This is a genomic window from Mycobacterium sp. 23 (assembly GCF_048287075.1).
In the GTDB taxonomy this organism is placed as follows: Bacteria; Actinomycetota; Actinomycetes; order Mycobacteriales; family Mycobacteriaceae; genus Mycobacterium; species Mycobacterium gordonae_B.
Genome location: NZ_JBLVUX010000005.1, coordinates 679,682 through 910,367, shown reverse-complemented (window position 1 = coordinate 910,367; position 230,686 = coordinate 679,682). Strand labels below are relative to the sequence as shown.

Genomic DNA, 230,686 nt, shown 5'->3' with positions numbered 1-230,686 from the left:
GGGGTGGTGCGGCGTTGGCGATCGAGGCGGTCGGCGTAGCCGGGCCGGTCGTGGTGCTGCGGGAGGGTGGAGATGAGTCCGGTGTGCCCGAGACCGCCACCCCGACGGCGGTGATGACGGCAATGGCGCCCAGGGCCGCGACGATGACCGCGACGCGGCGGCCGGACTTTCGCTGGACGGGCGGGGGCCGCTGCACGGTCGGCGCCGCGGTCGGTGCCGGCGGGCTCCAGGGTTGCGTCGGCGGGGCGGCCTGGGGCGTCCACGACGGGTTGGGCACCGGTGTGCCCAGGGCGCGCTGGGCGGCGGCACCGAGTTCGCCGGCGCTCCGGTAGCGACGCTCGGGTTCCTTGGCCATGCCGCGCGCGATCACCTCGTCGAAACCGACCGGAATCCCAGGCCGTTGCTGACTGGGACGCGGCGGCGGCGAGGTCAGGTGGGCGGCGACCAATGCCGGTATCTCGGTGCGGTTTTCGAAGGGCGAGGCTCCGGTCAGGCATTCGTGGAGCACACAGGCCAGTGCGTAGATGTCGGCGCCGGGTGTGACCTCTCCGGAGGCAAGACGCTCCGGAGCCAGATAGGCGAACGAACCGATGGTGGTGCCTTCGCTGGTGAGTTTGGTATCGGTGGCGGCGTTGGCCAACCCGAAGTCGACCAGGCAGGCGAAATCGTCTTTGCCGAGCAGGATATTGGCCGGTTTGACGTCCCGATGGATCACCGTTTCGGCGTGGGCGGCATCCAGCGCGGCCGCGATCTGACGCACGATGTTCACCGAACGCGCCGGACCGAGCGCGCCGTCCCGCTCCAGCGTGCTCTGCAGGTCGGTGCCATCGATGAGCCGCATGTCGATATAGAGCTGCCCGTCGATCTCGCCGCAGCCGTGAATGGGTACCACATGAGGGTCGTGCAGCCGCCCGGCAGTACGGGCCTCCCGGAACAGCCGTTCCCGGAATGCAGGATTGTGAGAGTAGCTGCTGGACAACAGCTTCAGAGCCACCACTCGGTGCATCACGGTGTCTTCGGCCTCGTAGACTTCGCCGAACCCGCCGGTGCCGAGCAGTCGCCGCAACAGGTAAGGCCCGAAGCGGGTGCCGACGCGCGAGCGCGATGAGTGTCGGATCGTGGGATCGTCGGTCATCGGGGCGGTCCCAGTTCCAGCACCTTGCCGGTCGCGCAGTCGTCTGTGCGATGGCAGTCGACGACAAACAGATCGCCGTCCTTATCCACCGCGATCCCGAGCGGGTAGTTGAGTCCCGGGAAGGCGAGGCGGGTGGCGCTGGTGGCGCCGGCGGCCAATCTGAAAATCCCGTGCCCCTCCAGATCGGAGACGTACACGTTCCCACCCGGGTCCACCGCCACACCGTAGGGCGCTTGGAGGCCGGCGAATGGCAACTCGGTGGGAGTTGCAGCGCCAACGGGCAGCTTGAGCACGCGGCGGTCGTCGCTGTCGGCGATGTAGAGGTTGCCGTCCTTGTCCACTGCGACGCCCCCCGGCCCGCTCATCGGAACGGTGGGCATCAGTTGGATCGCGCTGGTTGCCCCCGGGGCCAGCTTCAGCACCTGTTTGAGCGCGTTGTCGGTCAGGTAGACGCTGCCGTCTTTGCCGACCGCCAGACCCGCCGGCCTGCCGACGTGGCCGAACGGCAGCAGGATCGGGCCGCGGGCGCCCGGGGCGAGTTTCCATACGCCGGGCGCGTGAATGTCGGCGAGGTAGACGTTGCCGTCGTTGTCCGCCGCCACGTCCAGGCCGTAGACCTCCCCGAATGCCAATTCGGTGGGAGCGGACTGCGCGGCAGGCAGTTTCAGCACGCGGCCTTCCGGGGAGTGGTTGGTCAACTCGGCGACGTAGACGTTGCCGGCTTCATCGACTGCCACTCCGCGCGGTTTCACCAGGTTGGGGAACTTCAGCACGGTCGGCACCGTCGAGGACGGCCTCGGTGTGCTGGCGGCCGCGGGGCGCGCGCCGTCGTGTCGGTGCACGATCGCGACAATCCCGACGGTGATCGCGACGGCCACCAGGGCGATGGCGGCCACCACGTACACAACGCGATGGCGGCGCTTGCGGTCGGGCGGCTGGGCCCACGGCGGTCGGGGCGCGGACGGCGGGGGGAGAGGTGGCGGCACATGCGGGATCGGCGGCGCCGGTGCCTCGATGCCCCATTCGCGGGTTGCAGCGGCGGGGTTCAGCGCGTTCTCGGCGGCCTGGGCCAGTTCGCCGGCACTGCGGTAGCGCGCGTCGGGATTCTTCGCCATGCCTCGTGCAATGACGTCGTCCAGCGCGGCCGGGATCCCGGGGCGCTGCTGGCTGGGTCGCGGGATGGGCGCGGTCAGGTGCGCGGTCATAAGGGCGGAAAGGTCACGGTGCTCCTCGTACGGCGCCTTGCCGGTGAGCAGCTCGTAGAGAACGCAGGCGAGCGCGTACACATCGCAGCGGTGGTCCACGGGCGCTTCCGAAAGTCGTTCCGGAGCAACGTAATCGAAGGTGCCGACGGCCTTCCCGGTCTTGGTGAGGCGGGCGTCACCGGCCGCGCTGGCCAGACCGAAGTCGACCAGGCTGGCGAAGTCGTCACCGGACAGCAGGATGTTTGCCGGTTTGACGTCGCGGTGCAGCACGGTCTCGGCGTGCGCGGCATCCAGGGCGGCGGCGACCTGGCGGATCAGCTTCACCGCGCGGGTCGGGTCGAGCGGCCCGTCCCGCTTGAGCAGGGTCTCCAAATCCACGCCCCGGACCAGCCGCATGTCGATGTAGACCTGGCCTTCGATCTCCCCACAGCTGTGAATCGGCAGCACGTGAGGCTCGCGAAGACGTCCGGCGGTACGGGCCTCCCGGAAAAGACGCTCGCGGAAGACCGGATCCTGCGAGTAGGTGTTGCTCAGCAACTTGAGCGCGACGACACGGTTCATGGCGGTGTCCTCGGCTTCGTAGACCTCGCCGAACCCACCGCTACCCAACAGTCGGATCAACCGATACGGCCCGAACTGCGAACCCGCCCGATCCTCGACCACTCGCCCCTCCTCTGTTGCTGAGCGTAACGGGAGCGCGAACCATGCCGCGGCGGCCGGGAGCATTGTTCGGGCCCGCGGCGGCCGGCTGCGCCGGCCTTGCGACCCTCGCGGGGTGCATGGCTCGGGCCCGCGGCGGCCGGCTGCGCCGGCCTTGCGACCCTCGCGGGGTGCATGGCTCGGGCCCGCGGCGGCCGGCTGCGCCGGCCTTGCGACCCTCGCGGGGTGCATGGCTCGGGCCCGCGGCGGCCGGCTGCGCCGGCCTTGCGACCCTCGCTAGGCTCACCCGATGGCTTCCGTTGAGTTGACCTCAAACGTCCCGATGGCCCCGCAGGACATGTGGGAGCGGGTGTCGGATCTCTCTGAGTTGGGCGAATGGCTCGTCATGCACGAGGGATGGCGCAGCGACATTCCCGACGAGATCACCGTGGGAACCGAGATCATCGGCGTGGCGCGATCGAAGGGGTTGCGCAACCGGGTGACGTGGACCGTGACCAGATGGGACCCGCCCCACGAGGTCGCCATGTCAGGGTCGGGCAAAGGCGGAGCAAAGTACGGCGTGACTGTCACCGTCGCGCCCCACGAGGACGGTTCGACCATGGGTCTGCGCCTTGAGCTGGGCGGGCGTGCCTTGTTCGGCCCGGTCGGCTCGGCCGCGGCCCGGGCGGTCAAAGGCGACGTAGAAAAGTCGCTGCAATTGTTCGTCGAGCGCTACGCCTGAACGCCTTCGAGACACACTTCGCGACACGCCCGAAAGACGTCGGTGCCCAGTCATAGACTGGCTGCCCTATGAACCAATCGTCGTTCGTGCACCTGCACAACCACACCGAGTACTCGATGCTCGACGGTGCCGCGAAGATCTCGCCGATGCTGGCCGAGGCGCAACGGTTGGAGATGCCCGCAATCGGCATGACCGACCACGGAAACATGTTCGGCGCCAGCGAGTTCTACAACTCAGCCACCAAGGTCGGCATCAAGCCGATCATCGGCGTCGAGGCGTATATCGCTCCCGGCTCGCGATTCGATACCCGTCGCATTACCTGGGGTGATCCCAGCCAGAAGTCCGACGACGTGTCGGGCAGCGGCTCCTACACACACATGACGATGATGGCCGAGAACGCGACCGGCCTGCGCAACCTGTTCAAGCTGTCCTCGCTGGCTTCTTTCGAAGGCCAGCTCGGCAAGTGGTCGCGCATGGACGCCGAGCTCATCGCCGAACACGCCGAGGGCATCATCGCCACCACCGGGTGCCCGTCGGGGGAGGTGCAGACGCGGCTGCGACTGGGTCACGAGCGCGAGGCGCTGGAGGCGGCCGCTAAGTGGCGGGACATCTTCGGCGCCGAGAACTTCTTCCTCGAGCTGATGGACCACGGCATCTCGATCGAAACCCGGGTGCGCGAGGGCCTGCTCGAAATCGGCCGCAAACTCAGCATCCCGCCGCTGGCCACCAACGACTGTCACTACGTGACCCGCGACGCATCCCATAACCACGAGGCGCTGCTGTGCGTGCAGACCGGCAAGACGCTCTCGGACCCCAACCGGTTCAAGTTCGACGGCGACGGCTACTACCTGAAGTCGGCCGCCGAGATGCGTCAGCTCTGGGACAGCCAGGTTCCCGGAGCGTGCGACTCCACCCTGCTGATCGGCGAGCGGGTCCAGTCCTACGCCGACGTGTGGACCCCGCGCGACCGGATGCCCATCTTCCCGGTGCCCGACGGGCACGACCAGGGGTCGTGGCTGCACCACGAGGTGATGGCGGGTTTGGCGCGGCGCTTTCCCGACGGCGTCGGCCAGGACTACATCGACCGTGCCGAGTACGAGATCAAGGTCATCTGCGACAAAGGTTTTCCGGCGTACTTCCTGATCGTGGCCGACCTCATCAATCACGCGCGCTCGATCGACATCCGGGTGGGGCCGGGGCGTGGTTCGGCAGCGGGCTCGCTGGTGGCCTACGCGATGGGAATCACCAACATCGACCCCATCCCACACGGTCTGCTGTTCGAGCGCTTCCTCAACCCGGAGCGCCCGTCGGCCCCGGATATCGACATCGACTTCGATGACCGTCGTCGCGGCGAGATGGTGCGCTACGCCGCCGACAAGTGGGGGCAGGACAGGGTTGCTCAGGTCATCACCTTCGGCACCATCAAAACCAAAGCGGCGCTGAAGGACTCGGCGCGCATCCACTACGGCCAGCCTGGCTTCGCGATCGCCGACCGGATCACCAAGGCGTTGCCGCCGCCCATCATGGCCAAGGACATTCCGTTGTCCGGCATCACCGACCCGGCCCACGAGCGGTACAAGGAGGCCGCGGAGGTGCGCGGCCTGATCGAGACCGATCCCGACGTGCGCACCATCTACCAGACGGCGCGGGGCCTGGAAGGCCTGATCCGCAACGCCGGTGTGCATGCGTGCGCCGTCATCATGAGTAGCGAGCCGCTGACCGAGGCCATCCCGTTGTGGAGGCGGCCGCAGGACGGCGCCATCATCACCGGCTGGGACTATCCGTCCTGTGAGGCCATCGGCCTGCTGAAGATGGACTTCCTGGGTCTGCGCAACCTGACGATCATCGGCGACGCGCTGGAGAACATCAAGGCCAACCGGGGAATCGACCTCGACCTGGAATCGGTTCCGCTGGACGACAAGCCGACGTATGAGCTGCTCGGCCGGGGTGACACACTAGGGGTTTTCCAGCTCGACGGCGGGCCGATGCGTGATCTGCTGCGCCGCATGCAGCCCACCGAATTCAATGACATCGTCGCCGTGCTGGCGTTGTACCGCCCCGGGCCGATGGGCATGAACGCCCACAACGACTACGCCGATCGCAAGAACGGCCGCCAGGCGATCAAGCCGATCCATCCCGAGCTCGAAGAACCGCTGCGCGAAATCCTCTCCGAGACTTACGGTCTGATCGTCTACCAAGAGCAGATCATGTTCATCGCCCAGAAGGTCGCCTCGTACACGATGGGCAAGGCCGACGCGCTACGCAAGGCCATGGGCAAGAAGAAGCTGGAGGTGCTCGAAGCCGAGTACAAGGGCTTCTACGAAGGGATGACCACCAACGGTTTCTCCGAAAAAGCGGTGAAAGCGTTGTGGGACACCATTCTTCCGTTCGCCGGCTACGCGTTCAACAAGTCGCACGCTGCCGGGTACGGCCTGGTCTCGTACTGGACGGCATATCTGAAGGCCAACTATCCGGCTGAGTACATGGCGGGCCTGCTGACTTCGGTCGGTGACGACAAGGACAAGGCCGCGGTCTACCTGGCCGACTGCCGCAAGCTGGGTATCACCGTGCTGCCGCCCGACGTCAACGAGTCGCTGGTGAACTTCGCCTCCGTCGGCAAGGACATCCGCTTCGGTCTGGGCGCGGTGCGTAACGTCGGCGCCAACGTCGTCGGCTCGCTGATCAAGACCCGCAACGAGAAGGGCAAGTTCACCGACTTCTCGGACTATCTGAACAAGATCGACATCTCGGCCTGCAACAAGAAGGTCACCGAGTCGTTGATCAAGGCCGGCGCTTTCGACTCGCTGAAACACGCTCGCAAGGGCCTGTTCCTGGTGCACACTGACGCCGTCGATTCGGTGCTGGGCACCAAGAAGGCCGAGGCGATGGGCCAGTTCGACCTGTTCGGCGGCGATGACGGGTGCACCGAAGCGGTCTTCACCATCAAGGTGCCCGACGACGAGTGGGAAGACAAACACAAACTCGCCCTGGAACGCGAGATGCTGGGTCTCTACGTCTCCGGGCATCCACTCAACGGCGTGGCGCACCTGCTGGCCACACAGGTCGACACCGCGATCCCGGCGATCCTCGACGGCGATGTCGCCAACGAGACCCAGGTGCGGGTGGGTGGCATCCTCGCCTCGGTGAACCGGCGGGTCAACAAGAACGGAATGCCCTGGGCTTCAGCCCAATTGGAAGACCTGACCGGTGGCATCGAGGTGATGTTCTTCCCCCACACGTATTCGAACTACGGGGCCGAGATCGCTGACGACGTGGTCGTGCTGGTCAACGCCAAGGTTGCCATCCGCGATGACCGCATCAGCCTGATCGCCAACGAGCTTGTGGTTCCGGACTTCTCCAACGCCCAGCCGAATCGGCCGTTGGCGGTCAGTCTGCCCACCCGCCAGTGCACCATTGACAAGGTGACCGCCCTCAAGCAGGTGCTGGCTCGCCATCCGGGCACTTCGCAGGTGCATCTGCGACTCATCAGCGGCGACCGGATCACCACGCTGGAACTGGATCAGTCGCTGCGGGTGACGCCGTCGCCGGCGTTGATGGGTGATCTCAAGGAGTTGCTCGGCCCGGGGTGTCTGGGCAGCTGAACCGGCACCAGGCGCCGCGAGTGTGCGGCTTGCTTCACGTTCGGCGTCGAGTGTGCGGCCAGCCTCACACTCGACGCTGGGCTTACAGATCAACCCGGACGATGGCGCTATCAGGCCACACGCCTCGGTCGCGGGCGCGCCGCAGCTTCTCCCGCAGCCCGAGGTCGCGGTGCACATTCGTCACGCCTGGAATCTTCAGTAGCGGCACAATATTCCACTGCCATCCGTAACGCCGGTGCAGCAGTTTGTTGGCGCGCTGTGCGTCGGCGCCGGCCAGGACCGTCGCCCGGCCCGGCACCCAGTCCGTGGCACCCCGACCGCGATAGTCGCAGACGGCAAGTTCGACGTCGGGGCGGGCGCTTAGGCGCTTGGTTTTGGGGCCGACCTTAGTTCGGAACACCACCGCGTCGCCGTCGAAGGCGAACCAGATCGGGGTGTCGGCAGGTGTGGCGTCGCGGCGGAACGACCGCAGTAGTGCGTATCGCGACTTGCTCAAATTTGTGTGCATGGCTCACAGTCAACGACTTAGAGTTAACTCGAAGTCAAGCACCGGGAGGTGTCGATGCGCCTGACCATCGGAGAGGTGTCCCGCCAAGCCGGGGTCGCGGCGACCACGCTGCGCTACTACGAGCAGATCGGGTTGATCGCGGCGCCCGCCCGACAGGGTGGCCAGCGGCGCTACGACGAGTCCGTGCTGGCCCGGCTCGAGGTGATCCGGCTCTGCAAGTCCGCCGGGTTCGCGCTGGAGGAGATTCAGCTGTTGTTCGCCGATGATGTGCCGGGGCGTCCGGCGAGCCAGGCGCTGGCGAAGGCCAAGCTCGCTGAGATCGACGCCCAGATGGCGTCTTTGGCGCGGGCGCGTCAGGTCATCGAATGGGGAATGCGCTGCACCTGTCCGTCAATTGACGCGTGCACGTGCGGCATTCACCAGGCGTTGCCCGCCGCCAAACCCTAGAACCGGTAGCGCAGGATCCGGGCCTTGCGGGCACCGGCCTTGAATTTCCCGGATGCCTTGGTAGCAACCCGGATCCACTTCGGAAAGAGCTCCACCTCGGGAGCGTGCGCCAAGCTGGCCGCCTCGACGAGCGTCAACCGGGGGTTCCACGTCTCGGGTACCCGCGCATCCTTGAAGCCGGCATATCCCCATTGATTCCCGACGCTGCTGAACATTTTCTGCGGTGCCAGCTTTACGGCGAGTCGACTGAACCAGCCAATCCGGCCGTAGTCGTTGAACGCGATTTCACCCGACTCGAAGTACTCGGAAATTCGTCGGAAGACGCCGACAATCACCGACTCGGTCAAGAAAGCGAACAGCCCGTCGGCGATCAATATCGTCGGCCGGTCGGCGGGGATGGCCGCAGGCCAGTCGTGGTCGGCCACCGACGCCGCGACCGAATGCGCGTGTTTGCTGGGTGGCAGCACCCGGTCGCGCAGCGCGATCACGCCCGGCAGGTCGAGGCTGTACCAGTCGACGGTGGCGGGCGGGTTAACCCGCAGCGGACCCGAGTCCACTCCGGCGCCGAGGTCGACGACCACGGCGTCGGGATGCTCGGCGGTGAATGCCCGCACCCGGTCGTCGAGCATCTTGGCGCGCAGCGCCGATTGGCACACCACGCTGGCGGTCACTCCGAGTCCGGCGAAGTCGTAGTCGATCATGCCGACCACCCGGTCGGCCAGCGCATCGCCGAGAATTGGCCGCGCCCAACGACTGTCCAACGCCCGCGCATATTCGGTGAGGAGCGCCGTCTGCTCCAGCGGCGAGAGACTGCTGACGTCAATACCCGCGTTCCGCCCCATAAGCGCCAACGTACGCCTGGTCCTGTGTTCTGTGGGCCGTGAGTTCGGACGTAGGCTCAGCGATGAGAAGCGATCTGGTGCCTTCCTACATGCCAACGGGAGCGGGAAATGAGCCCAACCGAACGTCCGCGAACCATGTGTGAGGACGGCTGGCTGCACACCGGCGACATCTTCGACGTCGACGACGAGGGTTACCTGCGGGTGGTCGACCGCAAGAAGAAGTTGATCATCAACGCGGCCGGAAAGAACATGTCCCCGGCCAATATTGAGAACACCATCGTCGCCGCCTGCCGGATGGTCGGGGTGATGATCACCATCGGCGACGGCCGGCTGTACAACACCGCGCTGATCGTCTTCGACGCCGACTCGGTCGGCCCGTACGCGGCCCAGCGAGGGCTCGATCCCTCCCCGGAAGCCCTGGCGTCGCATCCTGACGTGATCGCGGAGATCGCGGCGGGCGTGGCCGAGGGGAACCGCAAGTTGTCGCGGGTGGAGCAGATCAAGCGGTTTCGCATCCTGCCGGCTTTGTGGGAGCCCGGCGGTGACGAGATCACCCTGACCATGAAGCTCAAACGCAAGCCGATCCACGCCAAGTATGCTGCCGAGATTGAGGAGTTGTACGTGAGTGAACCCGGACCGCACATCCACGAACCACGCGCCTACGAGCCGAGCGCCGCACCGGCGCCGCAGCCGGCATAGGGAGGGGCGATGACGGCACGGGAGGTCGGTCGCAGCGGAGTCCGAAAGCTTTTGCAGCGCACCGGATTAGTTGACGAGTCGACGACGGCGTTAGGCACCGATCCGCAAGCGGTGACCCAGCTGCTGGATGCGGACTGGTTCGGTGAGCGGCTCGAGGCGCTGGCCGAGGAACTCGGGCGCGATCCCGAGAGCGTGCGGGTGGAGGCCGCGGGTTATCTGCGCGAGATTGCGGCGTCGCTGGACGAGCGCGCGGTTCAGGCCTGGCGGGGATTCAGCCGGTGGCTGATGCGGGCGTATGACGTGCTGGTCGACGAGGACCAGATCGCGCAGTTGCGGTCGCTGGACCGCAAGGCGACGCTGGCGTTCGCGTTCTCGCACCGGTCCTATCTGGACGGGATGCTGTTACCCGAGGAGATCGCCGCCAACCGCCTGTCGTCGGCATTCACCTTCGGCGGGGCCAATTTGAACTTCTTCCCGATGGGCGGCTTCGCCAAGCGCACCGGGACGATCTTCATCCGGCGGCAGACCAAGGACATTCCCGTCTACCGGTTCGTGTTGCGCGCCTACACCGCTCAACTGGTGCAGAACCATACCAACCTCACCTGGTCGATCGAGGGCGGGCGCACCCGCACCGGCAAGCTGCGGCCGCCGGTGTTCGGCATCCTGCGCTACCTCACCGATGCCGTCGACGAAATCGACGGGCCCGAAGTGTATTTGGTGCCGACATCGATCGTCTACGACCAGCTGCACGAGGTGGAGGCGATGACCACCGAGGCCTACGGGGCCACCAAACGACCGGAGGACCTGCGGTTCCTGGTCCGGCTGTCCCGGCAGCAGGGGGAGCGGCTGGGCCGGGCTTACCTCGATTTCGGTGAGCCACTTCCGCTGCGCAAACGCCTGGAGGAATTGCGGGCCGACCCGTCGGGAACTGAGACGGTGGTCGAACGCATCGCTTTGGACGTCGAGCACCGCATCAACCGCGCCACCCCGGTGACGCCGACCGCGGTGGTGAGCCTGGCGTTGCTGGGAGCCGACCGCTCGTTGTCCATCAGCGAGGTGCTGTCGACGGTCAGCCCGCTGGCCAGATACATCAACGCCCGTAATTGGGCGGTGGCCGGGGCGGCGGATCTGACGAACCGCTCGACGATCCGCTGGACCCTGCACCAGATGGTGAACTCCGGGGTGGTGAGCGTCTACGACGCCGGCACCGAAGCGGTCTGGGGCATTGGCGCCGAGCAGCATCTGGTCGCGGCGTTCTACCGCAACACCGCCATCCACATCCTGGTCGATCGGGCCATTGCGGAGCTGGCGTTGCTGGCGGCGTCGGAGAGCGCCGAGAGCTCCGGGGACGGCTTCGTGTCCCCGGCGGCCGTCCGGGACGAGGCGCTCGGTCTGCGCGAATTGCTGAAATTCGAGTTCCTGTTCTCGGCGCGCGCCCAGTTCGAGCGGGAGCTCGCCGACGAGGTCAAGCTGATCGGGCCGGTGGAGGACACGTCCAAGGAGGTCATCGCGGCCGACGTCCGGAAACTGCTGGAGTCGGCGGACCTGCTGCTGGCGCATCTGGTGCTGCGGCCGTTCCTGGACGCCTACCACATCGTGGCCGACCGGCTGGCGGCCCTCGAGGACGAGGCGCTGGACGAGGACGCGTTTCTCACCGAGTGTCTTGAGGTGGGCAAGCAGTGGGAACTGCAGCGCCGGATCGCCAACGCCGAGTCACGGTCGATGGAGCTGTTCAAGACCGCGCTGCGGCTCGCCCGGCACCGCGAGCTCGTCGACGGTGCCGACCAGGCCGACATCGCCAAGCGGCGCCGGGAGTTCGCCGACGAGATCGCGACGGCGTCCCGGCGGGTCAATGTGATCGCGGAGCTGGCGCGGCGCCAGGAATAGCAGCTGAGACGCTGCTCCCGGCGGCATGGCACCATTAACCGGTGTCCGCCGAACTGAGCCAGAACCCTCGCGAGTTGCCGCTGTGCGCGGCTGACATCGACGGTGCGGCCAAGCGAATTGCTCCGGTGGTCACCCCGACGCCCCTGCAGTACAGCGACCGGCTGTCGGAGATCACCGGCGCGAACGTCTACCTCAAGCGCGAGGACCTGCAGGTGGTGCGGTCCTACAAGCTGCGCGGCGCCTACAACCTGCTGGTCCAGCTCTCCGACGAGGAGCTGGCCGCCGGAGTGGTGTGTTCCTCGGCGGGCAACCATGCCCAGGGCTTCGCCTACGCGTGCCGTTCGCTGGGCGTGCACGGCCGCGTCTATGTACCGGCCAAGACCCCCAAGCAAAAGCGAGACCGCATCCGCTATCACGGCCGTGAGTTCATCGAACTGATCGTGGGCGGTTCGACGTACGACCTGGCCGCCGCCGCTGCCCGCGATGACGTCGAGCGCACCGGCGCCACCCTGGTGCCGCCCTACGACGACCTGCGCACCATGGCCGGTCAGGGCACCATCGCCGTCGAAATCCTGGACGCCCTGGGCGACGAACCGGACCTGGTGGTGGTGCCCGTCGGCGGCGGCGGCTGCATCGCCGGCATCACCAGCTACCTGGCCGAACGAACGTCGAACACGGCCGTGCTGGGTATCGAGCCGGCCGGGGCCGCCGCGATGATGGCCGCGCTGGCGGCCGGTGAGCCGGTGACCCTGGAGCACGTGGACCAGTTCGTCGACGGTGCCGCCGTGGCGCGGGCGGGGACGCTGCCCTATGCCGCGCTGGCCGCCGCCGGCGACATGGTGTCGATCACCACGGTCGACGAGGGCGCGGTGTGCACCGCGATGCTCGACCTCTACCAGAACGAGGGCATCATCGCCGAACCCGCCGGCGCGTTGTCCGTGGCGGGTTTACTGGAAGCCGATGTCGAACCCGGCTCCACCGTGGTGTGCCTGATTTCCGGCGGCAACAACGACGTGTCCCGCTACGGCGAGGTGCTGGAGCGCTCGCTGGTGCACCTAGGCCTTAAGCACTATTTCCTGGTCGACTTCCCGCAGGAGCCGGGTGCGCTGCGGCGGTTCCTCGACGAGGTCCTCGGTCCCAACGACGACATCACTCTGTTCGAGTACGTCAAGCGCAACAACCGGGAGACCGGTGAGGCGCTGGTCGGGATTCAACTGGGATCGGCCGCGGACCTGGACGGGCTGCTGGCCCGGATGCGGGCGACCGAGATGCACGTCGAGACGCTGCTGCCCGGGTCGCCTGCCTACCGCTACCTGCTGCTCTGACGGCCGAGCAGACGCAAAAGCCCCTCATCACGGCACGAAATGGGGATTTCGCGTCTGCTCGACCTACTGCAGGTACGACGGCAGCGGGGTAGCGGGATCCAGACCGGAATCCGCGACCGCCGCGCCGGCGGTCAACCGCAGCGGCACCACGCCGGCCCAGTACGGCAGCGACAGGTCTTCGGCGTCGTCGGCCACCCCGCCTTCGCGGACCTTGGCTGAGACTTCGCTCAGGTCCAGCGCCAGCACTGCGGTGGCGGCGAGTTCGCGTGCGTTCGGCGCTCGACAGTCATCGGCCCGCCCGGCCCGGATGTGGTCCACCACCGCATGCAGCGCCCGCTGCTTCTCGGCGGCGTCCTCCACGATGCGAGCGGTGCCGACGGCGACGACGGAGCGGTAGTTCATCGAGTGGTGCATCGCCGATCGGGCCAGCACCAGCCCGTCGACGAGGGTGACGGTGACGCAGACCGGCATACCGGATAACCGGGCCGCCAACATCGGTCCGCTGCCCGACGACCCGTGGATGTAGAGCGTCTCGTCGATGCGGGTGTGGATGGTCGGCAGCACCACCGGCCGGCCGTCACGGACGAAGCCGAGATGGCAGATCAACGACTCGTCCAGGATCCGGTGGACGGTCTCGCGGTCGTAGTGCGCGCGTTCCCGGTAGCGGGTCGGCGTGGTGCGGTCGGTGGGCTGGTACGCCGTGTCCATCAGCTTGCCTTTACTATTGTTCTAGTACATAATAGAAACCGTGCCAGTACAATACAACATATCCGGCACCGGTGCCGAGTCGATAGCCGCCAGCGTCGAGGAGGGCATCTCCCAAGGGGCCCTGGCGCCGGGTGATCCGCTGCCGTCGATCCGGGAGGTTGCGGCCCAACTCGGGGTCAACGCCAACACGGTGGCCGCCGCGTACCGTTTGTTGCGCGATCGCGGAGCGGTCGAGACGGCGGGCCGACGCGGTACCAGGGTGCGCAACCGGCCGGCGACCACCCCGCGGTCGTTGCTCGGGGTCGCAGTTCCCGAGGGCGCCCGCGACTTGTCGACGGGTAATCCGGATCCCGCGCTGTTGCCCATCGCCACCGCGCAGTTGGCTCCGGCCCGGCAGGACCGGCCGCTGCTCTACGGCCAGTCCGCGATGTCGGCCGAGTTGGTCGAGCGCGCCCGCGCGGATCTGGGTGCCGACGGGGTGCCTGCCGAGCATCTCGCGGTGACCAGCGGTGCGCTCGACGGAATCGAGCGAGTGCTCAGTGCCCACCTGCGGCCGGGCGACCGCGTCGCGGTCGAGGATCCGGGTTGGGCTAACCTGCTCGATCTGGTTGCGGCGCTGGGTCTTTCGCCGGAACCGGTGAAGGTTGACGACGACGGGCCGGTGGTGCTCAGCATGGCGCGGGCGCTGCGGCGGGGAGTGAAGGCCGTCATCGTCACCACGCGCGCGCAGAACCCGACCGGGGCGGCGTTGTCCAAGGACCGCGCCAAGGCGCTGCGCAGCCTGCTGGCCGGCAAGACGAGCGACGTGCTGGTCATTGAAGACGACCACTGCGCGAGGATCTCCGGTGTGCCGCTGCACACCTTGGCCGGGGCGACGCGACGCTGGGCTTTCGTCCGGTCGGTGTCCAAGGCCTACGGTCCGGATCTGCGGCTGGCCGTGCTGGCCGGAGATCGCCGGACCGTCGAGCGGGTGCATGGACGATTGCGGCTGGGGCCGGGGTGGGTCAGCCGGATGCTGCAGGATCTCGCCGTGCGGATGTGGTCCGACGATGCGGCGACCGAACTGGTCCACCAGGCCAGGGGGCGCTACGCGAAGAACCGCAAGGCGTTGCGTGACGCGCTTGCTGAGCGGGACGTGGTCGCGCACGGCCGTTCCGGGCTGAACGTCTGGGTTCCGGTACCGGACGAGACGGTCGCCATCACCCGACTGCTCAACGCAGGTTGGGCGGCTGCGCCGGGCACGCGGTTCCGGATGGACACACCGCCGGGCATGCGGATCACGATTGCCGACCTGCAGGACGACGAGATCGAACCACTGGCCGACGCCGTCGCAGAGGCCATCCATGGCACCGGGCCCGCCAGCGTGTGAGTTAGCTGGTGGTGAGCAGCCAGATGAAGACGAACGTGTAGATGGCGAAGTGGATGACCGACAGCGCCAAGCCGGCGATCGCCGTCACCCGACCGGGGACGTTGGCCTTGTCGGTCTGATGCAGCGCGTGAATTCCGAACGGGATCGTGACGAGCCAGCACGGGATGAAGACAACGACGTACTGCAGGACGCCCAGTACCGCGCTCATCACCGCAAGGCCGCTGATCTTGGGGCCGGCGGCACGCTTGACTGCGGGGGCAGGGGCTATCAACTGCGGGGCGATCGTCGTCATGTGCACAGCGTCGGGCATAGCGCTTGAAGGATTCTTGGAGCCTTCGGGTGGCGAGCGGGTGGCGAGCAGACGCAAAATCACCGTGGAGCGGCCGCTCCCGGGTGATTTTGCGTCTGCTCGCGCGGGGAAGGTGACGCCCGCCGACTATCGTCTGGATCCGTGATCGTGCTGCTGCCGCCGTCGGAGACGAAGCGCGCGGGAGGCGACGGCCCACCCCTGCAACTTGGCGACCTGAACTTCCCGGAACTGAATCCTTTGCGGTCGGAGCTGGTGGGGGAGCTAGTCGATCTTGCGGCGGACCCGGCGGCGAGCATGTCGGCACTGGGCGTGTCGGCCAAGCAGGTCGCCGAGATCGAGCGCAACGCGGCACTGCAAGTGGCACCCACACTGCCGGCCATCCGCCGCTACACCGGGGTCCTCTATGACGCGCTGGATATCGACTCGCTGCGCGGGGCGGAGGCCAGGCGCGCCTCGGCGCGGTTGTTCGTCGCGTCGGCCCTGTTCGGGCTGCTTCGCGCCGACGATCAGGTCCCCGCGTATCGCCTCTCCGCGACCTCGAAACTCCCTGCTAGACCCACGCTGGCCGCGCGCTGGCGCCCCGTACTGGAGCCGTTGCTCGCAGAACTGGCCGTAAATCACCTGATCGTCGATCTCCGCTCGGGTTCGTACGTCGGGCTGGGCGGAGTCCCCGGCGCCGTCGGCGTCAATGTGCTCGCCGAGTACCCCGATGGCCGGCGGTCGGTGGTCACCCATTTCAACAAGGCACACAAGGGACGGCTGGCCCGGGCTCTCGCTGTCACTCGAGCCGAGCCCGGCGACGCCGCCGCAGTCGCTGCCGTCGCACGCAGGGCCGGTCTGCGGATTGAGCGCGCCGGAAATGATCTGACGGTCGTCGTTTCCGCGGCAGCTGACCCGCCGAGCAGACGCAAACTCACCCAAAACGGGCCGGATTAGTGCGAGTTCGCGTCTGCTCGCGCAACACGGAGGATCGCAAACGAGTGGCCGGGGAGCTGGGTCGCTTTACCCACCTCCGGCGCGTCCCAGGCCAGTACCAGCTCACCGGTGATCGGCACGGATACCGCTTCGGCACCGAGATTGCACGCGATCGCCAGACTCCCGCGCCGCAGCACGATCCAGTGTTGATCCTCGTCGTAGTCGACGACGAGGTGGTCCAGCCACGGGTCGGCGAAGTCGGGTTCGTTGTGCCGCAACTCGATCAGTTCCCGGTACACCGCCAGCAGCCGGGCGTGCTCGCCGCCCAAGATCTCATCCCATTTCAGCTTGGAACGCTCAAACGTCTGCGGGTCCTGGGGGTCGGGGATCTCGTCGGCGTCCCAGCCGTGCTCGGCGAATTCGGCTTTACGTCCATCCCTGGTCGCCTGGGCCAGCTCCGGTTCTGGGTGCGAGCTGAAGAACTGGAACGGCGTGGAGGCGCCCCATTCCTCGCCCATGAAAAGCATTGCCGTATAAGGAGATCCGATCACAAGTGCGGCTTTCACCGCCAACTGCCCCGGGGTCAGATTCTGCGACGGACGGTCCCCGAGCGCGCGATTGCCGACCTGGTCGTGCGTGCAGGTGTAGGCCAGCAACCTGGTCGCCGGGATCCCGGATTCCTCGGTCGTGTCCAGCGGGCGCCCGTGCCGGCGCCGCCGGAACGACGAGTAGGTGCCGGCGTGGAAGAACCCGTGCCGCAACGTCTGAGCCAGCGTGCTCACGGAGCCGAAATCGCCGTAATAGCCCTGCCGCTCGCCTGACACCGCGGTGTGAATCGCGTGATGGATATCGTCGGCCCACTGCGCGGTGAGGCCGTAACCGCCGCGGTCCCGCGGGGTGATCAGGCGGGGATCGTTGAGGTCACTTTCCGCGATCAAGGCCAGCGGACGGCCCAACTGCCTTGACAACCAGTCTGTTTCGGTGGCGAGCTCCTCGAGTAGGTGTACCGCGGTCAGGTCCACCAGCGCGTGCACCGCGTCCAGGCGCAGGCCGTCGGCGTGGAAGTCGCGCATCCACCGCAACGCACATCCGATGATGTAGCGGCGCACCTCGTCGGAGTCTGCGTCGGCGATGTTGATGCCCTCGCCCCACGGGTTGCTGGCCGAGGACAGGTACGGCGCGAATTTCGGCAGATAATTGCCCGACGGGCCCAGGTGGTTGAACACCGCGTCGATCAGCACCCCCAGGCCGCGGGCGTGGCAGGCGTCGACCAGCCTGACCAGCCCGTCGGGACCACCGTAGGGCTCGTGCACGCTGTACCACAGGACGCCGTCGTAGCCCCAGCCGTAGGTGCCGGCAAAGGAGTTCACCGGCATCAACTCGACGAAGTCGACGCCGAGATCCACCAGGTAGTCCAGCTTTTCGACGGCGGAGTCGAAAGTGCCCCCGGCTGTGAAGGTGCCGACGTGCAGTTCGTAGATCACCGCGCCCTCGACGGACCGACCGGCCCAGTCGCCATCGGTCCAGGCCGCTGCCGACGGGTCCCAGAGCTGGGAGCGTTCGTGCACGCCATCGGGCTGTCGGGGGGACCGCGGGTCGGGCAGCACGGTGGAGTCGTCGTCGAGCAGGAATCCGTAGCGGGCATCCGCCGGCGCGTCGACGTCGGCGTGCCACCAGCCGTCGTCGGAGCGGATCATGTCGTGCACCGCGCCGTCGACATCAAGCCGCACCAGCCTGGGTTTCGGTGCCCACACTTTGAATTCAGTCATCAAGACGCTCCAGCAGCACCACGGGCAACTCTCCGAACAGTTGGGCGGCCGACGTCGGCCCGCTGGCCATGGCGCCGGTCAACCGGTCGGTCCACGAACCGTCCGGCAATGGCAGCACGGTGTCACCCCACCCGGTGTCGGCAAGCGCTACCGTCCAGCGGGTCACCGCCACCAGGATGCCGGGACCACGGCGGAACGCGACGATGTGGTCGGCGGCCTGACCGGCGGCGAGCACCGGCACGTAGTCGCCGTGCAGGAAGCAGTCCGGCCGCGAGCGCCGCAGTCGAAGCGCCGTGGTGACGACCCGAATCTTGGGGTGCTGCAGGTCTTTCAGCGCGCTGCGCCGGCTCGCATAGTCGACCTCGCGGCGGTTGTCCGGGTCGACCAGGCTGTCGTCCCACAACTCGGTGCCCTGGTACACGTCGGGGATGCCCGGCACGGTCAGAGCCAGCAGCTTCTGGCCCAGCGCGTCGCTGGCGGCGTGCGGGTTGAGCTGGCCGACGAGTTTGGTGAGTTCGCCGGCCACCGGCCCATCCAGCACTGTGTCCAGCCAGCTGTGCACGGCGCCTTCGAACTCCTGGTCCGGGTCGTTCCACGACGTGTGCCAGGCGGCCTCCCGGATCGCCTTCTCGGCGTAGGAATGCAGCCGGTCGCGCAACTCCCCGGTGACCTCGCCGCTCACCGGCCAGACGCCGAAGATGTTCTGCCACAGGAACTGTCCGGTCGCGGGATCGGGGGAGGGGGCATGGGTCTCCCACCTGCCGACGAATTCCGCCCAGAGCGACGGCACCTGCGACAGCACTCCGATCCGGGCGCGCACATCCTCGCCGCGCTTGGTGTCGTGTGTGGTCAGCGTCGTCATAGCGGCCGGCCAGAGCCGTGCCCGGGTGGCCGAACTCTGGTGGAATTCGGCCGCCCCGACGCCGAACCGGTGCGGCTCACCACCGACCTCGTTGAGCGACACCAGGCGGGCGTCGCGGTAGAACAGGCAGTCTTCGACCGCCTTGGCCGTCACCGCGCCGCACAGTTGTTGCAGGCGGGTTGCGGGCTCGCCGCCGTGGGACAGCGCCGCGGCCACCACGGCCAGCGCGGTTGCCAATTCCGGTTGCGCCGCCTGGGTTTTCGCCAGTGCGGTGGACAGGATCGCCGACAGTGATTGGTAGTCGCTGCGGTAGACGTCGATGTGGGTCAGCAGTGCGGCCACCGCGTCGGGCAACAGCGGATCATCGGCACCCGCGGTCGCTACGATGCTGCGCCGCAACCGGGCCAACTCGCTGCCCAGAGTGTCTGTCGCGGCGCGAATCTTTAGCTGCGCCAACATATCCGGCATCGCGCCGTAGTCCACACCCGCGGACTCCACGAGTTCGGTGAGCGCGGCTTCACCCCTCGGGTCGACGAAGAGTCCGCCCACCTCCCGCAGCACGTCGTAGCCGGTGGTGCCGGCCACCGGCAGGGTGGGCTCCAGCGCCTCGTCAACAGCCAGGATCTTTTCGATCACAATCCACGCGTCGGGTCCGGCCAACTCGCGCAGCCAGATCAAATAGCTTGCCGGGTCGGCCAATCCGTCGGGATGGTCGATTCGAACCCCGTCGACGATGCTCTCGCTGAACCAGCGGGCGACTTCGGCGTGGCTGGCGTCGAAAACGCTACGGTCCTCCTGGCGCAACCCGGCCAGCGAGGTGATCGAGAAGAACCGGCGGTATCCGACGACGCCGTTGCGCCAGCCCACCAGCCGGTAGTGCTGACGTTCGTGCACCTCGGGGCCGGTGCCGTCGCCGGTGCCCGGTGCGACCGGAAGTGCCAGATCCCCCAGTCGCAGCAGGTCGCCGTCCACCGCCAGATCGGCCGCGTCGTCATCGGAACCTAGCAACGGCAACACGATTCGGCCCGCGTCGTCCAACGTCCAGTCGATGTCGAAGTATCCGGCGTATTTCGAATCCCGCCCGTGTCGCAGTACGTCCCACCACCAGGCGTTCTGCTGGGGCTGGTCGATTCCGACGTGATTGGGCACCACGTCGATCACCACGCCCATCCCGCGTGCCCGGGCCGCCGCCGACAACCGGGCCAGCCCCTCGGGCCCGCCGAGGTCGGAGGACACCGTCGTCGGGTCGGTGACGTCGTAACCGTGCGACGATCCGCCGACGGCGGTCAGGACGGGGGACAGGTAGACATGGGAGACCCCGAGTTCATCGAGGTAGTCCAGCAGGTTTTCAGCGTCACCGAGGGTGAAGGCGAAGCCACTGGACGCGCCGCGTAGCTGCAACCGGTAGGTTGCCGAGACCGAAAAAGTCATACGTCACAGCGTCTTACGCAGTATGAGCACGGAGCGGCCGGGCAGTGCCACCTCGTCACCCTGATCGACCACCCGTTCGGCGACGCCGGTCGGGCTGGTGGTGTCCAGCTCCACTGTCCACTGCTGTGCATAGTCGCCGTGCGGCATGACAAATGTGACTTCCTGGTCGTGGGCGTTGAAACACAGCAGGAACGAGTCATCGACGATGCGTTCGCCACGGCGATTCGGTTCGGGCAGGGCCTGGCCATTGAGGAACACCGCGATGCTCTTGCCGAAGTCGTTGTCCCAGTCCTGCTCGGTCATCTCCTGGCCGGAAGGTGTCAGCCAGGCGATGTCGTGAATGTCGGCTTCACCACTGCGGATCGGCCGGCCCCGAAGGAAGCGGCGCCGGCGAAACACCGGATGTTTCCTGCGCAACCGCGTCACCTTGCGTGCAAAGGCCAGTTGGTCGGCGTTCTTCTCGACCAATGACCAATCCATCCAAGACAATTCGGAATCCTGGCAGTAGACGTTGTTGTTGCCCTGCTGAGTGCGCCCGATCTCGTCGCCGTGGGAGATCATCGGGGTGCCCTGGCTGACCATCAACGTCGCCCAGAAGTTGCGCATCTGCTGGCAGCGCAGCGCGATGATGTCCGGGTCGTCGGTGGGGCCTTCCACGCCGCAGTTCCAGGACCGGTTGTGGCTTTCGCCGTCGCGGTTGTCCTCGCCGTTGGCCGCATTGTGTTTTTCGTTGTAGGACACCAGATCATGCATGGTGAAGCCGTCGTGCGCGGTGACGAAATTGATGCTGGCGCCGGGCCGACGGCCGGTCGCTTCGTAAAGGTCCGACGACCCGGTCAGCCGGGAAGCGAACTCGCCAAGGGTTGCGGGCTCGCCCCGCCAGTAGTCGCGCACAGTGTCGCGGTATTTCCCGTTCCACTCGGTCCACAAACCTGGGAAATTCCCGACCTGGTAACCCCCTTCGCCCACATCCCACGGTTCGGCGATCAACTTGACCTGGCTGACCACCGGATCCTGTTGGACCAGGTCGAAAAACGCTGACAGCCGGTCGACGTCATAAAACTCGCGGGCCAGGGTGGCTGCCAGGTCGAACCGGAAGCCGTCGACGTGCATCTCGAGCACCCAGTAGCGCAGCGAATCCATGATGAGCTGCAGGGTGTGCGGGTGCCGCACATTGAGACTGTTGCCGGTGCCGGTGAAATCCTTGTAGTGGCGAAGGTCACCGTCGACCAGACGGTAGTAGGCGGCGTTGTCGATGCCGCGGAAGTTGATCGTCGGGCCGAGGTGGTTCCCCTCGGCGGTGTGGTTGTAGACCACGTCCAGGATGACCTCGATGCCGGCCTCGTGGAAGGTGCGCACCATCGACTTGAACTCGGCGACCGCGCCACCCGGCTTGCGGGTCGCCGCATATTGGTAGTGGGGAGCCAGGAAGCCGAATGTGTTGTAGCCCCAGTAGTTTCGCAGTCCCATGTCGACCAGCCGGTGGTCGTGCAGGAACTGGTGGACCGGCATCAGTTCGATAGCGGTGACGTTCAGTGACTTGAGGTGATCGATGATCACCGGGTGCGACAGCCCGGCATAGGTGCCGCGGAGTTCGTGCGGGATGCCCGGATGGGTCTGGGTCATGCCCTTGACGTGCGCCTCGTAGATGATCGTTTCGTGATAGGGCGTGCAGGGTGCCCGGTCGGATGCCCAGTCGAAGAACGGGTTGATCACTACGCTGGTCATGGTGTGGCCCAGCGAGTCGACCATCGGGGGAGTACCGGTTTCAGACGGGTCCTCGGCCGCCACTTCCAGGTCGTAGGAGAACAGCGCCTGTGTGAAATCGAAGTCACCGACAAAGGATTTGCCGTACGGGTCGAGCAACAATTTGCTCGGATCGCACCGGTGACCGGCGGCCGGATCGAACGGCCCGTGCACCCGAAACCCGTAGCGCTGTCCCGGAGTAACGGTGGGCAGGTAGCAGTGCCACAGGTAACCGTCGACTTCGTCGAGATTGATCCGGGTTTCGCTGCCGTCGCGCGCGATCAGGCACAACTCGACCTTGTCGGCGACTTCGGAGAACAGCGAGAAGTTGGTACCGGCACCGTCGTAAGTCGCGCCCAGCGGGAATGGCGCCCCGGGCCACACCGTCGCCAATTCGGGTGAGCCGTCCGCGCCGTCATAGGCACCCTGGTTCCCGCGCTCCGTCGACGACATCACTAGACCTTATCCGTGTGGGCTGCCCTTGGTCGCCTGTCACCACCAACCGGTGATCGCCGCGATCTGCCGCCCCAGTTCCGGCGCGAGCGTCCGCATGTAGGTCGGCGTCAGGTGATGAGGATCCCGGTAGATCAGCACATTTCCCTCGACCGCGCGACAGGTGTCGGGCCGGCAGATCGCATCCGATAAGTCGATCGGTTTCAGTAGCGGGAACTGCGCCACGAAGTCGAGCGTGCCGTTGTGATCGGACAACAGATCGGATCGCTTGACCCCGCAGGATTCCGAGTTGCCGGCCTTGGCCAGGCAGTCCGCCGGGTTGAAGGGTTGCCCGTCCTTTACCAGCCACGGCGTGTCGCGTACCCCGAGGATCGGAATGTTGTTGTCGGACAACGTTTGCCAGATCCCGATATAGGTGGCGGGCATGACGTCGCCGGACCTGATGTTCCAGGGCCTGGTCGAGGTGGTGAACACGTAGTCCGGACGATCGGTGACCAGCTTGGCCATCGTCGTCTCGACCCACTCCCGGCACTGCGGATAGGGCGCGTTGTTGCCCATGATCAGGGGGACCTGTTCGGTGGACAACGCGCAGCCCATCTTGAGGTAGGTCACCACCTTGAAGTGGTGTAACCGTCCGAGCAGGTCCAGCGCGGGTAGCCAGTGCTCGGCATGTGATCCGCCCGCCAGTGCGATGGTCCGGGGCGCATCGGTGTCGCCATAGGTGCAGTTGACCACCGTCGGGTTGACGAAGTCGCTGATGCACCCGTCTTTGGTGGAGGCGGGAAGATCCTCCTTGACTTCCAGCACCGTGGGCCGCATCCGCAGTTTGGGCACCCGCACGTGGTTGACCAGGGCTCGCGCGCCCGGGTAGTCGGCCGCGCTCAGTCCACTGAGTTCCTTGCCGCCGGCGCGCTCGGCGACCAGGTGTTCGCGCCAGGTGAACGACGTCGCGGTCAAGGTGACCCCGAGCAGAGCCACCACCGATCCCAAAGCGATGGTCGGCCGGCGCAACCTCGACTGCCACGGGACCGGCGCAACCGGTGCCGTGGAGGCGCGGTAACGCAACGGGTCTTCAACGTGGCGGGTGGTCAGATAGGCCAGTGCCCCCGATACCAGCAGCACCCCCATCCCCTCGAAGAAGTTGGCCTGCCGGTGACCGGTGTAGGAGAGCCAGAAGATCAGCAGCGGCCAATGCCACAGATACAGGGAGTAGGCCATCGCGCCGAGGGTCACCAGCGGTCCCACCGCCAGCATCCGGTTGGGCAGGGGCATCCGGCCTCGGGTGGCAGGATCGGCGGCCAGGTTGGCCCCGGCCATGATCATCAGCATCGCCGCGCCTACCGGCACCAGCGCCCAGGGGCCGGGGAACTCCTGTACGCCGTCGATCAGGGCGCCGCACGACAGGATCGCGGCCAGCGCCACCGTAGCGACCACCGTCCGCAGCCACGTCGGCCAGCGGATGTACGGGACCACCGCACCCACCAGCGCCCCCAGCAGCAGCTCCCAGGCCCGCGCGAAGCTGTTGTAGTAGGCGGTCGCCTGATAGGCCTGGTGGGCGATGATCGCGTACACGAACGACGCCACGGTCAGCACGCTCAGCAGCACCACGAAGACGGTCCGCAGGTGCCTGCCGAGGGGCTTGCGCAACAGGTAGGCGACCGCGGCGATCACCAGCAGGAACGCCACGTAGAACTGGCCCTGCACCGACATCGACCAGATGTGCTGCAACGGACTGACAGCTTCGCCGGCGCGCAGGTAGTCCGCGGCTGAGTTGGCAAGCTCCCAGTTCTGGTAGTAGCCCAGGCTGGCCAGGCTCTGGTCGGCGAACGCCTCCCAGCGGGTCTGCGGCTGGATCAGGACGGTGAGCAGTGCGCAGGCAGCCAGCACCACAACCAGCGCCGGCAGCAACCGGCGGATCAGCCGGACCACCTCGGTTGCGGGGGACAACTTCGCGCCCAGCCCCGCGCGCAGCACCTTGCCGCCGAAGAAGAACCCGGACAAGGCCAGGAAGACGTCGACCCCGCCGGACACCCGGCCGAACCAGATGTGGAAGACGGCGACCAGGGCGATCGCGATGCCGCGCAGACCGTCGAGATCGTGCCGGTAGAAGCCCGACGAGCGCGTGCCCATGCCGCCGGACTGCGCGGAGGCAGCCGGGGTCCGGGGCATGGTCGGTGTCGGCATGGTCATCGCTAACTTACCGAAAACCGCCGCTGCTCCTTTGCGGAGCAAGCGGCGGTCGGGGAGATCCCGGGAAAGCCCCGGGTGTTTACCGCGGAGTGGTGACGGCGGGCGCCGGTTGCGCCGGCATCAGCTGTAGCGGCGGCTGCGGCGTCGGGACCAGCGGGGCCGCCGGTTGGGGGATCACCTGCTGCAGTGGTGGCACCTGCGCCTGTTGCTGCAATGGTGCCTGCTGGACGGGTGCCTGTTGGCCGGGGATCGTCTGGGCCGGGGCCTGTTGGCCGGGGACGGTTTGGGCCGGGGCTTGCTGGCCAGGCACCGCTTGGGCCGGGGCCTGTTGGCCGGGGACGGTTTGGGCCGGGGCTTGCTGGCCGGGCACCGCTTGGGCCGGGGCCTGTTGGCCCGGAACGGTCTGGGCCGGGGCCTGTTGGCCGGGGACGGTCTGGGCCGGAGCCTGCTGGCCCGGCACCGTCTGAGCCGGAGCTTGCGGCGCCGGCTGCACCGGTCCCGTCTGCAACGAATTGGTGCCCAGGATCCGGACCAGGTACGGCGACATACCGGTGGCGCGCACGGGCGAAACCTGGACCACATCGCCGACCTCGAGCATCTGGCCGTTTCCGAGGTACATCGCCACGCTCTGGGTGCCTTCGGGCCCATAGAAGATCAAGTCGGCCTTGCGGGCCTGCTGGGGCAACACCCGCTCGCCGACCCGGTACATCTGACCCGAGGAGCGCGGCAGCTTGAGCCCGGCGCCGGCGTACGCGTACTGCATCAGTCCCGAGGCGTCGAAGCCGACGGTGTTGATGCCCGAACCGGTGCCGCGGGTGGGGCCGGTGACCCCGCCGCCGGCCCAGGAGAACGGCACGCCGCGCTGCGAGAGTCCCCGCGCGATGACCGTGTCGGCCATTTGTTGGTAGTCGTTGGTTCGGGTGTACGGATCTGCGGAGGCGATCCCCGCGACAGTCGCCATCGGCGCCACGAACATCACCAGCCCGATCGCGAAGGCGTAGACGCGTTTCATTTCGTTCCCTCGTTTCCTGGGGCCGGATGGCCCCTCTGTGCCTCAGCGCGGTGACCGCGCGCATCCGCGCCGTTCAGGTGCGAAGGGCCGCCTCTTCGGGGCCGAGCGCCGCTGGACTTGATGGGTGAGCCCTCCGGGTTAGCCCCGGGTGAAATCACACCAGTCACTACAGACACTTTGACAACAGAGATAAGTGACCGCCAGAGTGGCGAAACATTATTTGTAGGAACGTGACCGGACGGTGATTGAGAGGGTCAATCTTGTGACGGCAGTTGTGATTTCGATCTCAAAGACCTTGCTGCCGCGTGATGTTGCACCAGCCGGGTCAGCGCCCGAAAGTGTTGCTGAAATCGGTCAGAGCATGGCCCGCCACCGAAGCCAGGCTCAGCACGCCGACCGCGACGATCGGCCAGAAGGACATGTACCAGCCCTTCACCAGCGAGACGAAGGGGCCGAGCAGGGCGGCGGTCCCGGCCGCACCGATGCCGCCCCACACCAGTGGGTAGATGTAGTAGTTCAACCCGAATGGCACCATCGGGCAGTCATCGCCCTGGCAGACGTTGTCGGTAAAGGCAAACAGGCGGGTCGGCCAACTGGTCGTGGTGACCACGACAATCAGCAACCCCAACAGCACGAACATGGTGATGACGTCCCAGGGAACCAGGCGCAGCCTGATCACCCGCGGTGCGGCCGGGTCTTGCTCGACGTCCTTCCCCAGGTCCTTGTCCGAGTCTTGGGACTGATCCGGTGCCGTCATGCCCTGCATGCTTCCCGATGAACAGGTTTTCTGCGACCGCAACCGACTAAGGTCGGCTTTCGTGGCAGCGGCCGGACGAGCTAAAGCCGGGTTGACGCCCGCGCAGATCAGCGCGATCGACGCCGCTCATCTGTGGCACCCGTACAGCACGATTGGCAGCGAGGCGATACCGCCGGTGGTGGCGGTCGCGGCGCGTGGGGCCTGGCTGACACTGATCCGCGACGACCACCCGGTCGAGGTGCTGGATGCGATGAGCTCCTGGTGGACCGCCATTCACGGTCACGGACACCCGGTGCTGGATGCGGCGATGACCACTCAGCTGGGCACCATGAACCACGTCATGTTCGGTGGCCTGACGCACGAGCCGGCGGCCCGGTTGGCCCAATTGCTTGTGCAGATCACCCCGCCCGGGCTGGACACCGTGTTCTTCAGCGACTCGGGCTCGGTGTCGGTGGAGGTCGCCGTCAAGATGGCGCTGCAGTACTGGCGCAGCCTGGACCAACCGGGCAAGCATCGCCTGATGACGTGGCGCGGGGGGTACCACGGCGACACCTTCACGCCGATGAGCGTCTGCGACCCCGAGGGCGGCATGCACTCGCTGTGGGCCGACGTGCTGGTGCCGCAGGTCTTCGCCCCGCAGGTGCCGCGCGACTACGACCCCGCGTACAGCGCGGCATTCGAGGCCCAACTGGCCGAACACGCCGCGGAGTTGGCGGCCGTCATCCTCGAGCCCGTCGTGCAGGGGGCGGGCGGGATGCGCTTTCACCACCCGCGTTACCTCTCCGATCTGCGCGATATCTGCCGCCGGCACCGGGTGCTGCTGATCTTCGACGAGATCGCCACCGGATTCGGTCGCACCGGTGAGCTGTTCGCCGCCGACCATGCCGGCGTCAGCCCGGACATCATGTGCGTCGGCAAGGCCCTCACCGGCGGGTACCTAAGCCTGGCCGCCACCCTGTGCAGCACGGACATCGCCCACACCATCAGCAGAGGTGCGGCCGGTGCACTGATGCACGGGCCGACGTTCATGGCCAACCCGCTGGCGTGTGCGGTGTCGGTGGCCAGCGTCGAGGTGTTGCTGGGCCAGGACTGGCGGTCCCGCGTGGCCGAGATCGCCGCCGGGCTGACCGAGGGACTGGAACCGGCCCGCGCATTGCCGGGCGTGACCGACGTGCGGGTGTGTGGGGGGATCGGCGTCATCGAGTGCGACCGGCCGGTCGATCTGACGGTGGCCACGCCCGCGGCACTCGACGGTGGGGTGTGGCTGCGCCCGTTCCGCAACCTGGTCTATGCGATGCCGCCTTATATCTGCACCCCCGGAGAGATCGCACAGATCACCTCGGCGATGGTGCATGTTGCGCGGCTCGTAGTCTGATCAGCGATGAAGTCAACCGAGACGTCCCCGCTGGCCTGGCTGGAAGCGGTGGAGGCGCAGCGCCGGGAGGCCGGGCTGCGCCGTTCCCTGCGGCCACGGCCCCCGGTGAGCACCGAACTCGACCTGGCATCCAACGACTACCTCGGCCTGTCCCAGCACCCCGACGTCATCGACGGCGGAGTCCAGGCGCTGCGGGTCTGGGGTGCCGGTGCCACCGGTTCGCGGCTGGTCACCGGCGACACCGAACTGCACGCCCAGTTCGAGACCGAGCTCGCCGACTATGTCGGCGCCGCCGCGGGACTGGTGTTCTCCTCGGGCTACACCGCCAACCTGGGTGCCGTCGTGAGCCTGTCCGGCCCGGGCTCGCTGCTGGTGTCCGACGCCTACTCGCACGCCTCGCTAGTCGACGCCTGCCGGTTGTCGCGCGCGCGGGTGGTGGTGACGCCCAATCGCGATGTGGCCGCTGTCGATGCGGCCCTGGCGTCGCGTGCCGAGGAGCGCGCCGTCGTCGTCACCGACTCGGTGTTCAGTGCCGACGGGGCTTTGGCGCCGCTGCGCGAACTGCACGAGGTGTGCCGCCGGCACCGTGCGCTGCTGATCGTGGACGAGGCGCACGGCCTCGGTGTGCGCGGCGGCGGTCGCGGCCTGTTGCACGAGGTAGGGCTGGCGGGTTCGTCTGACGTGGTGGTCACGACGACGCTGTCCAAGGCACTGGGCAGTCAGGGCGGCGTGGTCCTCGGCCCGGCCGAGGTGCGGGCGCACCTGATCGACGCGGCGCGGCCGTTCATCTTCGACACCGGTCTGGCCCCCGCCGCGGTGGGCGCGGCGCTGGCCGCACTGCGGGTGCTCAAGGCGGAGTCATGGCGACCGTCCGCGGTACTCGGCCACGCCGCCGACCTGGCCCGAGCAAGTGGTGTCGCCGAGGTGCCGGAGTCGGCGGTGGTGTCGGTCATTCTGGGTGACCCGGAGGTCGCGCTGGCCGCGGCAACCGCCTGCCTGGATGCGGGTGTCAAGGTAGGTTGCTTCCGGCCGCCGACCGTCCCGACGGGGACATCCCGGCTGCGGCTGACCGCGCGCGCCTCGCTGAGCGCCGACGAACTCGACCTGGCGCGGCGCGTGCTCGCCGAGGTGCTTTCGAGCGTCCGCCGTTGACGGTCCTGGTCGTCACCGGCACCGACACCGGCGTTGGAAAGACGATCGCGACCGCTGCGCTGGCGTCCTGCGCCCGCCAACTCGGTGTCGACGTGGCGGTGTGCAAACCCGCCCAGACCGGCACCGCTGACGGCGACGACGACCTGGCCGAGGTAGGCCGCCTCTCCGGCGTCACCGAACTGGCCGGCCTGGCGCGCTATCCGTTGCCCATGTCGCCGGTGGCCGCAGCCGAGCAGGCCGGCATGTCGCTGCCCGGCCGCGAGGAGGTGCTGGCGCTGATCCGCCGGCTGGACCGGCCGGGGCGGTTGACGCTGGTGGAGGGCGCCGGCGGGCTGCTGGTGGAACTCGCTGCGGCGGGCGTCACCCTGCGAGATCTGGCCAGGGACCTCGAGGCGGCCGTGTTGGTGGTGGCCCGGGCCGGCCTGGGCACCCTGAATCACACCGCGCTGACCCTGGAAGCGCTTGCCGCACAGAATGTTTCATGCACCGGTTTGGTGATCGGCAGCTGGCCGGATCAGCCGGGCCTGGTCGAGTGTTCCAACCGGTCGGCGCTGGAACGGTTGGCCCCTTTGCGGGCGGCGCTGCCGGCCGGCGCAGGCGCCGCCGGTGACTTCGCGGCAATCAGTGCGGCGGCGTTCGACGGTGACTGGGTGAGGTCCCTGGTGTCCTGATGGCGCATTCCATCGAACTGCTCTTCGACCCCGACACCGAGGCCGTGCTGCGGGGCATGTGGGACGACTTGGGCGCGCTGAAAAAGGCGGGACTTCCTATCCGGATCCCGCCCGGCCGTCCGCATGTGACGGTGGCGGTGGCCCAGCGCATCGACGCCGCGGTCGACGAACTGCTGACTCCGGTGGCGCGAGAGTTGCCGTTGCGCTGCGTGGTCGGCGCAACCCTGTTGTTCGGCCGGGGCAACGTTGTGCTCACCCGGTTGGTCGTGCCCTCGCGCGAACTGCTGGACCTGCATGCCGAGGTGCATCGGCTGTGTGGTCCGCACCTGGTGCCGGAGCCGATGGCCAACAGCCTGCCCGGCCAGTGGACGGCACATGTCACGCTGGCGCGCCGGATGGAGGCCGCGCATCTGGCTGCGGCGCTGGCCATTGCGGGCCGGCCGGCGCAGTTCGACGGCCGCCTCGCAGGGTTGCGCCGCTGGGACGGCGATCAGCGCGTCGAGTATCCGCTCGGCTGACGTCAGCCGGGTTGGCCGGGTATGCCGACCGCACCCGGTAAGCCGTCGGCGCCCTTTTGGCCGGCCTGTCCATCCGCGCCGCCGGTGCCCTTCGCGCCCGCTGCACCCCCGTCGCCGCCAAGTCCTACGCCACCGCCGTGGCCGGCAGCTCCGCCGGCGCCGAATCCGCCCGAGTGGCCGAACAGTCCACCGGTGCCGCCCGCGCCGCCGTTGCCGCCGTTGCCGCCGTCGCCGCCGTTGCCGCCGTCGCCGCCGTTGCCGCCGTCACCGCCGTTGCCGCCGACACCGACACCGGCTCCGGGAAAGATGCCACTGTCAGCGCCGCCCTGCCCACCGGTGCCGCCGTGGCCGCCCGAAGCGCCAGCGCCCCCGTCGCCGGCTAGTCCGCCGGCGCCGCCACCACCACCGTCGCCGAACAACAGCCCGCCATGACCACCAGCACCGCCGAACCCGCCGGAACCACCGGTGCCACCCGCCGCGCCGACGCCGCCGGTACCGCCCCTGCCACCCGCGCCACCGAAGATGAGATTCGGATCCCCGAATGGATCGAACAGCGCACCCGGGCCGCCCGTGCCTCCGTTGCCGCCCGCGGCGCCGGTGCCCCCGGTGCCCCCGGTGCCTCCGGTGCCGGAGGAACTCAATGGGTTAGCGGAGTAACCCCCACCGCCATTTCCGCCGTCTCCGCCGGTCGCGCCCGCGCCGCCGGACCCGCCCGCACCACCGTTACCCGCGATCGCCGTGCCGCTACCGGCCAAGTCAACTGCATAGCCCCCTGCGCCGCCGTGGCCGCCGGGTGCGCCGCGTCCGCCGAGTCCGCCGGCACCGCCATTGCCGGCGAAGGCGTTGACGATGCCCGCTTCACCGCTATAGCCTCCTCGGCCGCCGTCGCCTCCGGTCACACCGGTCGCGTTACCCGCAGCGCCATCCTGCCCGTTGCTCGCCGGGCCAGAAGAGCTGTTAGTGCCGTTGGCGCCATTCGCCGCTTGGCCGACGGTTGTAGCGGGCAGGGGGTTGCCGCTTGTGCCGGTCGCGCCTTGGCCGCCGGCGCCGCCGGCCCCGCCGTTGCCGAACAACACGCCGGCATTGCCGCCGGCACCGCCGTTGCCGCCGCACCCGCCGGCGACGGTGGCGGCCCCGCCAGCGCCGCCGGCCCCGCCGTTGCCGTAGAACAACCCGCCGTTGCCGCCGGTGCCGCCCGGCGCACTGCTTCCGCCAGCGCCCCCGGCACCGCCACTGCCTAGGAGTCCGGCGGCCCCGCCATTGCCGCCGCGCTGGCCAGCCCCGCCGGACGCCCCATTACCGCCGTTGCCGAACAGCAGCCCGCCTGCCTCACCGGCCTGGCCCGGCGTTGCGCCGTTGTTGCCGTCACCGACCAGTGGGCGCCCCAGCAGGGCCCGGGCCGGCGCGTTGACCACATCCAGGGCGGCCTGCAGGGGTGAGGCATTAGCGGCCTCGGCCGCGGCGTACAGGTTGCCGCCGGCCGTCAGGGCACGTGCGAACTGCGCGTGAAATGCTGCGGCTTGGGCGCTGACTCTTTGGTATTCCTGGGCGTGCGCGCCGAACGCTGCGGTAATCGCCGTCGATACTTCGTCGGCGGCCGCGGTCACGATCGTTGTCGTCGACGATGTCGCTGCCGCGTTAGCGGCGCTGAGCGTCGACTCGATGCTCGTCAGATCTGTCGCCACCGCGGCCATCACGTCGGGCGCTGCGCTTAACAACGACATCCCTAATCTCCAAGCGGTCATACGAAGCCATAACGTCGCGGTAGCTTCGAGGCGGACTCAGACACCGAACTGTAGCCCCGCTCCCGCGGTCATATGGCGTTTCGGTTCATCCCCCGAACAGCAGGTACAACCCCATGAAGGTGTAGCCGACCATCACCAGCATCATGGTGAGCTGCCCGGTCAGCTGATGCGCCGATGGCAGCAACCGCAGCGCCTTGTCGTGCGCGGCGATGACCGCCACGATGTGCCCGGTGACCACGCAGGTCACCTTGATGGTGGATAGGACGGCGGGGTGCATCGACAGGATGTAGGCGACCTGCCAGTCCCTACTGAGCGGGTCGGCCAGCGCGATCACCGCCTGCTGGCCGCGCTCCACCAGATAGGTCAGGTAGTGCGCGAAGATGTAGCCGACCACGATCGGGATCAGCGAATGTGCCATCTGGCCGGGCAGGGCACGCCGCTCTTCGGCGTCGACGCCGCCCGTCGCCCGCGCTGCCAGTGAAAACGTCAGTGCCACAACCGAAATGAACACAATCAACCCGACCGTACGCAGCGCCGACGACGTCAGCGTCTCCGGCACTCCGTGCGCTCCGCGCGCGACCCCGTCGGCGAAATTGCGCCACGTCGGAGACGCCGAGAAACTGTCGAATGCCGTGGAGCCGAGCAGCACCGCCAGCACCATCACCACACCGGGCCGCACCGGCAGTGACGGCAGGTGGTCGAACGGGTTGCCGACGACGATCTTGCCGGTCTCGCGGTTGCGCCAGAACGGGCACAACCGGGACACGGCCATGCTGTAGACGCCGAACGGGTCCACCCGAGCCAACCAGCGCTGCCCGCACAACCACGCGCCGGCGAACAGCACGACGCCGTAGACCAGTAGCCAGATCTTCACCGCGAACACCGAGGCCGAGTCGGGACTGGCCAGCTCCATCCAGACGAACGCGAACAGACCCAGAGCGGCCGGACGGTAACCCCAGCTCTCCGGATAGGAGACACGTGCCCGTCCCAGCCGCTCCGGCAGGCACCGGCGCAACACGACGTAGACCGTCCGTACCGGGGACACGACCCGCCACACCGGCCCGAAAACCAGCGACAGCGCCACCAGCCCAACCCACAACAGGACGTAGAACGCGCCGAGCAGACCGTTGGCCTGTGTCTGCGGGCCGAACAACCCGGCCAGCAGCACCCACGCCGCGAACAGCAACGCCAGGCCCGCCACCAACGAGCGGGTGAGGCGGGCGTCAACCACCGTCGTCACCACGTCCGGCAGGGCGTGTCCCGGCTTGGCCGGATCGAACCGGGGCCGCTTCCACGCCAGAGCGACCAGCGCGAACGTGAACGTCAGTGCCCACGCCGCACCGATCAGCGCGAAGGTGTAGGGGACCGGGAGGTCGTTCGACCCGCCGAGGCCGTGCGCCAGCACCGCGCCGGCACTGGTCACGGCCGGACTTGGATGGTGGCGATCGTGCGCTTGAGGTGATGCAGCTCGACGTCGACGTTGCCGGGCACGTCGACGCTGAACTGGAAGGTCTGGTTGGGCGCCGCGGCGATCTCGAACTTGTGATCAGGCACCGAATGCACGTGCAGTTCGTCGGTGACGTCGCTGGTGACCCGCAACGTGATCTGCTCCTTCACCCTGGCCTGCAGGGTGGCGTTGGTCGGTGTCACCTGGCCGTTGGCGATCGAGACCTCGATCGTCAGGCCGGCCGGCTGCGCGCTGGTGGACGTGCCCCCCGGCGCGGGGCTGCTGGACGTGTTGCCCGGCTTGCTGCCCCCGCAACCGACCAGTGCGCAGGCCAACATGGCCGCCCACACAGCGGCGAGAATGCGTGCCGTCATCGACTCAGGCCGCCCTGGGGAGGGGATGTTCTTCCTCCTCCACTCGTCGGGGTTTTGTCGTCTCGCCATTGATCCGGCCCGCACCCCAGGTCAGGGCGGCGATCACCATCAGCGTGAAGATCAGCACCAGGATCGAGCCCGTGGTGAACAGCCACTCCGGCGCACTCGGGTCGCGCTCGCGCTGCAGGATGGTGTTCTCCAGGACGAACGGGCGGGTGATCACGGGCTGGGCCGGGATCTCGGGAGCCGGAATCGCCTCATCGGCCGGTGCGTAGATCGGCACCGCGGTCATCGTGTAGCCGTCCTGCACGCGCAGCAGGGTCTTCCACGATCCCCACACGGGAATGGGCTGGGTGCTGCGATATTGCCCAGGCCCGACCCGCTGCAGACGATCGACGACCAGACCGCGCTGGTTCTCCATCTTGCCCTGCCACGAGGTGATCGACACCCAGTCGGGCTCGTCCTTGATCAGGTCGGGCGGGTTGATCTGAACGTCGGCCGACACCATCTGCTTGCCGGGCTCGCTGGGCAGTTCGGTGAGCTTGATGGTCGCGGTGTTCTTGCTCGGGACATTGATGTGCAGGCCGTTGGCCACGGCGCCACCGATCACCACGACGGTCGCCGCGACGATCGAGATGCCGATCGCACGCGCCGGAAGCCGCTGTCCGGTCAGCACCATGCCCGTCAGTGCGCCGCAGATGCCCATCAACACCGCGACGGGCACCGACATGGCCAGGGCCTCGCCCCACATGCTGGTCGGCCACGGGTAGTGGTAGACCGCGCCTACCCACAGCGAACTCAGCCAGAGACCGACGGTACCCACCAGCAGACCGGACACAGCTCCGAAGGCGATCGGGCGCTTGAACAGGGGACTGAGGGCGAGCAACTCGACGATCAGCGCCGGTCCGAGGTAAAGCGGGAACCAGTTGATCGGGGCGCCCAGGACCGGGCCGACGATGAACGCGACCGCGCCGCGCAGCGCGATGGCGAACAGGGCCGCGATGATCGCCGCGCCCTTCCCCAGCGTCATGCGCGCGACGACCAGAGCCAGTGCGGCGACGCCGGCGATCATCATCGGGTGAAATGCCAGGCGGAACTGCTGGACGCCGAAGTCATATTCGATCTGGTAGACGGACAGGCCGATCAGCAGGCCGCCGCAGGAGAGGTAGCGCAGCAACCGCACGAACGGCTTCTCCGGCGGCGCGTCCGGCAGCGCGCGGCCGCCTTCGTACTCCAGCATGAGCACCGAGAACAGCGAGAGTCCGGCGCCGCCGATCATCATCAGGTGCGTCGGTCCCCACAGCGTCACGTCCTGGCCGAAGATGCGGTGCCAGATGTCGTCGAGCGGGAAGCCGAACAGGGCGTACATGCCGCAGCCGGCCATCAAGATCCCGCCGACCGGCGCGTGCCAGTTGTCGGTGATGCGCACCGGCGCCGGGCCGGGCTGGTCGAACGGCAGCACGATCGCGATCATGCCGGCCAGGAAGATCCCGAACAGCCCGAAGATGATGAAGTAGTGCGCCGGATTGGCCAGCGGACCAGGGTCGCGGCCTTCACCGATATGCCAGCTGACGTCCCAGATGAAACCGAACAGCGCGCAGATGATCGAGGAGGTGTACACCAACACCGGTAGCGCCACCCAGGACGGGCGCCTGAACTTGACGCCGAGCCAGTCGGCGAATCGCTCCAGCCACATAATCCGGCGGGTGCGATGCGCATAGCCGATGCCCAGCATCACGAGTGTGATGACCAGCGCGGCGACGGAAAGTCCGATTACCTGGTTCAGGGCGGCCCCGCGAGCCGCCGGCGCCTCAGCAACAACTGTCAATTCCACCGCGATCGCCTCCCGTTGCGCACCGCCGATGCCGACTAGGACGAACCTGTAATGCCCAATTGCCGGGCTGGTCAATCCTGCTTTTTGCCAGAGCTGCGACGGTTTCGCATTGCGACGTACAAGACCACCCCGGCGACGATGAGCGCGGGCAGAAACGCCGGTATGGCCAGCCAGATCCCGTGGTCGGCCAGATAGGTGACGGGGGGATCGCTCATGGTGGTGTCTATACCCCCTATTTCCGGAGTGAGCTACGTCGCGCCGGTGCGCCCACGCGGCATTCGCCGACGCGGCGCCCGCTACCCTAACCTGAACACCATTTCATTCCGGCTGCCACAAAGACGCGGCCGTGAGACGCAGATGTGGTCCGGCCATGCTCGGACGCGATCGACAAACAGGGGAGTACCCGGTGACTCAAGCGCCAACTCGACCGACCAGCGACGCCGGCCAGGATGGCACTCATTCCGAAATTCTGGCGGTTGCCCGCGAGCAGGTGCTTGAGCGCGGTGAGGGATTGACGAAGGACCAGGTGCTGCAGGTCCTGCATTTGCCCGACGACCGGCTGGAAGAACTGCTCGCGCTGGCCCACGAAGTGCGGATGCGCTGGTGCGGGCCGGAGGTCGAGGTCGAGGGCATCATCAGCCTCAAGACCGGCGGCTGCCCGGAGGACTGTCACTTCTGTTCGCAGTCGGGTCTGTTCCAGTCGCCGGTGCGCAGCGCCTGGCTGGACGTCCCCAGCCTGGTCGAGGCCGCGAAGCAGACGGCCAAGTCCGGTGCGACCGAGTTCTGCATCGTGGCGGCGGTGCGCGGCCCGGACGAGCGGTTGCTGGCCCAGGTCGCCGCCGGCATCGAGGCGATCCGCAACGAGGTGGAGATCCAGATCGCCTGCTCGCTGGGGATGCTGAGCGCCGAGCAGGTGGAGCGACTGTCCGCGATGGGCGTGCACCGCTACAACCACAACCTGGAGACGGCTCGCTCCTTCTTCACCAATGTCGTCACCACGCACACCTGGGAAGAGCGCTGGCAAACCCTGTCGATGGTGCGCGAAGCGGGCATGGAGGTGTGCTGCGGCGGCATCCTGGGCATGGGCGAGACACTGGAGCAGCGCGCGGAGTTCGCCGCCGAACTGGCCGAACTCGACCCCCACGAGGTGCCGCTGAACTTCCTCAACCCGCGCCCCGGCACCCCGTTCGGGGACTTGGAGGTGTTGCCGGCCAGCGAAGCCCTCAAAGCCGTCGGCGCCTTCCGGCTGGCGTTGCCGCGGACCATGCTGCGGTTCGCCGGTGGCCGCGAGATCACCCTGGGCGACCTGGGTGCCAAGCAGGGAATCCTGGGCGGGATCAACGCCGTGATCGTCGGCAACTACCTGACCACCCTCGGCCGTCCCGCCGAAGCCGACCTGGAACTGCTCGACGACCTGCAGATGCCGCTCAAGGCGCTCAACGCGAGCTTGTAGAAAGAGAAGCGTGGCGGGAAATCTGGGCGCTCCGGTCGGAGCCGGTGTCTATAACGTCTACACCGGGGAGCCGGCGGGCACGGCCACGCCCACGGCGGCCCAGCTGGGTCTGGAACCGCCCCGGTTCTGCGCCGAGTGCGGACGGCGGATGATCGTGCAGGTTCGCCCCGACGGCTGGTGGGCACGGTGCTCACGGCATGGACAGGTGGACTCGGCCGATCTGGAGGGGCAGAAATGACCGGGGAAGCCGTGACCGACGTGGCCCGGCCGGTGGAGCCCCCGGCGGGCCCGCGCACGCCCCGCAAACGCGCGCTGCTCACCGTGGTGCTGGTGCTGACCGCCGCGGGTGTGCTGATCGGTGCCCTCTGGGCGTGGATAGCCCCGCCGATCCACGCCGTGGTGGCGGTGAGCCGCAAGGGTGAGCGCGTGCACGATTACCTGGGCAGCGAATCGCAGAACTTCTTCGTGGCGCCGTTCATGTTGCTCGGTCTGCTGGGCGTACTGGCGGTGGTGGCCGCCGTGGCAGTGTGGCAGTGGCGTGAGCATCGCGGGCCACAGGTGGTCGCCGCGCTCACCTTGGGGCTGATCGGCGCCGCCGCGGCCGCCGCGGGTGTCGGAGCGCTGCTGGTCCTACTGCGTTACGGCGCACTGAATTTCGACACCGTCGCGCTCGCGTCGGGTGATCACAACGTGACCTACGTCAGCCAGGCGCCTCCGGTGTTCTTCGGTCATCTGCCGCTGCAGGTCGCCGCCACGTTGCTATCGCCGACGGCCTCCGCGGCGCTGATCTACGCGCTCGCGGCCACCGGAACCGTGCGCGACGATTTGGGCGGCTATCCGCCGATCGACCCGCGCCCGGCCGTGTTGCCACCCGTCCCCGCGGGTCCGGTCACCCCTTAAAGGGGACGCCGGTGGATCTTCCTGCCGGTGATGACCTTCGCGGCGATGACGGCCAGGCGTGCCATGCCGGCATACGTCATCGGGTTGAACATGGTGGGCCAAGTGGTCCGGATCAGGTGGTCCGTGATTGGGCGTCCGGCGAACCGGTCGATCAGCCAACGCAGCGCCATCGGGGAGGACAGCGGGTGCAACAGCATGTGCTCGTTGAATGCGTCCCGGTGGTATGTGACGTCGGCGCCGCCCGCTGAGTAGGCGTCGGCAAGCGCGTCGATGTCGTCGACGCCGATGAGGTAGTCGTGGACGGCCTGCACGATCAGCACCGGCGGCGTCGGCACGGCGACGCCCAGGGTGGTGCTGTCGAAAACATGGGCGACGGCCGGGGTCGCCAGAATGTCCTCCAGCGGCTCGTCGAGGTAGTCCGCCATGTTCTTGTTGGCCATCGAGATGACGGCTTCCGCGGTCGTCATCCGCTCCATGCTCTCGAGCATGGCCAGACCGTCTTCGTTGGCGTGTTCTTTGATGACCGCATCGAGGTCGGGATAGGCGTGGGTGAGTGCGGCCACGACCATCGCGGGCAGGCCCGCGAGCAGGCTGCCGTTGAGTCGTTTGAAGGTGTTCCCGAGGTTGCCGACGGGCGAGCCCAGTACCGCCCCGACGATGTCCAGCTCCGGGGCGTATTCGCCGCACATTTCCGCGGCCCACGCGCTGGCCAGCCCGCCGCCGGAGTAGCCCCACAGCCCGATCTTGGCGGACGCGGGCACACCGAGTCGTTCCGAACTCAGCACCGCCCGCAGGCCGTCAAGGACCCGGTAGCCGGGTTCATAGGGGGTGCCCCACAACCCGTGCAGGCCTTCGTGGTCAGGAACCGACACCGCCCAGCCCTCGGCGACGGCGGCGCTGACCAACAGCAACTCCAGCTGGGCCAGCGAGCCGATGGCCTTGGCGCGGCGGCGCATCGCGTAGGACGGAAAGCACCGGGACGAGATGGCGTCGATGGCGCACTGGTAGGACAGCAGCGGCATGGTCTTGCCGGGGGCGACCTCTTTCGGCAGCAGCACCGTCGTCACGGTCGCCTCGGGGTTGCCGTTCATGTCCGTCGTCCGGTACAGCAACTGGGTCCCGGTGATGGACTGCGGGATGAGGCCCATGAAGGCCAGTTCGACGTCGCGGGAGCGCAGCACAGTGCCGGGCGCGGCGTGCTGGAAGCCGGCGGGCGGCTGGTAGAACGGGTCGTCCGCGGGGAGCAGCGGGCGGACCTTGCGCTGCAACTCCTCGTGCGGGGGTCGGCCGATCCACTCCGCCCCGGTTTCGCCTCCCAGCTTCGCGAGCTCCACCATTAAGGCTCCCTTCGTGGCCCTCGTCGCCCGGTGTGTCCCGATTCGGGGCGGCGGTCAGGCTAGTCACAATGCGGCGCCGGCTGCTTTTGGCGGCCAGCGCCTCTTACTAGAATCTTATTTCGCCTTATCCATCTCTTATACAAGTTACTGTACAAACCGCCGACACGCCTAAAACCGCTGCGCGTGCCGCTTGTCACAATCTCTTGTCCCAGTCCATTCTCGGGCCTAGCCGGGGGGTCGCAGTGCGGCAAATTCGTCGGTGACCCGCAACTGGGAGTCGGTGAACCGGTACAGCGCGGCCGGGCGACCGCCGCTGCGGCCGGACTGGGCGATGGTCCCGGTCGCCGTGATGACCTTGCGGCGGGCCAGCACGCGCTGCAGATTGGTCGCGTCGACCTGGTACCCCAGCGCCGCGCCGTAGATGTCACGCAGCGTGGAGAGCGCAAATTCCTTTGGTGCCAACGCGAATCCGATGTTCGTGTAGGACATCTTGGCGACCAGTCGGGTGCGCGCGTGGGCCACCATGGGCCCGTGGTCGAAGGCCATCGGGGGCAGTGCGCTCACCGGATGCCAGCGGGTATCCGGGGGCAGCTCCGGGGTGGCGGGGGAGGGCACCAGCCCCAGGAACGTGGAGGCGATCATCCGCACGCCCGGCACCCGCTGCGGGTCGGAGAACACCGCCAGTTGTTCCAGATGCGACAGTTCGCGCAGATCCACCTTCTCGGCGAGTTGGCGGCGGACTGAGGTGGTCATGTCCTCTTCGGTGCGCAGCCGTCCGCCGGGCAGCGACCACGCGCCGCGCTGCGGATCCTGTGCACGCTGCCATAACAACACGTTCAGCTGCGGTTTTCCGCTGCGCGGGCCGTCGGTAACCATTCGAACCTGGAACACGACGGCGAGCACTTCGTGGGCGGTGCTACCATGAGGCATGTTTTCGATTGTAAGTCGAAAACCTCCTGAGTGCGAAAGGAGCCGACCATGACGGTCTTGAATCGCATGGATGAGCTGTCGGCCCGCATCATCAGCACGCCTACCGGCTTCACCGGAGTCGACGGCGACGCGCAGTGGGCAGCCGAGATACGTCGGCTGGCGCGCCTGCGCGGTGCCACCGTGCTGGCCCACAATTATCAGCTGCCGGCCATCCAGGACGTCGCCGACCACGTGGGGGACTCGCTGGCGCTGTCGCGGATCGCAGCCGAGGCGCCCGAGGACACCATCGTGTTCTGCGGCGTGCACTTCATGGCCGAGACCGCCAAGATCCTGAGTCCGGACAAGACGGTGCTGATCCCGGATCAGCGCGCCGGCTGCTCGCTGGCCGACTCGATCACGCCCGACGACCTGCGCGCGTGGAAGGCCGAGCACCCCGACGCCGTCGTCGTTTCTTACGTCAACACCACGGCGGAGGTCAAGGCGCTCACCGACATCTGCTGCACGTCGTCGAACGCCGTCGACGTCGTCGACTCCATCGACCCCGACCGCGAGGTGCTGTTCTGCCCGGACCAGTTCCTCGGCGCACACGTGCGCCGGGTGACCGGTCGCAAGAACCTGCACATCTGGGCCGGCGAATGTCATGTGCACGCGGGCATCAACGGTGACGAACTCGCCGAGCGGGCCCGCGCCAACCCCGACGCCGAGCTGTACGTGCACCCCGAATGCGGTTGCGCCACTTCGGCTTTGTACCTGGCCGGCGAGGGCGCCTTCCCAGCCGAGCGGGTCAAGATCCTGTCCACCGGCGGCATGCTCGACGCCGCGCACGAGACCCGCGCCCGCAAGGTACTGGTCGCCACCGAGGTCGGCATGCTGCACCAGTTACGCAGGGCGGCGCCGCAAGTCGACTTCCAGGCGGTCAACGACCGCGCATCGTGCAAGTACATGAAAATGATCACCCCGGCGGCTCTGCTGCGCTGCCTGGTGGAAGGTGCCGACGAAGTGCACGTCGATCCCGACGTCGCGGCCGCGGGCCGGCGCAGCGTGCAGCGCATGATCGCGATCGGCCAGCCCGGCGGTGGCGAATGACCACCCGTCCGGTGTGGCGTGACAGCGCCGATGTCGTCGTGATCGGCATGGGCGTGGCCGGCTTGGCCGCCGCGCTGGCTGCCCACCGCGCCGGCGCCGGGGTTGTGGTCCTGAACAAGGCGGCCCGGACGCGCGGGGTCACGGCAACCCACTACGCCCAGGGTGGCATCGCGGTCGTGCTGCCCGACAGCGACGATTCCATCGACGCCCACGTCAGCGACACGCTGACGGCCGGTGCGGGACTGTGCGACCCGGACGCGGTGTACTCGATCGTCGCCGACGGCTACCGTGCCGTCACCCAATTGGTCGGCGACGGAGCACGTTTCGATGAAGCCGTGCCCGGCGCCTGGGACGTCACCCGCGAAGGGGGCCACTCCCGGCGGCGGGTGGTGCACGCGGGCGGCGACGCGACCGGGGCCGAGGTGCAGCGCACCCTCGATGGCGCCGCACGCACCCTGGACATCCGCAGCAGCCACATCGCGCTGCAGGTCCTGCACGACGAGGACGGCGTCAGCGGCGTGCTGGTGGCCCGCCCGGACGGCGTCGGCATCATCAGCGCGCCGTCGGTCATCCTGGCAACGGGCGGCCTCGGACACCTCTACAGCGCGACCACAAATCCGAACGGTTCCACCGGCGACGGGGTTGCGTTGGCGTTGTGGGCCGGCCTGGCGGTCAGCGATCTGGAGTTCATCCAGTTCCACCCGACGATGCTCTTCGTCCCGGGCGCGCAGGGCCGGCGCCCGTTGATCACCGAGGCCATTCGCGGTGAGGGCGCGATACTGCTTGACAGTCAAGGCAATTCGATCACTGCCGGGGTGCACCCGATGGGCGATCTGGCCCCGCGGGACGTGGTCGCGGCCGCCATCGACGCCCGGCTGAAGGCGACCGGCGACCCGTGTGCCTACCTCGACGCGCGGGGGATCGCGGGATTCGCCGCGCGCTTCCCGACCGTCACCGCCGCATGCCGGGCGGCCGGCATCGACCCCGTCCGCCAGCCCATTCCGATCGTCCCGGGCGCGCACTACAGCTGCGGCGGCGTGGTCACCGACGTGTACGGCCAGACGGAGTTGCCGGGTTTGTACGCGGCGGGCGAGGTGGCCCGCACCGGAATGCACGGAGCCAACCGGCTGGCCTCCAACAGCCTGCTGGAGGGCTTGGTGGTCGGGGGTCGCGCCGGACAGGGAGCGGCCGCGCGTGCGACGGCCGCGGGCTGCCGGCGCGCGAAGATGCCGGAGCCGATCACCCGCACCGCGCCCCGTCGCGGCGACCTGCAACACGCGATGAGCCGGGATGCGTCAGTGGTGCGTGACGCCGACGGGCTGCAGCGGTTGGCCGACATGCTCAGCGCGGCTCCCGGTCGCACCGTCGCATGTCGCCAGGATGCCGAGGACGTGGCGCTGACCCTGGCCGCCCGTACGGTGACGGCCGCCGCCCTGGCCCGTACCGAGAGCCGGGGCTGCCACCACCGCGCCGAGTACCCGTCGGCCGATGCCGGCCAGGGGCGTAGCGCGCTGGTGCGACTGGCGCCCGACGGCAGCTCGGTGCGGGTCGAGACTCTGGCGGCGGTGGGTTGATGAAGCTGGATGCCGCCGAGCGGGCTGATGCGATAGCGACCATTCGGCGCGGCCTGGACGAGGACCTGCGCTACGGGCCGGATGCCACCACACTGGCGACGGTGTCGGCGGACGCGATGGCCACGGCGTCGATGGTGCCGCGCGAGTTGGGCGTGATTGCCGGGGTGGACGTCGCGCTGCTGGCGCTCGACGAGGTGATCGGCAGCGACGGCTACCAGGTGTTGCACCGCGTCGAAGACGGCACGCGGGTGGGTCCGGGTGAGCCGCTGTTGACGGTGCGGGCCCAGACGCGCGGCCTGTTGACGGCCGAGCGGACCATGCTCAACCTGGTGTGTCACTTGTCCGGTATCGCGACGGCGACCGCTGCGTGGGTGGAGGCTGTCGAGGGCACCAGGACCAAGGTCCGCGACACGCGCAAGACCTTGCCGGGTCTGCGCTTGCTGCAGAAGTACGCGGTCCGCGTCGGCGGTGGCGTCAACCACCGGCTGGGGCTGGGCGACGCGGCGCTGATCAAGGACAACCACGTCGCGGCCGCGGGGTCGGTGGTCGGGGCACTGCGTGCGGTGCGCGCAGCCGCGCCGGAGCTGTCCTGCGAAGTCGAGGTGGATTCCCTCGAGCAGCTGGACGAGGTGCTGCCGGAGAAGCCGGAATTGATCCTGCTGGACAACTTCCCGGTATGGCAGACCCAGATCGCCGTGCAGCGCCGCGACGCGAGCGCGCCGCAGGTGCTGCTGGAGTCCTCCGGCGGGCTCAGTCTGGAAACCGCCAGGACCTATGCGGGTACCGGAGTCGACTACCTTGCCGTGGGCGCGCTGACCCACTCGGTGCGGGTGCTCGACGTCGGCCTGGACATGTAATCAGAGCTCGGGAGGTGGGGCGGGTCGCCGGTTGACCCGCACCGCGATGCGCGGCAGTAGCCGGCCCGGTGCCCGTTGGATGTCGTAATCCCAATCGAGCCCCGTCCAGAGCTGCCAGCCGCGCCAGCGGGCCAACAGGACGAAGCCGGCCCCGACCAACGTGGCCAGCACCATCCCCGCCGACGCCCGCCCCACATAGTCGAAGGCCACCGCCACGACACTGGCGGCCACCGCGCAGGTGGCGTAGAGGGTATTGCCGCCGAAGATCTGCGGCGTCCGTCGCACGGCGAGGTCGCGCAGTGCGCCGCCGCCCACCGCGGTGATCGTGCCCAACAGGATTGCGGGCAGCCAGCCCAGGCCGACGTGCAGGGTCTTCTGGGCACCGGCCGCGGCCCAACAACCCAGGGCCAGCGCATCGACCACCGGGAAGATCAGCGCCCACGCGCGGTCGTGCACCGGCGTCAGGAAGGCGACCACCGCTCCCGCGATCACGGCCAGCGCGTACAGATAGTCGGTCAGCGCTACCGGCGGGCCGTGCTGGAGCAGGGTGTCGCGGATCAGGCCGCCGCCCAGGCCCGACAACGTCGCCAGCGCGGCGAAGCCGATCGGATCCAGGTGCAGTTCGCGCGCCACGAGCCCACCGAGGATGGCGTTGCCGAAGACTCCGGTCAGGTCGATAACCCGCAGGAATTCGCCAACGGTGTCTGTCACGCCAATACGTTAAACCGTCAGTAGCAGGCGTGCGGCGGCCTTGGCCGCGTTGAGTGCGGCTGTGTCTCCGCTGGTCCGCGACAGGATCAGCGCGCCCTCGATCAGCGAGATCACGGCAAGCCCCGCCTGCTCGGCGCGTGCCGCGGGCCGGCCGTCGCGGCGCAGCCGGTCGGTGATCGCCGCGCACCACCCCGCGAAGGCGCGCGCGGCTGCCTCGCGCACTGCCGGACTGCCGTGGACGGCCTCGGTGGCTAGCGGTTCCACCGGGCAGCCGTCGCGTGGGTCGCCGGCCAGGCCGGCCGCCAGCACGTCGATCCAGCGATCCACGACGTCGCTCACCGGTTTGTCGGTGGCCAGCAGCTGACGCAGCAGTTGTTCGATGGCCGACCCGGTGGTGTCGATAGCCGCCGCGGCCAGCTGCTGTTTGCCCTGCGGGAAATGGTGATAGAGCGAACCGGGCTTGACGCCCGCCTCCTCGAGGATCTGGTTCAGGCCGGTCGCCGCATATCCCTGGCGGCGGAACAAGGTGGCGGCGGTGTCGATGAGCGCGGCGCGGCTGCGGTCGGGTCTCGGCATGCCCTTGACTTTACTTGAGTGATCACTCAAGAATGTTGCGATGAGGCAACTAATGCACGCGGACGCCGGCCGCTACGAGTGGCGGGATGCCGCGGACCTGGAAATTTCGGCACCCGGACAGGCTCTGGTCCGGCCGCTGGCGGTCGCGTGCTGCGACCTGGATGTCGCCGTCTGCGCCGGCCGGCTGCCGTTGCCGCCGGGATATGCGGTGGGGCACGAAGGGCTGGCGGAGGTTGTCGCGGTCGGTGACGACGTCACCGGTGTGGCGGTGGGGGACCGGGTGGTGGTGCCCTTCCAGATCAACTGCGGGACCTGCCGCGAATGTCGCCGCGGTGTGACCGGATCCTGTGGCTCGCTGCCGTTGCTGGCGATGTACGGGATGGGCCCGATCGCCGGTCTCGACGGCGGCGGATTCATGTCGGACCTGGTGTTGGTGCCCTACGCCGACGCCATGCTGATCCCCGTTCCGGACGGAGTCGATCCCGTGGCGGTCGCGTCGCTGTCGGACAACATTCCCGACGGCTGGCGCACGGTGGCGCCGTTCGCGGACGAGTTGGGTGCCGTTGATGCCGTGGATCGCCGGGTGCTGGTGGTGGGTCGGGCATCGATCGGGCTGTATGCGGCCGCGTTCGGGGCAGCCGTAGGAGCCCACGTCGACTACGTCGACACCGATCCGCACCGGTTGGCTGCGGCCGAGAAATTGGGTGCGTTTGTGCACGACCGGGTGAAGCCCGCCAGGGAGTGGGAGCCCTACCCCGTCACGGTAAACACGACGGCCGACCCCGCACTGCTGGCGGCCACGCTGCGCGCGACCTGGCCAGACGGCGTGTGCACCGATACCGGGATCTACTACCAGCCGACCGTGGAGTTGGCGCTGCTGCCGCTCTACACCCGCGGCGTGCGGTTCGTCACCGGTCGGGTCAACGCCCGTGCCGCCATTCCGCAGGTCCTGGCGATGCTGGCCGACGGCTGCGACCTGTCACCGGCGGTCGACCGCGTGGTGCCGTGGGAGGAGGCGCCTACGGGGTGGCCCGAAATGACGGGCAAGACGGTGTTTGTCCGGAGCTGATCGCGTGTGCGGCTACCGCGGCGAACCGGCCCGGTTTGCCTCGGTGGCCGCACACCGAAAGCGGTGAGCGCACACTCGGCGACCGCCTGTCAGGCTATATCGCCGACGAAGACCGCCATCCGCCGCAATTGGGCCTTTGCCATCTTGGGCAGCCCTTCAGCCTCCGGTCCGTCGGTACCCGCCGGCAGGATCCGCGCGTTCGTGATGTGCACGGTCTGGCGGGCGTAGTGCACGTCGGCGTCGCCGGCGGCCAGCACGTTCTTCACCCAGTCGGTCTTGCCGTGGCCCAGCGCGATCGCCAGGACGTTGCCCTTGCGGTAGGTGGTCACGATGGTCTTGTAAACCTTGCCCGACTTGCGGCCGCGGTGCTCGATGGTCGCGGTGCCGGGCAGGAACCGGGCGATCGGTTTCAGGAGCGGGTTGAGGTACTTGACCTGTATGTTCTCGAACCACACCGGGAAGATCATCGGGACGCCGGGGGCGTTGTTGGGGTGTTGATCCCTAGCAGACATGGCTGGCTCCTTTTTACCCGCGCACTGTACCGGTCGAATATCGACTTGAGCTGCTCTGGGACAATGGTCCACGTGACCACATCGCCCTCACCACTGTCCCGTATCGACTTGCGGGGCGTGGAGTTGACGGCTGCGCGCCTGCGGGCGGAACTGCCGCGCGGCGGCGTCGACGTGGAGGCCGTGCTGCCCAAGGTGCGGCCGATCGTCGCGGCTGTCGCTGAGCGTGGGGCGGTCGCCGCGCTGAACTACGGCGAGGAGTTCGACGGTGTCCGGCCCGCGGCGGTGCGGGTACCCGACAGCGCACTCGAGGCTGCCGTGGCCGGACTCGACGACGACGTACGTGATGCGCTGCAGGTGATGATCGACCGGACCCGCGCCGTGCACGCCGATCAGCGCCGTGCCGACACCACCACCACGCTGGGCCCCGGCGCCACCGTCACCGAACGCTGGGTCCCTGTCGAACGGGTCGGTCTGTACGTGCCCGGCGGCAACGCGGTCTACCCGTCCAGCGTGGTGATGAATGTGGTGCCGGCCCAGGCGGCCGGCGTCGACTCGCTGGTGGTCGCCAGTCCGCCGCAGGCCGCCTTCGGGGGACTGCCGCACCCGACCATCCTGGCCGCGGCCAAGCTGCTCGGTGTCGAGGAAGTCTGGGCGGTAGGCGGTGCTCAGGCCGTCGCGTTGCTGGCCTACGGCGGCACCGACACCGGCGGAGGAGAGCTCGTCCCCGTCGACATGATCACCGGACCCGGCAACATCTACGTCACCGCGGCCAAACGGCTGTGCCGCTCCCAGGTGGGCATCGACGCCGAAGCCGGCCCCACCGAGATCGCCATCCTCGCCGACCACACCGCCGACCCCGCACACGTGGCGGCCGACCTGATCAGCCAGGCCGAACACGACGAGATGGCGGCCAGCGTCCTGGTGACCCCCAGCCCTGAGCTGGCCGACGCCACCGACACCGAACTTGCCGCCCAGCTGCAGACCACGGTCCACCGCGAGCGGGTGACCACCGCGCTGTCGGGCCCTCAGTCCAAGATCATCCTGACCGACGACCTCGATGCCGCCATCAAGGTGGTCAACGCCTACGCCGCCGAACACCTGGAGATCCAGACCGCCGACGCCGCGGAGGTGGCGACCCGGATCCGTTCGGCCGGAGCCATTTTCGTCGGACCGTACGCACCGGTGAGTCTGGGCGACTACTGCGCCGGCTCCAACCACGTGCTGCCCACCGCCGGCAGCGCACGCCACTCCAGCGGCCTGTCGGTGCAGACCTTCCTGCGCGGCATCCACGTCGTCGACTACACCGAGGCCGCCCTCAAAGACGTGTCGGGCCACGTTGTCACTTTGGCCAAGGCCGAGGACCTGCCGTCGCACGGTGAGGCGGTCCGCCGGAGGTTCGAGCGGTGACCCGACCGACCCTTGACGACCTGCCGCTGCGCGACGACCTGCGTGGCAAGTCTCCCTACGGCGCTCCACAATTGGATGTGCCGGTGCGGCTGAACACCAACGAGAACCCGCACCCGCCCACTCAGGCGCTGATCGACGACGTGGTGCGCTCGGTGCGCGAAGCGGCCGCCGACCTGCACCGGTACCCCGACCGCGACGCGGTTGCCCTGCGCACCGATCTGGCCGCCTATGTCAGCGTCCAGACCGGCACGCCGGTTGGCGTCGAAAGTGTCTGGGCCGCAAATGGTTCGAACGAGATCCTGCAGCAGTTACTGCAGGCTTTCGGCGGGCCGGGCCGCCGCGCCATCGGCTTCGTCCCGTCGTATTCGATGCACCCCATCATCTCCGACGGCACCCGCACCGAATGGCTCGAAGCGGCCCGCGCGGAGGACTTCAGCCTCGACATCGACGAAGCCGTCGCCGCCGTGGTGGACCGCAGGCCCGACGTGGTGTTCATCGCCAGCCCGAATAACCCTTCGGGTCAGAGCATTTCGCTGGACGACCTGCGCAGGCTGCTGGACGTGACCCCGGGCATCCTGATCGTCGACGAGGCTTACGGCGAGTTCTCGTCGCAGCCCAGCGCCGTCACGCTGCTCGACGAATACCCGGCGAAACTCGTCGTCACCCGCACCATGAGCAAGGCCTTCGCCTTCGCCGGCGGCCGATTGGGTTACCTGGTCGCGACTCCCGCCCTGGTCGACGCCATGCTGCTGGTTCGGCTGCCCTACCACCTGTCGTCGGTGACTCAAGCGGCGGCCCGGGCCGCTCTGCGGCACGCCGACGACACTCTGGGCAGCGTGGCAATCCTGATCGCCGAACGAGAACGGGTGTCAACCGCATTGACCAACATGGGTTTTCGGGTCATTCCCAGTGACGCCAACTTCGTCCTGTTCGGAGAATTCGCCGACGCGGCGGCCGCCTGGCAGCATTACCTGGAAGCGGGCGTCCTGATCCGCGACGTCGGTATTCCCGGCCATCTGCGCGCCACCATCGGAATGGCCGACGAGAACGACGCGTTCTTGAAAGTGAGCGCCGAGATCGCCACCACCGATCTAGCCGGCCCCAGCCCGGTGGGCGCGGGTCGCGACCGTTACTTAGGAGCACAGTGACAACCGAAGCCCGGCGTGCGCGCATCGAACGCCGCACCCGAGAATCCGACATCGTGATCGAACTCGACCTCGACGGCACCGGGGAGGTGGACGTCGACACCGGCGTGCCCTTTTACGACCACATGCTCACCGCGCTTGGTTCGCACGCCAGCTTCGACCTGATGGTGCGCACCAAGGGCGACGTGGAGATCGAGGCGCATCACACGATCGAGGACACCGCGATCGCCCTGGGCACCGCGCTGGGGCAGGCCCTTGGCGACAAGAAGGGCATCCGGCGGTTCGGCGACGCGTTCATCCCGATGGACGAGACGCTGGCGCATGCCGCCGTCGACGTGTCCGGGCGCCCCTACTGCGTGCACACCGGCGAACCGGATCACCTGCAGCACACCACGATCGCGGGCAATTCGGTGCCGTACCACACCGTCATCAACCGCCATGTCTTCGAGTCGCTGGCCGCCAACGCCCGCATCGCGCTGCACGTGCGGGTGCTGTACGGACGCGACCCGCACCACATCACCGAGGCGCAGTACAAAGCCGTGGCCCGCGCGCTGCGCCAGGCCGTCGAGCCCGACCCGCGCGTGTCCGGGGTGCCGTCCACCAAAGGTGTTCTGTGACTTCGCTTATCCGGCCGAAGTCCGTGGTGGTATTGGACTACGGCTCGGGGAATCTGCGCTCTGCGCAACGTGCGCTGGAGCGGGTGGGTGCTGACGTCGACGTCACCGCGGACGCCGAAAAGGCACTGGCCGCAGACGGACTGGTGGTGCCCGGCGTCGGCGCCTTCGAGGCGTGCATGACCGGCCTGCGCAAGATCGGCGGCGAGCGGATCATCGCGGAACGGGTCGCCGCCGGGCACCCAGTGCTGGGCGTCTGCGTGGGCATGCAGATCCTGTTCGCCCGCGGCGTCGAATTCGGGGTGGAGACAACGGGGTGCGGTCAATGGCCCGGCGCGGTGACCCGGCTGGATGCGCCGGTGATCCCGCACATGGGGTGGAACGTGGTCAATGCCGCGCCGGACAGTGTGCTCTTCCGGGGCATGAGCGCCGACACCCGGTTCTATTTCGTACACTCCTACGCCGCGCAGCGGTGGGAAGGTTCACCCGAAGCGATGTTGACGTGGGCGACACATCAGGTGCCGTTTCTGGCGGCGGTGGAGGACGGTCCGCTGTCCGCCACCCAGTTCCACCCGGAGAAGAGCGGCGACGCCGGGGCCGCGATCCTGCACAACTGGGTCGAGGGGCTGTAGCGATGTCGCTGATTCTGTTGCCGGCCGTCGACGTCGTCGAGGGCCGCGCCGTGCGCCTGGTCCAGGGCAAGGCTGGCAGTGAAACCGAGTACGGCTCAGCGCTGGACGCCGCGCTGGGTTGGCAGCGTGACGGCACCGACTGGATCCACCTGGTCGACCTCGACGCCGCCTTCGGTCGCGGTTCCAACCGCGAACTGCTGGCCGAAGTGGTGGGCAAACTCGATGTGCAGGTGGAACTGTCCGGCGGCATCCGCGACGACGACTCCCTGGCCGCCGCGCTGGCCACCGGGTGCGCCCGGGTCAACGTGGGCACCGCCGCGCTGGAGAACCCGCAGTGGTGTGCCCGGGCGATCGCCGAGCACGGCGACAAGGTGGCGGTGGGCTTGGACGTCCAAATCGTCGATGGCGCACACCGATTGCGCGGCCGCGGGTGGGAGACCGACGGCGGCGACCTGTGGGAGGTGCTGGACCGGTTGAACGCCGAAGGGTGTTCGCGCTATGTCGTCACCGACGTCACCAAGGACGGCACCCTGGGCGGGCCCAACCTTGACCTGCTGGCCAGGGTCGCCGAGCGCACCGACGCGCCGGTGATCGCCTCCGGCGGCGTGTCCAGCCTGGACGATCTCCGTGCCATCGCCACGCTGACCGACCGCGGGATCGAGGGAGCGATTGTGGGCAAGGCGCTCTATGCTGGCCGGTTCACGTTGCCGCAGGCGCTGGACGCGGTGCGGGAGTAGGCGCCATGGATTTGGATGCTTTGGTTCAACAGGCATCGGGGATCCTCGACGATGCGATCGAACCGTTCCTGGCCGGCCACCGCGCCGACTCGGCGGTCCGCAAGAAGGGCAACGACTTCGCCACCGAAGTCGACCTGGCCATCGAACGTCAGGTCGTCGATGCCCTGGTCGCCGAAACGGGAATCGAGGTCCACGGCGAAGAATTCGGCGGCGCCGACGTCGGCTCGCCGTGGGTGTGGGTGCTGGACCCGGTCGACGGCACGTTCAACTACGCCGCCGGGTCGCCGATGGCGGGCATCCTGCTGGGACTGCTGCGCGACGGCGAACCGGTCGCCGGGCTGACCTGGCTGCCCTTCACCGGTCAGCGTTACACCGCGGTGGCGGGTGGTCCGTTGATGAAAAACGGTGAGCCGCAGCCGAAGTTGGCAACCGCCGAGCTGGCCGACGCACTGGTCGGCGCCGGCTCGTTCAGCGCCGACTCCCGGGGCCGTTTCCCGGGCCGCTACCGGGTCGCGGTGCTGGAAAACCTCAGCCGGCTGTCGTCGCGATTGCGCATGCACGGCTCCACCGGCCTCGACCTTGCCTATGTTGCCGACGGAATCCTGGGCGGTGCAATCAGTTTCGGTAGCCATGTGTGGGACCACGCCGCCGGAGTGGTGTTGGTGCGTGCCGCCGGTGGCATCGTCACCGACCTGGCCGGCGAGCAGTGGACCCCGGCCTCCCGGTCCGCGCTGGCCGCCGCGCCCGGCGTCCACGGCGAGATTCTCGAGATCCTCCGCAGCACCGGGCAACCGGAGGATTACTGAAATGCAGCAGCATCACTCCGGTGACGGACTCGCGGTACGGGTAATTCCGTGCCTGGACGTCGACGACGGCCGCGTCGTCAAGGGCGTCAACTTCGAAAACCTCAGGGATGCGGGTGATCCCGTCGAACTGGCGGCGGCGTACGACGCCGAGGGCGCTGACGAGCTCACGTTTCTCGACGTGACGGCGTCCTCCTCCGGGCGGTCCACCATGCTCGATGTGGTGCGTCGCACCGCCGAGCAGGTGTTCATCCCGCTCACCGTGGGTGGCGGGGTGCGCACCGTCGCGGACGTCGACACGTTGTTGCGCGCCGGGGCGGACAAGGTGTCGGTCAACACCGCAGCCATCGCCCGCCCCGACCTCCTGGCAGAAATGGCAAGGCAATTCGGGTCGCAGTGCATCGTGTTGTCGGTCGACGCGCGGACCGTGCCCGAGGGCTCGGCGCCGACCCCGTCGGGCTGGGAAGTCACCACCCATGGTGGCCGGCAGGGCACCGGCATCGACGCCGTCGAGTGGGCCGCCCGCGGTGCGGAGTTGGGCGTGGGCGAGATTTTGTTGAACTCGATGGATGCCGACGGCACCAAGGCGGGGTTCGACCTGGCCATGCTGCGCGCCGTGCGTGCGGCGGTGACGGTGCCGGTGATCGCCAGTGGCGGTGCCGGAGCGGTGGAGCACTTCGCACCCGCGGTAGACGCCGGAGCCGATGCGGTGTTGGCGGCCAGCGTGTTTCACTTCCGGGAGCTGACGATCGGGCAGGTCAAGGCCGCCATGGCCGCCCAGGACATCACCGTGCGGATTGCCACGGCATGACCCTCGAACCCGCCATCGCCGCCCGGTTGAAGCGCAACGCCGACGGGTTGTTCACCGCGGTGGTGCAGGAGCGCGGCAGCGGTGATGTGCTGATGGTCGCGTGGATGGACGACGACGCGCTGGCGCGCACCCTGGAAACCCGCGAGGCCACCTACTTTTCCCGTTCCCGGAACGAGCAATGGGTCAAAGGAGCGACCTCCGGGCACACGCAGTACGTGCACTCGGTGCGGCTGGACTGTGACGGCGACACCGTGCTGCTGACCGTCGATCAGGTCGGGGGAGCCTGCCACACGGGCGACCACAGCTGCTTCGATGCCGCGGTGCTACTGGAGCCCGAGGACTAGCGGACCGGGACGTCGAGCCCGATCGCCGCCGCCAGAGCGGCCTTGGTCCATTCGCGACGCTCCACGTCCGGTTTGATGCGATCCCGCCGGATCAGCTCGATGTCGATGGGCCTACCCACGGTGACTGCCGCCGGTACGTGGAAGACGAAGGACGGTCGGTCGATAGTGATCCCCAGCAGGACGTCGGCGTCGGTGAAACCATTGCTGCGGATCACGTTTTCGGTCCATTTGGCAGGTTTGAGGCCGCCGAAATCGTTGACGTAGACCACCCACAGCCGAGTCCCTTGACCGGCGTAGAGCTTGTTGACGGCCCGCTCGATCAGGATGCGTTCGCCGGGCCCCAGCACGTGGGCCTGATCGGTGATCTGGTTGGTCAGTTTCAGCGGTGGAAGGCCCGCGCTGCTGTTCGTCGGCGCCACGTCGGCCGGCGAGGACGAGGGACCCGCAGACTGCTGCCCACCCGACTGGCCGCGCAACACCACCACCGCGAGGACCGCGGCCACCGCTATCAGCACGACGGCCGCCCCCGAGGCGATCAGCGCGCCGCGACGGCGGCCGCCGGGGGCGGGTGCGGCGGTGGCGATCACCTCGGTCGGCCGTTCCACGGCGACCGTCGCGCCCGAGGCGTCGGCCCTGCCCACCGGAGCGGCTAATGCGGCGGCAAAATCCGAGCACGACGCGAATCGCGCCGACCGGTCCTTCGCGAGTGCCCGGGCGATGACGCCATCGAGGTAGGCGAGTTCCGGGCGCCGCTCACTCAGCAGCGGCGGTGGTGCCGACAGATGCTGGCTGATCACCACCGCGGGGTTGGAATTCTGGAACGGGGCACCGCCGGTCAGCAGCTGGTACGCGGTGCAACCCAAGGCGTACTGATCGGCTCGACCGTCGAGATCGGACGCCTGCAGCTGCTCCGGCGGGCAGTAGGCGGTGGTGCCCATCGTCATGTTGGTCGCAGTCAGGCCGCTGACGTCGCCGAGCTCACGGGCGATGCCGAAATCGGCGAGCAGGATCCGCCGCCGCGGCGCAGCCTCGCCCAGCAGGATGTTGGCCGGTTTGACGTCGCGATGCAGCAAGCCGCGGGAGTGCGCGTAGTCGAGCGCCTCCGCCACGGCCGTGACGATCTCCACGACCTCCGGCAGCGGCATTCCGGACGGGTAGCGGTCGCGCAGCAGCTGGGCGGCGTCAGTTCCTTCGACGTAGTCCATCGACAGCCACAGCTGGCCCTCGTACTCGCCACGGTCGTGGATGCCGACGATGTGCTCGTTGTACAGGCTGCCGGCCAGTTCGGCCTCGCGGTTGAACCGCGCACGAAACTCCTGGTTCGTGGTGAACTCCGCGGGCAGGACCTTCAACGCGTCCCGGCGGGGCAGCCGTGGATGCTGGGCCAGGTACACCTCGCCCATCCCACCGGCACCGAGCCGTCGCACGATCGTGTAGCCGGCGAAGAGCTCGCCCTCCTGTAGGCCCCTCGAGGGGTTGCGGTCTGCGCTGGTCGGCATGGGAGCATGCTACTGAGGCGCAGTTAGCCGGAATTAACGCACTGGTACAATTGAAGCGCTGTCAGTTTCGCTGACCGGTGCCGACCGGTTCGGTTGCGATCCGCTGCAGCGGTGGCCGCAGTTGATTTCTTGGCATGGCTGATCAGTTGTGCGCGAACATGTTTCGGCGATACAGGGTCGGGTATGTCGGGATCGACGTTGCGGCCCAAACTGATTCAGGGCGTGCATCCAGTCAGCTGAGCGCAGCGACGCGGGCCGCAATCTGTATGTGCCGCAATCGGTTTGGCGGCGGCGATGAGGAAAGGAGCGATCGATGGTCAAACGTGTGTCGTGGAACGTGCTGGCGCCGCTGATCGCTCTGGTTGCTCTGGTGTTCAGCTGGGGGCAGGAGATCGGCCCGGTGGTGGGGGCGCTCGCGGCGGTGCTGCTCGGCGGTGCCGTGCTGGCCGCGGTCCATCACGCCGAGGTGGTGGCGCACCGGGTCGGCGAGCCGTTCGGGTCGCTGGTGCTGGCCGTCGCGGTGACCGTCATCGAGGTTGCGCTGATCGTCACGTTGATGACGTCCGGCGGCGACAAAGCGGCCACCCTTGCGCGCGACACGGTGTTCGCGGCGGTGATGATTACCACCAACGGCATCGTCGGCTTGTCGCTGCTGCTGGGCTCCCGACGCTACGGGGTGACGCAATTCAACGCGCACGGCAGCGGCTCGGCGCTGGCCACGGTCGCCACGCTGGCGACGTTGGGCCTGGTATTGCCGACGTTCACCACCAGCCATCCCGGTCCCCAGTTTTCCCCTGGTCAACTTGCCTTCGCCGCGGTCGTCTCGCTGGGTCTGTACCTGATGTTCGTCTTCACCCAGACCGTCCGGCACCGCGACTTCTTCCTGCCAGTGGTGCAGAAGGGTGCGGTCGACGACGACAACCACGCCGACCCGCCGAGCACCCAGTCGGCGCTGCTGAGCCTGGGAGTGCTGCTCGTCGCCCTGGTGGCGGTGGTGGGACTGGCCAAGGTGGAATCGCCGTTCATCGAGCGTATGGTGGCGGCCGCCGGTTTCCCGCACTCCTTCGTCGGCGTGGTAATCGCGCTGGTGGTGTTGCTGCCGGAGACCCTCGCGGCAGGTCGAGCGGCCCGCCAGGGACGGATGCAGATCAGCCTCAACCTGGCGTACGGCTCCGCGATGGCCAGCATCGGGCTCACCATCCCGGCCATTGCGCTGGCGTCGATATGGGTCCGTGGACCGCTGTTGCTGGGGCTCGGACCCATCCAGTTGGTGTTGCTGGCGCTGACCATGGTGGTCAGCGTGCTCACCGTGGTGCCGGGCCGGGCGACCCGGCTGGAGGGCGAGGTGCATCTCGTCGTGCTGGCCGCGTGGTTGTTCCTGGCGATCAGCCCGTAGCGCGTCTCGCTTTGATCCGCGAGCGTGAAGCCAGCTTCACGCTCGACGCCGAGCGTGCAACCAGCTTCACGCTCGGCACCAGGACGCGGACTTCAGCGCCCGCGCAGCGTCTCCAGCGCCTTGTCCGCATGGGTGTCCATGCTGATCTCGCTGGAAATCACGTTGAGCACGGTGCGGTCGGTGTCGATGACGAACGTGGTGCGCTTGACCGGCATCAACTTGCCGAGCAAACCCCGCTTGACGCCGAACTGGGTTGCCACCTTGCCGTCGCTGTCCGACAGCAGCGGGTAGTCGAAGTTCTGGGTGTCGGCGAACTTCGCCTGCTTCTGAACGGGGTCGGTGCTGATGCCGACCCGGCTGGCGCCGAGCACGGCGAATTCGGAGGCCAGGTCGCGGAAGTGGCAGGCCTCCTTGGTGCAGCCCGGCGTCATGGCGGCCGGATAGAAAAACAGCACGACGGGCCCGTCGCTCAGCAGTTCACTCAGTTTGCGCGGGGTGCCCGTCTGATCGGGAAGCTCGAAGTCGGCCACGGTGTCACCAATTTTCATGGCCGCCACGCTACGCGGGCCGTGCCCCGGCAATCTGATTGGATGGTCCGGTGAACGCCATCCTCGCAGCCACGACAACGCGGGAGGATTTCCGCGTGCTGGCCGCCGAGCACCGGGTCGTCCCGGTGACCCGCAAAGTACTGGCCGACAGCGAAACTCCGCTTTCGGCGTATCGCAAGCTCGCCGCCGGCCGCCCCGGGACTTTCCTGCTCGAGTCGGCCGAAAACGGCCGGTCCTGGTCGCGCTGGTCGTTCATCGGGGCCGGGGCGCCGACCGCGTTGAGCGTGCGGGACGGCCACGCCGTGTGGCTGGGCACGGTGCCCAAGGACGCACCCGCCGGGGGCGACCCGCTCGACGCGTTGCGCGCCACGCTGGAGGTTCTCGCGACGGCCGGCCTGCCTGGTTTGCCTCCGCTGTCCGGTGGCATGGTCGGCTACTTCGCCTACGACATGGTGCGGCGACTGGAGCGCCTGCCCGAGCTCGCCGTCGACGACCTCCAGCTGCCGGACATGCTGTTGCTGCTGGCCACCGATGTGGCCGCGGTGGACCACCACGAGGGCACCATCACCCTGATCTCCAACGCGGTCAACTGGAACGGCACCGACGAGCGGGTTGACTGGGCTTACGACGACGCGGTCGCACGCCTCGACGTGATGACGGCCGCGCTGGGGCAGCCGCTGCCCTCGACCGTCTCCACCTTCAGCAAACCCGAACCGGTGCACCGCTCCCAACGCACGGTCGAAGAGTACGGCGCCATCGTCGACTACCTGGTCGAGCAGATCGCCGCCGGCGAGGCCTTCCAGGTCGTCCCGTCCCAGCGTTTCGAGATGGACACCGACGTCGATCCGATCGACGTCTACCGGATGCTGCGGGTGAGTAACCCCAGCCCGTACATGTACCTGCTGCAGATCCCCGATAGTGAAGGCGCAGTGGACTTTTCGATCGTCGGGTCCAGCCCTGAGGCGCTGGTGACCGTGCACGACGGACGGGCCACGACGCATCCGATCGCCGGAACGCGGTGGCGGGGGGAGACCGAGGAAGAAGACGTTCTGCTGGAAAAGGAATTGCTGTCCGACCAGAAGGAGCTCGCCGAGCACCTGATGCTGGTGGACCTGGGCCGCAACGATCTGGGCCGGGTGTGCACCCCGGGGACCGTCCGCGTCGAGGACTACAGCCACATCGAGCGCTACAGCCATGTGATGCACCTGGTTTCCACGGTGACGGGCCTGCTGGCGGAGGGCAAGACGGCCCTGGACGCGGTGACGGCGTGTTTTCCGGCCGGCACCCTGTCCGGTGCTCCGAAGGTCCGGGCGATGGAACTGATCGAGGAGGTCGAGAAAACCCGCCGGGGCCTCTACGGAGGTGTGGTGGGCTACCTCGACTTCGCCGGCAACGCCGACTTTGCGATCGCCATTCGCACCGCGCTGATGCGCGACGGGACGGCCTATGTTCAGGCGGGCGGTGGCGTGGTGGCCGACTCCAACGGGCCCTACGAGTACAACGAGTCGCGGAATAAGGCGCGGGCGGTACTCAACGCGATCGCCGCGGCCGAGACGCTGACGGTGCCGGGCACGAGCGGTGGCTGACAACCCGCGCCGCGGGCGGCTCCTCGTCAGAGGCGCCCAGTTGTTGCTGGTCATCGCGGCCGGTGCGCTGTGGGGTGCCTCGCGGTTCACCTGGGTTGTCATCCGATCGTTCGACGGGTTGGGGCAGCCCAAGGAGCTTGCGCTGTCGGGTGCCACCTGGTCGAGCGCGCTGCTGCCGCTGGCGATCGTGAACCTGGCCGCTGCGGTCGCCGCGCTGGCGGTGCGCGGTTGGCAGTTGCGGGCGCTGGCGGCGCTGCTGGCGGCTGCGAGTTTCGCGATCGGCTACCTCGGCGTCAGCCTCTGGGCCGTGCCTGATGTGGCGGCGCGCGGAGCCGATCTCGCGCACGTTCCGGTGGCGACGCTGGTGGGCAGCGCCCGCCAGTACAGCGGGGCGGTGGTGACGGTGGCGGCGGCGGTGTGCACCCTGGTGGCCGCGACCTTGTTGATGCGCTCGGCTTCGGTCGCCGGCTCTTCCAGGTCGGACAGCACGAAGTACCTGGCTCCGGGCGCGCGCCGCTCGGCGGCGCGGGAAATCGACGGGACACCAACCGAGGATCGGGCGCAGGCCGGGGACGGGCAGTCGCAGCTTTCGGAACGCATGATCTGGGATGCTCTGGACGAGGGCCGAGACCCTACCGATCGACCCACTGACCCGGACATCGAGGGGCGGTGACGGGTCCCCTCGTGAGGGTCGCTACCCTTCTTGCACGCCGTCGAAATCGGTTGGCGAGCGTGGGGTGATCCAGAGTCACAGTGGGTTACAGGAGGAAGGAACCGCAGGTATGAGTCCGGCCAACGTGCTTGACTCCATTCTTGAGGGAGTCCGGGCCGATGTTGCCGCGCGCGAAGCCCGCGTGAGTCTTTCTGAAATAAAGGCCGCCGCCGCAGCCGCCCCGCCGCCCCGCGACGTAATGGCCGCGCTGCGCGAGCCCGGCATCGGGGTGATCGCCGAGGTCAAGCGCGCCAGTCCGTCCAAGGGTCCGCTGGCTACCATCGCCGACCCGGCGAAGCTGGCCCGCGCCTACGAGGACGGCGGCGCCCGGATCATCAGCGTGCTGACCGAGGAACGACGTTTCAACGGTTCGCTCGACGACCTCGACGCGGTACGCGCGGCGGTGTCGATCCCGGTGTTGCGCAAGGACTTTGTGGTGCAGCCCTACCAGATCCACGAGGCCCGCGCGCACGGAGCCGACATGTTGCTGCTCATCGTCGCCGCACTCGACCAGTCCGCGCTGGTGTCGATGCTCGACCGCACCGAGTCGCTGGGCATGACAGCGCTGGTCGAGGTGCACACCGAAGAAGAGGCCGACCGTGCCTTGAAGGCCGGAGCCAACGTAATCGGGGTCAACGCCCGCGATCTCACCACGCTGGAAGTCGACCGGGACTGCTTCGCGCGGATCGCCCCCGGATTGCCCAGCAAGGTGATCAGAATCGCCGAGTCCGGCGTGCGCCACACTGGTGACCTGCTGGCGTATGCCGGCGCGGGCGCCGACGCCGTGCTGGTCGGTGAGGGCCTGGTGAAAAGCGGTGACCCCCGTGCGGCGGTCGCCGACCTGGTCACCGCCGGAACTCACCCATCCTGTCCGAAACCGGCTCGCTAGCCGTTGATGTCCTGCGCACGCCCTGAGTCTTTGTGATGGCTGACCTGTCGAACCCGGATATTCCGCGTACCAGCGCCGCCATCGTCGAACGCACCCACTACGACCCGGACGCGGGCGGTCATTTCGGCGTTTACGGCGGACGCTATGTCCCCGAAGCGCTGATGGCCGTCATCGAGGAAGTCACCGTCGCCTACGAGAAGGAACGCGTCGACCAGGATTTCCTGGACACCCTGGACAAGTTGCAGACGCACTATGCCGGCCGGCCGTCCCCGTTGTACGAGACGACCCGGTTGGGCGAGCACGCCGGCTCGGCCCGGATCTTCCTCAAGCGAGAAGACCTGAACCACACCGGGTCTCACAAGATCAACAACGTGCTCGGCCAGGCGCTGCTGGCCCGCCGGATGGGCAAAACACGGGTCATCGCCGAGACGGGGGCCGGCCAGCACGGGGTGGCCACCGCCACCGCCTGCGCGCTGATGGGCCTGGAGTGCATCATCTACATGGGCGCGGTCGACACCGCCCGTCAAGCGCTCAACGTGGCCCGGATGCGGTTGCTGGGCGCGCAGGTCGTTTCGGTGGAGACCGGGTCCCGGACCCTCAAAGACGCCATCAACGAGGCGTTTCGGGACTGGGTCACCAACGCCGACAACACCTACTACTGCTTCGGCACCGCCGCCGGACCGCATCCGTTCCCGACCATGGTGCGCGACTTCCAGCGCATCATCGGCATGGAGGCGCGCGTGCAGATCCAGCAGCAGGCGGGCAGGTTGCCCGACGCGGTGGTCGCGTGCGTCGGTGGTGGGTCCAACGCGATCGGTATCTTCCACGCTTTCCTCGACGATCCCGGTGTGAGGCTGGTGGGCTATGAAGCCGCCGGCGACGGCGTCGAGACCGGCCGGCACGCGGCGACTTTCACCGGTGGTTCGCCCGGTGCCTTCCAGGGCTCGTTCTCGTACCTGCTGCAGGACGCGGACGGACAGACCATCGAATCGCATTCCATATCAGCAGGTTTGGATTATCCCGGGGTAGGCCCGGAACACGCATGGCTCAAAGACGCGGGGCGCGTTCAGTACGAACCGATCACCGACACCGAGGCCATGGATGCGTTCGGCCTGCTATCGCGCACGGAGGGCATCATCCCGGCTATCGAATCCGCGCACGCGGTGGCCGGAGCACTGAAGCTGGGTGCCGAATTGGGAAGGGACGCGGTCATTGTGGTGAACCTGTCGGGCCGCGGAGATAAGGACGTGGAGACCGCCGCGAAGTGGTTCGGCCTGATGGACAAGTCGTGACCGTGCAACAGAGTGCGGCCGGCAGATTGGGCCCGTTGTTCGATTCGTGCCGGGCTGACGGCCGGGCGGCCTTGATCGGTTATCTGCCCACCGGTTACCCGGACGTGCCGGGATCGCTGCAGGCCATGACCGCACTGGTCGAATCCGGTTGCGACATCGTCGAAGTCGGCGTGCCGTACTCCGACCCGGGGATGGACGGCCCGACGATTCAGCGGGCCACCGAGCAGGCGCTCAGCGGGGGAGTCCGGGTGCGCGACACCCTGACCGCGGTCGAGGCGATCAGTGCCGCGGGTGGCCGGGCGGTAGTGATGACTTACTGGAATCCGGTGTTGCACTACGGAGTTGACGCGTTTGCCCGCGACCTGGCGGCAGCCGGCGGTCAAGGGTTGATCACTCCCGACCTCATTCCCGATGAGGCAGCGCAGTGGATTGCGGCGTCGAAGGAGCACGGTTTGGATCGCATCTTTCTGGTGGCGCCGTCATCGACGCCCGAACGGCTGGTGGCCACCGTCGAGGCGTCACGCGGATTCGTCTACGCGGCGTCGACGATGGGTGTGACGGGCGCGCGCGACGCGGTCTCGACGGCCGCTCCTGAACTGGTGAGAAGGGTGAAGGCGGTGGCTGACATACCAGTTGGCGTCGGACTGGGTGTGCGGTCGGGCGCGCAGGCCGCGCAGATCGGTAGCTACGCCGACGGGGTGATCGTCGGTTCGGCACTGGTGTCGGCGTTGGGCGAGGGTCTGTCCGCCCTGCGGGCGCTGACCGAGGAACTGGCCGCCGGCGTGCGCCAGAGGAAGTCGGCATGACGTTGGCCATGTCCCAGACGTACCTCGCCTACATTCCCAGCCCGCCGCGCGGAGTGTGGCATCTGGGGCCGTTGCCGATTCGGGCTTACGCGTTCTTCATCATCACCGGCATCCTGCTGGCCTTACTGATCGCGGACCGGCGCTGGGTGGCCCGTGGCGGTCAGCGCGGGGTGGTCTACGACATCGCGTTGTGGATGGTGCCGTTCGGTTTGATCGGCGGCCGGCTCTACCACCTGGCCACGGACTGGCAGACATATTGGGGTCCCGGTGGCGCCGGTACGGCTGCGGCACTGCGGATCTGGGACGGCGGCCTGGGCATCTGGGGCGCAGTGGCACTCGGCGCGGTCGGTGCCTGGATCGGCTGCCGGCGGCGCGACATCCCGTTGCCCGCGTTCCTCGACGCTGTGGCTCCCGGAGTGGTGTTGGCGCAGGCCATCGGACGGCTCGGAAACTATTTCAATCAGGAGCTCTACGGCCGCGAAACCACGGTGCCGTGGGGCCTGGAGATCTTCTATCGGCGCGACCCTGCCGGCTACGTCGACGTCCACTCGCTGGACGGCGTCTCGACGGGGCAGGTGGCGCTCGTCGTGCAGCCCACGTTCTTGTACGAATTGGTCTGGAACCTGCTGGTATTCGGCCTGTTGCTGTTGCTCGACCGGCGTTTGACCCTCGGCCACGCGCGGCTGTTCGCGTCCTACGTCGCGCTGTACTGCGTCGGGCGATTCGCCGTTGAGTTGCTGCGTGATGACACCGCGACACACATCGCGGGCATCCGGATCAACACCTTCACATCGACGTTCGTCTTCATCGCCGCGGTCGTCTACATCATCCTGGCGCCGAAGGGCCGGGAAGACCCGGCGTTGTTGCGCGGACGGATGCCCGACGAAGCGGACGAAGCTTTGGAGCCCGAGCCGGCAGAGTCGGAAGCGGAACTGGCGAGCGTCGCGGCCACCTCGGCTGCGGGGACGGCTGCCTTGGGCGGTGGCGAAGCCGCGGGTGGCGAGGAACCCACGGCTGGTGTAGATGAACCGGCGGCAGCCGATGCTAGCGAGCCGGAGCCGGCCGGGACGGCGGCTGCTGAGTCTGACGAGGAGTCGGAGCCGGAAGTCACCGAAGCGCAGGCCGCGGTCGCCGAAGAGACGGTCGAAGGCGACGCCGGCGAGTCCGATCAGGCTGAGATCCTCGAAGAGGCTGAAGCTGAGGAAGCCGGCGAGCCCGCGGCGGCTGCTGGCGAGGCCGGCGACGCTGAGGCAGCCGAAGAGGACGTCGCAGACGCCGAGGAAGCTGAAGAGGCGGAGGCGGCCGCTGGCGAGCCCGAGGCGGAGGAATCGGCTCCAGCAGAGGCAGCAGACTCAGAAGCGGCAGAATCAGAACCCGTAGACGAGGCGTCTCCGGAGGCCGCGGTGTCCGGTGGTCACCCATTGCTTGGTGGCGGCCCCACAGTGCCTGAGGAGACCGACGAAGCCGAGGAAGCGGTGGTCGAGGCGGAGCCGGAAGTGGCTGAAGCCGAGGTCGACGAAGCCGAGCCTGCCGCTGAGGAAGCCGAGCAAGCCGCTGAGGAAGCCGAGCAAGCCGACGAAGCCGAGCCTGCCGCTGAGGAAGCCGAGCAAGCCGACGAAGCCGAGGAAGCGGTGGTCGAGGCGGAGCCGGAAGTGGCTAAGGCCGACGTCGACGAAGCCGAGCCTGCCGTTGAGGCAGCCGAGCAAGCCGACGAAGCCGAGCCTGCCGTCGACGAAGCCGACCTCGTCGCTAATGAAGCCGACGAGCCGGAAGCCCAAAAGCCTGAAGAAGTCGACGAACCTACCGCCGAGGAAGAGGACGCCGAACCCGAGTCGGGGGAGACCGAGATCGCGGAGGCCGGCGCCGACGAATCGGCTGCGGTTGAGTCTGAGTCCACGGGTGACGACGAGCCCGCGCCCCCGGCGCCGGACACCCCCACGGAAGAAAGCGCCGGCACAGCGCGTCAGCGCTGGCGACTCCGCCTCCGGAGGCAGCGTTAGCGAAGCGCCCTCGCGAGGTCCGTTGCACCGCAACGGTTCTGATATCACCGGTGATATCAACTTTCAGGGGATCATATCGGTTCTGTCGCGGTGCCAGAGTGGCTGATGTTGCTGATGTGGCGGTGGGCGGACATCCGCCGTATCTGGCATGCTGAAACCGTGACTGAGCAGCCGTGGCCGGGTGCCGGCGAGCCGGGCTCCCCGCCGCAGGATTCCGGGTACCCGCCGCCGCCATTTCCGCCGCCCTACCAGCCGTACCCGCAGTACGCGGCCGGCTACGACCCGTCGGCGCCGTACGGCCGACACCCCGTGACCGGGCAACCGTATTCGGACAAGTCGAAGACCGTCGCGGGCCTGTTGCAACTGCTCGGCCTGTTCGGTTTCGTCGGCGTCGGGCGCATTTATGCGGGGCACGTTGGACTGGGTGTAGCGCAGTTGCTGGTCGGCTGGGTGACGTGCGGGCTGGGCGCCTGGGTGTGGGGCATCATCGACGCGGTGCTGATCCTCACCGACAAAGTCACCGATCCGCAGGGTCGTCCGTTGCGTGATTGAACCTGAACCGCGGGCCCCGGCTGCGCCGAAGAAGATCATCGCCGCAGGATCGGCTGTCCTGTTGGCCGGCTCGCTGGCGTACATCGGTTTCGCCGATCCGCACAAGCCGGATTCGGTTTATCCGCAGTGTCCGTTCAAATTTCTCACCGGCTGGAACTGTCCGGCCTGCGGTGGGCTTCGAATGACCCACGATCTGCTGCACGGTCATCTCTCAGCCGCCATATACGACAATGCCTTCGCGCTCGTCGTGATCCCGCTGGTGGCGGGTTGGATCCTGGTGCGGCGGCTCAGGGGCCGATCGTGGTTGCCGGTAGCCACGACGATCACGCTGGTGATCGCGGCGACGGCATGGACGGTGGTGCGCAATCTGCCCGGCTTCCCATTGGTGCCGACGGTCCTGAGCGGCTGATCGACGCGCGCCGCACCCTCCGCGCCGAACGTGAAGCAGGCCGCACGCTCGGCGTCGACCGTGAGGCTGGCCGCACGCTCGCGGCGCAACTCCGCGACGCGCGCCGCGCCTTCCAGTCACGCTGATGCCAGCCGGCGCGACTATGCTTTGTCGTCGTGACTAGACGCGGAAAGATCGTCTGCACCCTCGGGCCGGCCACCCCCACCGACGATTTGGTCCGTGACCTGGTTGAAGCCGGAATGGACGTCGCCCGAATGAACTTCAGTCACGGCGACTATGCGGATCACGAAGCCGCCTACCAGCGCGTCCGCAATGCCTCCAACGCCACCGGCCGCGCCGTGGGCATCATGTGCGACCTCCAGGGCCCCAAACTTCGACTCGGACGTTTCGCCGACGGGCCCACCTACTGGGCCGACGGCGAGACCGTCCGCATCACCGTCGCGGACTGCAAAGGCAGCCACGACCGCGTTTCCACCACCTACAAGCGGTTGGCAGAGGATGCGAGGCCCGGTGACCGGGTGCTCGTCGACGACGGCAAGGTCGGGCTCGTCGTCGACCGTGTCGAAGGCGACGACGTGGTGTGCAAGGTCGTCGAGGGCGGTCCGGTCAGCAACAACAAGGGGATCTCGCTGCCCGGGATGAACGTCTCTGCCCCGGCGCTGTCCGAGAAGGACATCGAGGACCTGACGTTCGCACTCGAGCTGGGTGTCGACATGGTGGCCCTGTCGTTCGTGCGTTCGCCGTCCGACGTCGAACTGGTCCACGAAGTGATGGACCGGGTCGGGCGGCGGGTACCGGTGATCGCCAAGCTGGAGAAGCCCGAAGCCATCGACAATCTCGAGGCCATCGTGCTGGCGTTCGACGCGGTGATGGTGGCCCGCGGTGACCTCGGCGTCGAGCTGCCGCTGGAAGAAGTGCCGCTGGTGCAGAAGCGGGCTATCCAGATGGCCCGGGAGAACGCCAAGCCGGTCATCGTCGCAACCCAGATGCTCGATTCGATGATCGAGAACTCGCGGCCCACCCGGGCCGAGGCCTCCGACGTCGCCAACGCCGTGCTGGACGGCGCGGACGCGCTGATGCTCTCCGGTGAAACCTCCGTCGGCAAGTACCCGCTGCAGGCGGTCAAGACGATGTCGCGCATCGTGTGCGCGGTCGAGGAGAATTCGACCGCCGCGCCGCCACTGACGCATGTGCCGCGCACCAAACGGGGCGTGATCTCCTATGCCGCACGCGACATCGGCGAGCGGCTGGACGCCAAGGCCCTGGTGGCCTTCACCCAGTCCGGCGACACCGTCCGGCGACTGGCCCGCCTGCACACCCCACTGCCACTGCTGGCATTCACCGATCTACCGGAGGTGCGCAGCCAGCTGGCCATGACGTGGGGCACCGAGACATTCATCGTTCCGCACATGAAGACCACAGACGGCATGATCCGCGAGGTGGACAAGTCCCTGCTCGAACTCGGGCGCTACAAGCGCGGCGATCTGGTGGTGATCGTCGCGGGCGCGCCTCCGGGCACGGTCGGCTCGACCAACCTGATCCACGTGCACCGTATCGGCGAGGACGACGTCTAGCAGCGTGTCCGACTTCGACGAATTGCTGGCGATACTCGACCTCAACCGTGTCGCCGACGACCGATTCGTCGGATCTCACCCCAGCAAGAACCCGATGCGCACGTTCGGTGGCCAGCTGGTGGCGCAGTCGTTCGTGGCCGGCACCCGCACGCTGCTCCGCGCAAATCTGCCGCCGAGCGCGCTGTCGGTGCACTTCATCAACGGCGGGGACACCCACCAAGACATCGAATTCCATGTCGTGCCATTGCGTGACGAGCGGCGCTTCGCCAACCGCCGCGTCGATGCGGTACAGGACGGAAGGCTGCTGTGCACGGCGATGATCTCGTACATGGCCGGCGGGCGGGGTCTCGAGCACGGCGTCGAGCCGCCCGAGGTCGCCGAACCGGAATCGGTGCCGGCGCTGAGCGAACTTCTGCGCGGATATGAGAAGACGCTCCCGCACTTCGTCAACGCGCTGCAGCCGGTCGACTGGCGCTACACCAACGATCCGTCCTGGGTGATGCGGGACAAGGGCGAAAGCCTTGCCTACAACCGGGTTTGGCTGACGGCATCGGGTGCGATGCCCGACGATCCGGTGCTGCACACCGCGACGATGTTGTACTCCTCGGACACCACGGTGCTGGACTCGGTGATCACCACCCACGGACTGTCCTGGGGATACGACCGCATCTTCGCGGCGTCGGCCAATCACTCGGTGTGGTTTCACCGCCAGGTCGACTTCGACGACTGGGTGCTGTATTCGACGTCATCGCCGGTCGCCGCCGACTCACGCGGTCTGGGCCGCGGGCACTTCTTCGATCGCTCCGGGCAGGTCATCGCCACGGTCGTGCAGGAGGGCGTGCTGAAGTACTTCCCCGCACCGAGCAGATAACCGTGCCCCCGGCTCCGGCGCCGCGCACCCGCGACTACGACGCCTTCTTGTCGTATACGCGTCACGACCGCCAGGCCGCCGCCGGCATCCAGCAAGGGCTGCACCGCATCGGGCGCCGGCTCGGCCAGCTTCGGGCGCTGCGGGTGTTCCGGGACGACACAGACCTGACCGTCAGCCCCGATCTGTGGGGCAAGATCACCGACGCGCTGGACCGGTCCCGCTTCCTGGTGGCGGTGCTCTCTTCCAAAGCGGCCGAATCCTATTGGGTAAACCGGGAAGTCAGCTACTGGCTCGAGCGCGGCGGACGCGACCGGCTGCTGCTCGTGCTCGCCGGTGGCCAATTGCAGTGGGATGCCAAGCATCAGCGGTTCGATCCCGAAGTGTCGAACGCCGCGCTGCCGGTGCTGACCGAACCCGGTGTGCTCCCGGCCGAGCCGTTCTTCATCGACGTCAGCGACAACGCTCCCTGGAATCCGCACGCGGCGCTGCTGCGGGAGAAGATCACCGCTCTGGCCGCACCGATCCACGGCGTTCCCAAAGACCAGCTGGCCAGTGACGATCTGCGCGAGCGGCAGCGGTTCCGCCGGCTGCGGGCAGCCGCGATCGCGGGGATGGCGGTGCTGACGGTGCTGGCCGTGGTCGCGGCGGTGTTCGCCGTCGTCCAACAACGCGAAGCGGTGCACCAGCGTCAACAGGCCTTGCGTCAGCGCGACCAGGCGGTGTCGCTGAAGCTGACCTCGCAGGCGCAGACGATGCTGGCCGGCATCGCGCCCGGCGGTGACGTGCGGGCGATCCAGCAGATACTCGCCGCCCCGGTGATCGCGCCCGCCACCGAACTCGGCGCTCTGCTGGACACGCTGGTCGTGCGGCGCAGCACCCTGAAGATCTTTCCGCTGGCCCCGTCCTCCGGCGTGATGGCGCTGAGCCCGGATGGCCGGCGCATCGTCTCGGCCAGCGAGAACATGCTGCGGTTGTGGGACGCCGGAAGCGGGGCGCCCCTCGGAGCACCCCTGGTCGGTCACACCGAAGCCGTGTCGAGTGTCGCCTTCACCCCCGACGGAAGCCGGATCGTCTCGGGCGCTCGCGACGACATGGTGCGGATCTGGGACGCCGCCACCGGCGCGCCGGTCGGGGCCCCGCTGGCCGGGCACACCGACGCGGTGTCCGGAGTCGCCGTCAGCCCGGATGGTCGCCTTATCGTGTCGGGCAGCTGGGACAAGACCGTGCGACTGTGGGACGCGGCCACCGGCGCCCCGATCGGCTCGCCACTGCGCGGGCACACCGACCAGGTCACCTCGGTCGCCTTCAGCCTGGACGGGCGCCGAGTCGCTTCGGGCAGCACGGATAACACGGCACGGCTGTGGAACGTCGCAACCGGCACCGCTGCCACACCGCCATTGACCGGCCACACCGACGACGTCGTCGACGTCGCGTTCGGCTCCGACGGGCGCCGCCTTGCCTCGGCAAGCTGGGACGGCACCGTGCGGCTGTGGGACGTCGGCACCGGAGCCACGGTGGGCGCGCCGCTGGTCGGACACACAGACCAGGTGCTCAGCGTGATGTTCAGCCCGGACGGGCAACGTATCGCCTCCGGTAGCGCCGACGACACGGTGCGATTGTGGGACGCCGGGACCGGCGCCGCGATCGGCGCGCCGCTCAGCGGGCATCGCAACCCGGTGTTCGACGTCGAATTCAGCCCGGACGGGCGGCGAATCGTCTCGGGCAGCAACGATGACACCGTCCGGTGGTGGGACGCGAACATCGACGCGCCGCTCGGCTTGGCTCTGACCGGTCACACCAGCGGCGTCGAGAGTGTGGCGTTCAGTCTGGACGGGCGGCGAATCGCCTCGGGGAGCACCGACGGCACCCTGCGATTGTGGGATGCCGGCAGCGGCGTCCCGATCGGTGCACCCCTGACCGGGCACACCAACAAGGTCACCAGTGTGGTGTTCAGTCCCGACGGAACGCGCATCGCCTCCGGCGGCGACGACAACACGGTGCGACTGTGGGACGCCGCCACCGGGACGCCGGTCGGTGCGCCCCTGACTGGGCACACCAGCGCCGTGACCAGCGTGGCGTTCAGCCCGGACGGGCGGCACATCGCTTCGGGGAGCACCGACAAGACGCTGCGGTTGTGGGATACCGTCACCGGCGCCGCGGTCGGCAACCCCCTGACCGGGCACACCGGCTTCGTCGAGGCGGTCGCCTTCAGCCCGGACGGGCGGCGCATCGTCTCCGCGGGCTGGGACAAGACACTGCGCCTGTGGGACGCGCAGACCGGTGCACCCGTCGGGGGGCCGTGGACCGGCCACAGCGCACCCGTGCGCGGTGTGGCGTTCAGCCCCGACGGGACCCGCGTGGTGAGCGCCAGTTGGGACAAGACACTGCGACTGTGGAACGCGCTCACCGGCACGCCGATCGGTGCGCCCCTGACCGGCCATACCGAGGTGGTGCGGGCGGTGGCCTACAGCCGGGACGGCCGGCACATCGTTTCCGCCAGCGCCGATCACACCGTCCGCTTATGGGATGCGGGCACCGGATCGGCGGTCGGCTCCCCGCTGACCGGTCATACCGGAGTGGTCACCAGTGTCGCGTTCAGTCCCGACGGCCGCCGCATCGCCTCGGGCGGTCAGGACCAGACGCTACGGGTCTGGCCGGGACCGACTGCGTGGCCAGAGTTGTTGTGCGACAAGATCACTACAAATATGAGCAACCGTCAGTGGCGGGACTGGGTGTCCCCGGACATCGGCTACCGCACGGTGTGCCCGGGTCTTCCGATTGCACCCGATTAGCTTCTGGCGGCGCCGGTTTCCTCCAGCAAAGTCACCGCGGAGGCGCGGGAGATCTTCCAGCCGCCCTGGTTGACGAACGTGAGGTTCTGAGTCACCGGAGTCAATTTGGGGCCCCAGATCATGACATCGGCCGACACCGTGTTCGCGCCGGTGGACAGGATGTTGGTCACCGTGGCCTTCAGTGGCAACTCACCATGTGCGACAGCCTGTTTGAGACGGCTATCGGCCAGGTGAGCTTCCATGGGGCTGATGCCGCCCTCAACGAGATGGCTCTTGTCCGAGAACGGCACGTTGGGATCCTGCAGGGCATTCAGTAGGTCGAATAGTTGGCTGGCAGTTGGTAAGTCGGCTGCCGGGTCGAGTGGCAGCGGCGTCCCGAACGCGATGGGCGCAATCCGGGGGGTGATCGCGCCGGCAGGCCACCCGCAGGTCAAACCAGCGGCTGCTGAAACCACCATGACGGCTGCGGCGAAACGTTTTGCTGGCACGCTCCGATACTAATCCCGACCTGATCAGGCGTAACGTTTTTGCTAGACGCAGCTCGAGTGTGGGGAGGTGCGAATGAAACAACCGTCAACCGGTCTGATGCCGCGCATTTACCGGCACGAACGTGTTGTGGTTCAGGCTGATTCCCTCGCGCCGGCGACAGCTGTGACCGTGCAATCGATGTGCGGGGGGAGATGATGGGTGGCCACCACGACCGTCCTGGTGGCGGGCATCAGTTCGCTGTCGCCTGACAACAACTCCGACAGGATGCGGTCGGAGTCGGCCGCATCGAGGTGTTCGGTGGGCTCGTCGAGCAGCACGATCGACGCAGGGGAGACCACCGCCCGGGCCAGCAACAACCGTCGACGCTGGCCGGCCGAAACCGCCTGAGCCCCCGCGGTCAGCACGGTGGACAGGCCGTCGGGCAGTTCGGACAGCCAGTCACCCAGACCCACCAGTGTCAGGGCCGCGGTGAGGTCGTCGTCGTCGCAGTCACCGCGGGCCACCAGCAGGTTGTCCCGCACCGTGGTGGCGAAGATATGGGCGTCTTCGGCGAAGAAGCTCACAGCGCGGCGCAATTCGTCTTCCCGGATCCGTTGCAGGTCGACTCCGTCCAGGGTCACCTGTCCCTGGACGGGCGGCAGCAACCCGGCCAGCGTCATCAGCAGCGTCGTCTTACCCGAGCCGCTGGGGCCGGTCACGGCCACCCTCGCGCCGGGCGGCAGGTCGACCGTGGCGTCATGGGTGCGGGTTCCCCCGTGGCCGGCTGTGACGCGCGCGAGCAGCCGTCCCAACGGCCTTGGCAGCGGGACCATCTCCGTGCCGGTCTCGGCCACGGGCGGAGCCAACTCCAGCAGACGGCGTGCCGCAATACGCGACCTGGTCAACTGCACCGCGGCGGCGGGGAGCGCGCCGATGGCCTCAAATGCCGACAGCGGCAACAGCATCAGCACGGCCAGTGTCGTCGGGGTAGCGGTGGGCGCCATCCCCAGCGCGGCCACCACGGCACCGATCACGCTGACGCCGACAGCCGCGGTCGGTACGGCCTCGGCGACGGCGGCCGGCCTGGCGGCGGCGTCCAACGCGGTGCCCCAATAACGTTGCTGTCGTTGCGATTCGGCGATGAGATTCGGCAAAACGCCGGCGATGCGGAGTTCGGGCGCATGTTCGAGCGCCAGCATGGCAGCGGTGTCCCGCTCCGAATGATGCTGACGGGCAATCGCTTCCTGCGTGCCGGCAGCGCGGCCCGCCAGCCAGGGCGCCACCACACCGGCCGCGAGCAGACATACCGCCAGCACCGCCGCCGCGGGCAGCGAGATGATTCCGACGACCACGACGGCCGCCACCGACAGCACGGCGGCGACACCGATCGGTACCAGTGCCCGCACCAGGACGTCGGCCAGCGCATCGACGTCGGCGCCGACTCGGGCAACCAATTCCCCACTGTGCAGCCGGACTGCACTCGCAACGGGTCCGGTGGCCAGCCGGTGATAGATCTGCGCACGTGCCGTGCCGGCAGCCCCCAACGCCGTATCGTGGGTGACCAGTCGCTCGCAGTAGCGCAGGACGCCACGGGAAATCGCGAAGGTGCGCACGGCGACGACCGCGACGGACAGGTCGAGCACGGGCGGCATCTGCGAGGCGCGGGTAATCAGCCACGCCGACACTCCGGCCAGCGCGAGCGCGCTGCCCAGCGCCAGCACTCCCAGCGCGATGGCGCCCAGCAGGCGGGGGAGTCGGGGCCGCAACAGGTCTGCGGCGTTCAGGAGTTGATCAGACCGGCGCACAGAGCGCCTCATTCCCGGCGACCACGTGCACAACCCGGTCGCCGATGGCAACCACGGGCTCGCGGTGTCCGACGACCACCACCGTCGCGCCGGCGCGGGCGCGCGCGGCGATGGCCGCCAGCACCCGTTGCTCGGTGTCGGTGTCCAGGTGCGCGGTGGGCTCGTCGAGCAACAGCACCGGCGCCGGCGAGCCGAGAGCTCGTGCCAGACCCAGCCGTTGGCGCTGCCCGAGCGACAGCCCCACACCTCCGCGCCCCAGTCCGGTGTCCAGCCCGGCCGGTAACTCGGCCAGCACCGTATCGAATCCAGCAGCCCGGCAAGCACTCTCGGGGTCATCGAGCGCGCCGAACAACTCCAGGTTGTCCCGGACGGTGCCGGGTATCAGCGCCGGTCGCTGGGCCAGCCATGAGACATGGCGCCACCATTGGGCCGGCTCCAGCTCGCCGATGTCGACTCCGGCCACGGTGACACGGCCCGAGGATGGCGTGGTGAGACCGGCGATCACCTGCAGCGCCGTGCTTTTGCCTGCGCCGTTGCGCCCGGTCAGTACGGTCACCGTGCCGGGCTCGATGACCGCGTCGAGGTGCTGCGGCGAGTAACCGTCCCGCCCGGCCACGCTGAGGTTCTCGATGCGGATCTGCGCCCCGCGTGCGCTGACCGTCCGGACTTTGGGAGCCGCCGGCACTCGCTCGCCGATGAGGGAAAAGGCCTTGTCGGCTGCGGCCCTGCCATCCTGTGCCGCGTGGTATTCCACCCCGATGCGTCGCAGCGGCCAGTACACGTCTGGCGCCAGAAGCAGCACGGTGAGCCCGACGGTGAGGCTCATCTCGCCGAACACCAGTCGCAGGCCGATGCCGACCGCAACCAGCGCAACGCCCAGGGTGGCCAGCAATTCGAGCACCAGGGCCGACAGAAACGCGATCCGCAAGGTTGCCATCGTCGAACGGCGATGGGCGGCACTGAGTTCGGCGATACGCTGCTCGGGCCCAGACGCGCGGCCCAGGGCACGCAACGTCGGAATGCCGGCGACCAGGTCCAGCAGGCGGGATTGCAGGGTGGTCATGGCAGCCAGCGAGGCCGCTGATCGCTGCGCCGTCGCCAGGCCGATAAGCACCATGAAGACCGGTATCAGCGGCAGCGTGATCAGCACGATCAGCGTCGATTTCAGGTCGTAGCAAGCGATCACGGCTACGGTGGCGGGCGTCAGAATGGCGGCCAGCAGCAGTGTTGGCAGGTACCCGGTGAAGTAAGGACGCAGGCCGTCCAGTCCGCGGGTGACCACGACCGCGGCGGCGTCGCGCTGGTTTGCCAGTTCGCTGGGCTGACGGGCGGTCACCGCGGTCAGCACCTGGCCGCTGAGGTCGGCGATCACCGCGCTGGCGCCCCGCTGACCCAGCCGGGCCTGCAGCCAGTGGGCGACGGTTCGAAAAGCCCACAACGCCAACAGGATCGACAACGGACCCAGCCAGCTGCGCAGGTTACGTGTGGAAGGATCCGTGGCCACCCGCGCGACGGTGCTTCCCAGGACGATCGCCGAAGCGATTGCGCAGCCGCTGATCACGACCCCGCAGGCCACCTCGGCGGCCAGAAACCGACGCAGCGCGCGCGATGCCCGCCACAGTCGTGGGTCCAGCGGTGCCCGAGAGCCCTTCTCGCTCAGGACGGTCGCCTGGTCAGACCGATCGAGGGCGGTATCCCTTCAGCCGAGATGCGTTGCCGGAAGACCCAATACGTCCAGCCCTGGTACACCACGGTCAGGGGCGTCATGATCGCGGCGACCCACGTCATGATCTTGAGCGTGTAAGGCGTCGACGAGGCGTTGTAGATCGTGACGTTCCACTGGCTGTTCAGCGTTGACTGCACCAGGTTCGGGAAGAGCGCGCCGAACAACAGCACCACCACGCTCGCCACCACCAGCAGGGCACACACGAAGGCCCATCCGTCGGATGCCTGCCGCCACGCCAGCAGCACCGCCACCAGCTGGGCGACCACTGCCACGCCCAGTACCGCCCAGGTCCAATCCTTGCCGTAGGCCAGTTGCGTCCAAACCCCGAACCCCGCAACGAGTGCGGTGGCCGGCAGGGAGAACCAGCGGGCGAACCGGTGGGCGTCGTCGCGGATGCCGCCGGCGGTTTTGAGTGCGACGAACAGCGCGCCGTAGAACAGGAACAGCGCTGCGGTGGCCACGCCACCGAGCAGGGTGTAGGGGTTAAGCACATCGCCGATCGACAGGTTGACCTGACCGTCGGCGTCCACCGGCAGGCCTCGCACCAGAATCGCAAACGCCGTGCCCCACAGGATCGCGGGCAGCCACGACCCGACAGCGATGCCGAAGTCGGCCCAGCCCCGCCACTTGGTGTCGTCGACCTTGCCGCGCCACTCGATCGACACGATGCGCAGGATCATGCCGAACAGGATTGCCAACAGCGGCAGGTACAGCGTCGAGAACACGGTGGCATACCAGCCCGGGAAGGCCGCGAACATCGCCGCGCCGGCGGTGATCAGCCAGACTTCGTTGCCGTCCCACACGGGGCCGATGGTGTTCAGTGCGGCGCGCCGGTGCGCTTCCCGGTCGCCCTTGCTCACCCGCGCAAACGGCTCCATCAGCATGCCCACCCCGAAGTCGAACCCTTCGAGGACGAAGAAGCCGAGGAACAGCGCCGCGATCAGGCCGAACCACAACTGTTGAAGGTTCACGTGTCAGCTCCTTTCGGGCTCTGTCAGTAGGCGAAGGACAGGGTTTTGACCTGCTCTTGATCGGAGTCCTGGTCCTCGGGCGGCGGCGCGGCCGGTTCGGCGTCGTGCTCCTGCGGCCCTTCGGCGATGTAGCGCTTGAGCAGCCAGAACCAGATGACCGCCAGCACCGCATAGACCAGGGTGAAGGTGGCCAGCGAGGTGACGACCATGGCGAACGTGTTGTGTGAGACGCCGGCAGCGACCGTCAGGTGAACGTTCTGGTCTCCGGTGGGGTTGGGCGCCACAATCCATGGCTGCCGGCCCATTTCGGTGAACACCCAGCCGGCGATATTGGCCAGGAACGGAGTCGGGATGGTGAGCAGCGCGAACCGGGCGAACCACCGCTGGTCGGGAATCCGCCCACCGCGGGTGAGCCATAGCGCCAGCAAGGCGAATAACACCGGGATGGCCAGGAACCCGATCATCGCGCGGAAGGACCAGTAGGTGACAAACAGGTTGGGGCGGTAGTCATTCGGCCCGAAACGCTGCTCATAATTCTTCTGGATGTCGCGCACGCCCTGCAGCGTCACGCCTTCCGTCTTGCCTTCGGCGAGGAAGGGCAACACGTAGGGCACCTCGATCACTCGGGTCAGAGCGTCGCAGTTGTTCTGCCGGCCGACGGTCAGGATGGAGAAATCCGGATCGGTCTGGGTGTCGCACAACGATTCCGCCGACGCCATCTTCATCGGCTGCTGTTGGAACATCAGCTTGCCCTGGTGGTCGCCGGTGAAGAACAGGCCGACGGTGGCCAGCAGCACCACCCAGCAGCCCAGCGCTGTGGCGGGTCGATACATTGCCCGGGTCCCCGGGTCGACGGTGGTGATCTGCGACCGGACCAGCCACCACGCGCTGACGGCGGCAACGAACGTGCCCGCCGTCAGCAACGCGCCCGTGACGGTGTGGCTGAACGCCGTCAGACCGGTGTTGTTGGTCAGCAGCGCCACGATGCTGTTCAGTTCGGCCCGTTTGGTTTCCGGGTTGTAGTGCACCCCCACCGGGTGCTGCATGAACGAATTGGCCGAGATGATGAAGAACGCGGACACGTTCACCGAGATCGCGACGATCCAGATGCAGGCCAGGTGCACCAGGCGCGGCAACCTGCTCCAGCCGAAGATCCACAGACCCAGGAAGGTGGATTCGAAGAAGAACGCGAGTAGGCCTTCCATGGCCAGCGGCGCGCCGAAGACGTCACCCACGAACTTCGAGTACTCGCTCCAGTTCATGCCGAACTGGAATTCCTGCACGATCCCGGTCGCCACCCCGATCGCGAAGTTGATCAGGAACAACTTGCCGAAGAACTTCGTCAACCGGTACCACGCGACGTTCCCGGTGGCCACCCACGCCGTCTGCATGATCGCCAGCAGCGGGGCCAGGCCGATGGTCAACGGCACGAAAAGGAAGTGGTAGACGGTCGTGATACCGAACTGCCACCGCGATATGTCGACGACGTTCATCTGTTTACTCCCGAGGGTGCATCTACGACAGAGTGTAGTAGTTGTGGCTGGCCATCGCTAATTTCAGTGAATCGGCGGATTAATTACCTGAGGTTCTGGGATGCCTTGCGGATACCGAAGGCCGACACGATCTCGAACACGCCGATGACGATGCACCAGACGCCGACCACCAGAGCCAGGGTGATGATCGACTCGAATGGGGAGGCCATCACCACGATTCCGGCAAGCAGGCTGATCACGCCGATGAAAATCTGCCAGCCGCGGCCGGGCAGAGCCGGATCGCTGATGGCCGAGACCGTCGTCGCGACACCTCGGAAGATGAAGCCGACCCCGATCCAAATAGCAAGCAGCAGAACGGCATTGCCGAAATGCCGGAACGCCAGCACGGCGAGGATCAGGGACGCCGCGCCGCTGATGAACAGCAGAATGCGGCTGCCCGCGGAGACATGCAACGCGAATGCGAAGGCCACCTGCGCGGCGCCGGTGATCAGCAGGTAGACGCCGAACGCAACCGCGGCGACCAGCACCGACATACCTGGCCACGCCACGATCACGACGCCGACGACCAGTGACAAAATGCCCGAAATCAGCGTGGTCTTCCAGAGATGGGGCAACAAACTCGGGGCAGGCAACGTTGCGGAACTGTTTTCCATGAGCACCAGTGTGGCGCATGTGGTGGTTCGGCGGATAGGGGCTTTTGACCTCAGACGTGCGCGGCTTCGGCGTCCTCAGTCCGCAGGTCCGCGGTCTCCTCCGGCGTCTTGCGACCGACCAGATACCAGGTGCGCATCACGCCTTTGCCTTTGACGTCGATGTGGCCGCGCTCGCGCAACACGAAATCGTCCTTGAGGCGTTCATAGACTTCGTCGGGAACCTGAATCTGGCCGACCGAGTCGGTGGATTCCATCCGGGACGCCACGTTGACCGCGTCACCCCAGACGTCGTAGAAGAAGCGGCGCGAGCCCACGACGCCGGCCACCACCGGGCCGGTCGCCAGGCCGACCCGCAGCGGCACCGCACGGCCGTGCGGGTCCTTGAGCGCGGCCGCGACGTCGGCCATGTCCAGGGCGAAGTCCGCCAGAGCATGGACGTGGTCGGGCCTGGGCCGGGGAACGCCGCTGACCACCATGTAGGAGTCGCCGCTGACTTTGATCTTCTCCAGCCCGTGTTTGTCCACCAGTTCGTCGAAGGCGCTGTACAGGCGGTCCAGGAATTTGACCAGCTCGGCAGGCGGTGTGCTGCTGGCGCGTTCGGTGAAGCCGACGATGTCGGCGAAGAGTACCGAGGCTTCGTCGTACTTGTCCGCGATGACGCGTCGCTCTGGTTCCTTGAGGCGTTCGGCGATGCTGGCGGGCAGCATATTGGCCAGTAGCGCTTCCGAGCGTTCGTACTGGTCTTCCATCGCCGCCTCGGCCCGTGCGGTGTCACGCAGGGCGAACCAGACGGTCACCACCACCACGACACATGCCGAAAGGGTGGTGATGACGAAGCCTGTCGTCTGCGCCCAGGGTGGCTGCAGGCCGGTGTCCCTGGGGATCAGCAGCTCGGCGGTGATGACCAGAGCGGCGGACAGCGCGGCCAGGAAGCCGGCCAGCACGATGTGCTCGATACCTAGCACGAGCACCACCAGACAGGCGCCGACCAGGAAGAACAGTTTGGCGCCCGAGCCGGTGCCGACTTCCCAGCAACTGGCGAAGACCGTGGTGTACGCCGTGAAGATGAAGGTCAGCGGCGCCACCAACTCGCCGAAGCGGTGCAGCAACGGAACGATCGCAAAGATCAGCATGGCGGCGATGTTGATCCAGAGGACTTCCCAGATCCATGAGCCCATGAAGAACTGCACGCCGATGAAGCTGGCGCTGACCACGACTGACATCCAGGCCGCGATATTGAGAATGCGCGCCCGGCGAGCGGCACTGGCGGCGTAGTGCTGCCGCAGGTCGCGAGCCGGCGAGCGGACGGCGGCGACACAATCCGGCCGGCGTTGCACGCCGTCCGCGCCAGCCGATCGGGCTCCGCATTTCTTCGCGCCCACGGGTAAAGCCTAACTGTTGACCTCGACAAACGAGCGGTCTTGCCGTCCCGGGTATTACACCGGCGTCAACAACAAGGATCGTCGTGGGCATTCCCGTGCCGCCGGTGAGATTCGGGGAGCCGTCGCGAGGCCGAACCGTGCGACCTGCGGGTAGTGAAGTGCCCTCGGTGAGATTCGAACTCACACTGGACGGGTTTTGAATCCGTTTCCTCTGCCAGTTGGGATACGAGGGCTCGTGTCGGTTCCCCACCTTAGAGCAACCCCCCGAGTGACCGCGCACAGCCGTCACGTCACAATGTCCGTCATGACCGGCCCCACCACCGACGCCGACGCCGCTCCGCCGCCGCGCCGGGTCCTCATCGCGGAAGACGAAGCGCTCATCCGCATGGACCTGGCTGAGATGCTGCGAGAGGAGGGGTACGACATCGTCGGCGAGGCCGGCGACGGCCAGGAAGCCGTCGAGCTTGCCGAGCAGCACAAGCCCGACCTGGTGATCATGGACGTGAAGATGCCCCGGCGTGACGGCATCGACGCGGCGGCCGAGATCGCCAGCAAGCGCATCGCGCCGATCGTGGTTCTCACCGCCTTCAGCCAGCGCGATCTGGTCGAGCGGGCCCGGGACGCAGGCGCGATGGCGTACCTGGTCAAACCCTTCACGGCCAGCGACCTGGTTCCGGCCATCGAGTTGGCGGTCAGCCGGTTCAGCGAGCTCACCGCACTGGAGCGGGAAGTGGAGACGCTGTCGGACCGTTTGGAGACCCGCAAGCTGGTCGAGCGCGCCAAGGGCCTGCTGCAGGTCAAGCAGGGCATGACCGAACCCGAAGCATTCAAGTGGATTCAGCGGGCGGCCATGGACCGGCGGACGTCGATGAAGCGGGTTGCCGAGGTCGTGCTGGAGACGCTGGACACCCCCAAGGAGTAGCGCGGCCGCGAGCGCCCGCGTTTTGCCGCGGACACGCCGCAGGTGGCGGCATTTTGGGGACGCTCGCGCCGGGCGCCGGGCACGGCTGGGGTCGCCGACACCGCGAGCGCCCGCGTTTTGCCGCGGACACGCCGCAGGTGGCGGCATTTTGGGGACGCTCGCGCCGCGCGCAAGCCGAAGCGCTAGCGGGCGACGATCACCGACGAGCCGTGCCCGAACAGCCCCTGGTTCGCAGTGACGCCGACGCGCGCACCTTCCACCTGCCGGCCCGTCGCCTGACCGCGCAACTGCCAGGTCAACTCGCAGACCTGAGCGATCGCCTGGGCTGGGATTGCCTCGCCGAAGCACGCCAGGCCACCCGACGGGTTGACCGGAACGCGGCCCCCCAAAGCCGTTGCCCCGGACCGCAGTAGCGCCTCGGCTTCGCCCTTCGGGCACAGCCCCAAATGCTCGTACCAGTCGAGCTCCAGAGCAGTGGACAGGTCGTACACCTCAGCCATGCTGACGTCCTCCGGCCCGATGCCGGCCTCGGCGTAGGCGGCATCGAGGATCTGGTCCTTGAACACCCGCTCGGGTGCGGGCACCACGGCGGTGGAATCCGTTGCGATATCCGGCAATTCAGGCAGGTGCTGGGGGTACTGCGGAGTCACCGTGCTGACCGCGCGCACCGACGGCACACCCTCCAGCGAGCCCAGGTGCTTGCGGGCGAAATCCGCGCTGGCCACGATCAGCGCCGCGGCGCCGTCGGACGTGGCGCAGATGTCGAGCTGGCGCAGCGGGTCGGAGACCACCGGGCTGGCCAGCACGTCCTCCACCGAGGATTCCTTGCGGTAGCGGGCATTCGGGTTCTGCAGGCCGTGCTGGGAGTTCTTGACCTTGACCTGAGCGAAGTCCTCGGACGTTGCGCCATAGAGGTCCATCCGGCGCCGCGCCAGCAGCGCGAAGTAGACCGGGTTCATGGCGCCGATCAGGTGGAACCGCTGCCAGTCCGGGTCGTTCTTGCGCTCCCCGCCCACCGGCGCGAAGGCGCCCTTAGGCGTGGTGTCCGCGCCGATGACCAGCGCGACGTCGCAGAAACCCGCCAGGATGTGCGCGCGGGCACTTTGCAGGGCCTGCGAGCCGCTGGCGCACGCGGCGTAGCTGGAGCTGACCGGCACCCCGTTCCAGCCGAGCTTCTGCGCGAACGTCGACCCGGCGATGAAGCCCGGGTAGCCGTTGCGGATGGTGTCGGCCCCGGCGACCAACTGGATCTGTCGCCAGTCCAGCCCGGCCTCGGCCAGTGCCGCACGGGCGGCGACCACGCCGTATTCGGTGAAGTCGCGGCCCCACTTGCCCCACGGGTGCATGCCCGCGCCGAGGATGTAGAGCGGTTCGGGAGCACTCATGAGCAGACCTTCCACGCGTGCACGATGCGTTCGACGCCGTCGTTGTCCGTGAACAGGGTCATGGTTGCCAGCTCCATCTCCATGCCGACCTTCAGGTCCTCGGCAAGGGTGCCCTCAATCACCTTGCCCAGCACGATGATTCCCTCGTCGGCGAGTTCGACGGCGGCGATGGCGAACGGCTCGAACGGGTCCGCGGCGGGGTAGGGCGCCGGCGGCGGGTACCGGTTTTCGGTATAGCTCCACAGCTTCCCGCGCCGCGACAACTCCACCGACTCCAACGAGTCGCTGGAGCAGCCCGGGTTCGGGCAGTTGTTCTCGCGCGGCGGGAAGACGTAAGTGCCGCACGCGGGGCACTTGCTGCCGATCAGGTGGGGCTGTCCGGCTTCATCGGTGGCGAACCACCCGTCGATGGCCGGTTCTTGGCTGGTGACCTCTGGCACCAGGCCAGATTACTCAACGGGGGCCGGAAAACTGAAACGTGTTCCAGTCACCGGGTCGCCGACTCGCCGGTCACCCGATGAGATCGGCGGGCGCAAGCGGTCATAACGGGAAACTGACCACGCACACGGAGGAGCGTTTCATGGTGATCGTCGCGGGCTTCATCGTCGTCGACCCCGCGAGCCGGGACAACTACCTGGCCAATTGCCGGGAAGTGATCCGGCTGGCCCGTCAGACAGCGGGCTGCCTGGATTTCGCGATCAGCGCCGACCCGCTCGATCCGGGTCGCGTCAACATCATCGAACGGTGGGAGTCGCAGGCCGCCGTCGACGCCTTTCGCGGCAGCGGACCGAGCGGCGATCAACAAGACGCGATAGTTTCCGGCTGCGTCTGTGAGTACGACGTGGCCGCCGAGCGGCGCCTGCTCTGATGTCAGCGGCGGTGCCTAGAGTAGGGCCGTGAGCCCAGCACGGACCGCAGCCGCCGCGGCGAATCCCGCCGACACCACCAACGACAAGCCCACCCTGATGCTGCTCGACGGCAACTCCCTGGCGTTCCGGGCCTTCTACGCGCTGCCCGCGGAGAACTTCAAAACGCGGGGCGGGCTGACTACCAACGCCGTGTACGGCTTCACCGCCATGCTGATCAACCTGCTGCGCGACGAGGCGCCGACGCACATCGCCGCGGCATTCGACGTGTCCCGGCAGACGTTCCGTTCCGAGCGCTACCCCGAATACAAGGCGAACCGATCCTCGACCCCGGATGAGTTCCACGGCCAGATCGACATCACCAAAGAGGTGCTCAACGCCCTGGGCATCACGGTGCTGGCCGAGGCCGGATTCGAAGCCGACGACATCATCGCCACGCTGGCCACCCAGGCCGAGAACGAGGGCTACCGGGTGCTGGTGGTGACCGGCGACCGTGACTCGCTGCAACTGGTCAGCGACGACGTCACGGTGCTCTACCCGCGCAAAGGTGTCAGTGAACTCACCCGCTTCACTCCCGAGGCCGTCGTCGAGAAATACGGTCTGACCCCGACGCAGTACCCCGACTTCGCCGCGCTGCGCGGCGACCCCAGCGACAACCTGCCGGGCATTCCCGGGGTGGGGGAGAAGACGGCGTCGAAGTGGATCATCGAGTATGGCTCGCTGCAGGGTCTGGTCGACAACGTCGAATCGGTGCGCGGCAAGGTCGGGGACGCGTTGCGGGCCCATGTGGCCAACGTCGTCCTGAACCGGGAGCTCACTGAGCTGGTCAAGGACGTGCCGCTGGCGCAGACGCCGGACACGCTGCGGCTGCAGCCCTGGGACCGCGACCACATTCACCGGCTCTTCGACGACCTCGAGTTCCGGGTGCTGCGGGACCGGCTGTTCGACACGCTGGCCGCCGTCGAACCCGAGGTAGACGAAGGCTTCGACGTGCGCGGCGGCGCCCTGGAGCCGGGCACCGTCGGGCAGTGGCTTGCCGAGCATGCCGGCGACGGCCGCAGGTCCGGCTTGACGGTGGTGGGCACGCACCTCCCGCACGGCGGCGACGCCACCGCGCTGGCCATCGCCGCCGCCGACGGCGACGGCGCCTACATCGAGACCGCCACCCTGACACCCGAGGATGACGCGGCGCTGGCAGCCTGGCTGGCCGATCCGGACAAACCCAAGGCCCTGCACGAGGCCAAGTTGGCCATCCATGACCTGCGCGGCCGCGGCTGGTCGCTGGAGGGGGTCACGTCCGACACCGCGCTGGCCGCCTACCTGGTGCGGCCCGGGCAGCGCAGCTTTACCCTCGACGACCTGTCGCTGCGGTACCTCAGACGTGAGCTACGTGCGGAAACCACTGAGCAACAACAACTTTCGTTGCTCGACGACTCCGACGGCACCGACGACCAGGCCGTGCAGACCGCGATCCTGCGAGCTCGGGCCGTAATCGACCTCGCCGATGCCCTCGATGCCGAGCTGGACCGGATCGACTCCACCGCGTTGCTGGGCGAGATGGAGCTGCCTGTGCAGCGGGTGCTGGCCGGGATGGAAAGCGTCGGCATCGCGGTCGACCTGAACATGCTCACCGAGCTGCAAAGCCAGTTCGGCGACGAGATTCGGGACGCGGCCGAGGCCGCCTACGCCGTCATCGGCAAACAGATCAACCTGGGCTCGCCCAAACAGCTGCAGGTGGTGCTGTTCGACGAGCTCGGCATGCCCAAGACCAAGCGCACCAAGACCGGCTACACCACCGACGCCGACGCTCTGCAATCCCTGTTCGACAAGACCGGCCACCCGTTCCTGCAGCATCTGCTGACCCACCGCGACGTCACGCGGCTCAAGGTGACCGTGGACGGATTGCTGAACTCGGTGGCCGCCGACGGGCGCATTCACACCACGTTCAACCAGACGATCGCCGCGACCGGCCGGCTTTCCTCCACCGAGCCGAACCTGCAGAACATCCCGATCCGCACGGACGCCGGACGGCAGATCCGCGACGCGTTCGTCGTGGGCTCGGGCGAGTACGCCGAGCTGATGACCGCCGACTACAGCCAGATCGAGATGCGGATCATGGCGCATCTGTCCCGTGACGAGGGACTGATCGAGGCCTTCAACACCGGCGAAGACCTGCACTCGTTCGTCGCCTCCCGGGCCTTCGGGGTCCCGATCGGTGAGGTCACCGGAGAATTGCGGCGCCGGGTGAAGGCGATGTCCTACGGCCTGGCCTACGGGCTCAGCGCCTACGGTCTGTCGGCCCAGCTCAAGATCTCCACCGAGGAGGCCAAGGAGCAGATGGACCAGTACTTCGCCCGATTCGGCGGGGTGCGCGACTATCTGCTGGCCGTCGTCGAACAGGCACGCAAGGACGGTTACACCTCGACGGTGCTCGGCCGGCGCCGCTACCTGCCCGAGCTGGACAGCAGCAACCGCCAGGTGCGCGAGGCCGCCGAACGGGCAGCGCTCAATGCGCCGATCCAGGGCAGCGCCGCCGACATCATCAAGGTGGCGATGATCGAAGTGGACAAGGCGATCAAAGCCAGCGGCCTGGCGTCGCGGATGCTGCTGCAGGTCCACGACGAATTGCTGTTCGAGATCGCCCCTGGGGAGCGCGAGGAACTCGAGGCATTGGTTCGCGACAAAATGGGCGGGGCCTACCCGCTCGACGTGCCGCTGGAGGTGTCGGTCGGCTACGGCCGCAGCTGGGACGCCGCCGCGCATTAAAGGCGTTTCCGGAATTTAGACTGCTGAGATGTCGGATGCCGCGGAGCGCCGCCCGCTCGCGCGTTACCCGCTGATGGTGGCGTCGAAAGTGTTCGCCCTGCTGCCGGCCCCGGTGGCTGACGCGTTTCTGGCCGTGGTGGCGCGCTTCGTGTACTGGCGGGGGCGTGCCCAGCATCTGAACGTGCTGCAGGATTTCCGCGACAACGTGGACCCGACGGCGCAGTTCTCCACCCGCAAGTGGCAGCCGGTCCGGGCGATGTATCGAGCACTGGTCCGCAACGCCAACGACGCGATCTGGTTCCTCGCCGCACCCCATTCGGTCGCGCGGCGGCGCTTCCACATCGCCGACCCGGCGCCGCTGCACGAGGCGCTCGATGCCGGCCGCCCCGCAGGTGTCGGCGCCATCGTCGCCTTTCCACACCTGGGCTCCTACGCCGCCCTGCCGATTGTGCTGGCGCTCAACGGGTTGCCGACCACGGTTGTCGCCAACCGGCAGCGTGCCCTGATGCAGTGGGTGATCACCCGCGGCGCACAGAAGGCCGGGCTCGAGCTCATCGTCGTCGACCGCACCGGGGGAGGCAGCATCACCGGGGCAATGGCCGATGCCATCCGGCGTGGCCGGATCGTCGCGATCGCCGGCGACTACTTCCGGGCCCGCGAAGGAGGCGGTAACGGAATCGAGGTCGATCTGGCCGGCATCAAACGCCCGATCGGCCCGGGACCGGCCCTGCTGGCCCTGCGTACCGGCGCCCTGATCGTCCCAGGCGCGGTATTCCAGCACAAACACCAGCGTGAACCCGTGTTCGGCCAGCCGATACCCGCCGAGGTCCCGCTCGGCGGGGACGACCAGAACGTGCGAGACGCGGTACAAGAGACATCGCAGCAAGTGGCCGACGCGATCGCACTGTTCATCGAGCGCGAGCCGCAACAGTGGTTGATGCCCGGGGGGCTGGTGTCGGATTCGATCGGGCGCCGGCGGTAACGGTCCCGGCTTCGGTGGGGGGCGAGTTTGTCCAGCTTGCGCACCGTCGAGTAGCCTCAATGGGTAAACCCAAATGTCCCTTCGATGAACCCTGTCCGGAGCAACCCAACAATATGCCGAGTCCCACCGTCACCTCGCCGCAAGTAGCCGTCAACGACATTGGCACCAGCGAGGACTTTCTCGCCGCAATAGACAAAACGATCAAGTACTTCAACGATGGCGACATCGTCGAGGGAACCATCGTCAAAGTGGACCGGGACGAGGTGCTCCTCGACATCGGCTACAAGACCGAAGGGGTCATCCCCGCCCGCGAACTCTCCATCAAGCACGACGTCGACCCCAACGAGGTCGTTTCCGTCGGTGACGAGGTCGAGGCCCTGGTTCTCACCAAAGAGGACAAAGAGGGCCGGCTCATCCTCTCCAAGAAGCGTGCGCAGTACGAGCGCGCCTGGGGCACCATCGAGGAGCTCAAGGAGAAGGACGAGGCCGTCAAGGGCACCGTCATCGAGGTCGTCAAGGGTGGCCTGATCCTCGACATCGGGCTGCGCGGCTTCCTGCCCGCCTCGCTGGTCGAGATGCGCCGCGTCCGCGATCTGCAGCCGTACATCGGCAAGGAGATCGAAGCCAAGATCATCGAGCTGGACAAGAACCGCAACAACGTGGTGCTGTCGCGCCGCGCCTGGCTGGAGCAGACGCAGTCCGAGGTGCGCAGCGAATTCTTGAACCAGCTGCAGAAGGGCACCATCCGCAAGGGTGTCGTCTCCTCCATCGTCAACTTCGGCGCCTTCGTCGACCTCGGTGGGGTCGACGGCCTGGTGCACGTCTCCGAGCTGTCCTGGAAGCACATCGACCACCCGTCCGAGGTGGTGCAGGTGGGCGACGAGGTCACCGTCGAGGTGCTCGACGTCGACATGGACCGCGAGCGGGTTTCGTTGTCGCTCAAGGCGACCCAGGAAGACCCGTGGCGCCACTTCGCCCGCACCCACGCGATCGGTCAGATCGTGCCGGGCAAGGTCACCAAGCTGGTCCCCTTCGGTGCGTTCGTCCGCGTCGAGGAGGGCATCGAGGGTCTGGTGCACATCTCGGAGCTGGCCGAGCGCCACGTCGAGGTGCCCGACCAGGTGGTTGCCGTCGGCGACGACGCGATGGTCAAGGTCATCGACATCGACCTGGAGCGTCGCCGTATCTCGTTGTCGCTCAAGCAGGCCAACGAGGACTACACCGAAGAGTTCGACCCCGCCAAGTACGGCATGGCCGACAGCTACGACGAGCAGGGCAACTACATCTTCCCCGAGGGCTTCGACGCCGAAACCAACGAGTGGATCGAAGGTTTCGACACGCAGCGCAACGAGTGGGAGGCCCGCTACGCCGAGGCCGAGCGCCGGCACAAGATGCACACCGCGCAGATGGAGAAGTTCGCTGCGGCGGAGGCGGCGGATCACGCCAGCGGCGGTCAGTCCTCGTCGAGCAGCAGCTCCTCGGAGAAGTCCGCGGGCGGGTCGCTGGCCAGCGACGCCCAGCTGGCGGCTCTGCGGGAAAAGCTCGCCGGCAGCGCTTAATTCCGCGAGGATGCTGCGCATCGGTTTGACCGGTGGCATCGGTGCCGGGAAATCGGCATTGTCGAAGACCTTCTCGGACTGCGGTGGAATCATCGTGGACGGGGATGTCATCGCCCGTGAGGTGGTCGAGCCAGGGACCGAAGGACTGGCGTCGCTGGTCGACGCCTTCGGTGAAGACATTCTCCGTCCCGACGGTGCCCTGGACCGGCCTGCCTTGGCCGCCAAGGCATTTGCCGATGAGGAAGAGCGCAAGAAGCTGAACGGCATCGTGCATCCGCTGGTCGCCAAGCGCCGCGCCGAGATCATCGAGGCAGTCCACGAGGATGCAGTTGTCGTGGAAGACATTCCGTTGTTGGTGGAGTCGGGGATGGCGCCGCTGTTCCCGCTGGTCGTCATCGTGCACGCCGACGTCGAACTGCGGATGCGTCGTCTGGTCGAGCAACGCGGGATGGCCGAGGACGATGCCCGTGCGCGCATCGCCGCGCAGGCTACCGACGAACAACGTCGTGCGGTCGCCGACATCTGGCTGGACAATTCGGGCAGTCAGGAAGATCTGGTGCTACGCGCCCGCGACGTATGGCACAACCGCATCCTGCCGTTCGCGCACAACCTGGCTGAGCGTCAACCCGCCCGCGCGGAGGCGCGGTTGGCCCCGGCCGACCCGACGTGGCCGGATCAGGCGCGCCGCATCGTCAACCGCTTGAATACCGCCTGCGGCCACCGCGCGTTGCGGGTGGACCACATCGGCTCCACCGCGGTCGCGGAGATGGACGCCAAGAACGTCATCGACATCCAGATCACCGTCCAATCGCTGGATGTGGCAGACGAACTCGCCGAGCCGCTGCTATCCGCCGGTTACCCGCGCCTCGAGCACATCACCCAGGACGCCGCCAAGACCGATGCCCGCAGCACTGTTCCCGGCTTCGATCACAGCGACGATCCCGCGTTGTGGCACAAGCGGATTCACGCGTCGGCCGATCCCGGCCGGCCCACCAACGTGCACATCCGGGTGGCCGGCTGGCCCAATCAGCAGTTCGCGCTGCTGTTCGTCGACTGGCTGAAGGCGAATCCTGTTGTGCGCGAGGATTATCTGAAAGTCAAGCGGGCGGCCGACGCGACCGGTGACGGCAACATCGTGCGTTACGTGAGCGCCAAGGAACCCTGGTTTCTGGATGCCTACCGGCGCGCCTGGGAGTGGGCTGACGCCACCGGCTGGAAGCCCTAGCTCCGCAGGGCTTCCGGGCCACGGTACCGTCAATTTCATGCCGTTTGTCACGGACATCCTGGGACCGCGGCGGCCCGTCGCCTGCGAGGCGCCCCCGCTGGTGGGGGGCAGGCGGCGACGCACCAGCACCATCGACACCCATCCGGACGAGGAGCGCGGATCGATCGCGGATCTCCGGGCTCGCGACATGGACGGCGCCGATGTGCTCGGCGAGGTTCGCGTCGGTGCGCGCCTGGTGGATAACGTCATCGAGGAGATCTCCGCCACGTCGCGGGCCCCCGCACTGCAACAGCTGCGAGGTCGTCGGGTCGGACGCGGGTTCAGGTCGACGGTCGAGACGCTCTTTCCCGAAGAGGTTGAGCGGTCCAGTCTGCTTCACCTGCTGCTTGATGACTGGGTGGGGGCGGCACTGGTGTCGGGATATGCCACCCAGCACGCGGCGATCGTCCTGGGCGTCGAGGAGAAGATGCCGCCCGGCGTGGCGGACCGCATGTCCGGGATCTGCGCGGGTTTCGCTCCTGAGGCGTCTTTGATCCGATACACGCGACAGCACGACCTCATCCCGACCGGCCGAGGTCCGGTGGCACCACCGATGGACGGCCTGCACCAGGTGGAGCCGCTGCGGGCCCGGGGCATGCGCAGGTTCCGTCGCCTCGATGTATGGCCGGTCGCCGATGGTGGTGCGAAGTTTGACGCGCACTTCCGTGATTCCCATATGGACGACGACCGCGTCGAGACGATCGTGCACGAATACACCGTGGCAGGCAGCGTCGACACGTCAGCGCGGACCATCACCTCGGTCGTCGCCGAAGTGCGCGTGCTGCCGTGGCAGGAATGCCCCGGGGCCATCGGAAGCGCTTCGCGGATCACGGGCATGGCGCTCGCCGAGTTGCGCGACCGCGTGCGCGGCGAATTCGTCGGCACCAGCACGTGCACGCACCTCAACGACACGCTGCGCGCGATTGCCGACCTGGAAGCCTTACTTCCGCGTCGATAACCTGCTCGGCCGGTCCAGATAGCCCATGAGCACGAGAACGATCTCGTTTTCGACATCCTGCAGGTCCGCCGCATCGGGCGCGGTGACGAGGCGGTGCACCAGTGAGTCGACCGTCGCGACGACGATGTGCGCGGTCATCGGGCCGGTGCGGACGGCGGGGTGCTGCTCGAGCAGCCGGGCCGCCACGTCCACACCGAACCGTTCCAGTTCGCGCAGCCGCTCCAGAAACGCCGGCGCGCGGGGGGCTTCCTCGAACAGCACGCGGTGCAGGCGCGGGTTGTCTCGATGGTTGTCGATGGCCGCACGTACGAACAGTCGGAGGGTGTCGTCGAGCCGCGGTGGCAGGCCGCCGGCCAGACGTTCGCGCAGTAACGTCGATCCCGCGTCTACGTGCGCGTCCATCAGGGCCCGCAGCACCGCGTCCTTGTTGGGAAAGTACTGATAGAGGGACCCGATCGACAGCCCGGCTTGTTCGGCGATGCGGTTGGTGGTCCCCGCGGCGTAGCCGTGCTCGGCGAAAACCTGAGCAGCCGCATCGAGGATGCGTCGCCGGGTCTGCGCTGCCCGTTCCTGTTGAGGCTGCTTGCGCTGCCGAAATCGGTCTGTCGGAGTGATCGTCCGCCTCCTGGGTGAAAGCGAGTAGTCACGCGACCCGGATGGCCGCAAAATTAGGTTACCCTAACTACTATCCGAGGAGCCCGCCGTGCGCACCGTTCATGTGGAAACCACTCTGCCCACCAGCGCCGACCGCGTGTGGTCGGCGATGCTCTCTCCGGCCACATTTCTCTACGTGTGCAGGGGCTTGCTGGGGTTCCCTGCGCTCGCCGGGCGCACCGAGTCTCTGCGGCAGGGTGAGCGCGGTACGGGATGGCTGATGGCCTTCCACGTCATTCCCGCCTACCGGCACACGATTGAGGTCACCGCGGTGGACGAGGCGACCGGCACGATCCGCACCCGGGAGCACGGCGGGGTCCTGAAGACTTGGAACCACACCCTGCACGTCGAAGCGCTGCAAGAGAATTCGTGCCGCTACAGCGACACCGTCGACATCGACGCGGGCGTTCTCACCGGTGCCGTCGCGACGATCGCGAACGGGATCTACCGGTATCGGCAGCGGCGTTGGCGCAAACTGGTGCGGCGCCTGGCGGGCTGACGCGGGTCAGGAAAGGCTGTGCACGCTTTCTTCGCGGCGTTTGACCAGCAGCCACGTTTCCTCGTCACCCCCGCGGATCCGGGTCATGGCGTAGCGTCCGCGCATCTTGTCGCCCCGCAGGTCGAATGAAACATGGCCGCAAGCAAGGCCCTTGGACATGTCGTGGTGGGTTCCGTTGGCGTATGTGCCGTGGTCCCAGACGATTACGCTGTCGGGGCCGTGCCGGCCCTCGGGCATCACACCCTCGAAAGCCGCATAGTCAAGGGGATGGTCTTCGGCGCGCCGGGCCATCCGCTGATCCGCGGGACTCGCCGACGGGCCGTCGGATATGGTCCACGACACCAACACTCCGTCGATTTCCAGCCGGAAGTCGTAGTGGTCGCTGCGTGCCAGTCGGTGCTGAACGACGAAGCACGGCCCGTCAACAGGAGCGCGGCGCTGTCGTCGATGTCGGCCACCTTGCTCATAGTTGGTTAAGGACATGACAGTTGCATACCCGAGTGCTGGTCCGGAAAACTGTTGAACTGATTACACTTTCGCCTACGCGTCCCGCCAGGTGAGCGCCATCCCGTTACCTGCCAACCAACCGGCCAGGTCATATGCGTTGCGGGCCAACCCATCGATGACTGTGACGGCGCGCCGGATCGCCAGTTCGGCGACGTCCTGACTCAGCAGTCCCTGGTGCACGGCGTCCAACAACTCGTCGACGTCGGCCAAATTCGCGCCGTTACCGGTGCTCACCTCGATGTCGAGGTAGTGGTCCTCCGAACGCCACACCGTGCGACCGGGTGTGTATTCACCGATGTCGAGGTAGAAGTCGTGGTCGCGCTCATGGCCCGGGTTGAAGTGAAACACCGTGGTGCGCAACCCGAGCGACGGCAGCAGCCAGGACTCCAGGTAGTGGAATTGCTCACGGCCCGGTGTCGGGCGAGCCAGATAGAGACCCCACGGATGCACGACGTACTGGTCGACCGCCCGCACGATGCCCTTCGGATCGGTGTTGGTGCGGGCGGCCAGGTCGAACGTCTCGTGCTTCGGAGCATGGATGAAGTCACTCTACCTACGAAGACGCAATTTCCAGCGGACAAAGCAGGCGTAGAACACCGACAGCGCGGCCAGCATACCCATGTCCAGCAACCAGACCTTGGATGTGTGCTGCCAGAACCTGTCCTGCGGGACCAGCGAGCCGGGCACCAGCGACCGCACATCGACCGTCGACGCGGCCGCGGCATAGCCCCACCGTGCCGGCACCACCGTAGAAACCTGTTCCAACACAATCCGATTGGTTACCGGCACCATTCCACCGCACAGCACGAGCTGCGCCATGATCGACACCACGAACAGCGGCATGATCTGTTCAGTGGAACGGACCATCGCCGAGATGCCCAGACCCAGCAGCGCCGAGGCCACGCAGGTAGCGGCCACGGTAAAGAACAACTCGAAGGTGGCTGCGCCGTTCCCGTGCCCCAGCACCAACCCGCCCCGGGTCGGTGCACCCTTGCCTACGACGACGATGGCGCTGGCGATCGCGGCCTGCAGCACCGCGAACACACAGAACACCGCCGTCTTGGCCAGCAGGTACGCCGTCGTCGACAAACCCACCGCTTGTTCGCGCTGGAAGATCGCCCGCTCACCGACCAGGTCGCGAATCGTCAGGGCGGTGCCCATGAATGCCGCGGCCAGCAGCAGCAGGTTCAGGATCTGCGCGGATTCGTCCGGAGTGCCGCCGTGCTCGCCGACCGCCCGGAATCCGTTCGAGCCGGGCACCGTCAGCGACAGGGCGCCGAGGATGAACGGCAACAGTGCCAGGAACACGAAGTAGGCGCGGTCGGCGACCACCAACCGAACCTGGCGGCGGGCGACGGTCGAGATCTGCCGGCGCACGCTGGTGTGGACCGGTTCACCCAGGTCAGCGGGGGCCGAGTCCGGCCCTGGCCGTTCCTGTGACTGACTGCGTTCCAGGAATCGGCGGTTGGCTTCGGCCGGGTCGGCACCCACCTGGCTGAATATCTTGGCCCAGTTGGTGGTGCCCATCGCGCCACCGATCTGGTCGGGCGGACCGCAGTACGCCGTCTTACCCCCGGGTGCCACCAGCAGCAGCTGATCGCAGATGTCGAGGTAGGACAACATATGCGTGACAACGATCACCACCCGGCCGGCGTCGGCCAGTTGACGCAGCATCATCATCACCTGGTGGTCGAGTGCTGGGTCCAGGCCCGACGTCGGCTCGTCGAGGATGAGCAGCGACGGTCCGGTGAGCAGTTCGAGCGCCACCGAGGCCCGTTTGCGCTGCCCCCCGGAGAGCTTGTCCACCCGGGTGTCGGCGTGTTTGGTGAGATCGAGTTCTTCGAGAACCTGGGCCACCACCCGGGCGCGGTCGGATTTGCTGGTGTCCGGTGGCAGGCGGAGCTCGGCGGCGTAACCGAGCGCCTGGTGCACGGTCAGCTGCCGGTGCACGACGTCGTCCTGCGGGACCATGCCGATCTTGCTGCGCAACGACGCATACTCCCCGTGTACGTCATGACCTTCGAAGCTGACCGAGCCCTTACTCGGGCGAGCGTACCCGGCGACGAGCCGGGCCAGTGTGCTTTTTCCGGCGCCCGACCCGCCGATGACGGCGGTCAGCGTTCCGGGCCGGGCGGTCAGGGAGATGCCGTGCAGCAGCTGTTTGCCGTTGTCGACGGTGTAGTCGACCCCGCGTACCTCGAGACCACCGGTGCGGCTTGCGGTTTCATTGCGCGGAACGAGGGTGCCGTCGCTGAACTGCAGGTCGACGTTGCCGATGGTGACCACGTCACCGTGAGACAGGATCGCCGAACCGACCCTGGTGCCGTTGACGAAGGTTCCGTTGACGCTACGGTCCTGGATCTCGGTGCCCAGCGGCGTGGTGCGCAGCGTCGCGTGCTGACGGCTGGCCAGCACGTCGGACACGACGATGTCGTTGTCGTTCGCGCGGCCGATCGTGATGGCGCCGGTCGACTTCGGGGCCCCGGAGATCGCGCCCGAGCGCGGCGACAGGATTCTGACCATGCGGGTGGCCAGGCCCGATACGTCCGCGGATTTGGCGTCGATGACCGTGAGTTCAGCGGGCGGCGGCCCGGCGTTGACGGTGGTGACTTCCTCGGGCGGCATCGGTGGGGCCGGCGGGCGCCTGGGCGGCGGCGGGACTGGACGCCCGTTGGGCGGCGGTGGCGCCGGACGCGGTGGGCCCACCGACCATGCCAGGGTGGGCGGCCCGCTGTCGTGACGGGCCCCATTGTTGAAGGTGCTGGGTGGCCGGCCCGCCGGCCCCCGCTGCCGCCCGACCTCGAAGGTGAGCCTTGGCCCGGCGGGATTGCCGACGTTGATGCTCTGGCCGTCGTGGATGTCGACGACGGGCATCCGGTAACCGTTGACGTAGGTGCCGTTCAGCGAGCCGTTGTCGATCGCCAGCCAGCGACCCTGGTCGAAGCGCAGGATCAGGTGCGCGCGGGAGATACGGGGGTCCGGGATGCGGAGATCGGCGTGCAGATCGCGCCCGACGACCACCTCATACCCCGGGGCGAAGGAACGTTGGGACCCGTCGTGCCGAATCGTCAGGGCCGGCGGGGTTGGTCGACTCACCACTCCCAGATTAGCCCGCTCGCACGTTGCTGGTTGTGTCCCAGCTGTGACGTTCCTATGTGTCCCGAGCCGCCATACATAGCTGTTTCATAGCTTGCATCCCGTCCTGCGCCAATGCTTTTCATGCATCATGCCAATGGAGGAGGGGATTTTCCGGATGGAAGAACGACCAGGCGCGACCCGGCGTCTCAGGGCTGGGCTCAGGGCCGGCCGCGGGCTTGTGACAACGGTCACGCACCGCCGGCGCCGGGTCCCCGCGTCCGGGTCCGCACCCCAAACCTCGGATCGGCCGGGCATGGCCCGCGGCGCGTCGTTCGCCGGCTACACGATCCTGCGTCAGCTCGGCGCCGGCGGGATGGCCGAGGTGTATCTAGCGCTGCATCCGAGGTTGCCCCGCCGCGACGTCATCAAGGTGCTTGCCGAGGCGATCACCGCGGACACCGAGTTCCGCGAAAGGTTCAACCGGGAGGCCGATCTCGCGGCGACATTGTGGCATCCGCACATCGTCGGCGTGCACGACCGCGGCGAATTCCAGGGCCAGCTCTGGATTTCCATGGATTACGTCGAAGGCACCGACGCATCGCGGTTGGTGAGAGAGGCTCACCCGCAGGGAATGCCGGTCGGCGACGTGTGCGCGATACTCGACGCCGTTGCCGGAGCACTGGATTACGCCCACGACCGTGGCCTGCTGCACCGCGACGTCAAACCCGCGAACATCCTGCTCACCCACCCCGAAGCGGACCCGCACGGCCAGGACCGCCGAATCCTGTTGGCGGACTTCGGCGTTGCGCGTCACCTCGCGGACATCAGCGGAATCACCCAGACCAACGTCGCGGTCGGAACCGTCGCCTACGCGGCGCCCGAGCAGCTGGCGGGCTCCAACATCGACCGGCGCGCCGACCAATATGCGCTGGCCGCCACGGCATTTCACCTCCTCACCGGTGCGCCGCCATTTCGCAACGCCAACCCCGTCGCGGTCATCAGCCAGCACCTGCACGACGCGCCGCCCCGGCTCAGCGACCATCGTCCGGATCTGGCCCGCCTGGATGACGTGTTCGCCAGAGCGCTGGCCAAGAACCCGGAGGATCGGTTCGAGCGGTGCCGGATGTTCGCCGCCGCGGTCCGTGCGGGATCGGATGAAGCCGTTGCGACCGATCTACCCGAGCCGGCGCCTGCTCCAGGCGTCCGGGTCCGCCGGATCCCGCCCCGCGTCCGGATGGCGGCCGCCCTGGTCTGTGCGGTGCTGATCGCCGTAGCGGCGACTTGGTCGACGCTGTACAGCTTCGAGCCCGACCCGTCCCAGCCCAACCCAGCCCTGGCCGCCCGGCCCGCCGCGCCGGCGCCGTCCGCGGCGGTGACCGCACCGTCCGGCAGGGTGCTCGACGGCATCTACCGACTCGATCTGAACCGGGCGAAGCGCACTACCAACGGCACCCCGATCCGCCACGACGGAGGTACCACCAACTGGTGGGCGTTCCGTTCGGTCTGCACGTCCGGCGGGTGCGCCGCCACCGGGGTTCGGCTTGACGACGGCACTCATCAGGTGGCAGACACCACCGACGGCGGCGAGACCGACACCCTGAAATTCGCCGCCGGTTACTGGCAGGGCGCCTCCCAGCAGATACGGATCAGCTGTCATCAGGCGAACCAGGCGGGGCAGAACACCCAGCAGGAGACCGTGGCGCTGTCGCTGGCTCTGCAGTCCGACGGCACCCTGCGCGGCGTGCAGACCGAGACGGTCGGCAGCAACGAATGCGGCGCCCAGGGTGCGGTGCTGCGGGTGCCGGTGGTGGCGACGCGGGTTGGTGACGTGCCGGCGAACCTGCCACTGGCCGACCCGGCGCAGGTGATCGGTGCGGCTGCCGTGCCGGCCACCCGTCCGATGCCGCCGGTACTGGGCGGAAGTTGCAGCGACGTGGACAAGCTCGGCTACGACCAGACCAGCAACGAGCAGGTCGTCTGCGAGGGCGGAGTGTGGGGCAAGGCGCCGATCACGACCGGGGTGCACTCCGCCGGCAGTTCGTGTGACCGACCGGACATCCCGGTCTTCGCCATGTCCGCGTCCAGCGACGGGTATCTGATCGAATGCAACCCGGTCACCCGGGTATGGGCCCGGCACAGCTGACCTGGGCGGTGTTCCCGCGCGGAACAAAGCTTGTCGGTGGCTGGTTCTACCCTGGTGCTATGGCTTTCGCCACCGAACACCCAGTACTCGCCCATTCGGAATACCGCGCTGTCGACGAGGTCGTGCGTTCCGGAGCCCGCTTCGAGGTGGTCAGCCCACACCAACCCGCCGGCGACCAGCCCGCCGCCATCGAGGAGCTCGAGCGCCGGATCAGGGCAGGGGAGCGCGACGTGGTGCTGCTCGGTGCCACCGGCACCGGCAAATCGGCGACCACCGCCTGGCTGATCGAGCGCCTCCAGCGGCCCACCCTGGTGATGGCGCCGAACAAGACGCTGGCCGCCCAGCTGGCCAATGAACTGCGAGAAATGTTGCCGCACAACGCGGTCGAGTACTTCGTCTCGTACTACGACTACTACCAGCCAGAGGCATACATCGCGCAGACCGACACCTACATCGAGAAAGACAGCTCGATCAACGACGACGTCGAACGATTGCGGCACTCGGCGACCTCGAGCCTGCTGTCCCGCCGCGACGTGGTGGTGGTGGCGTCGGTGTCGTGCATCTACGGCCTGGGCACGCCGCAGTCCTATCTGGACCGCTCCGTCGAGCTGCAGGTCGGGATGGAGGTGCCGCGCGACGGGCTGCTGCGGCTGCTGGTCGACGTCCAGTACACGCGCAACGACCTGTCGTTCACCCGCGGCTCGTTCCGGGTGCGCGGCGACACCGTGGAGATCATCCCGTCCTACGAAGAGCTCGCCGTACGCATCGAGTTCTTCGGCGACGAGGTCGAGTCGCTGTACTACTTGCACCCGCTCACCGGCGACGTCGTCCGCCAGGTCGACTCGCTGCGGATCTTCCCCGCCACCCACTACGTGGCCGGTCCCGAGCGGATGGCTGTGGCCATCTCGACGATCGAGCAGGAGCTGGCCGACCGGCTCGCCGAACTCGAGGGGCAGGGCAAGCTGCTGGAAGCGCAGCGGCTGCGGATGCGCACCAACTACGACATCGAGATGATGCGGCAGGTCGGGTTCTGCTCGGGCATCGAGAACTATTCGCGCCACATCGACGGGCGCGGTCCCGGTTCGCCTCCCGCGACCCTGCTGGACTACTTCCCCGAGGATTTCCTGATGGTCATCGACGAGTCGCACGTCACCGTGCCGCAGATCGGTGGCATGTACGAGGGCGACATGTCGCGCAAGCGCAACCTCGTCGAATACGGGTTCCGGTTGCCCTCGGCGGTCGACAACCGCCCCCTGACCTGGGAGGAATTCGCCGATCGGATCGGGCAGACGGTGTACCTGTCCGCCACACCGGGGCCCTACGAGCTCAGCCAGACCGGCGGCGAGTTCGTCGAGCAGGTGATCCGCCCGACCGGCCTCGTCGACCCGAAGGTCGTGGTCAAACCGACCAAGGGCCAGATCGACGACCTCATCGGCGAGATCCGCAAACGCACCGAACGCGACGAACGGGTCCTGGTAACCACCCTCACCAAGAAGATGGCCGAGGACCTCACCGACTACCTGCTGGAGATGGGTATCCGGGTCCGCTACCTGCATTCCGAGGTCGACACGCTGCGCCGGGTCGAGCTGCTGCGCCAGCTGCGGCTCGGCGAGTACGACGTGCTGGTCGGCATCAACCTGCTGCGCGAGGGCCTTGACCTGCCCGAGGTGTCGTTGGTGTCGATCCTGGACGCCGACAAGGAGGGCTTTTTGCGCTCGGTGCGCAGCCTGATCCAGACCATCGGCCGTGCCGCGCGGAACGTCTCCGGCGAAGTGCACATGTACGCCGACAAGATCACCGACTCGATGAAGGAGGCGATCGACGAGACCGAGCGCCGCCGCGCCAAGCAGATCGCCTACAACGAGGCCAACGGAATCGATCCGCAGCCGTTGCGCAAGAAGATCGCCGACATCCTCGACCAGGTCTACCGCGAGGCCGACGACACGGACGTCGAGATCGGCGGGTCGGGACGCAACGCCTCCCGCGGCCGGCGCGCGCAGGGCGAGCCCGGCCGGGCCGTGAGCGCCGGTGTGATCGAGGGGCGCGACACCTCCACGATGCCGCGCGCCGAGTTGGCCGACCTGATCAAGGACCTCACCGCGCAGATGATGGCCGCCGCGCGTGACCTGCAGTTCGAGCTGGCCGCCCGGTTCCGCGATGAGATCGCCGACCTGAAGAAAGAGCTGCGCGGGATGGACGCCGCCGGTCTGAAGTGACGCAGACGACGAGCGAGACCGGCAGCTGGCGTCAGCTGCTCGGCCGGCACCTGGGCACATCCACGGTGCTGGCGGGCGGGGTCGCCATGTACGCCACCAACGAGTTCCTGACCGTCAGTCTGCTGCCCAGCACCATCGCCGACATCGGTGGAGACCGCCTCTACGCCTGGGTGGTCACCCTCTACCTGGTCGGATCGGTGGTCGCGGCGACCACCGTGAACTCGATCCTGCGCCGCTTCGGGGCTCGCTCGTCCTTTCTGCTGGGGCTGGCCGTTTTCGGGGTGGCCAGCGTGGCCTGCGCGATGGCCCCGACCATGCAGGTGCTGATCGCGGGACGCACCCTGCAGGGCGTCGCCGGCGGCACCCTGGCCGGGCTGGGCTACGCGCTGATCAACGCCGCGCTGCCGCGCGAACTGTGGACGCGGGGCTCGGCGCTGGTCTCGGCGATGTGGGGCGTTGCGACGGTGGTCGGGCCGGCGATGGGTGGTTTGTTCGCGCAATTCGGTCTGTGGCGCTGGGCTTTCGGCGCGATGGCCGTCCTCGCGGCGCTGCTGGCCATTCTGGTTCCGGCGGTGCTGGCGGCCAGCGCAACCGCCGAGGACGAACCGGCGGCCCCTGCGCTCCGGGTGCCGGTCGGCTCGTTGCTGCTGGTCGGCGCGGCCGCGTTGGCCGTCAGCGTCGCCCAGCTACCGCACAATTCCACCGCGATCGGCGCACTGCTCGTGGTGGGCGTGCTATTGGTCGCGGCGTTCGTCATCGTGGACCGGCGCAGCCGGGCGGCCGTCCTGCCGCCCAGTGTGTTCGGAACCGGGCCGCTGAAGTGGATCTACCTGACACTGGCCGTGCTGATGATGGCCGTCATGGTCGACACCTATGTGCCGCTGTTCGGTCAGCGCCTGGGGCACCTGACTCCGGTTGCGGCCGGTTTCCTCGGCGCCTCGCTGGCGGTCGGATGGACACTGAGCGAGGTCGCCAGCGCTTCGCTGACCAACCCACGGGTGATCAACCGCGTCGTCCTGGTCGCGCCGCTGCTGATGGCATCCGGGCTCGCGTTCGGTGCCGTCACCCAGCGTGCCGACGCGTCGCCCGGCCTGATCGCGGTGTGGGCCCTGGCCTTGCTCATCGCCGGAACAGGCATCGGGATGGCCTGGCCGCATCTGTCGGCACGTGCGATGGACTCCGTAGACGATCCCTCGGAGAGCGGCGCGGCAGCCGCGGCGATCAACACCGTCCAGTTGATCTCCGCGTCGTTCGGCGCCGGACTCGCGGGTGTCGTGGTGAACTCGGCCAGCGGAGGTGAGCTGATGGAGGCGCGCTGGCTGTATGGGGTCTTCACAGTGCTGGCGGCGCTCGGTGTGCTGGCCTCCTACCGGGCGACTCGCACCGCGCGTCGCTCGACGCCACCGGCAGCCGAGTTGCGCCCCTGACGAACCTGCACCTCTTACGGTGGAGGAGTGACGGAGACGGTCAGCGAGACCGGCAGCTGGCGTGAGCTGCTCGGACAGCACCTGGGCACCTGCACCGTATTGGCCGGTGGCGTTGCGCTGTACGCCACCAACGAGTTCCTCACCGTCAGCATGCTGCCCAGCATCGTCGCCGATATCGGCGGTGACCGACTGTTCTCCTGGGCGACGACGCTGTACCTGATCGGCTCGGTGGTCGCGGCCACCACCGTCAACCCGATGCTGCAGCGGGTCGGCGCCCGATCCTCCTATCTGATGGGGCTCACCGTGTTCGGGCTCGCCGGCCTGGTCTCGGCGCTGGCGCCGACCATGGAAGTGCTGGTGGCGGGGCGCATGCTGCAGGGTGTGGCCGGCGGCCTGTTGGCGGGTCTGGGATACGCGCTGATCAACACCGCGCTGCCGCGCCACCTGTGGACCCGTGGTTCGGCGCTGGTGTCGACCATGTGGGGTGTCGCCACGCTGATCGGGCCCACCGCGGGCGGCATATTCGCTCAGTTCGGTTGGTGGCGATGGGCTTTCGTCGCGATGGGCCTGGCGGCCGCACTGATGGCCGTGCTGGTGGTGAAAGTCGTTACAGCACAAACTGATTCGCAAGAAGAGTCGCCGAACCGGGCGGTGCCCATCTGGTCGCTGCTGCTGATGGGAGCCGCCGCGCTCGCCGTCAGCGTCGCGGCGCTTCCGCACTACCTCGTCCAGACGCTGGGTCTGCTGGCCGCCGCGGTGCTGCTGGTTGCCGTCTTTCTGTTCGTCGACTGGCGCATGCACGTTGCGGTGTTGCCGCGCAGCGTGTTCGGCCCCGGTCCGTTGAAGTGGATCTATCTGACGATGGCCGTGCAGATGGTCGCCGCGATGGCCAACACCTACGTGCCGCTGTTCGGCCAGCAACTGGCCGACCTCAGCCCGGTGGAGGCGGGCTTTCTCGGCGCGGCACTGGCCACCGGGTGGACCATCGGAGAGATCGCCAGTGCGTCGTTGACGAACCGTCAGGTGATCGGCCATGTCGTCGCGGCCGCGCCGCTGGTGATGGCGGCGGGCCTGGCGCTGGGCGCGGCGACCCAGCGCCCGTACGCCCCGCTCGGGATTGTCGCGATCTGGGCGCTGGCTCTGCTGATCACTGGCGCAGGCATCGGGATGGCGTGGCCGCACCTCGCGGTGCGGGCGATGACGGCGGTCGACGACCCGGCCGAAAGCAGCGCCGCGGCCGCCGCGATCAACATCATCCAGCTGAGTTCCGGGGCCTTCGGCGCCGGTCTGGCCGGCGTGGTGGTCAACACCGCGCCGGGCGGTGAGGTGACCTCAGCGCGCTGGTTGTTCTCGGTGTTCACGGCGCTCGCCGCGCTCGGCTTCCTCGCGTCGTATCAGGCCACGCACCGGGACCGGCGCTCAGCGGGTTGACTTCACGACCTGGGAGTAGTGGAACTGCCACCGTTCCACGATGTGAAAGCCGAGGTAGCTCGGGAACTGGTAGACCGGTGCCCGCCCGAATGCCGTGCCCGGCGGCAACGTCTGTCCGACTTGATGATCCGGCAGTGACTTGTCCCGGTTCGTGATCGTCCACAGCGCCGGGCATTTGTTGATCTTTGCCGTCGTCAGCCATACCGCGACGTGGCCGTCCCACAGCGCACCGACCTTGGGGCCGTAAAACCCCCGCTCGACGTCGATCAGCGGGTGGAACGCGGCGGGCCTGCTTGCCAGCAGGGCCCGGATGGGTCCGGGCCGCCACGGGACCGTGTTGTCCACCAGCAGGCAGTCACCCGGCGAGGCGTGGGCGCTGATCACTTCGGCGACCTGGCTGTAGTCCCAGCCCTCCTTGGCGTACGGACCGCGCTGGGTGAAGTAGTAGTTGGGGAAGGCCGCGCCGGCCAGGACCACCACGAGCGCGACGACCTGCCAGCGCTTGCGGGCGATCGCGACGATGCAGACCGCAAGCACGACGGCCGCGCCGGGAGCGGTGAATATCAGGTAGCGCGGATAGTAAATCGGTTCGCCGACGGCTGAATAGATCAGGACGGTCGCGGTGGGAATCACCACCCACAGGGCGCTGACGAGCAGCAACCGGCCCGCGCCGTTCTCGGTCCGAGCCTTGCCGGCCAACCGCAACACGGCGGCGGCCAGCACCAGAACGCCCGCCAGAATCGCGAACGGGACGCTGTAGTCGAAGTACTGGCGGTGTACGACGTCGAGGAACAGGTTCCGGTTGAGCCCGTTGATCCACCCGACCTGCCACACCTGTTTGTGGGCAAACAGTATGAACGGCGTCATCGCGCCGAGAGCAACCCCCGACGCCACGCCCAGCCAGATGGCGGGCCACTTACGCGGCCGGCCGGGCGCCCCCGCCGTCGCTACCAGCGGCAGGACCGCGGCGTAGACCAACACCAACAGCACCATGTTGACGTTGACCAGGATGGCCACCATCAACAACAGCGCGTAGGACACCCACAGCCGCGCGCGATTGCGCCGGGTCGCGACAACCACCAGCACCGTCAGCCAGGCCGCCACCGCCACGACCAGCGCCGACGAGCGCGCCTCGATGCCCGCCCAGGTCACCCGCGGGAGGATGGCGAAGACCGCTCCCGCGCACAGGGCCGTCCCGCGCCCGGAGAACTGCTTGGCGAACACCACCACACCGGCGGCGGCGGCTCCCACGGCCAGCGCGCTGGGGACCCGCGACCAGAACTCGGTCGGCGGAAATATCGCGAACCAGCCGTGCATCAGCAGGTAGTAGAGCCCGTGCACGGCGTCGATGTGACCGAGCAGTTTCCACAGTTCCGGCAGCGTGCGACTTGCCGAGGCGGAGATGGTCGCGCCCTCGTCGAACCACAGCGACGGCCGGCCGGCCCAGGCCGCGCTGATGACGGCCGTCAGCGTCGCGACGACCCACGGGTCCAGGATGCGGCCCCGCGGATGAGCCGTGGCGGCCGGTTCGGCGTCGTCAGCCACGGGATTTTCGACGATTGACACAGACATGATTGTTTTCAACTTTATGTGTACGGCGGTCTGGACGTGACCCGCGCCGCAAACCTCTCCCGTCGACGTCCAGCAACGCGATAGGGTCTTGGGTTGGCGGAAACCGACACCTGGGAGGGTAAATGAGCGCCTATCAAACCGTGGTCGTAGGGACTGACGGCTCAGATTCGTCGATGCGCGCGGTAGACAGGGCAGCTGCGATCGCGGGGTCGGACGCCAAACTGATCATCGCGTCGGCATACCTGCCGCAGCACGAAGACGCTCGCGCCGTCGACGCCCTGAAGAGCGAGAGCTACAAGGTCACCGGCACCGGCCCGATCTACGAGATCCTGCACGACGCCAAGGAGCGGGCACACAACGCCGGCGCCAAGAACGTCGAGGAGCGGGCCATCGAAGGTGCCCCGGTGGACGCGCTGGTGCAGCTCGCCGAGTCGGAGAAGGCGGACCTGCTGGTGGTCGGCAATGTCGGTTTGAGCACCATCGCGGGCCGGCTGCTGGGTTCGGTGCCGGCCAACGTCTCCCGCAAGGCCAAGGTCGATGTGCTGATCGTGCACACCACCTGAGACCGGGGACTACCAGCCGCGCTCGCGCCACTCCTGAATGTGCGGGCGTTCGGCGCCCAACACCGTGTCATCACCGTGGCCGGGATAGATCACGGTGGAGTCGTCGTACACGTCGAACACCCGGGTGGTGACGTCGTCGAGGAGCTGCTCGAAGTCGCCGGGCTGCCAGGTCTTGCCGACGCCACCCGGGAACAGGCAGTCGCCGGTGAACAGGTGGGTCACCCCGTCGGTCGCGGACCCGTCCAGCGCCAGGGCGACCGAGCCCGGGGTGTGTCCGCGCAGGTGGATCACGTCGAACGTCAGATCTCCGATCTGCACCGTGTCGCCGTTCGCCAGCAAACGATCCGGCCGGACCGGGAGGGGCTCCGCGTCGATCTCGTGAGCGGCTGTCGGCGCTCCGGTTGCCTCGGCCACGGCTTCCAGGGCCTGCCAGTGGTCGAAGTGTTGGTGACTCGTCAGAATCAGCGATAGCGTCGGCGCGTACCGTCGAATCAGGTCGATCAGGACATCAGCGTCGTTCGCGGCGTCGATCAGCAGGGTTTCTCCGGTCGCGGAACAGGTGACCAGGTAAGCGTTGTTGTCCATCGGGCCGACCGAGGCCTTCACGATCGTCGCTCCGGGCAGCGTGCGTCGGGCCGCCGTGCCCGGTTCGACGTGTCCGGTGTAATCGTCGCTGAGCTGGGAAGCGGTCATAACCATGCACGCTACTTGGATGGCTGGCCGGGGTGCTTGTCGGTGGGGGCACCTAGCATGGAATGCGGCCTGCGCTCTGACTGTTCCGCTGTGATCGTTCAACGCCAGGTCCCTACGAGTTTCAGCCGAAAGGGGCAGCGTGGCTGACCGCCTCATCGTCAAGGGTGCGCGCGAGCACAACCTGCGCGGTGTCGACCTTGATCTACCCCGGGACGCCCTGATCGTGTTCACCGGGTTGTCGGGGTCGGGCAAGTCCTCGCTGGCGTTCGACACCATCTTCGCCGAGGGCCAGCGCCGCTACGTGGAATCGCTGTCGGCCTACGCCCGGCAGTTCCTCGGGCAGATGGACAAGCCGGACGTCGACTTCATCGAAGGCCTTTCGCCCGCGGTGTCCATCGATCAGAAGTCGACCAACCGCAATCCGCGCTCGACGGTCGGCACCATCACCGAGGTCTACGACTACCTGCGGTTGCTTTACGCCCGCGCCGGCACCCCGCACTGCCCGATCTGCGGTGAGCGCATCGCGCGTCAGACTCCGCAGCAAATCGTCGACCAGGTGCTGGCGATGGAGGAAGGCATCCGGTTCCTGGTGCTCGCGCCCGTGGTGCGAACCCGGAAGGGAGAGTTCGCCGACCTGTTCGACAAGCTCAACGCGCAGGGGTACAGCCGGGTGCGGGTCGACGGGGTGGTCCACCCGCTGACCGACCCGCCGAAACTGAAAAAACAGGAGAAGCACGACATCGAGGTGGTGGTGGACCGCCTCACTGTCAAGGCGAGCGCCAAGCAACGGCTCACCGATTCGGTGGAAACCGCGCTGAACCTGGCCGACGGCATCGTGGTGCTGGAATTTCCCGACGACCGCGACGAGCATGACCACCCCCGTGAGCAGCGCTTCTCCGAGAAGTTGGCCTGCCCCAACGGGCACGCCCTGGCCGTGGACGACCTGGAACCGCGCTCCTTCTCGTTCAACTCGCCCTACGGCGCCTGCCCCGAGTGCGTGGGTCTGGGCATCCGCAAGGAGGTCGATCCGGACCTGGTGGTGCCCGACCCGGATCTCACCCTGGCCGAGGGCGCGGTGGCGCCCTGGTCGTCCGGCCACACCGCCGAGTACTTCACCCGGATGATGGCCGGACTGGGCGACGCGCTCGGCTTCGACGTCAACACCCCGTGGCGCAAGCTGCCCGCCAAAGCCCGCAAGGCGATTCTGGAGGGTGCCGACCAGCAGGTGCACGTGCGGTACCGCAACCGCTACGGGCGCACCCGGTCCTATTACGCGGAGTTCGAGGGCGTGCTGGCGTTCCTGCAGCGCAAGATGTCTCAGACCGAGTCCGAGCAGATGAAGGAACGCTACGAGGGCTTCATGCGGGACATCCCGTGCCCGGTGTGCGACGGTACGCGGCTCAAGCCGGAAATCCTGGCGGTGATGCTGACCGCGGGGGAGCACGGCCCCAAGTCAATCGCCGAAGTCTGCGAGCTTTCGATCGCCGATTGCTCGGACTTCCTGAATGCGCTCACACTGGGCACCCGGGAGACCGCGATCGCCGGGCAGGTGCTCAAGGAGATCCAGTCCCGGTTGGGCTTCCTGCTCGACGTCGGGCTGGAGTACCTGTCGCTGTCGCGGGCGGCGGCCACCCTGTCCGGCGGTGAGGCGCAGCGCATCCGGCTGGCCACCCAGATCGGCTCCGGGTTGGTCGGTGTGCTCTATGTCCTCGACGAGCCGTCCATCGGGCTGCATCAGCGGGACAACCGCCGGCTGATCGAAACCCTCACGCGGCTAAGGGATCTGGGTAACACGTTGATCGTCGTCGAGCACGACGAGGACACCATCGAGCACGCCGACTGGATCGTCGACATCGGGCCCCGAGCCGGTGAGCACGGCGGACTGATCGTGCACAGCGGTCCGTACAGCGAGTTGTTGACGAACAAGGACTCGATCACCGGCGCCTATCTGTCCGGGCGGGAAACCATCGAGATGCCCGCGCTGCGGCGTCCCACCGACCGCAAGCGCCAGATCACCGTGGTGGGGGCACGCGAGCACAACCTGCGCGGCATCGACGTATCCTTCCCGCTCGGGGTCCTGACCTCGGTGACCGGTGTATCCGGCTCCGGCAAATCGACACTGGTGAACGACATCCTGGCCGCGGTGCTGGCCAACCGCCTCAACGGTGCGCGGCAGGTGCCCGGGCGGCACACCCGGGTCACCGGCCTGGACCACCTGGACAAGCTGGTCCGGGTCGACCAGTCGCCGATCGGCCGGACCCCGCGGTCCAACCCGGCCACCTACACCGGGGTGTTCGACAAGATCCGGACCCTGTTCGCCGCCACCACCGAAGCGAAAGTGCGCGGCTACCAACCGGGCCGGTTCTCGTTCAACGTCAAGGGCGGCCGATGCGAGGCCTGTACCGGCGACGGCACCATCAAGATCGAGATGAACTTCCTGCCCGACGTGTATGTGCCGTGTGAGGTCTGCCAGGGCGCCCGCTACAACCGGGAAACCCTGGAGGTGCACTACAAAGGCAAAACTATCTCCGAGGTGCTCGACATGTCGATCGAGGAGGCTGCGGAGTTCTTCGAGCCGATCAGCGGTATCCACCGCTACCTGCGCACCCTGGTCGACGTCGGCTTGGGTTACGTACGACTCGGACAACCTGCGCCGACGCTGTCCGGCGGTGAGGCCCAGCGGGTGAAGTTGGCATCCGAGTTGCAGAAGCGCTCGACCGGACGGACGATCTACATCCTCGACGAGCCCACCACGGGCCTGCACTTCGACGACATCCGCAAGCTGCTGAAGGTCATCAACGGCCTCGTCGACAAGGGCAACACGGTGATCGTCATCGAACACAACCTGGACGTGATCAAGACCTCGGACTGGATCGTCGACATGGGACCCGAAGGCGGAGCCGGCGGCGGAACCGTTGTCGCCCAAGGCACTCCGGAGGACGTGGCCGCGGTGCCGGAAAGCTACACCGGGAAGTTCCTGGCCGAAGTGGTGGCACCGCCGGCCGCCCGGCGCACCGGCACCAAACGACGCAAAGTCAGCGCCTAATACCTTGGCGCTGCACCGGTAAAATCCCCAGGATGGGCGACCTGTTTCAAGTTGATCTCGACAACTTGCACAGGCTCGGTGCCACCCTGGCCGGGCACGCAGACGCGATACGGGCGTTGAAGATCACCGCTGCGGTCGAAATGCCGGGCTCGCCGGTGCAGGAGGCTGCCGCCCAAGTCGGCGATGCCGTCGTCAGAGGATTCGGAGTGGTTGGCGCCGGCGTGCGCCGGATGGCCGATTTCTCGGCGGACGCCGCCACCACCTACGAGGCCGTCGATCGGGGGTTCGCCGACCAACGGCGTCAGTACACCGGCGGACGCTAGTCGAGGTGACCACGATCAGTCACGTGCGCGGCTGCAAGCCGGAGTCGATGACGGCTTTCGCCAGGGACTTGAGCGCTCAGAGCAATGCATTCAACGCGCGGGTCGACCAGATGGACCGCGACGTGGACGCCGCGATGGACAGCTGGAAGGGCGAGGCTGCGAGCGCAACATCGGTCCGCGCGATATCGGAGAAGCTGGGGGCCAACCACATCGGCTCGACCGTGATCACACTGGCGGACACGTTCAACACCTACGGCGCGCAGCTGGGCGCCTCGCGCAACGCCCTGCTGAGCATCGTCGACGGCGACATCCCCGCGGCCGGAATGACCGTGGACGACGAGGGCAACGTCAAGGCCCCGCAAGTGCCAGGCGCCAGGTCGGGGGACTTGCTGGCGTACCTGCTGCAGGCACAACTCGACAGCCAGGCGGCTGATTTCCAGGTTCGGGTCAAAGAGCTGCTGGCCCAGTTCGGTGACGGGGAAAACCAAGCAGCACAAGCTATCTCGACTGGCCTGCAGGAACTGGCCGGGTACCGACAGCGGCCGGACGGCGCGCCGGTCGGTCCCCAAATACAGGCCATCCTCGACGGCAGGTCCCAGCCGCCCGCCGATCCCGAGCAGTTCCACGACTTCTGGGACGCCCTGAGCCCCGCCGAGAAGGACGCGCTGTACCAGCGCGACCGCTATATCGGAAACCGGGACGGCATGCCCGCCGTGGATCGGGACTACTACAACCGGGAGACCCTGGCAGACGAGCTGGTCCGGGCCCGTTCCGCCATCGCGCAGGCCGATGCCCTGCGCGCACAGCATCCCGACTGGGCGGCCGGCAACAACGTTCCCTCACCCAACGAGCCCGGAGCGATCTTCGACGACCGCCTCGCCTACGAGGCGTGGAAACGCCGGTACGACGCCGCGCTGGGCGGGACGCGAACCCTGCCGGATCTGCAGGCCGTCGACAAGGCCGTCGGCGGCAAGCCCGACCGCAAACTGTTGCTGCTGGACACCCAGAACGGGCGTCAGGCCCATGCCGCCGTCGCAATCGGTGATCCCGACACCGCCACCCATGTCTCGGTGACCGCGCCGGGACTCAACACGACCGTCCACGGCGCGATCACCGGTATGGCCGAGGAAGCCACCAACATGCGGCTGGAAGCCCTGCGCCAGCTGGCGACCACGCCCGGCCGCACCCATGAGACGGTGTCGGCGATCGCCTGGATCGGCTACGACGCGCCGCAGATTCCCGGTCTGGACGAGAGCGGCAGGTCTCTGGCGGGCGCCTGGGGCGTCAGTCATGACGATCTGGCCCGAACGGGGGCGCGCGGTCTGGCCGGTTTCTACGACGGAATCGGGGCCGCACACGACGGTGGCCCGGCACACCTGACCGCGATCGGGCACTCCTATGGCTCGTTGACCACCGGGCTGGCCCTGCAGGAGCCCGGCAACCATGGCGTCAGCGACGCCCTGTTCTACGGTTCACCGGGCATCGAAGCCTCGACGCCGCAGCAGCTGCACCTGCAGCCCGGGCACGTCTATGCCATGGAAACCCCGGACGACCCGATCCAGCTGACCTACGACGCTCCGCCGCTCGCCCGTGCCGGCGCGCCCTTTCTGCCGTTCCCGTTCAACGTGGGCGCCCTGGGTGGGTTGTCACTGCTGGACGCGTCGGGGGCCGGCCAGTTCGGCCCGAACCCGGCTACCAACACCGAATTCACCCGACTGGGTACCGGGCCCGCCATCATCCCGGACGGCCACGGCGGCACCCTCAGCCTCGAAGGCGCTCACGGGCACAGTGACTATCCTCGCCAAGGCGGCAACAACCTGCCGCGGACCACGGGCTACAACATCGCCGCCGTCGTGGCCGACCTGAGCCATCGGGCGATCCCAGGAAGCTGATATGACCCGTCACAGGACGATGCGCGCCGTCAGGGGCGGCAGCACGATTATCCGGGTAGTGACCTTCGCTGCCCTTCTTGCGGTGACAGGATGCCACGTGGACAGACCGTACGAACCCACCCCGCCATCGGAGGCGACGCAGGCCCTCCGGCAACTCAAAGCTCTGCCCTCGCTCGAGGACACCACGGCCCAGGTGCAGGCAGCGATGGACGAAATCACCTCAGCCGCAAGCAGATTGATTCCCGAAATGAAGTGGGAGACGCTGCACGAGGGAACCACCGGAAATTGTGAGCGACCGTACGAGCAGACGGATGGACAGCGATACTTCCTGCCGGATCGTGTCGCAGAGAACGTCGCGGTATCGGAGCAGGCCTGGACGGCAATAGTCCAGGCGGCGAAGGAGTCGGCGGCGAAGATCGGCGCCACCGACGTTCAGGTCATGAGAAACCAGCCGGGAGATCACGATGTCTGGTTCTCCGGACCGACCGGCATCTTCATCAAGATCGGTTATGCCGGCAACCTGGGGGTCGCGGGCTACACCGGTTGCCGGTTACCGCGGGACAAGAAGATGGGCTGACCGTGGCCGGACGTGACGGGTTCGAGGAACTCGGCCTCAAGGTGCAGCGCGCCCAGTCCGCGCTGGCGCAGGTCCGCGGCGTCGGTGCGGCCGACGGCATACGAGTGGTGGTGGATGCCGAGAACCGGTTGCTGTCGGTGACGGTGCCCGACGAAGCCACCATCCTGGCCGCCTACAACGCCGCCGTGGACGACATGCGGCCCAAAGTCGAGGACGCGATGCGTGAGGTCCGGTCCGATCCACGGGTCGAGGCGATGTCGACGTTCGTCGAAGCGAACACGGTACGACAGCAAGCCGAGAGTCGGCCCGAGGTCGAGGACGACGACGCGTACTACGAAGAACGGTATCGCCGGGGCTGGCGCGATCGCTGAGTCAGCGTCGCAGCGCTGCTGCCGCCTCCTGCGTCTGGGCGCCCTCGCCGCGGGCCAGTGCGATCGTGGCCGCCAGCATGGCCGCGATCGCCACCGGCAGCGCGACCGCTCCGACACCATGCGCCGTCAGATGCTCGCCGAGCACGGCGACGCCCAGCATCACCGCGACCACCGGCTCGCCGACCAGCATGATGGGGACCGACGCCTGCAACGCCCCGGCGTGAAAGGCCCACTGCTGCAGCACTGTCGCCACGACCGCCAGGACCACCAGCACGTACGGCGCCGGCGAGGTGAAAAGGGCGTGCCACCCGCCGACCGCATAGCGGTGCGTGCAGGTCTTGGTGAGCACGGCGATCATTCCGAGCAGCAGGGCCACCGCCACGCCCAGCCACGAGGCGCGGACTCGGCCTTCGGTCCGACGGGCGGCCAGCACCGCCACGAGCACCGGCACTGCCGCCCCGAGGGCCAGCGTCCAGGCCGGCGTCGGAGGGCGATAGTTTCCTTCCCGCGGCTTCCCCACCAGCACGAACACCGCGAGGGAGGCGGTCAGCAACGTGGCCCAGGCCCATTCGGAGCCGGGCACGCGGTGCCCCAGTCGAACCGCACTGAGCGGCAGGACGAACAGCAACGAGGAGACCAGCATCGGTTGCACCAGCAGCAGCGATCCGTGCGCCAGGGCCATGGCTTGAAACGCGTATCCGGCAGTGGCGGCGGCCGTGCCCGCCCACCACAACCGGTCGCGAAGGACGGCGACGGCGCCAGGTCCGCCGTCGAGCGCGGGATTCTGCAGGGCGGCCTGCCGGACGACGATGCCCACCGCCGCGACAAACGATGCCAGCAACGCCGAGCCGATCGCGACCGCATGCGACATCAGCCAGTCCATGGTGCTCGCATACCCGGTGTCCCGTCCTTCGATGTCACCGCTGCGGAACCGACTTCGACAACGGGGAGGGGAAGCGCGCGTTGATCCGGACCCCGTCCAACCAGTCGGTGAGTTGATCGGCCCGCTGCTGTAGAGATCGCCGCGCCTCGGCGCCGGGATCCTCCAGCAACTGCAGGTGAACGCGCGCCCGGTCGTCCTGGCACCACCCGCCGACTACCCGCCCGTTCCACCATGCGGTGGGCCCGGCGTTGCCATTGCTGTCGAAGACCTGACCGCGATGGTCACCTAAATACCAGTCCCGCTCCGACCAGCCCATCGTGGTGCAGTCCAGACCCGGGAGCAGCGCGCTCCACGGGGGCACCTCGGGCTCGACCGCCAGGTCGTTGGCCAAGGCGTATCCGGCGCCGCCATGCAGGTCCACCTCGACGGCGCCGACGGTGGCCAGCGCTGCCCGCACCGCCGTCAGCGTGGTGCCGAACCACCACTTGATGTCGGTGACGGTCGCCGGACCGAACGTCTGCAGCCACCGGCGGATCAACTCGGCCCGCGCAGCGGCCTCGGGCAGGGGTGTGCCGCGCTCGGTCAGCCAAGTTGTGGCGGCGCTCCACCGGGGGCGCGACGCGGTCCAGCCCCCGTCGTTGGGGCCACGCACGATGTCCCCGCGCGCCGACAGCACCGTCAACACCCGCGGGGCTACCGGAACTGAACCGCCCCAGGGCTTTCCGGGTGCCGGATCGTAGCTGCCGGCCAGCTCCGGCAGCGCGGCCCGCAGTTCGGTGCTGCTGGCCGGTCCGTGCTCAGACAGGTGGCGCAGCACCGCGGCGCATGCCTGATCGAGCCAACCGTCGCCGTCGGTGGTCACCTCGGCCTTATGCAGGTCGGCGACCAGTCGGCGCCGCTCGTTGTCGGCAACCTGGGCGCTGGCCGCCGCCTGGACCAGCGCCACGTCGTCGGAGTTCACCACCCACAGCGTCCTGCGCATCGCCAGATGCTTCAGCGCAGAACGCTTTTCGTACAACACCCGGTCCAGGGCGGTGGTGGAGAAGCCGCGGCAGCGCGCCCACAGCGACAGGTACGGGGTGGCGGGATCGGTGGCGTGCAGTCCGATCAGCCCGGCGGTGACGCGGGACACCGAACCGGTGCTGGACAGAAAGTGTCTGCGCGCCAACCGGTTCCGGCGCTCCGCGATGCTGAATTTACGCATACGCCGTGTCAGTCATCGGTGCGCATGGACTCCCTGATCTTGGCCAGGCGCTCCGCGGCAGCCCGTTGACGCTCCTCGTACTGCTCCTCCACGGATCTGCCCTCGGCGGTTTCGGCCGCGAGTTCCTCGGCGCCCTGGGCGGCCCCGAAGCGCGTCTCGATCTTCTCGCGCACCGAGTCGAACGTCGGCGCACCAGAGTCGTCGTAACCGGGGTCTGGGGGAGAGGGTTGGTCCGGCATGTTCGACACGTTACTGGTCACCGGCGTCGGGACCGCCCTGCCGCGCGAGGTAACGCACCATCTGCTGCCAGTAGAGCATCGTCAGTGCCATCTGCACCGCCACGGCGATCGCCGCCGGACGCAGGTGACGCCGGCGAGCGGCGACCACCCCGACCGCTGCCGCCACCGAGGTCGCGACGCTCACCACCATGGCGGCATCGCGGGGGCGACGGCTGATCCACAGTTCCTCACCCAGCATCGCCCGAGTGGCCCAGGCGCGGTGGTGGCGCGGCTCGCCGAACACAAATGGGTTGATCGCCAGCCACGCGGCGAGCAGCACCGCGTGGCTCCGTCGCCGGGTCCAGACCGGAACCAGAGTCAGAGGTGTGCCGGCCCAGCGGGTCCAGGCGCTCCAGGGGTGGCAGTGCCGTGCGAAGATGGCGCGCCGGACGCCGGCAACTCGGGCCACCGGCTACCGTCCGGCCGCGACCACTTGCGCACCCGACGGCCCGACGGGGAGCGGAGGGGTAGCGTCGCCCGGTAGCGGAATCCGCGGCACCCCTGGGGTGCCCAAACGCCCGGCCAGCCACGGCAGCGCCGCGGCGAAGGCCTGATCCGCGAATGGCCAGTCATGCTTGCCCGGTTGCGCGATGACCGCGCAGTCGATGTCGTAGGAGCGACCGAGCGCACACAACGCGTTGGCGGCCGCAGTCTGGTTGCTGGGGTTGGCCGCGGCGTCACGACCTGCCTGTCGCATGGCCGGTGTATCGGCGATCGGCAGTTCGCGGTGCGCGGGAATCGCGAACCATCCCGCAACCCCGCTGTACGGGCCATGCCGGGTGATCACGGTGGTCGGGTCGAATGCCGCCCAAGCCTCGGCGTCGCCACCGAATAGCCGGGATATCGTCTCTTTCTTGTTGCCCGCATTGGGATAGAGGTCGCCTGCCACGTCGACGAACGAACTGAACATGCCGGGATGCATGACGGTCAGGTCCACCGCGCAGGTCCCACCCATCGACCAGCCCACGATGCCCCAGTTGGGCGGTTCGGGGCTGGAGCCGAATTTTGAAACCATAAACGGCACAACATCTTTCGTCAGATGGTCGGCGGCGTTGCCGCGTCGCCCGTTGACGCACTCGGTGTCGTTGTTGAAAGCGCCGCCGGAGTCCACGAACACCAGCACCGGAGCATTGCCGTCGTGCGCCGCCGCGAAGGCGTCGGCGGTTCGCACCGCATTGCCGGCCCGTACCCAGTCAGCGGGGGTGTTGAACTGGCCGCCGATCATCATCACTGTCGGCAGCCGCGGCGGGGGATTAGTCGCGAACCAGGCCGGCGGCAGGTACACCAACTCACCGCGATGCTTGAAGTGCGACGCATCGGAAGGGATGACGACGGGCACCACGCTGCCGCGGGTGGGGCGAACGCCCTTGCCCATCATCGCCGCGACGGTGACCAAATCGGCCTGGTCGGGCAGTGGGCCGGACGTGAGCTGACCCCACGCGGCCTGCACCGTGGGGAAGTAGCCGACCCACATGTTGAGCGTCAGCGCCGTACTGAACAGGGACAGCGGCACGGCCAGCAGCGCAATGCCGCGCCGCCACCAGTGCGCGCTGCGCCACCCGAGCACCAGCACCGTCACGGCCATTCCGGCCAACCCGGCCCACACCCACAGCGCGTCCGGGGCCGGTTCGGTGGAGAGCCGGCTGACATACACGCGCGTCCCGTACGCCGCACCCGCGCCCGCCACCGTCGCCAGCGGCAGCCAGCGCCGCCGCCACACCCGCGTCCGCCAGCCGATCGCCACCAACAATGCCGCGCCGGTCACGACCTGAACGGTGATCGGCACCCAGCCGTGCATCAGGGAGGTGTGACTGAAGGCCTGCGTCGAGAACCCCTCAGCCGACGCAGCGTGCGCCAATTCATGAGGCGTCGACGCGGTCACAGGTTCATTGTTGTTCGCCGGTATCCCATCCGGGAACATGTTTCCGCACTATTCCCTGTGAGTTAACTGAGTCCGGGCGGGTCAGCTAAGTCGGAGCTAGTGCGGCTTGGCGAGCGGGAACGGTAGGGTCTCGCGGATGCTGCGCCCGGTGATCAGCATGACCACCCTGTCGACGCCCATTCCGAGGCCTCCGGTGGGGGGCATCGCGTACTCCATCGCCTGCAAAAAGTCCTCGTCGAGCTCCATCGCTTCCGGATCGCCGCCGGCGGCCAGCAGCGACTGCTCCTCGAGGCGGCGCCGTTGCTCGACGGGGTCGGTGAGCTCGCTGTAGGCGGTGCCCAGCTCGACGCCCCACGCCACCAGGTCCCAGCGTTCGGCCACCCCGCGCTTGCTGCGATGTGGCCTGGTCAGCGGCGATACCGAGGTCGGAAAGTCGATGTAGAACGTCGGATGCTCGGTGCGGTCCTCGACCAGGTGTTCGTAGAGTTCCAGCACGACCGCGCCGGTGTCCCAGTACCCGCGATAGGGAATGCGGGCCGCGTCGCACAGCTTGCGCAGGGTCTTCAGGGTGGTGTCGGCATCGATGTGCTCACCGAGGGCCTCAGACACCGCGTCATGCACGGTCTTCACCGGCCACACCCCGGAGATGTCGACCGGCTCCAGCCTGGCCCCGTAGCTAATCGAATCATCCTGAGTTCTGGGCCGTAGTGCGATCTGGGCGCCGTTGGCGGCCTGGGCCGCGTTCTGGATCAGTTCGCGGCAGCCGTCGATCCACACCGTGTAGTCGGCGTGCGCCTGGTAGGCCTCCAGCAGCGTGAACTCGGGATTGTGGCTGAAGTCGACGCCCTCGTTACGGAAGGCCCGGCCGAGTTCGAAGACCCGCTCCACGCCGCCGACGCACAGGCGCTTGAGGTACAACTCCGGCGCGATTCGAAGGAAGAGGTCCATGGCATAGGCGTTGATGTGGGTCACGAACGGGCGGGCGGTGGCACCGCCATGCACCTGCTGGAGCATGGGCGTCTCGACCTCGATGAAGCCCTTGGCGAACAAGGTCTCGCGGATGGACCTCAGAGCACTGCTGCGGGCCGTGATCAGGTGGCGCGATTCGGCGTTGACGGCCAAATCGACGTACCGGGTCCGTACCCGGGCTTCCGGGTCGGTGAGTCCCTTCCACTTGTCCGGCAGCGGCCGCAGGCATTTACCGGTCAGCCGCCAGTGCGTGACGATCAGCGACCGGGTCCCTTTATCGCTGAACCCCATCCGCCCGGTGGCTTCCAGCAGGTCGCCCAGGTCGATCGCCGTGTTGAAGTCGGCCGCCCGGCCCTGCTCCAGGCGCGAATTGTCCAGCAGCAGTTGCATCTCGCCCGACCAGTCGCGCAGGTGCGCGAACAGCACGCCGCCGTAATTGCGCACCCTGAGGATACGTCCGGCCACCGAGACCGAAGCCCCGTCTTCGGCGGCGAGCGCCTGTGCGACGGTGTGACTGGGCGGCTCGCCCACCGGGTACGCCTCAATGCCGCTGTCCTGCAGTTTCTTCAGCTTGGCCAGCCGGACCCGCACCTGTTCGGGCTGGCGGCGCCGCATGTCGTCGCTCCCCGGCAGGTCTGCCACCTGCAGTCCGCTGACGTCAGGTGCCGTTCCGTCGGGGTGCAACAGTCCGCTGTCCACCAACTGCTGCGGCACGGCGGGGTGGTGGCCGGTGTGTACCTTGTCGCGCCGGGTGAAGGGCAACGTCAGGAAACCCTCGGCGAACGCCGACGCGACGCCGACCTTGGGTATCAACCGAGCGTCGTCGTAGCAGGCAAACCGTGGCACCCACTCGGGCTGGTACTTCATGTTCGAGCGGTACAGGGTTTCGATCTGCCACCAGCGCGAAAAGAAGATCAACAGTCCCCGCCACAGCCGCGCAATCGGGCCCGCCCCCAATTGTTCGCCCTGCTCGAACGCTGAGCGGAACATCGCGAAATTCAGCGAAATCCGGTTGATCCCGAGGCTCTCGGCGTGCAGCGCAAGCTCGCTGACCATCAGTTCGATGGTGCCGTTGGGGGATTCCCGGGAGCGGCGCATCACGTCCAGTGAGGCGCCCGTGTTACCCCACGGAACCAATGACAGCATCGCCACCACCTGGTTGGCCGGGCCGATCGCCTCCACCAGGAGACAGTCACCGTCAGCCGGATCTCCCAGCCGGCCCAGCGCCATGGAGAAGCCCCGCTCGGTTTCGGTGTCACGCCAGGAGTCCGCGCGCTCGACGGTCTGCGTCATCTCGTCCCGGGGAATGTCGCGGTGCCGGCGGATGCGCACGGTCAGCCCGGCCCGGCGAGCGCGTGTCACCGCTTGGCGGACCCCGCGCATCTCCGGGCCGGACAACTTGAATTCGGCCGGTCGCAGAATCGCCTCGTCGCCGAGCACCAGAGCGTTGAGGCCGGCGTCCTGATAGGCCTGGGCGCCTTCCGAACTGGCGCCCATGACCCCCGGCGACCAGCCGTAGGTCCGGCAGAGTTCCATCCAGGCCGCGACGGCCTGCGGCCACGCCCGCGGGTCGCCGATCGGGTCGCCACTGGCCAGGCAGACCCCGAGTTCGACCCGGTAGGCGATCGCGGCGCGACCGCTGGGGGCGAAGATCACCGACTTGTCGCGGCGGGTGGCGAAGTAGGCCAGCGAATCGTTCTTCCCCCAGAGTTCGACGAGCCCGCGGATGGCGGACTCGTCCTCACCCGTCAGCGCGTTGTCGGCGCGCTGCGAGAGGAACAACACGATGGTGGCGGCGATCAGTGCCAACGCGCCGAACAACCCGAAGATCGCATTGAGGAAGACGTGCGGCCGGCCGGTGAACAGGTCGGGATCGGCGAATCCGAAGCCGACGACGCGGTTTGCCACGTACGGCAACCGGTCGGGCGCCGCCAGCGTCCCGGGAAACATCTCGACCAGTCCCCAGGACGCCAGGATCCCGATGGCGCCCCCGACCAGCAACACGCCCGCCGCGCGGAACAGCGCGCCACGGCGGACCTTGGCCCAGAACTCCCGATAGCCCAGGACCAGTAGCACGATCGTCAGGACGTGGAAGGCAAACCCGAGGTTCTCGCCGAATGCCTCGGCGGGGGTGTTTCCGCCGGCAGCGATGTCGACGGCATTGATCCCCGCGGCCACCACCATGTTGCCCAGCAACACCCACCAGGCGATGCGTTTGCGAGCCGCCAGCGCCGCCGCCAGCAAGGCCAGCACGAACGACCAGGCGAAGCTGGTGTCGGGAAAGTTGAACAGGTAGCTGTTGATGAATTCCCGCGGCTCGTGGATCAGCCACCGGATCAGCGGGGACAGGCTGGCGAGCAGCGACACGGTCGCGATGACGCCGACGGTCCACCCGGCTACCGCTGGTAGCCAGTGATACCGGGAAGTCGGCCGGCGCGTCGGGCGCGGCTTAGTGAGTGTCACAGACCGCGAGGATATTCGCTTATGCTGGGAAATTCCCGGCGATGGTGCCGACTTGCCAAGACTGGCTTGATAAATGGACGTCGGACGTCCGCGCCCGGCGCATTGGCGGACTGATCCGTTATGCCTGCTAGACTGATCGCTGCGACCATCCCGGCGTCAGGCCAGGGACAGTGAAGAGGAGTCCCACTCCCACCGGCTGCCACGAGATTCCTCAAGGCAATCCGGTCCGGTCACAGGCATCGTGAAGATGTCTGTTCTGTGCATTGCGCAGGCGGTTTGACCAGTTCAAGCCGTTGATCGGTCGGCAATGGGCCCTGCATCTGCAGGGCTTTTTTGCTGATGGTTGGTGTGCCTCCACCACTGTTTCCGGCCCCGTCCACGGCCGCACTGAAACAGAAGCCAACGAGGGAGGCCCCATCAGCACTGAGACCCGCGTCAACGAGCGCATTCGCGTGCCTGAAGTTCGATTGATCGGCCCGGGGGGAGAGCAGGTAGGCATCGTGCGTATCGAAGACGCACTCCGCGTCGCCGCGGACGCCGATCTCGACCTTGTCGAAGTAGCCCCCAATGCCCGGCCGCCGGTCTGCAAGATCATGGACTACGGCAAGTACAAGTATGAGGCGGCGCAGAAGGCGCGCGAATCCCGCAAGAATCAGCAGCAGACCGTCGTCAAGGAACAGAAGCTGCGGCCCAAGATCGACGACCACGACTACGAGACCAAAAAGGGCCACGTGGTCCGCTTCCTCGAAGCGGGGTCGAAGGTCAAGGTCACGATCATGTTCCGCGGCCGCGAGCAGTCACGGCCGGAGCTGGGCTACCGGCTGCTCCAGCGGCTGGGCGCCGATGTCGCCGAATACGGATTCGTCGAGACATCGGCCAAGCAGGACGGCCGCAACATGACGATGGTGCTGGCACCGCACCGTGGCGCGAAAACCCGCGCCAGGGCGCAACATCCGGGCAGTGCGACGGGACCGGCCGATCCGGCAGGCGACGCGCAACCGTCCTAGCAACAGCTCGCAGCACCACCAGAACAGCTCACGAGAACCAGGAAAACCGAGGAAACATGCCTAAGGCCAAGACCCACAGCGGGGCTTCGAAGCGGTTCCGGCGTACCGGCACCGGCAAGATCGTCCGGCAGAAAGCCAACCGCCGGCATCTGCTCGAGCACAAGGCGACCAAGCGCACCCGTCGGCTCGACGGTCGCACGGTGGTGTCGGCCAACGACACCAAGCGGGTCAACTCGCTGCTCAACGGCTAGCACCGCGCCGCATCCCCCAACGAAACCCCCTATCGACAGCGGGCTTTTCGGCAGCCCCCGACCGATTTTGAACGAGAGTAGGAACACCCCATGGCACGCGTGAAGCGGGCGGTCAACGCCCACAAGAAGCGGCGCAGCGTCCTGAAAGCTTCGAAGGGTTATCGCGGTCAGCGATCCCGGCTCTACCGCAAAGCCAAAGAGCAGCAGCTGCATTCGCTCAACTACGCCTACCGTGACCGCCGCGCCCGCAAGGGAGAGTTCCGCAAGTTGTGGATCTCGAGGATCAACGCCGCCGCGCGTGCCAACGACATCACCTACAACCGGCTGATCCAGGGCCTCAAGGCCGCCGGCGTCGAGGTGGACCGTAAAAACCTGGCCGACATCGCTATCACCGATGCGGCCGCGTTCACCGCGCTGGTCGAGGTTGCCCGTGCCGCGCTGCCGGAGGACGTCAACGCGCCCTCCGGAGAGGCTGCCTGACAGCGGCCTGACCGGCCGGGTTTCAGACCATGAGGTCCGCGCTGACCGAACGTTCGGCTCGGGTGGTCGCCGCGGTCAAGCTGCACCGTCATGTCGGCCGGCGCCGCGCGGGGCTGTTTCTCGCCGAGGGACCCAACCTCGTCGAGGCGGCCCTGCGGCGTGGGCTGGTCCGGGACCTTTACGTCACCGAGGACGCCGCGCGCCGGCATGACGCGTTGCTTGCCGGGCAGCTTGCGCCGGTGCACGTAGTGACGGAACGGGCCGCAAAGGCGTTGTCGGACACGGTGTCTCCGAGCGGTCTGATCGCCGTGTGTCAGATCCCGGCGACAAGCCTCGACGACGTGCTGGCCGGATCGCCGGGGCTGATCACGGTTGCGGTGGACATCAGCGAGCCGGGCAACGCCGGCACGCTCATCCGCATCGCCGACGCCATGGGCGCGGCAGCGGTGATTTTGGCCGGGCACAGCGTCGACCCCTTCAACGGCAAGTGCCTGCGCGCCTCGACCGGCAGCATCTTCTCCATCCCTGTCGTCGTCGCGCCCGACGCTCCGCAGGTGCTCACCCTGCTGCGTACCGCCGGCCTGCAGGTACTGGCCACCGCGGTGGACGGCGAGATCTCCCTCGACGATGCCGACCCGATGCTGGCGCGGCCGACGGCGTGGTTGTTCGGGCCCGAAGCGCAGGGGCTCCCGGGTGAGGTTGCCGCACAGGCCGATCGCCGGTTGCGTATACCTATGGCGGGGGGCGCGGAGAGTCTGAATGTTGCTGCGGCCGCGGCCATTTGCATGTACCAGAGTGCCCGGGCCCTCCAACTCGGTCAGCGAACCTGATCTGTCGGTCGGAGGCGTCGGATTGCCGGAACCGTCCAAATAGCGAAGATCGGAAATTCGTCGGTGACAGTAGTGAAGTCCGACTGTTACTATTCGGCTCTCGTCTAATAGCCGGGATAGGGGTCGGTGGGTCTCCGTAAAGGGGGAATTCATGTCTGTTCTCAGCATTGTTCCGGAGGCCGTAGCAACGGCAAGTAGCAACTTAGAGAGTGTGGGGTCTGCTCTGCGCAGCGCAAGCGACGCGGCGGTGCGCCGCACCACCGCGATCGCACCTCCGGGAGCGGACGAAATTTCGTCGGCGATCACGAGGCTATTCGGATCGCATGGCCAGGAATTCGCTGCGGTCAATGCCAGGGCCTCGGCTTTCCACGCCGAATTCGTGAAACTGCTGAACGGTGGAGCGCTGCAGTATGTGAACGCCGAGATCGCCAATGCTCAGCAGACTTTGAGTAGCCTGCTCGGCGGCGCCTCGGTGGTCAACCCGGCCGAGGCCGTCAGCCAAACCAGCTCAATCAGCACCCCGTTCGGCCCGATCGCGATCACGCAGACCTTCGATATGCCGTCATCCGGCAATGGTCCGCTGAGCGCATCCATAAGTGCCGTCACTCCGCTGGGTCCGGTGTCGTTCGCCATCAACGGCGCAGTCTCCACCGTGGCCAGCCCCACTTCGGTCGTGTCGACCCTCGGCCTCACCGGCGGGACGGTCGGATTCCCCACTCCGCTGCGACTCCTCGTCGGCGCTGCGGGTCCGGTAGTCACCGGTGGGTACTCCCTGTTCAACAGCTATAACGCGGTTACCTCGGCGATGACCGGCGGAAACGTCCTCGGAGCGGCCACCGCCTTCTTCTCGGCACCGTTCGACTGGACGAAGGCCGTGCTGTTCGGGCATCAGACGGTCACCTTGCCCTTGGGGCAGCTCGCGGCGAGCGGACCGGACATCAGCCTGGGCATCCCGTTCGGCGGGCTCCTGGCCCCTTCGGCGCCGATGACAATGTCGGTACCCCAGTACAGCATCGACCTCGATCCCGGCCCTCCCACCGTGACACAGGCGTGGACCGGTTCGAATTTCGCCTTCGGTGGTTCACAGTTCGGCGGTCTCGGTACCGAATTGTTGAAGGCAATCGGTCTGCCGCTGTAACCTACGACGCGTTGCGCGAACAGCGTCAAGCGCCCGGTTTTCGTCTGCGACAGCAAATCATTTGCATGACGACATTTCTCCCCAACATGCGAATTCGTTCAGCTGCGGTTTGACATCCCACTGTTAGTATTCATCTCGCGTCAAATAAACGGGCTGGTGTCGAAAGACCGTCGGGACAGGGGTAGCTGTGTCGCAATTAATCGTGGTGCCGGAATTGTTGAAGACAGCCAGCGGGTGCCTGGAAACGATGGGTGACGGACTTCGAACCGCGAATGCCGCGGCGGCGGCCCGAACAACCGCAATCGCGGCCCCGGCACTCGATGAGATCTCGACGGCCATCGCAGCCCTACTGGGTAAACACGGCCGGCAATTCCAAGCCCTGAGCGCCCAGACCGCGGCCTTCCATGACACTTTCGTCAATTTGCTCAATGGCGGTGCCGCGCAGTACCTGAGCGCCGAATTCGCCAACGTACAGCGGACTCTGGCGCATGCTGGGACCCTTGGTGCGGCCGAGGCCAGCCCGTTGGACACTTTCATCAGCCTCACCACGGTGAGCCAGAGCTCCAATTACGGCCCGTTGCAGATTTCTTCGAGCTTCGGCCTGGGCGGCCTGTACCAATCCGCGATCCTCAACGGCCCGCTCGGTCAGGTGGGCGCGTTGTGGCTGAGCGCGGCGCCGATCATCCCCGCCGACCTGAACAGTGTCGGCGGGTTCGCCGCCAATGTGACCGGGACCGTGAACACGGCGTTCGGCCCCGTCACATGGATGTCGGCGGGTGGCAATCTGTTCGTCTCGCCGACCGGAGTCTTCACCGGATCACTGAACGGGCCCACGCCGCTGGGTCCGGTGGCGATAACGGTGAACGGAACCGTGCCCACCGTCACCGGGGGCTCGATCACGGCATTGGGCTGGGAGTTCTACTACCAGGGCAACCAATTCGGTTTGGTCCCGCGGTTCCTGCAGCCACTCGGCGTGATCTAGCAGGTCTCAGGCCGCCCGGCTGCGTCCGCGCGCCGGCCGCAGCCCGGCGATCGACAGCGTGCCGTGCACCAGCGCGCCGGCCCGCTCCATGATCAGGCGTGCCGGCTCAAGCGGGGAGCGGGGCTTAGGTGGGAAGTAGTGCATGGGCAGCCCACGGCGGTCCCGGGGTGGCGCCATGAACGAGGGCGCCTCGACCAAGGGCGCGTCACCGCTGATTCGGCCCTCCGCGCGGCGGTAGGCGGCCAACGCGCGGGGATGTAACCGGATCTCGTCGGGCACCGCCAGGAACGCCAGCTCCACCAGCTTGCCGAAGGCGCGGAGCAGTATCTCGTCGCCCGGGGTCCAGCGCATGCCGGCCTTCTCGCGCACCGCGGGCTCGAACAGGCCCGCCGCGATCCAGCGCTGACCCGCAACCATGGGCTTGAACAGCTGGTCCCAGACCGCAGTCGGCATCAGGACGAACTTCGGCTTGGGGATCCGGATCTGGAAGATGTCCAGGACCGCCTGGTTGATCTCCAGCTCCTCGCGCCCGACCCGCTCCCAGTACTCCTGGAATTCCTCCCACGACTTGGGTACCGGCCGCATGCTCATCCCGTACATCCGGTACCACTGCACGTGCTCGTCGAATAACTGACGCTTCTCGGCTTCGGTCAGGCCGCCGCAGAAATACTCCGCGACCTTGATGACGAGCATGAAGAACGTCGCGTGCGCCCAGTAGAACGTCTCCGGGTTGAGCGCGTGGTAGCGCCGGCCCGCGCCGTCGGTTCCTTTGATGGTGCGGTGATAGCTCTTGATCTGCTGGCCGGTTTGGGCCGCCCGGTCGCCGTCGTAGACCACGCCCATGATCGGGTAGACAGACCGGGCCACGCGCTGCAGCGGTTCGCGCAGCAGGATGGAGTGCTCCTCGACCCCGGCTCCGAGTTCGGGATACATGTTCTGGATCGCGCCGATCCAGATTCCCATCATCCCGGTACGCAGGTCGCCGAAATATTTCCAGGTCAGCGAGTCGGGCCCGAGGGGGTCAGTCGCAGTCGTAGATGTAGCGGTCATCACGGCCTCCCGAGCGCCTTATTTGCGCTCACGATAAACGCTGACAACATGCGTTGTCTAGCACCTCCACATATGCGTCGCGTCTGTGTTACGGACCCTCCACAGCACCGCCGCACTCCCGTGATCAGCGCGTTTGCGGCGACGTGTGACACAAGTGGCCTGGGCCTCGTTGCCGGGCTCAGTCCGGAGCACCTACCCTTGCCGAGTGGAGGTCGGGTCTGGCGAAGCGGAGTCCGGCGTGACCGATGAGACCGCGACAGCGGTGGCCGAAGGCAGTACCACTTCCGGCGCCACTGCGGATGCCGCTCCCCGGCGTTCCCCGGGTAAATGGCTCAGCAACACCAACCACAGCCCGGGCGTCGTGGACTTCGTCAAGCGGGCACGACGCCTGCTGCCGGGGGATCCCGAGTTCGGTGATCCCTTGTCGACCGCAGGGGAGGGCGGTCCGCGAGCCGCCGCACGGGCCGCCGACCGGCTGCTGGGCGATCGCGACGCGGCGTCACGGGAGGTCAGCCTGGGCGTGTTACAGGTGTGGCAGGCGATGACCGAGGCGGTCTCCCGTAAGCCGGCAAACCCTGAGGTGACGCTGGTGTTCACCGATCTGGTGGGTTTCTCCACCTGGTCGCTGCAAGCCGGGGACGACGCCGCCCTCACGCTGCTGCGTCAGGTCGCCAGGGCGGTCGAGTCTCCGCTGCTCGACGCCGGCGGGCATATCGTCAAGCGGATGGGCGACGGCATCATGGCGGTCTTTCGTCGTCCCGGAGTTGCGGTCAAGGCCGTCCTGGCCGCCCAGGAGGCGATCAAATCGGTTGAGGTGCAGGGCTATCGACCGCGAATGCGGGTTGGGATCCACACCGGCCGGCCGCAGCGGCTGGGTGCGGACTGGCTGGGTGTCGATGTGAACATCGCGGCGCGGGTCATGGAGCGCGCCACGAAAGGCGGCGTGATGATCTCGGGCCCGACGCTGGACCTCATTCCGCAGAGCGATCTGGACGCGATGGGCGTCACCGCCAAGCGGGCGCGCCGACCGATGTTCGCCAGCAAGCTCACCGGCATTCCGCCAGATCTGGCTATTTATCGCCTGAAACTTCACAAAGAGTTGTCAACCAGCGATAACACAAATGAGACAAACGCCCATGCATAGTGGAAGTGATGCTTTCTAACGTTTTCACCGGGTTGTCGCGCGTCCGCTTCACCGTGGGCTACGTCGCGGCTCTGTTCGCCGTCAGCACGACGATGCTGATGCTCAGCCCGCAGGCCCATGACAGCGTGATCCGGCACGCCAGCACCAACCTGCACAATTTGTCGCACGGAAGGCTCGGCACCCTGGTCGGCAGCGCCTTCGTCGTCGAGGCGGGGCCGTTGTGGTTCTGGCTGCCCTTCCTGACCTGCCTGCTGGTGCTGGCCGAACTGCACCTGCGCACCCTCCGACTGCTGGTGGCGTTTCTGGTCGGCCATGTGGGTGCCACGCTGGTGGTCGCGGCGGCCCTGGCGACGGCTGTGAAGATGGGCTGGATGCCATGGTCGATCACCCACGCCAGCGATGTCGGGATGAGCTACGGCGCGCTGGCGGCGCTCGGCGCGTTGACCGCCACGATCCCACGGTCCCTGCGGTCAGCGTGGATCGGCTGGTGGATCTCGGTGAGCGTGTTCGCCGCGATCATCGGCGGCGAATTCACCAACGCCGGTCACGCCGTCGCCGTCACCCTCGGTGTCCTGGTCTCGCTGCGCTTCCGCGCCCCGATCCACTGGACACCGGCACGACTGCTCATGCTGCTCGGATCGGCGGGGTTCGGCTTCCTGATGCTGGCGCACAGCATGTGGGGTATGGCTGGTGGTGTCGTGTTCGGCCTGTCGGGGGCGCTAGTGGCGCACCTCCTGACCAGGCGTTTGGGTCGCGTCGCCGCTCCCGTTCCGGCGCTTGTGCCCTCAGCAAACTAGAATCGGCTTCTGTTTCGAGGCATCGAGGAGCCTGAGGTCGCCGAGAACCCGCTTTTGAACAGCGCTTTCGCCCACGACCTCGGCCGGAGCAATTGAAAAATGCCCGCGTAAGCGGCAACGTAACCCCGGCGCACGAAACCGACCGGAGGATGCCATGTCGTATGTGATAGCCGATCCGGAGATGCTGCTGGCTGCCGCATCTGACCTGGAAGGGATCCGTTCCGGACTGGTCCTGGCCAACGCAACGACCGGTCCGGCGACGGCACTCGCGCCAGCGGCCGCCGACGAGGTGTCAGCGGCCGTTGCGGGAATGTTCGGTGCGTACGGTCGGGAATACCGCGCGCTGAGCGCCCAGGTGGAGGCTTATCACGGGAGGTTCGTGCAGGCCCTGGCCGCGGGTGCGAATTCGTTCGCCACTGCCGAGGCGGCGAACACCTCGATTCTGCAGTCCTTCGAAGAGCAGCTGCTCAGAGTTGTGAACGCGCCCACCCAGTTGCTGTTGGGCCGCCCGTTGATCGGCGACGGCGCCGACGCTTCGGTGGCCGGAGGACGCGGCGGCGACGGCGGGTTGCTGTTCGGAAACGGCGGCCGCGGGGCGGCCGGTGCCGGTGGCCAGGCCGGGGGTGCCGGTGGGGACGCCGGGTTGTTCGGAAACGGTGGTGCCGGCGGGAACGGCGGCACCGGCGCGCCCGGCGGTGCCGGCGGGCGGGCCGGACTGCTGTTGGGCCGGCCCGGAATCGCCGGGCTCCCCGGCAGCATCACGCCACCGACACCGGTCGGCACGGGTGTGTTCTCTCCTTACGTCGACATGACGCTGTGGCCGCAGTTCGACTTCACGGGCGCGAGCCGGATAGGCAGCATCGAAGACGTCACGTTGGGCTTCATCACCGCCAACTCCGCAGGCCAGCCCGCCTGGGGAGGCTTCGATGCCTATACCATCGGCAACGGAGCCGGGGTGCCGAGCGGCAATCTGCTCTTCCAGATCAACAGCCAGATGGACGCCATGCGCGCCGCCGGGATCAATGCCACCATCTCGTTCGGTGGCGCGGCCAACCAGGAACTCGCGCTGACCGGCGGGACGGCGGCGGAGCTGGCCGCGAAGTACACATCGGTGATGAACACGTACGGAATTCACAAGCTGGACTTCGACATCGAAGGTGCGGCCCTGGGCGACACCGCCTCGCTGAAGCTTCGCTCGCAGGCGATCGCATCACTGCAGACCACCGGGATCGCCGCCGGCAAGCCGGTAGATGTCTCGTTCACGCTCCCGGTGATGCCGACGGGCCTGACCGCCGACGGCCTGCGGGCCGTCCAGATCGCCGTCGACAACCACGTGCAGATCAGCCACGTGAACATCATGGCGATGGACTACTACGATCCCTCCTTGCCGTACGCCGGGAAGATGGGGGACTACGCGATTCAGGCGGCCACCGCCGTCCACGGCCAATTGGCGACGTTGTACCCGTCCAAGACCAGCGCGCAGATCTGGTCAATGGTCGACGTGACCCCGATGATCGGCGTCAACGACGACCCAGCCGAGATTTTCAGCCTGGCCGACGCCCAGAAGCTGACCACCTTCGCCGAGCAGAACAACCTCGGTGGCCTGCACATGTGGTCGGCGAACCGCGACTTCCCCGGCACCCCGGGTGTGTTGACGAATGTCAGCAGTGGGGTGGCGCAGAACCCGTGGCAGTTCTCGCAGACTTTCGAGCAATTCGACTCCTGAGCTTTCCGTGATCCGGGACACAACCCGCCATGACTTATGATCGGCAGTTGCGTCATACCCGTGCCTTGACCCCTCCCGCCGACCACGCGGGCCGCGCTCGAGCTCATCGCGCGGGGTAGAGGCCGGACAGCCCTACCAGCCTCAGCAAGGAGAGTGCCGCCGCGTGGGTGATCAACCCGTCGACCTGTCGCCGGAAGCCCTGGCCGAGGCGGTCGAGGCTGCCCAGCGGGCCATCGCGGCCGCCGACAGTCTGGATGCGCTCGCGCACACCAAGACCGAATACCTCGGCGACCGTTCTCCGCTGGCGCTGGCGCGACAGGCCCTGGGCAGCCTGCCCAAGGAGCAGCGCGCCGATGCCGGCAAGCGGGTGAATGTCGCCCGTGGCGAAGCGCAGCGCAGCTATGACGAGCGCCTGGCGGCACTGCGTGCCGAGCGTGACGCGGCAGTGCTGGTGGCCGAACGCATCGACGTGACGCTGCCCTCGACCCGGCAACCAACCGGCGCGCGGCACCCCATCACGATGCTGGCCGAGCACATCGCCGACACCTTCATCGCAATGGGCTGGGAACTCGCCGAGGGCCCCGAGGTGGAAACCGAGCAGTTCAACTTCGATGCCCTCAACTTCCCGCCCGATCATCCGGCGCGCAGCGAACAGGACACCTTCTACATCGCGCCGGAGGACTCGCGGCAACTCCTGCGCACCCACACCTCTCCGGTGCAGGTACGGACCCTGCTCGAGCGCGAGCTGCCCGTCTACATCATCTCCATCGGCCGGACGTTCCGCACCGACGAACTCGACGCCACCCACACACCCGTCTTCCACCAGGTCGAGGGATTGGCCGTGGACCGGGGGCTGACGATGGCGCATCTGCGCGGCACCCTCGACGCGTTCGCCCGGGCCGAATTCGGGCCGCTGGCGCGCACCCGGATGCGCCCGCACTTCTTCCCGTTCACCGAGCCGTCGGCCGAAGTGGACGTCTGGTTCGAGGGCAAGAAGGGCGGCGCCGACTGGGTGGAGTGGGGTGGCTGCGGAATGGTGCACCCCAACGTCCTGCGGGCCGCCGGTATCGACCCGGACGTCTACTCCGGCTTCGCCTTCGGAATGGGATTGGAACGAACCCTGCAGTTCCGCAACGGGATACCCGACATGCGGGACATGGTCGAAGGTGACATCCGGTTCTCGCTGCCGTTCGGGGTGGGGGCCTGATGCGCATTCCCTACAGCTGGCTGCGTGAGGTCGTCTCCGTCGGTACGCCGGGTTGGGATGTCGGCCCCGGTGAGCTCGAACAGGCCCTGGTGCGCATCGGTCACGAGGTGGAAGAGGTCGCCAGGCTCGGCCCGGTCGCCGGCCCGCTGGCCGTGGGCCGGGTGACCGAGATCGAGGAACTCAGCGGTTTCAAGAAACCCATCCGGGCCTGCCTGGTCGACGTCGGCAACCCGGAGCCGCAGGAAATCATCTGTGGCGCAACAAACTTCGCGGTCGGCGACTTGGTGGTGGCGGCGCTACCCGGAGCAACCCTACCCGGAGACTTCACCATCGCCGCGCGCAAGACCTACGGGCGCAACTCCAACGGGATGATCTGCTCTGCGGCCGAGCTCGGTCTGGGGGCTGATCATTCCGGGATCCTGGTGCTGCCGCCGGGTACCGCGGAACCCGGCGCCGACGCCGCGACGGTGCTGGGGCTGGACGACGTGGTCTTCCACCTGGCCATCACCCCCGATCGCGGCTACGGCCTGTCGGTGCGGGGGCTGGCGCGCGAGATCGCCTGCGCCTTCGACCTAGACTTCGTCGATCCCGCTGCCGTGCAGCAATTGCCGGCCCAGGGTGAGGCGTGGCCGCTGACGGTGGACCCCGCGACCGGGGTGCGCCGGTTCGCGCTGCGCCCGGTCACCGGGATCGATCCGGCGGCGGTGTCACCGTGGTGGTTGCAGCGCCGGCTGCTGCTGTGCGGCATCCGCGCCACCTCACCGGCCGTCGACGTCACCAACTACGTGATGCTTGAACTCGGACACCCGATGCACGCCCACGACCGCTCCCGCATTACCGGCGGCTTCCAGGTGCGCTTTGCGCGGCCCGGGGAGAGGGTCGTCACCCTCGACGACATCGAACGCAAGCTGGAACCGGTCGACGTCCTGATCGTCGACGACGTCGCGACCGCGGCCATCGGCGGCGTGATGGGGGCCGACAGCACCGAAGTTCGCGCCGACTCGACCGATGTGCTGCTCGAGGCCGCGGTCTGGGATCCGGCCGCGATCTCGCGAACCCAACGACGTCTGCACCTGCCCAGCGAGGCGGCGCGCCGCTACGAGCGCGCCGTCGACCCGGCCATCTCGGTAGCCGTACTCGACCGGTGCGCCAGGTTGCTCGTCGACATCGCCGGGGGAGTCGCCGAACCCGCCCTGACCGACTGGCGGGGCGACCCGCCGCGGGAGGACTGGTCGCCGCCGGCGATCGAGATTTCTGCTGACCTGCCGGACCGCATCGCCGGCGTGGCCTATCCGCCCGGCACCAGCGCGCGGCGCCTCGCGCAGGTCGGCGCAAGGGTGCGCCAGGACGGCGGCACGCTGACCGTCACGCCGCCGAGTTGGCGTCCCGACCTGCGCCAACCCGCCGACCTGGTCGAAGAGGTGCTCCGGCTCGAGGGTCTCGAGGCGATCCCGTCGGTGCTGCCGTCGGCACCGGCGGGGCGCGGACTCACCGCCACCCAGCTCCGGCGACGCGCGATCGGCAAGTCGCTGGCCCTGTCCGGTTACGTCGAGATCCTTCCCACGCCGTTCCTGCCGGCCGGCGTGTTCGATCTGTGGGGACTGCCGGCCGAGGATCCGCGGCGCAGCACCACCCACGTCATCAACCCGCTGGAGGCCGACCGTCCGCAGCTGGCCACCACGCTGTTGCCGGCCCTGTTGGAAGCCTTGCACCGCAACGTTTCCCGGGGTCTTTCGGACGTCGCACTGTTCGCCGTCGCGCAGGTGGTGCAACCCACCGAGCACACCCGTGCCGTCGAGCTCATCCCGGTCCACCGGCGTCCCACCGACGCCGAGATCGCCACGCTGGATGCATCGCTGCCACGCCAACCGCAGCACGTCGCCGCGGTGCTCACGGGGTTGCGCGAGCCGCGTGGTCCCTGGGGGCCGGGCCGGGCAGTGGAGGCCGCGGATGCATTCGAGGCGGTGAGGATCATCGCGCGCGCCAGTGGCGTGGACGTCACGCTGCAAGCCGCCCAGTACCTGCCGTGGCATCCGGGCCGGTGCGCCGAGGTCCTCGCGGCAGGCACCGTCGTCGGGCATGCGGGACAACTGCACCCAGCTGTCATCGAACGCGCGGGGCTGCCGAAGGGGACGTGCGCAGTCGAGCTGAACCTTGACGCCGTTCCTATCGGCGGGGTGCCGCCGGCCCCCCGGGTGTCGCCCTTCCCGGCCGTATTCCAGGACGTCAGCCTGGTGGTGGCGCAGGACGTCCCCGCCCGAGCAGTCGAGGACGCTGTGCGCGAAGGTGCCGGCGAACTGCTCGAACACCTGCAACTGTTCGACGTCTTCGTCGGCCCGCAGATCGGCGAGGATCGTAAGTCGCTGACGTTCGCGCTGCGGTTCCGGGCGCCCGATCGCACTCTCACCGAGGACGATGCCACCGCGGCCCGTGATGCCGCGGTGCGGTGTGCGGCGGAGCGGGTGGGAGCTCAGCTTCGTAGCTGAGCATCGCTTCCCGGTAGATGACCAGCGCATATCGGAGTGTCAATGTTGAAATCGGCGCAGGTGGCGCGGAAATTCCGGGGGTTGTGCCCGGGCTCGACAGCTGCGTAAATTTATCTCGTCAGTTTGCTGAGACATCCCCCCGCTTCCCGGCGCCGTCGGCGAGGAGCCCGCATGACGAACGTGGCCAGTCAACCGGACAACGTCATCGAGATGGCCGCCGGCGGGGCGATTCCCGGCCTGGCCAACCGTTGGTTTGAAACGCCGACCCGGGACATCTCCGAGGTGCAGTGGGAGCGTTTCCGGTCCTCGATCGCCGAGATCTTCACCGCGTTCGGGATGGACCTGCAGACGCCGGGCACCCGGGAGACTCCGCAGCGGTTTCTGAAAGCGCTCTACGACATCACCGCCGGCTACGACGGCGATCCGAAGCTTGCGACGAGTTTTCCCACCGAGCACGGCGAGTCCGGGGAAGCCGCGCCTTCGCAGGTGATCGAGGGGCCGATCGACTTCAACTGCCTCTGCGAACATCACGCCCTGCCGTTCTTCGGGACGGCGTTCATCGGTTATATCGCGGGCGACCAGATCATCGGCATCTCGAAGTTGACGCGGCTGGTTCGACTGTTCGCGCGCCGGTTCACGGTTCAGGAGCGGCTGGGCGAGCAGATTGCCGACGGCCTGATCGCGCTGATCAACCCGCGCGGCGTGGCCGTGCACCTGGAAGCCGCGCATCTCTGTACGCACCTTCGGGGCGTCGAGGAGCATTCGCGGACGACCACGACGGTCTGGCGCGGGGAGTTCGCGGACGCCGATCTGCGCCGCGAGTTCCTCGCCGAGGTGCGTTCGCTGCGCCGCGGATAGCGGGTTCCCTGCGGCCGTCCGCGACGCTTGTGGCCGGTCGATGCGCGGGTGGCGAGTATGACAAAAATAGATGCAAACAATCGCGTCTGGTGATCATGCCTGGTCGCGTCCGTCAGGCTTGCTGCCTGCTGACTTGCGAGAAGGTGTTAGTCGGCTGAGCCTTTTGCACATGCGTGCGATATCAGTTTGAATTCATATCTGCGGCGGCACATGACCGCTGGTCACTATCGGGGTAGTGGAGGAGAAAGATATGTCGTACGTGTTTGCGGCTCCGGAGTTGGTTGAGGCCGCGGCCCAGAATCTGGCTGGGATCAGCTCAGCGTTGGGCCAGGCAACGACGGCGGCTGCGGGTCCGACGACGTCGGTGCTGGCTGCCGGCGCTGATGAGGTCTCGGCAGCGATCGCGCAACTGTTCGGGACGCACGGCCAGGAATTCCAGGCCATCAGTGCACAAGCCACGGCGTTCCACGACGAGTTCGTCGGACTGCTGAATGCCGGCGCGGGCGCTTATGCGAGTGCCGAGGCCGCCGGCGCGCAGACGCTGGCGGGTACGAGCCTCGCCGGCTTCGCCGATGCGGTGGCCGCACCGTATCAGGCGCTTTTCGCGAACACGGCCGGCAACCTGCAGGCCCTGGGCAGCGCTCTGGCCGCAAATCCGACGCCGGTGCTGAGCCAGCTGGCCACCAACCTTTCGGGCTACGGACCGCAGATCGTCACTGGATTCGCGAACGCCCCGGCCAGCATCGAGGCCGGACTGAACGCGCTTCCGTCGGTCAATCCGGTGGCTGCGCTGCAGGGGATCGTCAACCAGCAGATCGGCTTCACGCAGGTGGTCGCCACGTCGCTGCAGAACGCCGGACACGACCTCGTCGCCGGATTCAGCGCGCTGCCGTCCAGCTTCCAGGCCGCATCGCAGGCCTTTGCCGTCGGTGACGTCACCGGGGGCCTGGAACTGATCGGCGGAGGATTCCTGAACCCGTTCTTCTCAGGATTCAACACGGTGACCGGAGCTGACGGTCTCATCACGGTGACGCCCACCGGTGCGATCGGGGATCTGCTGCCCATCGTTGCCATCCCCGGGCAGATGGCACAGAACTTCACCGATCTGCTGCCGTTGGGTTCCGTTCCGGCTCAGGTGGCACAGCACTTCACCAACCTGGTGAACACGTTGACGGACACCGGCGTCACGTCGACCGTCGGATTGATCGTCGATCCCAACGGCCCATTCGGCCTCGGGGTGACGATCGACGCTCACATGGGGTTGCCACTCGCACTCGGGATCGAAGCGTTAGGCGCACCCGCCAATGGACTGAACGCTCTGGGGGCCAGTGCAACGACATTCGTCAACGCAGTTCAGAGTGGAGATCCGTTCGGCGCCGCGAGCGCTCTGTTCGGTGCGCCCGCAGCCTTCACGGACGGCTTCCTCAACGGTCAGATGACTTTGCCGATCACCATCGAAGCCTTGGGCGCCCCCACCACCCTCAACCTTCCGCTGAGCGGGCTGCTCGTTCCTGCCGCTCCTTACACCGCAGTCGTAGATGCCGCGGGGCTGCTAGGGGTTCCGGGGCTGACCTTCAATTCGACCGTGACAGGCACTCCCATCGGTGGGCTGATTCCAGGCCTGTTGGACTTCCTGCCCCGGAGCATCGCTGCCGCACTCGGTGCGCCGGCGCCGGTGATCCCACCCCTCACCCTGACGTAGCGGTTGAGCTGTTCGTCGCGTCCCCGGTTCGAAAATAACCATTTGGCCCGTTTTGCCACGTGTGCACTCGCATCCGCTTTAGGCTCCCTCATGCCCTGATGGACGTCAGGTGAACTCCGCAACGGAGCGAGGGGAGCCCGCACATGTCGTACCTGGTTGCTACGCCGGACTTGGTCACCGCGGCCGCGGACAATTTGTCGGGCATACGCACGGCACTGGGTGCCGCCGCATCGGCGGCGGCAGGCCCCACGACCGGATTGGCTGTTGCTGCGGGCGACGAGATCTCGGCGGCCATCTCGCAATTGTTCGGCAGCTACGGCGAGCAGTTCCAAGCGCTCAACAGGCAGGCGACCGCATTTCACGCGGAGTTCGTGAGTTTGCTGAACGGCGGCGCGGCGGTGTACGCCGCGGCCGAAGCCGCCAACTCATCGCCCTTGCAGGCCGTGCTTGACGCGGTGAACGCGCCGACCCAGACGCTGCTGGGACGCCCCCTGATCGGCAACGGTGCCAACGGCCAGGACGGGACCGGGGCAAACCCCGGGACCAACGGTGCGCCCGGCGGCATCCTGTACGGCAACGGGGGCAACGGCGGTGCCGGTGGACCCACCGGCGGTGCGGGCGGTGCCGGTGGGGCGGCCGGGCTGATCGGGAACGGCGGGATAGGCGGTGCGGGCGGTGCGGGCGCGGGTGTCGGCGGGGCCGGCGGCGCCGGTGGCGCCGGTGGCCTGTTGTTCGGCAACGGCGGTGGCGGCGGGGCCGGCGGCGTGGGAGCGACCGGAACCGGGGCCGGCGGGGCCGGTGGCAATGCCGTGTTGTTCGGTGACGGCGGGAACGGTGGCAGCGGTCCGACCGGCGGCGCCGCTGGTCGGGCCGGGGTGTTCTTCGGGAACGGTGGCGACGCCGGGGCCGGTTCCGGGCAGGCGGGTGCGGCCGGCGGCCTGTTCGGCAACGGCGGCAACGGCGCTTCCAGTGACACGGCGGCCGGCGGTGCCGGCGGTAATGCGTTCTTCGGCGATGGCGGCGACGGCGGCTCGAGCCTCGCTGGTGCCGGCGGCGCCGGCGGAAACACCATGATCGGCCAGGGCGGTAATGGCGGTGCGGCCGGTGGAGCGGCGAGTGCGGCCGGCGGTAGCGGCGGCAGCGTCGGGCTCTACGGCTCCGGCGGCAACGGCGCGGCCGGCGGCGCCGGCGTTGCCGTTGCCGGCGTCATCGGTCTCAGTGGCGGCTTCGGTGGGGCCGGCGGCAGCGGCGGACTGCTGGGCGGCAACGGCGGGTCCGGCGGCGCCGGTGGCACAGGTGGGGCCGGCGGCATTGGCGGAGCTGGCGCCGGCGGTGACGGTGGTGCCGGCGGGAACGCAGGTTACTTCGGTAACGGTGGGGCCGGCGGCGCCGCCGGCACCGGCGGCAGCGGCTTCCTGGCCCTCGCGGGCGGCGCCGGTGGCGCCGGCGGTAACGGCGGCACCGCCGGGCTGTTTGTCGGCAATGGTGGGGCCGGTGGGGCCGGTGGTACCGGCGGAGTAGGCGGCTCCACTCTCGGTAAGGGCGGCGCCGGCGGCACCGCCGGAGTGGGCGGCGACGGCGGACTGCTGTACGGGAATGGCGGTGACGGCGGTGCCGGTGGCGCCGGCGGAGCCCGCGGAAGCGTCGGCGCATCAGGTGGGACCGGCGCCAACGGCGGTGATGGCGGCAACGCCACGTTGTTCGGTACCGGCGGGGCCGGTGGCGCAGCCGGCGCGGGTGGAAACCCCGGCGCAGGCGCTGCCGGAGTTCCGGGTAACCCCGGCACCAACGGGCTGTTCGGGACGGGCGGTTCACCCGGCGCCGCCGCGCTGTCCTACTCCGCTGCGAGCACCGCTTCGCCTCTGGGCCCTTATGACGACCTGCTGAACAACACTCGCGCCAACCTGCAGAGCATCGGCCAAACGTGGCTGGCTGATCCGGCGCCGTTCCTGAACCAGTTCCTCACCAACCAGTTCAACTACGCGTCGCTGTCCTTCACGGCGCTCACCAGTGCCACCCGGGACTTCACGATCGGGCTGGCCAATGTGCCGGCGAGCCTGCGGGCCGGCGACGTGGCGGGTGCTTTGGTAGGTCTCTTCGTCAGCGGCATCAATGCCAGTGACTTCGCGAACATTCAACTGCTCGGCACCGTCGGAGACCTGTTCCCCCCGCTGACTATCCCCGGCGACATTTCGCAGAACTTCACGAACGTGATCAGGACGGTCCTGGATACCAACATCGCCTTCACGCTGGACACCACAACGTTGACCGGGGCGGCGACCGTCGGATTGCCGCTGGCAATGACGCTCAATGCCGTGGGTTCGCCGATCACCACGGCGCTGGCGTTCGCAGACAGCGCAACGGCGGTCACCAGTGCTCTGCAGGCCGGAAATATCGGGGCGGCAGCGACCGCACTGATCGGTGCTCCGGCCAATATCGCCAACGGCTTCCTCAATGGCGAGGCCGTGCTGCCGCTGGAGCTGCCACTGTCGGCCACGGCCGGGGTTCCCGTGACGCTCGACATACCCGTGGGAGGGATTCTCTCGCCCCTTAGGCCGTTGGTGGCTAACGTGGTCGCCCCAGTTATCGGACCGGTCTCCGTCACACTCGAAGGGACGCCTGCCGGAGGCATCGTTCCCGCCCTGCTGAGTTACGCACCCGCACAGCTCGCCAAAGCAATCGCGTAGCTATCGCCGGCGCTCGGCGTCGATTGGGGCGCCGGGCGACGTGATGAGTCACTCAGTATGACTTGCTGATCTGACGTTTGACATCGGTCGGTTTCGGGTACTCGCGCGCGTACAACAGATGTACAACGAGGGGGGCCAACCGTGTCATTTGTGATCGCTGAGCCGGATTTCGTCACCGCGGCTGCCGGGCAATTGGCCGGGATTCGATCCTCGATCGGTGCCGCAGCGGAGGCCGCCGCAGCTCCGACAACCGGCATCGCGCAAGCGGCGGCCGATGAAATCTCCGCAGCGATCTCACGTCTGTTCGGCGCCTACGGGCAGGAATTTCAGGCGGTCAACTCCCAGGCGGCAGCATTCCACGCCGAGTTCGTGCGGCTGCTGAATGGAAGCGCGGCCGCTTATCTGTCCGCCGACATCGCCAACGCGGAGAAGGCTCTGTTGGGCGGCGCCGTCGGTTTCCCGACTGCTGCGCCCACCGACCCGCTCGGAGGTCTGCTGGGTGGGTTGCTGGGCGGAGGTGCCACCGGCGGTGGCGGCCTCCTCGCCCCCCTCACCGGCGGAACCGGCGGGCTCAATCTTGGCGGAGTCAACTTCGTACTTCCGTCGCTTCCGTCGCTGCTATCCCCGAGCACCTTGAATTCGGCCCTCGGCAGCCTGAGCGGAGCCACCGGGCAATTGGGCCCGATTCTCGGCGGCATCGGCACTTCCCTGCAGAACGTCCTGTTTCCGCAACTCGTCGCAGCACCCGGTGTCGCCGCCTACCCCAACCCGTATCAGGTCCTGTTCGAGAACACCGTCCGGAATTTCAGCGACCTCGGTGCCAATTACCGGCCCTTCCCGATCCTCAACCAGATCGCCATCAATCAGAGCCACTACGCCCAGCTCGCAGGGAATGCGCTCGCGCTCAACTTGCAAGGCTTCCCGGGCAATGTGCCGGCGAATCTCCAACTTGCGCTGCAGGAAGCGTCGACGTTCAACCCGGCAGTCGGTGCTCAGGCGTTCGTCAACGGTACGACCGGCTTCTACACCACGCTGGGAACGCAGCTGGCCAAATTCGGCGAAGGCATCCAGCAGACGTTCCCCACTTTCCAACGGGACTTGAACCTCGCAGGAATGGCAATCCAGCAGGGTCAGTACTCCCAGGCGGTGCAGTACGGAGCTCATTCGCTGGTCGACCTGTTCATCACCGGATTCGACACCAGCGGATTGGGAATCAGCGTCGACGTGTCGAATTTGCTGGCGCCGGAGCTTGTGATCTCCGGACCGATCGGTGTGGAGGGACCGGCCGGAGCGCTACTGCCCATCCTCACCGCCGTCGGTCAGCAGGTGCAGGGCGCGGCCAGCCTGATCCCGGCAAATTCCATACCGGGAATGATGGCGCAGAACTTTGCCAATGGGATCAACACGCTCACAAACGCGGGCGTCTCGGCCGACTTCGCCCTGACACTCGATCTGTTGAACCCCGCCGCCAGCGGTCTCGCCGGCGAGGCGATCTTTGGTCTGCCGCTCCAACTGGGTTTTGCCATCCTGGGGCCGCCGTTCGCCGGTTTGAACGGGCTCGCGCAGGGCGCCACGGCATTTTCCACCTCCCTGGCTACCGGCAACCTGTGGGGAGCGGCAAACGCCATCGGCAACACGCCAGCTTTCATCCTCGACGGATTCCTCAACGGCGAAGTGGTGATCGATCAACCGCTGCCGGTAACCGTGACCATTCCCGTGCCATTGCTACCGCTCCCCATCACCATTCCGACGATTGCCCATCTGCCACTGACCGGTCTGCTGGTCCCGCCGCACCCGATTTCGGCTACGGTGCCGCTGAGCCAGGCGCTGGGCATTCCCGGTCTTCCGAACATCAATGTGCCTCTCGGCGGCACAGAGTTCGGCGGCATCTTCCCGTTCCTGCTGAACACGCTGCCGCAGCAGATCGCCCAATCGATGGCATACACGAACACTGCTGCCTAACTGCCAAACTCTTTGCAAGCAGAGTCATCACGGCGGTTCCGATCAAGTCTGGGCTTTCCCGCGCCACTGACTTCAAGGCGATCACCGGTATACGGCAGCGGTTGACGTCCATTCGTCAATGATTTGTGCCGTGCCTATCCGTGCTCGTCGTATGCTCTGATCTCACCAGACACGCTGTGTTTGCTGCTGCCTGAAGAGAGGGCCGAATGACGGTCGAGTTCCGCTTGCTCGGCGACGTCGAGGTGTGTGTGGACGGGCGGCGGTTGGACATCGGGCACGCGCGGCGCCAGTGCGTCTTGGTCGCGTTGCTGGTGGATGTCAATCACGCGGTTTCCCCGGAGCAGTTGGTGGATCGGGTGTGGTCGGATCGGCCGCCACGCCGTGCCCGGAACTCGTTGGCGGGCTATGTGTCTCGCCTGCGGAGTCTGCTCGCCGATATCGATGGCGTGACGATCTCGCGAGGGCCGTCGGGATACGTGCTGAGTACGGATGCGCTGTCGGTGGATTTGCACAGGTTCCGGGACCTGGCGGCGCGGGCGCGCGCGAGTTCTGATCCGGCGGAGGCTACGGCGCTCTTCGACCAGGCGTTGGGGGTCTGGTCCGGTGAGCCCTTCATGTTCCTCGATACACCGTGGGTCAACGAAGTTCGTAGCGCGGTGCGTGCGGAGCGGTTCGCGGTGGAACTGGATCGCAACGACGTGGCGTTGCGGGCGGAGCGCCATGGTGAATTGTTGGTGGAGTTGAGCGCGTCGCACGCCGCTCATCCGCTCGACGAGCGGCTGGCTGCGCAGCTGATGCTGGCGCAGTACCGGTCCGGGCGCCAGGCCGATGCGCTGGACACCTACCGCCGCACCCGGCTTCGGCTCGTCGAGGAACTTGGCGTCGAACCTAGCCCGGCGCTGGCTCGCGTCCACCAGCAGATCCTCGCTGGTGAAGCCCGCCATCGCGCCGAGCCGGCGGTCACCGTGGACGTCGTGCCGGTGCGTCCGGTGGTCTGTGATCGGCCGCATTCGGGGTTGTTGCGGCGGGCGACGAGTTTCGTCGGTCATGAGCGCGAACTGGCACAGACGGCCGCGGCGCTGGGGGAGGGGCCGCTGGTGACGTTGGTAGGGGTGGGGGGTGTCGGTAAGACGCGGCTGGCGTGGGAAATAGCGCGTCGGGATCAGCAGCGGTTTGTCGATGGGGTGTGGCTGTGTGAGTTGGGACCGTTGGACAACGGTGACGCGGTAGGCCATGCGGTGGCTGCGGCGCTGCGGTTACGGCAGCAGCACGGGATGGGCATCGAGGAGTCGGTGATCGAGTATCTGCGGTCACGGACGGCGCTGGTGGTACTGGACAACTGTGAACACGTGGTGGAGGCGGCGGCCGGGTTGGCTCAGCGCATTGTGGGTCAGTGCCCGGGGATCGCGGTCTTGGCCACGAGCCGTCAGGCATTGGGGGTTGAGGGCGAGCGGATCGTGGTCATCGCGCCGCTGGCGGTGGAGGATGCGACGCGGTTGTTCGTGGACCGGGCGCGCGCCGGTGTGCCGGGGTTCAGGGCGGAAGGGCAGCCGGCAGGAACGGTGGCGGAAATTTGCCGGCGGGTGGATTGTCTGCCGCTGGGGGTGGAGCTGGCGGCGGCGCGGATGCGGGTGATGAGCGCTGCCGATGTGGTGCGGCGGTTGGATCGGTTGGGCTTTCTGCGGGGTGCGCTGCGCGGGGCATTGCCACGTCAGCAGAGTCTGGTGGCCACCATCGATTGGTCGTATCGATTGCTCACCGAGGGTGAGCAGGTGTTTTTCGCGCAATTGTCGGTGTTTGCGGGGTCCTTCGACCTGGCGGCTGCCCACGCCGCGTCAGGCAACGGTGACGAGGACGACACGCTGGATTTGCTGGCCGGTCTGGTCGACAAGTCGATGGTCGTGGTGCGCAACCTGACCGACCACACCCGCTACGCGGTCCTGGAGACCCTCCGTGCGTATGGGCGAGATCGCCTGCAGGAACTGGGAATCGAGAAAGTGCTGGCAGTTCGGCACGCGGAATACTTCACCGACCTGGCCGAGCGAGCCGGGGCCGGCGTGGAGACCGCAGAGGAACGCGAATGGATCGAGCGGGTGCTGCCCGACTACGACAACCTGCGCACCGCATTCGAGCGCGCGATGTCCGAGCAGAACATCGACCTCGCGCTACGGCTGGTCGCCGCGTGTGCGGAGATCTTCGGCATTCGCGTCGGATACGAGGTGTTCCGGTGGGCCGAACGCGTCGCGGCGGTCGCCGAACCCGATCACCCGCTGTACCCCGCGGTGGTCGGAACGGCCGCACGGGGTGCCTGGGCCCGCGGTGAGTATGCGGCGGCGCGCAGGCTGGCGGACCTGGCGGGGGGACGGGTGCCCGGCCCCGGTACGTCGCGGATCGCGTTCCCAGGAGATGTGCTCGCCGATCTGGATCTGCACGAGGGTGAGGTCGACCGGGTTCTCAACTACTGGGATGAACAGGTTGCGGTGGCGCGGCGGGGTGGAAACCCGATCCGGTTGGGACAGACGCTCTCCACCGGCGCAGTACTGCACGGCGTCTTGGGCGGCGACTTCGACCCCTATCTGCCGGCTGCGCGAGAAGGCGTGGAGATCGCCGAAACCACCGGGAACCCGACTGCCCGGTCGACCGCCTACTTCGGCCTGGCGTTCCTGCTCAAGCGGGCCGAACCGGGGCGGGCCCTGGCCCTGTTCGACGAAGCGGCGAGCCTGGCCGGGGACGTACAGAACTTCTGGTGGTACGGCATCGCTTTGATGGAGGCCGCTGCGACTCGTGCCGTGCACGGTGATCCCGTCGCGGCGGCGCAATTGTTCGACGACGTCCTGGATCACTGGGACCGCGTGGGCGACTGGACGGAACTGTGGATCAGCCTGCGCTACGTCACGAAATTGCTGCTTCGGCTCGGTGCCGGGGACGACGTGGCGTTCCTGCACTGGGCACAACTGAAGGCAGGCAAGGTTTCACCATTACACGCCGATCAGTTGAGTGCGCTGCAGGAAAGCCTGGGCCCGATCGGCTTCGCTGCTCACGGTGAGTCCGAGCCCGACGGCGCTGAGGTGGTGGCTCGTGCGCGATCGGCATTGCAGCGCCACTCCCAGCGCACTGCCGCGGTCTAGCCGAGACCCAAGGACGCGGCACCGAACGGCAGCTGCTGCCACACGTTCGGTGCCGCGTCGTCGGGAGCTGCGGCGCTTAGGTGCCGACCGAGACGCCGAAGCTGGCGTTCAGCGCTGCCTGCAGCGCCAGTTGCAGGTTCAGCAGGACGTTGCGGATCGAGGCGCCGAGGGTCAGGCCGGCGTTGTCCAGCGACGCCAACAGCGTGCCGCCCGTCTGCGTAAGACCCGCCAGCGCGTTCTCGAAACCTGCGACGAGAGCTCCGCCGGTTTGGCCGAACCCGGACAGGCTGGCCCCGAAGCTGGCGCCGAGGGCGTTGTTGAAGACCGCGGCCGCCTGGTTGAGCGCGTTCAGCCAGATGCCCGCGATCGCCGCGCCGGTCTGACCACTTCCGGTCAGCGCCGCCATCAGGTTGCTGGTGATCGCAGCGCCTGTTTGGGTCAGTCCGGACAAGCTCGAGGACAACCCGGCCGAGAGCGTCCCACCAGCGTTCAGCAGGCCGGTGATCCCGCTGTTGAGGGCGGCGGAGAGTCCGGCCAGATTGAGACTGCCGGAGAGCGCGGCGTTGAGGGCCAGTGACAGGTTGGGCAGAGCGGCGTTGATGCTCGCGGCGAGGTTGGCTCCGGCGTTGAGTAGGGCGTTGAGGCCGGCTTGCAGCGCCGGGACCCCGCCCAAGGCGGCGTTGAGGGCGGCCTGGAAGGCGCCGTTGAGGGCGCTCAGGCCGGCCTGGAATGCCGGCAGGCTCCCGCTCAGCGCGGCGTTGATCGCGCCGCTGAATGCGGCCGACAGGGCGGGCAGAGTGGCCCCGAAAGCCCCCGACAGTTGCGCGGCCAGGGCCGGCAGGGCGCCGGCGAAGTTGGCGGCCAGGTTCTGTCCGGCAGTGATCAGCCCGCTGAGCGCAGCCTGGAAGGCCGGAGCTCCGGCCAGAGCCGCGCTTACGGCGGCCTGGAAGGCCCCGCTCAGAGCAGCCAAGCTGGCCTGGAACGCCGGCAGGCTGCCTGTGAGAAGTGCTGACAGACCGGCCAGATTCACGCTGCTCGAGAGCAGTCCCGCCAACGTGAGCGAGAGGTTGGGCAGCGCGGCATTGATGCTGGCGGCCAGGTTGGCGCCGGCGTTGAGCAGGGCGTTGAGGCCGGCTTGCAGGGCCGGGGCCCCGGACAGGGCGGCGTTCAGGGCGGCGTTGAACGCTCCCGAGAGGGCGGCCAGGGAGGCTTGGAAGGCCGGCAGGCTGCCTGAGAACGCCGCGGTCAGCGTCGCGGAGAGGGCGGCGTTGAGCGCGGGCAGGGACGCGCTGAAGCTGGCTGAGAGCGCGGGTAGGGCTCCGGCGAAGGTCGCGGCCAGGTTGGCCCCGGCGTTGATCAGGGCGTTGAGGCCGGCCTGGAAGGCTGGGGCCCCGGCCAGGGCAGCGTTCAGCGCGGTCTGGAATGCCGCGTTCAGGGCGCCCAGGGAGGCTTGGAAGGCCGGCAGGCTGCCTGAGAGGGCCGCTGAGAGGGTGGCGTTAAAGGCGGCGTTGAGTGCGGGCAGGGTGCCCCCGAAGGTGGCCGACAGTTGCGCGGCCAGGGCCGGGAAGGCGGCGCCGAAGCCCGCGATCAGGTTTTGTCCGGCGGTGGCCAGGGCGCTGAGCCCGGCCTGCAGGGCGGGTGCCCCGGACAGGGCGGCGGTCAGCGCGGCCTGGAACGCGGTGTTCAGCGCGCCGAGGGAGGCTTGGAAGGCCGGCAGGCTGCCTGAAAGCGCCGCCGAGAGAGTGGCGCTCAACGCGGCGTTCAATGCGGGCAGGGCACCGCCGAAGGTGGCCGAGAGTTGGGCGGCCAGGGCGGGTAGGGATCCGGCGAAGGTGGCGGCCAGGTTCTGGCTGGCGGCCAGTAGGGCGTTGAACCCGGCCGACAGGGCCGGGGCCCCGGACAGGGCGGCTGACAGCGCGGCCTGGAACGCGCCGTTCAAAGCGCCCAGGGAGGCTTGGAAGGCCGGCAGGCTGCCCGACAGGGCGGCGTTCAGCGCGCCTTGGAAGGCGGTGTTGATCGCGCCCAGGCTGGCTGAGAAGGCTGGCAGGGCACCGGAGAACGCGGCGTTCAGCGCCGCGGAGAGGCCGTTGAGGCTGCCTCCCAGGGCTGCGTTCAACGCTGCGGAGAGCCCGGCCAGGTCGAGGTTGACGCTGAGCATGGCGTTCAGGGCGGCCGAGAGGTTGGGGAAGGCCGCGGCGAGGTTGGCGGCCAGGTTCGCTCCGGCGTTGAGCAGGGCGTTGAGGCCGGCTTGCAGGGCCGGGGCCCCGGACAGGGCGGCGTTCAGGGCGGCGTTGAACGCCCCGGACAGGGCGGCCAGGCTCGCTTGGAAGGCCGGCAGGCTGCCCGAGAACGCCGCGCTCAGGGCCGCCGAGAGGGCGGCGTTGAGCGCGGGCAGAGTGGCTTGGAAGCTGGCCGAGAGCGCGGGCAGGGCTCCGGCGAAGGTCGCGGCCAGGTTGGCCCCGGCGTTGATCAGGGCATTGAGGCCGGCCTGCAAGGCCGGGGCCCCGGCCAGGGCCGCGTTCAGCGCGGCGTTGAATGCCGCGTTCAGCGCGCCCAGAGAGGCTTGGAAGGCCGGCAGGCTGCCCGACAACGCCGCGGACAGGGTGGCCGAGAACGCGGCGTTCAGCGCGGGCAGGGCCCCACCGAAAGCAGCCGACAGTTGCGCGGCCAGCGCCGGGAAGGCCCCGGTGAAGCTGGCGGCCAGGTTCGCGCCGGCATTGAGCAGCGCATTCAACCCGGCCTGCAGGGCCGGGGCCCCAGCGAACGCGGCCGACAGGGCGGCGTTGAACGCCCCCGACAGCGCACCCAAGCTCGCTTGGAAGGCCGGCAAGCTACCCGACAGGGCGGCGTTGATCGCCCCGGTGAACGCCGCCGACAACGTCGGCAACGTCGCCCCGAACGCCCCCGACAGCTGCGCGGCCAGGGCGGGTAGGGATCCGGCGAAGGTGGCGGCCAGGTTCTGGCTGGCCGCGAGCAGGGCGTTGAACCCGGCTGAGAGGGCCGGGGCCCCGGACAGGGCGGCTGACAGCGCGGCCTGGAACGCGCCGTTCAAAGCGCCCAGGGAGGCTTGGAAAGCCGGCAGGCTGCCCGACAGGGCGGCGTTCAGCGCGCCTTGGAAGGCGGTGTTGATCGCGCCCAGGCTGGCTGAGAAGGCTGGCAGGGCACCGGAGAACGCGGCGTTCAGCGCCGCCGAGAGGCCGTTGAGGCTGCCTCCCAGGGCTGCGTTCAACGCTGCGGAGAGCCCGGCCAGGTTCAGGTTCAGACTCAGCATCCCGTTGAGGGCGGCCGAGAGGTTGGGGAAGGCCGCGGCGAGGTTGGCGGCCAGGTTCGCCCCGGCGTTGAGCAGGGCGTTGAGGCCGGCTTGCAGGGCCGGGGCCCCGGACAGGGCGGCATTGAGGGCGGCGTTGAACGCTCCCGAGAGGGCGGCCAGGCTCGCTTGGAAGGCCGGCAGGCTGCCCGAGAACGCCGCGCTCAGGGCCGCCGAGAGGGCGGCGTTGAGCGCGGGCAGAGTGGCTTGGAAGCTGGCCGAGAGCGCGGGCAGGGCTCCGGCGAAGGTCGCGGCCAGGTTGGCCCCGGCGTTGATCAGGGCATTGAGGCCGGCCTGCAAGGCCGGGGCCCCGGCCAGGGCCGCGTTCAGCGCGGTCTGGAATGCCGCATTCAGCGCGCCCAGAGAGGCTTGGAAGGCCGGCAGGCTGCCCGACAACGCCGCGGACAGGGTGGCCGAGAACGCGGCGTTCAGCGCGGGCAGGGCCCCACCGAAAGCAGCCGACAGTTGCGCGGCCAGCGCCGGGAAGGCCCCGGTGAAGCTGGCGGCCAGGTTCGCGCCGGCATTGAGCAGCGCGTTGAGGCCGGCCTGCAGGGCCGGGGCCCCAGCGAACGCGGCCGACAGGGCGGCGTTGAACGCCCCCGACAGCGCACCCAAGCTCGCTTGGAAGGCCGGCAAGCTACCCGACAGGGCGGCGTTGATCGCCCCGGTGAACGCCGCCGACAACGTCGGCAACGTCGCCCCGAACGCCCCCGACAGCTGCGCGGCCAGGGCGGGTAGGGATCCGGCGAAGGTGGCGGCCAGGTTCTGGCTGGCCGCGAGCAGGGCGTTGAACCCGGCTGAGAGGGCCGGGGCCCCGGACAGGGCGGCTGACAGCGCGGCCTGGAACGCGCCGTTCAAAGCGCCCAGGGAGGCTTGGAAGGCCGGCAGGCTGCCCGACAGGGCGGCGTTCAGCGCGCCTTGGAAGGCGGTGTTGATCGCCCCGAGGGAGGCCGAGAACGCCGGCAGGGCACCGGAGAACGCGGCGTTCAGCGCCGCCGAGAGGCCGTTGAGGCTGCCTCCCAGGGCTGCGTTCAACGCTGCGGAGAGCCCGGCCAGGTCGAGGTTGACGCTGAGCATGGCGTTCAGGGCGGCCGAGAGGTTGGGGAAGGCCGCGGCGAGGTTGGCGGCCAGGTTCGCCCCGGCGTTGAGCAGGGCGTTGAGGCCGGCTTGCAGGGCCGGGGCCCCGGACAGGGCGGCGTTCAGCGCGGCGTTGAACGCCCCGGACAGGGCGGCCAGGCTCGCTTGGAAGGCCGGCAGGCTGCCCGAGAACGCCGCGCTCAGGGCCGCCGAGAGGGCGGCGTTGAGCGCGGGCAGAGTGGCTTGGAAGCTGGCCGAGAGCGCGGGCAGGGCTCCGGCGAAGGTCGCGGCCAGGTTGGCCCCGGCGTTGATCAGGGCATTGAGGCCGGCCTGCAAGGCCGGGGCCCCGGCCAGGGCCGCGTTCAGCGCGGCGTTGAATGCCGCGTTCAGCGCGCCCAGAGAGGCTTGGAAGGCCGGCAGGCTGCCCGAGAGGGCCGCGGACAGGGTGGCCGAGAACGCGGCGTTCAGCGCGGGCAGGGCCCCACCGAAAGCAGCCGACAGTTGCGCGGCCAGCGCCGGGAAGGCCCCGGTGAAGCTGGCGGCCAGGTTCGCGCCGGCATTGAGCAGCGCATTCAACCCGGCCTGCAGGGCCGGGGCCCCAGCGAACGCGGCCGACAGGGCGGCGTTGAACGCCCCCGACAGCGCACCCAAGCTCGCTTGGAAGGCCGGCAAGCTACCCGACAGGGCGGCGTTGATCGCCCCGGTGAACGCCGCCGACAACGTCGGCAACGTCGCCCCGAACGCCCCCGACAGCTGCGCGGCCAGGGCGGGTAGGGATCCGGCGAAGGTGGCGGCCAGGTTCTGGCTGGCCGCGAGCAGGGCGTTGAACCCGGCTGAGAGGGCCGGGGCCCCGGACAGGGCGGCTGACAGCGCGGCCTGGAACGCGCCGTTCAAAGCGCCCAGGGAGGCTTGGAAAGCCGGCAGGCTGCCCGACAGGGCGGCGTTCAGCGCGCCTTGGAAGGCGGTGTTGATCGCGCCCAGGCTGGCTGAGAAGGCTGGCAGGGCACCGGAGAACGCGGCGTTCAGCGCCGCCGAGAGGCCGTTGAGGCTGCCTCCCAGGGCTGCGTTCAACGCTGCGGAGAGCCCGGCCAGGTTCAGGTTCAGACTCAGCATCCCGTTGAGGGCGGCCGAGAGGTTGGGGAAGGCCGCGGCGAGGTTGGCGGCCAGGTTCGCCCCGGCGTTGAGCAGGGCGTTGAGGCCGGCTTGCAGGGCCGGGGCCCCGGACAGGGCGGCATTGAGGGCGGCGTTGAACGCTCCCGAGAGGGCGGCCAGGCTCGCTTGGAAGGCCGGCAGGCTGCCCGAGAACGCCGCGCTCAGGGCCGCCGAGAGGGCGGCGTTGAGCGCGGGCAGAGTGGCTTGGAAGCTGGCCGAGAGCGCGGGCAGGGCTCCGGCGAAGGTCGCGGCCAGGTTGGCCCCGGCGTTGATCAGGGCATTGAGGCCGGCCTGCAAGGCCGGGGCCCCGGCCAGGGCCGCGTTCAGCGCGGTCTGGAATGCCGCATTCAGCGCGCCCAGAGAGGCTTGGAAGGCCGGCAGGCTGCCCGACAACGCCGCGGACAGGGTGGCCGAGAACGCGGCGTTCAGCGCGGGCAGGGCCCCACCGAAAGCAGCCGACAGTTGCGCGGCCAGCGCCGGGAAGGCCCCGGTGAAGCTGGCGGCCAGGTTCGCGCCGGCATTGAGCAGCGCATTCAACCCGGCCTGCAGGGCCGGGGCCCCAGCGAACGCGGCCGACAGGGCGGCGTTGAACGCCCCCGACAGCGCCCCCAAGCTCGCTTGGAAGGCCGGCAAGCTACCCGAGAGCGCGGCGTTGATCGCCCCGGTGAACGCCGCCGACAACGTCGGCAACGTCGCCCCGAACGCCCCCGACAGCTGCGCGGCCAGGGCGGGTAGGGATCCGGCGAAGGTGGCGGCCAGGTTCTGGCTGGCGGCCAGCAGGGCGTTGAACCCGGCCGACAGGGCCGGGGCCCCGGACAGGGCGGCTGACAGCGCGGCCTGGAACGCGCCGTTCAAAGCGCCCAGGGAGGCTTGGAAGGCCGGCAGGCTGCCCGACAGGGCGGCGTTCAGCGCGCCTTGGAAGGCGGTGTTGATCGCCCCGAGGGAGGCCGAGAACGCCGGCAGGGCACCGGAGAACGCGGCGTTCAGCGCCGCCGAGAGGCCGTTGAGGCTGCCTCCCAGGGCTGCGTTCAACGCTGCGGAGAGCCCGGCCAGGTCGAGGTTGACGCTGAGCATGGCGTTCAGGGCGGCCGAGAGGTTGGGGAAGGCCGCGGCGAGGTTGGCGGCCAGGTTCGCCCCGGCGTTGAGCAGGGCGTTGAGGCCGGCTTGCAGGGCCGGGGCCCCGGACAGGGCGGCGTTCAGCGCGGCGTTGAACGCTCCCGAGAGGGCGGCCAGGCTCGCTTGGAAGGCCGGCAGGCTGCCCGAGAACGCCGCGCTCAGGGCCGCCGAGAGGGCGGCGTTGAGCGCGGGCAGAGTGGCTTGGAAGCTGGCCGAGAGCGCGGGCAGGGCTCCGGCGAAGGTCGCGGCCAGGTTGGCCCCGGCGTTGATCAGGGCATTGAGGCCGGCCTGCAAGGCCGGGGCCCCGGCCAGGGCCGCGTTCAGCGCGGTCTGGAATGCCGCGTTCAGCGCGCCCAGAGAGGCTTGGAAGGCCGGCAGGCTGCCCGAGAGGGCCGCGGACAGGGTGGCCGAGAACGCGGCGTTCAGCGCGGGCAGGGCCCCACCGAAAGCAGCCGACAGTTGCGCGGCCAGCGCCGGGAAGGCCCCGGTGAAGCTGGCGGCCAGGTTCGCGCCGGCATTGAGCAGCGCATTCAACCCGGCCTGCAGGGCCGGGGCCCCAGCGAACGCGGCCGACAGGGCGGCGTTGAACGCCCCCGACAGCGCACCCAAGCTCGCTTGGAAGGCCGGCAAGCTACCCGAGAGCGCGGCGTTGATCGCCCCGGTGAACGCCGCCGACAACGTCGGCAACGTCGCCCCGAACGCCCCCGACAGTTGGGCGGCCAGGGCGGGTAGGGATCCGGCGAAGGTGGCGGCCAGGTTCTGGCTGGCGGCCAGCAGGGCGTTGAACCCGGCCGACAGGGCCGGGGCCCCGGACAGGGCGGCTGACAGCGCGGCCTGGAACGCGCCGTTCAAAGCGCCCAGGGAGGCTTGGAAGGCCGGCAGGCTGCCCGACAGGGCGGCGTTCAGCGCGCCTTGGAAGGCGGTGTTGATCGCGCCCAGGCTGGCTGAGAAGGCTGGCAGGGCACCGGAGAACGCGGCGTTCAGCGCCGCCGAGAGGCCGTTGAGGCTGCCTCCCAGGGCTGCGTTCAACGCTGCGGAGAGCCCGGCCAGGTCGAGGTTGACGCTGAGCATGGCGTTCAGGGCGGCCGAGAGGTTGGGGAAGGCCGCGGCGAGGTTGGCGGCCAGGTTCGCCCCGGCGTTGAGCAGGGCGTTGAGGCCGGCTTGCAGGGCCGGGGCCCCGGACAGGGCGGCGTTCAGCGCGGCGTTGAACGCCCCGGACAGGGCGGCCAGGCTCGCTTGGAAGGCCGGCAGGCTGCCCGAGAACGCCGCGCTCAGGGCCGCCGAGAGGGCGGCGTTGAGCGCGGGCAGGGTGGCTTGGAAGCTGGCCGAGAGCGCGGGCAGGGCTCCGGCGAAGGTCGCGGCCAGGTTGGCCCCGGCGTTGATCAGGGCGTTGAGGCCGGCCTGCAAGGCCGGGGCCCCGGCCAGGGCCGCGTTCAGCGCGGTCTGGAATGCCGCGTTCAGCGCGCCCAGAGAGGCTTGGAAGGCCGGCAGGCTGCCCGAGAGGGCCGCGGACAGGGTGGCCGAGAACGCGGCGTTCAGCGCGGGCAGGGCCCCACCGAAAGCAGCCGACAGTTGCGCGGCCAGCGCCGGGAAGGCCCCGGTGAAGCTGGCGGCCAGGTTCGCGCCGGCATTGAGCAGGGCATTCAACCCGGCCTGCAGGGCCGGGGCCCCAGCGAACGCGGCCGACAGGGCGGCGTTGAACGCCCCCGACAGCGCCCCCAAGCTCGCTTGGAAGGCCGGCAAGCTACCCGAGAGCGCGGCGTTGATCGCCCCGGTGAACGCCGCCGACAACGTCGGCAACGTCGCCCCGAACGCCCCCGAGAGCTGCGCAGCCAACGCGGGCAGTCCGGCGGTGAACGTCGCAGCGAGGTTCTGACCCGCGGCAAACAACGCATTCAACGCGCCCGTCAGCGCGGGCGCCCCGGCAAGCGCGGCACTGAACGCGGCCTGGAACGCCCCGTTCAAAGCACCCAGAGACGCCTGGAAGGCCGGCAGGCTCCCCGACAGGGCGGCGTTCAGCGCGCCCTGGAAGGCGGCACTGATGGCCGGGAACGTGGCGTTGAAGCCGGCGGACAGCGCGCCGTTGAGTGCGGCGGCCAGGGTGTTGTTGAGGGCGGCGTTCAATGCGGCGAGTCCGGTGCCGAAGCTGCCGCTGAGCTGGGCGGCCAGGTTGGCTCCGGTCTGGGCCAGGGCGTTGAGCGCGGCGGAGAATGACGGCAGCCCGCCGCCGAAAGCGGCGTTCAGCGCGGCCGTCAGCCCGTTGAGGCCGCCGGTGAATGCGCCGTTGAGGGCGGCCGACAGTCCGGCCAGACTCGCGCTCAGGTTGCCGGACAGCGCCCCGGAGAGCGATGCCGACAGGGCGGGGAACGCCGCGCTGAAGTTTGCCGCCAGGTTCTGGCCCGCGCTGAGCAGTGCGTTCAAGGCGCCCTGGAAAGCCGGAGCGCCACTGAGAGCTGCGTTGAAAGCAGCGTTGAGGGCAGTGTTCAGGCTGGCCAGTCCGGTGCCGAAGTTGCCCGCGAGCTGCGCCGCCAGTGCCGGGAAGTTACCGGCGAGGCTGGCGCCGGTCTGGACCAGGCCCTCCAGGGCAGCCGACAGAGCCGGCAGGCTCAGGGTGCCGGACAGCGCGGCTTCCAGGCCGGCCAGGCTGGCTTCGAAGCTGCCGGAAAGGGCGCCGTTGAGGGCCGCGGACAGGGCCGGCAGGGTCGCGCTGAAGTTCGCTGCCAGGTTCTGACCCGCGTTGATCAGTCCGCTGAGTCCGGCCTGCAGCGTCGGCAGACCGCCGCTGAGAGCCGCGTTCAACGCGGCGTTGAGGCTGGCCAAGCCGGTGCCGAAGGCGCCGGACAACGCGCCGTTCAGCTGCCCGGCCAATGCGGGCAGCGCTGCGCTGAAGCTGCCGGCGAGGTTCTGGCCCGCGCTGATGAGTCCGTTCAGGCCCGCCTGGAACGCCGGCAGGCCGCCGGTGAGGGCGGCGTTGAGCGCGCCGCCGAGTTGGGCGCTGAGCGCGGGCAGGGTGGCGCCGAAGTTGGTCACCAAGCCGCCGAGGCTTCCGAAGAAATTGCCGACCAGCATTCCGCCGGTCTGGGCGAGTTCGGTCAGGCCGGAGAAGTTCGCGTTCAGGCTGGCGGAGAGGTCGGCAGAAAGGTTGGCGCCGATACCGGTCCGCAGGAACGCTTCAAGGGCCGCGTTGGCGGGGCCGAACAACGCGGCGCCGTTGCCCGTGAGAGTGGCGCCAAGGCTCTGCAGGGCGACACCGGAATTGGCGATGGCTTGACCGGTCTGAGTCAGCCCCGCACCAAGTCCGGACGAGAGGGCACCCCCGGTCTGCAGGGCCAGGCCCGCGCCCAGGTTGGGCAGCGAGGCCAACGCCCGCAGCGCCGCGCCCGCGTCCAGGCTCCCCATCAGCGAGCCGGACCCGCCGATCGAACCGCCCAGGCCAGGAATGCCGAAGGTGGTGCCCAAGGCGGCGTTCACCTGTGCGGCGAGGTTGGCGAAACCGTTCTGCAATGCCGACAAGAAGCCGTCGAGGCTCACCAGCGCCGAGCCGTTGACCGCCTCGGCGGCCGCGTATGCGGTCGCGCTCTGGGTCATCATCGCGACGAATTCCTGGTGGTACGCCGTCGCTTGGGCGCTGACAGCCTGGTAGTCGGTACCCAGGGTGCCGAACAGCCGGGCGATCGCGGCCGACACCTCGTCCGCGGCCGCGGGCACGAGTTCGGTCGTCGCGCCTGCCGCAGCAGAAGTCACGTCAACCAATGATGAGCGGATACCGGCAAGCTGCTCGGCCGCCGCTTCGACGAATTCAGGCACAGCAATGACAAAGGACATGTCCATCTCCCCAGATGACCCCAATGGAACAAGCCGCGACCCAACGACGCCCGATCGTCACAGGGGCAACACGTGGGCAATAGATCCCCGTACGGAGAGGAGGTTAAACCCGTTATTTCTAAGAATTTCCGGGCAGAATCTTATAGTCTGCGAATGACCTTGTGGTCCTACCTTTTGCCCGAAATCAGCTGTGCCAGAGAGCAACTGCTCCCTCGTGTATATCAGCGCAGCGGGGGAATGTGAAGGGGCACTTCGGCGTGTCGTGTTGACAGCGGGCGAGTCGGCTCTTGTTGCGGACGCCTGGCGTGGGTACGATCTCGCGCCGTCGAATGAATTTGCAAACGACTGCATAACAATGCAGAATCGCCGAATGGTCGACACAGTTCGGGTAGCGGTCGCCGGTGCCAGTGGTTACGCGGGCGGTGAGATTCTCCGCCTGCTCCTCGGGCATCCGGCCTACGTCGACGGCCGCCTGACAATAGGCGCGGTGACAGCGGCCAGCAGTGCTGGAAGTTCTCTGGGTGAGCATCACCCGCACCTGGTTCCGCTGGCCCAGCGCGTCGTGGAGCCGACTGAGTTGGCGGTGTTGAGCGGCCACGACGTGGTCTTTCTTGCTTTGCCCCATGGACATTCGGCGGCTCTCGCCGAACAACTCGGCCCGCAGACGTTGGTCGTCGATTGCGGAGCGGACTTCCGGCTCACCGACGCGACAGCGTGGGAGCGCTTCTACGGCTCCCCGCACGCCGGCAACTGGCCTTACGGGTTGCCCGAATTGCCCGGTGGCAGGGACAGATTGAGAGGTACGCGCCGCATCGCCGTGCCCGGCTGTTACCCGACGGCGGCGCTACTCGCCCTGATGCCTGCTGTAGCAGCAGGCCTCATCGAGCCGGCCGTCACCGTCGTCGCGGTCAGTGGCACCTCCGGGGCGGGTCGGGCGGCCAAGACCGATCTGCTCGGATCGGAGGTCATCGGCTCTGCGCGGGCTTACAACATCGGTGGCGCTCACCGTCATACCCCTGAAATCGTGCAAGGGCTGCGGTCGGTCACCGACCGTGACGTGACCGTTTCCTTCACGCCGGTGCTGATTCCGACCTCTCGCGGCATTCTCGCCACCTGCACCGCCCCCACTCGTGCGCCCATCTCGCAGCTCCGCACCGCGTACGAAAAGGCCTACGACGCTGAACCTTTCATTCACCTGATGCCGGAGGGTCAGTTGCCCCGAACCGGTTCGGTGATCGGCAGCAATGCTGCACACATCGCGGTCGCCGTCGACGAGGACGCAGCGACGTTCGTCGCGATCGCCGCAATCGACAACTTGGTCAAGGGAACAGGAGGCGCTGCGGTGCAGTCGATGAATCTGGCGCTCGGTTGGCCGGAGACCGAGGGACTTTCGGTGGTCGGAGTCGCCCCATGACCGAGCCCCTGACCGACCCGGGCGACGAAGTCGCCGGCCAGACACGGTTGCTTCGCGCGCAGGGGGTCACCGCCGCGGCCGGGTTCCGGGCCGCGGGCATCGCTGCCGGTATCAAAGCGTCCGGCACCCGCGATCTGGCCATGGTGTTCAATGAGGGCCCCGACTACTCGGCGGCAGGAGTGTTCACCCGCAACAAGGTGAAGGCCGCACCGGTGCTCTGGACGCAGCAGGTGCTGACCACGGGGCAGTTGCGCGCGGTGATCCTGAATTCCGGCGGGGCGAATGCCTGTACGGGTCCCGGTGGCTTCCAGGACACCCACGCGACCGCGGAAGCCGTTGCGGCCGCGTTGTCGGACTGGGGCACCGAAACGGGTGCCATCGAGGTCGCCGTCTGCTCCACCGGCCTGATCGGCGATCGGCTGCCCATGGACAAGGTGCTCGCCGGAGTCAGCGATATCGTGCACGAGATGCACGGGGGTCTCACCGGCGGTGACGACGCTGCTCACGCCATCATGACCACCGACACCGTGCCCAAACAGGTTGCGCTGCACCACCAGAACAAGTGGACTGTCGGTGGAATGGCCAAAGGCGCCGGCATGCTGGCGCCATCACTGGCCACCATGCTCTGTGTGATCACCACCGACGCCGTCGCCGATCCGGCCGCGCTCGATCAGGCGTTACGCAGGGCCGCTGCGCTCAGTTTCGACCGCCTCGACATCGACGGAAGTTGCTCCACCAATGACACCGTCCTGCTGTTGGCGTCGGGTGCCAGTGAAATCGCGCCCACCCAGGCCGATCTCGACGACGCGGTGCTACGGGTCTGCGACGACCTGTGTGCTCAACTGCAGGCCGACGCCGAAGGTGTCACCAAGCGACTCACCGTGACGGTGACCGGGGCGGAAACCGAGGAGGACGCGGTGACCGCCGCGCGGGTCATCGCCCGCGACAGCCTGGTCAAGACCGCGGTGTTCGGGTCCGACCCCAACTGGGGCAGGGTGGTCGCAGCCGTCGGGATGGCCCCGGTAGCCCTGGACCCCGAGCGGATCACGGTGTCTTTCAACGGGTCTGTCGTGTACCAGGAGGGCGCGGGTGCTCCCGGCGCCCGCGAAGTGGATCTGTCGGGAGCCGACATCCACATCGTGGTCGACCTCGCGATCGGTGCCGGTCATGCCGACATTCGCACCACCGATCTGTCCCACGCCTACGTCGAAGAGAATTCGGCGTACAGCTCATGACCATGAACATCGACGACCTGCCCACGCAGATCAAGGCGCAGGTGCTCGCCGAGGCGCTGCCCTGGCTCAAGCAGTTGAACGGCAAAATCGTCGTCATCAAATACGGCGGCAACGCGATGACCGATGAGTCGCTGCGCCGGGCGTTCGCCGCCGACATGGCGTTCCTGCGCAACTGCGGGGTACACCCCGTGGTCGTGCACGGCGGCGGCCCACAGATCACCGCCATGCTGCGCCGCCTCGGCATCGAGGGCGATTTCAAGGGTGGATTCCGGGTCACCACACCGGAAGTACTCGACGTGGCGCGGATGGTGTTGTTCGGTCAGGTCGGTCGCGAACTGGTCAACCTCATCAATGTGCACGGCCCGTACGCGGTGGGGATCACCGGCGAGGACGCGCAACTGTTCACCGCCGTGCGGCGCAGTGTCACCGTCGACGGCGTGGACACCGACATCGGCCTGGTCGGAGACGTGGACCTGGTCAACACCGCAGCGGTAATGGATCTCATTGCGGCCAAACGTATTCCAGTGGTTTCAACGCTGGCCCCGGATGCCGAGGGAGTGGTGCACAACATCAACGCGGACACCGCGGCGGCGGCACTGGCCGAGGCGCTGGGCGCCGAAAAGCTGTTGATGCTCACCGATGTCGAGGGTCTGTACACGAGCTGGCCCGACCGCACGTCACTGGTCAGCCAAATCGATACGGCCACACTGGCGCAATTGCTCCCGAGCCTGGAGGCGGGCATGATTCCCAAAGTCGAGGCATGCCTGCGGGCGGTCACCGCCGGCGTGCCCAGCGCGCACGTCATCGACGGTCGAGTCGAACACTGCGTACTGGTCGAGCTTTTCACTGATGCCGGCACCGGCACCAAGGTGGTCTCCGCATGACCGCGACGCAGACGGTGCAGCAACGCTGGCAGGCCGTGATGATGAACAACTACGGCACTCCGGCCATGGCGCTGGCCAGCGGCGACGGAGCCGTCGTCACCGACGTGGACGGCAGGGCCTATGTCGACCTGCTCGGCGGTATCGCGGTCAACGTGCTCGGCCACCGGCATCCCGCCATCATCGAGGCGGTCACCCGGCAGCTGTCCACACTCGGCCACACCTCCAACTTGTATGCCACCGAACCGGGGATCGCGCTGGCCGAGCGGCTGGTGGCCCACCTCGGGGCGGAAGCTCAAGCCCGGGTGTTCTTCTGCAACTCCGGAACCGAGGCCAACGAGGTCGCGTTCAAGCTGACCCGGCTGACCGGTCGCACGAAAATAGTTGCGGCACAAGACGCTTTTCACGGCCGGACGATGGGCTCGCTGGCCCTGACCGGCCAGCCCAGTAAACAGGCGCCGTTCGAGCCGCTACCGGGTTACGTCACCCACGTCCCCTACGGCGATGCCGACGCACTGAGCGCCGCGGTCGACGACCACACCGCCGCGGTATTCCTCGAGCCGATCATGGGGGAGAGCGGTGTCGTCGTGCCGCCCGAGGGTTACCTGGCGGCCGCTCGCGAGATCACCGCCCGTCACCAGGCGCTGCTGGTGCTCGACGAAGTGCAGACCGGGGTGGGGCGCACCGGCGCGTTCTATGCACACCTGCACGACGGCATCACCCCGGATGTGATCACTCTGGCCAAGGGTCTGGGCGGTGGGCTGCCGATCGGGGCATGCATCGCGATCGGGCGCGCCGCCGACCTACTGACTCCTGGCCTGCACGGCAGCACCTTCGGCGGCAACCCCGTGTGCACCGCCGCGGCCCTGGCCGTCCTGCAGGTGCTGGAAGACGAGGACCTGGTGCGCAGCGCCGACACCAAAGGCAAAGCGCTGCGCCACGGTATCGAATCGCTGGGTCATCCACTGATCGACCACGTACGGGGCAGAGGCCTGCTGCAGGGCATCGTGCTGACCGCCCCACACGCCAAGGACGCGGAAGCGGCGGCCCGCGACGCCGGCTACCTGGTCAATGCGGCCGCCCCCACCGTCATTCGGCTGGCGCCACCCCTGATCATCACGGAATCTCAATTGGACGGGTTCGTCGCCGCCCTTCCAGGCATCCTCGACACAGCCGGAGCCGCACATGGTTAGGCACTTCCTGCGCGACGACGACCTCACGCCGCGCGAACAGGCCGAGGTCCTCGAACTGGCCGCCACATTGAAGAAAGACCCGTACAGCCGTCGTCCCCTGGAGGGGCCGCGCGGTGTCGCGGTCATCTTCGACAAGAACTCCACCCGCACCAGGTTCTCCTTCGAGATGGGTATCGCCCAGCTCGGCGGGCATGCCGTGGTGGTCGACGGGCGCAACACCCAACTGGGGCGCGATGAGACTCTGGAAGACACCGCACGGGTGTTGTCCCGCTTCGTCGACGCCATCGTGTGGCGCACCTTCGGGCAGGAACGGCTGCAGGCCATGGCCTCCACCGCGTCGGTGCCCGTCGTCAACGCGCTCTCCGACGAGTTCCATCCCTGCCAGGTCCTGGCCGACCTGCAGACCATCGCGGAACGCAAAGGCTCACTGCACGGCCTGAAGATGACCTACCTCGGTGACGGCGCCAACAACATGGCCCACTCCCTGATGCTGGGCGGAGTGACCGCCGGCATGCACGTCACCGTCGCTGCACCCGAAGGTTTCACACCCGACCCGGACGTGGTGGCGGCGGCCCGCGCCCGCGGTGAGGAGACCGGGGGCGCGGTGACGGTGACCGCTGACGCCGACGCGGGCGCGGCCGGCGCCGACGTCCTGGTCACCGACACCTGGGTGTCGATGGGCCAGGAGGACGACGGCCTGGACCGTGTCAAGCCGTTCCGGCCGTTCCAGGTCAACCAGCGCCTGCTCACCCTGGCCAACCCCGATGCCCTTGTGCTGCATTGCCTTCCGGCGCATCGCGGTGACGAGATCACCGACGAGGTGATCGACGGCCCGGCCAGTGCGGTGTGGGACGAGGCCGAGAACCGCCTGCACGCCCAGAAGGCGCTGCTGGTGTGGCTGCTGGAGCGCTCGCGATGACGGCCAAAGCGGCGCCCGAGGTCAGCGCCAACCGCGCCGGCCGGCAGGCCCGCATCGTCGCGATCCTGTCCACAGCCGAGGTGCGCAGCCAGAGCGAACTGGCCGCCCGGCTGGCCGCCGAAGGCATCGACGTCACCCAGGCCACCCTGTCACGCGACCTGGAGGAACTCGGCGCGATCAAACTGCGCGGCGCCGACGGCGGCGTCGGCGTCTACGTCGTGCCCGAAGACGGCAGTCCCGTCCGCGGCGTCGCCGGCGGCACCGGACGGCTCTCCCGGCTGCTCGGTGAGCTGCTGGTTTCCACCGATGCCAGCGCGAACCTGGCGGTGCTGCGCACCCCGCCCGGCGGGGCCCATTATCTGGCCAGCGCGATCGACCGCGCGGCGTTACCGTACGTCGTCGGCACGATCGCCGGTGACGACACGGTGTTCGTGGTGGCCCGCGAACCGATGACCGGCGCCGAATTGGCTTCTGCGCTGGAAGAACTTAAGTAGATCTCAAATACACTGCTGCAGACTTTGCACAAGCAAAAGGAGAACTGTTCATGTCAGAGCGCGTCATCCTGGCGTATTCCGGCGGCCTGGACACCTCGGTGGCCATCAGCTGGATAGGCAAGGAGACCGGCCGCGAGGTCGTTGCGGTGGCGATCGACCTCGGCCAGGGCGGCGAGGACATGGAGGTGGTGCGCCAGCGGGCAATGGACTGCGGCGCCGTGGAAGCGGTCGTCGTCGACGCCCGCGACGAGTTCGCCGAGGGCTACTGCCTGCCGACCATCCTCAACAACGCGCTGTACATGGACCGCTACCCGCTGGTGTCGGCCATCAGCCGGCCACTGATCGCCAAGCATCTGGTGGCCGCCGCACGCGAACACGGCGGCAGCATCGTCGCGCACGGCTGCACCGGCAAAGGCAACGACCAGGTCCGTTTCGAAGTCGGCTTCGCCTCGCTCGCACCTGATCTCGAGGTGCTGGCACCGGTCCGTGACTACGCGTGGACGCGGGAGAAAGCGATCGCCTTCGCCGAAGAGAACGCCATCCCGATCAACGTCACCAAGCGCTCGCCGTTCTCCATCGACCAGAACCTCTGGGGCCGTGCCGTCGAGACCGGCTTCCTCGAGCACCTGTGGAACGCCCCCACCAAGGACGTCTACTCCTACACCGAAGACCCGACCGTCAACTGGAACACCCCCGACGAGGTGATCATCGGCTTCGAGCAGGGCACACCGGTCACCATCGACGGCAGACGGGTGACCGTGTTGCAGGCCATCGAGGAGCTCAACCGCCGGGCCGGGGCCCAGGGCGTCGGGCGCCTCGACGTCGTCGAGGACCGGCTGGTGGGCATCAAGAGCCGCGAAATCTACGAGGCCCCGGGCGCGATGGTGCTGATCACCGCGCACGCCGAGCTCGAACACGTGACGCTGGAACGCGAGCTCGGCCGGTTCAAGCGGCACACCGATCAGCGCTGGGCCGAGCTGGTGTACGACGGCCTGTGGTACTCGCCGCTGAAGGTGGCTCTGGAGAGCTTCGTGGCCACCACCCAGGAGCACGTCACCGGCGAGATCAGGCTGGTGCTGCACGGCGGCCACATCGCGGTCAACGGCCGCCGCAGCGCCGAGTCGCTCTACGACTTCAACCTGGCCACCTACGACGAGGGCGACACCTTCGACCAGTCGATGGCCAAGGGCTTCGTCTACGTGCACGGGTTGTCGTCGAAGCTGTCCGCCCGCCGGGACATGCGGTGACTTTCCTCCCGCGAGCAGACACAAACTCGCACGATTTAGCCGCTCAGAGTGCGAGTTTGTGTCTGCTCGCGAGGCAGAGGTGCACCCTGCTCGCGAGGCAGAGGTGCCCCCTGCTCGCGAGGCAGAGGTGACCCCGTGAGCACCAACGAGGGGTCGCTGTGGGGCGGCCGGTTCGCCGGGGGGCCGTCCGAAGCACTCGCCGCGCTGAGCAAGTCCACCCACTTCGACTGGGTGCTGGCGCCCTATGACATCACCGCATCCCGGGCGCACGCGATGGTGCTCTACCACGCGGGCCTGCTGACCGACGACCAGCGCGACGGCCTGCTGGCCGGCCTGGACAGCCTCGCCGAGGACGTGGCCGACGGCAGCTTCGGACCTGTCGTCACCGACGAGGATGTGCACGCGGCCCTGGAACGCGGCCTGATCGACCGGGTCGGGACGGACCTGGGGGGCCGGCTGCGCGCCGGGCGCTCCCGCAACGACCAGGTGGCCACCCTGTTCCGGATGTGGCTGCGCGACGCGGTGCGCCGGGTCGCCGACGGGGTACTCGAGGTCGTCGCGGCACTCGCCGAACAGGCCGGCACCCATCCGACCGCGATCATGCCGGGCAAAACCCACATGCAATCCGCCCAGCCGATCCTGCTGGCACACCATCTGCTGGCTCATGCGCACCCGCTGCTGCGAGACGTGGACCGCATCGTCGACTTCGACAAGCGTGCCGCCATCTCCCCGTACGGATCCGGCGCCCTGGCCGGCTCATCCCTGGGGCTGGATCCCGACGCGATCGCCGCGGAACTGGGTTTCACCGCCGCCGCGGAGAATTCCGTGGACGCCACCGCGGCCCGTGATTTCGCCGCCGAAGCGGCGTTCGTGTTCGCCATGATCGCGGTCGACCTGTCGCGGCTGGCCGAGGACATCATCCTCTGGAGTTCGACCGAGTTCGGCTACGTGACTCTGCACGACTCCTGGTCCACCGGCAGCTCGATCATGCCCCAGAAGAAGAACCCCGACATCGCCGAACTGGCCCGCGGCAAGTCCGGGCGGCTGATCGGCAACCTGACCGGGCTGCTGGCGACGCTGAAGGCCCAGCCCCTTGCCTATAACCGTGACCTGCAGGAAGACAAGGAGCCGGTGTTCGACTCGGTGGCCCAGCTGGAGCTGGTGCTGCCGGCGATGGCCGGGCTCGTCGGCAGCCTGACGTTCCATGTGGACCGGATGGCGGCGCTGGCGCCGGCCGGCTACACCCTGGCCACCGACATCGCCGAATGGCTGGTACGCCAGGGCGTGGCATTCCGGTCGGCGCATGAGGCCGCCGGCGCCGCGGTGAAGGCCGCCGAGCAACGCGGTGTCGGGCTGCAGGAATTGACCGATGACGAGCTGGCCGCCATCAGCCCCGAGCTCACCCCCAGCGTCCGCGACGTGCTCACCATCGAAGGATCGGTGTCCTCGCGTGACGCGCGAGGGGGTACCGCACCGGTCCGGGTCGCCGATCAACTGCTCGCCGTCACCGAGGTTGCGGGCCGCCTGCGGCAGCAGCTGCGTGGCTGAGCGGCGCGCCGCTCTTTTTGCCGGGCAGCTTGGCCGCGACTAAACTTCCTGCTCTACGCGCTTCCGTTGAACTTTCGACTGAACGATGCGGCCTCGATGTTCGTGCAAAAGGGGTGGGACCAATGAGTGTCATCGCAGGTGTCTTCGGTGCCCTGCCGCCCTACCGCTATTCGCAGCAGGAACTCACCGACATGTTCGTCAGCATTCCCGAGTTCGAGGAATACGAGGACATCGTCCGGCAGCTGCATGCAAACGGGAAGGTCAACAGTCGCCACCTGGTCATGCCCCTGGAGCAGTACCCGCGGTTGAACGACTTCGGTGCGGCGAACGACATCTTCATCGACAAGGCGGTGGACCTGGGCGTCGAGGCGCTGATGGGTGCGCTCGACGAGGCCGGACTGCGTCCCGAAGACCTCGACGTGCTCATCACCACTACGGTCACCGGTCTGGCGGTGCCGTCGCTGGACGCCCGGATTGCCGGGCGGGTGGGGCTGCGCCCCGACGTGCGACGGGTGCCCCTGTTCGGACTGGGTTGCGTGGCGGGGGCGGCCGGGGTGGCCCGGCTACACGACTATCTGCGGGGTGCCCCGGACGGCATCGCGGCCCTGGTTTCGGTCGAGCTGTGTTCCCTCACCTTCCCCGGCTACAAGCCGTCGGTGGCCGGCCTGGTGGGCAGCGCACTGTTCGCCGACGGTGCCGGCGCGGTTGTCGCGGTGGGAGAGCGGCGCGCCGCCGAGGTGGGCGCCGGCGGGCCGAGCGTCATCGATTCGCGCGGCCACCTCTATCCAGATTCGTTGCGCACCATGGGATTCGATGTCGGAGCCGGTGGCTTCGAGCTCGTCCTGTCCAAGGATGTGGCGGCCGTGGTCGAACAGTATCTGCGCACCGACGTCACCGGTTTCCTGGCCGAGCACGGCCTGACCACCGCGGACATCGGCGCATGGGTGACTCATCCCGGCGGGCCCAAGATCATCGAGGCGATCACCGAGACCCTCAACCTGCCGGCGGAGGCTTTGGAACTCACCTGGCGCTCCCTGGGCGAGATCGGCAACCTGTCGTCGGCGTCGGTGCTGCACGTGCTGCGTGACACCCTCGCCAAGCCACCGCCCAGTGGCAGCCCCGGACTGATGATCGCGATGGGGCCCGGCTTCTGTTCCGAGCTGGTCCTGTTGCGCTGGCACTGAATGCCGTGAGCACTCAAGACGAGCTCATTGCCGCCCTTCGCAGATCCCTCAAGGAAAACGAGCGGCTCAAGCGCGAGAACCGCGATTACCTGACCCGGGCCACGGAGCCGATTGCATTGGTGGGCATGGCCTGCCGTTATCCGGGCGGGGTGGACACCCCGGAGGCTCTCTGGGAGATGGTGGCCGCCGGGCGCGACGTGGTCACCGAATTCCCCGGTGACCGGGGCTGGGACCTGGCCGGGTTGTTCGACCCCGACCCGGACGCCGTCGGCAAGTCCTACACCCGCTCGGGCGGTTTCCTGACCGATGTCGCGGGCTTCGACGCGCAGTTCTTCGGGATCGCGCCCAGCGAGGTGCTGGCGATGGATCCCCAGCAGCGGTTGCTGCTCGAGGTTTCGTGGGAGGCGTTGGAGCGCAGTGGGATTGATCCGCTGACCCTGCGCGGTTCGTCGACGGGCGTGTTCGCCGGAATATTTCACGGCTCCTACGGCGGTCAGGGCCGCGTGCCCGGTGAGTTGGAGCGGTACGGGTTGCGTGGCTCAACGCTCAGTGTGGCGTCGGGCCGCGTGGCCTACGTGCTCGGCCTGGAAGGTCCTGCGGTTTCGGTGGATACGGCGTGTTCGTCGTCGCTGGTGGCGCTGCATCTGGCGGTGCAGTCGCTGCGGTCGGGGGAGTGCGACCTGGCGCTGGTGGGCGGCGTGACGGTGATGGCCACCCCGGCCATGTTCATCGAATTCAGCCGGCAGCGCGCGCTTTCCGCCGACGGTCGGTGCAAGGCGTATGCCGGCGCCGCCGACGGGACCGCGTTCTCCGAGGGCGCCGGCGCTCTCGTCGTCGAGCGGTTGGCCGATGCTCGCCGGTTGGGTCATCCGGTGCTGGCCGTGGTGCGTGGCTCGGCGGTCAATCAGGATGGCGCCTCCAACGGCCTTGCCACGCCGAACGGTCCGTCCCAGCAGCGGGTGATTCGCGCCGCACTGGCCGGCGCCCGCCTCAGCACGGCGGACGTGGACGTCGTCGAGGGCCACGGAACGGGTACCACGCTCGGGGATCCCATTGAGGCGCAGGCTATTTTGGCGACCTACGGCCAGGATCGCGAGGAGCCGCTGTGGCTGGGGTCGATCAAGTCGAACATGGGTCACACGTCGGCGGCGGCCGGCGTCGCGGGTGTCATGAAGATGACACTGGCGATGCAGCATGCGGTACTGCCGCAGACGCTGCATGTCGATGTGCCGACGCCGCATGTGGATTGGTCGGCCGGCGCGGTGTCGTTGTTGACTGAACAGCGGCCCTGGCCGGAGCGCGGACGGCCGCGCCGGGCCGCGGTGTCGTCGTTCGGGATCAGTGGGACCAACGCGCATGTGATCCTGGAACAGCCGGTCCTCATCGACACGCCCGGGGATACACCCGAGCCGAAGAGCCGCGTGGTGCCGTGGGTGCTGTCGGCACGCTCTCCCGAGGCACTGGCCAACCAGGCCCGCCGACTGTCGGCGCACGTAACAACCAGCGGGGTGCGGCCGGTGGACGTCGGCTGGTCTCTGATCAGCACGCGCTCCCTGTTCGACCACCGCGCGGTGGTGCTCGGCACCGACCCCGCCGAGTTCATCGACGGACTCACCGGTCTGGCGGCCGGGGACGCAGGTCCCGGCGTCACCGTCGGGCGAGCCCGGCCGGTGGGCAAAACGGTGTTCGTCTTCCCGGGCCAGGGTTCGCAGTGGGCTGGCATGGGGCTCGAATTGCTGGACAGCTCAGCGGTATTCGCTGACCAGCTGCAGCGCTGCGAGAAGGCCCTGCGGGAGCACGTGGACTGGTCGCTCATCGACGTGATCCGCTCCGCGCCGGGCGCACCCCCGCTGGACCGGGTCGACGTGGTGCAACCGGCGCTGTGGGCGCTCATGGTGTCGCTCGCCGAATTGTGGCGGTCCCTCGGTGTCGCCCCGGACGCGGTGATCGGCCACTCGCAGGGCGAGATCGCGGCCGCCTACGTGGCCGGCGCGCTCTCCCTGGAGGATGCCGCCACGGTGGTGGCGCTGCGCAGCCGGTTGCTGAGACAGTTGTCCGGCGCCGGTGGCATGGCTTCGCTGGCTCTCGGTCTCGACGACGTCGAGCAATTGCTGGTGCCCTGGGCGGGCCGGTTGAATATCGCTGCGGTCAACGGGGTTTCGTCGATCGTCGTGTCAGGCGAGGTGAACGCCGTCGCCGAACTGGTGAGCCGATGTGATGTGCAGGGCATCCGAGCACGGCGTATCGACGTCGACTACGCGTCGCACTCCTTCCACGTCGACGCCATCCGCGACGACCTCGCCGCCGCACTCAAAGACATCGCACCCCGCTCGTCGCCGGTGGCGTTCTACTCGACCGTGACCGGCGCGCTGCTGGACACCGCCGCGTTGGACGCCGACTACTGGTACCAGAGTCTGCGGCAGACAGTCCAATTCGAAGCTGCCGTGCGTGCTGCTGCGGCCGCCGGCTGCCAGGTCTTCATCGAATCGAGTCCACACCCGGTATTGATCGCCGGCATCGAGGAGACACTGGGTCCGGAGCAGTCCGTGATCGTCCCGTCGTTGGGCCGCAACGACGGAGCGCTACAACGATTCTGGCGGTCGGCGGCGCAGGCTCAGGTAGCGGGCGTGGGGGTGGACTGGACGCCGGTGTTCGAGGGTGCGCGCCGGGTCGCGTTGCCCACGTATGGTTTCGTGCGGCGCCGCTTCTGGCTGACCGAGTCGGGCGATCACGATGTGCGCCGCGCCGGGCTGGTGGGCGCCGCGCACGACCTGCTGGGTGCTGTCGTCGAACGGCCCGACTCCGGCGGGCTGGTGTTGACGGGGCAGTTGTCCGTGTCGGCCCAGCCGTGGTTGGCCGATCACGCGGTGACCGGCACCGTGCTATTCCCCGGCGCGGGCCTGGTGGAGCTGGCCCTGCGCGCCGGTGAGGAGGCCGGCTGCCCGCTGCTGCAGGAGTTGACCTTGTCGACACCGTTGAGGCTGCCCGCCCAGAGTGGTGTGCGCGTGCAAGCGGTGGTGGGGGCCGCCGACGATGCGGGCAACCGGGAGATCTCGGTGTACTCCCTCGGATCGGGACCAAAGTGGACGCAGCACGCCACCGGCACCCTGGGGACGAATCCGCCCGCCCCGCAGGCGGATTTGTCCGGGTGGCCGCCCGTCGGCGCGGTGGCCGTCGATCTCGCGGATGCCTACCCACGATTGGCCCGCCGCGGCTACCAGTACGGCCCGGCTTTCCACGGCCTGCAGGCGATGTGGCAGTCGCCCGACCACATCTTCGCCGAAATCACGCTGCCCGGCGGACTCACCACCACCGGGTTCGGCATCCATCCGGCGTTGCTGGACGCGGCCCTGCATGCGCTGGGGGTGGCCGGCGAGCAGGACGCGACGGTGCTGCCGTTCTCCTGGCAGGGGGTGTCTTTGCACGCCTCCGGTGCCACTCGGCTGCGTGTCCGCATCACCCCCGTCGGCACCGACTCCGTGGCCCTGGACCTGGCCGATCCGTGGGGCCTACCGGTGCTGACGGTGCGCGAACTAACCTTCCGTCCGCTGGTCGCCGGGTCGCTTGCGGCGGCTGGAGGCGGCGATGCCGGTTTGTTCCAGATCCAGTGGACGCCCGTCGCTCCCGCGGCCTCGGATGGGGCGCCGATGACGGTGTGGCAGCCGCGGTCCGAGGAAGGCCCACCCGAGTCGGTGTATTCGGCCACCCACGCGGCGCTGAGCCGGCTGCAGTCCTGGCTGGCCGGTGACGACCGTGGCGTTCTGGTTGTGCAAACCCACGGCGCCGTCGGGTTGGCCGGGGAAGACGTTTCGGACCTGGCGGGTGCGGCGGTGTGGGGTCTGGTGCGTTCGGCTCAGGCAGAGCACCCCGGACGGGTGATCCTGCTCGACTCCGACGGCTCGCTGGACGCAGGCGAACTGATCGGGTGCGATGAGCCGCAACTGGTGGTGCGTCAGGGGGTCGCTTACCAGGCACGCCTGAAGCCGGCCGAATCATCGGCGCTGGAACTACCCGCACCGCAGCAGCAGTGGCGACTGGTCACCGGTGGCGGCGGCACGCTGGACGACGTCGGGGTGGGCCCGCTCGACAGGGCGGAGTTGGCCCCCGGGCAGGTGCGGGTCGCGGTGGCGGCGGTGGGGGTGAACTTCCGGGACGTGCTGGTGGCGTTGGGCATGTATCCCGGCGGCGGCGAGTTGGGGGTCGAAGGCGCCGGCGTGGTCACCGAGGTCGGGCCCGGTGTGCGGGATGTCGCCGTCGGTGACGCGGTGCTCGGTTTACTGGGTGTGGTGGGCCCGGAAGCGGTGGTCGATCGGCGATTGGTGGCGGCGGTACCGGCGGGCTGGTCAATGCCGCAGGCCGCCGGAGTGCCGGTGGTGTTCCTGACCGCGTGGTACGGATTGTCGGTGCTGGGGGCGGCCAAGGCCGGTGAGCGGGTGCTGGTCCACGCGGGCACCGGCGGGGTGGGGATGGCCGCGGTGCAACTCGCCCGGTACTGGGGTCTGGAGGTCTTCGCCACCGCGAGCCGTGGTAAGTGGGACACGTTGCGCGCCATGGGTTTCGACGATGAACACATCGGTGATTCGCGGACGCTGGATTTCGAGGACAGGTTCCGGGTGGCCACCGGTGGTGCCGGTGTCGACCTGGTGCTCAACTCGCTCGCCGGGGAGTTCGTCGACGCCTCGCTTCGACTGCTGGCGCCGGGCGGACGTTTCATCGAGATGGGAAAGACCGATCTTCGTGACCCCCAGGATATCGCGCAACGCGGAATCGCTTATCGCGCATTCGATCTGATTGAGGCGGGGCCAGACCTCACCGCTGAGATGCTGGCCGGGGTGATGGCACTGTTCGACGCCGGGCTGTTGAACACACTGCCGTTCAAAACCTTTGACGTCCAGCGGGTTCGTCAGGCGTACCGGTACGTCAGTCAGGCTCGGCACACCGGCAAGGTGGTGCTGACCCTCGACCCGCTCGCCACCGGCACCGCGCTGATCACCGGTGGCACCGGAATGGCGGGCGCGGCGCTGGCCCGCCACCTCGTTTCCCGCCACCGGGTACCCAGCATCGTGCTGGTGAGCCGCTCCGGTGCGCAAGCTCCGGACACCTCGGAGTTGGTGGCGGAGTTGCGCGCGGCCGGCGCGCAGGTGTCGGTGGCGTCCGCAGATGTGGCCGACCGGGACGCCGTCGCCGGGTTGCTGTCGCAGATACCGCAGCGGTTCCCGCTGCGTGCGGTGATCCACGCCGCCGGCGTTCTCGATGACGGGTTGATCGCGACGCTGACTCCCGAGCGGCTGGATGCGGTATTGCGGGCCAAGGTCGACGGAGCGTGGCATCTGCACGAACTCACCCGGGACCTGGATCTAACTGCGTTCGTGATGTTCTCGTCGATGGCCGGCATCCTGGGTACTGCCGGCCAGGGAAACTATGCGGCGGCCAACAGTTTCCTCGACGCGCTGGCCGAGCACCGTCGGGGACTGGGATTGCCCGCCACATCCGTGGCGTGGGGGTTGTGGGAACAGGCCAGCGCGATGACACGACACCTGGGGGACCGCGACAAGGCCAGGATGAGCCGGGTCGGCCTGGCGACGCTCTCCACGGGGCAGGCGCTGAATTTGTTCGACGGCGCCCTGCTGGCCGATAGCGCCGTCGTCGTCGCCACCCGGGTGGACACCGCCGCACTCAGTGACGACGCGCCCGCTCTGCTCGGTGAGCTGGTCCGCCGCCCCATTCGCAGGGCGGTTGCGGCGGCGGAGGTTTCGACGACCGGCCTGGCCGCGCGGCTCTCCGGGCTCACCTCCGAACAGCGTCACCGCGAGCTCGTCGAGGTGGTGTGCAGCAATGCGGCGACGGTGCTGGGCCGCTCCGGAACCGCCGACATCGGCGCCCAGCGCGCCTTCCAGGAACTGGGTTTCGACTCGCTGACGGCCGTCGAACTGCGCAATCGTCTCAAAACCGCCACCGGCCTTACACTTTCGCCCACCCTGATCTTCGATTACCCCAGTCCCAGCGCGCTGGCCGCGCATCTCGACGACCGATTGTCCGGTCCCACGGGAGACGCCGACCCGTCGGCGCGCTTCGAAGATCTCGCCCGTGAGCTGGACAGCCTTGTCCGTCAAACTGATTGGAGCGCCGAGGAACGAGCGAAGCTGGCCCACCGGCTGCACGATGTCCTGGCCGACCTGGCCCTCGACGACGATCTCGCGGCCGCCAGTGAGAGCGAACTCTTTGCCATCCTCGACGAAGAACTCGAATCCTGAGAAACCAAGGAACATCAGTGGACGCCACCAAGCAGGTTGACTACCTGAAACGCCTGACCGCGGACCTGCGCCGCACCCGGCGGCGCCTGTCCGAGTTGGAGGAGAGGCTCGCCGAGCCGGTAGCCGTGGTGGGCATGAGTTGCCGTTACCCCGGTGGTGCGGATTCCCCGGAAGCCCTGTGGCAGTTGCTGATCGACGGTCGCGACGGCGTCGCAGACTTTCCGGCGGACCGCGGCTGGGATGTCGAGGGGATGTATGACCCCGACCCCGATGCGCTCGGGAAGACCTATACCCGGCGGGGCAGTTTTCTCCAAGACGCCGGCGACTTCGATGCCGGGTTCTTCGGTATCGGGCCCAACGAAGCTCTCGCCATGGATCCCCAGCAGCGGGTGCTGCTCGAAGTGTCGTGGGAAGCGCTGGAGCGGGCCGGCATCGATCCGACCTCGTTGCGGGGCAGCGCCACCGGCGTGTTCGCCGGGGTGATCCACGCCGGCTACGGCGGCGAAGTCAAGGGTGAGCTGGAGGGTTACGGTCTCACCGGCTCCACGCTGAGTGTGGCGTCGGGCCGGGTGGCCTACGTGCTGGGTCTGGAGGGCCCGGCGGTGTCGGTGGACACGGCGTGTTCGTCGTCGCTGGTGGCGCTGCACCTGGCCGCGCAGTCGTTACGTTCCGGCGAGTGTGATCTGGCGCTGGTGGGCGGGGTCACCGTGATGGCCACGCCCGGTGGATTCGTGGAATTCAGCAGGCAGCGCGCGCTGGCCGCCGACGGCCGCTGCAAGGCGTACGCGGCCGCGGCGGACGGCACGTCGTGGGCCGAGGGCGCCGGGGTCCTGGTGGTGGAGCGGCTGGCCGATGCGCAACGGCTGGGCCATGAGGTGTTGGCGGTGGTGCGTGGTTCGGCGGTCAATCAGGACGGCGCCTCCAACGGCCTCACCGCGCCGAACGGGCCGTCCCAGCAGCGGGTGATCCGGGCCGCGCTGGCCAGCGCGCGCCTCGGCGTGGCCGATGTCGATGTGGTCGAAGGCCACGGGACCGGGACCATGCTCGGCGATCCGATTGAGGCGCAAGCGATCTTGGCGACGTATGGCCAGGATCGTCAGGAACCGCTGTGGCTGGGCTCGATCAAGTCCAACCTCGGTCATTCGTCCGCGGCGGCGGGGGTGGCCGGGGTGATCAAGATGGTGCTGGCGATGCGGCACGGGGTGATGCCGAAGACGTTGCACGTGGATGCGCCCACCCCGCACGTGGATTGGTCGGCGGGAGCGGTGTCGTTGCTCACCGAGGCGCGGCCGTGGCCGGCGCCCGGCCGGCCGCGGCGGGCGGGTGTCTCGTCCTTCGGAATCAGCGGCACCAACGCGCACGTCATCCTGGAGCAGGCTCCGGCACCGGAAGCCGTTGCCCCGGAACCGTTCACCGGTCCGGTCCCGTGGGTGCTGTCGGCACGCTCGCCGGCCGCCCTGGCCAATCAGGCCCGGCGGCTGCTGGCGCACATCCGCTCCGACGCGGAAGTCCGTCCCCTGGATGTGGGCTGGTCGCTGGTGAGCACCCGTTCGCTGTTCGAGCATCGGGCCGTGGTGGTAGGTACCGAACGCGCACAGTTTCAGGAGGCGCTGGCGGGCCTGGTCGCCGGCCAGCCGTCCGGGGACGTCGCGGTGGGCCGGACCCGTCCGGTGGGCCAGACGGCATTCGTATTCCCGGGGCAGGGCGCGCAATACCTGGACATGGGCCGGGCGCTGCATGAGCGGTTCCCGGTCTTCGCCAAGGCCTTCGACGCGGCGACCGACGCACTGAACGGTCACCTCAGGCTGCCGCTGCAACAGGTCATCTGGGGTACCGACGCCGCGCTGCTGGAGAGCACCGAGTTCGCCCAGCCGGCGCTGTTCGCCGTCGAGGTGGCGTTGGCGGCGCTGCTGCAATCCTGGGATGTGGTCCCCGATCTGGTGCTCGGACACTCGGTCGGCGAGATCGCGGCCGCACACGTGGCCGGGGTCCTCTCACTCGAGGATGCGGCGCGGCTGGTCGCGGTGCGCGGGCGCCTGATGGCCGCGCTGCCGGCCGGCGGTGTGATGGTCGCGGTGGCGGCCAGTGAGGCGGAGGCGCTCGCCGAGCTGGGACCCGGTGCCGGCATCGCCGCCGTGAACGCGCCTGAATCGGTGGTGGTTTCGGGTGAGCAGGCCGCGGTGGACGCGGCTGTGCAGGCCCTGGCCGCCCGTGGCCGGCGGGTGCACCGGCTCGCCGTCTCCCACGCGTTTCATTCGGCACTGATGGAACCCATCCTCACGGAGTTCGCGGCGGCACTCGCCGGGATGGTCGTGTCGCCGCCGCGGATCAGCCTGCTGTCGAACGTCACCGGTCAACTGGCCGGACCCGGGTACGGGTCCGCTGACTACTGGGCTGAGCACGTGCGCGAGCCGGTGCGGTTCGCCGACAGCGTGCGCCTGGCGGAATCGTTGGGGGCCAAGGCCTTCGTCGAGGCCGGACCCAGCGGCGGACTGATGACCCTGGCCGAGCAGTCCCTGGCGGCGGAGCCGGTGGCGGCTACCTTGCTGGTCAAAGACCGTCCCGAAGTCGATTCGCTGTTGGTCGCTCTCGGCCGGTTGTTCACCGCCGGTGTCGGCGTGCAGTGGCGCGAGGCGTTCGCCGGCCTCGGAGGTCAGCGGGTGGGGTTGCCGACCTACGGCTTTGCCCGTCAGCACTTCTGGTTGGCCGAACTGGGTGTGGGACCGGCCCAGTTGGCCACGGTAGGCCTGGCCGGCAGTGGACACCCGCTGCTGGGTGTGGTGGTGGAACGGCCCGATGTCGGTGGTGTGGTGTTGAGCGGTTCGCTCTCACCCGCGGTGCAAGGGTGGTTGGCCGATCACGTCGTCAGCGGGGTGGTGCTCTATCCGGGCGCCGGGTTCGTGGAGCTGGTGCTGCGGGCTGGCGACGAGGCCGGCGCCCCGGTCATCGAGGAGCTGACCCTGTTGGCCCCGTTGGTGTTACCGGCCGGCGGCGCGGTGCCGGTACAGGTGGTAGTCGCGGCGGCCGATGACACCGGACGCCGCGGCGTCTGGGTGTATTCGGCTGCAAAGGAAGCGGATTCGTGGGTGTTGCACGCCGAGGGCGTCCTCGGCCCCGGCACCCTCCGGGGCGGAGCGGATCTGTCGGCCTGGCCTCCGGTAGGCGCGCGGGCAGTCGACGTTTCGGGGGTGTACGAGCAGCTGGCAGCGCGCGGCTACGGCTACGGGCGGGCGTTCCAGGGTGTGCGGGCGGTGTGGCGGCGCGGACGCGAGGTCTTCGCCGAGGTGGCCGCGCCCGAAGGGGTGAACGTGCGGCGCTTCGGAATTCACCCCGCGCTACTGGATGCCGCGCTGCACGCGTGGGGACTGGTGGAGGGCGGAGAGCAGCTGGCATTGCCGTTCTCCTGGCAGGGGGTGACGCTGCATGCCGCGGGCTCGTCTCGGCTGCGGGTTCGCCTGGCTCCCACCGGCGACGGTTCGGTCTCGGTGGAGCTGGCCGATTCTTCGGGCCTGCCGGTGCTGTCCGTGCGGGAGTTGGTGGTGCGCGCGGTCTCCGAGCAGGCGTTGCTGGCCGCGGCGCCGGTGGGTGCCAAACCGGGCGACGGGCTGCTCGAGGTGATGTGGACACCGTTGCCGCACAACGGTAATGACACCATCACCGTGAAGTCGGTCTGGACGCCGCAGTCGGATGCGGACCTGCCCGGGGCGGTGTCGGATGCCGCGCACCGGACATTGCGGGCGCTGCAGGAGCATCTGAGCTCCGACGGTGTGCTCGCCGTGGTGACGCGTGGTGCGGCAGCACTGGCCAACGAGGCAGTGTCGAACCTGGCGGGCGCGGCGGTGTGGGGCCTGGTGCGTTCGGCTCAGGCCGAGCACCCGGGCCGGATCGTGCTGATCGATTCCGACGACTCGGTGCCGGTCGGGGAGGCGCTGAGGCGCGGGGAGCCGCAACTGATCGTGCGGTCGGGCACGGTGTACGGCGCTCGACTGGTGCGCGCGTCCTCATCGGTGCTGGAACTGCCGGAGGACTTGTGGCGGTTGGGCGCCGGAGCCGGGGGGACGCTGGAGGAGCTGACCGCCCGGCCCTGTGAGCGGATGGAACTCGGCGCGGGACAGGTCCGGGTTGCGGTGGGGGCGGTAGGCGTCAACTTCCGCGACGTGATGCTGGCACTGGGCATGTATCCCGGTTCCGCGGACCTCGGCGTCGAAGGTGCCGGGGTGGTCGTGGAGGTGGGCCCCGGTGTCACCGGGTTGTCGGTCGGCGACGCCGTGATGGGTCAACTGGGCGCGGCGGCGTCCGAAGCGGTCGTGGATCAGCGGATCGTGACGAGGGTACCGGCGGGCTGGTCGTTGGCCACCGCCGCCAGCGTGCCGGTGGTGTTCTTGACGGCGCTCTACGGCCTGTCGATCTTGGGTGGACTCCGGGCCGGTGAGCGGGTGCTGGTTCACGCCGGTGCGGGCGGGGTGGGCATGGCCGCGATCCAGTTGGCGCGGCACTGGGGGTGTGAAGTTTTCGCCACGGCCAGCCAGGGCAAGTGGGATACGTTGCGGGCCATGGGTTTCGACGACGATCACATCGGCGATTCCCGGACCTTGGACTTCGAGGAGAAGTTCCGGGCGGTCACTCGCGGCGACGGGGTGCACGTCGTGCTCAACTCGCTGGCCGGCGAGTTCCTGGACGCGTCATTGCGGCTGACGTCCCCGGGCGGACGGTTCCTGGAGATGGGCAAGACCGATGTCCGCGACCCGCAAGTCGTCGCTACACAGCATCGCGGGGTTCGTTACCAGGCGTTCGACCTGTTCGAGGCCGGACCCGACCTGATGGCGCAGATGTACGACGAGATACTGGGATTGATGCGCGCCGGAGCGCTGAAACCGTTGCCCATCACGGTTTTCGATGTGCGACGAGTGCAGCAGGCGTATCGATTCGTCAGCCAGGCCCGCCACGTGGGCAAGGTGGTGCTGACGGTGCCGAACGGGCCTGCGGGCGCGCAGTCGCCGCTCACCGGTGCCTCGGTGGTGATCACCGGTGGTACCGGAATGGCCGGTGCGGCGGTGGCCCGGCACCTGGTGGACCGCTACGGAGTGGCGCATGTGGTGCTGGCCAGCCGATCCGGTCGACGGGCGGACGGTGCGGACGAACTGGTGGCCGCCCTGGAACAGGCCGGGGCGCAGGTGACGGTCGCGGACTGCGACATCACCGACCGGGCCGCCACCGCCGCGATGCTCGAGCAGATACCGGATGAGTTCCCCTTGAAGGGCGTGTTCCATGCTGCCGGCGTCACCGACGACACGGTCATCACCTCGTTGACCCCCGAGCGGCTCGACGCGGTACTCCGGGTCAAAGTAAACGGTGCGTGGAATCTGCACGAGCTCACCCGCCGGTCGAATCTGGTTGCTTTCGTCACGTTTTCGTCGCTCGCCGGCATCGTAGGCAGTCCGGGGCAGGGCAATTACGCCGCGGCCAACGCCTTCCTGGACGGGCTGGCGAGCTATCGCCGCGAACAGGGCCTCCCCGCCAACTCGATCGCGTGGGGCCTGTGGGAAGAGGTCAGCGCGCTGACTCGGCACCTCGGCGAACGGGACCTTGCCCGGATGAAGCAGGTCGGATTGTCGCCCCTGCCGACCGACCAGGCACTCGCGTTGCTCGATGCTGCCCTGCTCGACGATCACCCGGTGGCCGTGGCCGCCCGGCTGAACACCACCGCCCTGACCAGCGAGGCCGACCTGCCACCGCTCTGGCATGAGCTGGTCACGCGCCCCAGCCGGCGCGTCATCGATGCCGCCGACACCTCCGCGGCGGCCGCCGGCATGGTGGAGCGGCTGCACACGCTACCACCCGAGCAGCGTCAGCGGGCCCTGACCGAGTTGATATCAACAAGCGCCGCAACGGTTCTGGGCCACAGCAGTGCCGTCGACATCGACGGCCAACGGGCCTTCCAGGAACTCGGGTTCGACTCACTGACTGCCGTCGAGCTGCGTAACCGCCTCAAGGCCGCGACCGGGTTGACGCTGTCGCCCACCCTGATCTTCGACTACCCGACCCCCGCCGCGCTGGCCGAATACCTCGCGGATCAGCTGGCCACCAGTGCGCCGGCACCCAGCGAGCAACCGAACCCGTTGGACCGCTTCAACGACATCAGCAGCGAACTCGACGCCCTGGTCCACCAGCCCGAGTTGACCGCCGAGGAGAAAGTCCAGATCGCGACCAAGCTTCGCGCCCTCGTCGCCGACCTGACGTCCGCCCCCGACCAATCCGCGAGTATCAGCAGCAGCGAGCTAGCGGCACTTCTCGACGACGACTTCACCCCGTAGGCCGCCGTGCAACCGACTGACATCGCCATCATCGGTGTTGCGTGCAGATTCCCCGGGGCCGCCAACCCGCGCGAGTTCTGGGCGCTGCTGCGCGAGGGACGTGAGGTCATCGAACCCCTCTCTGAGGTAGCCGATTTCGATGCCGAGTTTTTCAACCTGTCGCCCCGCGAAGCCAGTGCGATGGATCCGCGGCAACGACTTGCCCTGGAGCTGACCTGGGAACTGTTCGAAGACGCGTTCCTGGTGCCCGACAGGCTGCGTGGTGAGCAGATCGCCGTCTACCTCGGGGCAATGAGCGACGACTACGCGCTGCTGACGGTGCGGCCGGACAGCGATCCGGTCGACCACCATGCCTTCGCCGGCCTGAGCCGCGGGATGATCGCAAACCGGGTCTCATACGTCTTCGGCGTGCGCGGGCCCAGTATGACCGTGGACTCCGGTCAATCGTCATCCCTCGTTGCCGTCCACGAAGCCTGCGCGGGTCTGCGGGCGGGCGATTACACCATGGCGATCGCCGGTGGCATTCATCTCAACCTGGCGGCCGAATCCGCCGTATTGGAACGGGAATTCGGTGCGCTGTCACCGTCCGGGCACACGTACGCATTCGACCGGCGGGCCGACGGATACGTGCGCGGTGAGGGTGCCGGCCTGGTCCTGCTCAAGCCACTCAGCGACGCCGTGCGCGACGGCAACCGCATCCACGCCGTCATCTCAGGCAGCGCCGTCGGCAATGCCGGGTACGGCGGAGCCGGTCTGACCGTGCCCTCGGTCGCCGCCCAGGCAGACGTCATCCAGCGGGCGCTGGCCGGCGCCGGCCTCAGCCGCGGCGACATCGATTACGTCGAAGCTCATGGAACCGGAACCCAGGTCGGTGACCCGGTGGAGGCCAGAGCCTTGGGCGCGGTTTTCGGCGCGGCTCACCCGGTGGCTATCGGGTCCGTCAAGACGAACATCGGCCACACCGGCGCCGCGGCGGGAGTGGCCGGCCTGATCAAAACGGTGCTGTCCATCGAAAACGGTTTCATTCCAGCAAGTCTCAACTTCGCTACGCCTGGTCTCGAGCTGGCGCCGCTGGGCTTGCGCGTCAACGACACGCTGACACCGTGGGGGTCCGCGTTCCGCCGTGCCGGGGTCTCGTCGTTCGGTATGGGCGGCACCAATGCCCATGTGATCGTGGAGCAGTCTCCCGTCTCGGAACCGGCGGCGGCGCCCGCTGACGCCGTGACCGTGTCGTGGGTGCTCAGCGCGCGCTCGCCCGAAGCGCTGGCCAATCAGGCGGGTCGCCTTGCCACCCACGCCGGCGGGCGCGGGATCGCCGACGTGGGCTGGTCTTTGGCGACCACCCGCACGCAATTCGCGCATCGGGCCGTCGTGGTCGGCTCCGGCGGCGAACAGATGGCGGCGGCGCTGTCCGGTCTGGCCTGCGGCGCAACGGGATCGGGTTCGGTGGTCGGCCGGGCCGGGGTGCCCGGCAAGACGGTTTTCGTCTTTCCCGGGCAGGGCTCGCAGTACCTGGGCATGGGCCGGCAGCTGCACGACCGGTTCCCGGCGTTCGCGACCGCTTTCGACGAGGTCGTCGCCGCCCTGGACCCACACTTGACATCGCCGCTGCGACAGGTGATCTGGGGCCGCGACCAGACGTTGCTGCAGAGTACCGAGTTCGCTCAGCCGGGCTTGTTCGCGGTGCAGCTGGCCACGTCCGCGCTGTTGCACTCCTGGGGGGTGAGGCCGGATGTGGTGCTGGGTCACTCGGTAGGGGAGATCGCCGCCGCCCACCTGGCCGGGGTATTGACCCTGCCGGACGCCGCGCGGCTGGTGGCTGTTCGCGGCCGGTTGATGGCCGGGCTGCCCGAGGGTGGGGTGATGGTCGCGGTTGCCCTCGGGGAAGCTGAGGTGGCGCCGCTGCTGGGGGAGGGCGTCAGCCTGGCGGCCGTGAACGCACCGGACGCGGTGGTCCTTTCCGGAGCGCGGGCCGCGGTCGGCGCGGTGGCAGAGCGCTTGGCGGCGCAGGGCCGCCGGGTACAGCGGCTTGCGGTGTCGCATGCGTTTCACTCGGCCCTGATGGAGCCGGTCCTTGATGACTTCCTGACGTCCCTCGCCGGCCTCACCGCGTCGGAGCCGCGAATCAGCTTGATCTCCAACGTCACCGGCGAGCCGGCCGCCGGGGGCTACGGATCGGCGCGGTACTGGGTCGATCATGTGCGCAGACCGGTGCGGTTCGCCGACGGACTCAGGGCGGCAGCCGGTCTGGGCGGCGGCACGTTCGTCGAGGTGGGCCCGGCCGCCGGTCTGACGGCCGACCAGGACGCCTCGGTTCCCACTCTGACGGACTCTCTCGCCGAGGCCGAGGTCGATGCCGTCCTCACTGCGGCTGGGAAACTGTTCACCAGCGGAGTCGACGTGCACTGGGCCGCCACATTCGACGGATTGGAACCGCGGCGGGTAGACCTACCGACGTACGGGTTCGCGCGGCGACGCTTCTGGTTGGGCACCGCGGACCCCACCCCGGTCGCGGCCCCCGATTCGGAGCGGCTGCACGACCTCGATCCGGAAGATCAGCGTCGCCGACTCGTCGAGTTGGTGTGCCACCACGCGGCCGTCGTGCTGGGACACGCCGGCGGCGGCGACATCGAAGCCGGCCGGGCCTTCGAAGACCTCGGCTTCACCTCGATGAGCGGTGTCGAACTGCGTAATCGGCTGAAAACCGAGAGCGTTTTGGCCGGATTGTCACTATCGCGCACCCTGATTTTCGACTATCCCACCCCAATCGGGCTGGCCACGCATCTGGCGCAACAACTGTCAGGCGGCAACCACGCCGAATCCGGTGACGCCGGGATTTGGTCGTTACTGCACACGATTCCAATCAGCGAGCTACGCCGCACCGGATTACTCGACAAACTGCTGTTGCTGGCCGGAAATCCGGAAAATACCACGTCAGAAGTGGTCGACAGCGATGGGGTAATCGACTCGCTGAGCCCGGACGCGCTAATCGCGATGACACTGGATGGCGACGATGATAATGGCTGACAACAGGTGTCGCGAACAAATGTTTCTCACACAATAAGACAAGTGTCGAATATCACCGTCTTTGCGGCATTGCGGACGGCGAACTAAACTGCGGAATTTGGGAGTCTTTTCGGGGTGGGCCGTCCGACGAGTAACTGAATGAGGCAGGGTCAATGAGCGTCATCGCCGGGGTCTTCGGTGCGTTGCCACCACACCGATACAGCCAGAGTGAGATCACCGATCTGTTCGTCGAGTTCCCGGGGTTGAAGGAGCACGAAGAGATCGTTCGGCGGCTGCACAAGTCCGCCAAGGTGAACAATCGCCACTTCGTGCTGCCGCTGGAGCGCTACCCGTCCCTCAACGACTTCGGCGACGCCAACGAGATCTTCATCGACAAGGCCGTTGACCTCGGCATCGAGGCCTTGATGGGTGCTCTAGACGAGGCGGGACTACAGCCGCAGGACATCGACATGATCGCCACCACCACGGTGACCGGCGTCGCCGTTCCGTCGCTGGACGCGCGTATCGCGGGGCGGCTCGGGCTGCGACCCGACGTTCGCCGGATGCCGCTGTTCGGCCTCGGCTGTGTGGCCGGCGCGGCGGGCGTGGCGCGCCTGCACGACTACCTGCGCGGTGCTCCCGACGGCGTCGCGGTGCTGATCTCCGTCGAGCTGTGCTCGCTGACCTACCCAGCGGTCCAACCCACGGTCTCCGGCCTGATCGGAACGGCACTTTTCGGGGACGGCGCCGCCGCCGTCGTCGCGGTCGGTGACCGCCGCGCGGAACAGATTCGGGCCACCGGACCCACCATCATCGATTCGCGTAGCCGCCTGTACCCCGAATCGCTGGACATCATGGGCTGGGACGTCGGATCGCACGGATTGCAACTGCGGCTGTCCCCGGACCTCACCGGCCTGATCGAAGCGCACCTGCCGGCCGACGTCGACGGATTCCTCGCCATGCACGACCTGACCCGCGATGACATCGGCACCTGGGTGAGCCACCCCGGTGGACCGAAGGTGATCGACGCGATCACCAGCTCGCTGGAGCTCGCGCCGGAAGCGCTCGAGCTGACCTGGCGTTCCCTCGGCGAGATCGGCAATCTGTCCTCGTCGTCGGTGCTGCACATCCTGCGCGACACCATCGAGAAGCGGCCGCCCAGTGGGAGTCCCGGGTTGATGTTGGCGATGGGTCCCGGGTTCTGCGCCGAACTCGTGCTACTGCGCTGGCACTGACTCGCGCACGTGCACTGTCAGGCCCGGCTTGGGACTGAGTGAGGCGAAGTTGGCGGCCCGGATGCGCTGACCGGGCAGCTCCAGGGTGGTCCGGGCGACCAGCCGGGCCAGCATCACCGTCATCTCGGTGATGGCCATCACCGAGCCGATGCACCGGTGCAGGCCGCCGCTGAACGGAATGAACTCGTGCGGCGCGGGTTTGCGGTAGTCGGGCGCGCTCGGGTCCCACCGTTGCGGACGGAATTGCGTTGGCTGCAACCATAATTCGGGAATCCGGTGGGTGACGTAGGCGCTGAAGATGATCATCCGGCCCGCCGGGATCCGGTGTCCGTCGAATCGCAACTCGCGCACCACCCGACGGGCGGAGATGACCCCCGGCGGGTACAGCCGAAGCGTTTCGTGCACAACGCCGTTGAGGTAGGTCAGAGCGGGCAGGTCAGCCGCCGTCGGCACCCCGCCGGTCAGCACCCGGTCGAGTTCGGCGGCGGCAGTGGCCCAGGCGCCGGGCACCGTCAGCAGCAGGTAGGCGGCCCACGCCAGCGCGCCACTCGTCGTTTCAAAACCCGCCGTGATCATCGACACGATCTGGTCGCGAATCTCATTGTCGGACAGCGTCTGCCCTTCATCAGATCGCCCCTGCAACAGGGTCGTCAGCAGGTGGTCGTCAGGTCGCGGCCGGGCGCGGGCATCGGCGATCTCGGCGTCCATCAACTCGTCGATACGAGCCCGCGCGGCCATCGCGCGTCGCCAACCGGGGGAGTTGAGCCGCCGTTGCACGGTCATCACCTGGGGCAGGTAGTGGGTCAGGTCCAGCAGCGGCTGCAATTGGGCGCCAAGGAAATCCGAATGCGCCGCCATCCGGGAACCGAACAGGCTCTCCGCGGTACTGCGCCGCACCGCTGAGCGGAATTCCTGGTAGATGTCCAGGCGTTGGCCGGGACGCCAGTCGTCGATCATGGCGTCCACGGAGCGCACCATGGTGTGCACGTATTCCTGAACCTGGCGGTGGCGCAGTCCCGGTGCCACCACGCTGCGCCGGCGGCGGTGGTCTTCGCCGTCGCTGACGATCAGCGCGGTCGGTCCGTCCACCGGCGCCAGCGTCTCGAAGGTCTCCCGCCAGCTGAACGCATCGGCGTTGGCGAACACGAACTTGTTCGCCTCCGGCCCAAGCAGATAGACGAAGCCGTGGCTACCGATGCCGGCGTTGATCACCGGGCCCCGGCGCCGGTATGCCGCCAGCAATGCCTCACCGGGCGGGTACGACACCGCCTTCATTCCAGGGCCTCCGACAACTCCAGCCACTGGGCCTCGACGGCGGCGACCTCATCCTCGAGTTCGCGCAATTGCCTGGTCAATCGCGTGACGCCGACGTGGTCGGACTGGTCGTGTTCGGCGAGTTCGGTGTGCTTGGCCTCGATCCGGTCAGCGAGGCGGGCCAGCTGCCGGTCGACGGAGGCCAGTTCCTTCTCGGTGGCCCGCCGCTGCGCCCCCGACATCGCCTGCTGCGCGACCGGGTTCGGGGCCGGCGCCGTCGGTCTGGCGGGTGACCGGTGTGCCAGGGCGAGGTATTCGTCGATGCCGCCCGGCAGGTGACGCAACCGGCCGTCCAGGATCGCGTATTGCTGGTCGGTGACGCGTTCGAGCAGGTAGCGGTCGTGCGAAACGACGATCAGGGTGCCCGCCCAGGAGTCCAGCAGGTCCTCGGTAGCGGTCAGCATGTCGGTGTCGACATCGTTGGTGGGCTCGTCGAGCAGCAGCACGTTCGGCTGCGAGAGCAGCGTGAGCATCAATTGCATGCGTCGGCGCTGGCCGCCGGACAACTCCCCGATGCGCGCCGAGAGCTGTCCGGAGCCGAAGCCCAGCCGCTCGAGCAACTGCGTCGGGGTCATCTCGCGGCCCTCGACCTCGTAGCCGCTCTGCAACCGTCCGAGCACGTCGGCGATGCGCTCCCCGGCCATCGCGGTCAGCTCGTCACCCTGCTGATCCAGCACCGCAAGGCGGACCGTCTTGCCGCGTTTGACGCGCCCGCTGTCGGGTTGGACGGTGCCGGCGAGCAACCCCAGCAGGGTGGACTTGCCGGCGCCATTGGCTCCGACGATCCCGGTGCGTTCGCCCGGGGCGATCCGCCACTCGACATCGCGGAGCACCGGGCGCCCGTCGTAGCAGACCGAGACGTCCAACAGGTCGATCACGTCCTTGCCCAGCCGGGCTGTCGCGAGCTTGGCCAGTTCGACGGTGTTGCGCAGCGGTGGGACGTCGGCGATCAACTGGTTGGCCGCCTCGATGCGGAACTTGGGCTTGGAAGTGCGCGCAGGGGCGCCGCGGCGCAGCCAGGCGAGTTCCTTGCGCATCAGGTTCTGCCGTTTGGCCTCCGACGCCGCGGCCTGACGGTCGCGCTCCACCCGCTGCAGCACGTACGCGGCATAGCCACCTTCGAACGGTTCGACGATGCCGTCATGCACTTCCCACGTGGTGGTGGCCACCTCGTCCAGGAACCAGCGGTCGTGGGTGACCACCAGCAGACCGCCGCTGTTGCGTGCCCACCGCTGCTTGAGGTGACCCGCCAGCCAGGTGATGCCCTCGATGTCCAGGTGATTGGTGGGTTCGTCCAGCGCGATCACGTCCCATTCGCCGATCAGCAACTGGGCCAGCTGCACGCGTCGGCGCTGGCCGCCGCTGAGCGTGGAAACCATTGCGTCCCAGTCGATATCGGAAACCAGACCGGCAACCACGTCGCGCACCCGGCCGTCGCCGGCCCACTGGTGCTCGGGTTGGTCACCGACCAGCGACCACCCGACGGTGTGCCCGGGATCCAGGGTGTCCGCCTGCGCGAGCGCGCTCACCCGCAGGCCGCTGCGCTGGGTGACCCGCCCCGAGTCCGGCTGAACCTGCCCGGTGAGCAGGCCCAGCAAGCTGGATTTGCCGTCCCCGTTGCGCCCGACGATGCCGATGCGCGCGCCGTCGTTGACGCCGAGGGTGACCGATTCGAAGATCACCTGGGTCGGGTATGCCAGGTGGACGGCCTCGGCTCCGAGCAGGTGTGCCACTGGGCTGAGGCTACCGGCTTCGTCAGCGCGCGGACTGCCTCGTCACCTCAGCGGGTCGATTTGGCCGGTGGCGACGCGTCACAGTTTTCCGGTGGTACCGGGAAGTCCTCCGGGTATACCGCCGGCCCCGGCAATGGCATTGGCCAGAATAGCTGCGAACGCGTCGCCGCCATTGCCGCCAGAGCCGCCGGTTGCGCCGTCGGTGCCGCCGTCGCCGCCGTTGCCGCCGGTAGAAGTTCCGGTTCCGTAGTTGTAGGCGGTGCCGCCGATTCCGCCATCACCACCGGTAGCGGTGCCGGTGGCGTTGCCGCCCCGGCCGCCGAAGCCGCCGGTGGCGCTGGCGGCCGAGGCGCTGTTCTCGATTTCCGCGGAACCACCCCACCCGCCGTCGCCGCCGTAACCGGTGGTGCCGGTGCCGCCCACCCCTCCGGTGCCGGCGATAGCGTTTCCGGTTCCAGCGGTGAACGCATAGCCGCCGCTGCCGCCTTCCCCGCCGTTGGCGCCACTACCGCCGGACCCGGCATCGCCGCCGGTGGCCGTGGCCGCAGAGGTGCTGTTCCGGACCCACCCGGCGCCGCCGCTGCCGCCAATGCCGCCGGTGCCGCCGGCGCCACCGGTGCCGTTCACGCCGTCGCTACCGATGGCGTCTCCGGTTCCGTAGTTGAACGCGTTACCGCCGCGGCCACCGGGGCCGCCGCTAAAGCCGGTGCCGCCGGCTCCGGGGGTGCCGCCGATGGCATCTCCGGAGCCGTAGTTGACCGCGTGACCGCCCCACCCGCCCGCGCCGCCGGTGCCGCTTGTGGTGCTGCCGCCGGCGCCGCCGAGACCGCCGACGGCGTCAGCGTTCGAGGTGGCGCTGTCGATGTAGGCGCGGCCGCCGTCACCGCCGTTGCCGCCGTCACCGGATGTCCCGTCGCCGCCCGCCCCGCCGGCGCCGGGGGCAAGGTGTCCGGTTCCCTGCGTGAGCGCCTCCCCGCCGTGCCCGCCGTCGCCGCCGGTGGTGCCGTCGCCACCGGACCCGCCGTTGCCGCCGGTGGCGGTGCCTGACGCGACGCTGACGCTGTCACCGCCGGCACCGCCGGCACCACCGGCACCGCCGTTGCCATTGCTGCCGTTCGCACCGTTGGCGCCGTGGGCCTGTCCGGTTCGCATGACGATCGCGTCGCCACCGGCGCCGCCCGCGCCCCCGTTGTAGCCGGCGCCGCCCGCCCCGGGGGCGCCACCAATGGCGTCTCCGGTCCCGGAGGTTTCCGCGAAGCCGCCCCGGCCCCCATACCCACCGGTGCCGGTACCACCGGTGGCGTCACCGCCGGCTCCACCGTGGGCGCCGACAGCGGTGACCGTCGAGGCGCTGTTATCGATCTGCGCACCACCGCCGGTGCCACCGCCGCCACCGTGACCGGTGGTGCCGGTTCCGCCGTCTCCGCCGGTGCCGGGGCTGACGTGGCCGATTCCTCGCGTGAACGCATTAGCACCGTTGCCGCCACGACCGCCGGTGCCGCCATCGCCGCCGGCTCCACCGTTGCCGCCGGTGGCAGTGCCGGTAGAGGCGCTGTCATAGATGTTCGCGTAACCGGCGTCGCCACCGGACCCGCCGGTGCCATCGGCGGCGGCCCCGCCGGCCCCGCCGGCGCCGCCGGTGACATTTCCGGTTCCGTAGTTCTCCGCAATGCCACCGGTGCCCCCGGCCCCGCCGGTGCCGCCGGTGCCGCCGGTGCCGCCGCTGCCGCCATGACCACCGACGCTTGCGGCACCGGTGGCGTTGCCGCCGCGACCGCCCGTGCCGCCCGTGCCGCCGATGTCGCCGGCGATGCCGTCGCTGCCGGCGCCACCGCCGCCACCCATTCCGCCGACCCCGCCGCTGCCCGCCACCATGCCGCTACCCGGCGATCCTGCGTCGCCGCCGTGGCCGCCCGCGCCGCCACCGGGGGCGACAGTTCCGCCACCGCCGGTGTCGGCGCCACCGGCGCCGCCCTCACCCCCGGCGCCACCGTCCCCGGCCCTGCCGCCGGTTCCGCTCACGCTGGCGCCGCCGGTGCCGCCGTGGCCGCCGTGCCCACCGATATAGCCATCGCTGCCCGAGGCGCCGGCATCACCGGCGCCACCGGCGCCGCCCGTGCCGCCGGTGCCGCCGGTGCCCGCGCTACCGGCTTGCCCAGCGGCCCCGAATAGACCTCCCGCGGCACCGGCGGCACCGGCTGTACCGGCGGTACCGCCCATGCCGCCGTCACCTCCGGTCCCGCCGTCCACACCGAAGCCGACGCCGCTGCCACCGTGACCGCCAAGGCCACCGGCGCCGCCCACGCCGCCGGCTCCACCGTTGCCGGCGGTGCCGCCCAGCCATGCCTTGTTGGCGCCGCCGGCCCCGCCGACCCCACCAAGCCCGCCCTGCCCACCGGTCGTGCCGATACCGCCGGCAGATCCGTCCGCGCCGGCATCCCCGGCGCCGCCGGCGCCACCGGCCCCGCCGGCCCCGCCATGGCCCCACAGCGACAACAGCTGACTGTTAGCGCCGCCGACACCGCCGGCCCCGCCGTTACCGCCGGCCCCGCCCGCGACGCCGACTCCGCCTGCCCCGCCCGCCCCGCCGACCCCGCCGGTAGCGCCGCCGAACGGTCCTAACCCGCCGCCGATCAGACCGTTAGCGCCGCCGGCGCCGCCGTTACCGCCGTTACCGCCGGCAACGCCGGTCCCCCCGGCGCCACCATTACCGCCGCGGCCCCAGAAGGCTGCCGACCCGCCAGCGCCGCCGTTGCCGCCGGGCGCACCCGACCCGCCATTGCCGCCGTTGCCCCACAGCCATCCGCCCTCACCGCCGTTTTGCCCGGTGCCCGGCGCCCCGTCGGCGCCGTTGCCGAACAGTGGACGGCCGGTCAACGCCTGGCTGGGAGCGTTGATCAGCCCAAACAGGTCATCAGCTATCGACTGGGCCGAAAGCGGCATTGCGTTGGCGGCTTCGGCGGCCGCATAAGCGGCCGCACCGGACTCCAACGTTCGCACCAAGTCAGCGTGAAACACCGCCGCTTGCGCGCCGAGCGCCTGATAATCCTGGGCGTAGCCGCCGAACAGCGCCGCAATCGCCGCCGACACCTCATCCTGGGCAGCGGCCAATACCCCGGTGGTTCGGGCGGCCGCCGCTGCATGTGCCTCGTTCAGCGACGATCCGATACTCCCCAAATCCGTTGCCGCCGCTGAGAACATCTCGGGGAATGCGACCAAATACGACATCGTTGTTCTCCCACCCGATCGAGGTCTTGGGTGAATACGCTCGTGCAACCGCGCCGTCGACCCTAGGGACTTTCGCCCTCATTTGCCCCGCCAGCGGGCCTCAACCGGTGGCGCGGCAGCAGGCGATGCGGCCGGAGTCGCGCACTGAGGCTGACGGTCTTCGTCGGCTACCACTCGGACGGCCGGAATGCGACAATGCACCGGTAAGGCAATGACGATGCAGGAAGCCGGTGCGAAACCGGCGCGGTCCCGCCACTGTAATCGGGGAGCGACCCTCATACGCCACGGCGATTAGCTGGAAGGCGAGGCGAGCGGCGATCCGAGAGCCAGGATACTCGCGTCATCGCGTCCTGCGACCCGGGGCGGTGTACCCCGAGAGAGCGATCGTCGCCCGATGTTTACTCGGCTTCTTTTTTGTGATTTCTCAACGCTGACAACGCTTTCCCTCTCCATCCCAGCGGTCGTCCGGTGACCGCCCCGATCTGGATGGCCACGCCCCCGGAGGTGCATTCGGCGCTGCTCAGCAGCGGACCCGGTGCGGGGCCACTACTGGCCGCCGCAGCCGCGTGGAGTTCGCTGAGCACCTCCTACACCCAGACGGCGCAGGACCTGACCGGGGTGCTGGCGGCCGTGCAGGCCGGTGACTGGAGCGGCCCGACGGCACACGCCTATGTGGCGGCACACCTGCCGTATCTGGCGTGGCTCGCCCAAGCGGCGACCAACAGCGCCGCTCAGGCCGTTCGGCAGGAAACCGCGGCCGCCGCCTGGACCACCGCACTGGCCACCATGCCGACACTGGCGGAACTGGCTGCCAACCACGCCACGCACGCGGGGCTGGTGGCGACCAATTTCTTTGGCATCAACACGATTCCGATCGCGCTCAACGAGGCCGACTACGCGCGGATGTGGATCCAGGCCGCCACCGTGATGACCACCTATCAGGGCATAGCCGACGCGGCGGTGGACACCGCGCCGCAGACCAGCGCCGCGCCGGAGATCGTCAACACCGGCGCGCTGGCGGCCGCCGACGATCTGCCGCCGGACCGGCAGAACGACTTCTATCAGTGGCTGACCGACATCGGCTACATCGACTTCTACGACGACTACATTCAGCCGCTGATCGACGCGTTGTCCAACCTGCCGTTCTTCCAAGCTCTCTTCTCGGGATTCGATCCCTACCTGGTCATCCTCGGCAATCCGCTGACGTACTTCAGCCCGTTCAACGTCGCATTCGCCCTGGGTTACCCGATGGATATCGGCACGTACGTGCTGTTCTTGTCGCAGATGTTCTCATTCGTGGCGCTGGATCTCACCGCGGCGTTCGCCTCGGGCAATCCCACGACGATCGGTTTCACCATCCTGTTCGTCACGGTGGAGATCATCGGCACGGTCATCACCGACACCATCGCGCTGCTCAAGACGCTGCTCGAGCAGACCATCGTGCTGCTCGCGGTGGTGGTGCCGCTGCTGACCGCGCCGTTGGTGCCACTGGCGGCGGGCGCGGTGCTGGCGCCGATCGGAATCAAAGGCCTGGTCGCGCTCGCTGCCGCCGTGCCGGCACCACCCGCCGCGCCGCCGGTCACTCCACCGTTGGCGGCCCTGGCGCCGACGGTGCCGACCTCCACCTCGTCACCCGCGCCCGCCCCGGCCGAGGCCACGGTCTCGGCTCCGGCGCCGGGAGTTCCTCCGCCGACCGCGGCACCACCGACGTTCACCGGTACCGGTGTCGGTCTGGGTCTGGGGGCCGGCATGGAGAACTTCGGCTATGTGGTGGGCGACCTGGGCTCGGTAGCCCGCAAGGCAGCGGGTGCGGGCAGCCGCAAGAAGGCGCCGGACCCGGACAGCGCCGACGAGCCTGCGGCCGCCGCGGCGCCCCCGGAACCGGCGGGCGCCCCGAAACGCCGGCGGGCGAAGGTGGCCCAGCTCGGCCGGGGGTACGAGTACATGGACCTGGAGCCCGACGTGTCGGCTTCGGAGAAGGGCGCGGCGTCGGGCGTCAGGGGAGCAGGTTTCCCCGGGACGGTGTCGCAGCGCAGCGCCGCGGCGACAGGTCTGACGGCGCTGGCCGACGACGAGTTCGGCGGCGGCCCGCGGGTTCCTATGTTGCCGGGCACCTGGGACGGGGAATGCGGCGCCGGATCGACGCGGAACCGGTGACGGACAGACGTGAAACCCGATGTCACTCATAGCTGCTCGACCCGCCCGGGTCGACGGCGCTGACCGCCGCCGCGCGTAAACGCAGTGACCCAGACCACACGCCATCCCCGATGTGCCATGATGTCCTCGCTGGTCAAGGCCGACGTCAGGAGCATTGAGGAGCAGTGGTGGATCTCAATTTTTCGATGGTCACGCGGCCGGTCGAGCGGCTGGTAGCCACCGCTCAGAACGGTCTGGAAGTGCTCCGGCTGGGTGGCCTGGAGACGGGCAGCATCCCGTCGCCGTCCCAGGTCGTCGAGAGCGTGCCGATGTACAAGCTGCGCCGCTACTTCCCACCGGACAACCGGCCCGGGCAGCCGCCGGTCGGCCCGCCGGTGCTGATGGTGCACCCGATGATGATGTCGGCCGACATGTGGGATGTGACCCGGCAGGACGGTGCCGTGGGCATCCTGCACGCCAGCGGGCTGGACCCCTGGGTCATCGACTTCGGGTCACCCGACAAGGTCGAGGGCGGCATGCGGCGCACCCTGGCCGACCACATCGTCGCGCTGGATCAGGCCATCGACACCGTGAAGGACACCGCCGGCCAGGACGTGCACCTGGTCGGGTACTCCCAGGGCGGCATGTGGTGCTACCAGGTCGCGGCGTATCGGCGGTCGAGAAACCTGGCCAGCATCGTGGCGTTCGGTTCCCCTGTCGACACCCTGGCCGCACTGCCGATGGGCATTCCGGCGAACATCGCGCCCGGCGTCGCCGACTTCATGGCCGACCATGTGTTCAACCGCCTCAACATCCCAAGTTGGATGGCGCGCACCGGTTTCCAGATGATGGACCCGATCAAGACGGCTCAGGCGCGCATCGACTTCGTCCGCCAGCTGCATGACCGCGAGGCGTTGTTGCCGCGGGAACAGCAGCGCAGGTTCCTTGAACGCGAGGGATGGATCGCCTGGTCCGGCCCGGCGATCTCGGAGCTGCTCAAGCAGTTCATCGCCCACAACCGCATGATGACCGGCGGATTCGCGATCAACGGTCAGATGGTGACGTTGACCGACATCACCTGTCCGATCCTGGCTTTCGTCGGCGAGGTCGACGATATCGGCCAACCCGCCTCGGTCCGCGGCATCCGGCGCGCCGCACCGAACACCGAGGTGTACGAATGCCTGATCCGCACAGGCCATTTCGGCCTGGTGGTGGGATCCCGTGCCGCTTTGCAGAGCTGGCCCACCGTCGCCGAGTGGGTGCGCTGGATCTCCAGCAACGGCGACAAGCCGGCCAGCATCAGCCTCATGGTCGAGCAACCCGAGGAACACAACGACAGCGGCGTGGCTTTCAGCTCCCGCATCGCGCACGGCCTCGGTGAAGTCTCCGAGGCGGCGCTGGCGCTGGCGCGCGGTGCGGCCGACGCCGTCGTCGCGGCCAACCGCTCCATGCGCACCCTGGCCGTGGAGACCGTTCGCACCCTGCCCCGGCTGGCGCGACTGGGACAGCTCAACGACCACACCCGAATCTCGTTGGGCCGCATCATCGATGAGCAGGCCCACGACGCCCCGCAGGGCGAATTCCTGTTGTTCGACGGTCGCGTGCACACCTACGAAGCGGTCAACAAGCGCATCAACAACGTCGTCCGCGGCCTGATCGAGGTCGGGGTGCGCCAGGGCGACCGGGTGGGTGTCCTAATGGCCACCCGGCCCAGCGCGCTGGTCGCGATCGCCGCGCTGTCCAGGCTGGGCGGCGTGGCCGTGCTGATGCGCGAGGACGCCGACCTGGCCGCGCAGGTCCGGCTCGGGGCGGTCAGCGAGATCCTGACCGACCCGACCAACCTCGAAGCGGCACGCCAACTTCCGGGCCAGATTCTGGTGCTGGGTGGCGGCGAGTCGCGTGATCTGCACCTGCCCGACGACGCGGACGTCATCGACATGGAGCAGATCGACCCCGACGCGGTGCAACTGCCCGCCTGGTACCGCGCCAACCCCGGATTCGCGCGCGACCTGGCCTTCATCGCGTTCAACGCCGCCGGCGGCGAACTGGTCGCCAAGCAGATCACCAACTTCCGGTGGGCCCTGTCGGCGTTCGGTACCGCCTCGACGGCCGCGCTGGACCGCAAGGACACCGTGTACTGCCTCACACCGCTGCACCACGAGTCCGCGCTACTGGTCAGCCTGGGCGGGGCGGTGGTCGGCGGCACCCGCATCGCGCTGTCCCGTGGGCTGCGCCCGGACCGGTTCGTCGCCGAGATCCGTCAGTATGGCGTCACGGTGGTGTCCTACACGTGGGCCATGCTGCGCGACGTGGTCGACGACCCGGAGTTCGGGTTGCACGGCAACCATCCGGTGCGGTTGTTCATCGGTTCGGGCATGCCGACCGGGCTGTGGGAGCGGGTCGTCGACGCCTTCGCGCCCGCGCACGTCGTCGAGTTCTTCGCCACCACCGACGGCCAGGCCGTCCTGGCCAACGTCTCGGGTGCCAAGGTCGGCAGCAAGGGCCGGCCGCTGCCCGGCGCCGGCCGGGTCGAACTCGGCGCGTACGACCCGGAGAACGACCTGATCCTGGAGAATGACGACGGCTTCGTGCAGGTGGCCGCCACCAACCAGATCGGCGTGCTGCTCGCGCAGTCGCGCGGGCCGATCGACCCCACCGCATCGGTCAAGCGCGGGGTGTTCGCTCCCGCCGACACCTGGATCTCCACCGAGTACCTGTTCCGCCGTGACGAGGACGGCGACTTCTGGCTGGCCGGCCGGCGCGGCGCGGTGATCCGCACGGTGCGGGGCATGGTGTACGCCGAGCTTGTCGTCGACGCGCTGGGCCTGATCAGCGCTGTCGATCTGGCGGTGACCTACGGGGTGTCGGCCGGTGATCGGCAGTTGGCGGTGGCCGCGGTGACGCTGCGGCCAGGCGCGACGATCACCGCGGCCGACCTCACCGAGGCCATCGAGGGCATGCCGGTCGGACTCGGCCCCGACATCGTGCACGTGGTGCCTAAGATGTTGCTCAGTGCGACCTTCCGGCCCACCGTCAGTGCCCTGCGGGCGGCCGGGATCCCGAAATCCGGGCGTCAGGCATGGTACTTCGACGCCGCCACCAACGAATTCCGCAAGCTGACCCCGGCGGCACGCGCCGAGCTCAGCGGAAAGCAAGTAAATGCCGATGCTTGACGACACCCTGCTGAACATCCTGGTGTGCCCGGCCGATCGCGGCCCGTTGCAGCTGGTGAATGAGGGCCGGGAGCTCTACAACCCGAGGCTGCGCCGCGCCTACCGCATCGACGACGGCATCCCGGTGCTGCTGGTCGACGAGGCCCGCGACGTTGACGACGAGGAACACGCCCGGCTTACGGCGTGAGGCCCTCCGGCAGATCCCCGGTGAGGTAGCGCTGCAGGTTCGGCGCGATGGTCGCCACGATCTGCTCGGTGGGCAGTGACGCGAACGGCTCCACCTTGATGATGTAGCGCGCCATCACCACGCCCATCAGCTGTGAGGCGACGAACTGGGTGCGCAGCTTGCCCGTCCCCGGTGGATCGTCGACCCGCGACCCCACCGCGCCGCCGACGATCTCCTGCAGAAACGAACGCGCCAGGCCCACATCGTCGCCCGAGATCAGCGAGCGCAGCGTGGCGATCAGCCCGGCGCCCAGTTCGGAGTCCCACAGCGGCAGCAACAGCGACGGCAGCTTGCACCCCAACTCCTCGACCGGGACTTCCATTAGCGGCCCGATCACCTGCATCGGGTCGACCGGAATGTGGATCGCAGCGGCGAACAGCTGTTCCTTGGTCCCGAAGTAGTGGTGCACCAGGGCGGAATCGACGCCGGCTTCCCTGGCTACCGCCCGGATCGAGGTACGGTCGAAACCATTGACCGCGAACAACTCTCGGGCGCTGGACAGGATGCGGTCCCGGCTGTCGGAGTTTCCGGCGGGCCGTCCCGGACGCCGGCCTGCCACGCTAGGGCGTCCTCCGGCGCAGCGTCACGGCGGCCAGGCACAGGGACGCCAGGGCGAAGCTCAGCACGACAACCATGTCACGCACCGTAACGGCCGTCAGCCCGGTGTGCGCACCCACCTGCTGTAGAGCCTCGAGCGCATAGCTGGCCGGCATGGCGTCGCTGACCCAGTGCAACCAATCGGGCATCGCGCTGCGCGGCACGATCACACCCGCCAGCAGCAACTGCGGGACCATGACCAGCGGTATGAACTGCACGGCCTGGAACTCGGTGCGCGCGAAGGCGCTGAACAGCAGCCCCAGGCCCACGCCCAGAATCGCGTTGATCACGGCGATCACAAAGACCCACAACGGGCTTCCTTCGGTGTGAAAGCCCAGGAACCAGAACGAAACGAGACAGGCCACCACGGCCTGGGCCGCGGCGGCAACCGAGAATGCGGTGCCGTAGGCCATCAGCAGATCGAGCCGCCGCAGGGGGGTGGTGAGGATGCGTTCCAGCGTCCCGGAAGCGCGTTCGCGTTGCATCGTGATCGAGGTGATGATGAACATGACGAACAGCGGGAAAAGGCCCAGCAGGATCAGGCAGGTGTTGTTGAACGGCGTCGGCATGCCCGGTCGGTGCGGAGCGTTCTGAAACATGAAGTACATCAACGTGATCACCACGACGGGCACCACCAGGATCATCGCCACGCTGCGGTGGTCGGCAGCCAGTTGGCGCAGGATTCGCGCCGTGGTGGCGGTGTAGCCCTTGATGCCTAGCCGGCTCGGCGCTCTGTGCTGCGCCGGATGATGGACAGAAACGCTTCCTCCAGTGACGTGCACGACGTGTCCTCTCGTAGTTGGGTCGGGGTCGTGTGGGCGACCAGGCGGCCTTCGCGCATCAGCAACAGATCGCCGCAGTGATCGGCCTCGTCCATCACGTGACTGGAGACCAGCAGTGTGGTGCCAGTCCGCGCCAGTTCGTTGAATTGAGACCAAAGATCAACGCGGAGAACGGGATCCAGCCCCACGGTAGGTTCGTCGAGGACCAGCAGTTCGGGGCCGCAGACCAGCGCGCAGGCCAGGGACACCCGGGTGCGCTGTCCGCCGGACAAGTTGCCGCAGTAGGCGGTCCGGTGATCGGTCAGGCCGACACGCTCGATGGCGTTGTCGGCGGCGTCCGCGTCATAGCCGTACAGGCTGGCGAAATAGCGCACGTTGTCGACGACCCGCAGGTCGTGGTAGATGGTCGGGTCCTGTGGCACGTAGCCGACCCGTCGGCGCAGCGCGGCCGAGCCGGCCCGGTGCCCGAGCACGGTGACGGTGCCGGCGGTCACGATCTGGGTGCCGACGATGCTGCGCATCAGCGTGGTCTTGCCGCATCCGGATGGTCCCAGCAGGCCGGTGATGCTGCCCCGGCCGATCTGCACGGAGAAGTCATGCAGCGCAGTTCGTTTGCCGCGGTTGACCCGCAGGTGTTCGATGCTGACGGCCGGACCCGTTAATTCATCATGCGATGAAGTCATCATGTGATGAATATCCGCCCTTTGTCCGGCGGTTGTCAAGAGCCGGGCAGAATCGGTTCGGTGAGCGCTACCGAACTACTGGTGGATCCGGTCGGGGCCGCCCACCGGCTACTCGGTGCCACGCTGCGGGCCAGGGGGGTGACGGCGCTGGTCGTCGAGGTAGAGGCATACGGCGGAATCCCGGACGGACCCTGGCCGGACGCCGCGGCACACTCCTACCGGGGCATCCGAGACCGCAACGCCGTCATGTTCGGTCCACCCGGGCGGCTCTACACCTACCGCAGCCACGGCATCCACGTCTGCGCCAATGTCGCGTGCGGACCGGACGGCACCGCCGCCGCGGTCCTGTTGCGGGCTTGCGCGATCGAGGATGGTGCCGACGTGGCGCGGGCCCGGCGCGGGGCGGCGGTACGCGGCAGCGCGCTGGCCCGCGGTCCGGGAAACCTGTGCGCGGCACTGGGAATCACCATGGACGACAACGGGATCGACCTGTTCGACCCGCGCGGCCCGGTGACGTTGCAACTCAGCGCACCGCTGACGGCGACCGCGGGTCCCCGGGTGGGGGTCAGCCAGGCCGCGGACCGGCCGTGGCGGCTGTGGCTCGCCGGCCGGCCGGAGGTGTCGGCCTACCGGCGAAGCCCGCGGGCGCCGGCGCCGGGCGCCAGCGACTAGGTCTCGCGTCGGGCAGCGCCTCGATACGCGGGATCGAGCCGGCGCACGACGAACAGGAACGTCAGCGCCACCAACGGCGCAAGAACACCGTAAACGGCCGGCGGTGTCGCCATTTCGGCATTGTTGAGCAGTTGCGGACTCATGGCGATGCCGATCGCCACCACGGCATTGTGCAAGCCGATCTCCAGGCTCACCGCGATGGCCTGGCGCGGCGCCAGGCGCATCCAGCGGGGCGCGAGGTATCCGACCGTCAGACTGATCGCGCAGAACGCGACGACGGCCGCGCTGAGCACACCGACATTCTTCGTCAGCGTCGCGCGGCCGCCGGCGATTCCCGCCGCCAGGGCGACCACCAGCAGCACCGCCGCGGCGATCCGGACCGGCTTGTGCAGTCGCCCGGCGAGATCGGGGAAACGGTGCCGGATGCCTACACCGATGGCTGTGGGGATCAGCACGACCGCGAACACCCCGAGGAACTTGTCGAACTGCAGCGGGATGAAGCGTCCGTCACCGAGGAACCACGTCATCGACAACGCCAGGATCGCGGGTATCGCGAAGATCGACAGCACGGCGTTGACCGCGGTGAGGGTGAGGTTCAGGGCCAGGTCCCCGTCGGCCAGATGGCTCAGGACATTCGCCAACGTCCCGCCCGGCGTGGCGGCCATCAGCATCAGCCCGACCGCCAGGTTGGGCTGCAGATCGAGAACCTCGGCGACCAGCAGGCACAGCAGCGGGAGCAGGACGGATTGGCACAGCAGCGCCACCAGCAGCGGGCGGCGCAGGGTGGCGGCCCGTTTGAAGTCCGCCACGGTGAGCGTCAGGCCCAGGGCGAGCATGATCGCCACCACGACCAACGGGAAGAAGCGGTTATCCATAACCCTCCGCAAACTACCCGATGGCCGTTGCCGGGCAACCGGCTGGAATCAGCCTGAACGCATCCGGCGCGCACCGGCCCGCTACCGCCCTGGAAGGATCGCAGCCATGGGTAACGAGTCGTCCGGGATTCTCGACGAGTTGGGCTGGCGTGGACTGATCGCGCAGTCCACCGACCTCGACGCGCTGGCCGCCGAGGCGCAGCGCGGACCGATGACCGTGTACGCCGGATTCGACCCGACGGCGGCGAGCCTGCACGCCGGGCACCTGGTGCCGCTACTGGCATTGCGTCGATTCCAGCGCGCCGGGCACCGGCCGATCGTGCTGGCGGGTGGGGCCACCGGCATGATCGGCGATCCGCGTGAGGTGGGCGAGCGCAGTCTGCAGGAGGCCGACACGGTCGCCGAATGGGCCGAGCGGATCCGTGGGCAGCTGGAGCGCTTCGTCGACTTCGACGATTCACCGACCGGCGCGATCGTCGAGAACAACCTGGAATGGACCAGTGAGCTGTCGGCCATCGAATTCCTGCGCGACATCGGCAAGCACTTCTCGGTGAACGTGATGCTCGATCGCGACACCGTGCGGCGTCGGCTGGAGGGGGAGGGCATCTCCTACACCGAGTTCAGCTACATGCTGTTGCAGGCCAACGACTTCGTCGAACTGCGTCGCCGGCACGGCTGCTCACTGCAGATCGGCGGGTCGGATCAGTGGGGCAACATCATCGCCGGGGTCCGCCTGGTACGCCAAAAACTGGGTGCCGCAGTGCATGCGCTCACGGTGCCGCTGGTGACGTCCGCCGACGGTAAGAAATTCGGCAAGTCCACCGGTGGCGGCAGCCTGTGGCTGGACCCGCAGATGACCAGCCCGTACGCGTGGTACCAGTACTTCGTCAACACCGCGGACGCGGACGTCATCCGCTACCTGCGCTGGTTCACGTTTCTGTCGGCCGATGAACTCGCCGAATTGGAACAGGCGACCGCGGAGCGCCCCCAACAGCGCGCCGCGCAACGCCGGCTCGCCGCCGAACTCACCACGCTCGTCCACGGCGAGGCAGCCACCGAGGCCGTGCAGCACGCCAGTCGGGCGTTGTTCGGGCAGGGGGAGCTGGACCGGCTGGACGAGGCCACCTTGTCGTCGGCGTTGCGCGAGACGGCGGTGGCGGAGCTGAAACCCGGAGAGCCGGACGGGATAGTCGACCTATTGGTGGCCAGCGGCCTGTCCGAGAGCCGCAAAGCCGCGCGGCGCACCATCGGCGAGGGTGGGGTGTCGGTCAACAACATTCGCGTCAGCAGCGAGGAATGGTCGCCGCGGCCAACGGATTTCCTGCACGGGCGGTGGCTGGTGCTGCGCCGCGGGAAGCGGAACGTCGCGGGCGTGGAGAAGGTCTAGCCCCCCAGAATGCCGACCTGAATCGAGGGCAGCTGGTCGTCTGCGGCCGCCACCGCGAACAGGCTGGCGGCGTTGTAGAACGCGTCGTTGGTCATCAGGCCGCGTTGCGCGATTTCGATGTGGTCTACCTCGGTGCCCCAGCGCATCCCGAACAAGCGCTTCAGCTGCGTGGGGTCGGGCCGTCGCAGGTTCAGATTCGGCTTCTGCCGGGCCAAGTCGTCGCGACGGGCCAACGCGTGCGCGGCCATCGTGCGCCACTCGGGCAGCCGGGGATCCGCGCGCAGCAGTTCCAGGAAGTGTTGGATCGCCGGCAGCGACCGGGTGAAGAACAGGGTGCGGGTGGTCAACCGTGCCGAAACCGAGATGGGGTCGTCGACGAACCGTCGGCGTTCCTCGTCGGTAAGCCAGTGGGCACGAACGTCTTCGGGAAATCCCGAGGCATCGATGATTCCCGAGGCCATCGCGTAGTGGTGGGCGACGGTCTCCAGCGCGCGCTCGTTTTCGCCCTCGCCGAGGCTGTCGATGGCCCGTGATGCGCGGTCGCGGACGCTGCCCTGGTCGCCGGGATGCGTCAGGTTCCAGTACCAGGCAGCCACCTGTTCCAGGGCCGGGCGGTAGGCCCAGCGGTCGGTGGCGCACACGCTCAGCAGCGAAAGCACGTCGACATCAAGGATGTCGACGACGTCCCTGCTCCCGGGCGTCACTTCAACGGGTGTGGGCGGCGCCCACCGTTGCCGCCAACGCTCCGACCACACCGTCGGGGGCGGACTGGGACGCACTGCGACGTTTCTGGGGCCGCGGATGACTTCCCGCAGTGCCAGTACCGCGTCGGCGTGCTTGACGTCGATCCGCATCCCCTTCAATTGCCTGGCCAGCGCGGGGCTTTCCGGCGCTCCCGAGGATTCGAGCAGCCGATTCCAGGTGCGCTGGGTGAAGGGTGTGCGGCGGGCAATCTCGATGAGCTGTTCGGCCGTCGCCGGCGGCAGGACACCGGATTTGACTGCGTGGGAAACCGTTTGGCGGATGTTGACCAGGGCGTCCACAAAGACCGGGTACCCGTCCTCGGGATCGCCGTGCACCATGCCGACTTCATCGTCGGCGTCGATGATGCCGTCGCGGTAGCCCTCGAAGACCCACCCGTAACCCTCCATGCCGAACGGATGCAGCTCCGCGGCGCGCAGCGCACCCATGCTCGATGAGCCGACCACGCGCACTCCGTCGTCCATCAGGGTCAGTAGTTCCTTGTGCCGGACCGACGCGCTCTGAAAGAACAGGCCGTCGACGATGAGCAGCGTGTCGCCGGAACGCAACCCGTAGCGCAGCGCGTCGCCGAACGAAATCGGCGGCACCACTTCGGCATGCGGGATCACCGCGTGAATGTCTTCGGCGCCGATGGTGGGCCCCGCGGTCACGACGATGCGAGCGTCGGCGGTCATGCGTGCTCCTGCAGCGGGGTGCGCAAGGGCGATTGCACCGTCGCGGACATACCGGGCGCGATCACCTTGACGACGGGTACGCAGGCATCGGGAGAGTCGCACACCACCGCAAGTGGCTCGGCGCCGGCCACCGCCGCGACGGCCGTCGCCGCCGTGGCGAGCAGTTCCGCGAGCGAGTCGGTGCTCGAGATGTGCCAGGGCGTGGGCTCGGCTTCGGGCATCGGCTGCATGGACTTTCGGGCAGGCGCGAAAGTGTGCACCCGGGCGAATCTCTGGTAGATCGCCGAGGGCAGATCCTCGCGGGCTCCGCTGATCGCGGTCAGGCGCGACTGCGCGGCTTCGGTAATGGCCCGGGACAGAGCGACATTGGGATCGTGGTGCAGTCCGCTGCCGCTGAACGGGATCTCCATCATGGGTGAGGTGATCTCGGCGGCGAAACAGTAGAAGTCGTCCCAGACGTCCATCCGGGCCACCTGAAGTTCGCTTCCCGCGCGGTGGATCATGTCGACCAGTTCCGCGCACTCCGAGCGCATGACGTCCTCGATCGGCACCTCGAACAGTGTTATCCCCGGCTGAGCGGCGGCCATGCCGTACCGCTCCATGATCTCGTAGAGGCCGTGCAGGGTGGCCTCGTGGTAGCTGTTCCCTGACGCCAATCCTGTTGTGTCCATGCCGAAGATCGGTGGGCCCCAGGAGTCGTTGACCGAGATGTTCACCACGGTGGCCAGCCACGGCACCCAGGTTCGGCGGCCGGTCAGCAGGGTCGTCGCCACCATCCAGTCGAGCTTGGCGCCCGGGTGATAGAAACTGCCTGCCGGCCGGTTGAGGTCAGCCGGGTCATAGGTCAGAGCGTCGGTGAGTTCCGTTGTGGGCGTTGATAATAGGTCGGGCTCGATATTCTCGACGTGCCAGTTCTCCAGGGATTCCATAGCGGCGGACACCTGAGCGGCCCGGTAGGTGGTGGCCTTACCCTGGCTCACCGACAGCGTCAGCGACGCGGGGCGCACCGCTTGCACGGTCGGAATTCCGAGGTCGTCGAGCCAGGTGAGATCGGCGACCCGGGTGATGCCGGCGGCGGTCAGCAGCGGCTGGATGGCCGCCCATGTCCGGTCCGGGGAGATGATGCGGTGGGTACCCGCGTGGTGGCCGATCTTGAGCGGGTCGGCGTGGCCCAATACCCGTGCGGGCCAATATGACCAATCTGGGCCACTGGCCGGTGCGGTGCCGCGGCCGGGCGTTTCCGACATGGGCTTCACGCTACTGAGTAAGGGCATCAATGGAGTGCATTCGGTCGGGTTCGACAGGAAAAATCCAGCGGGATCTCATCGCGCGGGGAGGGGGGAGGGAAGGCGATGAGACCCCGCTGGGAGTCAGGTCACTCGCTGGCGTCGCCCACCGCGAACAACGGGATGGTGTAGGCGCACTCGGTCTCGCAGAACAGGGTCTCGTAGGCCATGTGGCGTTCCTTTCTCGCTTGTGATGCCGTACGAGGACAATTCTTGGCTGCACGCAACCACCGAGGTATCCCACTGCCGGCCGATGAGCGGCGGAAAACCGGTTCCGCCGTCGGGATGAGGGCTGACGTCCACCGGGTGGGGGACATCGAACGCATTAGCCCGCACGCCGCCGGCAGGCGCCGGCAAAACGCGGTAGTGGGCAAACCTTTACCTCACCGTGTTGCGGTTGTGACAGTTGTTGAGCACTGTTGTCACGATGACCGCACCCGCGATCGCCTTCCGGCTTCTGGCCCTGGCCGCAGGCGTGTTCGGGGTGTCGGCCACGGTTGCGGCGCCGATCCACGCCGACATGTTGGGCAACGCGTTTCTGAACGCGCTGAACAATGCGGGCGTTCCCTACACTCAGCCCTCTACCGCGGTAGCCCTCGGCCGCTCGGTATGTCCGAAGGCGCTTTCGCCCGGCGGATCGTTCGACGCCATCGTCGAGGAGATGGCGGAGCTCAACGGTCTGCCGCGGGAACGGGCGGCCGCGTTCACCATCGTCGCGATCGCGACCTACTGCCCGGCGCTGATCTCGCCGATGCTGCCGCACCGGTTGCAGGCCTAGGGACTGCTGAACTGGTTGCCTGGTGTTCCGGCGGTGCCGACCGCGCCCCGGACTCTGTTGCTTCCAGCCATCAAATTCCGCTATCCGTGGATACCGTCGTTGCCGGCGATGCCGGCGTTTCCGTCATTGCCGGCGGTGCCGGGGACGTTGTCGACGTTGCCGCCCGATGCCTCGCCGAGTGCGCCGCCGTTGCCGACGGTCTTACCGCCGGCGCCGCCTTCTCCACCGGCCCCGCCGGCGCCCACACCGCCGTTTCGCCCGGCGCCTCCGAACAAGCCACCTGCCCCGCCGGCACCGCCCTGCTGGCCGCCCGCGCCACCGTTACCGCCTTGCCCGCCCTGGCCGCCGTCGCCGCCGTTTCCGCCGTTTCCGCCGGTGTTGTCCGAGCCGCCGGTGGCGGTGGCGCCGTTGCCGCCGTGTCCTCCCGCGCCTCCGTCGCCGCCCGCGCCACCTGTGCCGCCGACGCCGGCGTCACCACCGGCGCCGCCGAAGCCGAAGAGTTTCCCGCCCGCGCCACCATTGCCGCCGGCGCCGCCCTGGCCACCGGTGCCGCCCATGCCGCCGCTTCCGCCGGTGCCTCCGTCACCTCCCGAGCCGGCGATGCTGCCGAAGTGGGCGCTGTCCGAATGGCCGCCGGCGCCTCCGTTACCGCCGGATCCGCCCTGGTCACCTGCGCCACCGAGGCCGCCGATGCCGCCCTGACCGCCGGCTCCGCCATTACCGATCAGCTGTCCGCCCTTACCGCCGTTACCGCCCGCGCCGCCAGTGCCGCCGTTCAGCGGCGGGGTATCCCCGGAAGCGCCGTTGCCACCTCGACCACCGCTCCCGCCAAAGTTATTGGTCTCATTACCCACCGCGGAGCCACCGTTACCGCCGTTACCGCCCGACCCGCCGGGCGCGCTGCCCGGTGCGCCGTTTCCCCCGTCACCTCCATGGGTGCTGTCCGCCAGCACATCGTCGGGAGCGTTGACGTTTCCGCCGTTCCCGCCATTCCCGCCGTTGCCGCCACCCTGACCGGCCGCCCCGCCGTCGCCGCCCCTGCCGGCGTTCACGGTGAAACCGCTGGGCTCGGTGCCATTGGCACCACTGCCGCCGGTACCACCGTTCTGGCCGAAACCGCCGGTGGATCCGGTAAGACCGCTGCCGTCTGGCTGCACATGGAAGTTGGGCTCGGCCGGCGTCACGTTGCGAGCGTTGATCCCCGTCCAGCCGGTGCCGCCCTGGCCGCCGGTGCCGCCGTTGCCGAAGAGGTAGGAGTTGCCGCCGTCGCCGCCGGTGCCGGGGGCGATGTGGGGGAAGTCGTAGAGGCCGCCGGGGTTGGGGTCGCCGTACAGGCCGTGTCCGCCTTGGCCGCCGGCGCCGCCGTTGCCGAACAGGTGGCCGCCGCCGCCGCCGGTGCCGCCGTTCATGCCAGGCCCGCCCACCCCGCCGGTGCCGCCGTTGCCCAGGAGTCCGGTGGCACCGCCGTTGCCGGCAGCGCCGCCGCGCAGCAGGGCACCGGCGCTGCCGCCGTTGCCGCCGTTGCCGCCGTCGCCGTAGAGGCTGCCGCCGGTACCGCCGTTGCCGCCGGCGCCTGCGCCCCCGAACGCGCCGCTGCTGGAGCCGCCGTTGCCGCCGGTGCCGCCAGAGCCCAGCAGTCCGGCGTTGCCGCCGGTGCCGCCGGTGCCGGCGGTGCCGGTCAGTCCGTAGGTGGGATCGGGCACGGTGTTGCCTCCGGCGCCGCCGGCCCCGCCATTGCCCGACAGCCACCCGCCGGTCCCGCCGGTGCCGCCGGTGGCGCCGTTGAACCCGGCCCCGCCGGTGCCGCCGGCGCCGCCGTTGCCGATCAGTCCGGCGGCTCCGCCGTTGCCACCGGCTTGTCCGGCGGCCCCGCTGGCGCCATTGCCGCCGTTGCCGTAGAGCCAGCCGGCGTCACCGCCGTTGCCCCCAGGGGTGGCGGCATCGGCGCCGTTGCCGATCAGCGCGCGTCCGGTCAACGCCACCGAGGGCGCGTTGACCACATCCAGCAACGCCTGCAGGGGATCGGCCGCGGCGGCCTCGGCCGCGGCATAGGCACCCCCGGCCGCGTGCAACGACGCCACGAACTGCTGCTGCAGACCCGCCACCCGCGCACCGATCAACTGATACTCCGCGGCATGACCGCCGAACAGCGACGCAATCGCCACCGACACCTCATCGGCAGCCGCCGCCGCGAGGGCCGCCGTCGGCGCTGCGGCGGTGAAATTGGCAGCACTGACCGACGAACCGATGTCGGCCAGATCCGCCGCGGCCGTCGCCACCAATTCGGGAATGACGCTCACAAAAGGCATGGCTCATGCTGTGCAGTGAGCGTTGGGCGATGTATGAACAGTCGTGAAATGTGCTGGTAGCAGCCCTGCTCACGGGAGTGCCAGAGGTACCGCAAATTGTGAGGGCGGATGCGGTACCCGTAACCTCTAGCGAGTGGTCGATGACAGGCGTGGTCGTAGCAACGAGCGGCGACCGCGATCTGCGTCCAACGGATTGCCACGGCGCTCCGGTCCAGGCCGGGCGCGACCAGCTCAACCCAACGCCGACACCGCGCACGCCGGACCACCGATTCCGGCCGACATCGAGGCGCGGCAGTTGGCCCCCGACGTGCGACGCGAGCTGAGCACGCTGGATCGGGCCACCGCCGACGCGGTCGCCCGCCACCTGGTGGCTGCGGGCGGCTTGCTCGACGAGGACCCCGAAGCCGCACTCAGCCATGCCCGCGCCGCCCGGGCTCGGGCGAGCCGGATTGCGGCGATTCGCGAGGCCGTCGGCATTGCCGCGTATCACTGCGGCGACTGGGGCCAGGCGCTGGCCGAATTTCGTGCCGCCCGTCGAATGGGCAGCAAATCCCCGTTGCTGGCCCTGATCGCGGACTGCGAACGCGGTCTTGGACGTCCACAGCGCGCCATCGACCTGGCACGAGGACCCGAGGCGGCCGAACTCAGCGGTGACGACGCCGACGAACTGCGCATCGTCGCCGCCGGTGCCCGCGCCGACCTGGGGCAACTCGAACAGGCGTTGACGGTGTTGTCCACCCCGCAGCTTGACCCGTCCCGGACCGGTTCGACCGCCGCGCGGTTGTTCTATGCCTACGCCGAAACGCTGCTGGCGCTCGGACGAGGCGACGAGGCGCTGCAGTGGTTCCTGCGTTCGGCTGCGGCCGACACCGAGGGCGTCACCGATGCCGAAGACCGGGTCAGCGAACTTGGCTGAGATGAACAGCATTGCGCGGCAATATGATTGCCTCCTGCTCGACCTGGACGGAACTGTGTTTCGAGGCCACCAAGCCACCGAGGGTGCGGTGGACTCGTTGGACGGGATAGACAGCCGCAAGCTGTTCGTCACCAACAACGCCTCGCGCAGCGCCCACGAAGTCGCCGAACACCTGCGCGACCTCGGTTTCTCGGCGAACGCCGATGACGTGGTGACCAGCGCGCAGAGCGCGGCACACCTACTGGCCGCGCAGCTGTCGCCTGGCTCGAAGGTGCTGATCGTCGGCACCGACGCACTGGCCGCCGAGATCGAAACGGCAGGTCTGCGACCGGTCCGTCGTTTCGAAGACGAGCCCGACGCCGTCGTTCAGGGGCTTTCCATGACGATCGGCTGGCCCGAACTGGCCGAGGCCGCGCTGGCCATCCGCGCGGGTGCGTTGTGGGTTGCGGCCAATGTCGACCTGACGCTGCCCAACGAGCGAGGTCTGTTGCCGGGCAACGGATCTCTGGTGGCGGCGCTGCGTGCCGCCACCGGTGAGAAGCCGCAGGTGGCCGGCAAGCCGGGTCCGCAATTGATGAAGGACGCGGTAAGTCGCGGCGATTTCGCGGCGCCGCTGGTGGTGGGTGACCGGCTCGACACCGATATCGAGGGCGCCAACGCCGCCGAACTGCCGAGCCTGATGGTGCTCACCGGAGTGAATTCCGCGCGTGACGCCGTTTTCGCCGAGCCCGCGCAGCGGCCCACCTACATCGGTCACGACCTGAGGTCGCTGCACCAGGACGGTGAGGTGCTGAAGGTGGGTCCGCAACCGGGTTGGCGGGTCGAGGTCGAAGGCGGGGTCGCTGTGGTGACGGCCGCCGACGACCAGCACGGCGACGACCTTGCGATCGTCCGTGCCGTCGCCAGCGCACTGTGGGACGCGTCCACCCGGGTGCGGATCGAAGCCGGCGACGATCAGGCCCGCGAGGCCCTGGACCGCTGGTCCCTGATGCACGGCGAGTAGCCGGTGACTACCGTAGGAGCGCAATGACTATCGATCCTGAGCAGATCCGCGCGGAAATCGAATCCCTCGTGGCCCAGTTGCCCGACAACGCCGACGCCGGCACCGGGCCGTCCCTCGAGGAGCTCGAAGACATCGCCCGCCGCCTGTCGGAGGCGCACGACGTGCTGTTGCAGGCGCTGGAGTCGGCGGAGAAGGGCTGAGTGCCCGCATGCCCCGGCGTGCTCGCGTCGACGCCGAGTTGGTGCGTCGCGGTCTGGCACGCTCGCGTCAACAGGCCGCGGAGTTGATCGGGGCCGGCAGGGTGCGGATCGACGGACTGCCGGCGCTCAAGCCGGCCACGTCCGTCGCGGTCACCGCGGCGCTCACCGTGGCCGACGACGGCGAACGCTCCTGGGTGTCGCGGGGGGCGCACAAACTCATCGGCGCATTGGACGCGTTCGGGATCACCGTCGAAGGCCGGCGCTGCCTGGACGCGGGCGCCTCGACGGGCGGGTTCACCGAAGTCCTGTTGGATCGGGGCGCCGCACAAGTGGTTGCCGCCGACGTGGGCTATGGGCAGCTGGCCTGGTCGCTGCGCAGCGACCCGCGGGTGGTGGTCGTGGAACGCACCAACGTGCGCGACCTGTCGCCCGAGGCGATCGGCGGGCCGGTGGACCTGATCGTCGCCGACCTATCATTCATCTCGTTGGCGACCGTGTTGCCCGCGCTGGTTGGTTGCGCTTCGCCGGACGCCGATATCGTTCCCATGGTGAAGCCGCAGTTTGAGGTGGGGAAGGGCCAGGTCGGTCCCGGCGGGGTGGTGCAGGACCCCGGGCTGCGGATCGATTCGGTGCTCGCGGTCTCGCGGCGCGCCGTCGAATTGGGCTGGCACACCGTGGACGTGACGGCCAGCCCGCTGCCGGGCCCGTCGGGCAACGTCGAATACTTTCTGTGGCTGCGTGCCCGGACGGATCGCGCGCTGGCGGGGGATGAGCTGTTGGCCGCGGCCCAGCGCGCAGTGAGAGAGGGCCCACAGTGACCACCGAACGTACCGTGTTGCTGGTCGTCCACTCCGGCCGGGACGAAGCGACCGAGACCGCGCGCCGCGTCGAGAAGGTGTTGGAAGACAAAGGGATTGCGTTGCGTGCCCTGTCCGCTGAAGCGGTTGACAAGGGCTCGTTGCGGCTGAGTCCCAACGACATGCGGGTGCTCGGTGTCGATATCGAAGTCGTCGACGCCGACCCGATGGCCGCCGACGGTTGTGAGCTGGTGCTCGTGCTGGGCGGGGACGGAACTTTCCTGCGGGCGGCCGAGCTGGCCCGCAACGCCGGCATTCCGGTGCTGGGCGTCAACCTGGGCCGCATCGGCTTCCTCGCCGAAGCTGAGGCCGAGGCCATCGACAGTGTGCTTGAACACGTTGTCGCACAGGACTATCGGGTGGAAGACCGGCTGGTCCTGGACGTCGTCGTACGCCAGGGCGGCGAAGTGATCGACCGGGGCTGGGCGCTCAACGAAGCCAGCCTGGAGAAAGGCCCCCGGCTCGGTGTCCTCGGTGTCGTCGTCGAAATCGACGGCCGGCCGGTCTCGACGTTTGGTTGCGACGGTGTGCTGGTGTCCACGCCCACCGGGTCCACCGCATACGCCTTCTCCGCGGGTGGTCCGGTGCTGTGGCCTGATCTGGAGGCAATTCTGGTGGTGCCCAACAACGCTCATGCCTTGTTCGGTCGTCCGATGGTCACCAGTCCGGACGCCGCCATCGCCATCGAGATCGAGGCGGATGGTCACGATGCGCTGGTGTTCTGCGACGGCCGCCGGGACATGCGGGTGCCGGCCGGCAGTCGGCTCGAGGTAACCCGTTCTGACACACCGGTGAAGTGGGTGCGCCTGGACAGCGCACCGTTCACCGACCGGTTGGTGACGAAGTTCCGGTTGCCGGTGACGGGTTGGCGCGGGAAGTAGCCGGTGCTCAACGAGATCCGCATCGAGGCGCTGGGTGCAATCAGCCTTGCGACTGCCGAGTTCGATCGAGGGCTCACCGTGCTGACCGGTGAGACCGGCACCGGCAAGACCATGGTGGTCACCGGCCTGCATCTGCTGGGCGGCGCGCGTGCCGACGCGACCCGGGTACGGTCGGGCGCCGAACGTGCCGTCGTCGAAGGTCGTTTCACCACAACCGATGTCGACGACGCGGTGACCGCCCGCCTCGATGAGATCCTGGACGCCTCCGGCGCAGAACGCGACGAAGACGGCAGCGTGATCGCCTTGCGCACCGTCAGCCGTGACGGGCCCTCGCGCGCATACCTGGGCGGCCGCAGTGTGCCGGCAAAGTCTTTGAGCGGCTTCACCACTGAGTTGCTGGCGCTGCACGGCCAGAATGACCAGCTGCGGCTCATGCGACCCGACGAGCAGCGCGGCGCGCTGGACCGGTTCGCCGGAACCGGTCCCGCACTGGAGCGCTACCGCAAACTACGCGAAGCATGGTTGTCGGCGCGGCGCGACCTCGTCGATCGTCGGGACCGGACCCGTGAGCTCGCTCAGGAAGCCGATCGACTCAAGTTCGCGCTCAACGAGATCGACACGGTCGACCCGCAACCGGGGGAGGACGAGGCACTGGTCGCCGATATCGTCCGGCTCTCCGAACTGGACACCCTGCGCGAAGCCGCCGCGTCGGCGCGCGAGGTGCTGTCCAGTTCCTCCGATGAGGCCTTCGGCGCCGCCGAGGCCCTCGGACGCGCGCGCGGCGCGTTGGAATCGACGGGTGACGCCCGGTTGCGATCCCTGGCCGACCAGATCGGCGGAGCCTTGACGGTGGTCATCGACGCGGTCGGCGAATTGGGTGACTACCTGGACGCACTGCCCACCGATGCCAGCGCGCTGGACGCGAAGCTGGCCCGTCAGGCTCAACTGCGCACGCTGACCCGCAAGTACGCCGCCGACATCGACGGGGTGCTGCAGTGGGCCCAGGATTCGCGAGATCGGCTGGCGCAACTCGACGTGTCCGAAGAGGGACTCGCCGCGCTGGAGCGCCGGGCGGAGGAGCTTGGCGGCCAATTAGGCCAGGCGGCAATCGATCTCAGCAAGATCAGGCGCAAGGCGGCCAAGAAGCTGGCCAAGGAGGTCACCGCGGAGCTGGCGGGGCTGGCGATGAACAACGCCGATTTCACCATCGGGGTCACCACCGATGTGGCCGATCCGCATGACCCGTCAGCGCTGGTCCTCCCCGACGGGGAACCGGCGCGGGTCGGTGCCGACGGCATCGATGTGGTGGAGTTCGGCTTCGCCGCCCACCGCGGCATGTCAGTGCTGCCGCTGGCCAAGAGCGCCTCGGGCGGCGAGCTGTCGCGGGTGATGCTGGCGCTGGAGGTGGTGCTGTCCGCTTCGGCCACCGGCACCACGATGGTGTTCGACGAGGTCGACGCCGGCGTGGGCGGCTATGCGGCGGTGCAGATCGGCAGACGATTGGCAAGGCTGGCCCGCACGCACCAGGTCATCGTCGTCACGCACCTGCCACAGGTCGCGGCCTACGCGGACGTGCACCTGGTGGTGCACAGCCAGGGGCCCAGGGGCACCAGCGGTGTACGGCGCCTGACCAGCGACGACAGGGTGGCCGAGCTGGCCCGGATGCTGGCGGGGCTGGGGGAGTCTGACAGCGGACGCGCGCATGCGCGTGAACTGCTGGAGACCGCACAGAGCGACCGCGCCTGAGCCGCGTCCCAGGGCTCACCGGCGGCGTCCCCGCGGGCGACCCTTCGGTTTGCCGCGAGCGACCGCAAAATGCCGGCCGCAGCGGCGTGTCGCTGGCAACACGCGGGCGCTCGCGCCGAGGGCCCACGGCTGCCCCCAAACCCTCGCAACCACCCCGCGATACAAATGTGACTAATGTGACGCTTTATAACTTCTGAGGCAGATGTTACGGCGCGCCTCCCCGCCACAGCCGACGATCGCCGACAGAATCGGCTCCCATGAAGATGTCAGCGCTTCTATCTCGCAACACCGTCCGGCCCGGTCTCGTGGGCACCGCCCGAGTCGATCGCAACATCGACCGACTGCTGCGCAGGGTCTGCCCCGGCGACATCGTCGTCCTCGACATCCTGGACCTCGACCGCATCACCGCCGACGCACTGGTGGAGGCTGACATCGCCGCCGTGGTCAACGCATCACCGTCCGTCTCGGGCCGCTACCCCAACCTGGGCCCCGAGGTTCTGGTCAACAACGGTGTCACCCTCATCGACGAGACCGGCCCCGAGATCTTCAAGAAGGTCAAGGACGGTTCCAAGATCCGCCTGTACGAAGGCGGCGTCTACTCCGGGGACCGCCGACTGATCCGCGGCACCGAGCGCACCGACCATGACATCGCAGACCTGATGCGGGAGGCCAAGAGCGGGCTGGCCGCTCACCTGGAAGCGTTCGCGGGCAACACGATTGAGTTCATCCGCAGCGAAAGCCCGCTGCTGATCGACGGCATCGGCATCCCCGACATCGACGTCGACATGCGCCGCCGGCACGTGGTGATCGTCTCCGAAGAGCCCAGCGCTGAAGAGGATCTGAAATCCCTCAAGCCGTTCATCAAGGAGTACCAACCCGTCCTGGTCGGAGTCGGACAGGGAGCCGATGTGCTGCGCAAGGCGGGCTACCGCCCCCAGCTCATCGTCGGCGACCCCGACCAGATCAGCGCCGAGGTGCTCAAGTGCGGCGCCCAGGTGGTGCTGCCCGCCGACGCTGACGGTCACGCGGCCGGCCTGGAACGCATCCAGGACCTCGGTGTCGGGGCCATGACATTCCCCGCTGCCGGCTCCGCCACCGACCTGGCCCTGTTGCTGGCCGATCACCACGGCGCCGCGCTGCTGGTCACCGCGGGCCACACGGCCAACATCGAGACGTTCTTCGACCGGACTCGCTCGCAGAGCAACCCGTCGACGTTCCTCACCCGGCTGCGGGTCGGGGAGAAGCTGGTGGACGCCAAAGCGGTCGCCACGCTTTACCGCAACCACATCTCCGGTGGCGCCATCGCCCTGCTGGCGCTGACCATGCTGATCGCCATCATCGTGGTGCTCTGGGTGTCCCGCACCGACGGCGTGGTCGTGCACTGGATCATCGACTACTGGAACCGCTTCACCCTCTGGATCCAGCACCTGATCTCCTAGGAAGTGCGCTGATGATCTCGTTACGCCAACACGCCATCTCGCTGGCCGCCGTCTTCCTGGCGCTGGCCATCGGGGTGGTGCTGGGCTCCGGCTTCTTCTCCGACACCGTGCTGTCCAGCCTGCGTAACGAGAAGCGCGACCTGGCCGGTCAAGTCAACAATCTCAACGACCAGCGCAATCAGCTGAATGAAAAGCTGAGTGCAGCAAACACTTTCGATGCCCAGGTGCTGGGTCGTATCGTGCACGAGACTCTGACGGGCAAGACGGTGGTGCTGTTCCGCACCCCGGATGCCAGAGACGACGACGTGGCCGCCGTATCGAAAATCGTGGGGCAGGCCGGCGGCTCGGTCACCGGCACGGTGTCGCTCACGCACGAATTCGTCGAGGCCAATTCCGGCGAGAAACTGCGCTCGGTGGTCAACTCAGCGATCCTGCCGGCCGGCACCCAGTTGAGCACCAAACTGGTCGACCAGGGTTCGCAGGCCGGCGATCTGCTCGGCATCGCCCTGCTGGTCAACACCAATCCGCAGGTTCCCCCCGTGGACGACACCGCGCGCGACACCGTGCTGGGCGCGTTGCGTGAGACCGGCTTCATCACCTACCAGCCCAACAACCACATGGCGGCGGCCAGCGCCGCCATCGTGGTCACCGGCGGCGCGGTGCCCGCGGACGCCGGCAATCAGGGGGTCACCGTGGCACGGTTCGCCGCCGCACTGGCTCCCCACGGCTCGGGCACGGTGCTGGCCGGCCGCGACGGCTCGGCCGGCGGAAGTGCCGCGGTGGCGGTGGCCCGCGCCGATTCCGGGATGGCGGCCGCCATCAGCACGGTCGACGACGTCGACGTCGAACCCGGACGCATCACGGCGATCCTGGCCCTGCACGATCTGGCCGGCGGCGGCCACCCCGGTCACTACGGAACCGGGCATGGGGCGACCTCAGTGACCGTTCCCCAGTAGGGCGTGTTCGACGCGGCGGGCGGCCGCGGATGTTAGGGTGAGTTTCCGTGGGTCGGCAGGCCCAGCAAGCTTCAAATCCCTGCACCATGCCCTGCCCGTCTTCACGGAGGTCGCCTAGTTGCGTAAGCATCCGCAAACTGCCACAAAGCACCTCTTCGTCAGCGGTGGGGTCGCTTCTTCTCTGGGCAAGGGCCTGACGGCGAGCAGCCTCGGTCAGTTGCTGACCGCACGCGGTTTGCATGTGACGATGCAGAAGCTGGATCCGTACCTGAACGTCGATCCCGGCACCATGAACCCGTTCCAGCACGGTGAGGTCTTCGTCACCGAGGACGGCGCCGAAACCGACCTCGACGTCGGGCACTACGAGCGCTTCCTGGACCGTGACCTGTCCGGGTCGGCGAATGTCACCACCGGGCAGGTGTATTCGACGGTCATCGCCAAAGAGCGCCGCGGTGAGTATCTGGGCGACACCGTCCAGGTGATCCCGCACATCACCGACGAGATCAAGCGGCGCATCCTGGCCATGGCCGAACCGGACGCCAGCGGCCACCGGCCCGACGTCGTCATCACCGAAATCGGCGGGACCGTCGGCGACATAGAGTCGCAGCCGTTCCTGGAAGCGGCCCGCCAGGTCCGCCACTACCTGGGCCGCGAGGACGTGTTCTTTCTGCACGTGTCGCTGGTGCCCTACCTGGCCCCGTCCGGTGAACTCAAGACCAAGCCCACCCAGCATTCGGTGGCAGCGCTGCGCAGCATCGGTATCAGCCCGGACGCGCTGATCCTGCGCTGTGACCGGGTGGTTCCCGAGGCCCTCAAGAACAAGATCGCGCTGATGTGTGACGTCGACATCGACGGTGTCATCTCCACACCCGACGCGCCCTCGATCTACGACATCCCCAAGGTGCTGCACCGCGAGGAACTCGACGCGTTCGTGGTGCGCCGGCTCAATCTGCCGTTCCGAGACGTCGACTGGACCGAATGGGACGACCTGCTGCGCCGGGTGCACGAGCCGCACGACACCGTGCGAATCGCATTGGTGGGCAAGTATGTTGAGCTTTCCGACGCCTACCTCTCGGTCAGCGAGGCGTTGCGCGCCGGTGGGTTCAAGCATCGGGCCAAGGTCGAAATCGTCTGGGTAGCTTCCGACGACTGCGAGACGCCGAGTGGTGCGGCGCACACGCTCGGCGACGTGCACGGCGTACTGATCCCCGGCGGGTTCGGCATCCGCGGCATCGAGGGCAAGATCGGTGCCATCCGCTATGCGCGGGCGCGCAGCTTGCCGGTGTTGGGGCTGTGTCTCGGTCTGCAGTGCATCGTGATCGAAGCGGCCCGCTCGGTGGGGCTCACCGAGGCGAACTCCGCCGAGTTCGAGCCGGACACCCCGGATCCGGTCATCTCCACGATGGCCGATCAGGAACAGGCCGTTGCCGGCGAGGCGGATCTCGGCGGCACCATGCGGCTGGGCGCCTATCCGGCTGTCCTGGAACCCGATTCGATTGTGGCCCAGGCATATCAGGCCACCCAGGTATCCGAACGCCACCGGCACAGATACGAGGTCAACAACTCTTACCGGGAGCGGATCGCCGAGAGCGGACTGCGGTTCAGCGGGACTTCACCCGACGGGCACCTGGTCGAGTTCGTCGAGTATCCGCCGGATCAGCACCCGTTCATCGTCGGAACCCAGGCCCACCCCGAGCTCAAGAGCCGGCCTACCCGGCCGCATCCGCTGTTTGTGGCATTCGTCAAGGCGGCCATCGACTACAAGGCGGGTGAACTGCTGCCCGTCGAGATCCCCGAGATCCCGGAGCACCACGCTTCCAACGGCAACGACCGTCGCGACACCGACGGTTCGGCGGTAGGGCAGTCGCTAGCCGAACCCGCCACCCGTGGCTGAGCACGACTTCGAGACGGTTTCGTCGGAAATCCTTTATCAAGGAGCCATTTTCGCGCTGCGCCGGGACGAGGTGCGGATGCCGGGCGGCAACATCGCGAAACGCGAGGTGATCGAGCACTACGGCGCGGTAGCGGTCGTGGCGATGAACGAGAACAACGACATCGCACTGGTTTACCAGTACCGCCACACCTATGGCCGCAGGATCTGGGAGTTGCCCGCCGGCCTGCTCGACGCCCCGGGCGAAGCGCCGTACCTCACCGCCGAGCGGGAACTCGAAGAGGAGGTCGGGCTGCACGCCCGCACCTGGCAGGTACTGCTGGACGTCAACACCGCCCCGGGTTTCAGCGACGAATCGGTGCGGGTCTATCTGGCCACCGGCCTGACCGAGATAGGCCGGCCCGAGGCGCACGACGAAGAAGCGGACATGACGATGCAGTGGTTTCCGCTCCATGAAGCGGTGCACCGGGCGCTCAACGGAGAGATCGTCAATTCGATTGCCATTGCCGGTATTTTCGCTGCCCATGCCGTCACCACTGGCATCGCACGACCACGTCCGCTGGACACTGCCTGGATCGACAGACCGACCGCTTTCGCCGAGCGGAGGACAGCTCGATGACGGCGGCGCTCACGCTCGATGCCCAGATGCAGGGTTACCTCGACCACCTGACGATCGAGCGCGGCGTGGCGGCCAACACCTTGAGCTCCTATCGCCGCGACTTGCGGCGGTACTCAAAACATCTGGAAGAACGCGGGATTCACGATCTGGCGGCGGTCGGCGAGAGCGACGTCAGCGAGTTCCTGGTAGCGCTGCGCCGCGGAGATCCCGATTCGGGGGCGGTGGCGCTGTCCGCGGTGTCGGCGGCGCGGGCGCTGATCGCGGTGCGCGGACTCCATCGGTTCGCCGCGGCAGAAGGGCTGGCGGAGCTGGATGTGGCGCGGGCGGTCAGGCCGCCCACGCCGGGCCGGCGGTTGCCCAAGAGCCTGACCGTCGACCAGGTGCTGGCGCTGCTGGAGGCCGCCGGTGGCGAGGATGCCTCCGACGGCCCGCTGACCCTGCGCAACCGGGCCCTGCTGGAACTGTTGTACTCGACCGGGTCGCGGATCTCCGAAGCTGTCGGGCTCGACGTCGACGACATCGACACCCATGCGCGGTCGGTGTTGTTGCGCGGCAAGGGCGGTAAGCAACGCCTGGTGCCCATCGGTCGTCCCGCCGTCGCGGCACTCGACGCCTACTTGGTGCGCGGCCGCCCGGACCTGGCCCGACGCGGACGTGGCACGCCCGCGATCTTCCTCAATGCCCGGGAAGGCCGGCTGTCGCGACAGAGTGCCTGGCAGGTGTTGCAGGACGCGGCCGATCGTGCCGGGATCACGTCGGGGGTGTCGCCGCACATGCTGCGGCACTCCTTCGCCACACATCTGCTGGAGGGCGGTGCCGACGTGCGGGTGGTGCAGGAGTTGCTGGGTCACGCGTCGGTGACCACGACGCAGATCTACACCCTGGTCACCGTGCACGCCCTGCGGGAGGTGTGGGCCGGCGCCCACCCGCGCGCCACCTGACCCGCACCAACCCCGCGCGAGCAGACGCAAAATCACCCGGGAGCATGCGCTCCGAGGTGATTTTGCGTCTGCTCGCGCAACTAGGCGAGCAACTCCGATTCCAGCACCAGGTCCGACACCATCGACTGGTATTCCAGGTGCGTCTTGTGCTCGGTCGTGTCCCACAGCTTGCCCTGATGCTCGCGCATGTATCCGCGGTACTGCGGAGCGCCCGGCACCCGGACGTTGTCGGCGACGGCGATCGAGCCTCGATGCAGCCACCCGCGGTCCATGATGCTCTTCAGGTCGTCCAGGTACGCGTCCTTGTCGTGATCCAGGAACAGGAAATCGACTGTGCCCGAACCGAACCCGTGCTCACCGGCCAGCGCGTCCAAGGTGCGCCCGCCATCACTGATGGTGCCGACCACACAGGTCACCCGGTCCGCGACGCCGGCATGAGCCCAGATGCGCCGGGCGTTGGCGGCGTTGGCCTCGGCGAGTTCGACGGAGAACACCTGGGCGCCCGGCGCGGCCCGGGCAATCCGCAGCGCGCCGTAGCCGACATAGGTGCCCAGTTCCAGCGCCACTGACGGGTTTGCGCGTCGCACCGCGGCGTCGAGTAGTTGCCCCTTCTCGTCCCCGACGTTGATCAGCATCGACTTCTCGTAGGCGAATCTGTCGATGGTGGCCAGCACATCGTCGATATCGCCGGCCCGCGCGTTGTTCAGCACGTAGTCGACGGCCGCCGCCTCGCGTCCGTCACCGATCTGGCCGGTCTTGGTGATGTTGCGAGCGCCGGTGGCCATCCGCCACACCGACCACCGCAGCAGGGGTATGCGCCGTTTGAGATCCATGGACTTCCACGATAGGCGCTCGGATGCCGCGCAATTCGGAAACTCTGGTCGTCGGGCTGGCCTATGAGTATTCGATGAGGACCGCTGAGCACCTGGTCTGGGGTTGCTTCTTGCCAGGTCGGCACGGCATGTTGGCAATAGGTGCGCCGGAAAGTCTGGTCGGCAGCTCGGCTCGGAGCGGGTCGAGTGTGTTTCGACTGGAAGGTGAATCCGTGTCAAGCAAACGGAGCAGCGTGTCGGACGCCCCACCAACTCAGGAGGTCGGCCTCCTGACCTACACCGGCCGATTCGGCGGTGGTCTTCGGGCGGATGTGCAGCGAAAGCTGCCTTTCTACACGAGCGACTTCAAGGACGGGCTGCATTCGAAAGCCGTAGCATCTGTCAGTTTTCTTTTTTTCGCCTGCCTTGCGAATGCTATTGCTTTCGGTGGGCTCACCAGTGTTATGACCGACGGTGAGATCGGCATCGTGGAAATGATTGTGGCAACCGCCTTCGGCGGAATCCTGTTCGCGCTCCTGTCCGCTCAACCCCTGACAATTTTGGGCGGCACCGGCCCCATCGTCATCTTCACCGGCCTGCTCTACACGATGTGCCGGCGTTTCGATCTTCCCTTTCTACCCGTCTACGCCTGGGTAGGAGTCTGGTCGGGCGTTCTCCTGCTCGTCCTCGCGGTCACCGATGCCAGCGCGCTGATGAGGTTCTTCACCCGCTTCGTCGACGAGATCTTCGCCGTCCTCATCGCCGTCATTTTCATCGTCGAAGCGGCGCGCTCCGTGGTGTCGCCCTTCACGGCGTCACCGCGCAACGACGCGACCGCCCTGATGACCGTGGTGCTGGCACTGGGAACATTTCTGTTGGCCCGCAACTTCAAGACTTTCCTGCAGACCAGGTATATCCAGCGCAGGTTCCGTGAATTCGTGGCAGATTTCGGACCCACCATCGCCATCGCGCTGATGACGATATTCGCTTTGACGTTGCCGGAGGTCAAGGTGGCGGACGTGGCCATTCCCGACCATTTCGGCACCACCACCGGCCGGCCCTGGCTCGTCGACATGTTCTCGGTGCCCGTCTGGCTGATCCTCGCTTGCCTCGGGCCGGCAATCCTCGTCACGGTTCTGCTATTTCTCGATCAGAACATTACGACTCGTCTGGTCAACAGCCCGTCGCATGCCCTCCGAAAAGGTGGGGGCTATCACCTGGACCTGGCCGTTGTCGCCGTCATCACGGCGGTGTGCTCGGTGTTCGGTTTGCCCTGGATCGTGGCGGCCACGGTCCATTCCCTCAACCACGTCAAGAGTCTGGCGAGAACCACACGACGAGAAGACGATTCGGGTGCTGAGCGCATCCTTGCTGTACGGGAAAATCGAGTCTCCCCGCTCGCGATTCATTTGCTGATCGCGGCCTCAATTTTCATGTTGCCGGTGATCAAGAAAGTTCCGATCGAGGTACTTTTCGGCCTGTTCCTGTTCATGGGTTTCGCCACCCTCAACGGGACGGACTTCTATGCGCGGTTGAAATTGTGGTTGACGGACCGCAAGCTGTACCCCGACACCCACTACGTTCGTCATGTTCCCTGGAAAGTCATCCACGCCTTCACCTTGGTGCAGGTTCTCTGTCTGGTGGTGTTGTGGATCCTCAAGAGCAGCCCGGTGGGGATCTTGTTCCCCTTGTTCATCGCGATGCTGGTGCCGTTGCGCCTTCTGCTCAACAGGTGGTTCCAGGCAGAGCATCTGGCCTTGCTCGACGCCGATGAGCAAGCCGACGACGAGAGCATGGGGGACTTCCGGCCCTGAGCTCGAGTCGATGCGAGTCGATCGTGGCGCACGACTCCGCCTTGGTCGGTCAGCGCGGGCTCGGCTGTAGGATCGGTCTCGCTCGTCATCCACGGGCTGTGATGCCGTCAGCGCAAAGTCAGCGTCACCCAGGTGGATAGCGGCGGTGTGTACCACCGCATCGGGCGCAGATCTCCGCGCGGATTGATTTGCCCGCGGGTCTCCCGGCGCAGGGGGGTCCAGCCGTTAGACTTTCCTGCAATGTCCACGCTGACGCCCGTCACCACCCACCGCGACCGGGCATGACCGACCATTCCGGCAACGGTCCAGAGATCGGCCTCACCGGCCGGCCGCCGCGGGCGATTCCCGAACCCAAGCCGCTGTCCAGCCACGGGCCGGCCAAGGTCGTCGCGATGTGCAACCAGAAGGGTGGCGTCGGCAAGACGACCTCGACGATCAATCTGGGCGCGGCGCTGGCCGAGTACGGGCGGCGGGTGTTGCTGGTCGACATGGACCCCCAGGGTGCGCTGTCGGCCGGGCTGGGGGTTCCGCACTACGAGCTTGAAAAGACGATCCACAACGTGCTGGTGGAGTCGCGGGTATCGATCGACGACGTGCTGCTGCACACCCGGGTCAAGAACCTGGATCTGGTGCCCAGCAACATCGACCTGTCGGCGGCGGAGATTCAGCTGGTCAACGAGGTCGGACGCGAGCAGACGCTGGCCCGGGCGCTGTATCCGGTGCTTGACCGCTACGACTACGTGCTCATCGACTGCCAGCCGTCGCTGGGACTGCTCACCGTCAACGGCCTGGCCTGTGCCGAAGGCGTCGTCATTCCCACCGAGTGCGAGTTCTTCTCGCTGCGCGGCCTGGCGCTGCTTACCGACACGGTCGACAAAGTGCGCGACCGGCTCAACCCCAAACTGGACATCAGCGGCATCCTGATCACCCGCTACGACCCGCGCACCGTGAACTCACGTGAGGTGATGGCCCGCGTCGTCGAACGATTCGGTGATCTAGTGTTCGACACCGTGATCACCCGCACCGTCCGTTTCCCGGAGACCAGCGTCGCGGGCGAGCCCATCACCACCTGGGCGCCCAAGTCTGCGGGGGCGCTCGCGTACCGCTCGCTGGCTCGCGAGTTCATCGACCGATTCGGCGTGTGAGCGGCCCAGACGGTCAGGCGGCCTCCGAGCACGGGTTTCAGGTCCGGCTGACCAATTTCGAGGGCCCGTTCGACCTGCTCCTGCAACTCATCTTCGCCCACCGGCTCGACGTCACCGAGGTGGCGTTGCATCAGGTCACCGACGACTTCATCGCCTACACCAAGACCATCGGCGCACAGCTGGACCTGGAGGAGACCACCGCCTTCCTGGTGGTCGCGGCCACCTTGCTGGACCTCAAAGCGGCCCGGCTCCTGCCCACCGGCCAGGTCGACGACGAGGAGGATCTGGCGCTGCTGGAGGTGCGCGACCTGCTGTTCGCGCGGCTGCTGCAGTACCGGGCCTTCAAGCACGTCGCGGAGATGTTCGCCGAACTCGAGGCCACCGCGCTGCGCAGCTACCCCCGTGCGGTCGCGTTGGAGGAGCGCTTCGAGGGCCTGCTGCCCGAGGTGATGATCGGTGTCGACGCTCAGCGGTTCGCCGAGATCGCCGCGATCGCCTTCACCCCGCGCCCGGTTCCCACCGTCGGTCTCGGGCATCTGCACGTGGAGCCGGTGTCGGTGCCCGAGCAGGCCCGCCACATTCTGCGGATGCTGGAAGGGCGGGGCAGCGGCCAGTGGGCGTCGTTCTCGGAGCTGGTGGCCGACTGCACCGTGCCGGTCGAGATCGTCGGACGCTTCCTTGCGCTGCTCGAACTGTATCGGTCCCGGGCTGTAGCATTCGACCAGTCCGAGCCCCTTGGCGTGCTCCAGGTTTCATGGACCGGGGAACGGCCAGCGAGCGAATCGTTGCTAGAAGTGCGAGATCAGTAGATGACCGAACTGCCGCCTGAGGGCGAGCTGGATGCTGGCATCCCGGATATCGCCGAACCCGCCGAAATGGATCCCGACGAGCTTGGCCGGGTGCTCGAATCGCTGCTGCTGGTGGTGGACACCCCGGTGACCGCGGAGGCGTTGGCGTCGGCCACCGAGCAACCGGTCTACCGCGTGGCGGCCAGGCTGCGGCTGATGGCCGATGAACTCACCGAACGCGACAGCGGTATCGACCTGCGCCACTCCGGTGAGGGTTGGCGGCTGTACACGCGGGCGCGGTTCGCGCCCTACGTCGAGAAGCTGCTGCTGGACGGTGCGCGGACCAAGCTCACCCGCGCCGCCCTGGAAACCCTCGCCGTCGTGGCCTACCGCCAGCCTGTGACGCGGGCCCGGGTCAGCGCGGTGCGAGGCGTCAACGTGGACGCCGTGATGCGAACGCTGTTGGCGCGCGGTCTGATCACCGAGGTCGGTAACGACGAAGACAGCGGCGCAGTCACTTTCGCCACCACCGAGCTTTTCCTCGAGCGGCTCGGACTGACGTCGTTGTCCGAACTGCCCGATATCGCGCCACTGTTGCCGGACGTCGACACGATCGACGACCTCAGCGAAACCCTGGACAGCGAGCCGCGGTTCATCAAACTCAACGGCGGCCGGGTTTCCGATCAGCCGCTGACCTTCGACGTGGACCACGACTGATGGTCCAATCGGACGAGCGGGGGATCCGCTTGCAGAAGGTGTTGTCCCAGGCCGGGATTGCTTCGCGCCGGGCGGCTGAGAAGTTGATCCTCGAGGGGCGCGTCGAGGTCGACGGGCAGGTCGTGACCGAACTGGGCACCCGGGTCGACCCGGACACCTCGGTGATCCGCGTCGACGGAGGCCGGGTGGTGCTGGACGATTCGCTGGTCTACCTGGCGCTGAACAAGCCGCGCGGCATGCACTCGACCATGTCCGACGATCGTGGCCGGCCGTGCATCGGCGACCTGATCGAACGGAAAGTCCGCGGCAACAAGAAGTTATTCCATGTGGGGCGGCTGGACGCCGACACCGAAGGGTTGATCCTGCTGACCAACGACGGGGAGTTGGCGCACCGGTTGATGCACCCGTCCCACGAGGTGCCCAAGACCTATCTCGCGACGGTGACCGGTGCCGTCCCGCGGGGACTGGGAAAGCAGTTGCGGACAGGGATCGAATTGGACGACGGCCCAGTGAAGCTCGACGATTTCGCGGTGGTGGACGCCATTCCGGGCAAATCGCTGGTGCGGGTCACGTTGCACGAGGGCCGCAACCGGATCGTGCGCCGGTTGCTGGCGGCAGTCGGCTTTCCGGTGGAAGCGTTGGTGCGCACCGATATCGGCGCGGTGACCCTGGGTAAGCAGCGTCCCGGTTCGGTGCGGGCGTTGCGGCATGACGAGATCGGGCAACTGTACAAGGCGGTTGGGTTGTGAGCGGAACGAGCGCAGCGAGCGCAGCGAGTGACGGGAGTGCGGCGAGCCACTGGGGACCGGGTGTGGTTGTGGCCATCGACGGTCCGGCCGGCACCGGAAAGTCCTCGGTGTCAAGGGGATTGGCGCGCGGCCTGGGGGCGCGGTTCCTCGACACCGGAGCGATGTACCGGATGGTGACGCTGGCGGTGCTGCGTGCCGGTGTCGATCCCGGCGATGCCGCGGCCGTCAGCGAGATCGCGTCAGGCGCCCGGCTTTCGGTCGGTTACGACCCGGACGCAAACAGCTTCGCCCTTGCTGGAGAGGACGTTTCGGCGGAAATCCGGGGTGACGACGTCACCAGGGCCGTGTCCGCGGTATCGGCCGTGCCGTCCGTGCGCACCCGACTGGTCGATATTCAGCGCCAGATGGCCGACGGCCCGGGCACGATCGTCGTCGAGGGACGCGACATCGGGACCGTGGTTTTCCCTGATGCGCCGGTCAAGATCTTCCTCACCGCCTCTGCCGAGACGCGCGCACAGCGCCGCAACGCCCAGAACATCCGGGCCGGACTGGCCGATGACTACGAGGCCATCCTGGCCGATGTGCGGCGCCGCGACCACCTTGACTCCACCCGTGCGGTCTCGCCGCTGAGGGCTGCGCCGGACGCGATCGTGGTCGACACCAGCGACATGACCGAGGCCGAGGTGATCGCTCACCTACAAGAGTTGGTAACCCAGCGAAGTGGGGCAGTGCGATGACCGAGGACGGTACCTGGTCTGACGAAAGTGATTGGGAGCTCACTGATTTCGAGTCAGACGAGCTGAACGAGGCCGGTCCGGCGCCCGTCGTGGCGATCGTCGGGCGGCCCAACGTCGGAAAATCGACACTGGTCAACCGGATCATCGGCCGGCGCGAGGCGGTGGTGCAGGACGTCCCGGGAGTGACCCGGGACCGGGTGTCCTACGACGCGCTGTGGACTGGGCGTCGATTCGTCGTGCAGGACACCGGCGGATGGGAACCCGACGCCAAGGGCCTGCAGCAGTTGGTGGCCGAGCAGGCCTCGGTGGCCATGCGCACCGCCGACGCGGTGATTCTGGTGGTGGACGCCACGGTGGGCGCGACCGCGGCCGACGAGGCCGCCGCCCGCATCCTGCTGCGGTCGGGCAAGCCAATATTCCTGGCCGCCAACAAGGTTGACAGTGAGCGCGCCGAATCCGACGCCGCCGAGCTGTGGTCGCTGGGCCTGGGCGAACCCTATGCGATCAGCGCCATGCACGGCCGCGGCGTGGGTGAGCTGCTCGACGCGGTGCTGGCCGCGGTGCCCGAGGTCTCCGAAGTGGCCTCGACCGGAGGTGGTCCGCGCCGGGTCGCCCTGGTCGGCAAACCCAACGTGGGCAAGAGCTCGCTGCTGAACAAGCTGGCCGGTGATCAGCGCTCGGTGGTTCACGACGTCGCGGGAACGACGGTCGATCCGGTCGACTCGCTGATCGAGCTGGGCGGCAAGGTGTGGCGGTTCGTCGACACCGCCGGTCTGCGCCGCAAGGTCGGGCAGGCCAGTGGTCACGAGTTCTACGCCTCGGTGCGAACGCGTGGCGCCATCGACGCCGCGGAGGTGGTGATCATCCTGATCGACGCCTCCCAGCCGCTCACCGAACAGGACCTGCGGGTGCTGTCGATGGTGATCGAGGCCGGGCGCGCTCTGGTGATCGCATACAACAAGTGGGACCTCGTCGACGAGGATCGGCGCGACCTGCTGGACCGTGAGATCGACCGCGAGTTGGTGCAGGTGCGCTGGGCGCAGCGGGTCAACATCTCCGCGAAAACCGGCCGGGCGGTGCAGAAGTTGGTGCCGGCGATGGAAACCGCGCTGGCGTCGTGGGACGCCCGGATCCCCACCGGCCCGCTGAACAGCTGGATCAAAGAGGTGGTGGCCGCCACACCGCCGCCCGTGCGCGGTGGCAAGCAACCGCGCATTCTGTTCGCGACGCAGGCCGCGTCCCGGCCCCCCACGTTCGTGTTGTTCACCACCGGGTTCTTGGAAGCCGGCTACCGACGGTTCCTGGAGCGGCGACTGCGCGAGACGTTCGGGTTCGAGGGCAGCCCGATCCGGATCAACGTGCGAATGCGCGAAAAGCGCGGCGCCCAGCGGCGCTGACGCTGCGCTCTCAGCCTGCTCGCAGCCCAACTCCCGCAATGCGGGCATAGAAAGCTACATCACAAGAATGTGTCGTTGACATGCGTCGATAGTGCTTCTTACTATTTCTCGTATAGCGGATATTAATAACCGCATCGTGGGATTAGTGAGGAACTCGGAATGACGACGCAAGAGGCGCTCAGCAGCATTCAGACGCGATTCAGCGTTCGCGACAAGTCGATAATGATCACCGGCGCCACCGGTTCGCTGGGCCGAGTCGCGGCGCGAGCCCTCGCCGACGCGGGAGCGCGGTTGACCCTGGCCGGCGGCAACTCGGCCGGATTGGACCAACTCGTGGACGACGCGGGCATTGACGGTGCCGTCCTGGTGCCGCGCCGTCCGGAAACTCCCGCCGACGTGCAGGCCATGGTCGAGGCGGCCGTCGCTCACCATGGCCGGTTGGACGGAGTGCTGGTCGCCTCTGGCATGAATTACGTCGCACCCATCACCGAGATGGCCGTGGACGACTTCGACAACGTCATGCACGCCAACGTGCGGGGGGCCTGGCTGACCTGTCAGGCGGCCGGACGGGTCATGCTCGAGCAGGGCCTGGGCGGCAGTATCGTCCTGGTGTCCTCCGTACGGGGCGTGCTCGGCCACCCCGCGGGCTACAGCGCCTACTGTCCGTCCAAGGCGGGAACCGACCTGCTCGCCAAGTCGCTGGCCGCCGAGTGGGGCGCTGATCGTATTCGGGTAAATGCCCTGGCGCCAACGGTTTTCCGGTCTGAACTGACGGAGTGGATGTATGCCGACGACGAAAAGGGGCGCAAGACACGCGAAGCCATGTTCGCCCGAATTCCGCTGGGCCGCTTCGCTGAACCCGAGGACTTCGTCGGCGCCCTGATCTACCTGCTCAGCGACGCCTCCAGCTTCTACACCGGCCAGGTGATGTATCTGGACGGGGGATACACCGCATGCTGAGATCGCACGGCTTCGCCCGCGCGACCGTCGTCGGTGCCGGTTTGATGGGCCGTCGCATCGCGGGCGTGCTGGCGTCGGCGGGACTAGATGTCGTCATCACCGACACCAACACCGAAATCTTCGATGCCGCAGCCACTGAGGCGCGCGAAGTGTCCGGTGCAGGGGGCGGTTCGGTCTCTGCCGTCGGCGATCTGGCCGCGGCGGCGCGGGATGCCGATCTGGTGGTCGAGGCCATCGTGGAAAACCTTGCGGTCAAACAGGAACTCTTCGCACGCCTGGCCGGCCTTGCGCCCAACGCCGTTCTGGCGACCAACACTTCGGTGCTGCCGATCGGCGCCGTCACCGAGCGGGTCGAAGACGGCAGCCGCGTGATCGGTACCCACTTCTGGAATCCGCCCGACCTCATCCCGGTGGTCGAGGTGATCCCCAGTGAGCGGACCAGCCCCGACACGGTCGAGCGGGTCATCGCTCTGCTGACCGAGGCTGGCAAGATGCCGGTGCGGGTCGGCCGCGACGTCGCAGGCTTCATCGGCAACCGGTTGCAGCACGCGCTGTGGCGCGAAGCGATGGCCCTTGTCGCCGAAGGCGTTTGCGATGCCGAGACGGTGGACCTGGTGGTGCGCAACACGATCGGGCTGCGGCTGGCCGCCCTCGGTCCGCTGGAGAATGCCGACTACATCGGTCTGGACCTGACGCTGGCCATCCATGACGCCGTCATCCCGAACATCAACAGCGACCCGCATCCCAGCCCGCTGCTTCGCGAGCTCGTCGAGGCGGGCCAACTCGGAGCCCGCACCGGCCGGGGGTTCCTGGACTGGCCCGAGGGGGCGCGAGAAGAGACGGCCGCCCGGTTGGCCGGGCACATCAATCGGCAACTCAACACAGAAAGGACGTTGTAGTCATGGAATTCACCTGGCCCCTCGGTAAAGCCGAGTCAGCCCTGGAGTTCTACGACCTGTCGCACCCGTGGGGGCACGGAGTGCCCGCGTGGCCGTACTTCGAGGACGTCAAGATTGAACGGCTGCACGGTATGGCGAAAAGCCGTGTGCTGACCCAGAAGATCACCACCGTCATGCATTCCGGTACGCACATCGACGCGCCCGCGCACGTGGTCGAGGGAACCCCCTTCCTCGAAGAGATCCCGCTCAGCGCGTTCTTCGGCACCGGGGTGGTCGTCTCGATTCCCAAGGGCAAGTGGGGCGTCGTGACCGCCGACGACTTGGAGAAGGTCACTCCGGAGATCCGTCCCGGTGACATCGTCATCGTCAACACCGGCTGGCACCACAAGTACGCCGACAGCGCCGAGTACTACGCGTACTCGCCGGGTTTCTACAAGGAGGCCGGCGAATGGTTCGCGGCCAAAGGCGTCAAGGCGGTCGGCACCGACACCCAGGCGCTGGACCATCCGCTGGCCACCGCGATCGCCCCGCACGGCCCGGCGGAGGCCCAGGGCGGTCTATTGCCCTGGGCCGTCAAGGAATACGAAGAGCAGACCGGCCGCAAGGTGCTCGACGACTTCCCCGAATGGGAGCCCTGCCACCGAGCCATTCTGTCCAAGGGCATCTACGGCTTCGAGAATGTCGGCGGGGACCTGGACAAGGTCACCGGCAAGCGGGTCACCTTCGCGGCCTTCCCGTGGCGTTGGGTAGGTGGCGACGGCTGCATCGTGCGGCTGGTCGCGATCGTCGACCCGACCGGGGGTTACCGCATCGAGACGGGTGAGGCGGCCTGAGCATGAACGTCACTCGTGTGTGCGACGCTCCGACATATGTGGCACCCGCGCACCACCACGTGTGCACCTCGCGGTTGCAAGGTCTGGAAGCCGGTCCCAGCGAACGATTCTGGGTCGGGGTGTCGCTGTATCACCCCGGCGGCATGGCCGAAAAGGCTGCTGCCCCAGCGGAAACCGTCTACGTCGTGCTCGACGGCGAGTTGGTGATTCACACCGAAGAGGGTGAGACGGTATTGGGCCGGCTCGACAGTATGCACCTTCCCAAGGGCGAGACGAGGTCGATTCTCAATCGTTCGGACCAGGAAGCACTGCTGCTGGTTACCATGGCCCACCTGGACGGGGAGGACTCGTGAGCGTCCTGTTGACGGTGGCGCCGACCGGGCCCATCGCGACCAAGGCCGACAACCCCGCCCTGCCCACCACTCCCGAGGAGATCGCGACCGCCGTCGAGCAGGCCTACCACGCCGGCGCGTCGGTCGCCCACATCCACCTGCGCGACGAATACGAAAGGCCCACAGCCGATCTGGTTATCGCGCGGCGCACGATGGATCTGATCGCCGATCGTTGTCCGATCCTGATCCAGATGTCGACCGGAGTCGGCCTCAGCGTGCCGTTCGAAGAACGGCAGAAGCTGGTGGAGCTGCGGCCGCGGATGGCCACGCTCAACCCGTGCTCAATGAGCTTTGGCCGCGGGGAATTTCGCAACCCCCCGGATGCGGTGCGCCGGCTGGCCGGTCGCATGGCCGAGCTGGACATCAAGCCCGAGCTGGAGATCTACGACACCGGCCATCTGGAGGCCTGCCTGCGGTTGTGGGCCGAGGGACTGCTGGCCGAACCGCTGCAGTTCAGCATCGTGCTCGGGGTGCAGGGTGGGATGGCCGCGACCGCCGATAACCTGCTCACCATGGTGCGCCGGCTCCCCCCGGGGGCGATCTGGCAGGTGATCGCGATCGGCAGGGCCAACCTGGAACTCACCGCGATGGGTCTGGCGCTCGGCGGCAACGCCCGGGTGGGGCTGGAAGACACGTTATATCTGCGCAAGGGTGAGCTGGCGCCGAGCAATCTGGCGCTGGTGTCCCGCACTGTGCGGCTGGCCCATGCCCTGGACCTGCCGCTGGCCTCTGTGGAAGAAGCCGAGGCTGTGCTGCAACTGCCGGCCGGGAGAGGAGTGCGGGCATGACAGTCGCGCCGGAGACTGCGGAAGTCCGCAGCGGTGGCATTCAGGTCATTGCCCGGGCCGCCGAGATACTGCGGCTGCTGCAGTCGCATCCGGGTGGCTTGAATCAGGCCGAGATCTGCGAGCGGGTCGGGATGGCGCGGTCGACGGTGAGCCGGATATTGAACGCGTTGGAAGACGAAGGGCTGGTCGCGTCGCGCCGGGGAGCCCGGGGACCCTACCGATTGGGCCCGGAGATCGCGCGGATGGCCAACACGGTGCGCCTCGGGGTGGTCACCGACATGCACCCGTTCCTGACCGACCTGTCGCGCAGCCTGAACGAGACGGTGGATCTGTCGATTCTGGACGGCGACCGCGCCGACTTCATCGATCAGGTCGTCGCGCCGCACCGCCTGCAGGCGGTGAGCGCGGTGGGGGAGACGTTCCCGCTGTACTGCAGCGCCAACGGCAAGGCGCTGCTGGCGGCGCTGCCCGCCGACCAGCTGGCACAGGCCATGCCCAAGCGGCTGGTGCAGCTCACCCCGAACACCATCACCGATCAGGCCGCTCTGCGTGACGAGCTGGATCGGGTCCGTGCCGATGGCGTCGCCTACGACCGCGAAGAGCAGACCGAAGGCATCTGCGCGGTAGGGGCGGTGCTGCACGGCGTGAGTGACGTGCTGGTGGCGGTCAGCGTGCCGGTGCCGGCACAGCGCTTCTACGGCCGCGAGGCCGAACTCGCCCAGGTGTTGCGGGCGTGGGTCGCAAAGGTCGACACCCGGTCCCGCGTAAGGTATTGAGGAGATTTAGATGTCAAAATCATTGCGCGACAGTCTTGTTGGAGCCTGGCGGCTCGTTTCTTACGTGGAGCGGGACAGCCCCGACGGGCCGGCCAGGTACCCGCACGGCGAGGATGCCCAGGGCCTGATCATGTACACCCCGGACGGGTTCATGTCGGCGCAGATCCAGTCCTCGGGGCGGCCGGACTACGACCGCCCGGTGGCCAGTGGCGGCACCCCGGAGCAGGCGGCCGCCGCAGCGCTGGGATACCTGGCCTACAGCGGGCGGTACTTCGTCGATGAGCAGACCGGTGACATCCGGCATCAGGCGACGCTGTCGTTGGTGCCGAACTACCTGGGTCAGTTCCATCTGCGCCACAGCGACCTCGACGGCGACCGGCTGACCCTGTCGTCGGAGTTGGCCCTGTCCGATGGGCGGACGGTGTACTCCTCGCTGCTGTGGGAGCGGGCTGCGGCTTCCGACGCGCAGGTGGCCTAGGTCTGGCGTTTCGGGTGGCTGCGGTAGGCTGTCGACCTGCTGTTGGTTCACGGATGTTTCAAGGGCCGGCAGCACCGGGCTGTGGCGCAGTTTGGTAGCGCACTTGACTGGGGGTCAAGTGGTCGCAGGTTCAAATCCTGTCAGCCCGACGCAGGTCAGGTGGTACTTTTCGCCTCCGTGGATGTCTAAATCCGCCGTCTTACCCAACCGCCGTACCCAAACCGGCCCGGTTAACCCCTGTCGCCAGCAAATCTGATCAGGGCACTATCGGACCCTCGCTCCTCGGCCTATGCTGCTGCGGTGGGGACCGGCCAAAACCAAAACTTCTGGCAAACCTTCCCGTGGGGCCTGATCTCCGTCATTATCGCCGCTGTGGCTCTCGGGGTGACTATCGTCATCTTCTTCAAGACCCGCAAAAGGAAGACTCTCGACTATAGCTTGGTAGATGACGTCAAGATCCTTTCGGATCGCCTCAGCGGTATTCGAGGCGATATCGTTGTCACCGTTGGCGGCAGCGCAATTAAGGATCCTCGTATCGTCACGGTCCGGTACATGAATACGGGAAATCAGGAAATACTAAAGTCCGACTTTTTGGCCAACAGCATCACCACGACAGATGCATCTGGCACTGTCAACTCACAACTTGCCGGACACTCCGAGCACATAGCCGTTACCGAGTCGGGCGTGGTGCCCCACAAGTCCTACCGTGCTGATTGCCTTAACCCGGGCGACTACCTCGAAATCCAATACATCTTGGACATGGATGGGATCGACAGCGATGCACCGTTCGCGCCTGTCTGCAGGATCAAAGGTGCGACGCGTCCAGCGAAACTGATCGAACCTCGATTCACTAGAGAAGAGCTTCTCAAGGCGCTGAGACGTGCGCTGAAGGCAAGTACGGGGCCAACCATTCCGTTTCCCGGCTTTTGAGTGCCCTTAACTGATTGGTTCGTGTACGAAGTTTCCGCGGATCCTTTAAGCCCGAGCGCGCCACTTAGTCCGTCAATCGCGGCACGCGTGGTCGCGTCCGACGTGTGCCCGTAGATGTCTCCGGTCACGCCTGATCGAGCTGTGCCCGAGCAGGTCAGCAACCGCCTTGATATGCACGCCCGATTCCAGCCATGCCACGGCTGCCGAGTGCCGCAGCGTATGCACACCGATGTCCTCGACACCCGCCTTGGCGGCGGCGATCTCTACCGCTCGCAGGAGGTTGCGCGGATCGACCGGCTTGCCGAACTCTGTCGTAAACACCAGGCCGCTATCGGTCCACTGCTCCCCAGCATGTAGCTGTGCGGCCCGCTGAGCCTTCAGCAGCCCCACGACGGGTAGCTTGACAGGGGGACCGTACGCCGGGAGCGCTCTGTCTTTGGTTCGGTGACCGTCAGCCCTTTGCCGATCCTCCCGACCGTGGCCGCCACCCTGAGTGACCCGTCTCTGAGGTTCACGTGCTCCCAGTGCAGCCCGAGCGCTTCACCGCGGCGCAGCCCCGTGGCTGCGATCAACACCAGCACCCGGTAATAACGCAGGCCCTCGGCGGCCTTCAGGACGGCGGAAACCGTGTGGGCATCGAGGTGCTTGGCCTCGCGCTTGCGCACGGCCGGGCGCTTCACCAAAGTGTAGGGATTGCGGGCCATCAACCCGTCCACTTGCCCGAGCCGGTGCCGGTGGTGAGGACGTAGGACTCGCGGCGGTTGGCGATCTCGAAGGCGTCGGTCTGGTGCCGGTGGTAAGTGATCTCTTTGCCGGTAGGGTCTCGGAAGATGTCCGTCGCCTCCGAGTCGAGAACGCCATTGGCGACCAGTTCGCTGACCGTCCCGCCAGACTCGAACGCCGGATTGAGCGCGAGCCACGGCTCCGGCCAGAGCAGACCGTCAGCGATCTCCTTCTCGACCTTGCTGCGGATCTGGTCGTCCTTGATCTCCAGGAAGCCCTTGACGAAGTTCTCGTAGTCGTCCAAGACCTCGTTCAGGACACCGAACGCGTCCATGCGGCGGCCCCCTTTTCGCCATAGTCAAACACCAAACGAAACTGACGTTACTTTGTGAGACCGACAGTGAGGGGGATTGTCACTCGGGCGAGTGGCAAGTTGCGATGGGCATCGATTCTTGGCCAGTCAAGCAGGGTGCGGTTCCGACTGACTTTCGGTCCGCGCCGAACCTGAGGTAACGATCAAGATGGACCGCGCGTTCATGCTGAAGTGCGTAAAGGACTACCGCAACAAGCCATGGTTCAAGCGCCGCGAATGGGCAGACTTGCGTTCCGATCCCAGCGTCGTGGACATGATCAAGGCGATTCAGCCGCTCATGGGTCCGGTTCAGGAAAGCTGGACAAGGTGTTATATCCGAACGTCGCCGAGGATGCTGCAACCGTCCGCGAGCTGATCGACCGATTTTCGATCAGGCGCGGCAGGTACTTTCTGCAAACCGGCCCTGACTTCGCGCCAGTTAGCTCCGCCCCGAACACCTCTCGCCCCGCGTGTGCTCCACTTCGATATACATTTTGACCCCCACGAGGTCTAGAGCTTTTCATCGCTATGCCGGTATCGCGGTGGGGTAAACGCTGCACGCGTGCGAAACGCGCCACGGACGAAAGCCAGCGTAGCGAGCGTCAGAAAGTCGGTAATGTTGGCAGGATCACCGCCGGGCGCCTATAGATGGACGGGCCTGTCGAGGGTCTGCAAGGAACTCGGCAGAATCGACTACAAACCGATTGCCGCCGTATAAGCGGCAACGGCTCGTGCCCGACCGCCACCGCCACCGCCACCGCCTAGCCTGTCTCGCGCGGCTACCGGCGCAGTGCGTGTGGACGGGGGCTGGCGTCACTCTTCTCCCGCTGCGGCGGGATGGGCCGGCCGAGAATATGCCCCCGGAACGCCACCGCGCCGAAATGGGCGGCCGTTGGGCCGCGATTAACAGCCCGCAAGCTGTCATCGATCACCGGTATCTTGCATCGGGTGAGCTCAGCACGGGTCGGGACCGACTGGATTTACGGTTGATGCAGCCTCAGTGGTCGGCATGGCGAGGGACCTGTTATCGATCTAGAGGGGACGATGAACGTCATCCGGGTACATCAACAACTGATGGATGACTACCGCTCGGTCAGCACCAGTGCGGTAGAACCGCTCGATACGAGGATCCTTCAGCACGTCGAGGGAGCAACGCGATGACCGCTGTAGAGGTCGGGACATTCGCTCGTGAGGCCGCAGTGGGGGTTGAGAAGATCGGGCGGCGACTGATCGATTCGGGTCTCGGCAAGGACGATTCGCTCCTCACTCCCGGACAACCGATCTGGACTGTAGCGAATCTCGATGAACTCACGGCGGACTACGTCGATCGACCTGATGCCGGGCCCGGAGGCTTCTTCGAGAAGCTGGAGCATCAGCTGGCCCACTCTTCGCCGGCCGCAGTGCAGCTCTTCGCTGAACTCCTCATCCTGAACACTCTCCCGATCACCAATCTGGGCGGCACGTTGAAGGTCAAGCAGGTGGAGAATGTTCTTAACATGAGTAGCGCTCCGGTAACGCTGCCGGAAGACGTTGAGGCCGCATTGTTGGGCGGTGGAGTATTCAATGGCGGCCAGGCCTTTACCACTTACCGGTGGGCACAGATCGTCTACCTCATCCAGTTCGCCCGCCACTTCAAGTCGCTGCCTGAACAGCGCCAGGTCGACACCTTAGCCGAACCGTTGATCTTCCGCGAAGAAGTCAGTGCTGTTCCGACCGGCCAGGCAGCCCAACGGCAATCGTTGCTGTATTTGGCATTCCCGCACTTCTATCTGCCCATCGTGAATATTGACCATCGCAAGGCGCTCCGCGACGGACTCGCCGGAAAGTACCTCGCCACTCTGTCCGGCGACCTCGACACCGACATCGCCCAGATCTATGAAGCGATCACCGAGGCCGAGGGCGGCCATGTCGATCTTTACGCGAAGCCGTGGATAGAGCGTTGGTTGAAAACACCTGGGCCGACCGTGCAGCATGCGTGGAAGATTCACGGTTCAAACGTCAAAGGCCGAGATATGGTGCCGATCTGGCGAAGCAAGCAGTCGGTGTCGCTGGCGGCGAGCCTGCTACGGCAGGTTGACGCCGACGTCACGCGCGATGAACTCAAAGAATTCGTCGAAGCGGATTACAGCTCCTCGGGCTATGCCGCTCGTCAAGAGAAGTTCGACGAGTTCTTTGCATTCCTGGAGCGGATGCACCCCGGCGATCTGATTGTCACGGTGAGCCAGGGTGCTGTCCATTTTGGCTCCATCACGGGTCCCGCTGAGTTCGTCGCGAGTGGCGATGGCAGATCCAACCTGCGCCGGCCGGCGAAATGGTTCGATTATCCCTGCACGTGGGCCGATCTCCCCGACGATATCGCCGCGCGTCTGAACGTGCAGGGCGAGGTTCTGGACCTGAGTCAACACCTGGAGACGCTTACCGCGTTGGCGGAACGTCGTCCGCGACGGACACAGTCCGGAGCAGTTCATCTGCCGGATGCCACGAACGAATTGGCGGAGCGGCTCCACGTCGGCGTCGATTGGCTGCAGGACT

General features: G+C 67.9%; 177 protein-coding genes, 2 tRNA genes, 4 pseudogenes and 1 riboswitch (2 of these 184 cut by a window edge). Of the genes and pseudogenes, 121 read left to right on the top strand and 62 right to left on the bottom strand.

Features of this window, described 5'->3' with window-relative positions:
* Together ACNQS7_RS05370 and ACNQS7_RS05365 are read right to left on the bottom strand one after the other, a co-directional pair.
* Positions 1-1,135 carry the 5' portion of a protein kinase domain-containing protein gene (locus ACNQS7_RS05370; protein ID WP_418011743.1) on the bottom strand. The gene continues 746 nt to the left of window position 1, outside the view, so 1,135 of the gene's 1,881 nt are visible here — the first part of the coding sequence; the start codon lies at positions 1,133-1,135; its stop codon lies beyond the left edge, outside the window.
* Positions 1,132-3,003, bottom strand: a complete 1,872-nt coding sequence (locus ACNQS7_RS05365) for a serine/threonine-protein kinase PknD (protein WP_418011742.1) — start codon at positions 3,001-3,003, stop codon at positions 1,132-1,134. The genes ACNQS7_RS05370 and ACNQS7_RS05365 overlap by 4 nt, the downstream gene beginning before the upstream one ends.
* 286 nt (positions 3,004-3,289) lie before the next feature.
* On the opposite strand from ACNQS7_RS05365, the gene ACNQS7_RS05360 reads away from it, so the two are divergent.
* A complete protein-coding gene (locus ACNQS7_RS05360; RefSeq protein ID WP_418011741.1) occupies positions 3,290-3,721 on the top strand; it encodes an SRPBCC family protein in 432 nt (143 codons plus the stop codon).
* A gap of 68 nt (positions 3,722-3,789) precedes the next feature.
* A complete protein-coding gene (gene dnaE, locus ACNQS7_RS05355; RefSeq protein WP_418011740.1) occupies positions 3,790-7,323 on the top strand; it encodes a DNA polymerase III subunit alpha in 3,534 nt (1,177 codons plus the stop codon).
* Positions 7,324-7,405: 82 nt separating this feature from the next.
* On the opposite strand, the gene ACNQS7_RS05350 is transcribed toward dnaE, so the two are convergent.
* Positions 7,406-7,831: a PPOX class F420-dependent oxidoreductase gene (locus ACNQS7_RS05350; protein WP_418011739.1), complete on the bottom strand. Its 426-nt coding sequence runs from the start codon at positions 7,829-7,831 to the stop codon at positions 7,406-7,408.
* 54 nt (positions 7,832-7,885) lie between these two features.
* Here ACNQS7_RS05350 and ACNQS7_RS05345 point away from each other — a divergent pair, with 54 nt between their 5' ends.
* Positions 7,886-8,278 (top strand): MerR family transcriptional regulator, encoded by a 393-nt coding sequence (locus ACNQS7_RS05345; RefSeq protein ID WP_418011738.1) that lies wholly within the window; start codon positions 7,886-7,888, stop codon positions 8,276-8,278.
* Here ACNQS7_RS05345 and ACNQS7_RS05340 read toward each other — a convergent pair.
* Entirely contained in the window at positions 8,275-9,120 is an 846-nt protein-coding gene (locus tag ACNQS7_RS05340) for a class I SAM-dependent methyltransferase (protein WP_418011737.1), read from the bottom strand. The two genes, ACNQS7_RS05345 and ACNQS7_RS05340, sit on opposite strands and share 4 nt — an antisense overlap.
* Before the next feature lie 141 nt (positions 9,121-9,261).
* Between ACNQS7_RS05340 and ACNQS7_RS05335 the strand changes: the two are divergent.
* The 3 genes and pseudogenes from ACNQS7_RS05335 to ilvA all read left to right on the top strand — a co-directional run.
* Positions 9,262-9,819: pseudogene (locus ACNQS7_RS05335) on the top strand (long-chain fatty acid--CoA ligase); the annotation flags it as partial.
* A 9-nt stretch (positions 9,820-9,828) separates the two neighbouring features.
* A complete protein-coding gene (locus ACNQS7_RS05330) occupies positions 9,829-11,706 on the top strand; it encodes a lysophospholipid acyltransferase (protein ID WP_418011736.1) in 1,878 nt (625 codons plus the stop codon).
* 41 nt (positions 11,707-11,747) lie between these two features.
* The gene (gene ilvA, locus ACNQS7_RS05325; RefSeq protein WP_418011735.1) at positions 11,748-13,031 is read left to right on the top strand and encodes a threonine ammonia-lyase; all 1,284 of its coding nucleotides are present in this window, start codon (positions 11,748-11,750) and stop codon (positions 13,029-13,031) included.
* 63 nt (positions 13,032-13,094) lie between these two features.
* On the opposite strand, the gene ACNQS7_RS05320 is transcribed toward ilvA, so the two are convergent.
* On the bottom strand, positions 13,095-13,739 hold the full coding sequence (locus ACNQS7_RS05320; protein WP_418011734.1) for a pyridoxamine 5'-phosphate oxidase family protein: 645 nt from the start codon (positions 13,737-13,739) through the stop codon (positions 13,095-13,097).
* Positions 13,740-13,779: 40 nt separating this feature from the next.
* Here ACNQS7_RS05320 and ACNQS7_RS05315 point away from each other — a divergent pair, with 40 nt between their 5' ends.
* Positions 13,780-15,108 carry an aminotransferase class I/II-fold pyridoxal phosphate-dependent enzyme gene (locus tag ACNQS7_RS05315; protein WP_418011733.1) on the top strand — a complete coding sequence of 443 codons (1,329 nt, stop codon included), beginning with the start codon at positions 13,780-13,782 and terminating at the stop codon, positions 15,106-15,108.
* Position 15,109: 1 nt separating this feature from the next.
* On the opposite strand, the gene ACNQS7_RS05310 is transcribed toward ACNQS7_RS05315, so the two are convergent.
* Positions 15,110-15,400, bottom strand: a complete 291-nt coding sequence (locus tag ACNQS7_RS05310; RefSeq protein ID WP_418011732.1) for a DUF4190 domain-containing protein — start codon at positions 15,398-15,400, stop codon at positions 15,110-15,112.
* Between the two features lie 159 nt (positions 15,401-15,559).
* On the opposite strand from ACNQS7_RS05310, the gene yaaA reads away from it, so the two are divergent.
* On the top strand, positions 15,560-16,354 hold the full coding sequence (yaaA, locus tag ACNQS7_RS05305) for a peroxide stress protein YaaA (protein ID WP_418011731.1): 795 nt from the start codon (positions 15,560-15,562) through the stop codon (positions 16,352-16,354).
* Here the strand turns inward: yaaA and treZ are convergent.
* The 6 genes and pseudogenes from treZ to ACNQS7_RS05275 all read right to left on the bottom strand — a co-directional run bounded on the left by treZ (position 16,351) and on the right by ACNQS7_RS05275 (position 26,553).
* Complete coding sequence (treZ, locus tag ACNQS7_RS05300; RefSeq protein WP_418011730.1) at positions 16,351-18,102, bottom strand: malto-oligosyltrehalose trehalohydrolase; 1,752 nt, start codon at positions 18,100-18,102, stop codon at positions 16,351-16,353. The two genes, yaaA and treZ, sit on opposite strands and share 4 nt — an antisense overlap.
* Positions 18,095-20,395 carry a malto-oligosyltrehalose synthase gene (treY, locus tag ACNQS7_RS05295; protein ID WP_418011729.1) on the bottom strand — a complete coding sequence of 767 codons (2,301 nt, stop codon included), beginning with the start codon at positions 20,393-20,395 and terminating at the stop codon, positions 18,095-18,097. The genes treZ and treY overlap by 8 nt, the downstream gene beginning before the upstream one ends.
* Before the next feature lie 3 nt (positions 20,396-20,398).
* Positions 20,399-22,594 (bottom strand): glycogen debranching protein GlgX, encoded by a 2,196-nt coding sequence (glgX, locus tag ACNQS7_RS05290; RefSeq protein WP_418011728.1) that lies wholly within the window; start codon positions 22,592-22,594, stop codon positions 20,399-20,401.
* Positions 22,595-22,633: 39 nt separating this feature from the next.
* A complete protein-coding gene (locus ACNQS7_RS05285) occupies positions 22,634-24,778 on the bottom strand; it encodes an acyltransferase family protein (protein ID WP_418011727.1) in 2,145 nt (714 codons plus the stop codon).
* Between the two features lie 340 nt (positions 24,779-25,118).
* Positions 25,119-25,796 (bottom strand): annotated as a pseudogene (gene ripD / locus ACNQS7_RS05280) (NlpC/P60 family peptidoglycan-binding protein RipD); the annotation flags it as partial.
* Positions 25,797-26,121: 325 nt separating this feature from the next.
* Positions 26,122-26,553: a hypothetical protein gene (locus tag ACNQS7_RS05275; protein ID WP_418011726.1), complete on the bottom strand. Its 432-nt coding sequence runs from the start codon at positions 26,551-26,553 to the stop codon at positions 26,122-26,124.
* Between the two features lie 61 nt (positions 26,554-26,614).
* Here ACNQS7_RS05275 and ACNQS7_RS05270 point away from each other — a divergent pair, with 61 nt between their 5' ends.
* Genes ACNQS7_RS05270 through ACNQS7_RS05255 form a run of 4 tightly spaced genes read left to right on the top strand, consistent with a single transcriptional unit; the run spans position 26,615 to position 30,269 of the window.
* Positions 26,615-27,928: an adenosylmethionine--8-amino-7-oxononanoate transaminase gene (locus tag ACNQS7_RS05270; RefSeq protein ID WP_418011725.1), complete on the top strand. Its 1,314-nt coding sequence runs from the start codon at positions 26,615-26,617 to the stop codon at positions 27,926-27,928.
* A gap of 6 nt (positions 27,929-27,934) precedes the next feature.
* Positions 27,935-29,080, top strand: a complete 1,146-nt coding sequence (locus ACNQS7_RS05265; RefSeq protein WP_418011724.1) for an 8-amino-7-oxononanoate synthase — start codon at positions 27,935-27,937, stop codon at positions 29,078-29,080.
* Entirely contained in the window at positions 29,077-29,751 is a 675-nt protein-coding gene (bioD, locus tag ACNQS7_RS05260; RefSeq protein WP_418011723.1) for a dethiobiotin synthase, read from the top strand. Before ACNQS7_RS05265 ends, bioD begins: the two co-directional genes overlap by 4 nt.
* Positions 29,751-30,269, top strand: coding sequence for a 2'-5' RNA ligase family protein (locus ACNQS7_RS05255; RefSeq protein ID WP_418011722.1), 519 nt, complete (start codon positions 29,751-29,753; stop codon positions 30,267-30,269). The genes bioD and ACNQS7_RS05255 overlap by 1 nt, the downstream gene beginning before the upstream one ends.
* Before the next feature lie 2 nt (positions 30,270-30,271).
* On the opposite strand, the gene ACNQS7_RS05250 is transcribed toward ACNQS7_RS05255, so the two are convergent.
* The 5 genes from ACNQS7_RS05250 to ACNQS7_RS05230 all read right to left on the bottom strand — a co-directional run bounded on the left by ACNQS7_RS05250 (position 30,272) and on the right by ACNQS7_RS05230 (position 35,884).
* Positions 30,272-31,993, bottom strand: coding sequence for a PE family protein (locus tag ACNQS7_RS05250; RefSeq protein ID WP_418011721.1), 1,722 nt, complete (start codon positions 31,991-31,993; stop codon positions 30,272-30,274).
* Positions 31,994-32,099: 106 nt separating this feature from the next.
* A complete protein-coding gene (locus ACNQS7_RS05245) occupies positions 32,100-33,437 on the bottom strand; it encodes a hypothetical protein (protein ID WP_418011720.1) in 1,338 nt (445 codons plus the stop codon).
* A complete protein-coding gene (locus ACNQS7_RS05240; protein ID WP_418011719.1) occupies positions 33,434-33,835 on the bottom strand; it encodes a hypothetical protein in 402 nt (133 codons plus the stop codon). The genes ACNQS7_RS05245 and ACNQS7_RS05240 overlap by 4 nt, the downstream gene beginning before the upstream one ends.
* A gap of 4 nt (positions 33,836-33,839) precedes the next feature.
* Entirely contained in the window at positions 33,840-35,621 is a 1,782-nt protein-coding gene (locus ACNQS7_RS05235; protein WP_418015889.1) for a hypothetical protein, read from the bottom strand.
* A 119-nt stretch (positions 35,622-35,740) separates the two neighbouring features.
* Positions 35,741-35,884, bottom strand: a complete 144-nt coding sequence (locus ACNQS7_RS05230; protein WP_418011718.1) for a hypothetical protein — start codon at positions 35,882-35,884, stop codon at positions 35,741-35,743.
* A 191-nt stretch (positions 35,885-36,075) separates the two neighbouring features.
* On the opposite strand from ACNQS7_RS05230, the gene bioB reads away from it, so the two are divergent.
* From bioB to ACNQS7_RS05215, 3 genes are read left to right on the top strand one after another with little or no spacing between them, the layout of a single operon-like run.
* Positions 36,076-37,122 carry a biotin synthase BioB gene (bioB, locus tag ACNQS7_RS05225; RefSeq protein ID WP_418011717.1) on the top strand — a complete coding sequence of 349 codons (1,047 nt, stop codon included), beginning with the start codon at positions 36,076-36,078 and terminating at the stop codon, positions 37,120-37,122.
* Between the two features lie 10 nt (positions 37,123-37,132).
* Positions 37,133-37,360, top strand: a complete 228-nt coding sequence (locus ACNQS7_RS05220) for a hypothetical protein (protein WP_055576234.1) — start codon at positions 37,133-37,135, stop codon at positions 37,358-37,360.
* Positions 37,357-38,022, top strand: a complete 666-nt coding sequence (locus tag ACNQS7_RS05215; protein WP_418011716.1) for a DUF2567 domain-containing protein — start codon at positions 37,357-37,359, stop codon at positions 38,020-38,022. The genes ACNQS7_RS05220 and ACNQS7_RS05215 overlap by 4 nt, the downstream gene beginning before the upstream one ends.
* Here ACNQS7_RS05215 and ACNQS7_RS05210 read toward each other — a convergent pair.
* Positions 38,019-39,359, bottom strand: a complete 1,341-nt coding sequence (locus ACNQS7_RS05210) for a lipase family protein (protein ID WP_418011715.1) — start codon at positions 39,357-39,359, stop codon at positions 38,019-38,021. The genes ACNQS7_RS05215 and ACNQS7_RS05210 overlap by 4 nt on opposite strands.
* Before the next feature lie 225 nt (positions 39,360-39,584).
* On the bottom strand, positions 39,585-40,289 hold the full coding sequence (locus tag ACNQS7_RS05205; RefSeq protein ID WP_418011714.1) for an NUDIX hydrolase: 705 nt from the start codon (positions 40,287-40,289) through the stop codon (positions 39,585-39,587).
* Positions 40,290-40,337: 48 nt separating this feature from the next.
* Here ACNQS7_RS05205 and nadA point away from each other — a divergent pair, with 48 nt between their 5' ends.
* From nadA to nadC, 3 genes are read left to right on the top strand one after another with little or no spacing between them, the layout of a single operon-like run.
* On the top strand, positions 40,338-41,375 hold the full coding sequence (nadA, locus tag ACNQS7_RS05200; RefSeq protein ID WP_418011713.1) for a quinolinate synthase NadA: 1,038 nt from the start codon (positions 40,338-40,340) through the stop codon (positions 41,373-41,375).
* A complete protein-coding gene (locus ACNQS7_RS05195) occupies positions 41,372-42,949 on the top strand; it encodes an L-aspartate oxidase (RefSeq protein ID WP_418011712.1) in 1,578 nt (525 codons plus the stop codon). Before nadA ends, ACNQS7_RS05195 begins: the two co-directional genes overlap by 4 nt.
* The gene (gene nadC, locus ACNQS7_RS05190; protein WP_418011711.1) at positions 42,949-43,806 is read left to right on the top strand and encodes a carboxylating nicotinate-nucleotide diphosphorylase; all 858 of its coding nucleotides are present in this window, start codon (positions 42,949-42,951) and stop codon (positions 43,804-43,806) included. The genes ACNQS7_RS05195 and nadC overlap by 1 nt, the downstream gene beginning before the upstream one ends.
* On the opposite strand, the gene ACNQS7_RS05185 is transcribed toward nadC, so the two are convergent.
* Both ACNQS7_RS05185 and ACNQS7_RS05180 read right to left on the bottom strand, forming a co-directional pair.
* Positions 43,807-44,517: a trimeric intracellular cation channel family protein gene (locus ACNQS7_RS05185; protein WP_063892916.1), complete on the bottom strand. Its 711-nt coding sequence runs from the start codon at positions 44,515-44,517 to the stop codon at positions 43,807-43,809.
* A gap of 9 nt (positions 44,518-44,526) precedes the next feature.
* The gene (locus ACNQS7_RS05180; protein WP_418011710.1) at positions 44,527-45,093 is read right to left on the bottom strand and encodes a TetR/AcrR family transcriptional regulator; all 567 of its coding nucleotides are present in this window, start codon (positions 45,091-45,093) and stop codon (positions 44,527-44,529) included.
* A 40-nt stretch (positions 45,094-45,133) separates the two neighbouring features.
* On the opposite strand from ACNQS7_RS05180, the gene ACNQS7_RS05175 reads away from it, so the two are divergent.
* On the top strand, positions 45,134-46,162 hold the full coding sequence (locus ACNQS7_RS05175; RefSeq protein ID WP_418011709.1) for an alcohol dehydrogenase catalytic domain-containing protein: 1,029 nt from the start codon (positions 45,134-45,136) through the stop codon (positions 46,160-46,162).
* Between the two features lie 89 nt (positions 46,163-46,251).
* Here the strand turns inward: ACNQS7_RS05175 and ACNQS7_RS05170 are convergent, their stop codons facing one another.
* Entirely contained in the window at positions 46,252-46,674 is a 423-nt protein-coding gene (locus ACNQS7_RS05170) for a nitroreductase family deazaflavin-dependent oxidoreductase (protein WP_310786218.1), read from the bottom strand.
* A gap of 63 nt (positions 46,675-46,737) precedes the next feature.
* Between ACNQS7_RS05170 and hisD the strand changes: the two genes are divergently transcribed.
* Genes hisD through hisI form a run of 8 tightly spaced genes read left to right on the top strand, consistent with a single transcriptional unit; the run spans position 46,738 to position 53,167 of the window.
* The gene (hisD, locus tag ACNQS7_RS05165; RefSeq protein WP_418011708.1) at positions 46,738-48,081 is read left to right on the top strand and encodes a histidinol dehydrogenase; all 1,344 of its coding nucleotides are present in this window, start codon (positions 46,738-46,740) and stop codon (positions 48,079-48,081) included.
* Positions 48,078-49,229 carry a histidinol-phosphate transaminase gene (locus ACNQS7_RS05160; protein WP_418011707.1) on the top strand — a complete coding sequence of 384 codons (1,152 nt, stop codon included), beginning with the start codon at positions 48,078-48,080 and terminating at the stop codon, positions 49,227-49,229. Before hisD ends, ACNQS7_RS05160 begins: the two co-directional genes overlap by 4 nt.
* Complete coding sequence (gene hisB / locus ACNQS7_RS05155; protein WP_055580247.1) at positions 49,226-49,843, top strand: imidazoleglycerol-phosphate dehydratase HisB; 618 nt, start codon at positions 49,226-49,228, stop codon at positions 49,841-49,843. The genes ACNQS7_RS05160 and hisB overlap by 4 nt, the downstream gene beginning before the upstream one ends.
* An 8-nt stretch (positions 49,844-49,851) precedes the next feature.
* Positions 49,852-50,472, top strand: a complete 621-nt coding sequence (gene hisH, locus ACNQS7_RS05150) for an imidazole glycerol phosphate synthase subunit HisH (protein ID WP_156452770.1) — start codon at positions 49,852-49,854, stop codon at positions 50,470-50,472.
* Positions 50,473-50,474: 2 nt separating this feature from the next.
* Positions 50,475-51,209 (top strand): bifunctional 1-(5-phosphoribosyl)-5-((5-phosphoribosylamino)methylideneamino)imidazole-4-carboxamide isomerase/phosphoribosylanthranilate isomerase PriA, encoded by a 735-nt coding sequence (gene priA, locus ACNQS7_RS05145; RefSeq protein WP_418011706.1) that lies wholly within the window; start codon positions 50,475-50,477, stop codon positions 51,207-51,209.
* 5 nt (positions 51,210-51,214) lie between these two features.
* Entirely contained in the window at positions 51,215-52,015 is an 801-nt protein-coding gene (locus tag ACNQS7_RS05140) for an inositol monophosphatase family protein (protein ID WP_055580244.1), read from the top strand.
* Position 52,016: 1 nt separating this feature from the next.
* On the top strand, positions 52,017-52,823 hold the full coding sequence (gene hisF, locus ACNQS7_RS05135) for an imidazole glycerol phosphate synthase subunit HisF (protein ID WP_418011705.1): 807 nt from the start codon (positions 52,017-52,019) through the stop codon (positions 52,821-52,823).
* Positions 52,820-53,167, top strand: a complete 348-nt coding sequence (gene hisI / locus ACNQS7_RS05130) for a phosphoribosyl-AMP cyclohydrolase (protein WP_418011704.1) — start codon at positions 52,820-52,822, stop codon at positions 53,165-53,167. The genes hisF and hisI overlap by 4 nt, the downstream gene beginning before the upstream one ends.
* Here the strand turns inward: hisI and ACNQS7_RS05125 are convergent.
* Positions 53,164-54,666, bottom strand: coding sequence for a serine/threonine-protein kinase (locus ACNQS7_RS05125; protein WP_418011703.1), 1,503 nt, complete (start codon positions 54,664-54,666; stop codon positions 53,164-53,166). The genes hisI and ACNQS7_RS05125 overlap by 4 nt on opposite strands.
* 313 nt (positions 54,667-54,979) lie before the next feature.
* Between ACNQS7_RS05125 and ACNQS7_RS05120 the strand changes: the two genes are divergently transcribed.
* Complete coding sequence (locus ACNQS7_RS05120; RefSeq protein WP_418011702.1) at positions 54,980-56,062, top strand: calcium:proton antiporter; 1,083 nt, start codon at positions 54,980-54,982, stop codon at positions 56,060-56,062.
* Between the two features lie 92 nt (positions 56,063-56,154).
* Here ACNQS7_RS05120 and ACNQS7_RS05115 read toward each other — a convergent pair whose 3' ends face one another.
* The gene (locus ACNQS7_RS05115; RefSeq protein WP_418011701.1) at positions 56,155-56,610 is read right to left on the bottom strand and encodes a peroxiredoxin; all 456 of its coding nucleotides are present in this window, start codon (positions 56,608-56,610) and stop codon (positions 56,155-56,157) included.
* 50 nt (positions 56,611-56,660) lie between these two features.
* Here ACNQS7_RS05115 and ACNQS7_RS05110 point away from each other — a divergent pair, with 50 nt between their 5' ends.
* The 11 genes from ACNQS7_RS05110 (at position 56,661) to ACNQS7_RS05060 (ending at position 70,093) form a co-directional block, all read left to right on the top strand.
* Entirely contained in the window at positions 56,661-58,196 is a 1,536-nt protein-coding gene (locus ACNQS7_RS05110) for an anthranilate synthase component I (protein WP_418011700.1), read from the top strand.
* Positions 58,189-58,869 carry a TIGR02234 family membrane protein gene (locus ACNQS7_RS05105; protein WP_418011699.1) on the top strand — a complete coding sequence of 227 codons (681 nt, stop codon included), beginning with the start codon at positions 58,189-58,191 and terminating at the stop codon, positions 58,867-58,869. The genes ACNQS7_RS05110 and ACNQS7_RS05105 overlap by 8 nt, the downstream gene beginning before the upstream one ends.
* Before the next feature lie 109 nt (positions 58,870-58,978).
* Entirely contained in the window at positions 58,979-59,797 is an 819-nt protein-coding gene (gene trpC, locus ACNQS7_RS05100) for an indole-3-glycerol phosphate synthase TrpC (RefSeq protein WP_055580236.1), read from the top strand.
* Positions 59,798-59,832: 35 nt separating this feature from the next.
* On the top strand, positions 59,833-61,089 hold the full coding sequence (gene trpB / locus ACNQS7_RS05095) for a tryptophan synthase subunit beta (RefSeq protein WP_418011698.1): 1,257 nt from the start codon (positions 59,833-59,835) through the stop codon (positions 61,087-61,089).
* On the top strand, positions 61,086-61,895 hold the full coding sequence (gene trpA / locus ACNQS7_RS05090; protein ID WP_418011697.1) for a tryptophan synthase subunit alpha: 810 nt from the start codon (positions 61,086-61,088) through the stop codon (positions 61,893-61,895). The genes trpB and trpA overlap by 4 nt, the downstream gene beginning before the upstream one ends.
* A gap of 8 nt (positions 61,896-61,903) precedes the next feature.
* Positions 61,904-63,895: a prolipoprotein diacylglyceryl transferase gene (locus ACNQS7_RS05085; protein WP_418015888.1), complete on the top strand. Its 1,992-nt coding sequence runs from the start codon at positions 61,904-61,906 to the stop codon at positions 63,893-63,895.
* A gap of 114 nt (positions 63,896-64,009) precedes the next feature.
* Entirely contained in the window at positions 64,010-64,447 is a 438-nt protein-coding gene (locus ACNQS7_RS05080; protein ID WP_418015887.1) for an NINE protein, read from the top strand.
* Positions 64,443-64,856, top strand: coding sequence for a DUF2752 domain-containing protein (locus ACNQS7_RS05075; protein ID WP_418015886.1), 414 nt, complete (start codon positions 64,443-64,445; stop codon positions 64,854-64,856). Before ACNQS7_RS05080 ends, ACNQS7_RS05075 begins: the two co-directional genes overlap by 5 nt.
* A gap of 155 nt (positions 64,857-65,011) precedes the next feature.
* The gene (pyk, locus tag ACNQS7_RS05070; protein WP_418011696.1) at positions 65,012-66,430 is read left to right on the top strand and encodes a pyruvate kinase; all 1,419 of its coding nucleotides are present in this window, start codon (positions 65,012-65,014) and stop codon (positions 66,428-66,430) included.
* A gap of 4 nt (positions 66,431-66,434) precedes the next feature.
* Positions 66,435-67,301: an acyl-CoA thioesterase II gene (locus ACNQS7_RS05065; RefSeq protein ID WP_418011695.1), complete on the top strand. Its 867-nt coding sequence runs from the start codon at positions 66,435-66,437 to the stop codon at positions 67,299-67,301.
* A 2-nt stretch (positions 67,302-67,303) separates the two neighbouring features.
* Positions 67,304-70,093: a toll/interleukin-1 receptor domain-containing protein gene (locus ACNQS7_RS05060; RefSeq protein ID WP_418011694.1), complete on the top strand. Its 2,790-nt coding sequence runs from the start codon at positions 67,304-67,306 to the stop codon at positions 70,091-70,093.
* On the opposite strand, the gene ACNQS7_RS05055 is transcribed toward ACNQS7_RS05060, so the two are convergent.
* From ACNQS7_RS05055 to ACNQS7_RS05020, 8 genes and pseudogenes are all read right to left on the bottom strand, one after another.
* The gene (locus tag ACNQS7_RS05055; RefSeq protein WP_418015885.1) at positions 70,090-70,551 is read right to left on the bottom strand and encodes a hypothetical protein; all 462 of its coding nucleotides are present in this window, start codon (positions 70,549-70,551) and stop codon (positions 70,090-70,092) included. The genes ACNQS7_RS05060 and ACNQS7_RS05055 overlap by 4 nt on opposite strands.
* 162 nt (positions 70,552-70,713) lie before the next feature.
* Positions 70,714-72,366, bottom strand: a complete 1,653-nt coding sequence (gene cydC, locus ACNQS7_RS05050) for a thiol reductant ABC exporter subunit CydC (protein ID WP_418015884.1) — start codon at positions 72,364-72,366, stop codon at positions 70,714-70,716.
* Positions 72,367-72,369: 3 nt separating this feature from the next.
* A pseudogene (gene cydD, locus ACNQS7_RS05045) lies at positions 72,370-73,942 on the bottom strand (thiol reductant ABC exporter subunit CydD); the annotation flags it as partial.
* Positions 73,943-74,022: 80 nt separating this feature from the next.
* Positions 74,023-75,063, bottom strand: coding sequence for a cytochrome d ubiquinol oxidase subunit II (cydB, locus tag ACNQS7_RS05040; protein WP_418011693.1), 1,041 nt, complete (start codon positions 75,061-75,063; stop codon positions 74,023-74,025).
* 23 nt (positions 75,064-75,086) lie between these two features.
* The gene (locus ACNQS7_RS05035; protein WP_310786250.1) at positions 75,087-76,556 is read right to left on the bottom strand and encodes a cytochrome ubiquinol oxidase subunit I; all 1,470 of its coding nucleotides are present in this window, start codon (positions 76,554-76,556) and stop codon (positions 75,087-75,089) included.
* Between the two features lie 83 nt (positions 76,557-76,639).
* Positions 76,640-77,209, bottom strand: coding sequence for an HdeD family acid-resistance protein (locus ACNQS7_RS05030; protein WP_418011692.1), 570 nt, complete (start codon positions 77,207-77,209; stop codon positions 76,640-76,642).
* A gap of 50 nt (positions 77,210-77,259) precedes the next feature.
* The gene (locus ACNQS7_RS05025; protein WP_418011691.1) at positions 77,260-78,591 is read right to left on the bottom strand and encodes an adenylate/guanylate cyclase domain-containing protein; all 1,332 of its coding nucleotides are present in this window, start codon (positions 78,589-78,591) and stop codon (positions 77,260-77,262) included.
* Between the two features lie 159 nt (positions 78,592-78,750).
* Positions 78,751-78,824, bottom strand: a tRNA-Leu gene (locus ACNQS7_RS05020).
* Between the two features lie 71 nt (positions 78,825-78,895).
* On the opposite strand from ACNQS7_RS05020, the gene ACNQS7_RS05015 reads away from it, so the two are divergent.
* Positions 78,896-79,513, top strand: coding sequence for an ANTAR domain-containing response regulator (locus tag ACNQS7_RS05015; RefSeq protein ID WP_065133470.1), 618 nt, complete (start codon positions 78,896-78,898; stop codon positions 79,511-79,513).
* 182 nt (positions 79,514-79,695) lie between these two features.
* On the opposite strand, the gene ACNQS7_RS05010 is transcribed toward ACNQS7_RS05015, so the two are convergent.
* Positions 79,696-80,904, bottom strand: a complete 1,209-nt coding sequence (locus tag ACNQS7_RS05010) for a lipid-transfer protein (RefSeq protein ID WP_197419893.1) — start codon at positions 80,902-80,904, stop codon at positions 79,696-79,698.
* Positions 80,895-81,338, bottom strand: coding sequence for a Zn-ribbon domain-containing OB-fold protein (locus ACNQS7_RS05005; protein ID WP_418011690.1), 444 nt, complete (start codon positions 81,336-81,338; stop codon positions 80,895-80,897). Before ACNQS7_RS05005 ends, ACNQS7_RS05010 begins: the two co-directional genes overlap by 10 nt.
* A gap of 140 nt (positions 81,339-81,478) precedes the next feature.
* Between ACNQS7_RS05005 and ACNQS7_RS05000 the strand changes: the two genes are divergently transcribed.
* The 6 genes from ACNQS7_RS05000 to ACNQS7_RS04975 all read left to right on the top strand — a co-directional run bounded on the left by ACNQS7_RS05000 (position 81,479) and on the right by ACNQS7_RS04975 (position 89,293).
* Complete coding sequence (locus ACNQS7_RS05000) at positions 81,479-81,766, top strand: putative quinol monooxygenase (RefSeq protein WP_418011689.1); 288 nt, start codon at positions 81,479-81,481, stop codon at positions 81,764-81,766.
* Between the two features lie 97 nt (positions 81,767-81,863).
* Positions 81,864-84,530: a DNA polymerase I gene (polA, locus tag ACNQS7_RS04995; RefSeq protein WP_418015883.1), complete on the top strand. Its 2,667-nt coding sequence runs from the start codon at positions 81,864-81,866 to the stop codon at positions 84,528-84,530.
* Between the two features lie 28 nt (positions 84,531-84,558).
* Positions 84,559-85,512 (top strand): lysophospholipid acyltransferase family protein, encoded by a 954-nt coding sequence (locus ACNQS7_RS04990; RefSeq protein WP_418011688.1) that lies wholly within the window; start codon positions 84,559-84,561, stop codon positions 85,510-85,512.
* Between the two features lie 113 nt (positions 85,513-85,625).
* Positions 85,626-87,071, top strand: coding sequence for a 30S ribosomal protein S1 (gene rpsA, locus ACNQS7_RS04985; protein WP_055579150.1), 1,446 nt, complete (start codon positions 85,626-85,628; stop codon positions 87,069-87,071).
* Between the two features lie 10 nt (positions 87,072-87,081).
* Positions 87,082-88,296 (top strand): dephospho-CoA kinase, encoded by a 1,215-nt coding sequence (gene coaE, locus ACNQS7_RS04980; protein ID WP_418011687.1) that lies wholly within the window; start codon positions 87,082-87,084, stop codon positions 88,294-88,296.
* A 37-nt stretch (positions 88,297-88,333) separates the two neighbouring features.
* Positions 88,334-89,293, top strand: coding sequence for a DUF2889 domain-containing protein (locus tag ACNQS7_RS04975; protein ID WP_418011686.1), 960 nt, complete (start codon positions 88,334-88,336; stop codon positions 89,291-89,293).
* Here ACNQS7_RS04975 and ACNQS7_RS04970 read toward each other — a convergent pair.
* Complete coding sequence (locus ACNQS7_RS04970) at positions 89,276-89,959, bottom strand: TetR/AcrR family transcriptional regulator (RefSeq protein ID WP_418011685.1); 684 nt, start codon at positions 89,957-89,959, stop codon at positions 89,276-89,278. The genes ACNQS7_RS04975 and ACNQS7_RS04970 overlap by 18 nt on opposite strands.
* Before the next feature lie 37 nt (positions 89,960-89,996).
* Between ACNQS7_RS04970 and ACNQS7_RS04965 the strand changes: the two genes are divergently transcribed.
* Positions 89,997-90,446, top strand: a complete 450-nt coding sequence (locus ACNQS7_RS04965) for a hypothetical protein (RefSeq protein ID WP_418011684.1) — start codon at positions 89,997-89,999, stop codon at positions 90,444-90,446.
* 6 nt (positions 90,447-90,452) lie between these two features.
* Here the strand turns inward: ACNQS7_RS04965 and ACNQS7_RS04960 are convergent, their stop codons facing one another.
* The 3 genes from ACNQS7_RS04960 to ACNQS7_RS04950 all read right to left on the bottom strand — a co-directional run bounded on the left by ACNQS7_RS04960 (position 90,453) and on the right by ACNQS7_RS04950 (position 94,049).
* A complete protein-coding gene (locus tag ACNQS7_RS04960; protein WP_418011683.1) occupies positions 90,453-90,929 on the bottom strand; it encodes a DNA polymerase ligase N-terminal domain-containing protein in 477 nt (158 codons plus the stop codon).
* Positions 90,930-90,986: 57 nt separating this feature from the next.
* Positions 90,987-91,427 carry a DUF402 domain-containing protein gene (locus ACNQS7_RS04955; RefSeq protein ID WP_418011682.1) on the bottom strand — a complete coding sequence of 147 codons (441 nt, stop codon included), beginning with the start codon at positions 91,425-91,427 and terminating at the stop codon, positions 90,987-90,989.
* A gap of 75 nt (positions 91,428-91,502) precedes the next feature.
* A complete protein-coding gene (locus ACNQS7_RS04950) occupies positions 91,503-94,049 on the bottom strand; it encodes an FHA domain-containing protein (protein WP_418011681.1) in 2,547 nt (848 codons plus the stop codon).
* Between the two features lie 157 nt (positions 94,050-94,206).
* On the opposite strand from ACNQS7_RS04950, the gene ACNQS7_RS04945 reads away from it, so the two are divergent.
* The 4 genes from ACNQS7_RS04945 to ACNQS7_RS04930 are packed head-to-tail and all read left to right on the top strand — an operon-like array spanning position 94,207 to position 101,248.
* Positions 94,207-96,174, top strand: coding sequence for a serine/threonine-protein kinase (locus ACNQS7_RS04945; RefSeq protein ID WP_418011680.1), 1,968 nt, complete (start codon positions 94,207-94,209; stop codon positions 96,172-96,174).
* A 59-nt stretch (positions 96,175-96,233) separates the two neighbouring features.
* Entirely contained in the window at positions 96,234-98,390 is a 2,157-nt protein-coding gene (uvrB, locus tag ACNQS7_RS04940) for an excinuclease ABC subunit UvrB (RefSeq protein ID WP_055579158.1), read from the top strand.
* Positions 98,387-99,817, top strand: a complete 1,431-nt coding sequence (locus tag ACNQS7_RS04935; protein ID WP_418011679.1) for an MFS transporter — start codon at positions 98,387-98,389, stop codon at positions 99,815-99,817. The genes uvrB and ACNQS7_RS04935 overlap by 4 nt, the downstream gene beginning before the upstream one ends.
* 27 nt (positions 99,818-99,844) lie before the next feature.
* Entirely contained in the window at positions 99,845-101,248 is a 1,404-nt protein-coding gene (locus tag ACNQS7_RS04930; protein WP_418011678.1) for an MFS transporter, read from the top strand.
* On the opposite strand, the gene ACNQS7_RS04925 is transcribed toward ACNQS7_RS04930, so the two are convergent.
* Entirely contained in the window at positions 101,237-102,820 is a 1,584-nt protein-coding gene (locus tag ACNQS7_RS04925; protein ID WP_418011677.1) for a glycosyltransferase family 39 protein, read from the bottom strand. The two genes, ACNQS7_RS04930 and ACNQS7_RS04925, sit on opposite strands and share 12 nt — an antisense overlap.
* A gap of 122 nt (positions 102,821-102,942) precedes the next feature.
* Between ACNQS7_RS04925 and ACNQS7_RS04920 the strand changes: the two genes are divergently transcribed.
* On the top strand, positions 102,943-103,383 hold the full coding sequence (locus tag ACNQS7_RS04920; RefSeq protein ID WP_055579162.1) for a universal stress protein: 441 nt from the start codon (positions 102,943-102,945) through the stop codon (positions 103,381-103,383).
* 9 nt (positions 103,384-103,392) lie between these two features.
* Here ACNQS7_RS04920 and ACNQS7_RS04915 read toward each other — a convergent pair whose 3' ends face one another.
* Positions 103,393-104,076 (bottom strand): MBL fold metallo-hydrolase, encoded by a 684-nt coding sequence (locus ACNQS7_RS04915; RefSeq protein WP_418011676.1) that lies wholly within the window; start codon positions 104,074-104,076, stop codon positions 103,393-103,395.
* Positions 104,077-104,215: 139 nt separating this feature from the next.
* Here ACNQS7_RS04915 and uvrA point away from each other — a divergent pair, with 139 nt between their 5' ends.
* The 5 genes from uvrA (at position 104,216) to ACNQS7_RS04890 (ending at position 110,285) form a co-directional block, all read left to right on the top strand.
* A complete protein-coding gene (gene uvrA, locus ACNQS7_RS04910) occupies positions 104,216-107,122 on the top strand; it encodes an excinuclease ABC subunit UvrA (protein ID WP_418011675.1) in 2,907 nt (968 codons plus the stop codon).
* Positions 107,123-107,154: 32 nt separating this feature from the next.
* Complete coding sequence (locus ACNQS7_RS04905) at positions 107,155-107,445, top strand: hypothetical protein (RefSeq protein ID WP_418011674.1); 291 nt, start codon at positions 107,155-107,157, stop codon at positions 107,443-107,445.
* Between the two features lie 5 nt (positions 107,446-107,450).
* Positions 107,451-109,337 carry an alpha/beta hydrolase gene (locus ACNQS7_RS04900; protein WP_418011673.1) on the top strand — a complete coding sequence of 629 codons (1,887 nt, stop codon included), beginning with the start codon at positions 107,451-107,453 and terminating at the stop codon, positions 109,335-109,337.
* A 97-nt stretch (positions 109,338-109,434) separates the two neighbouring features.
* Positions 109,435-109,914, top strand: coding sequence for an LppA family lipoprotein (locus ACNQS7_RS04895; RefSeq protein WP_418011672.1), 480 nt, complete (start codon positions 109,435-109,437; stop codon positions 109,912-109,914).
* Positions 109,915-109,916: 2 nt separating this feature from the next.
* Positions 109,917-110,285 (top strand): hypothetical protein, encoded by a 369-nt coding sequence (locus ACNQS7_RS04890; RefSeq protein ID WP_418011671.1) that lies wholly within the window; start codon positions 109,917-109,919, stop codon positions 110,283-110,285.
* A 1-nt stretch (position 110,286) separates the two neighbouring features.
* Here ACNQS7_RS04890 and ACNQS7_RS04885 read toward each other — a convergent pair whose 3' ends face one another.
* The 6 genes from ACNQS7_RS04885 to lysX are packed head-to-tail and all read right to left on the bottom strand — an operon-like array spanning position 110,287 to position 117,964.
* A complete protein-coding gene (locus ACNQS7_RS04885) occupies positions 110,287-111,168 on the bottom strand; it encodes a DMT family transporter (RefSeq protein WP_418011670.1) in 882 nt (293 codons plus the stop codon).
* 34 nt (positions 111,169-111,202) lie between these two features.
* Positions 111,203-112,372, bottom strand: coding sequence for a winged helix DNA-binding domain-containing protein (locus ACNQS7_RS04880; RefSeq protein WP_418011669.1), 1,170 nt, complete (start codon positions 112,370-112,372; stop codon positions 111,203-111,205).
* Positions 112,373-112,380: 8 nt separating this feature from the next.
* Positions 112,381-112,611, bottom strand: a complete 231-nt coding sequence (locus ACNQS7_RS04875) for a hypothetical protein (protein ID WP_418011668.1) — start codon at positions 112,609-112,611, stop codon at positions 112,381-112,383.
* 10 nt (positions 112,612-112,621) lie between these two features.
* Positions 112,622-113,059, bottom strand: a complete 438-nt coding sequence (locus ACNQS7_RS04870) for a DUF6653 family protein (RefSeq protein WP_418011667.1) — start codon at positions 113,057-113,059, stop codon at positions 112,622-112,624.
* Positions 113,060-113,062: 3 nt separating this feature from the next.
* Positions 113,063-114,571 (bottom strand): alpha/beta hydrolase, encoded by a 1,509-nt coding sequence (locus ACNQS7_RS04865; protein ID WP_418011666.1) that lies wholly within the window; start codon positions 114,569-114,571, stop codon positions 113,063-113,065.
* A gap of 57 nt (positions 114,572-114,628) precedes the next feature.
* Complete coding sequence (gene lysX / locus ACNQS7_RS04860; protein WP_418011665.1) at positions 114,629-117,964, bottom strand: bifunctional lysylphosphatidylglycerol synthetase/lysine--tRNA ligase LysX; 3,336 nt, start codon at positions 117,962-117,964, stop codon at positions 114,629-114,631.
* 416 nt (positions 117,965-118,380) lie between these two features.
* Here lysX and infC point away from each other — a divergent pair, with 416 nt between their 5' ends.
* The 6 genes from infC to ACNQS7_RS04830 all read left to right on the top strand — a co-directional run bounded on the left by infC (position 118,381) and on the right by ACNQS7_RS04830 (position 122,652).
* The gene (gene infC / locus ACNQS7_RS04855; protein ID WP_418015882.1) at positions 118,381-118,971 is read left to right on the top strand and encodes a translation initiation factor IF-3; all 591 of its coding nucleotides are present in this window, start codon (positions 118,381-118,383) and stop codon (positions 118,969-118,971) included.
* 56 nt (positions 118,972-119,027) lie between these two features.
* Positions 119,028-119,222, top strand: a complete 195-nt coding sequence (rpmI, locus tag ACNQS7_RS04850; protein ID WP_055579168.1) for a 50S ribosomal protein L35 — start codon at positions 119,028-119,030, stop codon at positions 119,220-119,222.
* A 90-nt stretch (positions 119,223-119,312) separates the two neighbouring features.
* Positions 119,313-119,702 carry a 50S ribosomal protein L20 gene (rplT, locus tag ACNQS7_RS04845; protein WP_055579169.1) on the top strand — a complete coding sequence of 130 codons (390 nt, stop codon included), beginning with the start codon at positions 119,313-119,315 and terminating at the stop codon, positions 119,700-119,702.
* Positions 119,703-119,731: 29 nt separating this feature from the next.
* Complete coding sequence (locus tag ACNQS7_RS04840; protein WP_418011664.1) at positions 119,732-120,532, top strand: TrmH family RNA methyltransferase; 801 nt, start codon at positions 119,732-119,734, stop codon at positions 120,530-120,532.
* A 151-nt stretch (positions 120,533-120,683) separates the two neighbouring features.
* A complete protein-coding gene (locus ACNQS7_RS04835) occupies positions 120,684-121,670 on the top strand; it encodes a PE family protein (RefSeq protein ID WP_418011663.1) in 987 nt (328 codons plus the stop codon).
* A gap of 187 nt (positions 121,671-121,857) precedes the next feature.
* The gene (locus tag ACNQS7_RS04830; RefSeq protein ID WP_418011662.1) at positions 121,858-122,652 is read left to right on the top strand and encodes a PE family protein; all 795 of its coding nucleotides are present in this window, start codon (positions 121,858-121,860) and stop codon (positions 122,650-122,652) included.
* A gap of 6 nt (positions 122,653-122,658) precedes the next feature.
* Here the strand turns inward: ACNQS7_RS04830 and ACNQS7_RS04825 are convergent, their stop codons facing one another.
* A complete protein-coding gene (locus ACNQS7_RS04825) occupies positions 122,659-123,702 on the bottom strand; it encodes an oxygenase MpaB family protein (protein ID WP_418011661.1) in 1,044 nt (347 codons plus the stop codon).
* Positions 123,703-123,964: 262 nt separating this feature from the next.
* Between ACNQS7_RS04825 and ACNQS7_RS04820 the strand changes: the two genes are divergently transcribed.
* The 10 genes and pseudogenes from ACNQS7_RS04820 to ACNQS7_RS04775 all read left to right on the top strand — a co-directional run bounded on the left by ACNQS7_RS04820 (position 123,965) and on the right by ACNQS7_RS04775 (position 141,399).
* Positions 123,965-124,846: an adenylate/guanylate cyclase domain-containing protein gene (locus ACNQS7_RS04820; RefSeq protein ID WP_418015881.1), complete on the top strand. Its 882-nt coding sequence runs from the start codon at positions 123,965-123,967 to the stop codon at positions 124,844-124,846.
* An 8-nt stretch (positions 124,847-124,854) separates the two neighbouring features.
* Entirely contained in the window at positions 124,855-125,643 is a 789-nt protein-coding gene (locus ACNQS7_RS04815) for a rhomboid-like protein (RefSeq protein WP_418011660.1), read from the top strand.
* 154 nt (positions 125,644-125,797) lie between these two features.
* A complete protein-coding gene (locus ACNQS7_RS04810; RefSeq protein WP_418011659.1) occupies positions 125,798-127,369 on the top strand; it encodes a PE domain-containing protein in 1,572 nt (523 codons plus the stop codon).
* A 163-nt stretch (positions 127,370-127,532) separates the two neighbouring features.
* Entirely contained in the window at positions 127,533-128,576 is a 1,044-nt protein-coding gene (pheS, locus tag ACNQS7_RS04805) for a phenylalanine--tRNA ligase subunit alpha (RefSeq protein ID WP_418011658.1), read from the top strand.
* The gene (gene pheT / locus ACNQS7_RS04800; protein ID WP_418011657.1) at positions 128,576-131,062 is read left to right on the top strand and encodes a phenylalanine--tRNA ligase subunit beta; all 2,487 of its coding nucleotides are present in this window, start codon (positions 128,576-128,578) and stop codon (positions 131,060-131,062) included. The genes pheS and pheT overlap by 1 nt, the downstream gene beginning before the upstream one ends.
* Before the next feature lie 171 nt (positions 131,063-131,233).
* A complete protein-coding gene (gene folE, locus ACNQS7_RS04795; protein ID WP_418011656.1) occupies positions 131,234-131,920 on the top strand; it encodes a GTP cyclohydrolase I in 687 nt (228 codons plus the stop codon).
* Between the two features lie 250 nt (positions 131,921-132,170).
* Positions 132,171-132,459 (top strand): annotated as a pseudogene (locus ACNQS7_RS04790) (PE family protein); the annotation flags it as partial.
* Positions 132,460-133,765: 1,306 nt separating this feature from the next.
* Positions 133,766-136,309: a PE family protein gene (locus ACNQS7_RS04785; RefSeq protein WP_418011655.1), complete on the top strand. Its 2,544-nt coding sequence runs from the start codon at positions 133,766-133,768 to the stop codon at positions 136,307-136,309.
* Between the two features lie 141 nt (positions 136,310-136,450).
* On the top strand, positions 136,451-138,271 hold the full coding sequence (locus ACNQS7_RS04780; RefSeq protein WP_418011654.1) for a PE family protein: 1,821 nt from the start codon (positions 136,451-136,453) through the stop codon (positions 138,269-138,271).
* A gap of 206 nt (positions 138,272-138,477) precedes the next feature.
* The gene (locus tag ACNQS7_RS04775; protein ID WP_418011653.1) at positions 138,478-141,399 is read left to right on the top strand and encodes a BTAD domain-containing putative transcriptional regulator; all 2,922 of its coding nucleotides are present in this window, start codon (positions 138,478-138,480) and stop codon (positions 141,397-141,399) included.
* Positions 141,400-141,475: 76 nt separating this feature from the next.
* Here the strand turns inward: ACNQS7_RS04775 and ACNQS7_RS04770 are convergent, their stop codons facing one another.
* Entirely contained in the window at positions 141,476-151,876 is a 10,401-nt protein-coding gene (locus ACNQS7_RS04770) for a hypothetical protein (RefSeq protein WP_418011652.1), read from the bottom strand.
* Between the two features lie 370 nt (positions 151,877-152,246).
* Between ACNQS7_RS04770 and argC the strand changes: the two genes are divergently transcribed.
* The 13 genes from argC (at position 152,247) to ACNQS7_RS04705 (ending at position 178,800) form a co-directional block, all read left to right on the top strand.
* Positions 152,247-153,290, top strand: coding sequence for an N-acetyl-gamma-glutamyl-phosphate reductase (gene argC, locus ACNQS7_RS04765; protein WP_418011651.1), 1,044 nt, complete (start codon positions 152,247-152,249; stop codon positions 153,288-153,290).
* Entirely contained in the window at positions 153,287-154,525 is a 1,239-nt protein-coding gene (argJ, locus tag ACNQS7_RS04760; protein ID WP_418011650.1) for a bifunctional glutamate N-acetyltransferase/amino-acid acetyltransferase ArgJ, read from the top strand. The genes argC and argJ overlap by 4 nt, the downstream gene beginning before the upstream one ends.
* Positions 154,526-154,527: 2 nt before the next feature.
* Complete coding sequence (argB, locus tag ACNQS7_RS04755) at positions 154,528-155,409, top strand: acetylglutamate kinase (RefSeq protein WP_418015880.1); 882 nt, start codon at positions 154,528-154,530, stop codon at positions 155,407-155,409.
* The gene (locus tag ACNQS7_RS04750; protein WP_418011649.1) at positions 155,406-156,599 is read left to right on the top strand and encodes an acetylornithine transaminase; all 1,194 of its coding nucleotides are present in this window, start codon (positions 155,406-155,408) and stop codon (positions 156,597-156,599) included. Before argB ends, ACNQS7_RS04750 begins: the two co-directional genes overlap by 4 nt.
* Positions 156,592-157,518, top strand: coding sequence for an ornithine carbamoyltransferase (gene argF / locus ACNQS7_RS04745; RefSeq protein ID WP_418011648.1), 927 nt, complete (start codon positions 156,592-156,594; stop codon positions 157,516-157,518). The genes ACNQS7_RS04750 and argF overlap by 8 nt, the downstream gene beginning before the upstream one ends.
* Positions 157,515-158,012, top strand: coding sequence for an arginine repressor (locus ACNQS7_RS04740; RefSeq protein WP_418011647.1), 498 nt, complete (start codon positions 157,515-157,517; stop codon positions 158,010-158,012). The genes argF and ACNQS7_RS04740 overlap by 4 nt, the downstream gene beginning before the upstream one ends.
* 50 nt (positions 158,013-158,062) lie before the next feature.
* Positions 158,063-159,259, top strand: a complete 1,197-nt coding sequence (locus tag ACNQS7_RS04735; protein WP_418011646.1) for an argininosuccinate synthase — start codon at positions 158,063-158,065, stop codon at positions 159,257-159,259.
* 135 nt (positions 159,260-159,394) lie between these two features.
* Positions 159,395-160,807: an argininosuccinate lyase gene (gene argH / locus ACNQS7_RS04730; protein ID WP_418011645.1), complete on the top strand. Its 1,413-nt coding sequence runs from the start codon at positions 159,395-159,397 to the stop codon at positions 160,805-160,807.
* 122 nt (positions 160,808-160,929) lie between these two features.
* The gene (locus ACNQS7_RS04725; RefSeq protein ID WP_418011644.1) at positions 160,930-161,991 is read left to right on the top strand and encodes a type III polyketide synthase; all 1,062 of its coding nucleotides are present in this window, start codon (positions 160,930-160,932) and stop codon (positions 161,989-161,991) included.
* Between the two features lie 5 nt (positions 161,992-161,996).
* A complete protein-coding gene (locus ACNQS7_RS04720; RefSeq protein WP_418011643.1) occupies positions 161,997-168,245 on the top strand; it encodes an SDR family NAD(P)-dependent oxidoreductase in 6,249 nt (2,082 codons plus the stop codon).
* A gap of 17 nt (positions 168,246-168,262) precedes the next feature.
* Complete coding sequence (locus tag ACNQS7_RS04715; protein ID WP_418011642.1) at positions 168,263-174,559, top strand: SDR family NAD(P)-dependent oxidoreductase; 6,297 nt, start codon at positions 168,263-168,265, stop codon at positions 174,557-174,559.
* A 6-nt stretch (positions 174,560-174,565) separates the two neighbouring features.
* A complete protein-coding gene (locus ACNQS7_RS04710; RefSeq protein ID WP_418011641.1) occupies positions 174,566-177,586 on the top strand; it encodes a type I polyketide synthase in 3,021 nt (1,006 codons plus the stop codon).
* A gap of 152 nt (positions 177,587-177,738) precedes the next feature.
* Entirely contained in the window at positions 177,739-178,800 is a 1,062-nt protein-coding gene (locus tag ACNQS7_RS04705; RefSeq protein WP_418011640.1) for a type III polyketide synthase, read from the top strand.
* Here ACNQS7_RS04705 and ACNQS7_RS04700 read toward each other — a convergent pair.
* The 3 genes from ACNQS7_RS04700 to ACNQS7_RS04690 form a co-directional block, all read right to left on the bottom strand.
* Positions 178,783-180,066: a cytochrome P450 gene (locus ACNQS7_RS04700; RefSeq protein WP_418011639.1), complete on the bottom strand. Its 1,284-nt coding sequence runs from the start codon at positions 180,064-180,066 to the stop codon at positions 178,783-178,785. The genes ACNQS7_RS04705 and ACNQS7_RS04700 overlap by 18 nt on opposite strands.
* 5 nt (positions 180,067-180,071) lie before the next feature.
* Positions 180,072-181,847 carry an ABC-F family ATP-binding cassette domain-containing protein gene (locus tag ACNQS7_RS04695; protein WP_418011638.1) on the bottom strand — a complete coding sequence of 592 codons (1,776 nt, stop codon included), beginning with the start codon at positions 181,845-181,847 and terminating at the stop codon, positions 180,072-180,074.
* 78 nt (positions 181,848-181,925) lie between these two features.
* Entirely contained in the window at positions 181,926-185,075 is a 3,150-nt protein-coding gene (locus ACNQS7_RS04690; RefSeq protein ID WP_418011637.1) for a PE family protein, read from the bottom strand.
* A gap of 178 nt (positions 185,076-185,253) precedes the next feature.
* Positions 185,254-185,433: riboswitch (cobalamin riboswitch) on the top strand.
* Positions 185,434-185,543: 110 nt separating this feature from the next.
* Here ACNQS7_RS04690 and ACNQS7_RS04685 point away from each other — a divergent pair.
* The 3 genes from ACNQS7_RS04685 to ACNQS7_RS04675 all read left to right on the top strand — a co-directional run bounded on the left by ACNQS7_RS04685 (position 185,544) and on the right by ACNQS7_RS04675 (position 190,571).
* Complete coding sequence (locus tag ACNQS7_RS04685) at positions 185,544-187,232, top strand: PPE domain-containing protein (protein ID WP_418011636.1); 1,689 nt, start codon at positions 185,544-185,546, stop codon at positions 187,230-187,232.
* Positions 187,233-187,396: 164 nt separating this feature from the next.
* The gene (locus tag ACNQS7_RS04680) at positions 187,397-190,384 is read left to right on the top strand and encodes an acyl-CoA synthetase (RefSeq protein ID WP_418011635.1); all 2,988 of its coding nucleotides are present in this window, start codon (positions 187,397-187,399) and stop codon (positions 190,382-190,384) included.
* The gene (locus ACNQS7_RS04675; protein ID WP_418011634.1) at positions 190,377-190,571 is read left to right on the top strand and encodes a Trm112 family protein; all 195 of its coding nucleotides are present in this window, start codon (positions 190,377-190,379) and stop codon (positions 190,569-190,571) included. Before ACNQS7_RS04680 ends, ACNQS7_RS04675 begins: the two co-directional genes overlap by 8 nt.
* On the opposite strand, the gene ACNQS7_RS04670 is transcribed toward ACNQS7_RS04675, so the two are convergent.
* Genes ACNQS7_RS04670 through ACNQS7_RS04660 form a run of 3 tightly spaced genes read right to left on the bottom strand, consistent with a single transcriptional unit; the run spans position 190,561 to position 192,675 of the window.
* Positions 190,561-191,169 carry a TetR family transcriptional regulator gene (locus tag ACNQS7_RS04670; RefSeq protein ID WP_418011633.1) on the bottom strand — a complete coding sequence of 203 codons (609 nt, stop codon included), beginning with the start codon at positions 191,167-191,169 and terminating at the stop codon, positions 190,561-190,563. The genes ACNQS7_RS04675 and ACNQS7_RS04670 overlap by 11 nt on opposite strands.
* 1 nt (position 191,170) lies before the next feature.
* Positions 191,171-191,920 carry an ABC transporter permease gene (locus tag ACNQS7_RS04665; RefSeq protein ID WP_418015879.1) on the bottom strand — a complete coding sequence of 250 codons (750 nt, stop codon included), beginning with the start codon at positions 191,918-191,920 and terminating at the stop codon, positions 191,171-191,173.
* 2 nt (positions 191,921-191,922) lie between these two features.
* A complete protein-coding gene (locus tag ACNQS7_RS04660) occupies positions 191,923-192,675 on the bottom strand; it encodes an ABC transporter ATP-binding protein (protein WP_418011632.1) in 753 nt (250 codons plus the stop codon).
* A gap of 57 nt (positions 192,676-192,732) precedes the next feature.
* Here ACNQS7_RS04660 and ACNQS7_RS04655 point away from each other — a divergent pair, with 57 nt between their 5' ends.
* On the top strand, positions 192,733-193,344 hold the full coding sequence (locus tag ACNQS7_RS04655; RefSeq protein ID WP_418011631.1) for a DNA-3-methyladenine glycosylase: 612 nt from the start codon (positions 192,733-192,735) through the stop codon (positions 193,342-193,344).
* Here the strand turns inward: ACNQS7_RS04655 and ACNQS7_RS04650 are convergent.
* Positions 193,341-194,219, bottom strand: a complete 879-nt coding sequence (locus ACNQS7_RS04650) for a bile acid:sodium symporter family protein (RefSeq protein WP_418011630.1) — start codon at positions 194,217-194,219, stop codon at positions 193,341-193,343. The genes ACNQS7_RS04655 and ACNQS7_RS04650 overlap by 4 nt on opposite strands.
* A 106-nt stretch (positions 194,220-194,325) precedes the next feature.
* Between ACNQS7_RS04650 and tyrS the strand changes: the two genes are divergently transcribed.
* Positions 194,326-195,606: a tyrosine--tRNA ligase gene (tyrS, locus tag ACNQS7_RS04645; RefSeq protein ID WP_418011629.1), complete on the top strand. Its 1,281-nt coding sequence runs from the start codon at positions 194,326-194,328 to the stop codon at positions 195,604-195,606.
* On the opposite strand, the gene ACNQS7_RS04640 is transcribed toward tyrS, so the two are convergent.
* Entirely contained in the window at positions 195,603-197,042 is a 1,440-nt protein-coding gene (locus ACNQS7_RS04640; protein WP_418011628.1) for a TfuA-like protein, read from the bottom strand. The two genes, tyrS and ACNQS7_RS04640, sit on opposite strands and share 4 nt — an antisense overlap.
* A complete protein-coding gene (locus ACNQS7_RS04635) occupies positions 197,039-198,289 on the bottom strand; it encodes a YcaO-like family protein (protein ID WP_418011627.1) in 1,251 nt (416 codons plus the stop codon). Before ACNQS7_RS04635 ends, ACNQS7_RS04640 begins: the two co-directional genes overlap by 4 nt.
* A gap of 466 nt (positions 198,290-198,755) precedes the next feature.
* Between ACNQS7_RS04635 and ACNQS7_RS04630 the strand changes: the two genes are divergently transcribed.
* Positions 198,756-199,106 (top strand): DUF732 domain-containing protein, encoded by a 351-nt coding sequence (locus ACNQS7_RS04630; protein ID WP_418011626.1) that lies wholly within the window; start codon positions 198,756-198,758, stop codon positions 199,104-199,106.
* Between the two features lie 80 nt (positions 199,107-199,186).
* On the opposite strand, the gene ACNQS7_RS04625 is transcribed toward ACNQS7_RS04630, so the two are convergent.
* Positions 199,187-201,415: a PE family protein gene (locus ACNQS7_RS04625; RefSeq protein ID WP_418011625.1), complete on the bottom strand. Its 2,229-nt coding sequence runs from the start codon at positions 201,413-201,415 to the stop codon at positions 199,187-199,189.
* 133 nt (positions 201,416-201,548) lie between these two features.
* Here ACNQS7_RS04625 and ACNQS7_RS04620 point away from each other — a divergent pair, with 133 nt between their 5' ends.
* The 11 genes from ACNQS7_RS04620 to xerD all read left to right on the top strand — a co-directional run bounded on the left by ACNQS7_RS04620 (position 201,549) and on the right by xerD (position 212,864).
* Complete coding sequence (locus tag ACNQS7_RS04620) at positions 201,549-202,331, top strand: tetratricopeptide repeat protein (protein ID WP_418011624.1); 783 nt, start codon at positions 201,549-201,551, stop codon at positions 202,329-202,331.
* Position 202,332: 1 nt separating this feature from the next.
* Positions 202,333-203,334 carry an HAD-IIA family hydrolase gene (locus ACNQS7_RS04615; protein ID WP_418011623.1) on the top strand — a complete coding sequence of 334 codons (1,002 nt, stop codon included), beginning with the start codon at positions 202,333-202,335 and terminating at the stop codon, positions 203,332-203,334.
* Positions 203,335-203,357: 23 nt separating this feature from the next.
* Entirely contained in the window at positions 203,358-203,534 is a 177-nt protein-coding gene (locus ACNQS7_RS04610) for a hypothetical protein (RefSeq protein WP_156452511.1), read from the top strand.
* 8 nt (positions 203,535-203,542) lie between these two features.
* The gene (locus ACNQS7_RS04605; protein WP_418011622.1) at positions 203,543-204,352 is read left to right on the top strand and encodes a TlyA family RNA methyltransferase; all 810 of its coding nucleotides are present in this window, start codon (positions 203,543-203,545) and stop codon (positions 204,350-204,352) included.
* Positions 204,349-205,272 (top strand): NAD kinase, encoded by a 924-nt coding sequence (locus tag ACNQS7_RS04600; protein ID WP_418011621.1) that lies wholly within the window; start codon positions 204,349-204,351, stop codon positions 205,270-205,272. The genes ACNQS7_RS04605 and ACNQS7_RS04600 overlap by 4 nt, the downstream gene beginning before the upstream one ends.
* A 3-nt stretch (positions 205,273-205,275) precedes the next feature.
* Entirely contained in the window at positions 205,276-207,018 is a 1,743-nt protein-coding gene (gene recN, locus ACNQS7_RS04595; protein WP_418011620.1) for a DNA repair protein RecN, read from the top strand.
* 257 nt (positions 207,019-207,275) lie between these two features.
* Positions 207,276-208,457 carry a putative cytokinetic ring protein SteA gene (steA, locus tag ACNQS7_RS04590; protein ID WP_055578064.1) on the top strand — a complete coding sequence of 394 codons (1,182 nt, stop codon included), beginning with the start codon at positions 207,276-207,278 and terminating at the stop codon, positions 208,455-208,457.
* A gap of 11 nt (positions 208,458-208,468) precedes the next feature.
* A complete protein-coding gene (locus ACNQS7_RS04585; RefSeq protein ID WP_418011619.1) occupies positions 208,469-209,413 on the top strand; it encodes a copper transporter in 945 nt (314 codons plus the stop codon).
* A gap of 118 nt (positions 209,414-209,531) precedes the next feature.
* Entirely contained in the window at positions 209,532-211,307 is a 1,776-nt protein-coding gene (locus ACNQS7_RS04580; protein WP_418011618.1) for a CTP synthase, read from the top strand.
* A complete protein-coding gene (locus ACNQS7_RS04575; RefSeq protein ID WP_418011617.1) occupies positions 211,300-211,923 on the top strand; it encodes an NUDIX domain-containing protein in 624 nt (207 codons plus the stop codon). Before ACNQS7_RS04580 ends, ACNQS7_RS04575 begins: the two co-directional genes overlap by 8 nt.
* Positions 211,920-212,864: a site-specific tyrosine recombinase XerD gene (gene xerD / locus ACNQS7_RS04570; protein WP_418011616.1), complete on the top strand. Its 945-nt coding sequence runs from the start codon at positions 211,920-211,922 to the stop codon at positions 212,862-212,864. The genes ACNQS7_RS04575 and xerD overlap by 4 nt, the downstream gene beginning before the upstream one ends.
* An 80-nt stretch (positions 212,865-212,944) precedes the next feature.
* Here the strand turns inward: xerD and ACNQS7_RS04565 are convergent, their stop codons facing one another.
* Positions 212,945-213,697, bottom strand: coding sequence for an O-methyltransferase (locus ACNQS7_RS04565; RefSeq protein WP_418011615.1), 753 nt, complete (start codon positions 213,695-213,697; stop codon positions 212,945-212,947).
* 23 nt (positions 213,698-213,720) lie between these two features.
* Here ACNQS7_RS04565 and ACNQS7_RS04560 point away from each other — a divergent pair, with 23 nt between their 5' ends.
* From ACNQS7_RS04560 to ACNQS7_RS04485, 16 genes are all read left to right on the top strand, one after another.
* A complete protein-coding gene (locus tag ACNQS7_RS04560; RefSeq protein WP_418011614.1) occupies positions 213,721-215,490 on the top strand; it encodes a sodium bicarbonate transporter family protein in 1,770 nt (589 codons plus the stop codon).
* A gap of 281 nt (positions 215,491-215,771) precedes the next feature.
* Positions 215,772-216,635 (top strand): ParA family protein, encoded by an 864-nt coding sequence (locus tag ACNQS7_RS04555; RefSeq protein ID WP_418011613.1) that lies wholly within the window; start codon positions 215,772-215,774, stop codon positions 216,633-216,635.
* Positions 216,632-217,444, top strand: a complete 813-nt coding sequence (locus ACNQS7_RS04550; protein WP_418011612.1) for a segregation/condensation protein A — start codon at positions 216,632-216,634, stop codon at positions 217,442-217,444. The genes ACNQS7_RS04555 and ACNQS7_RS04550 overlap by 4 nt, the downstream gene beginning before the upstream one ends.
* Positions 217,445-218,140 carry an SMC-Scp complex subunit ScpB gene (gene scpB / locus ACNQS7_RS04545; protein WP_418011611.1) on the top strand — a complete coding sequence of 232 codons (696 nt, stop codon included), beginning with the start codon at positions 217,445-217,447 and terminating at the stop codon, positions 218,138-218,140. It begins immediately after the preceding gene.
* Positions 218,140-218,889: a pseudouridine synthase gene (locus ACNQS7_RS04540; protein WP_418011610.1), complete on the top strand. Its 750-nt coding sequence runs from the start codon at positions 218,140-218,142 to the stop codon at positions 218,887-218,889. The genes scpB and ACNQS7_RS04540 overlap by 1 nt, the downstream gene beginning before the upstream one ends.
* Positions 218,890-218,951: 62 nt before the next feature.
* Entirely contained in the window at positions 218,952-219,626 is a 675-nt protein-coding gene (gene cmk, locus ACNQS7_RS04535) for a (d)CMP kinase (protein WP_418015878.1), read from the top strand.
* Complete coding sequence (gene der, locus ACNQS7_RS04530) at positions 219,623-221,023, top strand: ribosome biogenesis GTPase Der (protein ID WP_055578053.1); 1,401 nt, start codon at positions 219,623-219,625, stop codon at positions 221,021-221,023. Before cmk ends, der begins: the two co-directional genes overlap by 4 nt.
* Positions 221,024-221,182: 159 nt before the next feature.
* A complete protein-coding gene (locus tag ACNQS7_RS04525; RefSeq protein WP_418011609.1) occupies positions 221,183-221,983 on the top strand; it encodes an SDR family NAD(P)-dependent oxidoreductase in 801 nt (266 codons plus the stop codon).
* On the top strand, positions 221,977-222,882 hold the full coding sequence (locus ACNQS7_RS04520; protein ID WP_418011608.1) for a 3-hydroxyacyl-CoA dehydrogenase family protein: 906 nt from the start codon (positions 221,977-221,979) through the stop codon (positions 222,880-222,882). Before ACNQS7_RS04525 ends, ACNQS7_RS04520 begins: the two co-directional genes overlap by 7 nt.
* A 2-nt stretch (positions 222,883-222,884) precedes the next feature.
* Positions 222,885-223,715 carry a cyclase family protein gene (locus tag ACNQS7_RS04515; RefSeq protein ID WP_055578050.1) on the top strand — a complete coding sequence of 277 codons (831 nt, stop codon included), beginning with the start codon at positions 222,885-222,887 and terminating at the stop codon, positions 223,713-223,715.
* A gap of 2 nt (positions 223,716-223,717) precedes the next feature.
* On the top strand, positions 223,718-224,068 hold the full coding sequence (locus tag ACNQS7_RS04510; RefSeq protein ID WP_418011607.1) for a cupin domain-containing protein: 351 nt from the start codon (positions 223,718-223,720) through the stop codon (positions 224,066-224,068).
* Positions 224,065-224,895 carry a 3-keto-5-aminohexanoate cleavage protein gene (locus ACNQS7_RS04505; RefSeq protein ID WP_418011606.1) on the top strand — a complete coding sequence of 277 codons (831 nt, stop codon included), beginning with the start codon at positions 224,065-224,067 and terminating at the stop codon, positions 224,893-224,895. The genes ACNQS7_RS04510 and ACNQS7_RS04505 overlap by 4 nt, the downstream gene beginning before the upstream one ends.
* Positions 224,892-225,671 (top strand): IclR family transcriptional regulator, encoded by a 780-nt coding sequence (locus ACNQS7_RS04500; protein WP_418011605.1) that lies wholly within the window; start codon positions 224,892-224,894, stop codon positions 225,669-225,671. The genes ACNQS7_RS04505 and ACNQS7_RS04500 overlap by 4 nt, the downstream gene beginning before the upstream one ends.
* A gap of 10 nt (positions 225,672-225,681) precedes the next feature.
* The gene (locus tag ACNQS7_RS04495; RefSeq protein ID WP_418011604.1) at positions 225,682-226,149 is read left to right on the top strand and encodes a lipocalin-like domain-containing protein; all 468 of its coding nucleotides are present in this window, start codon (positions 225,682-225,684) and stop codon (positions 226,147-226,149) included.
* Positions 226,150-226,224: 75 nt separating this feature from the next.
* Positions 226,225-226,298 (top strand) — tRNA-Pro (locus ACNQS7_RS04490).
* Positions 226,299-226,449: 151 nt separating this feature from the next.
* Entirely contained in the window at positions 226,450-227,079 is a 630-nt protein-coding gene (locus tag ACNQS7_RS04485) for a hypothetical protein (protein ID WP_418011603.1), read from the top strand.
* A 72-nt stretch (positions 227,080-227,151) separates the two neighbouring features.
* Here ACNQS7_RS04485 and ACNQS7_RS04480 read toward each other — a convergent pair whose 3' ends face one another.
* The 3 genes from ACNQS7_RS04480 to ACNQS7_RS04470 are packed head-to-tail and all read right to left on the bottom strand — an operon-like array spanning position 227,152 to position 228,136.
* A complete protein-coding gene (locus ACNQS7_RS04480) occupies positions 227,152-227,469 on the bottom strand; it encodes a tyrosine-type recombinase/integrase (protein WP_418011602.1) in 318 nt (105 codons plus the stop codon).
* Positions 227,457-227,783: a tyrosine-type recombinase/integrase gene (locus ACNQS7_RS04475; RefSeq protein WP_418011601.1), complete on the bottom strand. Its 327-nt coding sequence runs from the start codon at positions 227,781-227,783 to the stop codon at positions 227,457-227,459. Before ACNQS7_RS04475 ends, ACNQS7_RS04480 begins: the two co-directional genes overlap by 13 nt.
* Positions 227,783-228,136 (bottom strand): hypothetical protein, encoded by a 354-nt coding sequence (locus tag ACNQS7_RS04470; RefSeq protein WP_418011600.1) that lies wholly within the window; start codon positions 228,134-228,136, stop codon positions 227,783-227,785. Before ACNQS7_RS04470 ends, ACNQS7_RS04475 begins: the two co-directional genes overlap by 1 nt.
* 187 nt (positions 228,137-228,323) lie before the next feature.
* Between ACNQS7_RS04470 and ACNQS7_RS04465 the strand changes: the two genes are divergently transcribed.
* Together ACNQS7_RS04465 and ACNQS7_RS04460 are read left to right on the top strand one after the other, a co-directional pair.
* Positions 228,324-228,530, top strand: a complete 207-nt coding sequence (locus ACNQS7_RS04465; protein ID WP_418011599.1) for a hypothetical protein — start codon at positions 228,324-228,326, stop codon at positions 228,528-228,530.
* A gap of 781 nt (positions 228,531-229,311) precedes the next feature.
* Positions 229,312-230,686: the 5' portion of an McrB family protein gene (locus ACNQS7_RS04460; RefSeq protein WP_418011598.1), read on the top strand. 869 nt of this gene lie beyond the right edge of the window; the window shows 1,375 of its 2,244 coding nt (coding positions 1-1,375); its start codon is at positions 229,312-229,314; the stop codon falls past the right edge of the window.

Excerpts from the sequence above, each read along its gene's own strand:
- ACNQS7_RS05360 (WP_418011741.1), top strand. The coding sequence starts at position 3,290 with ATGGCTTCCGTTGAGTTGACCTCAAACGTCCCGATGGCCCCGCAGGAC.
- dnaE (WP_418011740.1), top strand. The coding sequence starts at position 3,790 with ATGAACCAATCGTCGTTCGTGCACCTGCACAACCACACCGAGTACTCG.
- ACNQS7_RS05350 (WP_418011739.1), bottom strand. The coding sequence starts at position 7,831 with ATGCACACAAATTTGAGCAAGTCGCGATACGCACTACTGCGGTCGTTC.
- ACNQS7_RS05345 (WP_418011738.1), top strand. The coding sequence starts at position 7,886 with ATGCGCCTGACCATCGGAGAGGTGTCCCGCCAAGCCGGGGTCGCGGCG.
- ACNQS7_RS05340 (WP_418011737.1), bottom strand. The coding sequence starts at position 9,120 with ATGGGGCGGAACGCGGGTATTGACGTCAGCAGTCTCTCGCCGCTGGAG.
- ACNQS7_RS05330 (WP_418011736.1), top strand. The coding sequence starts at position 9,829 with ATGACGGCACGGGAGGTCGGTCGCAGCGGAGTCCGAAAGCTTTTGCAG.
- ACNQS7_RS05320 (WP_418011734.1), bottom strand. The coding sequence starts at position 13,739 with ATGGACACGGCGTACCAGCCCACCGACCGCACCACGCCGACCCGCTAC.
- ACNQS7_RS05310 (WP_418011732.1), bottom strand. The coding sequence starts at position 15,400 with ATGACGACGATCGCCCCGCAGTTGATAGCCCCTGCCCCCGCAGTCAAG.
- treZ (WP_418011730.1), bottom strand. The coding sequence starts at position 18,102 with ATGACTGAATTCAAAGTGTGGGCACCGAAACCCAGGCTGGTGCGGCTT.
- treY (WP_418011729.1), bottom strand. The coding sequence starts at position 20,395 with ATGACTTTTTCGGTCTCGGCAACCTACCGGTTGCAGCTACGCGGCGCG.
- glgX (WP_418011728.1), bottom strand. The coding sequence starts at position 22,594 with ATGTCGTCGACGGAGCGCGGGAACCAGGGTGCCTATGACGGCGCGGAC.
- ACNQS7_RS05285 (WP_418011727.1), bottom strand. The coding sequence starts at position 24,778 with ATGCCGACACCGACCATGCCCCGGACCCCGGCTGCCTCCGCGCAGTCC.
- ACNQS7_RS05275 (WP_418011726.1), bottom strand. The coding sequence starts at position 26,553 with ATGACGGCACCGGATCAGTCCCAAGACTCGGACAAGGACCTGGGGAAG.
- ACNQS7_RS05265 (WP_418011724.1), top strand. The coding sequence starts at position 27,935 with ATGAAGTCAACCGAGACGTCCCCGCTGGCCTGGCTGGAAGCGGTGGAG.
- ACNQS7_RS05255 (WP_418011722.1), top strand. The coding sequence starts at position 29,751 with ATGGCGCATTCCATCGAACTGCTCTTCGACCCCGACACCGAGGCCGTG.
- ACNQS7_RS05250 (WP_418011721.1), bottom strand. The coding sequence starts at position 31,993 with ATGTCGTTGTTAAGCGCAGCGCCCGACGTGATGGCCGCGGTGGCGACA.
- ACNQS7_RS05240 (WP_418011719.1), bottom strand. The coding sequence starts at position 33,835 with ATGACGGCACGCATTCTCGCCGCTGTGTGGGCGGCCATGTTGGCCTGC.
- ACNQS7_RS05230 (WP_418011718.1), bottom strand. The coding sequence starts at position 35,884 with ATGAGCGATCCCCCCGTCACCTATCTGGCCGACCACGGGATCTGGCTG.
- ACNQS7_RS05215 (WP_418011716.1), top strand. The coding sequence starts at position 37,357 with ATGACCGGGGAAGCCGTGACCGACGTGGCCCGGCCGGTGGAGCCCCCG.
- ACNQS7_RS05210 (WP_418011715.1), bottom strand. The coding sequence starts at position 39,359 with ATGGTGGAGCTCGCGAAGCTGGGAGGCGAAACCGGGGCGGAGTGGATC.
- ACNQS7_RS05205 (WP_418011714.1), bottom strand. The coding sequence starts at position 40,289 with ATGCCTCATGGTAGCACCGCCCACGAAGTGCTCGCCGTCGTGTTCCAG.
- nadA (WP_418011713.1), top strand. The coding sequence starts at position 40,338 with ATGACGGTCTTGAATCGCATGGATGAGCTGTCGGCCCGCATCATCAGC.
- ACNQS7_RS05195 (WP_418011712.1), top strand. The coding sequence starts at position 41,372 with ATGACCACCCGTCCGGTGTGGCGTGACAGCGCCGATGTCGTCGTGATC.
- nadC (WP_418011711.1), top strand. The coding sequence starts at position 42,949 with ATGAAGCTGGATGCCGCCGAGCGGGCTGATGCGATAGCGACCATTCGG.
- ACNQS7_RS05180 (WP_418011710.1), bottom strand. The coding sequence starts at position 45,093 with ATGCCGAGACCCGACCGCAGCCGCGCCGCGCTCATCGACACCGCCGCC.
- ACNQS7_RS05175 (WP_418011709.1), top strand. The coding sequence starts at position 45,134 with ATGAGGCAACTAATGCACGCGGACGCCGGCCGCTACGAGTGGCGGGAT.
- ACNQS7_RS05170 (WP_310786218.1), bottom strand. The coding sequence starts at position 46,674 with ATGTCTGCTAGGGATCAACACCCCAACAACGCCCCCGGCGTCCCGATG.
- hisD (WP_418011708.1), top strand. The coding sequence starts at position 46,738 with ATGGTCCACGTGACCACATCGCCCTCACCACTGTCCCGTATCGACTTG.
- priA (WP_418011706.1), top strand. The coding sequence starts at position 50,475 with ATGTCGCTGATTCTGTTGCCGGCCGTCGACGTCGTCGAGGGCCGCGCC.
- ACNQS7_RS05140 (WP_055580244.1), top strand. The coding sequence starts at position 51,215 with ATGGATTTGGATGCTTTGGTTCAACAGGCATCGGGGATCCTCGACGAT.
- hisF (WP_418011705.1), top strand. The coding sequence starts at position 52,017 with ATGCAGCAGCATCACTCCGGTGACGGACTCGCGGTACGGGTAATTCCG.
- hisI (WP_418011704.1), top strand. The coding sequence starts at position 52,820 with ATGACCCTCGAACCCGCCATCGCCGCCCGGTTGAAGCGCAACGCCGAC.
- ACNQS7_RS05125 (WP_418011703.1), bottom strand. The coding sequence starts at position 54,666 with ATGCCGACCAGCGCAGACCGCAACCCCTCGAGGGGCCTACAGGAGGGC.
- ACNQS7_RS05120 (WP_418011702.1), top strand. The coding sequence starts at position 54,980 with ATGGTCAAACGTGTGTCGTGGAACGTGCTGGCGCCGCTGATCGCTCTG.
- ACNQS7_RS05115 (WP_418011701.1), bottom strand. The coding sequence starts at position 56,610 with ATGAAAATTGGTGACACCGTGGCCGACTTCGAGCTTCCCGATCAGACG.
- trpC (WP_055580236.1), top strand. The coding sequence starts at position 58,979 with ATGAGTCCGGCCAACGTGCTTGACTCCATTCTTGAGGGAGTCCGGGCC.
- trpB (WP_418011698.1), top strand. The coding sequence starts at position 59,833 with ATGGCTGACCTGTCGAACCCGGATATTCCGCGTACCAGCGCCGCCATC.
- ACNQS7_RS05085 (WP_418015888.1), top strand. The coding sequence starts at position 61,904 with ATGTCCCAGACGTACCTCGCCTACATTCCCAGCCCGCCGCGCGGAGTG.
- ACNQS7_RS05080 (WP_418015887.1), top strand. The coding sequence starts at position 64,010 with ATGTGGCGGTGGGCGGACATCCGCCGTATCTGGCATGCTGAAACCGTG.
- ACNQS7_RS05055 (WP_418015885.1), bottom strand. The coding sequence starts at position 70,551 with ATGGTGGTTTCAGCAGCCGCTGGTTTGACCTGCGGGTGGCCTGCCGGC.
- ACNQS7_RS05035 (WP_310786250.1), bottom strand. The coding sequence starts at position 76,556 with ATGAACGTCGTCGACATATCGCGGTGGCAGTTCGGTATCACGACCGTC.
- ACNQS7_RS05030 (WP_418011692.1), bottom strand. The coding sequence starts at position 77,209 with ATGGAAAACAGTTCCGCAACGTTGCCTGCCCCGAGTTTGTTGCCCCAT.
- ACNQS7_RS05015 (WP_065133470.1), top strand. The coding sequence starts at position 78,896 with ATGACCGGCCCCACCACCGACGCCGACGCCGCTCCGCCGCCGCGCCGG.
- ACNQS7_RS05000 (WP_418011689.1), top strand. The coding sequence starts at position 81,479 with ATGGTGATCGTCGCGGGCTTCATCGTCGTCGACCCCGCGAGCCGGGAC.
- polA (WP_418015883.1), top strand. The coding sequence starts at position 81,864 with ATGCTGCTCGACGGCAACTCCCTGGCGTTCCGGGCCTTCTACGCGCTG.
- ACNQS7_RS04990 (WP_418011688.1), top strand. The coding sequence starts at position 84,559 with ATGTCGGATGCCGCGGAGCGCCGCCCGCTCGCGCGTTACCCGCTGATG.
- rpsA (WP_055579150.1), top strand. The coding sequence starts at position 85,626 with ATGCCGAGTCCCACCGTCACCTCGCCGCAAGTAGCCGTCAACGACATT.
- coaE (WP_418011687.1), top strand. The coding sequence starts at position 87,082 with ATGCTGCGCATCGGTTTGACCGGTGGCATCGGTGCCGGGAAATCGGCA.
- ACNQS7_RS04975 (WP_418011686.1), top strand. The coding sequence starts at position 88,334 with ATGCCGTTTGTCACGGACATCCTGGGACCGCGGCGGCCCGTCGCCTGC.
- ACNQS7_RS04960 (WP_418011683.1), bottom strand. The coding sequence starts at position 90,929 with ATGTCCTTAACCAACTATGAGCAAGGTGGCCGACATCGACGACAGCGC.
- ACNQS7_RS04945 (WP_418011680.1), top strand. The coding sequence starts at position 94,207 with ATGGAAGAACGACCAGGCGCGACCCGGCGTCTCAGGGCTGGGCTCAGG.
- uvrB (WP_055579158.1), top strand. The coding sequence starts at position 96,234 with ATGGCTTTCGCCACCGAACACCCAGTACTCGCCCATTCGGAATACCGC.
- ACNQS7_RS04925 (WP_418011677.1), bottom strand. The coding sequence starts at position 102,820 with ATGTCTGTGTCAATCGTCGAAAATCCCGTGGCTGACGACGCCGAACCG.
- ACNQS7_RS04920 (WP_055579162.1), top strand. The coding sequence starts at position 102,943 with ATGAGCGCCTATCAAACCGTGGTCGTAGGGACTGACGGCTCAGATTCG.
- ACNQS7_RS04915 (WP_418011676.1), bottom strand. The coding sequence starts at position 104,076 with ATGACCGCTTCCCAGCTCAGCGACGATTACACCGGACACGTCGAACCG.
- ACNQS7_RS04905 (WP_418011674.1), top strand. The coding sequence starts at position 107,155 with ATGGGCGACCTGTTTCAAGTTGATCTCGACAACTTGCACAGGCTCGGT.
- ACNQS7_RS04885 (WP_418011670.1), bottom strand. The coding sequence starts at position 111,168 with ATGGACTGGCTGATGTCGCATGCGGTCGCGATCGGCTCGGCGTTGCTG.
- ACNQS7_RS04880 (WP_418011669.1), bottom strand. The coding sequence starts at position 112,372 with ATGCGTAAATTCAGCATCGCGGAGCGCCGGAACCGGTTGGCGCGCAGA.
- ACNQS7_RS04875 (WP_418011668.1), bottom strand. The coding sequence starts at position 112,611 with ATGCCGGACCAACCCTCTCCCCCAGACCCCGGTTACGACGACTCTGGT.
- ACNQS7_RS04865 (WP_418011666.1), bottom strand. The coding sequence starts at position 114,571 with ATGTTCCCGGATGGGATACCGGCGAACAACAATGAACCTGTGACCGCG.
- rpmI (WP_055579168.1), top strand. The coding sequence starts at position 119,028 with ATGCCTAAGGCCAAGACCCACAGCGGGGCTTCGAAGCGGTTCCGGCGT.
- rplT (WP_055579169.1), top strand. The coding sequence starts at position 119,313 with ATGGCACGCGTGAAGCGGGCGGTCAACGCCCACAAGAAGCGGCGCAGC.
- ACNQS7_RS04840 (WP_418011664.1), top strand. The coding sequence starts at position 119,732 with ATGAGGTCCGCGCTGACCGAACGTTCGGCTCGGGTGGTCGCCGCGGTC.
- ACNQS7_RS04835 (WP_418011663.1), top strand. The coding sequence starts at position 120,684 with ATGTCTGTTCTCAGCATTGTTCCGGAGGCCGTAGCAACGGCAAGTAGC.
- ACNQS7_RS04825 (WP_418011661.1), bottom strand. The coding sequence starts at position 123,702 with ATGACCGCTACATCTACGACTGCGACTGACCCCCTCGGGCCCGACTCG.
- ACNQS7_RS04815 (WP_418011660.1), top strand. The coding sequence starts at position 124,855 with ATGCTTTCTAACGTTTTCACCGGGTTGTCGCGCGTCCGCTTCACCGTG.
- ACNQS7_RS04810 (WP_418011659.1), top strand. The coding sequence starts at position 125,798 with ATGTCGTATGTGATAGCCGATCCGGAGATGCTGCTGGCTGCCGCATCT.
- pheT (WP_418011657.1), top strand. The coding sequence starts at position 128,576 with ATGCGCATTCCCTACAGCTGGCTGCGTGAGGTCGTCTCCGTCGGTACG.
- folE (WP_418011656.1), top strand. The coding sequence starts at position 131,234 with ATGACGAACGTGGCCAGTCAACCGGACAACGTCATCGAGATGGCCGCC.
- ACNQS7_RS04785 (WP_418011655.1), top strand. The coding sequence starts at position 133,766 with ATGTCGTACCTGGTTGCTACGCCGGACTTGGTCACCGCGGCCGCGGAC.
- ACNQS7_RS04775 (WP_418011653.1), top strand. The coding sequence starts at position 138,478 with ATGACGGTCGAGTTCCGCTTGCTCGGCGACGTCGAGGTGTGTGTGGAC.
- ACNQS7_RS04770 (WP_418011652.1), bottom strand. The coding sequence starts at position 151,876 with ATGTCCTTTGTCATTGCTGTGCCTGAATTCGTCGAAGCGGCGGCCGAG.
- argC (WP_418011651.1), top strand. The coding sequence starts at position 152,247 with ATGGTCGACACAGTTCGGGTAGCGGTCGCCGGTGCCAGTGGTTACGCG.
- argJ (WP_418011650.1), top strand. The coding sequence starts at position 153,287 with ATGACCGAGCCCCTGACCGACCCGGGCGACGAAGTCGCCGGCCAGACA.
- argB (WP_418015880.1), top strand. The coding sequence starts at position 154,528 with ATGAACATCGACGACCTGCCCACGCAGATCAAGGCGCAGGTGCTCGCC.
- ACNQS7_RS04750 (WP_418011649.1), top strand. The coding sequence starts at position 155,406 with ATGACCGCGACGCAGACGGTGCAGCAACGCTGGCAGGCCGTGATGATG.
- argF (WP_418011648.1), top strand. The coding sequence starts at position 156,592 with ATGGTTAGGCACTTCCTGCGCGACGACGACCTCACGCCGCGCGAACAG.
- ACNQS7_RS04740 (WP_418011647.1), top strand. The coding sequence starts at position 157,515 with ATGACGGCCAAAGCGGCGCCCGAGGTCAGCGCCAACCGCGCCGGCCGG.
- ACNQS7_RS04735 (WP_418011646.1), top strand. The coding sequence starts at position 158,063 with ATGTCAGAGCGCGTCATCCTGGCGTATTCCGGCGGCCTGGACACCTCG.
- ACNQS7_RS04725 (WP_418011644.1), top strand. The coding sequence starts at position 160,930 with ATGAGTGTCATCGCAGGTGTCTTCGGTGCCCTGCCGCCCTACCGCTAT.
- ACNQS7_RS04705 (WP_418011640.1), top strand. The coding sequence starts at position 177,739 with ATGAGCGTCATCGCCGGGGTCTTCGGTGCGTTGCCACCACACCGATAC.
- ACNQS7_RS04690 (WP_418011637.1), bottom strand. The coding sequence starts at position 185,075 with ATGTCGTATTTGGTCGCATTCCCCGAGATGTTCTCAGCGGCGGCAACG.
- ACNQS7_RS04675 (WP_418011634.1), top strand. The coding sequence starts at position 190,377 with ATGCTTGACGACACCCTGCTGAACATCCTGGTGTGCCCGGCCGATCGC.
- ACNQS7_RS04660 (WP_418011632.1), bottom strand. The coding sequence starts at position 192,675 with ATGATGACTTCATCGCATGATGAATTAACGGGTCCGGCCGTCAGCATC.
- ACNQS7_RS04650 (WP_418011630.1), bottom strand. The coding sequence starts at position 194,219 with ATGGATAACCGCTTCTTCCCGTTGGTCGTGGTGGCGATCATGCTCGCC.
- tyrS (WP_418011629.1), top strand. The coding sequence starts at position 194,326 with ATGGGTAACGAGTCGTCCGGGATTCTCGACGAGTTGGGCTGGCGTGGA.
- ACNQS7_RS04640 (WP_418011628.1), bottom strand. The coding sequence starts at position 197,042 with ATGACCGCCGACGCTCGCATCGTCGTGACCGCGGGGCCCACCATCGGC.
- ACNQS7_RS04635 (WP_418011627.1), bottom strand. The coding sequence starts at position 198,289 with ATGTCGGAAACGCCCGGCCGCGGCACCGCACCGGCCAGTGGCCCAGAT.
- ACNQS7_RS04630 (WP_418011626.1), top strand. The coding sequence starts at position 198,756 with ATGACCGCACCCGCGATCGCCTTCCGGCTTCTGGCCCTGGCCGCAGGC.
- ACNQS7_RS04625 (WP_418011625.1), bottom strand. The coding sequence starts at position 201,415 with ATGCCTTTTGTGAGCGTCATTCCCGAATTGGTGGCGACGGCCGCGGCG.
- ACNQS7_RS04615 (WP_418011623.1), top strand. The coding sequence starts at position 202,333 with ATGAACAGCATTGCGCGGCAATATGATTGCCTCCTGCTCGACCTGGAC.
- ACNQS7_RS04610 (WP_156452511.1), top strand. The coding sequence starts at position 203,358 with ATGACTATCGATCCTGAGCAGATCCGCGCGGAAATCGAATCCCTCGTG.
- ACNQS7_RS04605 (WP_418011622.1), top strand. The coding sequence starts at position 203,543 with ATGCCCCGGCGTGCTCGCGTCGACGCCGAGTTGGTGCGTCGCGGTCTG.
- steA (WP_055578064.1), top strand. The coding sequence starts at position 207,276 with ATGAAGATGTCAGCGCTTCTATCTCGCAACACCGTCCGGCCCGGTCTC.
- ACNQS7_RS04585 (WP_418011619.1), top strand. The coding sequence starts at position 208,469 with ATGATCTCGTTACGCCAACACGCCATCTCGCTGGCCGCCGTCTTCCTG.
- xerD (WP_418011616.1), top strand. The coding sequence starts at position 211,920 with ATGACGGCGGCGCTCACGCTCGATGCCCAGATGCAGGGTTACCTCGAC.
- ACNQS7_RS04565 (WP_418011615.1), bottom strand. The coding sequence starts at position 213,697 with ATGGATCTCAAACGGCGCATACCCCTGCTGCGGTGGTCGGTGTGGCGG.
- ACNQS7_RS04560 (WP_418011614.1), top strand. The coding sequence starts at position 213,721 with ATGCCGCGCAATTCGGAAACTCTGGTCGTCGGGCTGGCCTATGAGTAT.
- ACNQS7_RS04555 (WP_418011613.1), top strand. The coding sequence starts at position 215,772 with ATGACCGACCATTCCGGCAACGGTCCAGAGATCGGCCTCACCGGCCGG.
- scpB (WP_418011611.1), top strand. The coding sequence starts at position 217,445 with ATGACCGAACTGCCGCCTGAGGGCGAGCTGGATGCTGGCATCCCGGAT.
- ACNQS7_RS04540 (WP_418011610.1), top strand. The coding sequence starts at position 218,140 with ATGGTCCAATCGGACGAGCGGGGGATCCGCTTGCAGAAGGTGTTGTCC.
- der (WP_055578053.1), top strand. The coding sequence starts at position 219,623 with ATGACCGAGGACGGTACCTGGTCTGACGAAAGTGATTGGGAGCTCACT.
- ACNQS7_RS04525 (WP_418011609.1), top strand. The coding sequence starts at position 221,183 with ATGACGACGCAAGAGGCGCTCAGCAGCATTCAGACGCGATTCAGCGTT.
- ACNQS7_RS04520 (WP_418011608.1), top strand. The coding sequence starts at position 221,977 with ATGCTGAGATCGCACGGCTTCGCCCGCGCGACCGTCGTCGGTGCCGGT.
- ACNQS7_RS04515 (WP_055578050.1), top strand. The coding sequence starts at position 222,885 with ATGGAATTCACCTGGCCCCTCGGTAAAGCCGAGTCAGCCCTGGAGTTC.
- ACNQS7_RS04510 (WP_418011607.1), top strand. The coding sequence starts at position 223,718 with ATGAACGTCACTCGTGTGTGCGACGCTCCGACATATGTGGCACCCGCG.
- ACNQS7_RS04500 (WP_418011605.1), top strand. The coding sequence starts at position 224,892 with ATGACAGTCGCGCCGGAGACTGCGGAAGTCCGCAGCGGTGGCATTCAG.
- ACNQS7_RS04495 (WP_418011604.1), top strand. The coding sequence starts at position 225,682 with ATGTCAAAATCATTGCGCGACAGTCTTGTTGGAGCCTGGCGGCTCGTT.
- ACNQS7_RS04475 (WP_418011601.1), bottom strand. The coding sequence starts at position 227,783 with ATGGCCCGCAATCCCTACACTTTGGTGAAGCGCCCGGCCGTGCGCAAG.
- ACNQS7_RS04470 (WP_418011600.1), bottom strand. The coding sequence starts at position 228,136 with ATGGACGCGTTCGGTGTCCTGAACGAGGTCTTGGACGACTACGAGAAC.
- ACNQS7_RS04465 (WP_418011599.1), top strand. The coding sequence starts at position 228,324 with ATGGACCGCGCGTTCATGCTGAAGTGCGTAAAGGACTACCGCAACAAG.